158 protein-coding genes, 2 tRNA genes, 6 rRNA genes and 4 pseudogenes (2 of these 170 only partly in view) are annotated in these 230,686 nt (G+C 59.7%); 65 read left to right on the plus strand and 105 right to left on the minus strand.

Translation table 11 applies throughout. The features are described from left to right. Positions 1-1,108, minus strand: partial view of a GuaB1 family IMP dehydrogenase-related protein gene (locus tag DDF78_RS01880; protein WP_152581492.1) — the 5' portion only. The gene continues 353 nt to the left of window position 1, outside the view; the window shows 1,108 of its 1,461 coding nt (coding positions 1-1,108); the start codon lies at positions 1,106-1,108; its stop codon lies beyond the left edge, outside the window. A gap of 67 nt (positions 1,109-1,175) precedes the next feature. Further along, entirely contained in the window at positions 1,176-2,267 is a 1,092-nt protein-coding gene (locus DDF78_RS01885; protein ID WP_419465477.1) for an IS30 family transposase, read from the minus strand. Positions 2,268-2,609: 342 nt separating this feature from the next. Between DDF78_RS01885 and DDF78_RS01890 the strand changes: the two genes are divergently transcribed. Then, positions 2,610-3,641, plus strand: a complete 1,032-nt coding sequence (locus DDF78_RS01890) for a glycosyltransferase (protein ID WP_152581494.1) — start codon at positions 2,610-2,612, stop codon at positions 3,639-3,641. Between the two features lie 171 nt (positions 3,642-3,812). On the opposite strand, the gene DDF78_RS01895 is transcribed toward DDF78_RS01890, so the two are convergent. Further along, positions 3,813-6,017: a DUF6541 family protein gene (locus tag DDF78_RS01895; protein ID WP_152581495.1), complete on the minus strand. Its 2,205-nt coding sequence runs from the start codon at positions 6,015-6,017 to the stop codon at positions 3,813-3,815. A 72-nt stretch (positions 6,018-6,089) separates the two neighbouring features. Continuing rightward, complete coding sequence (locus tag DDF78_RS01900; RefSeq protein WP_237564520.1) at positions 6,090-7,358, minus strand: glycosyltransferase; 1,269 nt, start codon at positions 7,356-7,358, stop codon at positions 6,090-6,092. Between the two features lie 225 nt (positions 7,359-7,583). On the opposite strand from DDF78_RS01900, the gene DDF78_RS01905 reads away from it, so the two are divergent. Further along, a complete protein-coding gene (locus tag DDF78_RS01905) occupies positions 7,584-9,677 on the plus strand; it encodes a glycosyltransferase (RefSeq protein ID WP_237564509.1) in 2,094 nt (697 codons plus the stop codon). A gap of 205 nt (positions 9,678-9,882) precedes the next feature. Then, positions 9,883-10,926, plus strand: a complete 1,044-nt coding sequence (locus tag DDF78_RS01910; protein ID WP_152581497.1) for a glycosyltransferase family 2 protein — start codon at positions 9,883-9,885, stop codon at positions 10,924-10,926. Positions 10,927-10,978: 52 nt separating this feature from the next. Here the strand turns inward: DDF78_RS01910 and DDF78_RS01915 are convergent, their stop codons facing one another. The 9 genes from DDF78_RS01915 to DDF78_RS01955 all read right to left on the minus strand — a co-directional run bounded on the left by DDF78_RS01915 (position 10,979) and on the right by DDF78_RS01955 (position 22,230). Then, positions 10,979-12,154: a glycosyltransferase gene (locus tag DDF78_RS01915; protein ID WP_152581498.1), complete on the minus strand. Its 1,176-nt coding sequence runs from the start codon at positions 12,152-12,154 to the stop codon at positions 10,979-10,981. Then, positions 12,151-13,065 (minus strand): NAD-dependent epimerase/dehydratase family protein, encoded by a 915-nt coding sequence (locus DDF78_RS01920; RefSeq protein ID WP_152581499.1) that lies wholly within the window; start codon positions 13,063-13,065, stop codon positions 12,151-12,153. Before DDF78_RS01920 ends, DDF78_RS01915 begins: the two co-directional genes overlap by 4 nt. Before the next feature lie 25 nt (positions 13,066-13,090). Further along, on the minus strand, positions 13,091-13,933 hold the full coding sequence (locus tag DDF78_RS01925; protein WP_473246791.1) for a hypothetical protein: 843 nt from the start codon (positions 13,931-13,933) through the stop codon (positions 13,091-13,093). A 545-nt stretch (positions 13,934-14,478) separates the two neighbouring features. Next, positions 14,479-15,498: a dTDP-glucose 4,6-dehydratase gene (gene rfbB, locus DDF78_RS01930; RefSeq protein ID WP_152581501.1), complete on the minus strand. Its 1,020-nt coding sequence runs from the start codon at positions 15,496-15,498 to the stop codon at positions 14,479-14,481. A 70-nt stretch (positions 15,499-15,568) separates the two neighbouring features. Further along, on the minus strand, positions 15,569-16,453 hold the full coding sequence (rfbA, locus tag DDF78_RS01935) for a glucose-1-phosphate thymidylyltransferase RfbA (RefSeq protein WP_152581502.1): 885 nt from the start codon (positions 16,451-16,453) through the stop codon (positions 15,569-15,571). Positions 16,454-16,493: 40 nt separating this feature from the next. After that, complete coding sequence (locus DDF78_RS01940) at positions 16,494-17,888, minus strand: ABC transporter ATP-binding protein (protein ID WP_152581503.1); 1,395 nt, start codon at positions 17,886-17,888, stop codon at positions 16,494-16,496. Further along, a complete protein-coding gene (locus DDF78_RS01945) occupies positions 17,888-18,724 on the minus strand; it encodes an ABC transporter permease (protein ID WP_152581504.1) in 837 nt (278 codons plus the stop codon). Before DDF78_RS01945 ends, DDF78_RS01940 begins: the two co-directional genes overlap by 1 nt. Positions 18,725-18,858: 134 nt before the next feature. Then, positions 18,859-20,736 carry a hypothetical protein gene (locus DDF78_RS01950; RefSeq protein ID WP_152581505.1) on the minus strand — a complete coding sequence of 626 codons (1,878 nt, stop codon included), beginning with the start codon at positions 20,734-20,736 and terminating at the stop codon, positions 18,859-18,861. Positions 20,737-20,985: 249 nt separating this feature from the next. Continuing rightward, positions 20,986-22,230, minus strand: a complete 1,245-nt coding sequence (locus tag DDF78_RS01955) for a nucleotide sugar dehydrogenase (protein WP_152581506.1) — start codon at positions 22,228-22,230, stop codon at positions 20,986-20,988. Between the two features lie 197 nt (positions 22,231-22,427). On the opposite strand from DDF78_RS01955, the gene DDF78_RS01960 reads away from it, so the two are divergent. Then, positions 22,428-23,861 (plus strand): DUF2142 domain-containing protein, encoded by a 1,434-nt coding sequence (locus tag DDF78_RS01960; RefSeq protein WP_162000792.1) that lies wholly within the window; start codon positions 22,428-22,430, stop codon positions 23,859-23,861. Positions 23,862-23,916: 55 nt separating this feature from the next. Here DDF78_RS01960 and DDF78_RS01965 read toward each other — a convergent pair whose 3' ends face one another. After that, a complete protein-coding gene (locus tag DDF78_RS01965; RefSeq protein ID WP_152581508.1) occupies positions 23,917-25,788 on the minus strand; it encodes a glycosyltransferase in 1,872 nt (623 codons plus the stop codon). A gap of 172 nt (positions 25,789-25,960) precedes the next feature. Between DDF78_RS01965 and DDF78_RS01970 the strand changes: the two genes are divergently transcribed. From DDF78_RS01970 to DDF78_RS01980, 3 genes are all read left to right on the plus strand, one after another. After that, positions 25,961-27,088 carry an acyltransferase family protein gene (locus DDF78_RS01970; protein ID WP_152581509.1) on the plus strand — a complete coding sequence of 376 codons (1,128 nt, stop codon included), beginning with the start codon at positions 25,961-25,963 and terminating at the stop codon, positions 27,086-27,088. A gap of 223 nt (positions 27,089-27,311) precedes the next feature. Next, entirely contained in the window at positions 27,312-28,223 is a 912-nt protein-coding gene (locus DDF78_RS01975) for an excalibur calcium-binding domain-containing protein (protein ID WP_237564510.1), read from the plus strand. A gap of 190 nt (positions 28,224-28,413) precedes the next feature. Next, a complete protein-coding gene (locus tag DDF78_RS01980) occupies positions 28,414-30,270 on the plus strand; it encodes a glycosyltransferase family 39 protein (RefSeq protein ID WP_152581510.1) in 1,857 nt (618 codons plus the stop codon). A 99-nt stretch (positions 30,271-30,369) separates the two neighbouring features. Here the strand turns inward: DDF78_RS01980 and DDF78_RS11910 are convergent, their stop codons facing one another. Both DDF78_RS11910 and DDF78_RS01990 read right to left on the minus strand, forming a co-directional pair. Then, positions 30,370-31,119 carry a leucine-rich repeat domain-containing protein gene (locus DDF78_RS11910; RefSeq protein WP_152581511.1) on the minus strand — a complete coding sequence of 250 codons (750 nt, stop codon included), beginning with the start codon at positions 31,117-31,119 and terminating at the stop codon, positions 30,370-30,372. A gap of 7 nt (positions 31,120-31,126) precedes the next feature. Beyond that, positions 31,127-32,725 carry a CHAP domain-containing protein gene (locus DDF78_RS01990; protein WP_152581512.1) on the minus strand — a complete coding sequence of 533 codons (1,599 nt, stop codon included), beginning with the start codon at positions 32,723-32,725 and terminating at the stop codon, positions 31,127-31,129. Between the two features lie 209 nt (positions 32,726-32,934). Here DDF78_RS01990 and DDF78_RS01995 point away from each other — a divergent pair, with 209 nt between their 5' ends. Further along, positions 32,935-33,864 (plus strand): glycosyltransferase family 2 protein, encoded by a 930-nt coding sequence (locus tag DDF78_RS01995; protein ID WP_237564511.1) that lies wholly within the window; start codon positions 32,935-32,937, stop codon positions 33,862-33,864. Between the two features lie 137 nt (positions 33,865-34,001). On the opposite strand, the gene DDF78_RS02000 is transcribed toward DDF78_RS01995, so the two are convergent. Continuing rightward, entirely contained in the window at positions 34,002-36,323 is a 2,322-nt protein-coding gene (locus tag DDF78_RS02000) for a GH25 family lysozyme (RefSeq protein ID WP_152581513.1), read from the minus strand. A 318-nt stretch (positions 36,324-36,641) separates the two neighbouring features. Here DDF78_RS02000 and DDF78_RS02005 point away from each other — a divergent pair, with 318 nt between their 5' ends. Then, positions 36,642-37,058, plus strand: a complete 417-nt coding sequence (locus DDF78_RS02005) for a glycerophosphodiester phosphodiesterase (RefSeq protein ID WP_152581514.1) — start codon at positions 36,642-36,644, stop codon at positions 37,056-37,058. 331 nt (positions 37,059-37,389) lie between these two features. Further along, positions 37,390-37,474, plus strand: a tRNA-Ser gene (locus DDF78_RS02010). Positions 37,475-37,703: 229 nt separating this feature from the next. Here DDF78_RS02010 and DDF78_RS02015 read toward each other — a convergent pair. Continuing rightward, on the minus strand, positions 37,704-38,726 hold the full coding sequence (locus tag DDF78_RS02015) for an ArgP/LysG family DNA-binding transcriptional regulator (RefSeq protein WP_162000793.1): 1,023 nt from the start codon (positions 38,724-38,726) through the stop codon (positions 37,704-37,706). 117 nt (positions 38,727-38,843) lie between these two features. On the opposite strand from DDF78_RS02015, the gene DDF78_RS02020 reads away from it, so the two are divergent. The 3 genes from DDF78_RS02020 (at position 38,844) to DDF78_RS11810 (ending at position 40,431) form a co-directional block, all read left to right on the plus strand. Then, complete coding sequence (locus tag DDF78_RS02020) at positions 38,844-39,566, plus strand: LysE/ArgO family amino acid transporter (protein ID WP_162000794.1); 723 nt, start codon at positions 38,844-38,846, stop codon at positions 39,564-39,566. Between the two features lie 348 nt (positions 39,567-39,914). After that, positions 39,915-40,148: a hypothetical protein gene (locus tag DDF78_RS11805; RefSeq protein ID WP_162000795.1), complete on the plus strand. Its 234-nt coding sequence runs from the start codon at positions 39,915-39,917 to the stop codon at positions 40,146-40,148. A 16-nt stretch (positions 40,149-40,164) separates the two neighbouring features. Further along, the gene (locus DDF78_RS11810) at positions 40,165-40,431 is read left to right on the plus strand and encodes a ribbon-helix-helix protein, CopG family (RefSeq protein ID WP_162000796.1); all 267 of its coding nucleotides are present in this window, start codon (positions 40,165-40,167) and stop codon (positions 40,429-40,431) included. A 231-nt stretch (positions 40,432-40,662) separates the two neighbouring features. Here the strand turns inward: DDF78_RS11810 and DDF78_RS02030 are convergent, their stop codons facing one another. The 6 genes from DDF78_RS02030 to DDF78_RS02055 form a co-directional block, all read right to left on the minus strand. Further along, entirely contained in the window at positions 40,663-41,715 is a 1,053-nt protein-coding gene (locus DDF78_RS02030; RefSeq protein ID WP_152581518.1) for an aminotransferase class I/II-fold pyridoxal phosphate-dependent enzyme, read from the minus strand. A 2-nt stretch (positions 41,716-41,717) separates the two neighbouring features. After that, complete coding sequence (locus DDF78_RS02035; RefSeq protein ID WP_162000797.1) at positions 41,718-43,139, minus strand: FAD-binding oxidoreductase; 1,422 nt, start codon at positions 43,137-43,139, stop codon at positions 41,718-41,720. 92 nt (positions 43,140-43,231) lie between these two features. Beyond that, positions 43,232-44,155 (minus strand): MetQ/NlpA family ABC transporter substrate-binding protein, encoded by a 924-nt coding sequence (locus DDF78_RS02040; RefSeq protein WP_162000798.1) that lies wholly within the window; start codon positions 44,153-44,155, stop codon positions 43,232-43,234. Positions 44,156-44,202: 47 nt separating this feature from the next. After that, a complete protein-coding gene (locus DDF78_RS02045; protein ID WP_152581521.1) occupies positions 44,203-44,889 on the minus strand; it encodes a methionine ABC transporter permease in 687 nt (228 codons plus the stop codon). Beyond that, complete coding sequence (locus DDF78_RS02050) at positions 44,886-45,947, minus strand: methionine ABC transporter ATP-binding protein (RefSeq protein WP_152581522.1); 1,062 nt, start codon at positions 45,945-45,947, stop codon at positions 44,886-44,888. Before DDF78_RS02050 ends, DDF78_RS02045 begins: the two co-directional genes overlap by 4 nt. Before the next feature lie 32 nt (positions 45,948-45,979). Further along, entirely contained in the window at positions 45,980-46,933 is a 954-nt protein-coding gene (locus tag DDF78_RS02055; RefSeq protein ID WP_152581523.1) for a DUF1684 domain-containing protein, read from the minus strand. A gap of 406 nt (positions 46,934-47,339) precedes the next feature. On the opposite strand from DDF78_RS02055, the gene DDF78_RS02060 reads away from it, so the two are divergent. The 5 genes from DDF78_RS02060 (at position 47,340) to DDF78_RS02080 (ending at position 51,897) form a co-directional block, all read left to right on the plus strand. Beyond that, positions 47,340-48,257, plus strand: coding sequence for a transporter substrate-binding domain-containing protein (locus DDF78_RS02060; RefSeq protein WP_162000799.1), 918 nt, complete (start codon positions 47,340-47,342; stop codon positions 48,255-48,257). Positions 48,258-48,355: 98 nt separating this feature from the next. Further along, positions 48,356-49,198, plus strand: a complete 843-nt coding sequence (locus DDF78_RS02065; protein WP_152581525.1) for an amino acid ABC transporter permease — start codon at positions 48,356-48,358, stop codon at positions 49,196-49,198. A gap of 80 nt (positions 49,199-49,278) precedes the next feature. Then, positions 49,279-50,028, plus strand: a complete 750-nt coding sequence (locus tag DDF78_RS02070) for an amino acid ABC transporter ATP-binding protein (protein ID WP_202613174.1) — start codon at positions 49,279-49,281, stop codon at positions 50,026-50,028. Positions 50,029-50,031: 3 nt separating this feature from the next. Then, positions 50,032-50,871, plus strand: coding sequence for a GNAT family N-acetyltransferase (locus DDF78_RS02075; protein WP_152581527.1), 840 nt, complete (start codon positions 50,032-50,034; stop codon positions 50,869-50,871). Positions 50,872-50,970: 99 nt separating this feature from the next. Beyond that, a complete protein-coding gene (locus DDF78_RS02080) occupies positions 50,971-51,897 on the plus strand; it encodes a DUF1684 domain-containing protein (protein ID WP_152581528.1) in 927 nt (308 codons plus the stop codon). Between the two features lie 210 nt (positions 51,898-52,107). Here DDF78_RS02080 and DDF78_RS02085 read toward each other — a convergent pair whose 3' ends face one another. Continuing rightward, a complete protein-coding gene (locus DDF78_RS02085) occupies positions 52,108-52,506 on the minus strand; it encodes a helix-turn-helix domain-containing protein (RefSeq protein WP_152581529.1) in 399 nt (132 codons plus the stop codon). Between the two features lie 296 nt (positions 52,507-52,802). Here DDF78_RS02085 and DDF78_RS02090 point away from each other — a divergent pair, with 296 nt between their 5' ends. The 4 genes from DDF78_RS02090 (at position 52,803) to DDF78_RS02105 (ending at position 56,723) form a co-directional block, all read left to right on the plus strand. Next, positions 52,803-54,335 (plus strand): ATP-binding protein, encoded by a 1,533-nt coding sequence (locus DDF78_RS02090; protein WP_152581530.1) that lies wholly within the window; start codon positions 52,803-52,805, stop codon positions 54,333-54,335. A gap of 298 nt (positions 54,336-54,633) precedes the next feature. Continuing rightward, entirely contained in the window at positions 54,634-55,191 is a 558-nt protein-coding gene (locus DDF78_RS02095) for a DUF1697 domain-containing protein (RefSeq protein ID WP_202613175.1), read from the plus strand. 177 nt (positions 55,192-55,368) lie between these two features. Continuing rightward, positions 55,369-56,025, plus strand: coding sequence for a DJ-1/PfpI family protein (locus tag DDF78_RS02100; protein WP_152581531.1), 657 nt, complete (start codon positions 55,369-55,371; stop codon positions 56,023-56,025). Next, a complete protein-coding gene (locus tag DDF78_RS02105; RefSeq protein ID WP_152581532.1) occupies positions 56,022-56,723 on the plus strand; it encodes a GNAT family N-acetyltransferase in 702 nt (233 codons plus the stop codon). The genes DDF78_RS02100 and DDF78_RS02105 overlap by 4 nt, the downstream gene beginning before the upstream one ends. Before the next feature lie 63 nt (positions 56,724-56,786). Here the strand turns inward: DDF78_RS02105 and DDF78_RS02110 are convergent, their stop codons facing one another. Next, positions 56,787-58,175 carry an Nramp family divalent metal transporter gene (locus DDF78_RS02110; protein ID WP_152581533.1) on the minus strand — a complete coding sequence of 463 codons (1,389 nt, stop codon included), beginning with the start codon at positions 58,173-58,175 and terminating at the stop codon, positions 56,787-56,789. 425 nt (positions 58,176-58,600) lie between these two features. Between DDF78_RS02110 and DDF78_RS02115 the strand changes: the two genes are divergently transcribed. Then, the gene (locus tag DDF78_RS02115) at positions 58,601-59,938 is read left to right on the plus strand and encodes an FtsX-like permease family protein (RefSeq protein WP_152581534.1); all 1,338 of its coding nucleotides are present in this window, start codon (positions 58,601-58,603) and stop codon (positions 59,936-59,938) included. Beyond that, positions 59,935-61,326 (plus strand): ATP-binding cassette domain-containing protein, encoded by a 1,392-nt coding sequence (locus DDF78_RS02120; protein WP_152581535.1) that lies wholly within the window; start codon positions 59,935-59,937, stop codon positions 61,324-61,326. Before DDF78_RS02115 ends, DDF78_RS02120 begins: the two co-directional genes overlap by 4 nt. Positions 61,327-61,504: 178 nt before the next feature. Here DDF78_RS02120 and DDF78_RS02125 read toward each other — a convergent pair whose 3' ends face one another. From DDF78_RS02125 to DDF78_RS02145, 5 genes are all read right to left on the minus strand, one after another. Further along, a complete protein-coding gene (locus DDF78_RS02125) occupies positions 61,505-62,287 on the minus strand; it encodes an HD domain-containing protein (protein WP_152581536.1) in 783 nt (260 codons plus the stop codon). Positions 62,288-62,318: 31 nt separating this feature from the next. Further along, positions 62,319-63,188 (minus strand): class II glutamine amidotransferase, encoded by an 870-nt coding sequence (locus tag DDF78_RS02130; RefSeq protein WP_152581537.1) that lies wholly within the window; start codon positions 63,186-63,188, stop codon positions 62,319-62,321. 126 nt (positions 63,189-63,314) lie between these two features. Continuing rightward, the gene (locus tag DDF78_RS02135) at positions 63,315-65,984 is read right to left on the minus strand and encodes a KUP/HAK/KT family potassium transporter (RefSeq protein ID WP_152581538.1); all 2,670 of its coding nucleotides are present in this window, start codon (positions 65,982-65,984) and stop codon (positions 63,315-63,317) included. Positions 65,985-66,452: 468 nt separating this feature from the next. Then, positions 66,453-67,409, minus strand: coding sequence for a TatD family hydrolase (locus tag DDF78_RS02140; protein WP_152581539.1), 957 nt, complete (start codon positions 67,407-67,409; stop codon positions 66,453-66,455). Positions 67,410-67,629: 220 nt separating this feature from the next. Continuing rightward, positions 67,630-69,243 (minus strand): glycoside hydrolase family 32 protein, encoded by a 1,614-nt coding sequence (locus tag DDF78_RS02145; RefSeq protein ID WP_162000800.1) that lies wholly within the window; start codon positions 69,241-69,243, stop codon positions 67,630-67,632. Positions 69,244-69,490: 247 nt separating this feature from the next. Here DDF78_RS02145 and DDF78_RS02150 point away from each other — a divergent pair, with 247 nt between their 5' ends. Beyond that, positions 69,491-71,500, plus strand: coding sequence for a sucrose-specific PTS transporter subunit IIBC (locus DDF78_RS02150; RefSeq protein WP_162000801.1), 2,010 nt, complete (start codon positions 69,491-69,493; stop codon positions 71,498-71,500). A gap of 156 nt (positions 71,501-71,656) precedes the next feature. On the opposite strand, the gene DDF78_RS02155 is transcribed toward DDF78_RS02150, so the two are convergent. The 19 genes from DDF78_RS02155 to DDF78_RS02255 form a co-directional block, all read right to left on the minus strand. Continuing rightward, the gene (locus DDF78_RS02155; RefSeq protein ID WP_202613176.1) at positions 71,657-72,637 is read right to left on the minus strand and encodes a LacI family DNA-binding transcriptional regulator; all 981 of its coding nucleotides are present in this window, start codon (positions 72,635-72,637) and stop codon (positions 71,657-71,659) included. A 318-nt stretch (positions 72,638-72,955) separates the two neighbouring features. Then, positions 72,956-73,921 (minus strand): CTP synthase, encoded by a 966-nt coding sequence (locus tag DDF78_RS02160; RefSeq protein WP_152581543.1) that lies wholly within the window; start codon positions 73,919-73,921, stop codon positions 72,956-72,958. A 656-nt stretch (positions 73,922-74,577) separates the two neighbouring features. Further along, complete coding sequence (locus DDF78_RS02165) at positions 74,578-77,457, minus strand: cation-translocating P-type ATPase (protein WP_162000803.1); 2,880 nt, start codon at positions 77,455-77,457, stop codon at positions 74,578-74,580. Positions 77,458-77,710: 253 nt separating this feature from the next. After that, positions 77,711-77,998: a hypothetical protein gene (locus DDF78_RS02170; protein ID WP_152581545.1), complete on the minus strand. Its 288-nt coding sequence runs from the start codon at positions 77,996-77,998 to the stop codon at positions 77,711-77,713. A 17-nt stretch (positions 77,999-78,015) separates the two neighbouring features. Next, positions 78,016-78,954, minus strand: coding sequence for an aldo/keto reductase (locus DDF78_RS02175; RefSeq protein WP_152581546.1), 939 nt, complete (start codon positions 78,952-78,954; stop codon positions 78,016-78,018). Between the two features lie 299 nt (positions 78,955-79,253). Next, a 5S ribosomal RNA gene (gene rrf, locus DDF78_RS02180) occupies positions 79,254-79,370 on the minus strand. Between the two features lie 194 nt (positions 79,371-79,564). After that, positions 79,565-82,630: ribosomal RNA gene (locus DDF78_RS02185) — 23S ribosomal RNA — on the minus strand. A 451-nt stretch (positions 82,631-83,081) separates the two neighbouring features. Then, a 16S ribosomal RNA gene (locus DDF78_RS02195) occupies positions 83,082-84,605 on the minus strand. The 16S, 23S and 5S rRNA genes sit together here, the layout of an rRNA operon. 570 nt (positions 84,606-85,175) lie before the next feature. After that, positions 85,176-86,273 carry a LacI family DNA-binding transcriptional regulator gene (locus DDF78_RS02200; RefSeq protein ID WP_152581850.1) on the minus strand — a complete coding sequence of 366 codons (1,098 nt, stop codon included), beginning with the start codon at positions 86,271-86,273 and terminating at the stop codon, positions 85,176-85,178. Positions 86,274-86,511: 238 nt separating this feature from the next. Beyond that, positions 86,512-87,045, minus strand: a complete 534-nt coding sequence (locus tag DDF78_RS02205; RefSeq protein WP_162000829.1) for a VOC family protein — start codon at positions 87,043-87,045, stop codon at positions 86,512-86,514. A 12-nt stretch (positions 87,046-87,057) separates the two neighbouring features. Continuing rightward, a complete protein-coding gene (locus tag DDF78_RS02210) occupies positions 87,058-88,158 on the minus strand; it encodes a substrate-binding domain-containing protein (protein ID WP_152581848.1) in 1,101 nt (366 codons plus the stop codon). Between the two features lie 75 nt (positions 88,159-88,233). Next, positions 88,234-89,241: an ABC transporter permease gene (locus DDF78_RS02215; RefSeq protein ID WP_202613177.1), complete on the minus strand. Its 1,008-nt coding sequence runs from the start codon at positions 89,239-89,241 to the stop codon at positions 88,234-88,236. Beyond that, a complete protein-coding gene (locus DDF78_RS02220; RefSeq protein ID WP_202613178.1) occupies positions 89,234-90,760 on the minus strand; it encodes a sugar ABC transporter ATP-binding protein in 1,527 nt (508 codons plus the stop codon). Before DDF78_RS02220 ends, DDF78_RS02215 begins: the two co-directional genes overlap by 8 nt. Before the next feature lie 358 nt (positions 90,761-91,118). Beyond that, positions 91,119-91,385, minus strand: a complete 267-nt coding sequence (locus DDF78_RS02225; RefSeq protein ID WP_152581847.1) for a type II toxin-antitoxin system RelB/DinJ family antitoxin — start codon at positions 91,383-91,385, stop codon at positions 91,119-91,121. 471 nt (positions 91,386-91,856) lie between these two features. Next, positions 91,857-92,120: a Txe/YoeB family addiction module toxin gene (locus tag DDF78_RS02230; RefSeq protein ID WP_152581846.1), complete on the minus strand. Its 264-nt coding sequence runs from the start codon at positions 92,118-92,120 to the stop codon at positions 91,857-91,859. Then, positions 92,117-92,380, minus strand: a complete 264-nt coding sequence (locus DDF78_RS02235) for a type II toxin-antitoxin system Phd/YefM family antitoxin (protein WP_152581845.1) — start codon at positions 92,378-92,380, stop codon at positions 92,117-92,119. The genes DDF78_RS02230 and DDF78_RS02235 overlap by 4 nt, the downstream gene beginning before the upstream one ends. A gap of 312 nt (positions 92,381-92,692) precedes the next feature. Beyond that, positions 92,693-92,809: ribosomal RNA gene (gene rrf, locus DDF78_RS02240) — 5S ribosomal RNA — on the minus strand. Between the two features lie 194 nt (positions 92,810-93,003). Then, a 23S ribosomal RNA gene (locus DDF78_RS02245) occupies positions 93,004-96,069 on the minus strand. 451 nt (positions 96,070-96,520) lie between these two features. Further along, a 16S ribosomal RNA gene (locus DDF78_RS02255) occupies positions 96,521-98,044 on the minus strand. A gap of 696 nt (positions 98,045-98,740) precedes the next feature. Here DDF78_RS02255 and DDF78_RS02260 point away from each other — a divergent pair. Beyond that, entirely contained in the window at positions 98,741-99,523 is a 783-nt protein-coding gene (locus DDF78_RS02260; RefSeq protein WP_152580028.1) for a Sir2 family NAD-dependent protein deacetylase, read from the plus strand. A 171-nt stretch (positions 99,524-99,694) separates the two neighbouring features. On the opposite strand, the gene ilvA is transcribed toward DDF78_RS02260, so the two are convergent. Beyond that, complete coding sequence (ilvA, locus tag DDF78_RS02265; protein ID WP_152580029.1) at positions 99,695-100,960, minus strand: threonine ammonia-lyase; 1,266 nt, start codon at positions 100,958-100,960, stop codon at positions 99,695-99,697. Positions 100,961-101,029: 69 nt separating this feature from the next. Next, positions 101,030-103,423 carry a trehalose-phosphatase gene (gene otsB / locus DDF78_RS02270; RefSeq protein WP_162000651.1) on the minus strand — a complete coding sequence of 798 codons (2,394 nt, stop codon included), beginning with the start codon at positions 103,421-103,423 and terminating at the stop codon, positions 101,030-101,032. Between the two features lie 432 nt (positions 103,424-103,855). Here otsB and DDF78_RS02275 point away from each other — a divergent pair, with 432 nt between their 5' ends. Continuing rightward, on the plus strand, positions 103,856-105,025 hold the full coding sequence (locus tag DDF78_RS02275; RefSeq protein WP_152580031.1) for a LacI family DNA-binding transcriptional regulator: 1,170 nt from the start codon (positions 103,856-103,858) through the stop codon (positions 105,023-105,025). Between the two features lie 126 nt (positions 105,026-105,151). Here the strand turns inward: DDF78_RS02275 and DDF78_RS02280 are convergent, their stop codons facing one another. From DDF78_RS02280 to DDF78_RS02295, 4 genes are all read right to left on the minus strand, one after another. After that, the gene (locus tag DDF78_RS02280; protein WP_152580032.1) at positions 105,152-106,942 is read right to left on the minus strand and encodes a glycoside hydrolase family 13 protein; all 1,791 of its coding nucleotides are present in this window, start codon (positions 106,940-106,942) and stop codon (positions 105,152-105,154) included. Between the two features lie 8 nt (positions 106,943-106,950). After that, a complete protein-coding gene (locus DDF78_RS02285; RefSeq protein WP_152580033.1) occupies positions 106,951-107,775 on the minus strand; it encodes a carbohydrate ABC transporter permease in 825 nt (274 codons plus the stop codon). Between the two features lie 4 nt (positions 107,776-107,779). Beyond that, a complete protein-coding gene (locus DDF78_RS02290) occupies positions 107,780-108,646 on the minus strand; it encodes a carbohydrate ABC transporter permease (RefSeq protein ID WP_152580260.1) in 867 nt (288 codons plus the stop codon). A gap of 266 nt (positions 108,647-108,912) precedes the next feature. Further along, positions 108,913-110,241: an ABC transporter substrate-binding protein gene (locus DDF78_RS02295; protein ID WP_152580034.1), complete on the minus strand. Its 1,329-nt coding sequence runs from the start codon at positions 110,239-110,241 to the stop codon at positions 108,913-108,915. A 440-nt stretch (positions 110,242-110,681) separates the two neighbouring features. Here DDF78_RS02295 and DDF78_RS02300 point away from each other — a divergent pair, with 440 nt between their 5' ends. Beyond that, positions 110,682-111,704, plus strand: coding sequence for a LacI family DNA-binding transcriptional regulator (locus DDF78_RS02300; RefSeq protein ID WP_152580035.1), 1,023 nt, complete (start codon positions 110,682-110,684; stop codon positions 111,702-111,704). 95 nt (positions 111,705-111,799) lie between these two features. Here the strand turns inward: DDF78_RS02300 and DDF78_RS11915 are convergent, their stop codons facing one another. The 6 genes from DDF78_RS11915 to DDF78_RS02335 all read right to left on the minus strand — a co-directional run bounded on the left by DDF78_RS11915 (position 111,800) and on the right by DDF78_RS02335 (position 121,339). Next, complete coding sequence (locus tag DDF78_RS11915) at positions 111,800-114,460, minus strand: AtzH-like domain-containing protein (protein ID WP_202613180.1); 2,661 nt, start codon at positions 114,458-114,460, stop codon at positions 111,800-111,802. Between the two features lie 80 nt (positions 114,461-114,540). Continuing rightward, positions 114,541-115,950, minus strand: coding sequence for an allantoinase AllB (gene allB, locus DDF78_RS02315; RefSeq protein ID WP_152580036.1), 1,410 nt, complete (start codon positions 115,948-115,950; stop codon positions 114,541-114,543). A 133-nt stretch (positions 115,951-116,083) separates the two neighbouring features. Next, positions 116,084-117,391, minus strand: coding sequence for a Zn-dependent hydrolase (locus DDF78_RS02320; protein WP_162000652.1), 1,308 nt, complete (start codon positions 117,389-117,391; stop codon positions 116,084-116,086). A gap of 95 nt (positions 117,392-117,486) precedes the next feature. Next, positions 117,487-118,710 carry a pyridoxal-phosphate-dependent aminotransferase family protein gene (locus DDF78_RS02325; RefSeq protein WP_152580038.1) on the minus strand — a complete coding sequence of 408 codons (1,224 nt, stop codon included), beginning with the start codon at positions 118,708-118,710 and terminating at the stop codon, positions 117,487-117,489. A gap of 121 nt (positions 118,711-118,831) precedes the next feature. Beyond that, entirely contained in the window at positions 118,832-119,566 is a 735-nt protein-coding gene (locus DDF78_RS02330) for an aspartate/glutamate racemase family protein (protein ID WP_152580039.1), read from the minus strand. Between the two features lie 189 nt (positions 119,567-119,755). Continuing rightward, the gene (locus DDF78_RS02335; protein WP_152580040.1) at positions 119,756-121,339 is read right to left on the minus strand and encodes an NCS1 family nucleobase:cation symporter-1; all 1,584 of its coding nucleotides are present in this window, start codon (positions 121,337-121,339) and stop codon (positions 119,756-119,758) included. 190 nt (positions 121,340-121,529) lie between these two features. Between DDF78_RS02335 and DDF78_RS02340 the strand changes: the two genes are divergently transcribed. Further along, positions 121,530-122,636 (plus strand): MurR/RpiR family transcriptional regulator, encoded by a 1,107-nt coding sequence (locus DDF78_RS02340; RefSeq protein WP_162000653.1) that lies wholly within the window; start codon positions 121,530-121,532, stop codon positions 122,634-122,636. Between the two features lie 588 nt (positions 122,637-123,224). Here the strand turns inward: DDF78_RS02340 and DDF78_RS02345 are convergent. The 3 genes from DDF78_RS02345 to DDF78_RS02355 are packed head-to-tail and all read right to left on the minus strand — an operon-like array spanning position 123,225 to position 126,521. Continuing rightward, the gene (locus tag DDF78_RS02345) at positions 123,225-124,142 is read right to left on the minus strand and encodes a carbohydrate ABC transporter permease (RefSeq protein ID WP_152580042.1); all 918 of its coding nucleotides are present in this window, start codon (positions 124,140-124,142) and stop codon (positions 123,225-123,227) included. Positions 124,143-124,199: 57 nt separating this feature from the next. Next, positions 124,200-125,153 (minus strand): carbohydrate ABC transporter permease, encoded by a 954-nt coding sequence (locus DDF78_RS02350; protein ID WP_152580043.1) that lies wholly within the window; start codon positions 125,151-125,153, stop codon positions 124,200-124,202. A 24-nt stretch (positions 125,154-125,177) separates the two neighbouring features. Then, positions 125,178-126,521, minus strand: a complete 1,344-nt coding sequence (locus DDF78_RS02355; RefSeq protein ID WP_152580044.1) for an ABC transporter substrate-binding protein — start codon at positions 126,519-126,521, stop codon at positions 125,178-125,180. Between the two features lie 268 nt (positions 126,522-126,789). Here DDF78_RS02355 and DDF78_RS02360 point away from each other — a divergent pair, with 268 nt between their 5' ends. Beyond that, on the plus strand, positions 126,790-128,010 hold the full coding sequence (locus DDF78_RS02360; protein ID WP_152580045.1) for an ROK family transcriptional regulator: 1,221 nt from the start codon (positions 126,790-126,792) through the stop codon (positions 128,008-128,010). Here DDF78_RS02360 and DDF78_RS02365 read toward each other — a convergent pair. Both DDF78_RS02365 and DDF78_RS02370 read right to left on the minus strand, forming a co-directional pair. Then, the gene (locus DDF78_RS02365; RefSeq protein WP_419465468.1) at positions 127,991-130,342 is read right to left on the minus strand and encodes an alpha-galactosidase; all 2,352 of its coding nucleotides are present in this window, start codon (positions 130,340-130,342) and stop codon (positions 127,991-127,993) included. The two genes, DDF78_RS02360 and DDF78_RS02365, sit on opposite strands and share 20 nt — an antisense overlap. 163 nt (positions 130,343-130,505) lie before the next feature. Beyond that, a complete protein-coding gene (locus DDF78_RS02370) occupies positions 130,506-131,096 on the minus strand; it encodes a nucleoside deaminase (RefSeq protein WP_237564513.1) in 591 nt (196 codons plus the stop codon). A 201-nt stretch (positions 131,097-131,297) separates the two neighbouring features. On the opposite strand from DDF78_RS02370, the gene DDF78_RS02375 reads away from it, so the two are divergent. Beyond that, positions 131,298-133,373, plus strand: a complete 2,076-nt coding sequence (locus DDF78_RS02375) for a cation:proton antiporter (RefSeq protein WP_152580046.1) — start codon at positions 131,298-131,300, stop codon at positions 133,371-133,373. 138 nt (positions 133,374-133,511) lie between these two features. On the opposite strand, the gene DDF78_RS02380 is transcribed toward DDF78_RS02375, so the two are convergent. The 4 genes from DDF78_RS02380 to DDF78_RS02395 form a co-directional block, all read right to left on the minus strand. Beyond that, positions 133,512-134,255, minus strand: a complete 744-nt coding sequence (locus DDF78_RS02380) for an alpha/beta hydrolase (RefSeq protein WP_152580047.1) — start codon at positions 134,253-134,255, stop codon at positions 133,512-133,514. 151 nt (positions 134,256-134,406) lie between these two features. Continuing rightward, positions 134,407-134,970, minus strand: a complete 564-nt coding sequence (locus DDF78_RS02385) for a DUF4411 family protein (protein WP_152580048.1) — start codon at positions 134,968-134,970, stop codon at positions 134,407-134,409. Further along, on the minus strand, positions 134,967-136,133 hold the full coding sequence (locus DDF78_RS02390; RefSeq protein ID WP_152580049.1) for an ImmA/IrrE family metallo-endopeptidase: 1,167 nt from the start codon (positions 136,131-136,133) through the stop codon (positions 134,967-134,969). Before DDF78_RS02390 ends, DDF78_RS02385 begins: the two co-directional genes overlap by 4 nt. Positions 136,134-136,344: 211 nt before the next feature. Then, complete coding sequence (locus tag DDF78_RS02395) at positions 136,345-137,211, minus strand: hypothetical protein (protein WP_152580050.1); 867 nt, start codon at positions 137,209-137,211, stop codon at positions 136,345-136,347. A gap of 561 nt (positions 137,212-137,772) precedes the next feature. Between DDF78_RS02395 and dcd the strand changes: the two genes are divergently transcribed. Further along, complete coding sequence (dcd, locus tag DDF78_RS02400; RefSeq protein WP_152580051.1) at positions 137,773-138,354, plus strand: dCTP deaminase; 582 nt, start codon at positions 137,773-137,775, stop codon at positions 138,352-138,354. Positions 138,355-138,460: 106 nt separating this feature from the next. Here dcd and DDF78_RS02405 read toward each other — a convergent pair whose 3' ends face one another. After that, entirely contained in the window at positions 138,461-141,478 is a 3,018-nt protein-coding gene (locus DDF78_RS02405) for a cation-translocating P-type ATPase (protein ID WP_419465470.1), read from the minus strand. Positions 141,479-142,342: 864 nt separating this feature from the next. Here DDF78_RS02405 and rlmB point away from each other — a divergent pair. Further along, on the plus strand, positions 142,343-143,344 hold the full coding sequence (gene rlmB / locus DDF78_RS02410; protein WP_152580053.1) for a 23S rRNA (guanosine(2251)-2'-O)-methyltransferase RlmB: 1,002 nt from the start codon (positions 142,343-142,345) through the stop codon (positions 143,342-143,344). Between the two features lie 154 nt (positions 143,345-143,498). On the opposite strand, the gene DDF78_RS02415 is transcribed toward rlmB, so the two are convergent. From DDF78_RS02415 to DDF78_RS02425, 3 genes are all read right to left on the minus strand, one after another. Further along, the gene (locus DDF78_RS02415) at positions 143,499-144,986 is read right to left on the minus strand and encodes a DUF4032 domain-containing protein (RefSeq protein WP_419465469.1); all 1,488 of its coding nucleotides are present in this window, start codon (positions 144,984-144,986) and stop codon (positions 143,499-143,501) included. Positions 144,987-145,161: 175 nt separating this feature from the next. Further along, positions 145,162-146,289: an ABC transporter ATP-binding protein gene (locus tag DDF78_RS02420; protein WP_152580054.1), complete on the minus strand. Its 1,128-nt coding sequence runs from the start codon at positions 146,287-146,289 to the stop codon at positions 145,162-145,164. Between the two features lie 304 nt (positions 146,290-146,593). Next, a complete protein-coding gene (locus tag DDF78_RS02425) occupies positions 146,594-147,595 on the minus strand; it encodes an L-lactate dehydrogenase (protein WP_152580055.1) in 1,002 nt (333 codons plus the stop codon). 558 nt (positions 147,596-148,153) lie between these two features. On the opposite strand from DDF78_RS02425, the gene gdhA reads away from it, so the two are divergent. Continuing rightward, positions 148,154-149,500: an NADP-specific glutamate dehydrogenase gene (gdhA, locus tag DDF78_RS02430; RefSeq protein WP_152580056.1), complete on the plus strand. Its 1,347-nt coding sequence runs from the start codon at positions 148,154-148,156 to the stop codon at positions 149,498-149,500. Here gdhA and DDF78_RS02435 read toward each other — a convergent pair. The 10 genes and pseudogenes from DDF78_RS02435 to dnaA all read right to left on the minus strand — a co-directional run bounded on the left by DDF78_RS02435 (position 149,495) and on the right by dnaA (position 163,156). Further along, positions 149,495-150,616: a VanZ family protein gene (locus DDF78_RS02435; RefSeq protein WP_152580057.1), complete on the minus strand. Its 1,122-nt coding sequence runs from the start codon at positions 150,614-150,616 to the stop codon at positions 149,495-149,497. The genes gdhA and DDF78_RS02435 overlap by 6 nt on opposite strands. 142 nt (positions 150,617-150,758) lie before the next feature. Then, on the minus strand, positions 150,759-151,400 hold the full coding sequence (locus tag DDF78_RS02440; protein WP_237564522.1) for a DUF3566 domain-containing protein: 642 nt from the start codon (positions 151,398-151,400) through the stop codon (positions 150,759-150,761). A gap of 204 nt (positions 151,401-151,604) precedes the next feature. Further along, positions 151,605-154,322: a DNA gyrase subunit A gene (gene gyrA, locus DDF78_RS02445; protein ID WP_152580266.1), complete on the minus strand. Its 2,718-nt coding sequence runs from the start codon at positions 154,320-154,322 to the stop codon at positions 151,605-151,607. Between the two features lie 377 nt (positions 154,323-154,699). After that, positions 154,700-156,709: pseudogene (gene gyrB, locus DDF78_RS02450) on the minus strand (DNA topoisomerase (ATP-hydrolyzing) subunit B); the annotation flags it as partial. Positions 156,710-157,057: 348 nt separating this feature from the next. Next, the gene (locus DDF78_RS02455; RefSeq protein WP_152580058.1) at positions 157,058-157,546 is read right to left on the minus strand and encodes a DciA family protein; all 489 of its coding nucleotides are present in this window, start codon (positions 157,544-157,546) and stop codon (positions 157,058-157,060) included. After that, on the minus strand, positions 157,543-158,958 hold the full coding sequence (recF, locus tag DDF78_RS02460; protein ID WP_152580059.1) for a DNA replication/repair protein RecF: 1,416 nt from the start codon (positions 158,956-158,958) through the stop codon (positions 157,543-157,545). Before recF ends, DDF78_RS02455 begins: the two co-directional genes overlap by 4 nt. Positions 158,959-158,992: 34 nt before the next feature. After that, a complete protein-coding gene (gene dnaN / locus DDF78_RS02465) occupies positions 158,993-160,117 on the minus strand; it encodes a DNA polymerase III subunit beta (RefSeq protein WP_152580060.1) in 1,125 nt (374 codons plus the stop codon). A 702-nt stretch (positions 160,118-160,819) separates the two neighbouring features. After that, positions 160,820-161,122: a hypothetical protein gene (locus DDF78_RS02470; RefSeq protein WP_152580061.1), complete on the minus strand. Its 303-nt coding sequence runs from the start codon at positions 161,120-161,122 to the stop codon at positions 160,820-160,822. Next, the gene (locus DDF78_RS02475; RefSeq protein WP_152580062.1) at positions 161,119-161,367 is read right to left on the minus strand and encodes a toxin; all 249 of its coding nucleotides are present in this window, start codon (positions 161,365-161,367) and stop codon (positions 161,119-161,121) included. Before DDF78_RS02475 ends, DDF78_RS02470 begins: the two co-directional genes overlap by 4 nt. A gap of 97 nt (positions 161,368-161,464) precedes the next feature. Further along, positions 161,465-163,156, minus strand: a complete 1,692-nt coding sequence (dnaA, locus tag DDF78_RS02480) for a chromosomal replication initiator protein DnaA (protein WP_419465471.1) — start codon at positions 163,154-163,156, stop codon at positions 161,465-161,467. Between the two features lie 462 nt (positions 163,157-163,618). Between dnaA and rpmH the strand changes: the two genes are divergently transcribed. The 8 genes and pseudogenes from rpmH (at position 163,619) to DDF78_RS02520 (ending at position 171,677) form a co-directional block, all read left to right on the plus strand. Continuing rightward, on the plus strand, positions 163,619-163,753 hold the full coding sequence (rpmH, locus tag DDF78_RS02485) for a 50S ribosomal protein L34 (protein WP_152580064.1): 135 nt from the start codon (positions 163,619-163,621) through the stop codon (positions 163,751-163,753). Between the two features lie 20 nt (positions 163,754-163,773). Then, positions 163,774-164,241 carry a ribonuclease P protein component gene (gene rnpA, locus DDF78_RS02490; RefSeq protein WP_152580065.1) on the plus strand — a complete coding sequence of 156 codons (468 nt, stop codon included), beginning with the start codon at positions 163,774-163,776 and terminating at the stop codon, positions 164,239-164,241. After that, positions 164,238-164,540 (plus strand): membrane protein insertion efficiency factor YidD, encoded by a 303-nt coding sequence (gene yidD, locus DDF78_RS02495; RefSeq protein WP_152580066.1) that lies wholly within the window; start codon positions 164,238-164,240, stop codon positions 164,538-164,540. The genes rnpA and yidD overlap by 4 nt, the downstream gene beginning before the upstream one ends. A 27-nt stretch (positions 164,541-164,567) precedes the next feature. Then, positions 164,568-165,572, plus strand: a complete 1,005-nt coding sequence (gene yidC, locus DDF78_RS02500) for a membrane protein insertase YidC (protein WP_152580268.1) — start codon at positions 164,568-164,570, stop codon at positions 165,570-165,572. Between the two features lie 271 nt (positions 165,573-165,843). Further along, positions 165,844-166,374, plus strand: a pseudogene (locus DDF78_RS02505) (Jag family protein); the annotation flags it as partial. A 1,056-nt stretch (positions 166,375-167,430) separates the two neighbouring features. Continuing rightward, positions 167,431-168,117, plus strand: a complete 687-nt coding sequence (rsmG, locus tag DDF78_RS02510; RefSeq protein ID WP_152580068.1) for a 16S rRNA (guanine(527)-N(7))-methyltransferase RsmG — start codon at positions 167,431-167,433, stop codon at positions 168,115-168,117. 999 nt (positions 168,118-169,116) lie between these two features. After that, positions 169,117-170,061, plus strand: a complete 945-nt coding sequence (locus DDF78_RS02515) for a ParA family protein (protein ID WP_152580069.1) — start codon at positions 169,117-169,119, stop codon at positions 170,059-170,061. A gap of 191 nt (positions 170,062-170,252) precedes the next feature. Next, positions 170,253-171,677 carry a ParB/RepB/Spo0J family partition protein gene (locus DDF78_RS02520; RefSeq protein ID WP_419465472.1) on the plus strand — a complete coding sequence of 475 codons (1,425 nt, stop codon included), beginning with the start codon at positions 170,253-170,255 and terminating at the stop codon, positions 171,675-171,677. Positions 171,678-171,924: 247 nt separating this feature from the next. On the opposite strand, the gene trxB is transcribed toward DDF78_RS02520, so the two are convergent. The 3 genes from trxB to DDF78_RS02535 all read right to left on the minus strand — a co-directional run bounded on the left by trxB (position 171,925) and on the right by DDF78_RS02535 (position 175,584). Further along, positions 171,925-172,866 carry a thioredoxin-disulfide reductase gene (trxB, locus tag DDF78_RS02525; RefSeq protein ID WP_152580071.1) on the minus strand — a complete coding sequence of 314 codons (942 nt, stop codon included), beginning with the start codon at positions 172,864-172,866 and terminating at the stop codon, positions 171,925-171,927. Between the two features lie 94 nt (positions 172,867-172,960). Beyond that, positions 172,961-174,130 (minus strand): D-alanine--D-alanine ligase family protein, encoded by a 1,170-nt coding sequence (locus tag DDF78_RS02530; protein WP_152580072.1) that lies wholly within the window; start codon positions 174,128-174,130, stop codon positions 172,961-172,963. Between the two features lie 131 nt (positions 174,131-174,261). Further along, complete coding sequence (locus DDF78_RS02535; RefSeq protein ID WP_152580073.1) at positions 174,262-175,584, minus strand: aminotransferase-like domain-containing protein; 1,323 nt, start codon at positions 175,582-175,584, stop codon at positions 174,262-174,264. A 255-nt stretch (positions 175,585-175,839) separates the two neighbouring features. On the opposite strand from DDF78_RS02535, the gene DDF78_RS02540 reads away from it, so the two are divergent. Further along, positions 175,840-176,337: a GNAT family N-acetyltransferase gene (locus DDF78_RS02540; RefSeq protein WP_152580074.1), complete on the plus strand. Its 498-nt coding sequence runs from the start codon at positions 175,840-175,842 to the stop codon at positions 176,335-176,337. A 133-nt stretch (positions 176,338-176,470) separates the two neighbouring features. Here the strand turns inward: DDF78_RS02540 and DDF78_RS12050 are convergent, their stop codons facing one another. From DDF78_RS12050 to DDF78_RS02555, 3 genes are all read right to left on the minus strand, one after another. Next, positions 176,471-180,781, minus strand: a complete 4,311-nt coding sequence (locus tag DDF78_RS12050) for a murein biosynthesis integral membrane protein MurJ (RefSeq protein ID WP_237564514.1) — start codon at positions 180,779-180,781, stop codon at positions 176,471-176,473. Next, complete coding sequence (locus tag DDF78_RS02550; RefSeq protein WP_274964068.1) at positions 180,778-182,943, minus strand: DUF6049 family protein; 2,166 nt, start codon at positions 182,941-182,943, stop codon at positions 180,778-180,780. Before DDF78_RS02550 ends, DDF78_RS12050 begins: the two co-directional genes overlap by 4 nt. A gap of 85 nt (positions 182,944-183,028) precedes the next feature. Then, a complete protein-coding gene (locus tag DDF78_RS02555; RefSeq protein WP_152580075.1) occupies positions 183,029-183,784 on the minus strand; it encodes an NUDIX hydrolase in 756 nt (251 codons plus the stop codon). Positions 183,785-183,869: 85 nt separating this feature from the next. Between DDF78_RS02555 and DDF78_RS02560 the strand changes: the two genes are divergently transcribed. Continuing rightward, entirely contained in the window at positions 183,870-185,291 is a 1,422-nt protein-coding gene (locus DDF78_RS02560) for a CCA tRNA nucleotidyltransferase (protein ID WP_162000654.1), read from the plus strand. 83 nt (positions 185,292-185,374) lie between these two features. Here DDF78_RS02560 and DDF78_RS02565 read toward each other — a convergent pair whose 3' ends face one another. The 8 genes and pseudogenes from DDF78_RS02565 to DDF78_RS02600 form a co-directional block, all read right to left on the minus strand. After that, positions 185,375-186,001, minus strand: coding sequence for a LytR C-terminal domain-containing protein (locus DDF78_RS02565; RefSeq protein ID WP_152580077.1), 627 nt, complete (start codon positions 185,999-186,001; stop codon positions 185,375-185,377). Positions 186,002-186,108: 107 nt separating this feature from the next. Then, a pseudogene (rsmA, locus tag DDF78_RS02570) lies at positions 186,109-187,143 on the minus strand (16S rRNA (adenine(1518)-N(6)/adenine(1519)-N(6))-dimethyltransferase RsmA); the annotation flags it as partial. Beyond that, the gene (locus DDF78_RS02575; protein ID WP_152580079.1) at positions 187,143-188,606 is read right to left on the minus strand and encodes an aggregation-promoting factor C-terminal-like domain-containing protein; all 1,464 of its coding nucleotides are present in this window, start codon (positions 188,604-188,606) and stop codon (positions 187,143-187,145) included. The gene DDF78_RS02575 and the pseudogene rsmA, both read right to left, overlap by 1 nt. A gap of 502 nt (positions 188,607-189,108) precedes the next feature. Beyond that, positions 189,109-189,182 (minus strand) — tRNA-Thr (locus DDF78_RS02580). A gap of 192 nt (positions 189,183-189,374) precedes the next feature. Further along, on the minus strand, positions 189,375-190,358 hold the full coding sequence (locus tag DDF78_RS02585) for a DsbA family protein (RefSeq protein WP_152580080.1): 984 nt from the start codon (positions 190,356-190,358) through the stop codon (positions 189,375-189,377). Positions 190,359-192,464: 2,106 nt separating this feature from the next. After that, positions 192,465-193,439, minus strand: a pseudogene (locus DDF78_RS12400) (serine/threonine-protein kinase); the annotation flags it as partial. A gap of 169 nt (positions 193,440-193,608) precedes the next feature. Then, positions 193,609-194,691 carry an IS3 family transposase gene (locus DDF78_RS02595; RefSeq protein ID WP_237564516.1) on the minus strand — a complete coding sequence of 361 codons (1,083 nt, stop codon included), beginning with the start codon at positions 194,689-194,691 and terminating at the stop codon, positions 193,609-193,611. Continuing rightward, entirely contained in the window at positions 194,688-195,050 is a 363-nt protein-coding gene (locus DDF78_RS02600) for a hypothetical protein (RefSeq protein WP_152580082.1), read from the minus strand. The genes DDF78_RS02595 and DDF78_RS02600 overlap by 4 nt, the downstream gene beginning before the upstream one ends. A 602-nt stretch (positions 195,051-195,652) precedes the next feature. Here DDF78_RS02600 and DDF78_RS12060 point away from each other — a divergent pair. From DDF78_RS12060 to DDF78_RS02635, 8 genes are all read left to right on the plus strand, one after another. Beyond that, the gene (locus tag DDF78_RS12060) at positions 195,653-196,054 is read left to right on the plus strand and encodes a hypothetical protein (RefSeq protein ID WP_237564517.1); all 402 of its coding nucleotides are present in this window, start codon (positions 195,653-195,655) and stop codon (positions 196,052-196,054) included. Next, positions 196,051-196,281 (plus strand): hypothetical protein, encoded by a 231-nt coding sequence (locus DDF78_RS12065; RefSeq protein ID WP_237564518.1) that lies wholly within the window; start codon positions 196,051-196,053, stop codon positions 196,279-196,281. Before DDF78_RS12060 ends, DDF78_RS12065 begins: the two co-directional genes overlap by 4 nt. Before the next feature lie 60 nt (positions 196,282-196,341). Next, positions 196,342-196,698 (plus strand): carboxymuconolactone decarboxylase family protein, encoded by a 357-nt coding sequence (locus tag DDF78_RS02610; RefSeq protein WP_152580083.1) that lies wholly within the window; start codon positions 196,342-196,344, stop codon positions 196,696-196,698. Between the two features lie 87 nt (positions 196,699-196,785). Next, positions 196,786-197,184 (plus strand): cupin domain-containing protein, encoded by a 399-nt coding sequence (locus tag DDF78_RS02615; protein WP_152580084.1) that lies wholly within the window; start codon positions 196,786-196,788, stop codon positions 197,182-197,184. 142 nt (positions 197,185-197,326) lie between these two features. After that, a complete protein-coding gene (locus DDF78_RS02620) occupies positions 197,327-198,214 on the plus strand; it encodes an aldo/keto reductase (RefSeq protein WP_152580085.1) in 888 nt (295 codons plus the stop codon). Between the two features lie 110 nt (positions 198,215-198,324). Then, on the plus strand, positions 198,325-198,936 hold the full coding sequence (locus DDF78_RS02625; protein ID WP_202613182.1) for a MerR family transcriptional regulator: 612 nt from the start codon (positions 198,325-198,327) through the stop codon (positions 198,934-198,936). Between the two features lie 108 nt (positions 198,937-199,044). Further along, positions 199,045-199,905, plus strand: a complete 861-nt coding sequence (locus DDF78_RS02630; protein WP_152580086.1) for an aldo/keto reductase — start codon at positions 199,045-199,047, stop codon at positions 199,903-199,905. 328 nt (positions 199,906-200,233) lie between these two features. Continuing rightward, on the plus strand, positions 200,234-201,271 hold the full coding sequence (locus DDF78_RS02635) for a glycosyltransferase family 2 protein (protein ID WP_152580087.1): 1,038 nt from the start codon (positions 200,234-200,236) through the stop codon (positions 201,269-201,271). Between the two features lie 255 nt (positions 201,272-201,526). Here DDF78_RS02635 and DDF78_RS02640 read toward each other — a convergent pair whose 3' ends face one another. Next, complete coding sequence (locus DDF78_RS02640; RefSeq protein WP_237564519.1) at positions 201,527-204,502, minus strand: glycoside hydrolase family 3 N-terminal domain-containing protein; 2,976 nt, start codon at positions 204,500-204,502, stop codon at positions 201,527-201,529. A 156-nt stretch (positions 204,503-204,658) separates the two neighbouring features. Then, positions 204,659-206,041, minus strand: coding sequence for an ATP-binding protein (locus DDF78_RS02645; protein WP_152580088.1), 1,383 nt, complete (start codon positions 206,039-206,041; stop codon positions 204,659-204,661). Positions 206,042-206,508: 467 nt separating this feature from the next. Here DDF78_RS02645 and DDF78_RS02650 point away from each other — a divergent pair, with 467 nt between their 5' ends. Both DDF78_RS02650 and DDF78_RS02655 read left to right on the plus strand, forming a co-directional pair. Continuing rightward, positions 206,509-209,007, plus strand: a complete 2,499-nt coding sequence (locus DDF78_RS02650; protein WP_152580089.1) for a glycoside hydrolase family 3 C-terminal domain-containing protein — start codon at positions 206,509-206,511, stop codon at positions 209,005-209,007. After that, complete coding sequence (locus DDF78_RS02655; protein ID WP_152580090.1) at positions 209,004-209,630, plus strand: GtrA family protein; 627 nt, start codon at positions 209,004-209,006, stop codon at positions 209,628-209,630. Before DDF78_RS02650 ends, DDF78_RS02655 begins: the two co-directional genes overlap by 4 nt. 181 nt (positions 209,631-209,811) lie before the next feature. On the opposite strand, the gene DDF78_RS02660 is transcribed toward DDF78_RS02655, so the two are convergent. Then, positions 209,812-211,146, minus strand: coding sequence for a GHKL domain-containing protein (locus DDF78_RS02660; protein ID WP_152580091.1), 1,335 nt, complete (start codon positions 211,144-211,146; stop codon positions 209,812-209,814). Continuing rightward, positions 211,143-211,862, minus strand: coding sequence for a LytR/AlgR family response regulator transcription factor (locus DDF78_RS02665; protein WP_152580092.1), 720 nt, complete (start codon positions 211,860-211,862; stop codon positions 211,143-211,145). The genes DDF78_RS02660 and DDF78_RS02665 overlap by 4 nt, the downstream gene beginning before the upstream one ends. 443 nt (positions 211,863-212,305) lie before the next feature. On the opposite strand from DDF78_RS02665, the gene mscL reads away from it, so the two are divergent. From mscL to DDF78_RS02685, 4 genes are all read left to right on the plus strand, one after another. Next, complete coding sequence (gene mscL, locus DDF78_RS02670; protein ID WP_152580093.1) at positions 212,306-212,731, plus strand: large conductance mechanosensitive channel protein MscL; 426 nt, start codon at positions 212,306-212,308, stop codon at positions 212,729-212,731. 474 nt (positions 212,732-213,205) lie between these two features. Beyond that, positions 213,206-214,219 carry a helix-turn-helix domain-containing protein gene (locus DDF78_RS02675; RefSeq protein ID WP_152580094.1) on the plus strand — a complete coding sequence of 338 codons (1,014 nt, stop codon included), beginning with the start codon at positions 213,206-213,208 and terminating at the stop codon, positions 214,217-214,219. A gap of 260 nt (positions 214,220-214,479) precedes the next feature. Then, positions 214,480-217,242 carry a prealbumin-like fold domain-containing protein gene (locus DDF78_RS02680; protein ID WP_152580095.1) on the plus strand — a complete coding sequence of 921 codons (2,763 nt, stop codon included), beginning with the start codon at positions 214,480-214,482 and terminating at the stop codon, positions 217,240-217,242. Positions 217,243-217,374: 132 nt separating this feature from the next. Continuing rightward, complete coding sequence (locus DDF78_RS02685) at positions 217,375-218,832, plus strand: SpaH/EbpB family LPXTG-anchored major pilin (protein WP_152580096.1); 1,458 nt, start codon at positions 217,375-217,377, stop codon at positions 218,830-218,832. A 130-nt stretch (positions 218,833-218,962) separates the two neighbouring features. Here the strand turns inward: DDF78_RS02685 and DDF78_RS02690 are convergent, their stop codons facing one another. Together DDF78_RS02690 and DDF78_RS02695 are read right to left on the minus strand one after the other, a co-directional pair. Further along, positions 218,963-219,811 carry a nitroreductase family protein gene (locus DDF78_RS02690; RefSeq protein ID WP_152580097.1) on the minus strand — a complete coding sequence of 283 codons (849 nt, stop codon included), beginning with the start codon at positions 219,809-219,811 and terminating at the stop codon, positions 218,963-218,965. Positions 219,812-219,926: 115 nt separating this feature from the next. Continuing rightward, positions 219,927-220,313 (minus strand): DUF4235 domain-containing protein, encoded by a 387-nt coding sequence (locus DDF78_RS02695; protein ID WP_152580098.1) that lies wholly within the window; start codon positions 220,311-220,313, stop codon positions 219,927-219,929. Between the two features lie 214 nt (positions 220,314-220,527). Here DDF78_RS02695 and DDF78_RS02700 point away from each other — a divergent pair, with 214 nt between their 5' ends. The 7 genes from DDF78_RS02700 to DDF78_RS02730 form a co-directional block, all read left to right on the plus strand. Next, complete coding sequence (locus DDF78_RS02700) at positions 220,528-221,223, plus strand: histidine phosphatase family protein (RefSeq protein ID WP_152580099.1); 696 nt, start codon at positions 220,528-220,530, stop codon at positions 221,221-221,223. A 271-nt stretch (positions 221,224-221,494) separates the two neighbouring features. Beyond that, on the plus strand, positions 221,495-222,826 hold the full coding sequence (locus DDF78_RS02705; RefSeq protein ID WP_152580100.1) for an ABC transporter substrate-binding protein: 1,332 nt from the start codon (positions 221,495-221,497) through the stop codon (positions 222,824-222,826). Positions 222,827-223,303: 477 nt separating this feature from the next. Then, a complete protein-coding gene (locus DDF78_RS02710) occupies positions 223,304-224,158 on the plus strand; it encodes a carbohydrate ABC transporter permease (protein WP_152580101.1) in 855 nt (284 codons plus the stop codon). Beyond that, positions 224,155-224,991: a carbohydrate ABC transporter permease gene (locus DDF78_RS02715; protein WP_152580102.1), complete on the plus strand. Its 837-nt coding sequence runs from the start codon at positions 224,155-224,157 to the stop codon at positions 224,989-224,991. Before DDF78_RS02710 ends, DDF78_RS02715 begins: the two co-directional genes overlap by 4 nt. Positions 224,992-225,221: 230 nt before the next feature. Continuing rightward, a complete protein-coding gene (locus DDF78_RS02720) occupies positions 225,222-226,562 on the plus strand; it encodes an ABC transporter substrate-binding protein (RefSeq protein WP_152580103.1) in 1,341 nt (446 codons plus the stop codon). A gap of 207 nt (positions 226,563-226,769) precedes the next feature. Further along, positions 226,770-229,277: a glycoside hydrolase family 31 protein gene (locus tag DDF78_RS02725; RefSeq protein ID WP_152580104.1), complete on the plus strand. Its 2,508-nt coding sequence runs from the start codon at positions 226,770-226,772 to the stop codon at positions 229,275-229,277. 195 nt (positions 229,278-229,472) lie between these two features. Continuing rightward, positions 229,473-230,686, plus strand: partial view of a glycoside hydrolase family 31 protein gene (locus tag DDF78_RS02730; RefSeq protein WP_152580105.1) — the 5' portion only. Its footprint extends 1,111 nt past the window's final position; 1,214 of the gene's 2,325 nt are visible here — the first part of the coding sequence; it begins with the start codon at positions 229,473-229,475; its stop codon lies beyond the right edge, outside the window.

Consider the following 230,686-nt stretch of genomic DNA (forward strand, 5'->3'; position numbering starts at 1 on the left):
TGCCGGCGAACCACGAGCCGACCATGACCTGGCTAGCCCCTGCGGCGATGGCCAACGCGACATCGCGCGGATGGCGCACGCCGCCGTCGGCCCAGACGGATTTGCCGAGCTTGCGCGCCGCTTCGGCACATTCGAGCACGGCCGAGAACTGCGGGCGGCCCACGGCGGTCTGCATGCGCGTGGTGCACATGGCTCCCGGCCCTACGCCCACCTTGATAATGTCAGCGCCGGCCTCGATCAGGTCCTCGACGCCCGCAGCCGTGACGATGTTCCCGGCCACGATCGGCACCTTCGGGTCGAGCGCACGCACGCGATGCAGCGCCGCGATCATCTTCTCCTGGTGGCCATGCGCCGTGTCGACCACAAGCGTATCGACACCGGCCTCAAGCAGCGCCTGCGCACGCGACTCGATATCGCCGTTGATGCCGATGGCGGCCCCGATACGGAATCGCCCTTGCGCGTCGAGCGCAGGGCGGTAGATGCTCGAACGCACGATGCCTTTGGCTGTCAGCACGCCAACGAGCAGCCCGGCGTCATCGACAACCGGCACAAAGGAGCGGCGATGGTAGGTGAGCTGGCCGTATACCTCACGCAGGTGCTCGCCGCCGCCCTCGACATCGGAGAGCTTGACGACCTGCGGCTCGGGCGTCATCACCGTGCCGGCCTGCGCGTAACGGTCCACGCCCTCGTAGTCCTTGGTGGAGACGATGCCGACCGGTTTGCCACTCTCGACCACCACGGCGGCGCCATGCGTGCGTCGCGGAATCAGCGAGATCACGGCGGCCACCGGGTCATCGCGATGCACGGTAATCGCCGTGTCCACAATCGGATGCGCGGCCTTGACCCGGCCTGCCACCTTCGCGACGACGTCAGTGGGGATATCCTGCGGGATGATGGCCATGCCGCCGCGCCGCGCCACGGTTTCCGCCATCCGCCGCCCCGATACGGCGGTCATATTCGCCACCACGATCGGCACCGTGGTACCCGTGCCGTCGTCCGAAGACAGATCGACATCGAAGCGCGAAGTCACGTCCGAGCGCGACGGCACCAGGAACACATCGTCATAGGTCAGGTCATGAGTGGGCTCTTGCCCGGGAAGAAAGCGCATGATTCCCAGTCTACGCGACGACGGTGAAATCGGCTCGGAAGCTGGATTCTATTTTTAAGTGCAACGCTTAGCTGTGCTTGTGGTTGGCTGGTTGTGATTGTAGTCGCAGTTTGCCGAGTTCCTCCTGCCATGCCTCGTTGGGCGTGTGGTAGCCCAGCAGCTTCATGGGGGTGTCGTTGATCTCCTGGACGATGTCGTCGAGCTCGCCCTGGGTCAGGTGCCTCAGGCTTGTTCTCTTGGGCAGGTAGCGGCGTATATGCCCGTTCCTGTTCTCGTTGCTTCCTCGCTGCCAGGGCGAGTAGGGGTCGGCGTAGTAGGTCAGCATCCCCAGGGCCTCGTCCACGAGCCGGTGCAGGGCGGACTCGGTGCCGTTGTCCCAGGTGCGGTCGATGCGCGCGCCGGCCGGGATCGCGCTGTAGACCGCGTACTCGGCCTTGGCGGTCTCGGGGGCGCTCTTGTCCGCTATCAGGCGGGCGAACAGGCGGCGCGTCTTGCGCTCGACCTGCGTGTCGATGCACCGTTTCGTGGGCGCGGAGCCGATGACGGTGTCCGACTCGTAGTGGCCGAACTCACGGCGCCCGTCCACGGCCCTGGGCCGCAATGCGAGCGGCACGCGCATCGGCATCGCGATCCGCTGGGCCTTGCGGCCCTTGCGTCTGGCGCGGTGCCGTTTGGCGCGGGGCAGGTAGCGCCGCCAGTCCGTATCATGCCCGCCGGCGTAGATCCACTGGTAGAGGCACTCGTGGCTGATGCGCATCTCCGGGTCGTCCGGGTACTCGAGCTTGAGCCGGCCCTCGATCAATTCCGGCGTCCAGCCGCGCCCCAGCGCGTCGGCCACCCACGCATGCAGCCGCGCGCCGGCCATGCGACGCGGCTTCCTGGGCGCACACGCCCGCGTCTCGGCCTTGCGCTGCGCGGTCAGGGCCGAGTAGAACGGGCCGGCCGTCCACGCCCCGGTCTTCAGCCGCTTCGGTCTATACGGCCGGTACGACTCGTTCTCGTTCGAGGCGAACCACAGGCCCCGCCTCAGCTCCCGGCTGACCGTCGAGGCCGAGCGGCGCAGGTCGCGGGCCACCTGGCGGATCGTCTCATGGCGCTCGAAGCGCAGCTTCTCCAACAAGATCCGCTCGCCGGAATCCAAATGCGTATAAACTTTCACAGTGAGTGCAGCACCCTCCCGTAGCCGGAACATAAGCAATCCCAACCATAGGCGGTGTTGCACTTCTATCTAGAACCCAGGGAAGCCGGAGGGCGGATTCAGCATAGTTTGTGATGGGCGGCAGTAGGCAGTCTGTCTACTGGGCTACTGGACTACTGGACTACTGGACGGATTCGTGCGCTTTCCGATACCAAACGCAAGAATGTACCCAGTGTCAGGCAATCAGCCGGGCATACTGGACATACTGGGCATACCGCTGCGTTTTTTATCGTTCGCAACGTATAAATCCGTCCAGTACCACTTGTCGAGCAGCGCTAGCCGCTGGCGTTTATACTGGAACGCATGAGTCTTACCGTCACCGCCATCGTCGTGTCCTACAACCGCGCGGGTCTGCTGCAGGAGTGCCTCGACGCGCTGACCTCGCAGACCCGGCAGCCGGATCGCGTCATCGTCATCGACAACGCCAGCACCGATGGCGCGGCTGATGTGGCGAAGCGGCACCCCTTGCAGCCCGAGGTCACCGTACTCGATCACAATGTGGGCGGCGCTGGCGGATTCTGCGCCGGAATCGCCCGCGCACTGGCCGACGCTGCCACCGACCCTGCCATACTGGACGCCGCAAACCATCCTGACGACAACCACAGCCAACAGGCGAACCACTACGTCTGGCTTATGGACGACGACACCATCCCCACACCCACGGCCTTGGAGCAGCTGCTCGCCGCCGCTGGCGAGGCCCGCGAGCACAATGGCGTTTGGCCGGCCGTCCTTGGTTCGAAGGCGCTGTGGACCGACGGCCGCGAGCATCTGATGAACAAGCCGCGCCCGCGCACCTGGCGCGCGCTGGGCGCTGCGAAACTGCAGCAATCGGCCGAAGCCTTCCAAGTGCGTTCATTGTCGTTCGTCTCCTGCCTCATCAACGCGCGCATGATCGAATCCGCCCACGCGCTGCCCCGCGCCGCGTATTTCCTGTGGAACGACGACTACGAATACACCACGAAGCTGCTCCGCCGCGCGACCGGCTACTATGTGCCTGCCAGCGAAGTCATACACAAGACGAAGGTCTTCGGTTCCAGCGACGCCGACCCGGGCGAGCGCTTCTTCTTCGAAGTGCGCAACAAGCTGTGGATTCTGCGATTCTCGCGCAGCAACTTCACCGCAGCCGAATACGCCGAACTGCTGCTCAAAACCCTGCGCCGCTGGGTGCTGACCTACTGGCGTTCACCGGACCGCGCGGTCATCCTCGACTGCCTCAAGCGCGGCCTGCGCGAAGGCCTTGGACAGCGCCCCGCAGGCAACGCGGAGCTGCTGGCCGGCAACCCCGAAATCGTCGCCGCCATCGGTGCTGTGGAAATCAGTGCTGCGAAGGGCTGAGGTCCGTCGAGTCCTAGTACAAACGTCACGCGAATAGGGTCATTGCGTGACGATAGTCCGAGTAACTGACGGCTCTAGTACCAATATCACGCTCATGGGGCATTTTGCGTGACAACACTACTAGAAGACCCCTCACCGAACTCTCAGGCCCTCAGACCCTCACACCACCGACTACGGCCGACTGCCCATCCCGCAGCCGGTGATCCAGTACAGAGTCGCGCGACCCTGATGGTCGACGGGCTGCATGGCTCCTGCGACCGGGCGCATGCCGGCGAATATCGCGTGCTGCGGGTCGCCGGGCGCGTACGAGCCACCCATATCCAAGTACCAGTGCAGGTTGTTGCGCTGGATGATCTCGCAGACTTGCGGATCGGTTTTCATCTTGCCCAAATGCAGTGCGAGATAGGCATGATCGTAATCCCACAGCATGTTGAGATGCGCATAATATGGCGTGCGCCGACCTATGGCGAGCATGAATCCGCTGCCGTTCCACGGGTCGGAAATCACCCCTTCGCCCTCCCCCACATGCGAGCCCAGGCGCCTGAGCAGCAGATACTCGTCGCGCGAAAGCATCGGGTCATCCGAGCCGTTTGCGGCGAAGGCGTAGGTCCGGCCGACTGCCCGCTGCATGCCGTCGGCCTGCGGATTGGCGACGCAGGCCAGCAGACCGATAATAGCGGCCACCGCCAGCGCGCAGGAACGCAGCACGAGCGACGGCTGCCGACCTGACTGCCCGCGCCGAGCCAGCGCCGATGACGCCATATCGAGCAGCCAGAGCAGCGACCAGCATATGAGCGGCAACGCAGCGATAGGCCAAGCCGCGAAGAGCCGGCGCTGATCCTTGTACCACAGCGCGGTCACCACCTTCGCCCAATCGGCATGGGTCCCCGCGCAGCTGATGAATACGAAGCCCAGCAGCGCGAAGGACGCCACCATAATGAGGCTTTCCTGCGTATGCGCCAGCAGCGCGACCACGACGGCGGCGATCAGCAGCACGGCAATCGGCCAGAACACGGCCATGCGCTGATCCGTCGAGTCGATGGGGACACCCAGCGCAAAGCGCTTGATTGCCGACGGGATGTCTTCGGTCGGCAGGGCCGGGCCGCCGTTGAGATGGCCGGAGATGGGCCGTGAATTGTCGCGCAGATACATATTCACGAAGATTTTGAAGCCCACGGCCAGCACAGCGACCACCGCGAGCACGCCAGCGCCCAAGGCAATCCGGAAGGCCTTGGCATTGGCGCGCCGCAATGCGCCGGCCGCCTGCACCAGCCACACGAGCAGCAGCGGCAACGCCAGCAATATCACGGTCAGCGTGACGCGGAAATGGCAGAACGACACTGCGATTACGCCCACGGCGACCCATCCGAGGCCGTCCAGCGCCGTTGCCCTGCTCACCTTCCAGTCGTGGCGGCACCATTGCCACAGCAGCGCCAACAGCACCGGCGCAACCACTTGGGCGGCAAACATCGAATACAGCGTGCCCCAATCCAGCAGGAGGAACGGGAAGCCAGCGCTGACCGCCGACAGGGCCGGCGCCAGAAAGTCGGAGATGACGCGGCGGCCGCAAATAACACGGACGAGATACAGCATCGAAATCGGCCAGATAAGCGCTGCGAACACCAGCCAGGCGGCAGTGATGGCCGTGGTCGCGCTGGCTCCGGGGACCGCGCTGCCACCCAAGGCGGCGAACTGCTGGAAGGCTATCGGGTAGACTTCGCGAATCGGCGGCAGCGCGTGCAGCGACGAGGCCTGGCCGGTGAGCATCATGCGGGCGACCACATTGTCGTGAAACACCGAATCATAGTTCTGCGTGACCTGCTCCGGGGAAGGCACGGCGCGCATCAACCGCAACGTCACGGTGAGCGCCGCCAACGCAACGCCCGCGCATGCGGGAAGCCAGAAACGGCATAAGCGCAGGACCTCGCGGCAGCATTGCGCAAAAGTCTGCGGAGTCGGGCGCTTCGAAGCCGGACGAACGGAATCCGCCTGAAGCGTGTCGGTCGCTGCGCCGGATTGCGCGGAATCTGCGGAATCTATGGAGCCTGCGGACGACGCGCGATTCGCGGTCTCAGCATGCCGCAGCCCGCGCTGCATCAGCCGCATTGCCTCACGACGGCCAGCTATGGAAAGCACGACAACCAGCACCAGCGCGCAGGACATGAGGTAGCTCCACCACTCCCACCTCATCCCAAGCGGATAAGCGATGACGCCGCCCACGCCCGCGATGGCGAGCGAGACCACGGGTGCCAGCGCGGCAAGCTCTACGGTTCCGCGCCGCCCGGCGGCGGCAGCGATCAGCGTGCCCGGCACATAGATCGCGAGTATGACGGCCACGACCAAGGGCACAGCCTGCTGCCATGTGGACAGTTCCATATGCGTTATGCCTCGTTTCCGTCTTGTTGTGCGAGAGCAGCTGCGACTGAATGCTGCTGCGGTCAGCCTCTCCTAGCGAGCGCTGCGGTTCTTTGACTCATTCATTTCAGAAATACTGCGTTTAGAAATACTGTGTTCGGAGTTGCCATGCCCGGAGCTGTCGCTGCTGCTCCCTCTATCGTTTCGTCTACTGTTGCGCCCATTGCTGAGTCCATCGTTACACCCATCGTTGCTTCCGCTGCTACGTTCGCTGCTACGTTCATTGCTGCGCCCGCTGCCGCGATTGCGTTGCGCCTTGCGCCGCCCGCTGCCGCTCACGTCGCCGAGCTTACGTCCCGCATTGCGCAGCGCTATCAGCGCTCGATACCCCAGCTTACGCAATCCGGTCGGCATGAGCCGGTAGAGCGCGCGAATAGCGACATTACGCACAAATTGCGCAGCGCTCGTGAACCCATCCGCACGGAATCGGCGCTGCAATGCCAGCTCGTCGCGGAACATGGCCCAGCCGCCGCGCCGCTGATATGCGCCCGCATCGACGCGATACAGCACCAGCGGCTCGGCAACGTTATGCAGCCGCGCACCAGCCAGAATCAGCCGCTCCCAGAGCAGATAGTCCTCGAAGCGACCGCTGTGCTCAGGGTACCCGCCGACGCGCTGCACCGCCGACTTGCGGAAGGCCACGCTCGGGTGATGCAGCGGCGACTGGACGCGCGCGAAATCAAGCAGCTTCTTGCCACCGGCTGGCAGTGTGCGCGCCTGGCCGGGGTGCCTTTCATCGCCGCTGAACTCGCGGATAGCGCTGCCGACGATGTCATAGTGGCCGACATGCTCACGTTCTCCGCGCGAATCATGCTGCGGCGCACGATGCGACTCACCATGTGGCCCATCAAGCAGCGGGATAATCGTGGCGAATCGCGCCGGCAGCGAGATGTCGTCACTGTCCGCACGGGCGACCAGATCGTACCGGCAGCGCCGCAGACCCTGATTCAACGCATGCGCCAGCCCGGAATTGCGCGCAAGCTCCAACACCGTGATCTCGGGAAGCGAATCATGCCGCCCGACTTGCGCGAATGCCTTGCCCAGCCAAACATCCAGCCCATCTAAAAAAGCCTGTATCGACGCGGGAACCGGCCCGTCACGCACGATGACCAACTGCGTCGGAACGCAAGTCTGCTCAAGCGTGTTCGACAACACCGCACGACGCAGATAGTCGCGTTCGTCGCCGGCGTACACGGCCATCAGCACCGAAAACGGCGGCGTCATCGGCGTCTCGCCTGTTGACTCGCCATCTGCTGCAGCATCGCCCGTTACGCCAGCGCTCACTTGCCCGTCACCCAGCATCACGCTTGCACCGCCTTCCTACGCATCGCACGCCGCGTCACGCATCGCAACCCATACTCGCCATATCGCAGGTCATTCTACCGTACCGACCTGCGAAGCCCTCAGTCCAACGAGGTCGGCGCAATGGGGCAACGCCGAGGCAACAGCAGCATCAAGGCTCGTTGCTACGCCGCCCAACGCGGCGCTCGCCCGCACACTTACGCGCAGTTCCATATAATGAGGACCATGCATACTATGTACCAGTCAGGCACCGATACGGACGACCGGAATTGGGAGGCGGTCAGCCGCGTCGTGTTCCCTGTGAGCGACCAGGATCTGGTGCTCCCCCTGTACGCCATCGAATGGACGAGGCCGCATCTCACCGACGACGTGTTCAACCCTCGCCTCGATATGGAGAAGATGCCGTTCGACAGCATGAACAGCAAGGCCGTGCGGCATCTGCTCAACGAAAGCATCGAAGACCACGCCAGCACTGCAGCCAACGACGTCTTCACCGTCGATTCGCGCCATGCGATGACAGTGCTCGCCGGCAGAAACGTTTCGCTGTGCACCTTCTTCAATGCCTTCCCGGCCAGCTATTGGAAGCGCTGGACGGGCATCAGCGCCGTGCGGTTCAGCGCGAAGGTGCGCGGAATCGGCGAAATTGCACTGTATAAATCCTCGGGCCGCGGCCTCTTCTCCGCGCTCGACACCATCAACGTCGATACCACCCATGATGAAGCCATGCTCGACGCCGATGGCTTCGCAAGCATCGAAACTGTGCTCCCCATGAACGGGCTGATCGACGGCGGCTATTTCTGGTTCGACGCCAAAGCCGGCAACGATGCGGCGCTGAACATCGAGGACGCGCAATGGTCGGTGCCGTGTGGCGAGAAGACGGCGGTACCGAGCGACACGGGCAGCACCAGCACCGCCAGCACCACCCTGTCCATCGCCATCACCACCTTCAACCGCGCCAAGTACTGCCTGCGCCAGCTGCGCACCATCGCGCACGAGCCGGCGCTGGTGGAGCGCCTCGACACCATCTACTGCACCGATCAGGGCACCGACCTGGTGCGCGACCAGCCTGGCTTCGAGCAGGTCGCAAACGAGCTCGGCAGTCGGCTGACGTATCTGCGCCAGACCAACATGGGCGGCTCGGCCGGCTTCTCGCGCGGCATGTACGAGACGCTCAAGGCAGGCACCAGCTCGTACACGCTGCTGCTGGACGACGATGCCATCAGCGAACCGGAGGCGATTCTGCGCGCACTGCAGTTCGCCGACTACACCAAACGCCCCACCATCGTGGGCGGCGGCATGCTGCATCTCGACAACCGCACCGTGCTCTACACGCAGGGCGAGCGCTTCGTCCCCGCCAGCGTATGGATGAAACCGTCGCAAGGACTGGACTACAACCATGATTTCGCGCGCTTCCCGCTACGCGACTCGCCCGAGCGCCACCGTCGCATCGACTCGGATTTCAACGGCTGGTGGATGTGCCTCATCCCCACGGCCATCATGAAGGAGATCGGCCTGTCGATGCCCTTCTTCATTAAATTCGACGACACCGAATACGCGCTGCGTGCCGCCGAACACGGCTACCACACGGTGTGCCTGCCCGGTGTGGCCGTCTGGCATCAGGCGTGGCATGACAAGGACCCGTCGAGAACGTGGGAGGAGTACTTCTTCCAGCGCAACCGCTGGATCTGCGGCCTGCTGCACTGCCCCAAGCCCAGCCGCCGCTTCGCCTTCGAAATGCTCTACGGCGACGTCAACGTAGGCATCAAGCTCGTCTACTCCGCGCTGCGACTGCGGCATATGGGGCTGCGCGACATCCTGCGCGGGCCGCAATACATCCTCGATTCCATGCCCGGCAAGATGGCCCAGGTCCAGCAGGCGCGCAAGGGCTTCGCCGATACGACGCTGATCACGGACGTGGATGAGGTTCCCGCGCCGGCACGCGAATTCGCCATGCCATTTACGCCGACCACGTCCAAGGCCATCAAGAAAAGCGGTCTCAAAGCCATAGCCCGTGCGTTGGTTTCGCGCGGCGACGGCACTAAGGACGCCCAGCCGGATGTGGCAATCCCCTCCGATCAGGCTATATGGCGCTCATTCGTGGGCGTCAACTCCGCGCTCGTCACCTCGCCCGACGGCAACACGGTGGCCTGGTGCCGACGGGACAGCGCCTTGTTCAGGCAGCAGGTCCGCGAGGGGCTGCGCATATCGCAGACCCTACTGAAGAACTGGGAGCGTCTGTCCCAGGAATACCGCGAATCCGACATCTGCAGCATCGACGCCTGGGGCAAGGTGTTCAAGGAGCAGACCATAACGGACTAGGCGGGTTGCGTCCGGATTGTAGCGCTATCCCGTGCCTGCTAGAACGAAAACGTCGGACTGCTCAGTAGCGTTTTCGTTCCAGCAGGCAGGGAAGACGGGGGACAACAAGATAACCACGAGCCGCGCGGAGGACGTTCCCCCTCACTGTCTACAATTGGCGTAAGCAGCATCACGCAATGATTTGAAGGAACGACTCGAAGGAACCATGAAGCTTTTCATCCAGATTCCCTGCCTGAACGAGGAAACGACACTTCCCCTCGTCTTGGCCAAAATCCCCACGACCATATCGGGCATCGACGATATCCAGCTGATGATCATCGACGACGGCTGCACAGACCGCACCGTCGAGGTGGCCCGCAGCCTTGGCGTGCAGCATGTAGTGCATCACGCCAAGCCGATGGGGCTGGCGCGCGCCTTCCGCGATGGTGTGGATTATGCGCTCAAGCATGGCGCGGATATCGTGGTGAACACGGACGGTGACAACCAGTACCCCAGCGAGGCCATCGGCGAGCTGGTCCAGCCCATCGTCCGCCATGAGGCCGATATCGTGGTCGGCGACCGTCAGACCGCGAAAATCAGCGAGTTCAGCGGTTTCAAGAAGGCCATGCAGCATTTCGGCTCGTGGGTCGTGAATAAGGCCGCTGGCACGCATATTCCCGATGCGGCGAGCGGATTCCGCGCCTATTCGAAGCGTTCGCTGATTCAGCTCAACATCGTCACCGAGTTCAGCTACTGCATGGAGACGATCATTCAGGCGGGCAACAAGCGCATCGCCATCGCATCGTACGCGATCACGACGAATCCCAAAACCCGCGAATCGCGGCTGTTTTCGAACATCTTCGAGCATATGGCCAAGTCGGGCGGGGCGATCATCCGCAGTTTCCTGATGTTCAAATCCAACGTCATCTTCAAATGGGCGGCCATCATCTTCGGCGTGCTGGGGCTGATTCCGATCATCCGTTTTCTCGCGCTCGCCTCTATAGGCCAGGACAAGGGCCATCTGCAGTCGATGCTGCTTGGCGTCGCCCTGCTGATGATCGCCACGGTATGCGTCGCGCTGCAGATCATCTCCGAAGTGCAGCGCATCCAGCGCCGGCTTGTAGAGGACGAGCTCGAACGCACCAAGGAGATCCAGTATTCCGCGCCGTATCAGGCCATTTGGGCCAAACAGGACGAGTGGGACGGGTTTGCGACTGTGCAGGAAGGCAGCCGACCCACTCAGCCAAAACAGAACGGCGCGTCGGCCTGACCAGTTCGTTTTTCAGAAGCATGATTCCTTCTGAAAAAAGACAGGTTTCAAATCAACGGATCAACGCATCGATCAGCTTGCGGTATTCTTCGCCGATCTGCGCGAAATCGAAACGTCCGGCGAGTGCAAGCGAACGCTGGGAGAAACGCTTGTATCCGTCGTCTCCCGGGGACAGTACCTTCGCAATTGCCGTGTGCAGCGCATCGACGTCCCCCGGTTTCGTAAGATAGCCGTTCTCGCCGTCCGCCACCGCTTCGCCAATGCCGGCAATATCCGAGGCCACAATGGGCGCGCCTGACGCCATGGCTTCCAGAATCGCGACCGGCAGACCGTCCTTGTCGCCGTCCGCCGCCACCACCGACGGTGCCGCGAACACATCGCAGGATGCATATAGCGATTGCAGTTCGGTCTTGTTCTTCGGCCCTAGAAACTCGCAATCGAGCTGCAACTGGCGTGCGCGCCCTTCCAGCATCGCGCGTTCAGGGCCATCGCCGACGATGAGCAGCTTCGCGTCGAGACCTTGCATGGCCTCAAGCAGGTACCGTGCGCCCTTCTTCTCGGCGAGCCGGGCGACGAAGAGCACAATGGGCTTGCCGATCGTCTTGCGCAAGGCCTCGTCGCGATGCTTGGGGCCGAAAAAGGTCAGGTCGACGCCCATGGGAATGACCTGCACATGCTGCGTATGCCGATAACGCGTCTGCAAGGTATGTTTGAGATCGCGCGAGACCACGGTGACCGCCCCGGCATCGTCGATGACGCGCTGCTTGAGCTGCTTGAACGGGAAGCCGTTGAGCGAGGTCACGTCTCCGCCGAGACCGGAGACGATATAGGGCTTTTTCCTGCGCAGGAAGGACTGCGTGACCCCCTGCGGCACGAACCAGTTGACCAGCACGGCGTCGCAATGCTTCAGCTCGCGGCGCGTGGCGAAGTACTGCGCGATGAAGAAGAACGGCACCAAGAGGGCGCGGGCCTTCTTCTCCCGGATGCGGGGCACAATCGCCCCCGGGTAGGCAAGAGTCTGCAACGAGGCGATGGGGAAATACCTAAAGCGCTTGACGCGGATGCCTTCCATCGTTTCTGTGCTGCGCGCACCGGGAGCAGCGGGAACCAGCGCGGTCACGTCGTAGTGCTGCTTGAGCTGCATGCACAGGTCATAGATGAACTTCGGCTCGGTGTCGTCCTTCCAGCGCGGGAATGTCGACGCGGTGACCAGCAGACGCTTCTTCATGATCGTCCTTTCCGAAAGAAATCGTAGGTTTTGCGTATGCCATCGGCCAAGGTCACGAACTCGCGCACGCTGCCGAAGCTCCGGTATTTCGCGATGTCAAGGACGGAATACGGAACGTCCACGCTGCGCCCCGGCCGGTGCGTCACGTTCACCTGTATGGGCAGCACCCGTTCCAGCGTTTCGATGACCTCGCTGACCGACGTGCCGACGCCTCGTCCGATATTGACCGTTTCGTTGGGAGCGCCGTTGCCGATCACGTCCATGATGCACGCCACGGCGTCATCGATGTAGATAAAGTCACGTACGACCGAGCCATCGCCGAAGATCTGGATGGTCTCGCCGTTGATGGCCTGGTAGACCAGCTTGGTGATCAGTCCGAGCGGCCCTTGCGGGTTCTGGCCGGGGCCATACGGGTTGGAGAGCCTGATGATCTGGCAGTCGAAGCCGCCAGTTGTGGCGCACAGCCGCAGCGCCTGCTCGATCATGAGCTTCTGCAGCCCATAGGTGTTGATGGGGTCGGGCAGATCGGTCTCCCTGTTCGCCTGTCTGCCTGAATTGCCATAGACGGTGCCCCCGCTCGAAAGGAACACGACCTTCTTGACGCCGCATTCGGCGCACGCCTGAAACAGCTCCACGCTCGGTATGACATTGCGCTGGATTTCGGACAGCGCCCCGCTTTCCGTGCCCGGCACCGATGTGCTGATGAGGTGGATAACAAGGTCTGCGCCTCTCACCAGCCCGGCGAAGTCAAAGCCTGTAGCGAAGCTGCCCTGGACATAGGTGATTCCCTGGCGCTGCCCTGCGGCCACAGAGTGATCGAACACGGTGATGTGGTTGCCGGGGTCGGTCGACAAGCATCTGACCATATGGCTGCCGATGAAACCCGAACCGCCGAAAACAACGATATTCATATGTTACCTTTGCAAAAATCGTATGCTACTGAGCATCCGTTGACTCAGCCTGGTGCGAGTCGCTAGAAACCGGCTGCTTCCCGGCACGAGTGATCAACGGGATGGCAAGGAATGCCAGAACATCAGCTATGGTCATGATAATGCGAGTCACAACCATGGCCAAGGTGATGGCTGCGGGACTTGCCACCGTAGCGGACACCGCGCCTATCATCACCGCTTCCTTGATGCCTATGCCTGCGGGCGCGCCTGGCGTAATGAAGCCGACAAGCCATGCGAGCGTGTATGCCGAAACGAGGATGAGCGATGAACTCAACTGAAAAGGCTCGCCGAGCAGCCAGTACACGACCAGTGCAAACAGCACGCCTCCGGCAAACAACACACAAAGATAGTACGCAAGGCATTCAAGAATGGTCACGATGCTGCGCCCTGACAGCAGATATGAATACCGGCTTGCAACGCCCTTCACCCATTGGCGCTTTGCATATATCACAACGAGCAGCGCGAGGAGCCCAGCTGCGCAAATCACCGCTCCGATAGCCACAAAACGATTATGCGCTACGACATCGAATATATAGCTCCGGAAGAATAACAGGGAGATGATAAAGCCGGAAAGCACATTCAGCGCCACATCGACAATCGTCGCCGAAGCGATTTTGATATGCGAAACATCGTAGCGGGCAGCGAATTCGTTTCTGCCCACATACTGAAAGATGTTTCCAGGTATGTACTTCATCAGATTCGATTTCAGATATACCGGGCATGTCTGCCGGAAGCTGATTTTCGTATCGGTGATAGCGGACACCAAAAGAGTCCAGGGCAGCCCATTGGCGATGACGATAAGCGTCTGAGCAACGACGATAACCAGCAATGGCACAATGGCCTGCCGACTGAGCAGCGCCGAGTAATCGATATGCTGCGACGCCAGCTTCCATATCACGAAGCCAACGGCAAGCACGGTCAGTACATTGCCGGCGATCTTAATCCATCTGTTCATATTGTCACATACCTACAATCGTTATCAGCATAGAAAATCCGGCACGTTCCACCCATGCCTTACCTTCGAACTCCAACGTCACCGTCCTTCCCGACAGTCTCCGACGATTCCGCCCCTGACAATTCTCTACAAACCCAAATCACCATACTATGCGAACCCGGCAAAGCATATCCGGTTTACACGCATCGTAGACAGTGCGATTTCCAGCGTATTGAAAATTAGACAGATTATGGACCCATATTTTCAGTACACTAGAAATAGAAACCGAGTTTGCCTTCTATTTTCAGTACACTCAACATTTCAGGCGCTGCGAGTTAGATGCGATTGCATCACGCAATTCACCATCATGTACAGCTTGGCGTTTTCCTGGGATTGTGTTGTTGCGTGGTCTTTCGACGCCTGCCAGTAGCAGCGGACCTTTACTGCCCCTGCGCCTTGTATCGGGCTTCGGTGGCGGCCTTGACCGGCTCCCACCACTCGCGATGCCCGGCATACCAGTCCACCACCTGGCGCAATCCCGACTCGAAGTCCGTGTGCTGCGGCATCCAGCCCAGCTCGCGGCGCAGCTTCGACGAGTCGATCGCGTACCGCCGGTCATGGCCCGGACGGTCGCGCACCCAGTCGAAATCATCCTCATCGCGGCCCATCACGCGCAGGATGTCGCGCAAAACCGTGATATTGTCCCGCTCCCCGTCAGCGCCAATCAGATACGTCTCGCCCAGCCGGCCCCGCGTCAGGATCGTCCACACCGCCGAACTGTGGTCCTGCGTGTGGATCCAGTCGCGCACGTTGCGCCCGTCGCCGTACAATTTCGGGCGCACCCCGTCCAGGATGTTCGTGACCTGGCGGGGGATGAACTTCTCCACATGCTGGTACGGGCCGTAATTGTTGCTGCAATTGCTGATCGTGGCCCGCACCCCGTACGTGCGATGCCACGCCCGCACCAGCAGATCGCTCGACGCCTTCGAAGACGAATACGGCGAGGACGGCCGGTACGCCCGCTCCTCCACGAAGCGCTCCGGATCATCCAGGGCCAGGTCCCCGTACACCTCGTCCGTGCTGATGTGATGGAAGCGCACGCCATACTTGCGCGCCGCCTCAAGCAAACGGAACGTGCCCATCACATTCGTGGACACGAACGGCTCGGGGTCCGCGATCGAATTGTCATTATGCGACTCCGCCGCGAAATGCACGATCGCATCGCACCCCGGCACGATACGGTCCAGCAGCTCCGCGTCCCGGATGTCCCCATGCACGAACGAGACCCGCTCGCCCAGCACGCCCCGGATATTGTCCAGGCGGCCCGCATACGTCAGCGCATCCAGCACCACCACACGCACACCCGGCTCATGCTCCACCACCCAACGCACGAAATTCGAGCCAATAAACCCACACCCACCAGTCACCAACACACACGAAGGAGAAAACACATCAGTCATGGCTCATTACCTTAACGAAACGGATATATATGTCATGCCGTACGCGCCTCCATGAGCGCCATGAGTTCCATCAGGAGAACAGCCGCTCTTCGGCCACCTGCCGCAGGTACTGCCCGTAGTTTGATTTGCCATAGGATCGTGCCGCGGATTCCAGAGCGTCACGCGAAATCCAGCCGTGCACATAGGCGATTTCCTCCGGCACTGATATGGGCAGGCTCTGTGATCGCTGGACTGTGCGTACGAATTCGCCGGCCTCGTAGAGCGACTCCATAGTACCGGTATCGAGCCACGCATACCCACGGCCCAGCGTGCCGACATGCAACGAGCCATCGTCGAGATACAGCTGAATGAGATCGGTGATTTCCAGCTCGCCTCGAACGGAAGGCCTGACTCTCTTGGCGAAGTCGACCACACGCGAATCATAGAAATACAGCCCGGTCACCGCGTAGCGCGACTTGGGATGCGCAGGCTTCTCTTCGATGGAGACCGCCTTGCCGTCATCATCGAACTCAATGACGCCGAAGCGTTCAGGGTCATCGACGTAGTAGCCGAACACCGTCGCCTCGCCAGTCTCAGCGCGGCGCACCGCTTCGCCCAGCTGTTTCGAAAGCCCGTTGCCGTAGAAGATGTTGTCGCCAAGCACCAGCGCGCAGGCATCGCCATCGATAAAATCTTCGCCCAGCAGGAAGGCCTGCGTCAGGCCGTCGGGAGACGGCTGCACCTTATAGCTCAGCGAAAGTCCGAATCGCGAGCCGTCACCGAGCAGGCGCTCGAAGTTCGGCAGATCCTGCGGCGTGGAGATGATGAGAATATCGCGGATACCGGCCAGCATCAGCGTCGACAGCGGATAGTAGATCATCGGCTTGTCGTACACCGGCAGCAGCTGCTTGGATGTGACCGAGGTCAGCGGATACAAGCGGGTGCCAGAGCCTCCCGCGAGAACAATGCCCTTCATAGGTGCGCACAATCCCTTCTACAGTGAATGTTTGCCGCAGTTACGCAATCCCGTCAGTGCGCTCGTCAGTACGTCCGCTGGCAATCCCGCCGGCACGCTCTACAGCATGCTCTGCGGCGGAATCCTCGATGTTTGCGGCCTCGTAGTGCACCGTCTCTATCAGCGAGTCGTCGACTGGAGTCATGACCAGGGCGCGGTCGCTGAGCAGGGCGTATTCGTCGTTCCTGTCGTTGCGAATCGCGAAGCTGCACGAATTCTCGTCCAGCGCGACGCCCACGGCATCGGTTCCCCTCGGATCGTTCGCCATCGGGGTGCGCAGCGAAGTGATCAGCCGGAACTCGCCGTTATTGAACGCATCGAGCGGCAGGCTGAAGCGAATCGTATGATGCCCATGCTGCCTGACTCTGAAGACCTTGGCCCCAGTGTCGTAGGTTATGCCGCCACGACGTGTGTCGTGCAGTGCGATGGCCAGATAGAAGTCCCCCGGCTCGTCGTACTGGTATTCGACGTCGAAGACGAACGGCTCTTCGCCGGAGCACACCTGCGAGGACACTGCACTCGTGCGCAGAATGGGGCAACGTTCGTTCAGACCGTTCGCATACCCTCCGCGAGCCTCCCGCCGCTGCTTCTCCTCCGCACGCTGCACCGCTAGATTCGCCAGCGTGTACTGCTGCGAAACCGTCTCAGGGTCACCGGCAGCCTCGACTTCCCCATCAGCGATCATCAGTGCCCGGGAGCAGTAGCGCTTCACCGAATTCATATCATGCGTGACGAGAATAACTGTCTTGGTGGGATCCTTCTTGATTTCGGTGAAGAAATCGTCGCATTTGCGCTGGAAGGCCTCATCTCCGACTGCGAGCACCTCATCCAGCACGAGGATGTCGCCCTGGGCTTTGATGGCCACGGAGAACGCGAGCCGCACCTGCATGCCCGAGGAGTAGTTCTTCAGCTTCTGATCCATGAAGTCCTGCAGCTCGGCGAATTCCACGATGTCGTCGTACATGCCGTCGACCTGCTCATGGGTGAATCCCAGCAGCGCGCCATTGAGGTAGACGTTCTCGCGCCCAGTCAGTTCGGGGTTGAAGCCCACGCCCAGCTCGATGAAGGGCACAAGCTTGCCGGTGACGCTGATCTGGCCGGTCTCAGGATAGTAGATCTGCGAAATCAGCTTGAGCAAGGTCGATTTGCCGCCGCCATTGCGCCCGACGATGCCGAAGAACTCGCCCTGATGCACCTCGAAGCTGATGTCCTTGAGCACATCGAGTCTGCGGAAGCCCTTGATGCCTTTGGTCCAGTTGATCACGGCCTGCTTCAGGCCCGTCGCCTGCTCCGTGGGAAGCTTGAAGGACTTCGAAATATGGTCGACTGAAAGGACGACAGGAGCATCCTCGAAGTTGCGCCGTACCGTCATGCGTTCATCCTGCTGATACGTCATCACATCACCTCCGCGAATTTGCGGCTGTTGCGCCGGAACAGATAGATGCTCAGCCACAGCGCCAACGCAGTCAGCACCAGGGGCACCAGCCTGACGCCCCAGTTGCTGAACTGGTTCCATATCGTCGGCTGCGTTTCCGGTGCGATGAGATTGTGCCGGATATCCTGAATGATCTGCGCGAAGGGATTGAGCAGTTCAAGCCGTGCAAGAGAGGCGAGCGGTCCGCCGTGCTGAGTGACGTACAGCAGCGGGTAGATGATAGGCATGGCGTAGAAGATCAGCTGCTGCAGCACTTCCCAGATCTGCGCGATGTCGCGGAAGTACACATACATCGTCGCCATCAGCAGGGTTATCGCCAGCGTCGCCGCATACAGCTCGACAACGTTGAGCGGCACCCACAGCACATCCCAGGTGAATTTGACCCGCGAAAAGATGGCGAAGACCAGCACGACCAGCAGGTTGATGCCGAAGCTGATAAGGGCGCCCACAGTGGCGGAGACTACGACGATGTAGTTGGGGAAGTGGATCTTACGCAGCAGATCGCCGCGGTCCACAACCGACCGCAGGCCCACATTCGTGGATTCCGTGACGAACTGCCACGAGCTGATGCCCAGCAGCAGCACCACGGGATAGGTCGGCGTGCCGTCCGACATGCGCAGGAACTTCGCGAAGACGAGGTACATGACGCAGAACAGCATCAAAGGCTTGAGCACAGACCAGGCGACACCGAGGAAGGACCCTTGGTAGCGCAGCTTGAAATCGGTTTTGACCAGACCGCGCAGCACAGTCCAAGCATAGCTATACCGCTCTTTGATCCTCTTTACCAGTTGGTTCACGGTTTGCAATCCTATCAGTGAGGTGCCACGAGCGGCAAAGCGCCATGGCAACCGTTGCGATTCATGCGTTCATACTATTGTGACAGAGGCTTCGCCGCAGCTTCGCATATCTGCCTTTCATTCACACAACCCCGTCAAGAAGCCAGCCCCGCCACCTTCAGCTCATCCTGCAAATGGCCGGGCAGTACCCACAGCTGGTAGCCAATGGAGCTTTCCTTGCCGACCTGCAGCGCGTGGACCGATGCCGCTGCGGGAAAGTCCTGACAGCCGATGACCAGTTCGGTGCTGAACGAGCCATATGAGTCAGTGAGCTTGAGATCGGACTGGAACCAGAATGCGAAGACGTTCTGGACCCATGCCGAATTCCCCGGATTCGTGCGGCACACAGTGTCGAATGACAATGTGGAAACATGGTAGCGATCGGAAATCTCCTTCATCGTGCCTACCACAGGAGGCACGCCGCCGTCCTTGCCCTGGTATGCCTCCACCGCGGGGCGCGACAGGACGCCGCCGAAGCAGCAGGCGACCACAAGCACGAGGGCTATCAGCGTCTTGCGCTGGCGCGCGACAAGCAGCATGAGCCAGAAGACGATTGACGTCAATGAGGCGAAGAGCCAGAACCGAGTGTCGTTGGTAAAGGTCGGCGTCAGCCAGCCCCAAGTGCGGTACGGTCCGGGCTGAGCATTGAGCAGCCAGCCAGGGTCTTGCTGCTGGGCAAACGGCAACGCACCGCTCCATGGAAGAATGCCCGGAACATGCGCAGGGGTGATGGCACCCCATGTCGCAGCGCGCGGAGCAACCCAGAAAACCGTCGGCACGATGACCAGCAGACCGATGCCGAAGAGCGAGAACAGCTGCGAAGCATGCAATCCCCTGATGATCATCGCCAGCCCGACGGCCACAATCAACGCGGCAAAAGGATCAATGTACCGTCCATATATCCAAGCGTCGAGACGCCCGCGATCATCGCTGAACAGCATATCGTGCGACGACCAGGACAGCATCGACAGCGCTGACGATCCTGCAAGCACGCCCAGCAGCCACAACGCCGGACCGAAGGTCTTCTCCTTCTTCCAATCCCGGACCATAATGACCAGCAGCGCCACGAAGCCGATAATGATAATGCCCAGGGAGGAAACCACCTGATACCACAGTTGGCCAAGCACCGCACTGGCGATGATGCCTAACGGGGAGCGCAGATTTTGGGATACGTTCGTACCCTGGTTGAATGGCAGCGCCAAGAGCTTGGTATTCAGCCGCATCGCGAAGCGGTATCCTGCTATTGCGAGCAGCCCCGTTGCGACGATTGCGCTCAGGGATACCCGCCAATTGCGTTTCACCAGAAACAGCAGCCATAGCAACGTGACTGGCAGCACGATGATCGCCCGCGCGTGCGTGAGCACTACCAGCGCGACCAAGAGCGCAAGCATCGCCATGCGCCCATATGTGGTCTTCTCCCAGAGTCGATATGCCGCTACGGCTGCGCAGGCCAAGGCCAGCATCAGGAACTTCTCGCTCAGTGTGTACGCCGCCTGCACTGTGCGCGACGGCATGCACATAACCAGTCCGGCCACGAGCACGGATTGCGGGGCGGAGAGCTGAAAACGACGGACCAGGCAGGCAAGCGGCCAGATGGTCAGCAGCGCAATGCCAACGCCCAGCCAGACGGCGATGCGGTAAAACGTGCCCGGATCCGCAGTGACCCACCAGATGGGGGCGAGCAGGAATGACCAGGCCGGAAAATACCCTCCGCCCATCACAGGAATGGACATGCCAGTGCCGGAGAAGTACTTGGCATATTGCAGAAGCGTAATCTCATCATAGGGAAACGCCGGAGCCACCGCCGTCAATGCCATATACCCGTGCAGCACGGCAGCTACAACGACGGCCGCCGCCGCAAGCCACCACGCTCGCGCAAGACGCCCGAGCGTCGAAGGCCAGGCAGTCGTCTCACGTCCGTGCTGTGCCGCGGCTGAAGATACGGCCGTGCTGCCATACGATCCGTCTGCCATAGAGAGAACCCAGAACCTTCCCTAGCGCGCCAGACCAGGCATCAGGCAATGCCGTAGCAGCCTGCTCACCTTGGAGCGGTCGGCGATTTTTCATTGAATTTCATCAATATTATATCGAACGATACCGCACCGTGCCGCATGATGCACGCTCGCCCGGCACCCGTTCGAAATCGAAAACCCGATATCGTATGAGCCACCGGCAAATCGCCCATCCGCTCTGCTGCAACAAGACAGCCGTCAGAGAACCCGTCAGTCCCTTTTGAACAGATCTCTGGTAAACACCTTGTCGCCAACATCGACAAGGTCATCATTCCAGCGGTTCGCCACGATGACATCCGCACGCTGTTTGAAGGACTCAAGATCGTGGGTCACCTCACTGCCGAAGAAATCGGCAGCATTGAGCGTGGGCTCGTAGACAATGACGGGGACGCCCCGCGCCTTGATGCGCTTCATAATGCCCTGAATCGCGGACTGGCGGAAGTTGTCCGACCCGGACTTCATGGTGAGCCGGTAGATGCCGACCACTGGCTTGTTGATGCCCTCGATGCGCCGCTCTATCTCAGTGGCGATGAAGTCCTTGCGCGTGCGGTTCGCGTCGACTATCGCAGAGATCAGATTCTGTGGAACCTGCGAGTAATTGGCCAGGAGCTGTTTGGTGTCCTTGGGCAGGCAGTACCCGCCGTAACCGAAGCTCGGGTTGTTGTAGTTGTCGCGGATGCGCGGGTCGAGGCACACGCCGTGGATGATCTCCTGGGCGTTAAGCCCGCGGCTGTCGGCGTAGGTGTCGAGCTCGTTGAAATACGCCACGCGCAAGGCCAGATAGGTGTTGGCAAACAGCTTGATGGCCTCGGCCTCAGTGGGGCCGACCACGAGCTGCGGGATGCCGCGGCTGCCATCCTCATTGGCACGCGCAGCTTCGGCGAGATCGGCACCCTGAGCGAGCAGCTCGGCGAAGCGCGTGGCTGCAGCCAAGGCCGACGCGTCCGACTGGGGTGCGCCGACGACGATTCGAGAGGGATGCAGATTGTCATAGAGCGCATGGCCTTCGCGCAGAAACTCGGGCGAGAAGAGGATACGGTCGTCACCGAGCGCATCGCGCAGATGCTGCGTGTAACCGACGGGAACGGTGGACTTGATGATGATCCACGCGCTGCTGTTCGCCGCGCGGATGGCGGCAATCGCTGATTCGACGCTCGACGTGTCGAAATAATTCTTCTGCGAATCGTAGTTCGTGGGGGTCGCAACTATGGCATACTCCGCATCGCCATAGGCCTGCGCCGGATCGAGGGTCGCCGCGAAATCCAATGGCCGCTCTCCGCTGGCATTACCGTCGAGAAATTCGGCGATCTCACGGTCGACGATCGGGCTGCGCCCCCGATTGAGCATCGCTACCTTGTCGGGGACGATATCAAGCGCATGAACCTCATTGTGCTGGGCCAGCAGCAACGCCACCGACAGCCCGACATAGCCAGTACCCGCAACCGCAATCTTCACGCCAACCACCTTGTGCCATGACGGTGCCCCAAGAGCAGCCCCTGGGGCACCGTGCCCGATTCCTTACCATTACCAAGCCCAGTATAGGGCCCAAGGAGCTTCAGCGCCTCGGAAACGATCGGCGTGCCGTCGTGGCGCTCCATCATTCCCGCATTCCCTTAGACTGGAGATGTCAAGTTGAGCGAAAGAGGCATCCGATGGAGTCCCATGAGATAGGCGACGGCGCGAGTCGCCACTCGGCGCATGATGCCAGGCGTTTCGAGCCATGGCGCCCGAATCAGAGCAAGCCTCCACTGCATGCCCGTGGGAGGTCGGTTCCCGATGCTCGGCCTATCCGGCCCGCCCTGCCCGTGCGCGCTCCATGGCGCAACAGCATCGCAACCGGGTGCGCATACATCGTGTTCACTCTGATCTATGGCGTGCTGTTTATCATGTTCGACAAGGCTCCTGCGCAAAATGACGGGGCCAATCAATGGCTGCGCGCCTTGCAGGTAGCATCAGGCCAGATCAGGGCGATTCCCAATCCTGCGGACCCCTCGCAATTCGGCGGCCTCGATGCTGCTGGTCACTTCCAGCCATTCAACAACACGGCCGCGTATTCGCCGTTTCTGTATTTTCCATCATTGCTCGGCACTGGGAATTACATGACTGCTTCCATCATGACGCTGGTGTCATGCGCGCTGATCACGGGATTCGCGATAGCCATCAGCGCCGAGCTGTCGAGCCTGCTGGCGATTTCGGCGCTGCTGCCGACGGCGTTTCTCTCGTATGTGTTTCCCACAGCGGATGCGGTCACCAATGCCATCGCGTTCCTGTTCATCGGATTCGTGTTCATGCTCAGACGTTCGACGCGGCATCGGCATTGGGTGCTGCTCGGACTCACCATTGCAGCGTTCTTCCTGGGCTGCACGAAACCGACGAGCCTGGCGCTGCTGATCATACTTCCGTTAGGCATCGCCCCGCACACCGTCGCGCCGTCTGCCATCACTCCACCTGCCAAGGGGAAGGCCGCAGAGTACGCCGCTCTTGCCTTCCCTGCGCTGTGCGCCGTCATCCCGGCTCTCCTCTGGCAGCATGCCGTACGCATGATCGCGCCCGGCGCGAAAAGCCTCAGCAAGATGAGCGGCATAAGCCATCAGCTGATGGCCCATCCGTGGCTCCTCGTGCGAACCATCATAAAATCATTGGTCAATCCGCTGAATCATTCGGTCGAAAGCGTCGATAACATCGGCAGGAACGTCGAGCTTGCAGTCGGCAGCCAGGACACGATGCTGCCGCTGACAATCATGGCTCCCATATTGCTGGCATTCGTCCTTGTTGGCTTGCAGACGGCACACCAGCTCAATCTCAGGGTTCCGGAGAAACTCACGGCTTTTGCCAGCGTGGCGGTCTTCTTCTCGCTAATCTGCCTGGCGATGATACTCATCTGGGTCGGAAAGCTCGGCGGCTATGCCGAAGGCATGCAGGGACGCTACTTCGTGCCCTGCCTGCCGCTGGTCATGCTGTTCATGCCGACGGCAGGCATGCATGCGCAGGATAGTGCACGGCTGAACCGCATCGTCGCGGCACTCATCGCCATCACCTATATCGGCATGTTCGTCGCGCATATGATTCCTGCGAACATCCACTAGCAGGCCGATGCCTCCGCTGCACGCCAACAAACCGTCATGCATGCAGCGGATACCGTCACGCCATCTTCAGGTAGTGCTTCCAGTAATCGACGGAAGTCAGCGTTTGCCGCGCCTCGGCGTACTCCTGCTTCAAGCGGTCGATATTGGCCTTGTAGTACTTGAGGTCGCGCTTATACCGCTTTTCGATCTGCTGGTAGCGCTTCGCGTCTTTGGCGCGAATGGCGCCCTTGCGGTTGTACCAGTCCATGATCACAAGCTTTTTCTTGCCGCGGATGACGCCGGCGGGGTATAGCCATCCCTGCATGGGAATCACGGCATAGCCTTTGCCTTCGCTCGTGAGGTAGCGCTGCCCGTTATCGGTGACGAAATCATCAAGCCGCTGGGCAATCGTGCGGGGCTTGTTGCCATCGATGAGCTGGCGATCGATGTCATGGACATTGAAGCCCTTGAGGTCCGGGTCCTCGTCGGCCTGGCGCTGCAGGGTCTCGAAGTCCACCAGCTGCTCCTTGTTGCGGTTGGCGGCCATGAAGGTCTTCTCGGCGATGCCCGGCGTGCTGATGAACTCCGGCCCCTTGAGGAAGTCCTCGAAGGCATCGAGGCACAGCTCGGCGTTCTCATAGCCGAACTTCTTGAGCTCAAGCCGGATATTGTTCTTGAGCTCATGCATGAAGTCCGAGCTGGGAGCCATATCGCACACGGCCTGCGCAACCATGGTGTTCCTCGTCGTCTGGTAGCGCTCGACGGCGGCGTTGTAACGCTCATGGAAGGACAGATGCCAGATGCACAGTCCGTTCATAGTGATGAACGGTGTCTTGCAGCGAATCCCGTATTCCGCGTCGTCACAGCGCACGAAGAAGGGCAACGGCAGCCCATTGCGCTTGATCACGTCAATCGGTATGCAGCAGTACCACCATGCCGCGTACATGCTCTTGCGCATCGTCGAGGTGGTGGTGAAGGTTTCGTTGTAGATGAGATCCTCGAATTTCGTCAGGCGAATGCTCGGCTTGCACGGCGCGAAAGTGCCTTCCGGCGTCATGAACCCGATATCTTCCCACTGGTCTTCGCCGATCTCGAAGTTGAGCATCGCACCGCTGATCATCGCGTCGCGGTACTCCTCCTTGAGCAGGCGCAGCAGGTTGTAGGTGCGCTTGATGCTCTCCGGCGAGACGGCCACATCGTCGTCCATGAGCAGGACGTTCGTCGCCACCGGCGTCTGCTCCATCGCGGTGAGCATGCCGCGCGTGAAGCCGCCCGCCCCGCCGACGTTGTCGTTCGGAATCACCTGCACGCCATCGCCGCTCATGCCTTCCGCATCCAGCGTGCGGCCGTTGTCGATGACGTACATATGGAAGTGGCTGGCGATATCGTCCTCGGATTCGAGGATGTGCTGCCTGACCAGATTCACATTGTTGATGATGTAGCTTTCCTTCTTGAACGTCGTCGTGGACAGCGCCAGCTCGACATCGCGCAGCTCGCCGGAATAGTCGACGCCGTAGAAGCCGTTCCTGATCTCGACGCGGCCCTGCGTCGTGATGGAGAATCCGACGATCACCATGTTCTCGTCAACGCGCAGCGGCAGATCGACGCTCTGCCATTCCTCGCTGGCGGCGACCTGCTGCACGCTGCCATCGACCAGGATGGAATGCGCGGCGAAGGCATCGCCCATCGTCTGCTGCACTTCGCAAGCCGCGCCTTTGAGCTCCACATGCAACGTGAAATCCTCGGCGATGGTGTACTTGCGCAGCTTCGCGACCGAAAGCGAATTGAAATACGTGGTGAAGTCGAAGACGCCCGCGCGCAGCATGACCCAGTCTGCGGTCTCATCGTCGAAAACCACCGGCTGGTCAGCCTTGCAGTACATGCCCGGGTAGGCTATGGCCCGAGGATTGTTTTCCAACAGGATGTTGGCGAATTTCATGCTTGGCATTTTTTGGCTGTCCCTCGTGTCGTTCGAATCATACCTGTCGTAATCTTAATGGTCCGTCCGCCAAATCTTCAGCATTGTGTGCATTTTCTCCATATCCTCATATTTTGTGCTGAGAAGTCCGACAAAATCTTCTATACTTGTACAGTTGACTTCCAACCACGGGGATGAGGGCATGGCTTCAAGAATTCGGTACTTCGACATCGCCAAAGGGGTGGCGATCCTCTGTGTCATACTCGGACACAGCATCCTGATCGTCAATAACGCCCCCGCGAGCGGCTCTCTTGCCGCGTATCTGTACCATTTCTGCTTTACCTTCCATATGCCCCTGTTCTTCATCCTCTCAGGCTATTTCATGCATCCCGAGCGGCCTTTCAGAGGCGCCAAGGAATCGAAGGAGCTGCTGGCGACATACGGCATAACCTCCCTGACCGTGGTGGTGCTGAACACGCTGATAGCATGGTCGACCCGTACTGGAGGGAGAACGGCGTTCAGGCATTGGATGCTCACGGCGCTGTACGGCGCCGGTGCCAGAACCAACAACTTCCTGTGGAAGGCTCCGGCATCCATCGGGGCCATCTGGTTCCTGCTGGCCTTGTTCTGGGCCCATTTACTCATGCATATTTTCGCCCGGATGAAGGGCGCGCCACTCTGGATCCTCCTCATCTTCTGCATCGGGTATTTCAGCGCACGGGTGGTCTGGCTCCCCGTCAGCATTCAGTCGGGCATGACCGCAACGCTGTTCGTCTATATCGGCTATGTGGCTCGGCAAGGCGACGTGCTGGGCTTCCTGCGGCACCACCGTTATCTCTGGATCGTGCCGTTCGCGGTGTGGGGACTGTTCTTCTGGGAGTTCAGCGGCTTTAGCATGGCCGTGAACCAATACGGCCAGCGGCCGCTGCTGGCACTGGTCGGCTCGTTCTGCGCCACGTTGGGCATCGTGGGCATCTGCATGGTCATCGACAAGGCAGTGCCCCCCTTGGGCAAAGGGCTGTCGCTGGTAGGGCAGTACACCCTGCCGATTCTGTGCATTCATCTTGTCGAAGACAGCATCACACCGTGGGGGCACGTCATTCCCCGGCTCGATGCCTTGACGCATGGAGTCGCGGTTCCTTACGTCATCTTCGCCGTGCGCACCATCATCGACCTTCTGCTCACCTGGGGCCTCTATCATGTGCCGAAAGTCAACATGCTGTTCTTCCCCAGCCTCGCCAAACAGCAGCGCGAAGCGCTAGTCGCAGCCGCTCCTGCCGCTGGCGGCACCACAACTTCGCACGCTCACCCAGCCCACCGCAGGCACTAGGAAGTTCTCCTCCCATGCCAAGCATTCTTCCCGAAACGTAAACTGTGCAACCCCCGCACCGCCATGTCCTTCATGCGGGAATCGTGATGCAAAACCGTGCTGATACGTCGCAACCCCCGCACATGCCTCATCCTCATGCGGGGGTTGCGACGTTTGGATACCAGACTTGGCATATAATGCCCTATATCAATCATTTTCACTGAGAAAGATGCGAAGGCGCTCTATGATTCATCATAAATACAGTTCGCTAATTGTTGCCGCTTGCCTGGCACTGACCACGATGACTTGCATTCCGTCTGCATTTGCCGAGGGCAATGCCGAAGCCTCCGTTGAATGCAGCCAGCAGCCGGAATACACGGGGTGGGTTCATTCCGACAGCCTCTCCGCGAGACGTTGGTGCGAACAGGGGACCGTTGCCTCGTCCAAGGAGTTCTTTGACCCCGGGTCAAACGCATGGTATTGGGCGGATTCGGACGGATCAATCGCGCACGATAAAGATGTGTATCAATGGTCTAACGGTGGTAAATGGGTTCGCTACGACCATAACGGCTATATGGTCAAAGGGGAGAACTACAAAAACGGCGGATGGTATTTCTTCGATCTTACTACCGGAGCCATGTTCAAGGGCATACACTACGTCGGAGTTAATGGCGGCAAGTGGGTGTACTACGACTGGACTACAGGGAAAATGGCTCACGGGGAGCAGTTTGTCAACTACGACGCCGCGCATACCGGATGGTATCTGTTCGATACATATACCGGCGCGATGTTCCACGGCGACACTTTTGTCCGTTCCAATGGCGGGAAATGGGTCCGTTATGATTCAGTAACCGGCAAAATGGTGCACGGGCTGCAACGGCAAGGGAACGCCTACTATTATTTCGACCAGAACACCGGAAAAATGGCGCATGGGCGGACATATGTACCGGAATGGAACGGCTGGTTCTGGTTTGACCAGACGACGGGTCAATACATTCCGCAATCCTCGCAGCCCGCAAAACCGGCACAGCCTTCCGGTACGTATTATGCTAACTGCACTGCAGTTCGGCGGGCAGGCAAGGCTCCGCTTCACCGTGGAGATCCTGGATACCGCCCAGAACTCGACAGAGACAAGGACGGACTGGCCTGTGAGTAATCATCGGGCAGCTATGAATGACCGTTCACCGTTCACGTAGATATTCCAAGTAGATGCGTTATGCGTCTTTTGCTCTATCAGAAAAGATGCCTAGAATAGCCGTCGGCGTTATGATGGATCTTCCTTTGGGTTTTGCGGCATCGTGCATCATGACGCGGTTTCAACTTACGTGAGCAATGAACGAGGCGGAATGAAGAACGGCAACCATCTGAGCCAAGGCCCAGCTTCGCTCGAGATACCAGTCTTGAAGAAGCCGCATCTCCCCGCTCGTATCGCGATGGTGCTGCAGACCGTGGCGGTCGCGCTCGCCTGCGCCATAGCCGCCTTTCTCGCCGGGATATCCTGGTCGCACACTGGGCTTTTTCTTCTAGCGCCCCATGCCTCGCCGCTCCACAACATCACGACGGAACGGATGGATCTTCGCCAGATCCTACCTACGCCGATGTTCTACCTCGGGTTTGCTGTCCTGCTGGTTTTCCTCGCGGGAACCGCCTACGCCTGGACCAAGCTGCAGCCGAAGGCCCACATAGGGCTGTTCATCTTCGTGTATGCGCTCGCTGCATGCCTGCTCTGGGTTCTGGCGCTCGACATAACCGGAAACAGTTTCAGCTACCCGGATTCCACCAGCCTTATCCAGTCCGCGAACTCGCTTTCCCTAGGCCATTTCCACGATTTCGCCCCGCACGGTGTCGGCCATCCCACCTTTTATTCGTATTATTCCTGGTATCCGTTCCAGACCGGCGGGCTGCTGTGGTTCACCCTCATCTTCCTGCTGGTCGGCCCCGACAATTTGTTCGCCCTGCTCATCCTCAATGCCATACTGACCGCATCCTCGGTGTGGGCCATCTGGAAGATCAGCACCTATATCGGACTTGGTGAAAAAGGGCAGCGGATAACCGTGCTGCTGCTCGCCGTCAACGTGCCGTTGCTCATGTCGGCAGGATTCATCTACACCAACGCCGCAGGACTGTTCTTCGTGCTGCTCGCCGTGCTCTGCGCGCTGCAGGCGATGCGGCAGCAGGATGCGCTGCAAGCCGCCATATGGACCTTCGGGGCCTTCGCCATCGGCACCCTCGCCATGATCATCAAGGGAACCGTCGTTCTTTTCGTGCTGGCCTTCGTGCTTCTGCTCGTGCTTTCGGCAATCCGGAAACGCATGTATTGGCTGATTGCGCTTGATATCATTCTCTTTGCGGCGGCTCATTGGGCGTCGGGATTGTCCGTGCCGCTCGTCGAGCATATCGTGGGCCAGAAATTCGGCGGCGGTTTGCCCCAGCTTTCCTGGATTGCGATAGGTCTTACGCACTCAGGCGGGGCAACGTGGATGCCCGGGTGGTGGGATGCTTCAGCCATCCACCACTACGTCATCTACAAGGGCAACACGGCACTGCAGCAGCAGGCCGCCCAGGATACGATTCGCAACGCTATCAACGGCTTTACGAGCGACCCGCAGTCAGCGAGTACCTTCTTCATACAGAAGCTGGCCTCGGAGTGGGCGGAGCCGACCTATCAGAGTCTGTTGTACTCGTCGCTCTCTCCGCGGCGCGCCAACAGCTCGCTGCTGGGCGCGGCCATGTTCGGGCCCAGCAGCCAACTGCTCGTCTCGTTCACCAACGTCTACCAATTCCTGCTGTATGCCTTCTGCACTATTGGCTGCATCCGTGGCATAACGGCGCGGAAGAAGAACCGCGACGCCTTCGAGGCGCTCTGCCTGAATGCGTGCATCATCGCCGCCGGATTCCTGTGCTTCCTGCTGTGGGAGGCGAAAAGCGTGTACGTGTTCCCCTTCGCCGCCATGATGGTTCCGCTCGCCGGGTACGGTTTGGAATGGTTATACTCGGCTGCGCGTGCGTTGATCCGATTCGTAACGTCCACGTTCATAGCGTCCAAGTCCATAGTGCTCAAGCGCACACAGCGCAGTGGGAGCGAAGTCGCGGTCGAAGACAGAAGCGCAGACGGCCACAGCGGCGAGATCGCGCCAATATCAGCACCGGTGGAACAGCAAGGCGTCAATGACCGCAAGGTCGATACCGTACCGACAGAATAGCAAGGCGAATAGCGCTTTTCCCGCGCAAGACCGCGCAGGAAAGGACCCGCTTCAACGCGCACCTGCTGTGCTGCACAACCCGAGGGCTGCACAGCCATGCTACATATGCGTTACTTGGACTTCTCCCGACACGGTGCGGTACACATCGAATGAGCCATCCTGGTTCTGGATGGTGACGGTGTTGCCCGATTGCGCGGAACGTCGCACGATATTCTCGTCATACGGCGCATGCACATAGAGCTGCGTCTGCTTGCCGTCGATCGGCGAGATATCGGCCGTCGGACATGCCACGCTCAGCGATTTCAGCGGCAGCTGCTTCAGCGCAGCCAAGTCGCATACGTTTGAACTCAGCGCGACCTGCGACAGCTTGGGCAGCGCGCCGAAGGCAGATATGTCGGATATGCTCGTCCCGTACATATTGATCTGTTCCAGCTTGGTCAGCCGGCTGACGCCATGCAACGAGCTCAGAGCAGGCAGCGAGCTGACGTCCAGATACCGCAGACCGGTGAACACTTCCAGTCCCTGCAGGGTCTGCACTTGCTGCAGCTGGGCACCACACTGCTGGTGATATTGCTGCGCGTACGCCGGGAAGGACAGCGAATCCAGAGCCGCCGCCTTCTTCGTGTTCACCGGGCTGTCGGCGGACTGCCCCAGCACCTTTGCCATGCAGACGGACACATGGGCGTCTTTGAACACCTTGGCGAGCGTCGGAGCGGGCTTGGCCGTATGCGATGGAGAGACAGCCGAACCCGAGTCTGAACCCGAACCCGGCGCAGCGCAGGCGGCGAGCAGCGCCACTGCGGCCCCTGCGGTCGCGATGGCTTGAATCATGCGTCTGGCTGAGGTCATGCCGCACTCAGCCCCAATATGGATGTGCGTAGCCGACCAGCACGTTGTACGAAGGGCGTTCGCCGATGCCGCCGAATATCGCATCCGCGACAATCGCGTGACCGCCATTGACCGATACGACGATGCCCGCATGGGACGCGGAGTAGGCATCCGCCCAGCCCGGCCACTTGTAGAACGCGATGTCACCGACCTGCGGCGTCATGCTGACACGGCCGCGCACCCGGTACCAATCGAAGTTGTGATGCGGCCAACCGGAGGCGGCGCCATCAGCGAGGAATATGCCGAGCCCTGATTCATGGAACACCCACCACACCCAGGCCATGCACGGCCCGAAGGGGCAAATCAGCCCACCGTTCGCAGCGAGAATGCCAGGGGCGTCGATGTTCTTTCCATACGAGGAGCGGGCTTGCGCAAGCAGCCTGCCGATTATCTCATTCCTGGCGTATCGGCGGCCCGTCCACTGGTCAAAGTAGTACGGCATGCCATCAATCATCACTGCACCATGCACCATCTTGCCGCTGACGCGATCGTAGAACACCTGCTTGCCGTGGTCCCACTGCCAGCCGTACAACGTAGCGCCGGTCCAATCGTTGAAGTAATACCAAGCGCCGCCGATGCACTGCTCACCCTTGCGCATCTTGCCATCGGGAATGCCGTAATACACCCATTTGCGTCCCTGCGGCAAATACTTCCAACCGTAAGTCACCGCGCCACTGGAAAGATCGAAGTAATACCAGGCGCCGTTGATGTCCTGCTCGCCTTTACGCATCCTGCCGTCAGGAATGCCGTAATACACCCACTTATGCCCTTGGGCGAGATACTTCCAACCGTAGGTCACCGCACCGGTGTAATGGTCGAACAGATACCATCCGGTGTGTTGGCCGTCAAAGTCCAGATATTGCTCATCATGCGCCATCGCGCCGGTATCGAAGCTGTAGTACACCCATTTAGAGCCGTTGCGCTCATGGATATAGGCCATGCCTTTGACCATGGCACCGGTCTTGTCGAAGTCGTACCAGTCGTGGGTTTGCGACCAATAGAATTCGCCGGTCACCACATCGCCCTGCGCATCGAGCTGGTACCATGCGCGGCTTTCCGGATCGTATACTTGCTCGTCCTTGACCATGACGCCATGATCGTACCAGTGCTTCACGCCGTCATTCACGACCCAGCCCTGCACGCTCGGATCAGGGGCAGATCCCCCGTTGTCTGAACCCGCGTTAGTGTCGCCAGTGTCGGGCGAAGCCTCGCTGCGCGATTCACCCGAAGCCTGCTGGCTCTGCTGGCCATTGACAGCCGAGTGGTCAGCGGCCGTCGGCGACTGGCTGCTCGTCGGCGCCTTCGATGGGTTGGAGGCTGACGGCGCAGCAGCGGATGCCCCCGTTTGCGTGCCGTTTCCTGATGGCTGAGCCGAAGGGGATGATTCACCCGTGCTAGGCTGCGAAGCGTCTCCCTGCTTGACTTGGCTCGAATCGACCTGCGTATCCTGCGCATTATCGGCCGGCAGCTGCGCACCCATGGCTGTAAACGTAAACGTCTGCGCCAGACTTGCCGCTACGATCAGCGCCCCCACTGCACCAAGAAACTTCGGCCTGTACCCCATCATTATCACGCTCTATCCCATATGTGAACAAATCAGCCGACTTTAAGGTAATGCTCCGCGTGGACACATGAAGACTCTGTGCATCGCTCATTCCCGCCGTATCATCACATGGCGTCTGCGCTATACTGAGGCACATGCCAAACGAGGAAGACAACAGCGCTCTTATGGGTTCTGCACAGGAAACGCATCGCAGAAAGGCGCCTCTGCTGAGCATGGTTATACCGTGCTACAACGAGGAACCTGTGATATCCCAGACCGCCGCGGTCCTCGAAGACCAGCTGACCGCGCTGATGAATACCGGCGACATCAGCAGCTCGAGCTTTGTGCTGTTCGTCGACGACGGCTCCTCGGATCGCACGTGGGGTATCATCGAGGAGCTGCACGCCAAGAACCCGACGCTGTATCGGGGACTCAAATTCTCTCATAATCGGGGGCATCAAAACGCGGTCTACGCGGGGCTCATCGCAGCCTTGCAGCGCGACTGCGATGCCGCGATCTCTATGGATGCGGATCTGCAGGACGATCCCGACGCCATCGGGCGGATGGTCGATTCATACCGCGCTGGCAACGAAATCGTGTTCGGAGTACGCAACAATCGGGAGAACGACACGGCCTTCAAGCATTTCACGGCCGAGGCATTCTACAAACTCATGACATGGATGGGAACCGATACGATTCCCGACCATGCCGATTTCCGCCTGATGAGCCGAACCGCTATAGCGGCGCTCTCCCGCTACTCGGAGTCGAATCTCTTCCTGCGCGGCATCGTTCCCTCGCTTGGCTTCACGACAGACAAAGTCCATTACAAGCGCGGCGTGCGCGTCGCCGGGGAATCGAAATACCCGCTGTCCAAGATGATCTCGTTCGCGATGGAAGGCATCACGTCCTTCTCCGTGAAGCCGCTGCATCTCGTTACCGTGGCAGGCTTCATCTCCATGCTTGGCAGCATTGCCATGCTCATCTACATCATCGTTTCAGTCGCCATGGGACGCGCCGTCTCCGGATGGGGATCGATGATGTTCTCGCTCTGGTTCCTTGGCGGGCTCATCCTGATTTCGCTCGGCATCATCGGCGAATACATCGGTCGGATCTATCTGGAAGCGAAGAACCGCCCGCGCTACATCATCGAAAAGGAGCTGTGACAGGCGTTCTTGCGCCCGGACGCAGGAGTTCTCGCGCCCGGACGGCATCTGGTCGCACCCAATTGCCGCCCGGGCTTATGGCCTTTAGGCGGCACGGCAGGCGCAACTGCGCGTAGCCCCTGCTGTGCCGCTGTGTTCTAGCTGTGCAGCGCGCCGGTGACCGGGTCGAAGTAGTATGCGCGACCGTCGATGACCTGATGCCCTTTGAGCATGATCCCGGTGACGCGGTCATAGTAGACGAATCGTCCGTCCGCAAGCTTTTTCCAGCCGTAGGTTGTCGCGCCTGTGGCATCGTTGAAGTAATACCAATTCCCGTTGATGCATTGTTCGCCATGCGCCATGCGGCCAGTGGTCATATCGTAGAAGACCCATTTGCCGCCATTGGATTGCAGGAATTTCCAGCCTTTCACCATGGCCCCGGTATGCTGGTCGAAGTAATACCAGCCGCCGTATCGGAAATCCTCGCCGTACACCATATGGCCCTGCGAGTCGTATCTGGCCCACTTCTGGCCCGCGGCTATCCATACGTCCTTGTCGTGCGCCATATTGCCGGTGGTGTCAAAGAAATACCAGATGCCGCCGATATATCGCTCTCCATGAACCATCGCATCGGTTTTCGGATCATAGTACGCACGTCGGCCGTCAGGTAGCGTGAACCATCCGCTGACGCGCTTCCCGCTCGCGTCGAGGTAATACCAGCCCTTCGAGGCCGGGTCATATATTTCCTGGGAGGTGCAGCGCACGCCATTATCGTACCAATAGGTGGCGTTGCCGATGGTGACCCAGCCATTCGCGCCCGGGCGGTATGCTCCGACCGGCACGAGCCGGAAGCGCTGGTTGGTGCCGCCGTTGAGTCCCCATATCTCGACCGGTGTGCCGTTCGCGCTGTTGCCGGCTGTGACATCGAGGAAACGGTTTTTCGTGCTGTCGGCCAAGGACTTGATGAAGTAGTACCCACGTGCACTTCGATACAGCTGCCACTGCTGGCTGGCCGCATTCGTGGAGCTGTTCTGCACGACCTTCATGCCGTTGCCCGAGAGCCCGTTTTTCACACTCAGCACCTTGCCCGATTGTGAGGCTTTAATCGAGTAACGCTGCCCTCCCAAGGCGGCGATATGAAATACCTGATTGGCTGCTCCGCTGTATTGCCGGATTTCAGCCGCTGCGGAATCAGCCGTGCTCGACCCGGCGATGTCGACGACCTGATCAGCGTACGAGGACACTATATAATAGTCCCCTTCTTTCACGTCCGTGAGCGCCGCGCCTTGCTGCTTCGGGTCCTGGCCCGCAGGGTCGTTATCGACATAGTTCTTGTTGCCGAAGGCGTTGAGGTCCACGGATCCGGAGATGCCGTTCACGTTGCCGCTGTCGGAATACTGCCATCCTCGGTCGTTTGTAGAGTAGGGGAATCCCGTGCGCGCACCGTAGCTGGCGACCCAGCGGGTCTTGGAGCGGATGTTGGTCGAGTTCAGCGCCGTATTGAGATAGCTCGTGTACGAGTACACGGAGAGATTGTGGTATCCAGCAGCATTCAGCTTGGAGTACCAGGCGTTGACGATGCCGTCATACACGCTCGGACTGGTGGGAGGCGTATGGCCCGACCAGGTCCACCGTTCCAGATCGTAGAACACCGGGTAGCTCAAGTCGCCCGGGCTCACGCCTGCCTGGCGGAGCAGACTCGCCACGTCCGAGCCTTCGGATGCGCCGTCGCCCGCATCCTGTGCGTAGGAATAGATATAGACGCCGAAAGGGATGCCCAGGCGTTTGCACTCGCTGATGTTGCGGCGCGCATAGGTGTCGAAGCCATTGTCCCAGCCATAGCTCAGGCGAATGATGGCACCCTCGACGCCTGCGTTCTTCGCTGCCTGCCAGTCGATGTTGCCCTGCCATTGCGAGACGTCGATAACGCTTTTGGCCTGCTGGGCGAATAGCGTGCCATCGGATTCGAAGAAGGCGCGAGTGCCGTTATATGTGCCCCAATATGCACCGTACGAACCGTTGCCCAGCGGCAGGGAACGCTGCATGCGCTTCGGTGCTGATTGTGCCTGGTCTTGCGCCGCCGAATCGCCTGCGGCCTGTTTGGCCTCGCCAACGGTTATGGGAACGAACGATTTTCCATCGGTTTTCGCCAACGGGTCAGCCGGCTTGTTCGCATCGCCCACAAGCTTTTCATCATTGACTGGCTGTGCAGTTGTGGCGTCAACCATGCTGCCGTCCGAAAGCGTGACGTAGTCCGGGGAGACATAGGTGGCGTCGGGGGGAATCTGGCTGTTCAATGCACTCGTATCGGGCATCTGCCGCGGGGCCGCCGAAAAATCCACCGACTCCTGCTGACTCACCGATGTGTCAGCGGAAGGCGAAATCTCGTAAGCCCCATATGCGGGTGCCGTTGCCAATGCGCCGAGCAAAGCCGCCGACACCGCCAAAGACATGATTGCTGCGATTTTCGATGAAGTCATCCGTCCTCCTTGCGCTGTGATCTGCGTTCCACTCTCTCACGGTGCGGCGGCAGTGCGCAAACATTCGACGTGCGGGTGTTGTGAAATCTGCCTCGCTGTCTTTCAGTGTCTTATATATCACATTGACCATTATTTTGCCCTTCGTTCCACAGCGAGACCCTTTGCCGTAACCAAAACATGATACGTTGAACGGTGTTGGAGAAATCCGGCGACACCGGTTCCCCTGCTGTCCGTTTGCTTGCCAGCGTAGAAGCATAACGGCCAGCAACGCAGCGACACCCGCTGGGGGAACGCAACATGCAATGGAAAGGAACCCCGATGGCAGAAGACAAACTCATCACAGTTGATACGTCGCTGTACGGAGAGGACGCGGCCGCCAAGACCGCAGAGGCGATCAAGGTCGCCAAGGAATTCGGCATCACCGACGAGGAAATCGCGCAGGTCGAGGACTTCAAGCAGGCGCTGACCGATCATAACGCCTGGGATCTGCCCTTCATGGGCTATGTGAACGAGGACGGCTACGGCTACGCCTACGTGCCCGATCAGGCGATCGCCCCGCCGAACTGGGATGCCCACAAGGCCTTCAAGGAGCTGCCCTACAACGTGCAGACCACCTTCGCCATCCGCATGCTGTTCACCCACCGCGACGTCGACCGCTACGGCGCCGTCATGTTCCTGCACTATGAGCGCGGCTTCACCATCCACTTCGAAGGCCCCGGCTCGAACAACTACTGATCCTTCGGTCTTCGGTTGGTTAGTCAGTCAGGAGTTTGGTTGATCAGTCCGGGGTTCCGGCTGACTAGCTGACCGACTAGGCGATGGGCGCAAAATTCGGCATAATGCCCTTTTGCGCCAGGTAACCCATACAGGAGGCACAACAAGGGCATAGCTTAAGGTCTTATGCCCTTGTTGTGCCTCCTGTCGCGATTCTGCGTCGCACAAGGGGCATAGAGACAAAGGAGCATAGTCTCAAAGCCACCTGCGCCACGCTGGGTTGTTGCCCAGCCGCAATCTGTGGTATCCTCTTCAAGTTGTGTGCCGATACCCGTATGGGGTCGGTGTACTTGGAGGATTCGCCTAGTGGCCTATGGCGCACGCTTGGAAAGCGTGTTGGTGTAACAGCCTCGCGAGTTCGAATCTCGCATCCTCCGCCCATAATCCCGCAGCCCTTTGTTTCCAAAGGCTGCGGGATTTCTGTTTCTCGGCTAAACCGTATCCCCACGCAGGCATACCGGAGCAGAAGAGCCACTGAGTTGCGGTCAGCGGCGTATTTCTGCCAGTTGCTTCGTGTACTGGCACAAAAGAGCCACTGGCGCGCGGTCAGCGGCCCTTTCGTTCCAGTTGCGAGCAGCTGGATGCCCAACCATGCGGGAAAAACCGCTAGTCCTGCGCCACCAGCGCTTTGCGGCTCGCTGCGATAATCGCTTGGGCCACGGCGTCAAGTGACGGCGATGATAGCCGCCATTGCTGCCAGAACAACGGTCGCAGCAACGGCTTGTCAGAGAGCCGGATCAGCGTGCCGGCGGGAAGCGAGTCCAGGCTTGCGGCGGGGATCATGCCCCACCCGAATCCGAGCGCGATCGCGTTCATGAATCCGGTGGGCGTGGGCACGTAATGCGTGGTCGGGTGCACTGCGGCCGCCGTGATGCTGCGTATGAATGTATTTTGCAGGCTGTCGTCCTTGTCGTATTGCATCAGCGGAGCCCGTTCGAGACTCGGCCCGTTCATGCCATCGGGGAACCACCGCCGGGCGAACTGCGGAGCGCAGGCGGCATAGTAAGCCATAGCGCCGAGACTTGTGCTGGAACATCCCTGCACTGGCTTCTCGTCAGCGGTGATGGCGGCCATCACCTCGCCGGAACGCAGCAGCCGGGACGACAGCTGCTCGTCCTGCCGCCTGATATCCACGGCGATGGACTGGCGCGCAATGGGCGCGAGCGCCGGCAGCACCCAGCTTTCCAGGCAGTCGGCATTCACCACGATGCGAATATTCACCTCATTGCCGCGCTGCTCGTCCGCAATCTGCCGCATCGCTTCCTCCTGAGCGAGGGCGATCTGGCGGGCAAGACGCAGCAGCAACTGACCCGTGCGCGTAGGCTGCGCCGGCTTAGTGCGCTGCACCACAATCTGCCCGAGTTGCGATTCCAGCGCCTTCACCCGTTGGCTGATGGCCGATTGCGAGATGCGCAGCTCGTCTGCGGCCGCTTCGAAGCTGCCCGTTTCCACAATCTGCTGCAAGGCAGTGAGCTGCTCTATGGGAATGGAGCGGATTGCCGCCGACAATGCGGTCGCAGCATCCGAACCGACCGACTGCGAGCTACTGACCGCCTGTAAACCAGCCGATTGCGAGCCCACCGCCTGCAAGCCACCAGAAAGCCTCTTGCTAGACCGACGTACGGTCATAACGGTCTCCTTTCCGCACAGCTCGCGTGGGATACCGCACAATGACATAAGTAATTCTTATATATTAGCAAAATAATTAGTTGGACTTGCAGAAAACCAAACCTTACTGTCATGGGTATGAGTATCGCAGCACTCCCCATCCTGCTCACAGGATTCACCAGCCAAGCAAGCCTGATTGTGGCCGTCGGCGCGCAGAACGCCTTCGTCATTCGCCAAGGCATCGCGCGGTCCCACGTCCCCGCCATCGTCGGCATATGCATCGCGGCAGACGCCATCCTCGTCACGCTCGGAACCCGAGGCATGGGCGTCGTGGTAGAGAGCCATCCCTCGGCGCTGTCGGCTTTGACGTGGATTGGCGCTGCCGTGCTGATGCTTTATGCGATTCTCGCGTTCAAACGTGTGTTCGTTCGCGTGCGCGCGCTACGCCGTGCAGCTATCGCGGAGCGTAGGCACGGCGGCTCTGACATTTCTGCGACCGACGCTGCCGGAGCCGACACCGCCGCAGCTGACACCGCCGCTACCAGCGCTGCCGCTACCAATATGGAACAATCGCCGCTGCGCACGGATATCCTGGCTTGTCTGGGAGTCACCTTCCTCAACCCCAACGTCTATCTGGATGCTATCGTGCTGATGGGCGGGCTCGCAGCCACCTACGGCGCAACGCTGAAATGGTCATTCGCCGCAGGTGCGATCCTCTGCAGCATCCTGTGGTTCACGCTGCTGGGAGCGCTGTCCGCGACGATGTCGCGCCTATTCAACAGCGCCCAGGCCTGGATCGCGCTCGACTCCGTCATCGGCATCGCTATGGTGCTCATCTCCGTCCACCTCGCCCTTGGCTAGGAGCCGCTGCGCACTGCGGCCGCGCCGACTGCAGCGCCATGGAAGGCCTCGCGAAACATGTCGTTGGCCGATTTGACTATGAGGTTTTGCTCGTTGCAGCCCGTAAATACAATGCAGCTCCGGATTATACTTACGAGTAATATACTCATGCGTATATTACTCGTAGGCATATTACTGAGGTTTGCAGCAGCGTTCTCGATTCTTTTGGAACCCTTTGACTCCAGCTCTCCCACATTTTTCTCCAGGATTATCCGTCTAGCGCTTCGACCATTTTGTATTACACTGAAATGACACGGAACGATTGGGGTGATGCCTTTGCCGAGCCAGCTCAGAGTACACCCACGAGTGATGCAACGTCACCCCGACATCAACGAACACGATGTGCGCTATGCTTTCAGCCACATCATCAGATCAATGCGCAGACCCGGAGACGACGAGCCCACCCAATACCTGCTCGTCGGCACCACTACGGACGGGCGCGTCATCGAAATGCTCGCCGTCATCGGCGAGCAGCATGAGTGGCTCGTCTACCACGCGATGCGCGCGACCAGGAAGACGCTCAGAGAACTCGATCTCATGTAGCCTAAGGAGCAGGACCATGACATTCACCACGGAAAACGGCGTACAGATAACGGACGAGCAGTTCGACCAGTGGGCACAGCAGGCTGAAAACGGCCACTACCCCAACCGCAAGGGCGAGATCTTCATCGGCAAGCCGCCGCTCAGCGACGAGGAGCTCACAACCGTCACGTTCAAGGCGCAGCCCACCATCGTCGAGATGCTTGACGCGCGCGCCAAACGCCAGGGCGTCACGCGCTCGGAACTGCTGCGCCACGCAGTCGAACGCGAACTCGCCACCGCCTGAATGCCCTGAATCTGGCGTGGAATGCACAGAGGCGCAAAAGCGCGTTCCCTCATTCACCGTTAGCAGCCTCAGTCGTTTTAGCGAAGTCCAATGGGACTGCCGCTCAGCGAATAAGAACTCGTGACCGGCGCCTCAAAGTGCAGCCCGCCATTATTGCAATACGTAACGCGCGGTAGCAACACCGGTGACGGTGATCCGTCGTCCTTTATAAAGGGTCTTCCACGCCCAACTTCACACTAACCGATCAGCATCATGATGCAATCGTTCTACAGCGTCCGCCACTTGCGCATCGCTTGCAGTGATTGATATGCGTACGTAGGTATGCGTTTCATCACCATATGCAGCGCCGGTGCGGGTCAGTATGCCAAGTTCAGCCAATCTTTGCACCACGCTTTCGGCGTTTTCCCCAGGAACATGGCCCCAGAGGAAGAACCCACCGACATTGCCCGTAGAAAAAATCATGCCCCACCGTTCAAAGGCTTCTTGCAGAGCCAACCGTCTCCGAGCGTGAATTCGTCGCTGTTCGCTGACGGCTTCCGTGTTCGCCAATGCATCAATCATGGCATATTGCACCGGTTGCGAGAGCACAAGACCGTATGTGCCCCACCGGGTGCCGAGCTGCTCAATGATGCTTGAGTCCCCCGCCACGAAACCTGCGCGGTATCCGGCCATATTGGATTGTTTGCTCATCGAGTACAGAGCGAGAACGCCGCCACCAGGCCGTGTGGCACCCGGTATTGAAAGAATGCTGGCAGTGGGGTCGTCGCCCTCGGAGGTCCAGTCGAACGCGGAATAGCATTCATCCTGTACGATAATCGCGTTCAATTGGCGAGCGCGTTCTATGGCACGCTGCAAGTAATCACGCCCATTGATTGCGCCGTCAGGGTTTCGTGGCGAATTCAGCCAGATCAGCGAAGCATTTTCGGGCCATCGCTCGACATCGTCCTCGGCAATCACTTGCGCACCCACCAACGCGGCGCCCGCCTCATAGGTCGGATAGTGCAGCCGCGGGATGACGATGACGCTGGAAGAATCAAGGCCAAGCCACAGCGGCAGCAGGCCGATAAGCATCTTCGTTCCGGCGACAGGAAGCACGGATGTATCATCAATGTCCATCACGCCTCGTGTCGTTCTATACCAATTCGCACACGCTGCTCGGCATTCCGGCAGACCTCGTGCCGATATATATCGGTGCGCGTTATATCCTCGTTCCAGCGCAGCTTTCACGCTGGGAGGCACAGGATCCACCGGGGAGCCGATTCGCAAATCGATGTCATCACGCATGGTCAGTCTTTCTTTCCGTCTTCCGCATCAAGCCATTTCCCCGGATTAAGGATATTGTCCGGGTCGAAAACCTGTTTGATGCCACGCTGCAATTTCATATTGGCCTCGCCGAGCTGCCGAGGTAGACGAGCGGCGAGTTCAAGCCCGACGCCATGCTCACCGGTCAGCGTCCCGCCGACGGCGAGCGCCGCCTCGAACAGCCTGCTCTGCGCCCGTTTCACTCGTTCTGATATATCGCTGGATTCTGCTTCGCTGGCGGGAATCTGGAAGAATCGAGTGTGGATATTCCCATCCCCAGCATGCGCGATCGCCGTGTACGAAAGCCCTTCCTGACGAGCGATGGCAATCACGGTGCCGAACATGGTCGATTCCGCAGATCTCGGCACTGCCACATCGCCATGGGTGCGAATCGCCTCTCGCGGGAGCCGCGGTCGTGATTTCCTCAGATTCAGCAAGTCAACATTGTCGCCTTGTGCATCACGCGCATCAATAATGATCCCCTGACTGTCTCGCAACAGCGACGTCACACGCTCGATTTCGCTGTCGATGTCCGATCCGTCAATCTGCACAAGAACCATGGCCCCTTCAACGGCAAAACGCGCATACTTTGGTTGGGCGGCCAGCAGTTGCGGCACTTCCATGAGTTCAAGGACGGCGGGCGCAACATTATGCTCGAAAAGACCGTTGATTGCAGAACATGCTGCCTGTATGCCAGAGAAAACAGCTCCCACGGTTTTGATTTCCGCTGGAATCGACCGCAATCGCACGGTCGCCTCGGTCACCACTCCAAGCAAGCCCTCCGAACCCACGAATAATCCGGTAAGGTCAAGCCCTGCAACATTCTTGATGACGCCTTTACCGGTCTCGATGACACTGCCATCGGCCAGAACCACTTGCAGCGACAGCACATTGTCCCTCGTTACGCCATACTTGACGCAATGAAGGCCGCCAGCATTCGTGGCGATGTTCCCGCCAATGCTCGAAACAGCGGAACTCGCAGGATCCGGAGCATAAAACAGTCCGTATTGGGATGCTGCATCGGAGATGGCATCGGTGATTACACCGGCCTGCACCCGTGCCGTCATACCGATAGGGTCAATCTTGCGGATGGTGTTTAGCCTTTCCGTGCTGAGCACGAATCCTTGCCTGACCGGTATTGCACCGCCAACGAGGCCGGTGCCGGAGCCCCGTGTCGTCACAGGGATCCGATAGGTATTACAGACACGAAGGATGCTCTGCACCTCAGCGGTCGTCTCGGGCAGCAATACGGCCGCAATAAGGCGAGCATCACCGCTGAATGCGGATTTGTCTTCAGCATACGGCGCCGTCGCTGACGGATCCGTCTCGATATCCTCGTCCTGCAATGCGTTCCGAATTTCGAGAAGCGCCTTGTCTATTATCGTTTCAGTGACTGCAGCTGCCATGCACATGCCTTCTGACTATGCCCTGTGAAGCAAGCCGAACGAAAGGCATGGGACCCGGGTCCCATGCCTTTCCTGACTTATCTCCCCTCATTTCACGCGTATTGCTTCAAATCAACAGCGTTGCCCTGATTATCGACAGGAACGAGCGCGTTGCCATACTCCTTGACGTAGGCCTTGTACACTCGCGGCGAGTGATAGGCTTCGACAACCTTTTTGTACGTAGGGTTGTTGAGATTCTCCTTGAGCACGGTGAACATAATGATGTACTGTCGTTGCTCGGGATATTTCTTAAAGTCAGTCGATTCTCCCCATAGCGCCGATTTAAGATCGAGTTTTGCATCATATGCCTGGGTGGTCAGCACAAAACCTGCATCCACATCATCAAGCGTTCTCACCTGCAGTTGTGTGGTGATTTCCTTGAACTTCAGATTTTTCGGATTGCTCGTTATGTTTCGAGGAGTGGGGTATGGAACCGTCATATCGACCTTTATCAATCCCATCGTCTGCAGATTGTACAAGGCACGTGCCTGATTGGACGTATCCGAGGGAATCGAAATAGTGGCACCATCGGGAATCGCCGCGACAGATTTGTATTTATGAGAATACAACGACGACCCCTGCATATGAATATAGCCGAGTCTGACAACGTCGTTGAATGGAGGGTTCTTTTTCTGGGCCGCCTTCAGCGCAGCGGAATGGATGGTCGCGGCGATATCGACATCGTGATCGACCAGCAGCTGGCTCGTGTCAGTAGACGTGTCATATGTGCTGGTTACGACTTTGATTTTGTCTCCGCGGGCTGCGAGTTCCTGATTCAGCGCATCATAGATAATCTTATAAGGTGCTCTCAAAGCCACTTTGACGACTTTCTCCCCTGAGCTGCCGCATCCGGCCAAGGACAGCGCAAATAGCGTCAGCACGGCAAAAGCCGCAAACACCTTCTGGAACAGGTGCCGGCCCAGCCTGTAGCTACGGGTTCGAACGCCGTTGCTGGAATCGAAAATATTGTTATTCATGAGTGGATGCTCCATTTTTGTTGTGATATATGTGTTGTGATGCATATTCATTGGTGATGAGTCGATAGTTTGAGGGTCAGATTTCCAAGCAGCTGCAAGAAGTATACGATGGCGACGAGGAGGAACAGGGTGACCAGTGCGATGTCAAACATGTACTGGGAGAAACCATACTGAATGGCCATCTGGCCGAGGCCTCCGCCGCCTACCGCACCGGCCATCGCAGAGAGATTGACCTGGGAGATAGCCATCAGCGTCGTAATCCGTATCAAGCTGAATCGTGATTCGCGCAGCAGCACGGATGATACGATCGCCGGGCGCGTCAGACCAATGGATTGCGCCATTTCGATCTTCCCCGGATCGACCTCCAGCAGTGCCTGCTCGACTTGGCGTGCGAAAAAGGGAATATGCCCGATCACCATCGGCACGATGGCACCTCGCACTCCTATGCCCGTCCCCACGATTATGCGCGTGACCGGAAGCAGCATGGTGATGAGCACGATGAATGGGATCGATCTCATGAAGTTGACGATTTTGGGTATGATCGCATTCAGCGCGCTGTTTTCGTAAATATGCCCCGGCGAGATCACTACGAGCAGGATGCCAAGCAACGTGCCCAGCACCACCACGAAGGCGAAGGAGATCGCAACCATGACGACGGTCTGCCAAAAACTGGTGACAATATCATCGCCATACATGATGACGTTGGGGAAATAATGTTCGAAGAAAGCGCTCATAGCTCTTCTCCCGCCTGGTTGATGCGTATGCAGGACACCTGCGATTGCCTGGCGAATTGGAACAACGAAGCCAGCTGATCCGCGTTTCCCCTGACAAGCACATACAGATTGCCGAGCGGGGCGCTTCCTATCATCCTGACACTGCCATAGATGATGCTGATCTGAATGCCGAATTTCTGCGAAGCTTCGGAAATGAACGCCTGGTACGCTTCGTCTCCATAGAACAGAAAGCGCACAATCCACGCGCCCTCGCTCACGAGATTCGTCACATACGGGCTGCGCAGGCTCTCGGCGGCCTCTTTAGTCTGGAAGAAGCTGTCTACGAAACCGCGCGTCACCGCATGCTTGGGTTGCTTGAAGATATCAACCGTGGCGCCACGTTCCACAAGCGTGCCTTCGTTAACAACCGCCACATTGCTGCATATTCGCGTCACTACGCTCATCTCATGGGTGATGAGCATGATTGTTATGCCGTGCGTTTCGTTGAGCTGGCGGAGCAGTTCGAGAATTGAGTCAGTCGTTTCCGGATCCAAGGCCGACGTCGGCTCATCGCACAGCAGGATGTCGGGTTCATTGGCCATGGCTCTAGCTATGGCGACCCTTTGCCGCTGCCCGCCGGAAAGCTGAGAAGGGTAGCTGTCGCTCCTGTGGGCGAGCCCGACCTCCTCCAAAAGGAGACTCACTCGTTCAGACGTCTTTGCACGCCCCAGCTTTCTTGCCGGAAGCGCAAGCTCGATATTCTTCTGCACAGTCGCGTTGTCGAGCAGATTGAAATTCTGGAAAATCATGCCGATTTTCTTGCGCCTCAGACGCAGCTCTTCTCTCGACAGCGCAGCGATATCTTCGCCTTGCACTCTGACCACGCCTTGCGTCGGGCGCTCCAAACCGTTGACGCAGCGTACCAGCGTGCTTTTACCTCCGCCGCTGTGCCCGATGACTCCGTAGATCGTGCCTCGTTCGATACTCAAGGAGACATCATGAAGCGCAGTGACAGTTCCGCCGCGCGTCGCAAACGTTTTGGTCACATCCTGTATCTCTATGGCGGGTTCATTCGTCATGAGCACAACCTTTCCGCGTTACCAGCAGCCGCTCACTCCAACGAGCCGAAGACGGCGGGCTTCTTTTCACCGGCTTCGATCGCGAGCGGCAGCGTGTTCTGTAAGGGCGCGAAAGGGCAGGTGCAGAACACGGTGAACGCACAGGGAAGGTTCATCGAACGGTTGAAATCGACGTAGCTGACCGAAGCAGGGTCGCTGTTGTCGAAGCCGATGACCCGTGCGCCGCCATAGCTCTCGTGGCCTGATGTCTTGTCGCGGAACAGGACATGGCCTTCGTTGGTGATGTTCGCGCGGTTATTGAGATAGATGTACTCGCCCGTCGCCTCATCGATGCGGCGTGCGCCGGAATCGTCGTTATGCACCTCGAAGACGATCAGATCACGCTTTTCGCCATCGAAATCAACATGCAGAATTCCGATGGATGTCTCGTCATGCGACAATTCGCCAGCGACTGCGCCAACAGTCACATCCTCATGCTGCTCGGCCGGCTCGAACTTCGCCGGGAACACCCACCGCTGGTCCGGTTCGAAAGAGGGAATGCTCTGCAATTGCCCGATGCCGGCGGAGTGCGGGTCGCGTATGCGGATGGCGAATTGATGCTGCACGCCGATTCGTTTGATGAGCTGCGCCCGAACGTCGCCGTTATAGAAATCCTCTAAGTTAAAATCGCCCTTTTCGGGCACGTTGATGCGCACCGGCTCGCTCACAGGTGCATCGTGATTCGTGATGACAATGCCATCATCCTCCGGAGGCGTATAGATTACCGCGTCGCCCTGCTGCAGCCACGTTCCCGGGAAGCCGTCAAGCGTTTTCGGCTCCCCGTTTTCCAGCCAGTCGATGCTGGTGAGCGAAAGCCAGCCATACGGCTCCTTCATATAGTCTTCGCGCAGACGCCGCCATTCCTCCCACTCCTTGCGGAACTCCTCGGGACTTTGATGCTTGATGTCGTCATAGCTGACGGAAGCGGGGCGTGAAAACAATTCCATGGAAAATCCTTTGTGTACAGACCAACTGCTGTAGGTCAATGATGATTCAACGACGCAGGACAGCCGAACAGTCCAAATAATCGGCCAGCCACAGCTATGCACCGCTAGTTTTCTGCCGAAGATATCTCATGTCACCACGAGAATTGCGTAGAACGGTATACATATTCCTTATACAAGGCTCTTCGGGCGTTCCGGCGCATACCTTTTACCTCAGCAGCAATATCCACCGAGCCGATCGCCAAGATAACTGCCTATAGATAACGGCTATAGGCACGCCGATTTGCGCAACTCGGAGCACTTCTATAGTGAACGCAACGCACATGGCACCAGCATGCACTCCGTCAACGCGGTTCAGTCACTCTTGGTGCTATGCAACAACGTGCGGCACAAGAAGAAGGAGAAAGCCATGTTTTCGCGCAAATTCGGAACGAAACAACGAGGGAGGGCGGCGGCGGCCGTCGTGCTCGCGGCCCTCATGGTCATGACCTCGGCATGCGGCCAGCGCGGCGATGCAAGCGGCGAGGCGCAGTCCGGCGCTGCGGCGCAGACCATAACGGTAGCGTCTTCCGGCACGCCGGCACCTATGACGTACGCCGATAAGAACGGGAATCTGACCGGCTATGAGATCGAGCTGCTCAAGGAAGTCGACAAGCTCACGCCGCAATACAAATTCAACTATGAGAAGGTTGATTTTCAGGGCATCACCGCAGGAATCGACAGCGGCAAATACCAGATAGGCGCAAACTTCTTCAACTACACTCCCGAACGCGCGCAGAAGTTCATCTTCTCGAAGTACCCACATTACCGCGACAGCGCATCCGTCTTGGCGAAGCCCGGATTCGCGGAAACCCACAAGTTCACGAAGCTCTCCGACCTCGGCGGGTACACCGTCCCATCCGATCAGCAAGGCGCGGCTTGGCAGGTCTTCGTAGAGGACTTCAACAAGATGTTCCCCAACAAACCGATGAAGATCGTATACACAGGAGTCGATCACGCCACACGTCTGCGTCAGATCAGCCAAGGGCAGTTCGACTTCGGCTATGGGGGCAGATTCCACCAGAAGGTCTACGCCACGGATCTTGGCGTCAAGGTCGAATACATCCCCATTCCCGACAGCGTGGCGCAGAACGATGCACAAAGGAAGCTGCTTAAATCGCTGCGGCAGGAGACATATTTCCTGTTCCCGAAAACCGCCGAAGGACAGAAGATCTCAGACGCGGTCGACAAGGCGCTTGTCAAGCTCCACCAGAACGGCACGATGCAGAAGCTCTCCAAACACTACTTGGGCTATGACATGACTGGTTCGAATGCCGACTGGGCGTAGGCGCATACGCTTGCGCTTGCGCGGCGAACAACTCCAACAGTTTCAATAGTTCCAACGGCTCTTAGCTCTGATGATTGAGAGCGGAAAAGGATATGCCGATGCCCGATATTTTCGACGCTTCGTACATCTGGTCCGACATTCCGGCGATTCTGTCCGGATTGCCCGTGACGATGGAGATCGTCATCGTTTCGACCATCTTCGGCTGGATTTTCGGCCTTGTGCTCGCCTTGGTCAAGATGTACAGGCCGCCGGTGCTGTACCAGCTCTGCGGGATATTCGTGTCTTTCACTCGCGGAACTCCGGAGCTGGTGCAGCTGTTCCTAGCCTTCTACGGGATTCCGGTCATCTTGCAGTACACGAATTACTACTGGGGCACCGGCATCAGCATCAACGGCATCCCCAAGATGCTGTTCGTCCTCGTCGCCTTCACGAATATCACCGCAGCATATTCCGCCGAATCATTCAGAGCGACGCTGCAAGGCGTGGACAAGGGCCAGATGGAAGCGGCGCTTTCCACCGGGCTGTCGAAATTCACCGCCTATCGCAAAATCGTCATTCCGCAGGCGCTTGTCGTCGCTATCCCTTCCCTCGGATCCCAGTTCGTGAGCATGCTCAAAGGCACGTCGCTGGCGTTCGTCGTCTCCGTGGTTGATATGACTTCGGCCGGGCAGCTCGCCGCCTCGCGCACCTACCGATTCCTGGAAATGTACATCGCTCTCGCGCTGTGCTACTGGATTCTCTCGGGCGCTTTTTCCGCGCTCTTCCGCTGGATCGAGCAACGGCTCAAGCGTAACGAGCGGACGATAACCGACTCCGATGCGCCAGAGTGGGAGCCTGCACAAGCTACGACGACAGACATTGCGGGCAATTCGTCAACAGTGGCTGTCGGCATTGCACCGGTAGCGGCGACACCAGCGTTTGCCAAGGCAACGCTCGGGTAGGAACCGCTGCGACTCGCAAAACTCTCTTACCCTTCACAGCAATGTTCACAGCAATGTCATCAGTCTTAAGGAACAGCACTATGGTTGTCAGAATTTCCGATTTGCGCAAGCGCTTCGACAAGAACGAAGTCCTGCGCGGGGTGAGCATCGAAGTGCCGGATGGCAAGGTAATCGGCCTTATCGGCTCCTCCGGCGCGGGAAAATCCACGCTACTGCGGTGTACGAATTTCCTTGAGTCACCCGATTCCGGGACGCTTGAATTCGATGGCAATGTCGTGGATACCACGCATGCCAGCAAACAGCAGGTTCAGGAGCTGCGCAGGCAGACCGCCATGGTGTTCCAGAATTTCAATCTCTACAAGCTCAGCACCGCGACGGAAAACATCGAGCTCGCGCTCACTCACGCTAAGCACTACGCCCCCAAAAAGGCGCACGAGGCGTCGCTCGAATTCCTGAACAAGGTCGGGCTGTACTCCAAGCGAAACAGCTTCCCCGATCAGCTTTCCGGCGGGCAGCAGCAGCGCGTAGCTTTGGCGCGAGCCGCCGTGCTGCGCCCCAAGCTCATGCTGCTGGACGAACCGACATCTGCCTTGGACCCCGAAAACATCGGCGAAGTGCTCAAGGTTATCAAGAACCTAGCCGATGAAGGGCAATCCATGCTGATTGCATCGCATGAGATGAACTTCCTGCGCCGCATCTGCGATCACGTAGTTTTCATGGATCAAGGCGTCGTGAAAGAGGAAGGTTCAGCCGACCAGATATTCAACCATCCCAAGGAAGACCGCACCCGGCAATTCCTGTCCGGGGTCACACCCCAAGAGGAGGCATAACGCATGTCGTTTGCAAGCATCGCCGCAGCAACTGCGGAGGAAACTCAGACTACGACGAATCTTAAGGCGGGCGATTCGCAGCCCAAGCAATCCAAGCAATCCGAACAGGTGCGCCCAAACTCAATCACATTACGTCTTGCACGGGTGGAGGACGCCCGCGATATCGCGCAATTCTATGCCCACTATGTCACCGAAACGGCTATCAATTTCGAATACGATATACCCCCCAAAGAGGAGTTCGCCAAACGCATCGAACTCGTTTCTACGCGCTACCCATTCATCGTCGCCGACCTTAACGGATCGCAAGTCGTGGGATATGCCTTCGCTCATCCTATGGGAGAGCGGCCGGCCTACGGCTGGTCCGCCGACACCTCCATCTACCTTGATGCCAATTTCCGCGGGCATCGCATAGGATCAGCCCTTTACCAGGCGTTAGAAACCCTGCTGAAAGCACAGCACGTCGTCAGTCTGTTCTCCTGCATCACCGTTCGCCGCGACGATTCGCTGGCCGATATCGGCGGATTGCCGCCGCAGCTTGACGACGTGGCTGGTGGCGATAGCAACGGCAGCAGCAACGATTCCACCGTGAAAACCAGTACTCACGACCCACATCTGCCGGATACCAGCCCCAGATTCCATGCGGCGCTGGGCTACAAGCCCGTCGGGCGCAATTATGCAGCCGGCTACAAATTGGGCACCTGGTACGACAAGCTCTGGATGGAAAAACCCTTGCGCCCTTTGGAAGCCAAACCCGAGGCGATCGTTCCCATTACCGAGCTCTCCAAGAAGTTGATCGCCAAGGCGCTGGAAGACGGCACACGGCTCATCTGGCAACGCGACTAGCCACACAATCCATCACAACCACATAGGGCATCGCAATACCGTAGCAACATCACTAACAAACAACACACAATGTAAGGAACACACAACAAAGGGGTCATCATGACTACATATCAAGATATCCAAAACCTCAGCAACGACGAATACACCGCGCTATGGAACAAACTGCGCGAGGCGCGGGAGTCCCAGCTCAACTCTGAATATGGCTGGCTTTCGCTGCGCAGCATCGACTGGTTGAGCGACAATGCCACCATCACCATCGATGGCTTCCCCGGGCAGTGGACGCAGCAGGGCAACACCGTGATATATACGCCGGAGCCGGGCAAAGACGTAGTGAACCACGGCGAGGTGCTGACCGAGCCCAAGGAGATCACCGTCGACATCACCGCTGACGTGAATGTGGAGGACTTCGACTACGAAGGAGTCCGCGCCCAGCTGATCAAGCGCATCAGTTCGAGCAGAACCTTCGCGGTGCGCCAGCGCGACCCGAACTCGATCACTCGCCAGCGATTCGCAGGAATCCCGCATTTCAAGCCCGACAAGCGCTGGGTCGTTCCCGCGCGCTACGTGCCGCTGCCACAATGGGAGAACGTCGAAACCTCCGCCGTGCTGGGCGACCTGTCCCACAACGAAACCGCCATCGGCGATCTGTATGTCGAAGTTGACGGCAAGGAGCACCGCATCGTCGTCCTGCAAGGGCACAACGATGATTCGGCTTGGATCAAGATCGACGGGAAAACCGGCAAGAAAGTCTACCTGGATAACCGCCAGAACACGAAGGACTACGGCTTCATCCTCCTGCGCGACGCCACTTCCGGCAAGGAGACATACGGCGGCGGGCGAGCTCTTCACCTTGATTTCACCGACCCCGACGGCATCACCTACCTCGACTTCAACCAGACGGGGAACCTACCCTGCGCGTTCACCTACTTCTGCACCTGCCCCTTCGCGCCCGAAGAAAACAACTTCGACTTCGCCATCACCGCCGGCGAAAAGACCCCAACCATCATCGACACTCCTGCTGAGTAATGAGTAGGCGTTAGCTCACTTGGGGAACCTTTCAAACCGTTTGGACTAGGACTAACCTCCAATTGAACGGATTCGGACATTCTCGGCGTGAGAATGTCCGAATCCGTTCAAAAGGCCTCATCGGCAAGGCAAAGCATCGGGTCAAGCAACCACGTCCGCATAAAAATGTTTGCATCGATGACGACTCTTCTCACGATTCCAGTCCCTTGCCTACCGAGTTTTCAAGGGCAACGAGGCTGGATCGATATCATACAGACCCAGATTATCGGCCAAATCGCGAGCCTCCTGCAAGTGAGCCTTTCGATGCATCTGCGCATCTCGGTAAGCAAGCACGTCCTCGCGAGCTACCATGCGCCGACCTGACTGTCCGTTGCGGAAGAACGGTAGACGTCCGGCGTCGAGAATACGTGCGACCGTACGCGCTGACATCTGCAGAATTTCAGCCGCCTCGCCGGTCGTAATCAACGACTGATTATCCGAAGCCGCTTCGGCTGCCTGCAGAGCAGCTTCGAAAGCCGAGCGATCCAGACGGTAGGTCTTGCCGTCACCCTGCAGAACATAGGGCGTATCCGGCTGCACCACTGCCTTATCAATCACCACCATGCTCATGATGACCTCCTTGGGGCGTATTCGAAACGCAATACGGTCATTATATCAAAAACGGCAAAATTGACAATACGGACAAAACTGACTTATTCGAATTCCTGTAATTGGAGGCATACTACGAATTACCCCTCCCCGAAGCCTCTCTTACCAGCCAAGAACCGTCTTCGAACCTAGGAAGTTACTTAGGAAGCAACCTTGTAACCTAGGAAGAATACTTAGGAACCTAGGAAGTTTTGATATACTAGCTTCCTAGGTAATGCAGAATATACTGTAGCGGCGAAACACATAAGGCAGGGGCTATGTTCTCGAGAATCTCCACCGACGCGGAGTTGGCAGCAGCTATTGCCGTTATGAAAGAAGCCGGCACAGATCTGGCGGATTATGAAATCAAAGACGCCAAAGGCGGATTCCCCTCCTCCGTTGTGGAATCAATGGTGGCTTTCGCAAACACTACAGGCGGCGTTATCATTCTGGGCATTTCTGAAAAGACATTTCACGCAGTGGATGTCGATGTCAGGAAACTGCAAAGTCAGCTGGCCCAAGCAGCACGGGATCTGATCAGCCCCGCCATATTCGCCGATATCCAAGTGCTGAACTATGAGCGCAAACCCATCGTGGTGGCAAATATCCCAGAATTGGATGCGCGGCAGAAACCCTGCTACATCAAGCGATATGGAAGACCAGAAGGTTCGTATCTGCGAACCGGCGACGGCGATTACAAACTGACCATGTACGAAATCGACCGTTTCATGGAAAATCAGTATCGCACGGCGCGCAATGACATTGCGATCGTCGACGACGCAACCATCGAGGATTTCGATAGAAAACTGCTATCTGGCTGGCTGGATATTCAGCGAAGCGGATCTTTCGGCGGCACCGCCTCAATGACGGACGAGCAGCTGATGACGAATCGCCGTGTCGTGGCCTATGATGCACAAGGCGTTGCACGGCCTACAATTGCCGGACTGTTTGCGCTCGGCGCATTCCCTCAGAAATTCTTCCCTCGCTTGAACATTGTGTTTTCAGCCTTCCCCACTGCAATCAAAGGAGACGCCTCCACAGGAGGGCATCGGTTTGTAGATTCAGAAAACATCGACGGCCCTATCCCGGTCATGCTCGTAGCGGCGCTGCGTGCTGTCTCACGCAATATTCGACACGGTGCGCTCATCAAAGGTGCCCTGCGCGAGGATGTGCCCGAGTACCCGCTTGATGCGATCAGGGAAGCAGTTGCGAACGCCTTGATGCACCGCGATTATTCGCTCGACGCCCAAGGTGCGCCCGTCCGGGTGGAACTGTATCCAGACCGCTTGGAAATCATCAATCCCGGCGGTCTGTTCGGACCTCTCACCGTTGATGAACTCGGGAAGAAAGGCAGTACGCAATCCAGGAATCAGTTCCTTTCCAGGATTCTGGAAGACACCCCGTACACGGACATCGATGGGCAGACAGGGCACGTGGTTGAGAATCGCGGCACCGGGTACGCGATCATCAAGGGCTCTCTGGCCGATGCGCTGATGCCGCCTCCAATCCCAGTCAGCTCATTAAGCGAATTCCGCATTATCTTCGGGCATCGCAAGATGACCGAACAGGAAGGCGCTTCTTACTCGCACGACAATATGAGATCGGCCATACTGGCCTACCTAGCGGAAAGGCAAAGCGCCAGCACCTCTGAACTGGCGAACGCCGCCGGAGTCTCCACCAAAACCATTCGTGATTATATTTCCCAACTGATGGAGGAAGGACTTGTGGAAGGCATCGGATCCAAATACAGCCCGAAACGCCGTTATCGGCTTATCGCATCGCACGGAGAGACGAGCAGCGTCGCCAATTAACCGACTAATCGACCGTGCGCCACAACGAACCTAGGAAGTTACTTAGGAAGTAACCTTGGAACCTAGGAAGAATACTTAGGAACCTAGGAAGTTGGTAGGGTTTAGCTTCCTAGGTACTTCCTAGGTTCCACGGCAGGAGTTAACTAGGTAATGGGCGGCAGAACTGAGTTGCCAGCCAATGCCCCGCTTCACTGCGATCGCGCCCTCATGTCGCGGATATCGGTCAGACTCGTTGTCATCCACACCGACAGCATCCATACCGACGAGAACCGGTGAAACCAAGCGAAAGGAGCCACACATGGTCATGAAGCGGTATGCGGCGCTCCTTCGCGGTGTCAATGTGGCGGGCCATAGGCGCGTGGCTATGGCTGAGCTGCGAGCGCTGCTGGAACGTCTCGGATATCAGCGCGTCGTCACATATCTGCAGAGCGGACAGGTCGCCTTTGATGCTGAAGGCTGCCTCGATGATGTGCTTGCGGCTCGAATCAGCCAAGCGCTGGCCGACGAATATGGTTCCGCTGTCGATGTGATTGTGCGGGACCATGATTACTTTGACGCAATTGTCTCGCACTGCCCGTTTCCCGCAGGCGAATACGCACCCAAACAGCTCCATGTCATTTATCGTTCGGCCCAGCCCGACCCGGCGCGGCTTGATCAGATCGACGCTACCGCATTGTTGCCCGAGCGATTCGCCGTGGGCGACCGAGCCATCTATCTCCTGCTGCCGGGCGGCATTGGCCGCTCCAAACTCGCCGCGCAACTCGTGCAGCCGCGCATTCTGGAATCCGGCATAATCGCCACGGTTCGCAATTGGAACACGGTCACGAAACTCGCAGCAATGACCGACGAGAAATAAGCGCGACGTAAACGGCCGGTACACCGTATCGTTCATCGCAGCGCAATCGGAACCGTCGTCGGTTTCGCCGCTTGATTTACGAAGCTCTACCACGACCGCGTGCGCTACCTCTGCCCAGCCTGTCACGCCCCATGCCATAATGAGCCTCAACACAAAGGCATGGAAAGGGTGCATCACATGGAATGCTTAGATATCGCGGTGTTGCTGTTCGAGGGGTTCGAGCCACTGGATGCGTTCGGGCCGGTGGAAATGCTGGGATATCTTGGCAAAATCGACGGGTCGCCGGCCGAGACCCGGCTGCGTTTCGTGTCGCAGCAGGGCGGATTGGTGCACGGCAGCTATGGCGTACCCGTGCAGACGACGCCGGTTTCGAGCGACGACAAACCTGACGTGCTGCTGGTTCCTGGTGGAGGCGGCACGCGCCCGCTGAGCAAGGATGCCGACTTCATCGCCATGCTCGACTCCTTGGCATCACGCTGCGAGCATTGCCTGACGGTCTGCACCGGTTCGGCGCTGCTCGCAGCGACCGGTCAGCTCGACGGGCGGTGCGCAACCTCGAACAAGCGCGCCCTGAATTGGGTGAAATCCGTGCGGCCGCAGGTCAACTGGCAAAATCAAGCCCGATGGTCGAGCGATGGAAAATACGTCACTTCATCGGGCATAAGCGCCGGCATCGATATGGCGCTGGGCTGGATCGCCGGGCAGTATGGCGTCGAACTCGCGCGACGCATCGCCGAGCACACCGAGTACCGCTGGACCGAAGACCCGCACGATGACCCCTTCGCAGTTGAGCCATCGTCTTCTCCTGCCGGTCAAACGAGCAACCAAGCATGAGCAGCACGGAATTCACCAACGCCGAGTCTATCGCTACACATTCTTCCGCCGCCGAGTCCAACGACGTGCCCTTCGTCGCTCAGTCCGATGCCATCGAATCAGTCAGCAATGAATCCACCAACACCGAGCGGCTGCTTCTTCAACGCCCGACTATGGAGGATTTGAACGAACTCCATGCGCTGCACGCCGATCTGCGCGTGTGGACGCATCTGCCCAGCGGCGTTCACACGTCAATCGGCCAGACTCGGACTATGCTGCTCGAATGGCTCGCCGATTGGGAACGCGATGGCATCGGCTACTGGGTTGCGCGAAACACGCAAGGCGAGTTTATCGGAGTCGGCGGCGTGCGTCTGATTGCAGCCGCCGCATCACTGCATTCTGCATCGAAACGCCCCGAGTCGAAGCAATCCTCCTACATTGGGTGGAATATCTACTATCGGCTTACGCCCGCGCGATGGCATCGCGGCTACGCGACTGAAATCGCGCGCAAGGCGCTGCAGACAGCACACACCCTGCACCCCGAAATGCCCGTTTTCATCAACGCCCTGGAACGCAACACGGCATCATGCAGCATCGCACTTCGTCTCGGATTCGCGCTCGCGCACAAAGACACCGACCCAGCCGCCGACAATCTGCTCCGCTGCCTCTACACAGACCGCCCCGTTGACGACTCAACAATCCGCGCCTTCCTGGGTTGACATATACCGCAGCCGCCTATCTCAACCCTCGGAATCACCGCCGCTTACCGCAGCGTAACACCGTCACAACGCCGCAAACAACGCACCGACGGTCTGCACGATGAGCTGGATGTTTAGCCCGGTGAGCACCGCCACGACCACCCACGCGAGGATGGCGAGCCAGAGCGGGTTGGCATGCTTGCCCATGACCTTTTTGGACGAGGTGAGCCACACGAGCGGCACCATCGAAATCGGCAATGCCACGCATAGGAACACCTGCGAGTAAACGAGCAAGCTGTCGAGGGCAGATTCTTTGCCGCCGAAGACGATGGCGCAGATGAGCACGGGGATGATCGAGATGACGCGCGTGACCAGCCGGCGCAGCCACAGCGGAATGTGCATGCGGATGAAGCCCTCCATCACGATCTGCCCGGTCAGCGTGCCGGTGATGGTGGAGTTCTGTCCGGATGCCAGCAATGCGACGGCGAACAGCGTGCTCAGGGCACCGCTGGCGACGGGGCCGGCCAGGGACGAGTCGCCCAGCGCGTTGTACAGCGAGGTGAAAGTGTCGAGCCCATCGCCGTGGCCATAGAACATCGCCGCGCCGAGCACGAGCAGCAGGCAGTTGACCACGAAGGCCACGCTGAGCTGGATGTTGGAGTCCCATGCGGCGAAACGCACAGCGTGGTCGACCTGCGCTTCGTCGCTGCGGTCCACCTTGCGGGTCTGCACGATCGAAGAGTGCAAGTACAGGTTGTGCGGCATCACGGTCGCGCCGACGATGCCGAGCGCCATTGTGAGCTGCGAGGGCTTCAGGATCGCGGGGGTGGGCAGGAAGCCGGCGAACATGGCGCCCATATCCGGTCTGGCGAGCGCCACTTCGTAGACGAACACGACTACGATGACCGCAATCAGCGCGGCGACGATGGCCTCGATCTTGCGGAATCCGATTTTCGTAAGCAGCAGCAACAGCAGCACGTCGAGCACGGTAAGCGCCACGCCGACAGTCAGCGGAATGCCAAACAGCAGATTGAGCGCGATTGCGCCGCCGATCACCTCGGCGATGTCGGTAGCCATCACGGCTAGTTCGGTGCAAATCCACAGCGCGACTCCGAGCTTGCGCCCGGTATGCATGCGCGTGGCCTGCGCGAGATCAAGCCCAGTGACGATGCCGAGCTTGGCGCACATGTACTGCAGCATCATCGCGATGAGGCTGGAAATCAGAATCACCGACATGAGCAAGTAGCCGAACTGCGCGCCGCCACCGATCGAAGTGATCCAGTTGCCCGGGTCCATATACCCTACGGCCACGAGCGCGCCGGGACCGGAGAAGGCCGCGAGATTCTTCCAGAAGCCCGAGGAACGGGAGGGGACGTGAATCGTCGAATTGATCTCCTCAAGAGACCGCCCGTTCGCGGTCGTCACCAGTGGGCGACGTGCGGAAGCGCCTGTCTCTCCTATATTTTTAATCATGGGTATTGCTTTCTACCTTCGTTTCAATATTACTATATTCGAGGGGTCGAACTTTTATGTAACAACAATAAATACGGCGTGGCGAAACACGCAAGACCCGCTGCGCAATCCTCTACCCAATTCACTACGCAATCCCCTGAGTAATTCCCTGCGCAATTCTCTGCCCAATAATCGAAAAACCAAGCGAACCCACCGCCCAGCGCAAAGCCAAGTCCCTGTTTTCCAGCCCCCTTTCCGATTGCTCGCAGCGGACAATCAGCATTGCGCAAGACAACGGTCACATAGCGTGCCCATAGTTAAGTGCGTACGAGATTCACGCGCGGCATGCGTCACGGCTTCGGGGCGTGCGTCGACTACGCTGTAACCGAACGCTGTAACGCGGCTCGAAGGTCCTGCCGCAGGCCGCAAGAGAAGTGGAGAGCTGCATGTTCGTTCTCAAGAACGCATGGTCCGCATTGACGCATCATTTATGGCGCACCATATGCATCGTCGTCGTCGCGGCGCTGATCGTATCCGCCAGCCTGTTCGGGCTCGCGACGCGGCAGGCGAATGACACCGCGCATGGCACGGCATACAATTCGCAGCAGGTTTCGGCGGTCATCAGGCCCACCGCAGCCACGATGGCCACGCGCAACGGCGCGGACCCGTCCTGGACCAAGCATTATCTGTCATGGAACGACTACACCACCTACGCCACGGCAGTGCAGACGGCGCAATTGCAGTTCACCTATTCGTTCACCGAATCGCTGCCGGTGCGCCAAAGCGCATCGTTCACTGCGATTCCGGGCTCCGCTAGGCCGGATTCGAACGCTACGGGCGGAGAGTTCACGCTGCGCAGCTTCTACACGAAGGACGCTGCCGCAGCCAACGATCTGGGAACCTACAAGCTCATCGCGGGCAAGCAGCTCAACTACACCGGGCAGGACAAGACCGGCGTGCTGATCTCGCAGCAGGCGGCCATGCGCAACAAGCTCACGGTCGGCAGCGAGTTCAAGGTCGGCGACCCCTCGAATGCCTCGAAATCCTACACTTTCAAAGTGCTCGGCATCTACGCCTACACAGGCGACGCCCCCCAAGGCTACGGCTCGGACGCGAAGCTCGCGAAGGACAACCGCGAGAACGCAATCTACACCAGCTACTACGCCTTTGGCTCCAACGGCTTCGAGTCCACCACGGCCAAGAACTGGTCCGTGCCCGATCTCAACATCATGTTCCAGCTGAGCGGGGTTTCGGATTACAACAAATTCGTCAAAATCGTCAAGGCCGCGAAGCTGCCGTCCACACACACGGTTTCGTCGCCTTCACTTGAGGCCTATCACGAGAAGATCGCCCCATTGGTTGCGCTGCATACGAAGACGGAGCTGCTGCTGGATATCGCATGGATCGCCGGCGCACTGCTGCTGCTCGCGCTTGCAGCGCTGACGATGCGCAACCGCCGTGGCGAGCTATCGACCGCGCTGATTGTTGGCGCAACGAAGCCACGCATCGGCTGGCAGCTCATGCTGGAACTGCTGCTGCCCACGCTGCTCGGACTTGCCATCGGCATGCTCGCCGGAGGCTTCGGCACCAAGCCGCTCGGGGCGGCGCTGCTGAGCGGTTCAGGCCTGAGCAATGGCACAATCGCCATGAACGCGGGAATCATTTGGAAGGTGCTCGGCCTCGGCCTGTGCGCGAGCCTGGGTCTGGGCATTATCGCCTCGCTGCGAGCGCTGCTGCTGCGTACCGATACCCTGTTCGAGCCGCGTGAGGAGGTGGCGCGATGAGCGAAAAGCAGCCTGAGAACGCAACGGAGGCGACCGGTCGCGAGAATCCGGAAGCCGTAAACGACACCACCGAAAGGGATATGGACATGAGCGACGACAACGAGACACGCGAGCTGCCCGATGAATCCGCATCTTCCTCGGATGGCGAGTCTGAAACCGCAGCGGAAGGCCGAACCGTGCAGTTCAGCGTCGTCTTCGATGACGATGAGGACGGGGATTTCGCGGTCATATCGGGCGATGGCGGACTCTCCGGTGATAACAATAACGATGACAACGACGATGCGGAAAGCGGGATTGGGGCTGATTCCGGTGCCGCTGCCAAGGCCGATCAGCCCGCCGATGATGTCAATTCGTCCGATGCGCAAGACTCAGATGCTCAGCATTCGGCCGCGCAAAACGCCAACAATCATTCCGCCGAGGCAGTCGCCAAGCAAGACGAATCGGACGACTCGCACGACGCACAAGCCGTGGGCGCAGACGCCATCAGCACAGACTCCGCAGACGACGAAGCATCCGAAAACGCCGCAGGCGATGTCGCAGCATTGAACGCCGCCCATGTCAAAGCGACGCTCGGACTCACCCAGTCGCAGGCCAATCCCCTTTTCGCAGCCGCGACGACGCAGGACGCGGCCGACTCCACGTCCGACTCCGCAGTAGCCCCCACGGAACGCATCGCTTCGCGGCTTGACAGGGAGATCGTCTCTCGGCGCGATGACGCCATGCTGCTCAAGTCCTACCCGAACTTCGCGCTGGACCATCTCACCGTAACCAACCGCAAATCGGGGCGCAGCGTGCTTGATGACGTGGATATGGCGTTCCACGCGGGCAAGCTGTACGCCGTATTCGTCGACGACGAGGAGCAGCGCACGGCGCTCATGTCCGTTATGGGCGGCTTCACCCGGGCGAGCAGCGGGCAGGTGCTGCTGAAAAGCGCGAATATCAATGAGCTGGAAATCGGCGAGATTCGCGGCCACCGCATCGGCATGATTCCGCAGCGTTTCGCGTTGCGCGAGGACCTCGACGGCGTGGCGAATCTGGTGTATGCGATGGACGCCTCCGGGCGCACGTTCCTGAAGCCCAAGCCACAGGTCGCGCGCGATCTGCTCAGCCGGGTCGGTTGCGAGGACATCCACGCCGGCGTCCCCGTGCGCGAGCTGCCCGCAGTCGATCAGCGGCGCATGGCGATCGCCCGGGCGATTAGCTGCGAAGCATCGGTCATCATCATCGACGGCCCTACTCTGGGGCTGGACGATGCCCAATCGCAGGAGATACTGTCCCTGCTGACCACGGTCTCGCGCAGCCGCGACACGCGGCGCAGCGTCATCATGCTCACCTCATCTGACGTCGATTGCGACGCGGCCGACACCGTGTACGACGTGGATGAGTGATTGTCGGCTCACACTTTTTGAGGACGACCAAAAAAAGTGTGAGCCAAATGAACACAAGCCATGTTATGTTTTATCGGCAAGAATAGCGCAATTTCAACGTTTCTTGCTATAAAAAATCGAACATAGTTTGTGCGTTTGGCTCACACTTTTTCTGGTAAGCGCAAAAAGTGTGAGCCTGTTACTGCACGAGACGCATCTCGAAGCGCTTCGCCAGTGCCGGAATATCAGGCGTGCCATATTTGGCCACGAGATCGAGCCATTGGCGCTTATTGGCCTCGCCATATCGGCCCGCCTTCGCGGCGTAAGCCTCGGCCGTGAGAAACTTCGGCGGAATCGACTTGCTGTGGTATTTGTCGGCCACCATGACGACCTCCTGCTCAAGGGTCATCGGCACGTAGTCCCCATCCGGCAGCGGCAAGTGCTGCGCCTTCACCTGCTCGCTGGTCAGCCCTACTCCGGTATGGTTCCGGGCGAATTGCGCCACCGATTCGTCCACGCCTTGTTCGAGCAGATACTCATAGCCCAGCAGCCCATGCAGGATGTAGCGCGGCCCGTCGAAGCTCAACGCGCCCCCGTCCGAGCCGTCGTCCTTAAGGACCTTGTAGGTGCCGATATCGTGCAGCATCGCCCCGAGGACCGCAAGCTTCTCATCCAGCAAGTACGGCGGCACCTTGCCTCCGCTTACCCCATCGGTCGGCGGAACGGCGGGTGCAGCAAGGGACAAGCTGCTCGTGGCGAGGCAGTCCGCTGATGACGCGGGTTGCCTCCCGCCCAGCTCAGCAGCGCCTGCGGGCAGCGTGCAACGCCGCACGAACAGCGCGTTCTGCCGGTGCACCAGCTGGCGGGTGATGGTCGCGATGATGACGCAATGCGTGTGGATGAGGTCGTAGGCCGCCTGCGAGGGCGCAATCGTCCGATGCAGCTCGTCGGCCTGTGCAAGCGTAGGAATGATTCCGGTCATACGACCATTGTAGGGAGTCGGTCCGAATGACTTAGATGGAGCGCAGCCTGAACTGGCCGGTGCGATTCGAGGCGATGAGCATCTCGTTGTTCTTCAGCGCGGTCCAGCCGTCGGCCTCATCCTGCTTGAAGCCCGAACTGGCCGCCACGACGCCCGCAGGCTCGCCGTTCTCGTCGTTCAGGGCGCGGTAGCGTAAGGTTCGGTAATCATAGACCTTGCCGCCACGACCGTAGCGGTTGTAAATCTCCACGACGCGCGACGCAGTTTCCTCGTGCCCTGCGGCGCACAGCACGATCAGCTGGTCCTCGCTCTGCAGCATGCAGTTGTAGCTCGACTTCGGGTAGCGCTGGCGCAGTTCGCGCACCGCCTGCGCCACGGCCTCGTCCAACGCGAATCCGAAGCCGATGTATTCCAGAATCACCGCGAAGAACATGGCCGAATCGCTGCGGCCACCCGTCGAAAGGAATATTTTCTCGTCAACCGGATAGTCGTGGCTGGCAATAATATTGCGGCCCTGCTCGTCCGAGATGTCGCCATTGTGGATGAAGCTCAGCCCGTTGGCGAAGAAGGGCTGCTGGTTTTCAAGGATCAGCGGCAGATTCGAGCTGGCCAGCCGCAAATGCCACAAGGCCCCGCGCGCAGGCTCTTCGGCGAGTTCGCCGAACACCGGATCGAATTCGGCGGCGAGCGTGGAGCGATACAGCCTCGTCCCGGTTTCCGGGCTGGGAGCGCCGCCATCGGGCACATACGGCGGTTCCACCGGCTCGGACAGCAGCGAAGCGCCCCAGCCGTCGTTGTGGATCTCGCTCAGGGCCCGGTAATCGGCCACCGCCTGCGATCCCAGGATGGCGTGAAGGCTTAGGTCGAAGCCCGCGGTCGCATATCCCAGTAATCTGCACATAACAGCCCACTGTAACGCATGTTTGCCACCCCGCACGCGGTAGGGTCATAAGCGATTCCTATAACGGGCGTTTAGCGGGCATTGAACGGCAAGCGCACAGCAGGCGTTCAGACCCGCTCAAACCGTTCAGGCCTTGCCGTCGGTCTCGCCTCTGCGATTCTTTGGAGCGGCTGCGGCAGACTTCTCAGCGGATTGTTCGGCGGCCGTTTTGCCAGGCTTCTTGGCAGTCTTGTCCGCATTATGAGGACTGCTCGTTTTCCCCGTGCCGGAGGCAGCAGACGCTTCGGTGTGCTTCTCAACAGCCTTTTCGACAGCAGCCTTCTCAGCAGCAGCCTTCTCAGCAGCCGGCTTCTCGGCAGCGAGTTTGGCAAGACCTGCAGAAACGCCAGGATTAGCCGACGAATCAGCAATCTTGACCTCAATCTTGCCGCCAGCACCAACCACAGAGCCAGCACCGGCACCAGACCCACGACGGGCATCATTCGCCTTCACGGTCTCGCGGCGCAGGCGCGGCGGCCGGCGCGTGGTGACGAACAGCGGCTGCACTTCGATCTGCGGATTGTAGGGTGCCAGGCCGAACCACTTGATCGGCGAACCGACCAGATGGCGAATCGCATACTTCATGCGCAGCGACAGCGCCTCGCGCGTTGAAATATTCGATTCAGGCATCAGCGCCTTGTGCACCAGCACATAGCGAATCGTGCCGATATCCGGGTCGGCATCGATCTTGGGGTACGCCGACTTCTGCTGCGGCAGCTCGCCGGTGCGCGAAAGATCGTGCATCACCTGATGAATGTAGGCCGGAATCGACTGGGAGACCTTGAATCCGATGCGGATGCGTACACGATATATATAGTTCGTTCCGAAATTCTCCACCGAATACTCGCGGGTGAACGGCTGATCGGTAGTCTCCACCGAAATGGCCCACCAGGCGCGGGCGCGCTTGGGATGGTCGGCGAAAATGGAGAAGAAGATGTCAGTGTCCAGCCGCTTCATCTCGGTGTCCGACGTCAGATACACGATGTTGTCGGAATAATACGGGATGCGGAAGTCGCCGTGCAGCTTGTCGAGCGCGGGCAGGAAGTCGGTGGGCCGCATGTGGCGGCGCTGCAAGCGCTCGATTTTGGTGCCGTCATTCCACGTGACCATGATGAGCAGAATCAGCATGGTGAGCAGCATCGTGAACCAGCCGCCGTGCAAAAACTTTGCAGCCGATGAAACGAAAAACATCGTCTCGACGGCAATGAACAACACGCAGAATGCGATGGAGAATAGGTGATGGTGGTGATGATGCAAATAAACCGATAGCAAAATCGTGGAATTGATCATCGTAACGGTAAGCGCCAAACCGTATGCGGCAGAGATGTGTTCGGAATCACGGAACAGCATGAGCACGCTGAGAACAGCCACGCATAATACTGTATTGACGACAGGAATGTAGAGCTGGCCGCGCGTACGTGATGGGTAGCGCACCTGCAGATGCGGCATCCAATTGATGCCCGTGGCCTCGGAAACTATGGTGAACGCGCCGGAGATCAAAGCCTGCGAGGCGATGATGCCGGCAGCGACGGAGAGCGTCACCGCGACATAGCGCACATCAGGATTGAGCATATCGAAGAAGGGGTTAAGCCCCTCGACATTGGCGTAGGCTGCATTGTGCTGGTTGCGCAGCATCCATGCGCCTTGGCCGAAGTAATTCAGCACCAGCGCGACCTTGATGAATGGCCAGGTGAAGTAGATGTTGCCGCGTCCGACGTGGCCCATATCGGAATACAGCGCCTCGGCACCGGTGGTCGAGAGGAACACCGTGCCCATAAGCGCGATGCCGGCCAGGTTGTGCGAACTGAAGAGGAATCTGACGCCATAGACCGGGTTCAGGGCTGCAAATACGCTCCAGTCGTTGCTCAGACTCACCATGCCGACGATGGCGAGGAAGGTGAACCAAGTGAGCATGACGACGCCGAAGATCTTGCCGATGCTTTCGGTGCCGCGCGATTGCACGGCGAAAAGCGCGACGATGATCACCGCTGTTATGGTCAGCGCCAGATTCGGATTCATGCTGAACACCGGCGCAAACGCCGGAATCGTCTTCAGGCCTTCGACTGCCGACGAGATCGAGACCGCCGGGGTGAGCACCGAATCTGCGAGGAAGGCCGCGCCGCCGAGCATGGCCGGAATCGTAAGCCACGCACCGTATTTGCGAATCAGCGAGTACAGCGCGAAGATGCCGCCCTCGCCATTGTTGTCAACGCGCAAGGCGATGAGCACATATTTGACCGTGGTAATCAGCGTGATCGACCAGAACACCAGCGACAGCATGCCGAGCACCGCACTGCGGTCGACATTGCCCAGCCCGCCCTGACCGGAGATAAAGGTCTGCGCGGTGTACAGGGGCGAGGTGCCGATGTCGCCATAGACCACGCCGAGCGCAATGATGGACATGCCAAGGGAGACCTTGTCGGGGCTGTGCTGCACCTTGATCCACCAGCGAGCCAGCGGGCCCTTGTCGGCCATAAGCGCGAGCCGCTGCTCCTCCTGGCGCTGGGTCTGCTCCTGCTTGGCGATCTCCTCGCGCTCCTCTTTGGTGAGCGTGCGGCGCGAGACCTTCGGCGCATTCGTGAAGGTGTCGGCTTTCAGCAGGGTGCTATCCGCCTGGGGAGGCGCGGGTTTTCTGCCGATTCTGCCAGTCGGTTTGCGCTGCTCCTGCGGCTCCTGATGCCCCTGCTTAGCCTGTTTATGGCGTTGGTCGTTGCTCTGCGACCGCTCCGACGCCCTGTTCCGACGCGACTGCACCATGATGCATCCTCCATTGCGCAGACCTCTGCGTTGTGTTCACTGGCCTGCAACCGCTGACGAACACTGTGGTATGAGTGTGTTGTGGTTGTGCTGTAACTGTGTTATGTAACTGTTATGTCACTGTGTGCTGTACTTATGTTATGTGGCATTTTTCAAGCCAAGCCGCCAGTCTATACTGCCTATCGACAGATGCCAACTTCTCTTCACAAGTGGGCGGCCATGCAGCGGTTAATGCGATCAGCTGCACGTGATGCCTATTGCGTGGCAGCGCACGCGGTATCGTACGTTTTCCTTATTGCTCGCGCAGTTCGTATTGGAAAACGTACGCTTATCCGCACTCAGTGTACGTTTTCCAATACGAACTGCGTGACCGTGTAGTACAACGTACGCTGCCGAGCTGCATATTGCATGGGAATCCCTGCGCCTGATCCCCTGTGCGGCGTCCGCAGGCCTGTATTCTTTACCGAATCACACTCCGTACACGGCGTGCGTGGTGCGCCGCGTGGCCTGGGCCACTTCGGCAATCGTCATATCGGTGGCTTCGGCGAGCGCGGCAAGCGTGTAGGGGATCATATAAGGCGCATTGGTGCGGCCGCGATAGGGCATGGGGCTCAGATACGGCGCGTCGGTTTCGACCATGATATGCTCCGGGCCGACGATGCGGGCGGACTGCCGAATGCCATCATTGCCCTTGTAGCTGACCGTGCCTGAAAAGCTCAAATACCAGCCGTGTTCCTTGGCTATCTGCGCCATTCCGGCATCGCCCGAATAGCTATGGAACACCGTGCGCTCGGGGCTGCCGTCGGCCAGCAGCGCCTCGATGACTTGCCTGTGCGAGTCGCGGTCGTGGATCTGCATGGGAAGATTCAGCTCTTTCGCCAGCGCGATATGCGCGCGAAAGGCCTCGCGCTGAATGTCGGTGGCGGCGGCACCCGTGCGGAAGAGATCCATACCGGTTTCGCCTATCGCGACAACCTGGCTTGGATAGGCTTTGGCGAGCCGCGCGACCTCGGCGAGCGCATCCTCGAAACTCGTGTCGTGATACGGCTTGTACGTAACCGGCAGACCATCCGGCCCCGGCACCCCGCGATGGCCGTGCAAAACCGCCTCATTCGGGTGAATCGCAAGCGCCGCATGCACGGTATTCGGGTGGTCCAGCGCCATCTGCACAGCCGTCATGAGGTTCGGCAGCTCGCACCCGACATCGATGATGCCCTCCACGCCGACCGCGCTGGCCTGGCCCAGCAGATCGTCAACGCCGTACACCGGCACCTCCGGCTGGCCCTTCTCCTCGGCCTGCCGCCGCATCTCGCGGGCGAAGGGCACGACCGAGGCCACATGCGTATGATCGTCAACGACATGCACGCCCTCGGGAAGCGGTTCGGGGGCAGGCGCCCAGCTGCGTTTGCGATGATGATGGCTCATGACGCCTAGTGTATGCGGAGGTCTGGCGTGTCCCATACCCAAGAAACTCGGCAGTCCTAGTAGCGACGTCACGCAAATAAGGTCGTTTGCGTGACAAACGTACTAGAAATCACTGGTTCTCGTATTGTCGTCACGCGAAACCATCAGTTTACGTGACGACAATACGAGAACGCTGCTGCTACAGCCGAAACCGGCGAGGCACCTGCGCATCTGCCATTGGTTATCGGGGCAACGTGCACGTCATATCGTTGGGCATCGGGTGCCCATCGGCAGTGCAGAACACTTTCAGGGCATCCTCGCCGAGGAATACGCGGCTCGTCAGCGCTACCTCGCCCCCATTGAGATAGATTTCAAGCACAGAGTGATCAAAGATGCAATCGACAACCACTGCATCCCCAGAACGCCAGTCCGGCGCGAACGTTGCGATGCGGATTGCAGAAGTTTGCTCTCCGGCACCTTGATATAAGGTTTGACTACGATCAAGCGTGATTGTGCCGCCTTCGAAGTGCATGTCAAGGGAACAGCGTCCCGCTTCGATGCGAATCATCGCCTGCTCGTCGTATTGCGTGATGAACTGCAGCCGCCATGCACGCTGGCCGCCCAGTGGCAGCAGCTCGCCGTCCTTGGGCAGACCATCGGCAGATATCTCGAACTGTGCTCCGAAGCATTCCGGTGTCGGCGCGGGGTTCTGTCGCACGACCTTGCCGTGCAAGGTAAGCTTGCGCGGCAAGGTCAGGGAGTGCAGCCAGCCCGCACTCGTCAACGAGGGCAGGCCGTCCTCTCCTGCATTGCCAGCCCATCCGATGAGCAGCATGGACCCGTCTGGGCCCGCGAAACATTGCGGCGCATAGAATTCTGTTCCACCGTCGAGTTCGCGGAATCGCGTGCAGTTACGAAGAACGTTGCCATCAAGATCGCCTATGACGTAGCCGCATTGGAATGTGTTCTGGAACCGTTCGCCATCGCGCCTGAGTCCTTGCGGGCACCACAGCGCCACGGTTCGCTCGCGGCCGGAGACTTCGTCCTTAAGCGTGAAAATATTGGGGCATTCCCACATAAAACCGAAGTCGGCGAGCTCTTCCGCGTCTGGGCCTGCGAACTGCAATTCGCCGTCGAAACGCCAGTCACGCAGGTTCGGCGACGAGAATAGTGCGATGGCACCGCTTTCGTTGGCTCGCTGTGCACCGAGGCACATCCGGTAAGCGGCATCCGGCGAGGCGCTGAACGAGTCGCCGGGCCGGCCAAAGACCATCGGGTCACGGAAATGGGCGGTATAGCCACCCGGGATGACTGGGATGACTGGATTGTCCGGCCACTTCTCGCAGCGCCAGATGGGCAGCGCATCGTCGGCCTTCTGCGCTGACAGGCTGCGCCCAGCCTCACCCCTCACCGCCACACCGTTCTTAGCCCCACCGCCCTCGGTCATATCGAAAGCACATTGGTATGCATGCCGCGCGCCGGACGGATCCTTGACATTGCCGGTGTACAAGCATGTGACGTGGTCGCCGAAAGCGACAGCGCTGCCGGAGTAGCACCCGTCCTTGTCATACCAACGCTCTGGTGCGATGGCTGGCTCAACGTGCTGCCAATGGATGAGATCAGCTGACACCGCATGCCCCCAGTACACAGCTTTCGCCTCTGGAACGTAAGGGCCCCACTGGTAGAACACGTGATATCGGCCGTGCCAGTAGACCAGGCCATTCGGGTCGTTCAAGCGGCCAACGGGCGCAGCAATGTGCCAGACTGGGTAGTCGTGGTCGTTATGAACGCGCTCCAACGCCGCTCGGCGTCGGGCGTCCGCAAGATCCAAAAGATCATATTCTGTCGGTTGCACGATTTCATTATAGACCAATATGACAATCGTTTGCTATAGGCTAAGTTCCGGCAACACGTGCAGCACCCACTGTGGTTAGCCATACAAACAGACAGCCATACGTTTAGAATCGACACGCACACGTCGTCTCGATATGTCAATCGTTTGACATATTTACATAAATCCGTTATCCTGAGACTCGACAGCTTGTTTACCCGCTGTCAACCCAATGTCATGTAACCGCGTGTTGTTCACCGAGGAGCGAATCATGCAACATAAACAGGTAGCCAAGGACGTCCTAGCGGCGCTCGGCGGCCCGAAGAATATTCAGGCGGCGGCACACTGCGCAACGAGACTGCGCATTGTCACCATCGATAAAACGGCCATTGACCAGCAGGCGCTTGACGCGAACCCTGATGTCAAAGGCACATTCGAGGCCGGCGGGCAGTTCCAGATCATCATCGGGCCAGGTGACGTCGACAAGGTATACGACGCCCTCATCAGCGAGGCCGGCATAACCGGAGCCACAAAGGACGAAGTCAAGCAAGTCGCGGGCCAGCAGGGCAACTGGGCCGTTCGGTTCATTAAGACGCTTGCTGATATCTTCGTGCCAATCCTGCCCGCGCTGATTGCTGGCGGCCTGCTCATGGCGTTGCACAACATCATCGGACCAGGCGGCTTGCTCGGTAAGGATGGGCTACCCGGAATCTGGCCAGCTACCGCAGGCATCATCGACCTCGTCAACATGCTTGCTGCGGCCGCATTCACCTTCCTGCCCATTATCGCCGCGTTCTCGGCCGCGAAGCGCTTCGGCGCGAATCCGTATCTCGGCGCGACGATTGGCGCAGCGATGGTCATGCCTCAACTGGTGAACGGATATAATGTTGCAGCTACAGTTCAGGCAGGGAAGATGCCGTTCTGGGATGTCTTTGGGCTCCACGTCGCACAGGCGGGGTACCAAGGTTCAGTCATCCCCGTCCTTGCCGTCGTATATCTCATGTCGGTTGTCGAGAAGCTGTTCCACAAACTGCTGCGAGGCACAATCGACTTCCTCTTCACGCCGATGATCACCATTCTGATCACCGGTCTGGCAACGTTCATTTTCGTCGGCCCGATCATGCGCACAGTCAGCGATGCCCTGACGAATGGCATCCTGTGGCTCTATTCGTCCACAGGAATCTTCGGCGGCGCGGTCTTCGGCTTCTTCTATTCACTTATCGTTGTCACCGGTCTGCACCAGAGTTTCCCTCCAGTGGAACTGGCGCTGTTCGAAAAGGGCGGATCTTTTATCTTCGCGACCGCATCTATGGCGAATGTCGCGCAGGGAGCTGCCTGCCTCGCGGTTTTCCTGCTCATGAAGAAAAAAAGCAAGCTGCGCGCACTCGCCGGCGGGTCGAGTTTCTCAGCGCTGCTAGGCATCACCGAACCAGCAATCTTCGGCGTGACCCTGCGCATGCGGTTCCCATTCTTCATCGGCATGTGCGCCACGGCGGTTTCCGGTGCCCTAATCAGCTACTTCCACGTCGTGGCAACGGCCCTCGGGGCGGCTGGGCTTCTGGGCTTCGTCTCGATCAAGACCCAGCGCATTCCGGAGTTCTTCCTCTGCATGGTGGTCAGCTTCGTGCTATCGTTCGGCGCGACTTACGCATACGGAAAATACCGCTTGCACAAGGGGCTTCCACTTGACCCGGACACGCCGCTCGCCAGCGCTGAAAACGACAGCACCGACAGCATCAACGCTCCGGAGCCGATTCCGGGCGCTACAACAGACTTCGATGTGACTTCGCCGGTCAACGGCGACATTATGGCGTTGTCCGACGTGCATGATGCGTCCTTTGCCCAAGGACTGCTCGGCCCAGGTGTTGCTGTTGCGCCGCGCGAAGGCGATGTCGTCTCGCCAGTCGATGGCGTCGTGCGCGTCGCATTCCCCACTGGGCATGCCTACGGGCTGCAGAGTGCGAGCGGCATCGAATTGCTCATTCACATTGGCCTGGACACGGTGACTCTCAACGGCAAGTACTTCGAGCCCCAGGTCAAGGCCGGCGATTTCGTCCGCCGCGGCGACGTGTTGGCGCACGTCGATTGGGAAGGCCTGAAGTCAGAGGGCTTCGACATCACGACGCCAATCGTTGTCACAAACGCTGCGATGTTCGCGGACGTTACCGTTCCTCAGCGCGAGAAACCAGCCATTTCGACCCAAGATGTCGTTCTGAGCGTCGAAAACAAGCTCGTGGCCGAGTCCACGGCTGCGTCGGAAGAGCAGCAGCAACAGGCGTAGCTGGGCGTGCTTCGCATGTAACAGTGTGCTTCATGCCGTGAAGCACACTGTTACATAGTACTGTTGCATGCGTTTGGGCCCGCATGGATCCGCTTAGGACCATGCGGGCCCAAACGCATTCGCAGTGCGCATTCGCGGCACTCACGCTGCCTGCGGCTACGCCGTCCATCCTCGATGCATGTCGACGGGCAGCACAATCTCGTCTGGCGGCCTGACCGACGCTGTGGCACCGATGCGCGCAAGCAGCACGGAAACGGCACGCTCGGCAATGCGGTCAATCGGCTGCACGACGGTGGTCAGGCCAGGAACGGATTGCGTGACCATCGGCGTACCGTCATACCCGACGATTTTGAGGGCATCGGGGACCTCAATGCTTCGCCGCTTCGCCCACTCAAGCGCGAGCAACGCTGTGAGATCGTCGGTGGCAAACAGGCCGTCAAGCTCAGATTGGCAATCGAGCCAATCGAACAATCGCGCCTGCCTGGCTTGCCGTGGCGTATCGAAGCCATATTCGAAGACATTCGATGCAATGCCGGCGGCTTTGAGCGCTGTCCGATACGCCCCAGCGCGAGCATTCTGCGGCGAATCCGTTGCGGTAACCAGCACGATTGATCGGCATCCTTGATTGATCAAGAGCTCGGTGGCGATGCGCCCGCCCATAGCATTGTCGCTGCGGACATTGGGGATATGCGCGCCCATCTGCCGGTCGACAGCGACGATTGGCAAGGTCGCATGGGCGTAGCCGTCGATGAGGTCGTTATGCGCGCTCGTGATGATGCCGTCTACCTGATTCGCCTGAAGCAGGTCGAGGTACGCGCGTTCCTGCTCAGCCTGCCCTTGGCTATTGCACAACAGCATCTTGTAGCCGGAGGTGGCGAGGGCTCCTTCAATCGCAGCGGCGAGCTCGCCGAAGAATGGGTTGGCGACTGTCGGGACGATGAGCCCTATGAGATACGTGCGCTGTCCAAGCAATGACCGTGCGATTTCGTTCGGCCGGTATCCAAGCTCATCGATTGCCTGATGCACGGCCTGCTTCGTCGCGGCGCTCAAATACCCGCGATTGTTGAGAACCCTCGATACTGTCGTGGCCGACACACCCGCGCGCTTCGCCACATCGCTGAGCTTCGGTTTGGCCATGTTTCTCATTTCAATGTGTTCTGTGCTATTACTGTGCTACCAGCGGCTGGTGTTCGTCGTGCAATGAGACGCTGCTAGCCAGCGTCAACGTCTTAACTCAAGTCTACTGGGCTTCAGGACTCCCCATTGGCAGGCGATTCGCCAAGTCCCTGCTCGCCGTGCCCAGCATACCGATACGCGAGAGACTCGATGGTTACTAGTATCGACGTCACGCAAATAAGGTCGTTTGCGTGACAAACGTACTAGAAATCACTGGTTCTCGTATTGTCGTCACGCAAAACCATCAGTTTGCGTGACGACAATACGAGAACGCTGCTGCTACAGCCGAAACCGGCGAGGCACCTGCGCATCAGTGAGCAGCGATACTATCTTTTCGCGGTTGAACAGGTCATCGTAATCGAAACGAATGATAATGCTCACGCCAGCCGCCATAAGAACCTGTTCACGTCGATTCTGCTGGTTCACAATGGCTTTGATGGTGCGACGCCCCGTCATGCTCGGATCTACGTACTTCGCCATGCCGTCATATTCGACCACGACAATCCGGCCATCCGGAAGCGTCCATGAAAAATCGACACGGCATCGTTCTGCGCCATTGCGCGGGTTCACGAATACACGCTGCAAGTCAGGAGGCACGAACCCCTCTTCAATGGTCGCACCGCGAAGCATCGACTCGCCGCCATTCTCGCTGCGCGGATCGACATAGGTCAGCAGCAGTTCGATAGCTGCGCAATCACCATGCATCGCCGCACATGCCGCCCTCACCTCATCTGCTGTGACCGCCGTCAAGGCAAAGGCCGAGTCGAATATGGCAAGAGCTTGACAAAACGGCAGCAGCATTCCGCAATCAACTAGCGTACGGGCAATCGACGTCACGCGCATCCCGCCAATAACACACACTGGAATCGTCGCCATATAAATACGATTGAGATTCGTGCTATGCAGTTTCCCGGATTTATTCGCAGTATCGGCGATATACACGCCTGCACGGTGAATGAACCACTGATGCTCAAAGCCGTGGAACGCCGCAGAAGTCGGCCCTGCAAACACCCATGACGGGTGAAGAATCATAAGCGCCCTTGCAATATGCATGGTTTTCTGCGTCAAATTGAGCAACGCCCAATACTCCGCATCTGCAAATATGCCTCGATACGGACTGACTACCTGCTTGCAGTGAACTCGCCGGAGCAAAGCCACCTGGTCGGCATGATTCTGCGCAACGGCACATCGCTGATGGTCGCTCGCCGTCGTCAGCAGTCGAGTAATGCGTGAATGAGTCCTCATAACAATTCACACTACGGCTCATCAGCCAGACATCAGAGAGTTTCCGGGCATTGTGGAAAAGGGCTACCATTCCGGCGTGTTGTGGATAGGGTGTGGATAACTTAGATGCGAATATCCCGAATGTGGATAACTCCGAAGCGGACATCCCATCCACTAGTACGTTCGTCACGCAAATGGGGCTATTTGCGTGACAAACGTACTAGTAACAGCCAGTCCTAGTAGTGACATCACGCAAATAAGGTCGTTTGCGTGACGAAAATACGAGTAGCTTGCGTTTCTCGTACCGTGATCACGCAGACTCATGGAAGCGTCACGATTCGGAATAGAGGATGCGAAAATCCGGAATAGCGGTCCGTAAATCTCGGAATAGCACCCTTAAAAATCCGGAATAGCAGGGCATTCATGGCACGAAGTTTGGCAGGACGCTACCGATGAAGGCATTGTCTCAGCTCATCGATTGATTCTTATCGGCTGAATCTGGCCGTTTGCGGCTTAACGGCTTGCTCGGCTCCTGAACTTATCACCTACTTATCACTTAACTTAACACTTACCAACCAGAGGTGTTAAGTTAAGTGATAAGTAGGTGGCAAGTTTCGTCCCCAGTATCTTGTCGCAGAACTCCAGCAGCCGAACGCGCTGCATATTGCTTCAAGACCTCAGGAGTTGTTCAGCAAGCGCAGCACACCGCGGCGGGCCCTGTGACCGGCGGCGCGCAGGCCGCTTCGCGCACCGTGGTAGCCGTATTTGGCCATCAGCGTGCGAATCAGCTTGTCGCCCTCGCTGAAGACGAGCACGCTCAGTCCCAGCGCCCAGCAAATGAGCCATTCCGTTGCTGAAAGCGGGCCGACGCCCAAAACCGCAGCGGCAGCCGGGATGTACATGACACTCGCATGCACAATCAGTGCGAGGACAGCTGCAATCAGCAGGAAGGGGTTGCGCAGCGGATTGAGCCGGAAGATCGAGATGTTTTCCGAGCGCGCCGACATCGACATGAAGAAGTTGAAGAGCACCAATAGTGTCAGCGCCATCGTCCGCGCGGTCGTCTCATCATAGCCATCGTCGATCATCACGCGGAACATGACGAGAATGCAGATGGCCATCCACAGCCCGCACACCGCGGTTCTGGCCCACATAGCCGCCGAAAGCAGCCCTTCGCTCGCCTTGCGCGGCGGGCGGGAAAGCTCGTCGCCCTGACCGGGTTCGAAGGCGAGCGCGATATCCTGCACGCCGTTGGTGACGAAGTTGATCCAGAGCATCTGCAGCGGCATGAAGAGCAGCGGCATTTCGGCAATCACATTGACGCCAACTGCGATCACGGCCGCGACCGCTGTGGAGAGCAGGAAGAAGGCCGATCCACGAATGGCCTTGAAGGTGACGCGCCCTTCGCGCACCGCTTGCGTGATGGTGACGAAATTGTCGTCGGTGAGCACCACGTCACTGGCCTCGCGGGCCACGTCGGTGCCCGACTCGCCCATGGCGATGCCGACGGAGGCGGCCTTCAAGGCCGGAGCGTCGTTGACGCCGTCACCGGTCACTGCGACGGTATGGCCCTCGTCTTGCAAAGCCTCCACGATACGCAGCTTGTCCTGCGGGGACACTCTGGCCGCAATTGAAGTCTCTTTGAGGCGGGCTTTGAGCACTTCATCGCTCATTTCGAGCATTTCGCTGCCGGTTATGGCGTTGTCGGTGTGGCGCAGCCCCAGCCGTTCGCCAATCGCCTGCGCGGTCAGCGGATGATCGCCGGTGATCATCTTGACTTCGATGCCGGCCTGTGCGCATTGTGCAATCGCCTCGCGCACGCCTTCACGCGGCGGATCAAGCATCCCCTCAAGCCCTAGGAAGGTCATCGATTCCGGTTCACGGTAATCCTGCGGGCGGGCGTCCGGCCCGAGTTCACGCATGGCTACGCCGATGACGCGCAGCCCCTTGCCACCCATGCCCTCGTAGACCTCGTCGATGCGGGCGAGGTCGATTGGCTCGGTCACCGCGCTGCCATTGCGACCATCGGCACTACGCTCGCCAGTTCCGCCGCTATTTCTACCGCTTTCAGCAACATCAACATTCGCGCCAGTTTCGCCGTTATTCCTGCCACCCTCGACGGCCATCGTCGCGCACATAGCCGCGACGGTATCGGGCGCGCCTTTGACATACTGTGTGTAGCTGCCATCGGCGTTGCGCCGTATGGTCATCGAGTAGCGCAATTCCGGCTCGTACGGCGTTTCGAACACAATCGGCAGGTCGCGGTCGCTTTGCGAGACGGCGCCCATATCGTCGGCCGCGCGGGCCATCGCCACATCCACTGCGTCACCGCCATAGCGCACCTCGCCGGATGCCTCAACGTGCCGATGCGCCTCATTGGTCAGTGCGCCGGCACGCAGCAAACGCGCCACATCGTCTTTCCACAGTTGAGACTCGATATCCTCCTGCGACCGGCAGTCATGCGGCTGCGCTGCCCCAATCGAACACGTCTCGACCGTCATGCGATTCTGCGTCAATGTGCCGGTCTTGTCGGATCCGATAACCGTAGCCGATCCCAGCGTTTCCACCGCAGGCAGCGTACGCACGATGGCATTGCGCTTGGCCATGCGCGAAACCGCCAGCGACATCGCCACGGTCAGCACGATTGGCAGTGCTTCCGGCATCGCCGCGACGGCCAGCGCGACCGAGGAGAGGAAGGCATCAGTGGCATTGCCGTTGATAATCGTGCCGCCGATGAAGACGAACAGCGCTACGATGATGACCGCAATCGCGATGCCACGCTCGGTGCGGCTCATGATCTGCTCAAGTGGAGTCGAGGCGTGCGTGCCGATGACCAGATCGTTGATTTCGCCCAGCTCGGTGTTCGATCCGGTGCCGACAACGACGCCGCGCCCGCGCCCGCCAGTCACCATCGTGCCGGAGAAGGCAATCGATTTGCGGTCGCCCAGCGGGGCATCCCGGTCGCTTACCTTGGTGTTCTTGCTGGCATCTTCGCTTTCGCCGGTCAGCATCGATTCGTCGATGCGCAGATTATTAGTCTCGATAAGGCGCAGATCAGCTGGCACACGGTCGCCGCTTTCCAGCAGCACCACGTCTCCCGGCACGAGCGAAGGCGTCGAAAGCGAGGCCACGCGCCCATCGCGAATCACCCGGCTCGTCGGCGCCGACAGCGACGCCAGCGCACGCACGGCTTGATTCGCCTTGATTTCCTGATAAAAGCCGATGATGGCATTGAGCAGCAGCACCACGAAAATCGCGATAGCATCCACATGATGATCCAGCACCATCGTGACGATGCCGCAGACGATAAGCACCGCAATCAGCGGGCTTTTGAACTGCAGCAGAAACACTTTCCACTTGGGGGTCGGCACGGCGGCTTCCAACGCATTCTCGCCGAAGATGCCGAGCCTGCGTTTGGATTCCTCGCTGCTCAGGCCGTTCGCCGCGGTGTGCAGGGCGTCCAGCGTCGCCTCCGGGCTGAGGCTGTGCCAAGCCTCCTCGGCAACCATCTCGTTCGTTACCGCAGCGATGCTCGCGCCTGTAGCGTTGCCTGTCATGGTGGAGTTCGTCGCCAATTCTTCTGCCGTCTGATTCTCTCTTTTCGTCGCATTCGTCATAGTCGTGCAAGGCCTTTCATCGATCGCCATGGTCGGTTTCGGTCAGTAATCGCCGCACGTATGCCACATATGATGCGCAAATTCCCCTCGGCAGCGCATCGTAGGCATCTGCCACAATCTCTATTTACGAACCTAACAAACGCAGGTAACGTGGCTCCTCTCTCGGTGAACACAGCCGGTGAACAAGGACGACCTACTTCCGGCGCGGCTTGTAGCCTCGCTTGCGCGAATGAGGCTTGCGGCGGCCCTGTGCAGATCCATGTGTAGAGCCGTGCGCTGAACCTTGCCCAGCCCCATACGCGAAGGCCGTGTCCGGGTCACGATGCGTCAGATGCCATGCCCCGCAGTATTCGCAGCGATAGACCCACAGCTGCACGCCGCGCTCGGCGAGGCTGGCCTCGGCGGCGCGTTCGGCCTGGGCCTTGTCATGGTACATAATCTTGTTCGAGGTCACGCACCGTTTAGGAGTGAAATAATGCACGATTGCACGGCACCCGCTTACGGCAGATCGTTGCCCGCCGCGAGATAGAGGTCGTACCACTCCTGCGCGGTCAGCTCCACCTCGGTGCCGGCGACCATATCAGTCAGGCGGGAAGGAGTCATCGACCCCAGCAGCACCTGCATTTTCGCTGGATGACGCAGAATCCACGCCACCGCTATCGCGCTCTTGCCAACGCCGTACTGCCTCGCCAGCTTATCCAGTTCCTCGTTGAGTTCCGGGAATTTCGGATTATCGATAAACACGCCTTCGAAGAAGCCAAACTGGAACGGGCTCCACGCCTGAATGGTCATATGCCGCAGCCGGGAGTAAGCCAGCAGTCCGCCATCATGGTCGAGGCTCGGCGCATCCTCCATATTAACGTGGAACTCCTGCTGAATCATGTTGGTGTGGCCCAGCCCGAACTGCAGCTGATTGACTTCGAGCTTCTGCGACACCGCGCTCTGCAGCAGTTCGACCTGCCACGGGTTGACATTGCTGACGCCGAAATGACGCACTTTGCCGCTGGTCTGCAGCTCATTGAAGGCCTGAGCGAGTTCGTCCACATCCACCAGCGTGTCCGGGCGATGCAAGAGCACGAAGTCAACATAATCGGTTTGCAGATTCTCAAGCTCATCGTCGAGCGCCGCAACCAAATGCTTCTTCGAGAAGTCGTACCGAGCGATGTCATTCGATTCCGAATCGCGATAGATGCCGAACTTCGTCTGCACGAAAATGCTGTCGCGTTCCACGCCAAGATCGACCAGAGCCTGGCCAAAACGCCGACTGCTCTCGCCAGCCGAATAGCAATCGGCCGTATCAAAGAAGTTCACACCGGCATCGAGCACGGTTTTTACGATTTCGTCGGCCTCATCCTGCTGCTTCTCATTGATTCGCATCACGCCGAGGGCCACGCGCGAAGCCGTGACGCCTGAAGTTCCTAATGGCGCATATTTCATTGCCGCTCCTTCGAGTCTTGTGGACATGTCTTGTGGACATATAAGTGCCCCCATTGTATGGCCCTGCCTTGTCATGGAGCGTGTTGAAACATTGTGGCTGCGCCTCTACAGCGTACGTTTTATGGTACGTTTCGTGAGTCCGTATTGGAAAACGTACGGTAAGCGCGATCCAGTGTATGTTTTTTGCTGTGGAGCGCTGCGTTGTGTTCCGTGTCGTGCTGGTGCTGGTGTTGTTTTTGTGTGTGCGAAAGGGGCCCCGGGGATCGTGTGATCCTCGGGGCCCCTCTTGTGAAGTATTATTGCGGCGGCGTGCTACTCTCCCACGCCCTGTCGAGCGCAGTACCATCGCCGTGCTGGGTCTTAGCTTCCGGGTTCGGAATGGGACCGGGCGTCTCCCCCAGGCCATGGCCGCCGCAAATCTTTAGTTGTCATGCACGCCTTCGCGGCATGCATGGGATGTGATGGTTCGGGGACCGGCTAGTGGACGCGGGCGTGTTGCCTTGCGCAGATTCGACGATGTGTTCGTGTTGCGTTGCATTTCAGTGCTCCAGTCGTCTGGAGCGGTCTAGATGAGGCTCCTCACGTACCCTTCCCTCGTAGGGGAAGTGTGGTGTGGTTGCCTTTCGACCGTTAGTGCAGGTCAGCTCCACCCCTCGCGGGGCTTCCACGTCCTGTCTATCAACCACGTGTTCTGCATGGGGTCTACAGCGGCTCGAGGCCGCACGGAATACTGATCTCGGAGCAGGCTTCCCGCTTAGATGCTTTCAGCGGTTATCCCTTCCGAACGTAGCCAACCGGCCGTGCCACTGGCGTGACAACCGGCATACCAGAGGTTCGTCCACCCAGGTCCTCTCGTACTATGGGCAGGTCTCCTCAATATTCCAACGAGCGCAGAGGATAGAGACCAAACTGTCTCACGACGTTCTGAACCCAGCTCGCGTGCCGCTTTAATCGGCGAACGGCCGAACCCTTGGGACCTGCTACAGCCCCAGGATGCGACGAGCCGACATCGAGGTGCCAAACCATCCCGTCGATATGGACTCTTGGGAATGATCAGCCTGTTATCCCCGGGGTACCTTTTATCCGTTGAGCGATGCCGCGTCCGTACGCCGGCACCGGATCACTATCTCCGACTTTCGTCCCTGCTCGACCTGTCAGTCTCGCAGTCAAGCTCCCTTGTGCGATTGCACTCAACACCCGATTGCCAACCGGGCTGAGGGAACCTTTGAGCGCCTCCGTTACTCTTTAGGAGGCAACCGCCCCAGTTAAACTACCCGCCAGGCACTGTCCCTGACATGGATGACATGTCGAGGTTAGACATCAAATTCGGACAGAGCGGTATTTCACTTGGCGGCTCCACCATGGCTGGCGCCACGGCTTCGAAGCCTCCCGCCTATGCTACACAATCCGAACCTAATGACAATACCAAGGTATAGTAAAGGTCCCGGGGTCTTTTCGTCCTTCTGCGCTTAACGAGCATCTTTACTCGTACTGCAATTTCGCCGAGCTCCTGGTCGAGACAGTGGGGAAGTCGTTACGCCATTCGTGCAGGTCGGAACTTACCCGACAAGGAATTTCGCTACCTTAGGATGGTTATAGTTACCACCGCCGTTTACCGGGGCTTGAATTCACCGCTTCATCCGAAGACTGACGGATCCTCTTAACCTTCCGGCACCGGGCAGGCGTCAGTGCATATACAGCGACTTTCGTCTTCGCATGCACCTGTGTTTTTGGTAAACAGTCGCTACCCCCTCTTTTGTGCCACCCCCTACAGCTCGCCGGGCAAGCCGGTCCACCATGAGGGGCCTCCCTTATACCGAAGGCACGGGAGTGATTTGCCGAGTTCCTTGACCAGGATTCGCTCGATCGCTTTGGTATTCTCTACCTGACCACCTGTGTCGGTTTAGGGTACGGGCGGCATACGTCCTCGCGCCGAAGCTTTTCTCGGCAGCTGGGATCACCGGATTCGGCCCCGAAGGGCCCCATCATCACACCTCGCCCGATATCCCGCGGATTTGCCTACGGGACAGGCTGCGTGCTTGACCACGGAAAACCACCTCCGCGGCCGGCTACCCCTCTGCGTCACTCCTGCGCTGTCCTACTACAAGGATCGGTCCCAACAGCCGCATCGCATCCCCCTCCCGAAGGAAGGGTAAGCCACGCGGCCGGAGGTTAGTACTCCAGGCCTCGGATTTGACGGCCATACGCCGGTACGGGAATATCAACCCGTTCGTCCAGTCGACTACGCCTGTCGGCCTCGCCTTAGGACCCGACTCACCCGGGGACGTTGAACGTGGCCCCGGAACCCTTAGTCATCCAGCGGGCGGGATTGTAACCCGCCTTTCGCTACTCATGTCTGCATTCTCGCTTCCATGCAGTCCACGGCTGGCTTACGCCGCCGCTTCGCCCCGCATGGAACGCTCTCCTACCCAGCATCCAATAAAGGACACTGCCGCGTCTTCGGTGGTGTGCTTGAGCCCCGCTACATTGTCGGCGCGGAACCACTAGACCAGTGAGCTGTTACGCACTCTTTCAAGGATGGCTGCTTCTGAGCCAACCTCCTGGCTGTCTATGCGACTCCACATCCTTTCCCACTTAGCACACGCTTAGGGACCTTAGACGACGATCTGGGCTGTCTCCCTTTTGACGACGGAGCTTATCCCCCGCCGACTCACTGCCGCGATACGACCTCGCAGGTATTCGGAGTTTGGCTGCTGTCGGTACCCTATACGGGCCCTCAAGCATCCAGTAGCTCTACCCCCTGGAGGCAATGACGCGACGCTGCACCTAAATGCATTTCGGAGAGAACCAGCTATCACGGAATTTGATTGGCCTTTCACCCCTAGCCCCAAGTCATCCCCTCAGTTTTCAACCTAAGTGGGTTCGGTCCTCCACGCGGTCTTACCCGCGCCTCAACCTGCTCAGGGCTAGATCATCCCGCTTCGGGTCCAGGACACGCGACTCACACGCCTTTTAAGACTCGCCTTCGCTACGGCTCCCCCACCCGGGTTAGCCTCGCCACATGCCACTGACTCGCAGACTCATTTTTCGATAGGCACGCCGTCACCCCGAAAGGCTCCGACGGTTCGTAAGCGCATGGATTCAGAAACTATTTCACTCCCCTCCCGGGGTACTTTTCACCTTTCCCTCACGGTACTCGTTCGCTATCGGTCAGACAGGTATATTTAGACTTACCCAACGGTCTGGGCGGATTCACACGGGATTCCACGAGTCCCGTGCTACTTGGGAAACACGATCGGGAGTCAGCGCGCATACGGCTACGGGGCCATCACCCTCTGCGGCCCGGCATTCAATCCGGTTCGCCTCACGCGCTGATTGATCACTCCCGCCAGCCCCGTCAGAGGCTGGGCACATGCTCCCACGACACCGGTCGCGCAACGCCTGACGGCTATCACACGCGACCGGTTTAGTCTGCTCCGCTTTCGCTCGCCACTACTCACGGAATATCTTCTCCTGCAGGTACTGAGATGTTTCACTTCCCTGCGTACCCCCCGTTCGAAAACGGTGCCGGCCCATGACGGCCAGCGGGTTTCCCCATTCGGAAATCCTCGGATCAAAGCCCTGTTGGCGGCTCCCCGAGGCTTATCGCAGCCTCAAACGTCCTTCGTCGGTACTGTCTGCCAAGGCATCCACCATGCGCCCTTGCAAGCAACACGCACCCGTTCGCACGAATGCATACGCCGCAAGGATCTCATATAGCTTGCTCTCAGACAACTATCATCACACTAAAATGATCACAAAACGATCGACGCGATCCATCAAAAAATCAGGATCGGTCGAAATTGTCAAATCTAACAAAGCAAAGAACACCAAGTGTTCTTCGCTCGCGTCCACTATCCAGTTCTCAAACCACCACGCACCACGCGCATCGGCAGGCCATCACGGCCGCGCCTCAACGCGAGGGCACGAATCGCACCGAAACCCGAAGGAATCGGGGTGGCGATCCGGGAGCCCAAAAGCGCATCCCATACATACTTCCCGGCCCGAAGGCCAGCCAGGCACTCTCATGATCTCTTCCACACCAGCAGCCCGAGACTCAAGGACCGGAACATCCGGCCCGCTCGGGCGACACCGGCCAGCAGAACGCTGGCCTGAATTCTCCGTAGAAAGGAGGTGATCCAGCCGCACCTTCCGGTACGGCTACCTTGTTACGACTTAGTCCCAATCACGAGTCTCACCTTAGACGGCTCCTCCCAAAAAGGTTAGGCCACCGGCTTCGGGTGCTACCCACTTTCATGACTTGACGGGCGGTGTGTACAAGGCCCGGGAACGCATTCACCGCGACGTTGCTGATTCGCGATTACTAGCGACTCCGCCTTCACGCAGTCGAGTTGCAGACTGCGATCCGAACTGAGACCGGTTTTCAGGGATCCGCTCCGCCTCGCGGCGTCGCATCCCGTTGTACCGGCCATTGTAGCATGCGTGAAGCCCTGGACGTAAGGGGCATGATGATCTGACGTCATCCCCACCTTCCTCCGAGTTAACCCCGGCGGTCCCTTGCGAGTTCCCGCCATGACGCGCTGGCAACACAAGGCAAGGGTTGCGCTCGTTGCGGGACTTAACCCAACATCTCACGACACGAGCTGACGACGACCATGCACCACCTGTGAACCGGCCCCGAAGGGAAACCCCATCTCTGAGGTCGTCCGGAACATGTCAAGCCCAGGTAAGGTTCTTCGCGTTGCATCGAATTAATCCGCATGCTCCGCCGCTTGTGCGGGCCCCCGTCAATTTCTTTGAGTTTTAGCCTTGCGGCCGTACTCCCCAGGCGGGATGCTTAACGCGTTAGCTCCGACACGGAACCCGTGGAACGGGCCCCACATCCAGCATCCACCGTTTACGGCGTGGACTACCAGGGTATCTAATCCTGTTCGCTCCCCACGCTTTCGCTCCTCAGCGTCAATAACGGCCCAGAGACCTGCCTTCGCCATTGGTGTTCTTCCCGATATCTACACATTCCACCGTTACACCGGGAATTCCAGTCTCCCCTACCGCATTCTAGCCTGCCCGTACCCGGCGCAGATCCACCGTTAAGCGATGGACTTTCACACCGGACGCGACAAGCCGCCTACGAGCTCTTTACGCCCAATAATTCCGGATAACGCTTGCACCCTACGTATTACCGCGGCTGCTGGCACGTAGTTAGCCGGTGCTTATTCGAAAGGTACACTCACTCTCGCTTGCTCCCTAACAAAAGAGGTTTACAACCCGAAGGCCGTCATCCCTCACGCGGCGTCGCTGCATCAGGCTTGCGCCCATTGTGCAATATTCCCCACTGCTGCCTCCCGTAGGAGTCTGGGCCGTATCTCAGTCCCAATGTGGCCGGTCGCCCTCTCAGGCCGGCTACCCGTCGAAGCCTTGGTGGGCCATTGCCCCACCAACAAGCTGATAGGACGCGACCCCATCCCATGCCGATAAAATCCTTCCCAACCAGCCATGCAGCTGGTTGGAACATCCGGCATTACCACCCGTTTCCAGGAGCTATTCCGGAGCATGGGGCAGGTCGGTCACGCATTACTCACCCGTTCGCCACTCTCACCACGGCGCAAGCGCCATGGATCCCGTTCGACTTGCATGTGTTAAGCACGCCGCCAGCGTTCATCCTGAGCCAGAATCGAACCCTCCACAAAAAAATGCAGAAAGCCTCGAAAAGGCCCTCATATATATCAATTGACGGGACCGTTTATAAGGAAAACGATCCACACAAAACCCCAGCACCCATTCAAGCCCCACTCAGGGCACCCACGACAAAACGCGGGCAGGACGCCGGACTGGCAATCACAAAAATAATCTGACTATAAAAAGTAGTACAAAACACGCTCTTGAGTTCTCAAACCACCACCACACCAACAAACCGAAGCAATCCGAAGATTTCTTGTCGCTGTCAGGCAGCAAGGGATTAACTTACACGGGATGGCCCCCCAGCGCAAATCGGGCTTGTCGAAATAGTCTTGAATCGTTGGTATATAAGACATCTCTCGGCGTGTCGAAATCGCCGTTTTTCGGCCTTGATTCGCTCTGTGAATGGCGCGGGACCGCCAAAATACCTCGAATATTTCTGCTCTTCGGCGTGTCGCGGACTTGCTCTGCCGGTGTTCCTACCGATGCCGGGGCAAAACTCGCTTGCAGAAGCTTCAGCGAGCGGTATTTGCCTAGTTCTGGCTCATGCCCAGGCACAAAGCACCGTGCACCGCAATGTTCTACCGCGCAGTCCTCGGCGATATCTCACCGCTCCCTCGCTGAATAAAGGTCGTTGGAATGACAATCGAGCGTGGCGGCGAATCCACAGCATCCACCTTCTCGAGCATCAATTCAGCAGTGCGTCTGCCAAGCTCGGCACAATTCTGCGATACCACGCTCACACCGGGATCCAACAGGTCAAACAATTCGAAGTCATCGAAGCCAATAAGTGCGATATCGTGTTGCAGACTGGCGTCATATAAGGCGTGCAACGCTCCTATGGTAATGAAGTTCTGCGCGCTGAACACTGCTGTCGGGGCGTCGACCCGACGCAATGCTGCGACAAGGGCCTTCTGTGCATCAAGGCTGTTTGAGATTCCGGTGATGATGTTGTTCTCGTCCGGCGTGATGCCTGCTTCTTTGAAAGCATCGCGGAATCCTAGCTGGCGTTCCACGGCCGTTTGCGCAGCCATGCGCTCGGTCATCAGCAGTATGCTGCGATGCCCTTCGGCAATCAGCCGCGACGTAGCGGATTTCGCCGCTTCTCGGTTGTTGCTCGTCACATAGTTGGCAGCCAGTCCAGATGGCTTACGGTCAATGAACACCAGCGGTATGCCAAAAGACACAGCCAAGTCCAGATTGCTCGCATCGTCCCCTGAAGAGTTGAGAATGATGCCGTCCACACGCCGCCTCACGAGATCATTCATGATGATGCCGGTTTGCGAAGGGTCTTCATGCGAACTGCCTGTAATCAGCGTGTAGTTCTTCAGACGCAGTGTGTCTTCGATGCTGCTTTGAATCTGCCCAGCAAATGGGTTGTCAACACTGCTGACGATAAGCCCGAAGGTGTTGGCTCGCCCGTCCGAACGTCGCAGGCTTCGAGCACGTACATCCACCTGATAGTGGAGCTTCTCTACGGCTTTCCAGACGCGTGCCTGAGTTTCCTTGGACACATAGTGCTCTCCGTTGACCACACGTGAAACAGTTTTCAGCCCAACACCGGCTTCGGCCGCGACCTGCCGCATCGTCATGTTCCTGCCACTCACCACTTTCGGCGCGTTGGAAAGCTCGAGATTTTTCTCGCGCGGTTGAATGGCGTCCGTTTCCGAGTCGTTCACAGTCACTCTCTTCCGACAATCGAATTCTGGCCGTCAGCGAGAAGAATCAAATGAATTGTGACCTCTGTCCCAAATGCCGGCATGGCATATTCATTATATATGCCCAAATTGGCGTTTCTGCAGCAGGATGCTGCCGGATAATTAACAACTCACGCAAAATGCAGTGGGCGGCCTGCCCCTCTGAGATACTTCAGAGGGGCAGGCCGCCCACTGTGACGACGCCTAGACTCCTAGACGCCTAATCTAGGGCAGGATACTCCACCAGCTCCACGCGAAAACCTTCGGGATCCTCCACCATAATGGAGTAGAACCCAAGCTGCTTGGCGAAAACCAAGGAGGCGATGACTTTCCCGCCCAGAAGCGTAACCCGCTGTGCCACCTGTTCAATATTGGAAACACTGAACGCTATGTGGTGGCGAGCCTCTTGCTCGAAGGCACGCGGTTGACGGCGCCCATCGCGATACTCGATGAGCTCAATGAGATCCTGATGTTCGCTTTCAAGATATTGGATGACGTGATTGCCCATATCCACCTTCCGGCTGGCCTTCAATCCCACTGCCGAAGTGTAGAATCTAGTCTGCTCTTCCAGAGAATCTACGACCAAGGCCACGTGATTAAGGCAGACAGGCCGTGCAACGATGGCGTCGCTGTCCGAATCTGTCGCGCCGGCAGCCTTGTTGGTGTTCGCAGCTGCACGCGTTTCCGCTGCCGTATCCGTAGTCTGATGAGAATTACCATATTGCGGATAATCGGGTTTCATGGGTTGTGTCATTGTCATGCTTCCTTAGTCGTATAGCAGCTTCGCGATACTCGGATCATCGATATTCGAACTGTCATACCAATGCGATCCGGTATCAGAATCCTTCACTTTCTCTCCCTTGGAGGCTTTGACTGCGAGCTCTACCGCCTGGTAACCCATTTGATAGGGATCCTGCGTCACGGATCCTAGGAACTTCCCGGACTTCACAGCGTTACGCTGTGAAGTACCTGAATCAAAGCCGACGACAAAGATATCCTTGTATTTGCCTGTCTGCTTGTTAAGGTCGGTGCCGTCGCTAGTCGCGCTGAGCAGAGCATTGACGCCATCCTGATTGGCAGCGAAAACGCTGACCAATCCTTGCGTGCCGAGTATGGATGTTGCAGCCGATTGGATGTCGGCTTGGCTCGTAGTCGGCGGCACAGTGACAACGACTTTCACTTTGGCCGGCTTGGCAGAAGGCTTCGTCCACTTCTCCTGGCCAGAAACCGACACCGCCCCTTCGAACCCGGGCAGTTTCTCGATTTGCGCAACCGACTCCTTGACAAAGCCGTCGACGCGATTGACGATAGAACCCGATGTTGAATCCTGCGCCAGCACTGCTACGACAGCGGGCTTAGCTGCTGTGCCGGTTTCAAGACGCTGCTGTACATCTTTGTTAGCGACAAGATGGGATGCAACATTCGCCCCCGCCTTGCTGTTGTCAGTTGCAGCCGTGGCGACCACTGCGCCGGATTTGTCCCCGGGGACGCCGGAATCGAAGCCGATGACAGGAATTGAACTGCTTTTAGCCTGAACCAGGTTATCTTGCACTGCATTAGGGTCGCAAGCAGCCAAGGCAATCGCGCTAGGCTTCTGATTAATCGCCGATCCCAATTGCTCCACCTGCTGCGAAACGTTGCTCTCTGCGTCGGGGCCGTTGGTCGTCACTTCCACATCAAGTTTCGAAGCTGCGTCCTTGGCTCCTTTGAACGCAGCCTGGTAAAACTGGTTCTGGTAGCTTTTCGAGATGACGATTATCTTGGTTTTGCCGCTGCCCGAACCCGAGCTGCCACTGCCACATCCGGCCGTCATGCCGATGCAGGCCAGCAAGGCCACGCCGGCGGCAAGAATCTTCGTTGATTTCATTGTTTCTCCTTAATATGAGGGAAAGCCGAACTTTCCACTACAAAACTGCTATGCCAAATATTGTGCTGGCTGCTCTCAGCCTCGCCGCTGCCTTCTGGTCCGGATCACATCCAACAGCACGGCCAGAATCACGACGACGCCAATCAGGCACTGCTGCCATTGCACGGGAAGCCCCATCGCCAGCAAACCGTTTTTGAGGATGCTAATAACGAAGACACCGATCAGCGTGCCCCACAGGGAGCCGACGCCACCTGCAAGCGACACACCGCCGATGACGGCAGCAGCGATCGCGTACATCTCCTGGCCGTTGCCCGTCTGTGGAGTAATCGAGCTGAAGGTCGCCGCATAGATCACGCCGGCAAGCCCGCAGAACAGACCGTTGAGCACATAGACTCCGACCTTCCAGCGGGCGACGTTGATGCCGGAAAGCTCTGTGGCTTCTTCGTTCGAGCCCATGGCGTAGGTGTATCGTCCCAGCTTCGTGCGATTAAGAAGGAACCACGCGAACAGGAAGAACAGCATCAGCCAAACCGCACCCATCGGAACGTTGCCCCATTTGTAGATGGCCTCCTTGAATGCGCCGTCAGGAGTGCCCAGACTCGGCCAGGTCTGCGTCTGGACTTTGGCGATGACCGAGCAAAGGCCGAGCGAGATGAACTGCATACCAAGCGTTGCGATGAACGGCGGCAAACCAAGGACGCCAATCAGAATGCCGTTAGCTACCCCGAATGCCAGGCCGGTCAGGACCACGATCAGCAGTGCCACCGCAACTGGCAGATGCCAAACGTTGTAGGCAACGCCACCCACCAAGGCCGCTCCCACCATCACCGTGCCTGATGACAGATCAATGCCGCCGGTGATAATCACGAAGGTGGTGCCAATCGCAAGGAAGCCGATGTAATACGATGAGCTGAGAATGCTCAGCGCGGTGCCCTCGGTAAGAAAATTAGTGCCGAAAATTGAGAAGAAGGCATATAGAACGACCAATGCCACTAATGCCACTATCTGCTGCATTGCAGAACCGGACCGTTTCAGACCCAGGAAGCTTTTATCCTTGCCTTTGCTCTTAGTAATTTCAGTCATGATCACTCCTTGTATGCTCTGCATGCTCTCGTTTGGTTGCCAACTCCATGATTTTTGGCTCTGTGGCTTCACTGATATCTAAAGAACCGGTGGTGTTGCCCTCGCACATCACGATGATGCGGTCGGAAAGGTGAAGTATCTCGGTAAGATCGGAGGACACGAGAATGATGGATTTGCCTTGACGGATCAAATCCCTCATCAAGTCGTATATCTCCGAACGGGCACCAATATCGATTCCTCGTGTGGGCTCGTCAAAAATGAGAATCTCCACGTCGCGCACCAGCCATTTGGCAAGCACGACCTTCTGCTGATTCCCTCCGGACAGATTCTTGACGGTTTGCTGGATGCTTGGCGTCTTGACCTTGAGCAGATCCACGAAACGTTGTGAGGCCTTGCGACACGACTTGTCATTGACCACTATTCCTTTGGAGAATTTGTCGTACGAAGGAAGCGCTATGTTATCCACAATCGACAGGCTGGTCAGCAAGCCATAGCGCTTGCGGTCTTCCGACAGGTAGGCGATGCCGTGTTCAATCGCATCCTTAGGACTCGTGAAATGAACTTTCTTGCCGTGTAGCGTGATATCGCCGTGGCCCTGCGGGTCAGCGCCACATAGGATGCGCATCGCCTCGGTCCGGCCTGCACCAATTAGCCCGGCCACTCCCAATATCTCGCCCTTACGCAGATCAAAAGCGGCGTTCTTGACATCTGGAGAATGAAGATTGCGAGCGCCAAGCACCACTTCGGCATCCGGAGGAACGCTGCTGGCTGTTTTTCGAGTATTGCTGATGTCACGACCGACCATGCGTCTGATGATTTCTTCGGACGAGGTGTCCTTTGTCTCCAAAGTATCGATGAACTGTCCATCTCGCAGAATCGTGATTCTGTCGGATATCTCCTTGATCTCATCCATGCGATGAGAGATGTACACAACGGACAGCCCACGGGCACGCAACTTCCTGACTTTGTCCAGTAGCTCCTGCACCTCGTTTTCAGACAGCGAGGCAGTCGGCTCGTCAAGAATCAGAACTCGTGTGTTGGCATAGGACATTGCCCTTGCGATTTCTACCATCTGTGCCTTGCCGACGCTGAGATTACGCAACAGCTCGTTAGGCTTGGCCTCGATGTCATACTCCTTGATCAGGCTGGCTGCTTGGCGGTTGAGCTGCTTGTCCGAGAGAAAGAAATGATCTGATTCCCGACCGATAAAGATGTTCTGGGCCACCGTCAGATCATTGAGCATATTAAGCTCCTGATGGACTATGGAAACACCTGCCTTCTGAGCATCAGCAATTGTCTTGAAGTTCGCCGGTTTACCTTGATATTCGTAAGTTCCTTCGAACTCCGAATAGATTCCCGTCATAATCTTGCATAGCGTTGATTTCCCGGCTCCATTCTCGCCGACCAAAGCATGGACTTCGCCTGGCAGCAAATTAAAATGAACGTCTTGCAACGCCAGCACACCGGGAAAAGATTTCGTTATGCCTTTCATTTCTAATACAGGTTTTTGAACACCCATATTTCACTCCGATCTCACCATTGATGACCTTTGAGTTTCACAGCTTCATTACTGTTTTTTCTTATTTTAAATTATGCAGACAACGTTATCAGAAAATTTAACAAAGTCAATTTGGCATGGGGTGATATGAGTTGTTTATTGCTCTTGCGAGACTAAATCAGCGATGACAGTTTCGGCTAAAGATCGCGAGCAGTGAGGAATGTCCTCTGCACCTTCTCATGCGATCAATCGCAGGACTGCTCAGCGTCGGCAGGCGCCAAACGAACTCCCCGGCGCAGGCCTTCGGTGTTTATGCGCTTCCTGGCTATTCGTCTCGCATCGCACGTGAAGCCTGACGCATATTCAGGAATGAGTGTCCTCAGATTCCCAGTGAACCGAACATCTCGTCAGCGTTCTTGAATCGCTGACGGCCGGTCTGCGCTATCTCATCCGCCTCACGGATCACGGCGAGAGTCGGCTCATTCGGTGTCGGCTCATAGCTGAGGTTCAACGGAACACGACCTTCCCGCACCATCTGGCGATAAAACGCCCTGGTGACAGAGGAAAGATCGAAGCCGAAGCTCGCTGCAATGTCGGAGGCCTTCAGCTTGGTCTCATCGTCCACTCGCACAGTAACCGTTGCCATAGTACTACTGCTCTTCATTGTTGTCCTACACTGGAATAGACCGAACTTCATATAGCTTGACTGCAGCACGAGACTAGAGAGGTGCGCTATGCAACAAAGTCGTGCAATGGATAAGATACGCTCTGAAGAAGAGCTACCTCGTGTCACACTTCAAGCTATCAGCGAGGCTGCTCATATGGCGACGACAGGCGAGGGTAAGTCCTTTGACGATGCAGAGGCTCTGTTCTCCGCCATACTCGGCAGAGACGCCCCCAGCAAAGAATGAATCCAATATCGACCGCGCAACCGTCGAGTTCCGAGTATTGATGATCCGCTAACCAAAAACGCTGATCAACACCTAAAACGAGTACTTAACTAGCCGATAACCAATATTATGTCAGATTTAAAATCTGACATAATATCGTGTAGTTATATCGTGAAAATGACTCTTGCCCACGTAATCACACATACCAACTGGGGCAGGGTAATACGTTACTCATAGTGACTCCACGCTGCATAGATAGTCACGACCTTGGTCGCGTCATCAATGTCGTACACCACTCTGTGCTGGCTGTTGATGCGGCGAGAGTACAAGCCGCGGCTGAAGGGCTGAAGCTTTTCAAAAGATTGGGTCGGCTGGTACGGATCCGATTTCAAATCCGCAAGAACCCCCATAAACGCCTTCTGGAGATGTGAACGCTTAAGCTTCTTGAGGTCTGACTTTGCGGAATTCTTGATTTGTACCTGATAGGTCACAGCGAATCCCAATCGATATCATCGATATCGGTGGTTCCGCTGTCGTCGGCGCGTCTTGCCTCTGCCCTAGCCAACGTTCCCGTATTTTCAAGATACAAGGTTTCCACGATGGAATCCCAATCTTGGCGATTGACGAGAATTGCCTCTGCGTCTTTAGTCCCGTGGGCTGGCGAAATAGCTATGGGCCGACGCTGAGCATTCACATCCTTGATCAGTTGATACAGGTTCTTCCTCGCTGCAGTAGGGGTATAAGTGTCCATGTTTATGCTCCTTGTATTATTTACGTACGGTATTCGCGTACGTAAATAATACATCAAGAAATATGGAGACTGCACGTCGACTTCGACGTGAGCGCAATGTGTCATCAGCACAGTGTGGAAACAGCTGGCCCAAGAACCAATTTGTTGGTTGGATTCGCATGCTGTGTTGTGTTTGTTACGTTTGCGTTGTTTAGGTGGCGGGGGAGGCAGGGCGTTCTTGCGTCTGTCGTTCGTGTGCTGGTGTTGTTTTTGTGTGTGCGAAAGGGGCCCCGGGGATCGTGTGATCCTCGGGGCCCCTCTTGTGAAGTATTATTGCGGCGGCGTGCTACTCTCCCACGCCCTGTCGAGCGCAGTACCATCGCCGTGCTGGGTCTTAGCTTCCGGGTTCGGAATGGGACCGGGCGTCTCCCCCAGGCCATGGCCGCCGCAAATCTTTAGTTGTCATGCACGCCTTCGCGGCATGCATGGGATGTGATGGTTCGGGGACCGGCTAGTGGACGCGGGCGTGTTGCCTTGCGCAGATTCGACGATGTGTTCGTGTTGCGTTGCATTTCAGTGCTCCAGTCGTCTGGAGCGGTCTAGATGAGGCTCCTCACGTACCCTTCCCTCGTAGGGGAAGTGTGGTGTGGTTGCCTTTCGACCGTTAGTGCAGGTCAGCTCCACCCCTCGCGGGGCTTCCACGTCCTGTCTATCAACCACGTGTTCTGCATGGGGTCTACAGCGGCTCGAGGCCGCACGGAATACTGATCTCGGAGCAGGCTTCCCGCTTAGATGCTTTCAGCGGTTATCCCTTCCGAACGTAGCCAACCGGCCGTGCCACTGGCGTGACAACCGGCATACCAGAGGTTCGTCCACCCAGGTCCTCTCGTACTATGGGCAGGTCTCCTCAATATTCCAACGAGCGCAGAGGATAGAGACCAAACTGTCTCACGACGTTCTGAACCCAGCTCGCGTGCCGCTTTAATCGGCGAGCGGCCGAACCCTGGGGACCTGCTACAGCCCCAGGATGCGACGAGCCGACATCGAGGTGCCAAACCATCCCGTCGATATGGACTCTTGGGAATGATCAGCCTGTTATCCCCGGGGTACCTTTTATCCGTTGAGCGATGCCGCGTCCGTACGCCGGCACCGGATCACTATCTCCGACTTTCGTCCCTGCTCGACCTGTCAGTCTCGCAGTCAAGCTCCCTTGTGCGATTGCACTCAACACCCGATTGCCAACCGGGCTGAGGGAACCTTTGAGCGCCTCCGTTACTCTTTAGGAGGCAACCGCCCCAGTTAAACTACCCGCCAGGCACTGTCCCTGACATGGATGACATGTCGAGGTTAGACATCAAATTCGGACAGAGCGGTATTTCACTTGGCGGCTCCACCATGGCTGGCGCCACGGCTTCGAAGCCTCCCGCCTATGCTACACAATCCGAACCTAATGACAATACCAAGGTATAGTAAAGGTCCCGGGGTCTTTTCGTCCTTCTGCGCTTAACGAGCATCTTTACTCGTACTGCAATTTCGCCGAGCTCCTGGTCGAGACAGTGGGGAAGTCGTTACGCCATTCGTGCAGGTCGGAACTTACCCGACAAGGAATTTCGCTACCTTAGGATGGTTATAGTTACCACCGCCGTTTACCGGGGCTTGAATTCACCGCTTCATCCGAAGACTGACGGATCCTCTTAACCTTCCGGCACCGGGCAGGCGTCAGTGCATATACAGCGACTTTCGTCTTCGCATGCACCTGTGTTTTTGGTAAACAGTCGCTACCCCCTCTTTTGTGCCACCCCCTACAGCTCGCCGGGCAAGCCGGTCCACCATGAGGGGCCTCCCTTATACCGAAGGCACGGGAGTGATTTGCCGAGTTCCTTGACCAGGATTCGCTCGATCGCTTTGGTATTCTCTACCTGACCACCTGTGTCGGTTTAGGGTACGGGCGGCATACGTCCTCGCGCCGAAGCTTTTCTCGGCAGCTGGGATCACCGGATTCGGCCCCGAAGGGCCCCATCATCACACCTCGCCCGATATCCCGCGGATTTGCCTACGGGACAGGCTGCGTGCTTGACCACGGAAAACCACCTCCGCGGCCGGCTACCCCTCTGCGTCACTCCTGCGCTGTCCTACTACAAGGATCGGTCCCAACAGCCGCATCGCATCCCCCTCCCGAAGGAAGGGTAAGCCACGCGGCCGGAGGTTAGTACTCCAGGCCTCGGATTTGACGGCCATACGCCGGTACGGGAATATCAACCCGTTCGTCCAGTCGACTACGCCTGTCGGCCTCGCCTTAGGACCCGACTCACCCGGGGACGTTGAACGTGGCCCCGGAACCCTTAGTCATCCAGCGGGCGGGATTGTAACCCGCCTTTCGCTACTCATGTCTGCATTCTCGCTTCCATGCAGTCCACGGCTGGCTTACGCCGCCGCTTCGCCCCGCATGGAACGCTCTCCTACCCAGCATCCAATAAAGGACACTGCCGCGTCTTCGGTGGTGTGCTTGAGCCCCGCTACATTGTCGGCGCGGAACCACTAGACCAGTGAGCTGTTACGCACTCTTTCAAGGATGGCTGCTTCTGAGCCAACCTCCTGGCTGTCTATGCGACTCCACATCCTTTCCCACTTAGCACACGCTTAGGGACCTTAGACGACGATCTGGGCTGTCTCCCTTTTGACGACGGAGCTTATCCCCCGCCGACTCACTGCCGCGATACGACCTCGCAGGTATTCGGAGTTTGGCTGCTGTCGGTACCCTATACGGGCCCTCAAGCATCCAGTAGCTCTACCCCCTGGAGGCAATGACGCGACGCTGCACCTAAATGCATTTCGGAGAGAACCAGCTATCACGGAATTTGATTGGCCTTTCACCCCTAGCCCCAAGTCATCCCCTCAGTTTTCAACCTAAGTGGGTTCGGTCCTCCACGCGGTCTTACCCGCGCCTCAACCTGCTCAGGGCTAGATCATCCCGCTTCGGGTCCAGGACACGCGACTCACACGCCTTTTAAGACTCGCCTTCGCTACGGCTCCCCCACCCGGGTTAGCCTCGCCACATGCCACTGACTCGCAGACTCATTTTTCGATAGGCACGCCGTCACCCCGAAAGGCTCCGACGGTTCGTAAGCGCATGGATTCAGAAACTATTTCACTCCCCTCCCGGGGTACTTTTCACCTTTCCCTCACGGTACTCGTTCGCTATCGGTCAGACAGGTATATTTAGACTTACCCAACGGTCTGGGCGGATTCACACGGGATTCCACGAGTCCCGTGCTACTTGGGAAACACGATCGGGAGTCAGCGCGCATACGGCTACGGGGCCATCACCCTCTGCGGCCCGGCATTCAATCCGGTTCGCCTCACGCGCTGATTGATCACTCCCGCCAGCCCCGTCAGAGGCTGGGCACATGCTCCCACGACACCGGTCGCGCAACGCCTGACGGCTATCACACGCGACCGGTTTAGTCTGCTCCGCTTTCGCTCGCCACTACTCACGGAATATCTTCTCCTGCAGGTACTGAGATGTTTCACTTCCCTGCGTACCCCCCGTTCGAAAACGGTGCCGGCCCATGACGGCCAGCGGGTTTCCCCATTCGGAAATCCTCGGATCAAAGCCCTGTTGGCGGCTCCCCGAGGCTTATCGCAGCCTCAAACGTCCTTCGTCGGTACTGTCTGCCAAGGCATCCACCATGCGCCCTTGCAAGCAACACGCACCCGTTCGCACGAATGCATACGCCGCAAGGATCTCATATAGCTTGCTCTCAGACAACTATCATCACACTAAAATGATCACAAAACGATCGACGCGATCCATCAAAAAATCAGGATCGGTCGAAATTGTCAAATCTAACAAAGCAAAGAACACCAAGTGTTCTTCGCTCGCGTCCACTATCCAGTTCTCAAACCACCACGCACCACGCGCATCGGCAGGCCATCACGGCCGCGCCTCAACGCGAGGGCACGAATCGCACCGAAACCCGAAGGAATCGGGGTGGCGATCCGGGAGCCCAAAAGCGCATCCCATACATACTTCCCGGCCCGAAGGCCAGCCAGGCACTCTCATGATCTCTTCCACACCAGCAGCCCGAGACTCAAGGACCGGAACATCCGGCCCGCTCGGGCGACACCGGCCAGCAGAACGCTGGCCTGAATTCTCCGTAGAAAGGAGGTGATCCAGCCGCACCTTCCGGTACGGCTACCTTGTTACGACTTAGTCCCAATCACGAGTCTCACCTTAGACGGCTCCTCCCAAAAAGGTTAGGCCACCGGCTTCGGGTGCTACCCACTTTCATGACTTGACGGGCGGTGTGTACAAGGCCCGGGAACGCATTCACCGCGACGTTGCTGATTCGCGATTACTAGCGACTCCGCCTTCACGCAGTCGAGTTGCAGACTGCGATCCGAACTGAGACCGGTTTTCAGGGATCCGCTCCGCCTCGCGGCGTCGCATCCCGTTGTACCGGCCATTGTAGCATGCGTGAAGCCCTGGACGTAAGGGGCATGATGATCTGACGTCATCCCCACCTTCCTCCGAGTTAACCCCGGCGGTCCCTTGCGAGTTCCCGCCATGACGCGCTGGCAACACAAGGCAAGGGTTGCGCTCGTTGCGGGACTTAACCCAACATCTCACGACACGAGCTGACGACGACCATGCACCACCTGTGAACCGGCCCCGAAGGGAAACCCCATCTCTGAGGTCGTCCGGAACATGTCAAGCCCAGGTAAGGTTCTTCGCGTTGCATCGAATTAATCCGCATGCTCCGCCGCTTGTGCGGGCCCCCGTCAATTTCTTTGAGTTTTAGCCTTGCGGCCGTACTCCCCAGGCGGGATGCTTAACGCGTTAGCTCCGACACGGAACCCGTGGAACGGGCCCCACATCCAGCATCCACCGTTTACGGCGTGGACTACCAGGGTATCTAATCCTGTTCGCTCCCCACGCTTTCGCTCCTCAGCGTCAATAACGGCCCAGAGACCTGCCTTCGCCATTGGTGTTCTTCCCGATATCTACACATTCCACCGTTACACCGGGAATTCCAGTCTCCCCTACCGCATTCTAGCCTGCCCGTACCCGGCGCAGATCCACCGTTAAGCGATGGACTTTCACACCGGACGCGACAAGCCGCCTACGAGCTCTTTACGCCCAATAATTCCGGATAACGCTTGCACCCTACGTATTACCGCGGCTGCTGGCACGTAGTTAGCCGGTGCTTATTCGAAAGGTACACTCACTCTCGCTTGCTCCCTAACAAAAGAGGTTTACAACCCGAAGGCCGTCATCCCTCACGCGGCGTCGCTGCATCAGGCTTGCGCCCATTGTGCAATATTCCCCACTGCTGCCTCCCGTAGGAGTCTGGGCCGTATCTCAGTCCCAATGTGGCCGGTCGCCCTCTCAGGCCGGCTACCCGTCGAAGCCTTGGTGGGCCATTGCCCCACCAACAAGCTGATAGGACGCGACCCCATCCCATGCCGATAAAATCCTTCCCAACCAGCCATGCAGCTGGTTGGAACATCCGGCATTACCACCCGTTTCCAGGAGCTATTCCGGAGCATGGGGCAGGTCGGTCACGCATTACTCACCCGTTCGCCACTCTCACCACGGCGCAAGCGCCATGGATCCCGTTCGACTTGCATGTGTTAAGCACGCCGCCAGCGTTCATCCTGAGCCAGAATCGAACCCTCCACAAAAAAATGCAGAAAGCCTCGAAAAGGCCCTCATATATATCAATTGACGGGACCGTTTATAAGGAAAACGATCCACACAAAACCCCAGCACCCATTCAAGCCCCACTCAGGGCACCCACGACAAAACGCGGGCAGGACGCCGGACTGGCAATCACAAAAATAATCTGACTATAAAAAGTAGTACAAAACACGCTCTTGAGTTCTCAAACCACCACCACACCAACAAACCGCTTGACTCTCTAGGAGAGAAGCCGTCGTGTTGAGCAGCAAGAGATAAACTTACACGAGGTGCGGCATCTGTGCAAATCGGGGTTCCTAAAAGAGCCGATAAACGTTGCAACAACAAGGTTCTATCGGCGTGTCGAAAATGCTGTATTTTCGCTTTTTCTTAACCTTAGCCCATCTAAAAGCACGAATATATTTCCTGGAAATCACGGCTGCGGGCGTGTCGGGACGATCCGGGGCACGACAGACCCGTTCAGTCGACGAATACGCTCTATATATAACGCTATATATATCGCTATATCGTTAATACGAGGTGCCTTAGGTATTGCGGCATAGGAATATAGGCAAATATAGGTATAGCTGGAACTTCAGAGACGGCATATGACATATAGAGATGCATATAGCTATAGCGCACGATGGCGTGCGCAGCGAACGGCGATGGCGGCGGTGCGCGCTTCGTGATAAGCCTGTGTCATGGCTATGCATATTGCGGTTTTGACAGGTGCCGGCATTTCCACGTCGGCAGGCATCCCTGACTTCCGGGGACCGGACGGAGTCTGGACCAAGCATCCGGAGCAGATGAACGTCTATGACATCGATGCGTTCCTGAGTGATAAGGAGCAGCGCGAGTATTCCTGGCGCTGGCAGAAGGAGTCGCCCGTCTGGGGCGCGCAGCCAGGCACGGCGCATAAGGCGCTGGCCAAGCTTGAACAGGCAGGGATGCTGAATCTCTTGGCGACGCAGAACTTCGACGGTCTGCATGAGAAGGCGGGCAACAGTGACGAGACGATCGTCAACCTGCATGGCACCATCGCCACATCGCACTGCATGAAGTGCCATGCCCGCTACGACACCGCGCCGATTATGGACAAGCTCGATGAAGAGCCCGACCCGCATTGCCGCCGTCAGCTACCGTACCGGGGAAACATGCCTTGCAACGGCATCATCAAAACCGATGTCGTGTACTTTGGCGAGGCGCTGCCGGACGGTGCCATGGAGCGCTCCATGCGCAAGGTCTCGCGCGCCGACGAATTCTGGGTCATCGGCTCCACGCTCGAAGTGTTCCCCGCCGCATCGCTTGTGCCGGTGGCCGCGCAGGCCGGGGTGCCCATCACCATTATGAATATGGGGCGCACGCAGTACGACCGTCTGGCAACCCGCCTGATTCACGACGATATCGCGCAGGCGCTGCCCGCGCTCGTGGATGAGACCATCGCGCGATATGGGGATGCGGCGAACAGCGCGGTAGGTAATTAAGTAATAAGGACGCCTGAGACGCTGTCTGCAGTGGTCCTCGTACATTCGTCACGCATACAGGGTCGTTTGCGTGACGAATGTACGAGAAAGTGTTAGTCCTAGTAATTTCGTCACGCAAAACCACCAATTTGCGTGACGAACGTACTAGAAAGTGCCAAGGAAGCGACAGTCCTAGTAGATGCGCTTGGGCTGGAAGCCGGCGGTGCACAGGGCCTTGAGGACCGCGTCGATGTGGTCGGGACCGTTCGTCTCTACAGTGACGCCCAAGGACACGGCATTCGTGTAATGGCCCGAGGCCTTAAACTGGTCATGGTCGAGGGCGATGACGTTCGCGCGAGCATCGGACAGCACGGTAGCCACCTTGACCAGCTGGCCGGGGGTATCGGGCAGCTCGACTTCGAAGTTCATGATGCGACCGCGCGCGATCATGCCCTTCTGGATAACGGCGCCCATGGTGACGGTGTCGATGTTGCCGCCCGACAGAATCGGCACGATGACATGCGGCTCCTGCGCCGAGGCGAACGCGCGCGAATGCAGGTTGAGGTGTTCGAGCGCGGCGAGGGACACTGCGCCTGCGGCTTCGATGACGAGCTTGTGCTTTTCGAGCATAAGCAGGATCATCTCGTTGATGTCCCGCTCGCTGACCGTCACCAAATCGTCCATAAGCTCGTTGAGCAGCGCGAAGGTCAGCTCGCCGGGGCGCTTGACCGCGACGCCTTCGGCCGAGGTGACGACCTGGCTGGCTGGCACGACGTAGCCGGCCGCAAACGAGTCCTTGAACGCGGGCGAGCCCTCCGGAATCGCGCCGATGACACGTACCTGCGGGCGGAAGGTCTTGATCGCCAGCGCCACGCCAGCGCCCAGACCGCCGCCGCCCAGCGGGACCACGACATCGGTGACGTCCGGTACGTCCTGCAGGATCTCCATGCCGATGGTGCCCTGGCCGCACAGCACCTCATAGTCGTCGAAAGGCGGCACGAACACCATGCCGTCATCCCGGCTCAGCTGGGCCGCGTAGGCCGCGGCATCGTCGAAGACATCGCCGTGCAGCACTACTTCGGCCCCGTACGCCTTCGTCGCGTCGACCTTGAGCGGCGGCGTGATGCACGGCATCACAATGGTGGCCTTGGCCTTACGCTCGCGGGCCGCGTAGGCCACGCCCTGCGCGTGGTTGCCTGCGGATGCGGTCACGATGCCGTGATCGAGCTCGGCCTGCGAAAGCGAGGCGATCTTGTTGTAGGCCCCGCGAATCTTGAAGGACCCGGTGACCTGAAGGTTCTCGGGCTTGAGGAGCACGCGGTGCCCGGTCATGGACGACAGCACCGGAGACTCGATGATAGCCGTGTGCTTTGCGGTGCCATCGAGCCGTTCAGCGGCTTTTCTCAACTCGGCCGCGTGATCGCGCGCCAAAAATTGCTGGACTTCATCATTGTTCATACGGGTATTATCGCGCAAGGCTCACACTTTTTCGACGCGGGTCAAAAAGTGTGAGCCAAACCTGCCGACTCACTTGCCTTTCTCGGCCTTCCCGGCCTCGGATTCGGCAATCATATAGCCGAACAGGCGGTGCAGGGCGGTCGCGCTGGCGATGCGCGAGCGGGCCTTGGTCATGCCGGCGCCGACCTTGAGCGTCCAGGCATCCTCGGGCATCGCGGCGAACATCGTCTCGTCGGTGGTGTCGTCGCCGACGGCGAGCATGAAGTCGTAGTCGCCGCTGGACACCCAGGGGCTTACGGCGTGGCCCTTGCTCGTCGTGAGCGGGCAGACCTCGATGATCTTGGAGTTCTCCATAACCATCAGTCCCATGCCGCCGCATGTCTCGCGCAAATCGCGTATCAGGCGGTCATGCTCGCGCTGCGCGGAACGCTGGTTGCTGGCACGGTAATGCCAGGCGAGCGCGTCGGCCTTGTGCTCGATGAAAGACCTCGGCACACGATTGACCGACTCCTGCATCATCGCCTCGATCTTGGGCTGCCAGTCCTGAGGATCAGGCATGTTCTCGGCGCGGACCCATGTGCGGCCCTTCGGGTTGTAGTCGTTGCGCCAGGCACCGTGCTCGGCCACGAGATTCACCGGCAGCTCGCCGAACCACTGATCCATGATCGCGTGGCTGCGGCCTGAGACAATCGCCAGGTCCACGCCGGGCTCGGTGCCGATGCGGCTGAGCAGCGCACGCAATTCCAAGGTCGGTCGGGCGTGGTCCGGGTCACGCACCAAGGGGGTGAGCGTGCCGTCGTAATCGCACAGCAGCAGCTTGCGGTCGGCCTTGGCCCACTGTTCGAGCAAGGTATTGCGCTGATCCATGCGCAGACGCTTGTCGTCAAGACCGGGATTGGAGACCTGCAGCAGCGCGTCGAGGAACCCGGCGCACCACGTGCCGGCCGTGCGGGCCTTGATGCGGGCCTGCATCGCGCGATTGCGGCGGGTGGACTCCTCCGGGCTGATTTCCAAGGCATCGTGCAGCGCCTCGCAGGTCATTTCGATATCGTAGGGGTTCACGATGAAGGCCTCACCAAGCTCCTCGGCCGCGCCGCACATATCGGAAAGCACCAGCGCGCCGTCGCGCCCATCGTGGCAGGCCAAGTACTCCTTGGCCACCAGATTCATGCCGTCGCGCAGCGGGGTCACGAGTGCCACATCGCCTGCGGCATAGATGCCGCACACCGGCTTGATCGGCAGCGAGCGCGTGATGTAATGAATCGGCGTCCACGCAAGCATCGAGAAGCGGCCATTGATCTTCCCAACCAGCTGATCGACCTGCTGCTTGAGCCGCTGGTAGGTTTCGACGTCGCCGCGCGAGGGCGTGGCCAGCAGATAATAGGTCACATGCCCGATCCATTCGGGATATTTCTCAAGCAGACGTTCGAAGGCGCGCAGCCGCTCAGGCAGACCCTTGGTGTAGTCGAGCCGATCGACGGAGACGACGACCTTGTTCGGCTTGCTGTCCTTGCCGAACATCGCCGACTGCGCCAGCGTGAGCTCGGGCAGCTCCTCGTGCACATGATGGCTCCACCAGGAGCCGCTTTTCGTCGCGGCTTCCGCGGCAGCCGAGCTTTCCGCGCTCAGCGAGGTGTCGTGGTGGCGCCCTGGCCGCTTGCCGCTCTGCTCCTCGATGCCGCGGCGCATGGCCCGCGCCAGGCTCGATCTGGTCGTGCGGCGGTAGAGGTTGTAGTCGATGCCGATCGGGAACGCGTCGACGGTTGCCGTGTGGCCGCCGTCCACCGCGATATGCCCGGCGTCATCCGTCTCGATATCCAGCAATTGCTGCACGCAGGACTTGAAGTTCTCTACGAAATCGACGGTATGGAAGCCGAGCAGGTCCGCGCCGAGCACGCCTTTGAGGATTTCGCGGCTCTGCGGCAGCGAGCGGAAGATCTCGGGGCTGGGGAAGGGCACATGCAGGAACCAGCCGATGGAAATGTTGTTGAAGCGCTGCCGCAGGATATTGGGCAGCAGCATGAGGTGATAGTCCTGCACCCACACCGTGTCGCCCTTGCGAATCAGCGGGGCGAGGGCGTCGGCGAACAGCTGATTGACATGGCTGTAAGTCTCCCAGGTGCCGGGATCGAACACGGCCTCATGCGAGAAGTCATGCATCAGCGGCCACAGGGTGTTGTTGGAGAAACCGGCATAGAAGCCGGCGACCTGCTCGGCGCTCAGGAAGAGCGGTATACAGCGGTTCTCCTCGTAGGTGGACCGGATCGCTTCGATCTCCTCGGGTGTGTGATCGGCCGGATCCTCTCCGCTCCACCCGACCCACAGGCAGTCGTGATGCGAGCTGTGATACGGCCCAATCGCGGTGGCGAGGCCGCCGACATTCTGCCTGAGCGCATAGGACCCGTCGGGCTGCGCATCTAGCGAAACCGGCAATCGATTGGAAACGATAATTAAACGTGACATGGTATCTCCGTTTCCGCCGGCGAAACGACACTGCTTTTCAACCGGCTCAATGAGTGGGAATCTCCCGCACGTGCTGTCCCTCTCAGCTATATCACATGGAACCTGTACAAAGCTTGGAGCCTGCTTTCCTTCCGCACCGCGGCATCGCATCCGGAGCGACTTTGCGACCTCATAGCTGGCGTTGCCGCCGAGTGCGGCGTGATAGGCGCGTGGACTGATATGACAATGATTATGCGGCATTCGTATTGGCGTCCTGCGCGGTCATGTGGTCTTCGATTTGCGCCGCCGCTGCGCTGCGTGGACTGAAGTCTGGGAGTTCGCTGACTGCGAAGTTAACGCGGTGCCCAACCGACGTTTTTCGCGACTAGACTCTTGGGTAGGCGGTCCGTCACGCAACTGGCGCATGACGGATCTTAGGAGAATGGACTCGATATGGTTGGAATGCGCGATGTTGCCAAAGAAGCGGGGGTCTCGCTCAGCACGGTCTCACTGGTCGTGAACGACACCGGCTATGTGTCCGACGACATGCGTGAGCGCGTGGCCGTTGCCATGAAGAAGCTCGATTACATTCCCAACGAACTCGCCCGCAACTTCTATCGCGACCGCACCAATATGATCGGCGTTATCGTGCCGACCATCAGCCACCCCTTCTTCTCCACGCTGGCTGCAGCGCTGCAGCACGAGCTGGCAGGGCGGGGATACCGCACGCTGCTGTGTTCGCAGGCAGACGCGGAGGGCGGCGAAGCCGAATACGTCGACATGCTGCAGCGCCACATGATGGACGGCATCATCATGGCCGCGCACACTTCGCACGCCCCGGATTACTGGACGTTGATCGGCCGGCCGGTCGTGGCCTTCGACCGCTACCTCGGGGCAGGCATCCCTTCGATCTGCTCGGACCATGTCCACGGCGGGCAGCTGATCGCGCAGCAGCTCATCCGCACTGGCGCACGGCATGTGGTGAGCATCGGCGGGCCGCGTAGCCAGTTCCATGACCTTCCTTCGCAGGGCGCGCGTTCTGATGCCAGTATTGACTCCGACGGCGTCAATACCACCTTCCCCACGGTGCGCTACTACCTGACTTTGGAGCATGAGCTGGGCCGAGCCGCGATTCGCTACGACTACGTAGAGGTCGGCGAGGTGTATGACGTGCAGGGCTATCCGCGCATCGCGCACGAGATCTTCGAACGCTTCCCGGACGTCGATGCCATCGTGGGTTCGGATATCAGCGCCGCCTACTGCGTCCAGGAAGCGCTGCGACGAGGGGCGCGCATCCCCGACGAGCTGCAAATCATCGCCTACGACGGCTCCTACCTGACCGAAGCTGCGGGGATGCGGATCACGGCCATCCGGCAGGACTTCGCGACGATTGCCAAGCTCACCAGCGAGCGCATCATCGAGGAGATAGGGAAAGGCGAGAAGGGCGCGGCCGGGAAGGGCGCACGCGGCTCGGCTCCAAGCCAGTCATCCAGTGCTGCGCGACGAGACCCGGCCGGCCCCGCTTTCACCTCCACGGGTGAAGGCGACGGGCACACGGGCACATATCCGCAAAGCGAGCTGGTGCCCGTGCAATTGCGATTCGGGGAGACGACGCGGGCATAGTGAGTGCTCCGCAATAGGCGGACGAATGAGCATGAGCTTGCGGCCATGGCTACATGACTACTGTCACGAAAAGGCCACTGCCGAGTCAGTGGCCCTTCTGCTCCAGTTATCCTTCAGCGACGCCGCTCATCGAAAGAGTTCAGCGACCTCGTTCAACCGTACCGTCCAGCTCGCATGATCCGGCACGCACCACACCGTGGAGCACGCCGGCACCACCGTGCTCTCAGCCACATCCAGGCCACCTGACTCTGACCTGCCGAGAGCGTCGTCTGGATCTCCTACCCCGCCTGCATCAGAGGAAAGCACCGCCGTATATCCCTGCGGCAGCGGCGCAGGCTCTTCATCCGAGAAGTTGGCCAGCACCATCATGCCCGAGGGCAGTCGCCAGGAAAGCACATTCGGATTCGCCGCATCGCTCACCCACTGGAAGCCTTGGCCTCCGTTATGCATGTCGTCTCGTGCGTCATCCGCACTCACCCACTGGCGTCGCAACGCGATAGCCCTGCGGTACATCGACAGCGCAGAACCCGGCTCGTACTCCTGCGCATCAGCCGCATAATCAGCGAACCACGAAGGCTGCGGTAGCCAAGCGGCCCCCGTTTGATTGAAACCGAACGCCGGAGCCGCCGCCTCCCAAGGCAATGGCACACGGCAGCCATCGCGGCCTTTGAAGCGGTGGGCAGAGCGCTGCCAGTTGGGGTCCTGAATATCCTCAGGCTCAAGGTCGAAGTCCTCGGGAAGCCCAAGCTCTTCGCCCTGATAGATGAACGCGGTGCCGGGCAAGCCGAGCATCACCAAGGCGGCAGCGCGGGCGCGACGCTGTGCAAGAACTGGGTCGGTTGGCGGAATCGTGCCGTCCGATGTGACCCATGCTTCAATGTTCGCGCCCTTGGGCAGGCCAAGGCGCGAAGCTATGCGCGGTACATCGTGGTTGCCTAGGACCCAGGTCGGAGCCGTGCCGGCCCGCATCGCATACCGATAGGTGCGGTCGATGGCAGCATAATATTCGTCGCGATCCCAGGATGCCTTCTGCAGCGAGAAATCGAACACCGCTCCCAGCTCGTCCTGCTGCGCATACTGGAACACGCGCTCGGTGAAAGGCGTCCAGGACTCGCCAACCGCGTATTTGGGCGGCGAATAGCGGTCAAACAGCTCGCGCCAGCCTCGGTAAATCTCATGGACCGCGTCGCGATCCCACAATGGATCCGAGCCGTCATTGGCCTCGGGCGACATCACCATAGGATTGATGCGGTCGCGCAGCGGATCGCGCAGGTCCTTCGCCAGACCGTGCGAGACGTCGACGCGGAAGCCATCAACGCCTTTACCGCACCAGAATTTCAGAATGTCAAGGAATTCGGCGCGCACCTCAGGATTGTCCCAGTTCAGGTCGGGCTGTTCGCGCGCGAACAGATGCAGGTAATACCAGCCGTCACCGCAGGGCTCCCAGGCGGAGCCGCCGAAGTTGCTCAGCCAGTTGGTGGGCGGCAGCTCGCCATGCTCACCCTTGCCTTGCCGGAAAACATATCGGGCACGCTCAGGAGAGCCCGGCTGGGCCGCGAGCGCGGCCTGAAACCACGGATGGCGCTCGGAAGTGTGGTTCGGCACGATATCGACAAGCACGCGAATGCCCGCGGCATGAGCTGCGGCAACCAGCGCGTCGAACTGCGTCATCGTGCCGAATCGGGGGTCTACCGCACGATAGTCGGCGACATCATAGCCGCCATCCGCCAACGGCGACGGGTAGAAGGGCGAAAGCCAGATGGCATCCACGCCCAGCGAGCGCAGGTAGTCAAGCTTGCTGCATACACCTTGCAGATCGCCTTCGCCATCACCATTCGCGTCCCGGAAGGACCGCGGATAGATCTGGTAGATGACTGCGTTCCTCCACCAATCGGCACCGTTGCGGATTTCGGCCATGAATCAACTCACCCCTTGACGGATCCGGCCAGCATGGCGCGGATGAAGTAGCGCTGCAGGAAGATGAACAGAATCATCGTCGGCGCCATGATGAGCAGTGCGCCGGCGTTCAGCAGCACCACATCGGTCTGGTACTGGCCGACGAAGGCCTGCAAAGCACCTGCCATCGTGCGCTTGTTCGGGTCGTTCTCCAAGACCACGGCCAGCAGGAACTGGTTCCATGTGGCCAGGAAGGTGAGGATGCCGAGCGAGGCGATGGAGGGCAGCGCGAGCGGCAGCTGAATCGAACGGAAGGTACGCAGATAGCCTGCGCCGTCGATCGATGCGGCTTCCATCAGATCGCTCGGCATCTGCTCGAAGCAGGAGCGCATCCATACGATGCCGAAGGGGATGTTCAGGCTAATCAGCGGCAGCATCAGCGCCAGCCGCGTGTTCAGCAGTCCCATGCCGCTGATCTGGTAGTACAGCGGGGTGACGAGCGTTTCGAACGGAATCGTCAGGCCGACGATGAACAGCATGTAGATCAGGCCCTTGAACGGCACGCGCAGCTGAGCGAAGGCGTAGCCGCCGAGCGAGCTGAAGATGACCACGCACGGCACGACCACGATGACGAGTATCGTGCTGCTGATGAGCAGCGGCGTGATATTCGCCATGTTCCATGCGTCCACGAAGTTCTCCCAGTGCGGATGCGCGGTGAATTGGATGCCCGCAGGCGTCGTGCCTTGCGGCTGCACCGCTGCGGAGAACATGCTCAGGAACGGCAGGATGCAGAAGATGATGGTCAGGACGAGCATCACCGTGCCCAGAATCTGAACCGACTTTCCTTGCTTCATGAGGTCACTGATCCTTTCCGTTGATCAAGCGCTGCACCGGTCCTACAACCAGCAGCACCAGCACCATCAGCGTGACGGCGAGAGCCGAAGCCAGGCCGACGTTCTGCTGGGTGAAGGCCAGGCGGTAGACCTGCACGCCGGGAACCATCGTGGAGGTGCCCGGGCCTCCCTGAGTAGACATGTACACCACGTCGAAGCTGGCAAGCGCGGAGACGATGGTCATCGTCAGGCACACGCCAATCTGCCCGCGCAGGCCAGGGATAGTGATGGTGAACAGCTGCCGCCACCAGCCAGCCCCGTCCAGGCTCGCCGCCTCATAGAGCGACTGGTCAATGCCACCGATGCCCGAAAGCAGCAGCACGACGCAGAAGCCGAGCTGCAGCCAGAAGCCGATCACGCCTACGGCGTTCAGCGCCGTGGACTGGTCGCCCAGCCACACGCGTGCCGCGCCACCCAGCCCGATCGCATGCAGGATCTGGTTGACAGTGCCTTTGTCGGCGAGCATCCACGTCCAGGCAACGCCTGCTGCAGCGCCAGGGATGACGCGCGGCAGAAACAGGCACACCTGCGAGAAAGAGCGGCCAGCCTTGGACTTGATGTCCTTGATAAGGACGGCGGTGATCAGACCCAGCACGATAGGGACGATCGAGAAGAAGATGATGAGATAGAAGGAGCGCAGAATCGAGCCGTACAGCTCGGGATCGGTGAAGACGGTGGCGTAGTTGCGTATGCCGATGAAGGTGCTCTCGTCGATACCGTTCCACTTATAGAAGGAGTACCAGATCGTCTGAATGATAGGCCACAGCTCGAAAACCGCATAGAAAAGGAATGCCGGCAACAGGAACAGCAGGCTGACGAGCTCCAGTGACATCTTGCGCTTCGGCTTGCGCTCGACGGCCGGCGCTGCGTCGCCGGACTCGCCTGCGCGGGCGGGTTGATGATTGTTCATAATGGTATTCACCACACTTTGTTGATTGCACTGCATTGGGGTTACACTGCGTCTTTACTTACCCACAAGTTGGCTCACAAGGCAGCAGCAATCCACAGGCACACTCGTAAGCCAACTCATAGGGAAACCGGGCGAGACAGCATGTGTCTCGCCCGACGATACGCATCGGAAAGAAAACCCTCAAAGCCCTAGTTCTGGCTGGTTTCCTTGTCGAACTGCGCTTGGATGGAGTCCACGAACTTGCTCGGGCTCATGCTGCCGTCGATCAGCGATTGGAAGCCGGGGATGATGGCGCTGGCTTGGATGCCGGCGGTCGCGTTGTTGATGTAATCGGTGGTGTTACCCGACTTGACCAACCCCTGATACGCGGTGAGAATCTGGCCGAGCAGCTGGTTGTCGGTCTTGGGCGTCGCGCCGTTGCCGATGGGCGGGTATCCGTTGTCAACCGCGATCTGGCGCGCCGTATCGCTCTGCAGGAAGTTGAGGAATGCTGCAGCGGCGTTCCTGTTCTTGGCGTTGGCCGGGATGCCGAAGGCGCTGATGCCATTGGCTGCGCCCGAACCGGAATCGCTCTTCTCGCCCGGGAAGGATGCCCAGCCGGAATCCTGACCCAGGGCCGTGTTGATGGAATCCGAATACCAGCTGCCGGAGGGGAAGAACAGGGCCTTGCCATCACTGAAGCGGCTCAGCGCCGTGGATCCGTCAAGCGCGAGCGCATCCGAGGAGAAGTAGTGCGCATCCTGCCACTGCTTGATCTTCTCGGCGGCCTTCACTGCGCCTGGGGTCTTGAACGTGGCCCCGTCCTTCTGCATGATCCAGTTCTGAACCTTGTCGCGACCCTCATAGTTCGTGAGCAGGGCCTGGTAGATGAACGAGGTGCCGCCTTCCTTGGCGGGCATCATCATCGCGAGCACACCAGCGTCGGTGGCCTTCTTCATGTCGGCCTCAAGCTCGGCGACAGTATTCGGGGCCTCGGTGATGCCCAGCTGATTGGCAATCTTCTTGTTCCAGTACAGGCCGGTCAAGGAGACGCCACTTGGCACGGCGTACAGGCTGCCGGAGCCGATCTTGCCATTGGAATCGACTCGGTAGGACTCGGTCTGCGCATCGGGCAGCTTCCATCCGTAAGCTTTGGCGTAGGGATCGAGGTTGACCAGGTGCTTGCCGCGCACAGCCGAGTTGATATCGGTGATGCGGGCAATATCCGGGGTATCGGAGGCGGAGATGATGCGCGGGCCGTTCTGCGCCGAGGTGTTGTCAGGGTCGTAGGTGGCCTTGATGGTGATATTCGGGTACTTCTTCTGGAAAGCGGCGATGAGCTGGTCGTCGAACTTCTTGGATCCGGCGCCATCCCAGAGCCTCAGTTCGTACTTGGTGCTGCCCAGATCGGTGCTCACCGGCTCCGACTTGACATTCGCGCTGCTCGACGAACCTGGGCCGCATGCGGCCACCGAGGCCAGGCACGCCACCGCGAGCGCACCTGCCATAACGGTTTTGATGGATTTACTTATCGACATTGATTGTCCTTTCCTTCGCCGGGACTAGGCCCGGCCTGTCTCCTTTGACTCAGACATTGCGTTGCCGCCCTGCATATATGGTGCTGAACGACTTGCGCATATCATGCATAGGCTGCATTTGGCGTTTAGTTTTACTAAGCGCTTATGTAGCATGATAAACGGCATCGAACCGGTTTGTCAAATTCGTGTACCATAGTTGCTTATTCGTTTGTTTTCAAGCATATTTGATTCTCGCAATATTGAAATCGTTTGGAACATACTATTGCGATTTACTCCGCTATTCGCAATATGCATCAGCGCTTATGCTTATATGTGCTGTTCATGCGCCCACGTTGCGAACAGACCGCATATAATCGGCCATGCCATGAAACGGCGCAAAACGGCCATATCATAGCAAAAGACGAGCGATACATAACGGCATATCGGCACGGGGAGCACATATGGCAAGGGCCACCATCGACGACGTAGCAAAAGCCGCCGGCGTATCCACCTTCACTGTCTCCCGCGCGCTGCGCGGCAAGGAGCATGTCGCCGACGCCACGCGGGAAAAAGTGCTCAAAGCGGCCAAGGACCTGAACTATACCGCCTCGAAATCGGCTTCGGCACTGGCCAGCGGGCGCACCAACCGCATCGCGCTGCTGGTGCGCGAGCGCATGGCCGGGTGGTTCATGGGCGAGCTGTTTGACGGCATCTACGATGTGCTCAGCAGCCAACGATACGATCTGACTGTCTATCGCGCCGGCAACGCCGAGGAACGCGCCACGTTCTTCACCAACCTGCCTGCCAACCGCAATGCGGACGCGCTTATCGTCTCGGGCTTCTCCGCCACCGACGAAGAAACCGAAATGCTGTCGACGATGGACATCCCCATCGTCTCGGTCAACTCGCCCTACACCGGCTGGTGCCAGGCCTCGGTCGCCATCGACGACGAAGCTGCGGAAGCGACCATCGTGCGCTATCTGGCGGCCCTAGGCCATCGACGCTTCTGCTACATCAGCCGCATCGATCCACTGATCGGAGCGCAGTGGGGCTTCGATGCCCGTGCGCGCGGCTACAACGATGAAATCGCCTCGCTGGGACTGAAGGACTGCGGCATATTCTTCATCGATCCGCATTCCCTGCGCTCCGTCAAGCACGTCATCGCCGAGCTGCTGGCGCTCCCCGAAGGCCCGACGGCCCTATGCGTGTGGTCGGATTATCATGCGGTCAGCGTGATGCATGAGCTGCACGAAGCTGGCATCCGCATTCCCGATGAGATGTCCGTCTTCGGATTCGACGGCGCCGACATGGCTGCCACTTTCGGGTTGAGCACCATGGCCCAGCCTGCGCGCAATATCGGCCGCCTCGCCGCCCGCAAAGCCTTGGCTCTTATCGCGGGCAAGACTCTGGATGAGCCGCACACTACAGTTCCCGTGACTCTTGAACCGGGATCGACCACCGGGCCGTGGCGAGCGGAAGAATAATGGCCAGGGCTACTGGGGAGGATCGGCCACTGACGAGTCGTCAGTGGCTCTTCTGCTCTAGTTAGCGTCGCCGGTCGCGACCGGCGACGGCTGGCTTAGCGGGCCTCGGCGAGCTGGGCAGCGAAGGCGATCAGGGCGTGGTCGGTGCCTGCGGGGCCGACCACGCATGCGCCGCAGGGCAGACCGTCGGCGGTTTCGCAGGGCACGCTGACGGCTGGCAGACCGCCGACGCCGGCGATGCCGGTCAGTCGCAACGTCTGCGCACGGGCCTGCTCGATGGCGGCGAGGCCGTCCGCGCCGGGGTTGGATAGCGGCGCGACCGAGGAGGACGAGGGAATGAGCAGCGCGCGATTGCCGAGTTCGGCGCGGATGGACGCCCGAGCCTCCTGCAGCCGCTGGCACGCCGCGTCATACTGCCCGGCAGTGATATGCGAGTCGTGCTCGAAGCGGGCCGCGACCTCGGGCGCGAGCGAATCCCAATGCTTCGACACCCATGCGCCATCGATGCGCCACGCCTCGAAGCCGCGCACGGTCGCGAAGATATCAAGCCAATCGTCGAGCAACTGCGGGGTGAACGCAATCGGCGAGGTGGGCAGCGCCTCGCTAGCCGCCGTACGGAATGCGGCAAACGCCGACTGCACATCCGGCTGCACGCACTCATCCAACGCAGGGCACACGACAAGGCTGCCGTCCAACGCCGCCGTGTCGGCATCCGGCATCAGCGCATGGGCTGCGAGCGCCAGGGTCTGCCCGTCGCGGGTGAGCACGCCAACGGTGTCGAAGGACTCGGAAAGCGGGTAGACGCCTTCGCGCGTGACGCGATCATGCGTGGTGCGGATGCCCCACAAGCCTTGGTACGAGGCCGGAATGCGAATCGAACCGGCTGTGTCGGTCCCCAAGCCGATCTCGACCTGCCCGCAGGCGACTGCCGACGCGGGGCCGGAAGTCGACCCGCCGCTGATGCGGCCCTGCGCCCGGGGGTTGGGCGGCGTGCCGTAGTGGACGTTCGCGCCGGCCAAGGAATACGCGAATTCGTCGCTTTGCGCGATGCCCTGCACCGCAGCGCCGGCTTCGAGCAGCCGTTGCAACGCCGGCGCATTGGCCGATTCGATTGGCGCTTCGGCCAGATAGTCCGGATTGCCCGCGCCGATGGCGAAACCGCGCACGGCGAAGAGGTCCTTGACCGCAACGCGCATGCCTTGCAAGGGGCTGGCGACTACGGAACTGGAAGTCGTATCGTCCTTGGAGACTGCAGGCGGCACAAGCGGCGCGCCGACCACGCGCCAGATGCGTGCGTCAATCGCCGGGGCCGGATAGGTCAAGTGCGCGTCCACGATGCGCCAACGGCCGCTGATGCGCTGCCATAGCTGGGTCTGATTGACGACACCGCCCGCGTCCTTGCGGAATTCGGACACCACGCCTGCCGCATCCTTGCCCAGCATGCGCGAGACGCGCCGGGTCAGCGTGCGCGAGGGAGCGCCACCGCGCTTAGAGCGGAAGGCCGTGATGGCGTCATGCCCAGCGAGCATGCCCGACGAGTCGGTGCGCACCACGGGGACGCCATCAGGATCCCGCGCGAAGAGTTCGCTCATGGTCGCCACATCGTCGCTCATCAGCGCCGATTCGTACGCTTCCAGCGCGTCCTGCAGCGAATGGTCCGCGAATTTCGCGAGGAAGGCCATGGCTTTCTCGTAGCCGGTACTGCGTTTGAACAGCGAGGTGTCGATAAGCCCGTGCGCTCCGGCGACGAGATCCACCGCCTGGGTCACGTCGAAGTCCACTGCCGCAGACAGCAGCAGATAGGCCTGATGCTCCGGGACCGCGAACAAGTGGGAGATAATTTCAATCGCATTGCGCACGCTTTCGCGCAGCGCCACATCGATATCCGCATCCATGCCCATCGGGATGATCCGGCCATGTGCATAAGCAAAGGGCTTCTCGTTATCGCCGAACAGCTCGCGTCGCTCGGCGGCCGACACCACGTCGATATGCAGTTCGGCCCGCAGCGAGGCTTCCAGCGCAGTCAGGGCGACTTCGCCGTTGCCCTGGGCAAAATGCGGGTCGCCGATGTACAGCCCCGCGCCTTCGATCTGCACGGGCAGGAAGAGCGTCGCCCCTTCGGTCAGCTCGTTGAGATCAATGTTGCCGCCGTATTCGGCCGGCGGAATCGAATTGGGCCGCTCATCCGAATCGACTGTCACGCCCATGATGCCAAGGAATGGCCGCATCGGGAAGGAAGTCTTCCCGCCGTTGTCGAGCGCGAATTCGGCGCGGTCGCCGTTCGCCCGGCAGAACTGCCCGTAATTGCCGTCAAAGCCCTCCACATTGGCGAGCACGCCGCGCGCATGACGTGTGGAAATCACGCCATAGGGCACGCGCCTGTCCAGCCGGGAGACACTTACGGCAAGCAAATCGCCCGGGTGGGCGCCAGGCACTTCGATCGGGCCGGTCACCACATGCGGGCCGTCGTGGACCGCATCGCGCTGATTCGCCGCGACAATCGCCACCGCGTCATCGAGGACCTCATCGCGCGAGACGCCGCAACCGCCGAAATAGCGCACCGGATCGCTGCCCTGATCAGGCAGCAGCCCTTCGTGGCTCACGGTGTCGATGACGATGTCGCCGCCCGGCGCAACGCTGCCGATGAAGGCATCATGCCGCGCAGGCAGCCGCCCCCACAGCACATGCTCCGGCACAGAGCTGATGTAGTTCGCGCCTTGCGGTACGTCTGTTGAGGGTTGCAGTATCCGCGTCATGCCTTGCTTCCTATCCGTGTGCCATGTGGTGTTGTTTCAGTTCGCCGTCGGCACGATTCTGCCCACATGCGGCGGCCAAGCTACGGCCGAGTGATGAGATTGCTCGGCCTGGCGGCAGGTTCGACCCCGCCGATCAGCACGCGCTCCACTATACCGTCGAGCGTCGCCCCGTCGAAGGCACTTATCGGATTGCGGCTGAGCAACTCGCTCGCGTGCACGGTGAAGCTCTCGTCGGGGCGCAGCACCACCAAGTCGGCGCGCTTGCCCGGCGCAATCTCGCCACGGTCATTCAGGCCAACAAATTGCGCGCTGCTGGTGCTCATCCACCGCACCACATCCGACAGCGTGAAGCCGCGCCGCTTCGCCTCGGTCAGCACCGCGCGGAAGCCGACCTGCAGGCTCGAAACACCGCCCCACGCCGTAGCCAGCGGACCGGCCTTCATCTGCGCGGTCGTCGGGGAATGGTCGGTCACCACGATGTCGAGCACGCCGTCCGCGAGCCCTTGCCACAGCTGATCCTGCTCGTGCTTGTCGCGAATCGGCGGGCAGCATTTGAACGCCGTGTCGCCGTCGGGAATATGGTCGCAGTCCAAGGTCAGGTAATGCGGGCAGGTTTCGGCGCTCAGCGGCAGCCCTCTCTTCTTAGCGTCCGCGATAACGCCGACCGTCTGGCCGCTGGATACATGCAGAATATGCGTGCGGCAGCCGGTTTCGGCCACGAGCTTCGCAATCTGCGCGACGGCATCGGCCTCGCTCGACCCAGGCCGCGAATCCACGAAACTGCGGTAGGTCTGGTCGATATGGCCGGCGTGGGCCGTCAGCTCGTCGGGGTCTTCGGAATGAATGATCAGCGTGCCGCCGAAGGACTTGATCTCCTCCATCACGGTGCGCACCTGGTCGTAGCGCAATGAGCCGTACTCGTCGACGCCGCTGGGCGAGAGGAAGCATTTGAAGCCGAACACGCCCGCATCCCAGAGCGGCTTCAGGTGGCCGATATTGCTGGAATCCACGCCGCCCCAGAAGCCCAGCTCGGTGTAGGCCTTGTTGCGCGCGGCATCGAGCTTGATGTTCAGCGCCTCGACGGTCATCGTGGGCGGGTTGCTGTTGAGCGGCATATCGATAACCGTCGTCACGCCGCCGGCCGCAGCCGCCCGCGTGGCGTAGTCGAAGCCCTCCCATTCGGTGCGGCCCGGCTCGTTGATATGCACATGCGTGTCCACGATGCCGGGAATCAGCACCGCTTCGTCAGCCAGATCGGTGGTCTGCGCAGCGGACGCGGCGGCAGAAACGGCAGCGGTCTCCTGCGGATCGTCCCAGACCTTGGCGATGAAACCGTCTTGTACTGCCACCGCACGGGGCGCTATCGAGCCCTGCGCGAGCACGCGACCACGGATGATCAGATCGTAGCTTTCCGGAGAGGCGCTGCCTGAGGCCGTTGCGCTGCCGGAACCTGAGGTACTCTGTGGTGAAAAACTCTGTGATGAATTCATCGTATTCCTCCATTGCTTGACACTGATTGTGCTTGATGCTGATTACGTGGTGTCGGCGTGTGTCGGCAGGGATGTTGGGCAGCTATGCGGCTATTGAGCGGCTGTTGCGATTGAGCAGCTATCGGCTATTCCTTTATTCCTTGGCATCCTGCGCGCGGGCCACGGCCAGCACCGCACGGGAGAAGGCATCGGTGCCGTACGCGACATCATCGAGGCGCACCGATTCGCCCGGATTATGGCTGATACCGCCCTTGCAGCGCACGTAGAGCATGGCGATGGGCAGCAGCTCGCCGACGGCCATGCCGTCATGCCCCGGGTAGCTGATGAGCCCGAACGCCTCCTTCTGCTCCGCCTCTACGATGCCCTGCTCGATGCAGCCACGCAGGAATTCGTCGCAGATCATCGCATCGGCGGTGTGGATGCACCGCTTGCTGTAGCTCACGCCGCGCTTGGCGGCGACCTCGTCGAAGGCCTGCCATATGCGCCCGTAGACCTCGTCGCGCAGCTCGTTGGTACCCGCGCGCAGATCCAGGGTGAAGGTGGCGTTGGACGCGATTACGTTGACCCCGCCCGGCAGCGTGGACAGACCGCCCACGTTGGCCCGCGTCCCGGCGGTCTGGCTGATGCGGTCGATGGCTTCGATCATTTCGGCGGCGGCGGTGAGCGCGTCCTTGCGCAGGTCGTAGGGCGTGGCGATATGCCGCGATTCGCCGTCGACGCTGACCACATAGCGCGAGGCGGCGGCGATGGAGCTCACCGAGGAGAGCGCACGGTCGCGCTGCTCGAGAATCGGCCCCTGCTCGATATGGAATTCGAGATAGCCAACCGCCTGCTCGCGCGTATACGCCGCGTCGCGCACCTTGCTCGGGTCGAGCCCGAACGAGGTGAAGGCCTCGCTCATGCTCATGCCGTTCTTGTCACGCAGTTGCAGCCATTCGTCCTTCCACTTTCCAGCGAGTGCATAGGAGCCCAGCAGCGTGGCGCCGTAACGCACGCCTTCCTCATCGCCAAAGGCGACGACGTCCAGAGAGAAGGGCAGCTTGGCGGTCTCGCCGCTGGCGATGAGCTGCTTGGCGACGGCAAGCCCGGTGATCACGCCGAGGATGCCATCGTATTTGCCGGCGTCCGGCACGGTATCCAAATGCGAGCCCAGAATCAGCGCGGGCAGGCCGGGCGTGCGGCCCTCGACGTGGCCGATGAGATTGCCGGCTGGATCGCGGTGCACGGTCAGGCCCGCGCTGCGCATCCACTCGCCGACCAGCGTGTAGACCTGGTCCATCTCGGGCGAGAGATAGGTGCGCTCGATGCCGCCTTCCATATCGCTGAATTCCGCCAGCTTGTCGCAGCGCTCCATGATCTCCTGCGCGGCGTCAAGCGCCCACGGCGCGAAGACCGGCTGTGCGTCCGGCGCTACAGCGTCTTGCGATGTTGCTTCATTCATATTCATTCCTGGCTTTCTTTCATGCCCGTTGCCTGTTTGCCAAATGCCTTGTCCCCGCCTTGTTCACCAAGCTGCACAGTCTACCGAGCTGCGTTTCATGCTCCGTAAACCGCCAGCGCAGCCTCGATGCCCTTCTCCGTATTCACCGCCACGCCTTGGCGTTCCAGCACGGAGCCGAGCGCCGCCGCCGCAGTGAGCACCGCGTCCTTGCGGGCATTGGCTCCCATCACGCCGATGCGCCAGATGGTGCCCTTGAGCGGGCCGAAGGACGACGCGATCTCCACGCCGAAGTCGCCCAGCAGTTGCCCACGCACTGCCACATCATCCGCGCCAGCGGGAATCTTCACGCCGATGACGTCATTCATGCGGTTGGCCTGGTCGCCGTACAGCGACAGTCCCATACCCTGCACCGCCGCAGCCATGGCCGCGCCATTGAGCCGATGCCGCTCGATGACGGCGTCAACGCCCTCTTCGACCACGAGGCGGCAGGCCTCGTGCACGGCGTAGAGCATATGCGTGGCTTCGGTGTGGTGGTTGAGGTGACGCGGACCCCAGTAATCGAAGATCTGCGGCAGATCGAAGTAGTTGCTGTGGATGCGCGAGCCGCTGATCTCATCCTGGGAATCGGCGACGCCCGCCTCGATGCTTTTGCGCTGCTCCATCACGGCCACTGCGCGCTCGGACACGGTTATCGGCGCCATGCCGGAGGGGCCGCCGAAGCACTTCTGCATGCCGGTGGTCACGATATCGATGCCCCATTCGTCGGCGCGCAGGTCGTTGCCGAGCAGGGCGGCCGTGGAGTCGGTGTACAGCAGCGCGCCGTTGCGGTGGCATATCTCGCCCAGACCTTCAAGCGGCTGGCGCATCGTCGTGGAGGTGTCGCCGTGGACGGTCGCCACCAGCTTCGGCTTGACGCTTTCGATGGCCTGCGTGATCTCCTCGATGGAGAACACCTCGCCCCAGGGCTTTTCAATGGCGTGCACATCCGCGCCGCAACGCTCCGCGATCTCCTTGAGCAGCAGGCCGAAACGCCCCGCACAGCACACCAGCACCGGGTCGCCCGGTGCCAGCACGGAGACGAAGGCCGCTTCGATGGCCGAGCGCGATGTGCCGTCAACCACCATCGTCTGCTTATTCTCGGTCTTGAAAATCGTGCGCAGCATTTCCTGCACCTCGCCCATAACCTTGAACATGTAGGGATCGAACTGCCCGACCGTCGGCTTGGACATGGCCTGCAGCACGCGCGGGTCGACATTCACCGGCCCCGGTGCCATCAGGAGGCGGTGCGGCGGGTTCAGCGGCGCTATGGTGTGCGACATGGAATACTCCTTTTCGGCTCGGGCGGCGCACACAGACTGATACTGCCTGCGTCAGACCCGGCTTATTGCTTCGTTATGAAATCTTTCTTTCTAAAGTTACCTCATAGAAATTAAAATTTCACTACGATACCGAGAAGCTTTCCAATAGACCATCAACCTGCTTGGGAAGCGGAGCGGCGAATTCGCCGGTTTTGCAGGTGCCGACACCTATGCGCACAAGGCTTTCGGCGAAGGCCGCGCCTGCCGCCACGCCGTCCACGACTGGCACGCCAAGACGGTCGCTGAGCCGCGCGCACATCTTGGCCATGCCCGCGCAGCCAAGCACAATCGCGTCGGCATGCGTGCTTTCCAGCACGTCAAGGCATTCGGCTTCCAGCGCGCGGTAGGAGCCTTCCTCGTCGCTTTCGAGGCCGAGCACCGGCACCTCGCAGGCGCGATAGGCCACGCATTGGCGCTCAAAGCCATATTCCAGCACCAAGTCTCGTGCGCGGCCGAGCGTGCGGCCCAAGGTGGTGACGATGGCGAAGGAGCGCCCGGCGAAGCTTGCGGCGTGGAATGCCGCCTGCGCGATGCCGATCACCGGACCGGTAGCCAGCTCGCGCGCCGCCATCAGCCCCGGGTCGCCGAAGCATGCGAGCACATAGGCATCGACGCCGTCAACCTCCCCTTTGCGCACCTCGTCGATCACGCCGACAGAGGCCAGCGCCTCGTCATAATGGCCTTCGATCGACACCGGGCCCATGCTCGGGCTCACGGCCTCGATGATCGTTTCTTCGCTCACGGCGGCGCGGGCCGCCTCGCCGATGGAACGCGTCATCGAAAGCGTAGTGTTGGGGTTGATGACCTTGATCTTCACGATTCGTCTCCTTGTGAACGCTGCTGTCTGAACGGCGCTGCTTGAACGGCACTATTTAAACAGCACTGCTTAAACGGCGACGTTTGCATGCCGCTGCTTAAATATTTACATATCGGCGTGCGGTGCGTGCAGCGTGATTGCCACGCCGTACGCACCGCAAACAGCTTATGCTCTTGCAGACTTTACTGCCTAGTCCGCGATGGCGCCGTCGTACACGCCCGGCTCGCTGGCCTCAAGATGCGGCATCTGCGGGCGGTAGCGTTCCAGCAACACGAAGGCCAGATAGCCCAGGCCCGCGCCGATGAACCAGCTGTAGTTCGACAGTTGCGTGATGTCGACTATGCCCAGCTGCTTGAGCGGCGTCGGCAGGATGGCGCTGGCGATGCCGGGGATGCCTGCCAGGACCAGGGCCAGCCAGGCGTTCGGGTTGAAGCCGTTGCGGTACCAGTAGTGACCGGTCGGGTTCAGCGTGAACATGTCGTCAAGCAGCACACGCTGCTTGGAGACCACGAAGTAGCCGGCGATGAGGATGCCGAAGAGCGGGCCGATCAGCGAACCGAGCAGATCCAGCGTGTAGTGGATCGCCTGGTCGTTGGCGTACCAGTTCCACGGCGTGATGATGACCGAGCCGACGGCGGCGATCATGCCGCCCATGCGCCAGCTGATCTTCTGCGGGTTGACGTGCGAGAAGTCGAAGGCCGGCGAGACGAAGTTCGCCACGATGTTGATGCCGACCGTCGCAGTCACGAAGGTCAGGCCGCCCAGCAGCACCGCGAAGGGCGTGCCGATATGCTCGACCGTCTTGATCGGGTCGGTTATGAGCTCGCCGAACACCGGGACGGTGGCGGAGGCGCAGACGACGGTGAGCAGCGAGAAGACGAGGAAGTTCACCGGCAGGCCCCAGAAGTTGCCCTTCTTGACGCTTTTGTAGGTGGTCGCATAGCGCGAGAAATCACCGAAGTTGAGCATCGGGCCGGCGAAGTACGACACGACGAGCGCTACGGCGGTAATCATGACCGGGATGGACTTGCCGAAGCTCAGCGGCGCGCCGGACGAGAGGTTGAGGTTGATATGGCTCGGGCCGCCGGCCTTGACAACGAGGTAGATGGCGAGGATGAACATCACGGCGTAGACGAGCGGACCCGCCCAGTCGATGAAGCTGCGGATCGTGTCCATGCCGCGCCAGAAGACGGCGGCCTGCGCGACCCAGAGTATCCCGTAGGAGATCCAGCCCAGCGCCGAAAGACCGAGGAAGGAGTAGTCAGTGGCCAGCGCATGCGAGGCCGGGATGAACTTCAGGAAGATGATGTCCAGCGATTCGGAGGCCAGGAAGGTCTGCACGCCGTACCAGGCCACGGCGATGATGCCGCGGATGACCGCCGGGATGTTGGCGCCCTTGACGCCGAAGACGAAGCGCGTGGTAACCGGGAAGGGGACGCCCAGGCGTTGGCTCGGCTTGGCGACCAGGTTCACGAGCAGCTGCACGATCACGATGCCGACGATCAAGGAGATGAGCACCTGCCAGCTCGCGATGCCGAGCGCGAACAGGCTTCCTGCGGTCACATAGCCGCCCACGGAGTGCACATCGGACATCCAGAACGCGAAGATGTTGTACCATGACCAGCTCTGCTTCTTCAGCGGGGCGAGGTCGGCGTTCGCCAGCCGCTCGTCGTAGGAGTCCTTGATGATTACCGCGTTGTCATTCTCCTTCGGTGCGGGCGTTTTGCCGCCTCCTGACACCGCTTCTATTCCCTCTGCTGTGCTTGCTGTCATGTCGCTCTCCTTGTCGATTGCCCGAACCGATGCGATATGACGTTTGCCGAGCTGCCGCCCGGAATGCACACCATTGCGACGCATCGGAATATCGTCTTGCTGACGACTTCATGACGGCCTCATAATGTGAAATGTTTGTTTCAGAAGTGCTATGTTGAAATTACTTTTTCGCTACCAAACGATGAACGGCATGTTTCGTCGTACATTTGCCTGTGTCTTTGCCGCCGCGCCGCGCTTCCCCAATTTCTCCCGCTACTATGGTGAAAGCCGAGTCAAAAGCCAGTCAGCACAGCGGGAGTCCATTATGAATGTCGTCGAACGCATCCGACAGTCTCACGATTCGCTCACCACCACGGAGCAAGAGGCCGCGGACTTCATTCTGGGGCACCTCACCGATGCGCTGATATCCAATTCGGCCGAGCTTTCGCAGCTCAGCGGCGTCTCGCAGCCGACGCTCAGCAGGCTTTTTCGCAAACTAGGCTACAAGAACGCCCGGGAATTCCGGCGCGATGTGCGCCGCTACCACCAGCCCGGCGCACCTGAAGTCGCCTCGCCCGACTCGACGTCGGGCAACTTCGCGCACGATCTGCTCGAACGCGACACCACAAGCCTCAGCCGCACCTACAACCGGATATCGGACGGCCAGATCGCCACGCTTGCCGCGCGTATTCTGGATGCCCGAACGGTGGCGATTCTCGGCCTGCGCAACAACTACCCCATGGCACTGCATCTGCGCGAGCAGCTCATCCAATCGCGTTCGAACGTGATGATGCTGCCGCAGCCAGGGCAGAGCCTGTCCGAGGAAATCGTGGATCTGGGCGGGCGGGATCTGGCGATTCTCTTCGGCGTGCGGCGGCGCACCCCGATTTTCGCCACGATTGCGGCGGAATTGCACAGGCAGGGCGTGCCGATAATCATGGTGGGCGACTCCACGCTGCGCCGCACCGCACAGTCATGCGATGCGACATTCCTGGAAGCCGACGTCAGCGTCCATATCCTTACCAGCTTCACCGCAGCATTCAGCCTCGTCGCACTGCTCGCCGATGCGGTTGCGACGCGCGCGCAGCTGGCGGGGCATGGCGAAGTTGGAAGGGTTGCGGGACTTGGGGAGATTGAGGAGACTGAGAAGCTTAGGGGATTTGAAGGAATTGAGGGGCTTGGCGATGGGCTGCCGGCCGAGAGTATCGAGCAGGCTGGGGAAACTGGCGACGCTGCGGCTGCCGAAGGACGAATCGAGCGCATCAACCGCGGCTTCGCGCAACTCGACGAGCTCGAACGCGGCGCGCTGCGGCGGTAGGTGTGGCGCGGCGTAGCGGTTTGACGGGCGGGGCGGCCTATGTGGCTTGACCGGCTGGCTCGGCTGGGGAGCCTGTGCTCTGTCGCCCCGCTCGTTCACGTCTAGATCCCCCAAACGTCACAACGCCCGCAGTTTCTTGGGCCTTGTACGGGACTTGTGACGTTTCAGGGCGTTCAAACGACGCAATTCCCGCACAAGCCTCGTAATCATGCGGGGGTTGTGATGATTGAACGCCAAAAAACGTCACAAGCCCCGCAGCGCACTCGTGATACTGCGGGGGTTGTGACGTTTATAAGGTGAGCCGATGTGATGCGATGTAGTCTTTTACTTCACTGCGTCCTGCAATTCGATGGTGCTGGGCACCGTCCTTCGCAGCCTTAAGGTCGCTCACCTCGCCTACGCGCAGTCCAGTGAACTGCGCGATTCACAGCTCAGCAGTGCTGTTCGCTTAACGGCTCGGCACTGCGCTGTCCTTTACTTTACCGCGTCCTGCAATTATTGACCCGCCTTTGGCGGGGCTCAATATTACCGAGCGGCCCTTAGTGGGCCGCTCGGCGCAGTGAAATGAACAGCCCACAGGGCTGTTCACTATTTCACTGCGCCACTCATTACTCCACTGATGACCCACTTTTGGGCGAAGACGTAGACGATGAGAACCGGGGCCATGGCCATGAGGTAGCTGGCGAAGGCCATTGGGTAGTTCGAGGTGAACTGGTTCTGGAAGCCGTACTGGGCCAGGGGCAAGGTCTGGGCGCTGCGGTCGGTGAGGATGATCAGGGGCAGCAGGAAGTCGTTCCAGGCCCACAGCGCGGTCAGAATCGCGATGGTGGCGTTGATCGGTCCCATCAGCGGGAAGATGATCTTCCAGAAGATGCTCCATGTGCTGGCACCGTCGATGCGCGCGGCTTCCTCAAGCGACTCGGGAATCGAGCGGATGAAGCCGATGGCGATGAACAGGTTCGAGCCGACGCCCAGAATCATGTACAACAGGAACAGCCCAACCAAGTTATCCAGATGAAGCGCGCCCATCTGCTTGGCGATCGGCAGCATAATCACCGTGAAGGGCACGAACATCATGGCTAGGAAGAAGTAGTACAGGAAGCGGAAGAAACGCTTGTCCATGTTCCGCGCAACCGCGTACGCCACGAAGGTGTTGGTCAGCAGCGTCAGCACCACCGACACCACGGTGATGATCGCGGAGTTCAGCGCGGCCTTGGGGTAGTTGACCTGCGTCCACGCGTCGGCGAAGTTATGCCATTGCCAGCTCGTGGGCAAGCCGAAGGTGCCGGCTTCGGCCGGGGTCTTCAGCGCGGTGACGACGGTGAAATACAGCGGCACCAGAATCGTCAGCGACAGCACCGCGACCACGGCGGTGAGCCACCAGTTGACCTTGTGGTCCTTCCTGAATTGCCCCGTCGTGCCCTGCGGCGTTGCAGTCGGTGCCGTCGCAACGGGCGACGACGCACCCTGCGATTGCGAAATATTCAAACTTGCTGCATTGCTCATTTGTTCATGCTCCTTAATGTCTTATCGGCTGTCTCGGTATCCGACCGGCCAATCACGTCAGACCTTTTCCTCGCTGCCGAAGAAGTGCAGCTGCACGAAGGCGAGGACGGCCAGCACGATGAAGAAGATGACTGCGTTCGCCATCTGATACGAGTACTCGCCATTGCCCAGGCCGTTGGTGAAGATAAGGTAGGAGACGGATTCAGTCTTGGAATCCGGCCCGCCGCCCGTCAACGCGACAATCTGATCGAAGATGCCGAGCGAGTTCTTGAGGCTCAGCACCATGTTGATCGTCACGAACGGCCCGATTAGCGGGAAGGTGATCTTCCAGAAGCGTTGCCAGGTGTTTACGCCGTCGATGGATGCTGCCTCGTACAGCTCGGCGTCGATGGTCTGCAGCCCGGCCAAGTAGATCAGCGTGGTGTAGGCGACGCCCTGCCAGATCGACAGGAACACAATCGGGAACCACGCCAGCTGCGGGTTCGTCAGCATCGATATGGACAGCCACGAGATGTGCAGCGCCTGCCCGAGCGTGGGAATCGGCACCATGAAGAGGTATTTGAATACGTAGCCAATGACCAGCATCGCCAGCGTGAAGGGTATGAAGAAGATGGCGCGGAAGCCGTTCTTGAAGGCGATCTTGCCGTTGAGCAGCACCGAAAGCAGCAGCGCAAGCAGATTCGTGCCGACGGTAATGAGGATGGCAACGACAATCGTGAACAGGTAAGCGTTGATCACGCGGCTGTCCGAGAACATGGCACCATAGTTCTTGAAGCCAATCCACTTGTATTCGCCGTAGCCTTGCGAATTGGTGAAGGAGTAGGCGGCGCCTTGGATGAACGGCCAGTACAGGAAGGCCACCACCAGTAGCGCTGCCGGAACCGTCATCCAGTAATAGGCCTTGTCGACCTTGCGTTTGGAGAATTGGCTGACCTTTTTGGGTTTGCCGTGCGGTTGGGCTGATTGCACGCTGGTTGCTTGTGCACTAGCCGCTTGTGTTGTGTGCTGCATGATGTCTTTGTCCTTCTTCCCGTCTCAGCGGAAGTTCCGCGCTTGCGCCTTGTCGTACTCGGCCTGCATGCTCTTGGTGAACTGATCGACATTGCCGGTCTGCACCAGTGTCGTCATGAAGCCTGCGATGTTGATGCTCGGCGGCACGTAATGGTCACAGAAGTCGGTCAGTCTCGATTCCTCGAAGAACGGCACCACACCTTGCAGCGCCTTATCGCCGACGTAAGTCTCCTTAAGCGGGGTGAACGCCGACTGGGCCCTGGCATAGTCTTCCAATCGCTCGCGCGACATCAGGAAGTCGATGAATTCGCGGGCCTCCTTGGGATGCTTGGTGTTGGCCCCCATAGTCAGCATCACGTCATCGCCGGCCGTGAGCTTCTGCTCCTTGGGGTTGTTGGTGGCGGGCATCTGCGCAAAACGGATATCTATATTCTTATTGATCAGGCGAACCTGCGGGATGGCGTAGGTGCCTAGCGGAAGCACTGCGGCCTTGCCGTTGGCGAAGTCCTGCGTGGCCTGCTGATAGGTGATGCCCGGATTCGCCTGCACATAGTTCTGGTAGATTTCGACCAGCTTTTGGGCTGTCGGTGTCCACAGCTCGGAGAAAGTAGTCTTGCCCGCTTTGAGCCTCGCGTATTCGCTTTCCGGCACCAGCGTCGAACTTAGCGAGGCCAGCGGGGCCTGCAGCGTCCACGGGTCGCCGTAGCTGGCCGCGACCGGCGTGATGCCCTTTTGCTTGAAGGTCTTGAGGGCATTGATGAACCCGTCATATGTGGTCGGCGGGTTGTCTGGATCGAGACCTGCCTTGCGCCACAGCTGCGCATTGATGATGTAGCCGCTGGCGTTGCCGGCGAAGGGCAAACCATACAGGCGCTTATGAGACGGGTCGTCCGTCTGGACCAGATTCTTGGCGATTTTCACCATGCCGGGGTTAAGCGTGCCAACAACCGGGTCGTCGGTGAAATCGTGGAACACGCCAGCCTCGGCGAGCATGCCGTAGTTGATGTCGCCGTTGATGGTGATGACGTCCGGCGTCCGGTTCTTCACCAGACGCGTGCGCAGATCGGTCACGGCATTCGGCGAATTGTTCACGTTGACCCGGATGCCGGGGTGCATTTGCTCGAAATCGCGAGCGGCTTTGGTGAACCAGTCACTTGCCTCGAATTTATACTGGAAGAAATCCAGCGTGACCTCTGACGCACTCGAAGTCCCGCATGCCGCCAGTCCTGCAGCGCAGACGCCGATGGCGAGCACGCAGGACGCAGCCTTGGTCAGTATCCGGTGCAGCGGGCCGCGAACCCTTCGAGTTTCTCGGGTTCCTTGTTGCTTGTGCGGTTGCTTGTGCGTCCGGTGAGAATCCGTGTCCATACATAGACTCCTTTGCTCTTTCGGCCACCGCTTCCTCGCCGTGGCCCTAAGTAGCTCTCAACCGTAGCCGCCGCGCGTTTTCATTCCCAGTCTCCGCGAGCCTTGCAAAACCGGCAAATAAAGCGAGCTCTTGGACTGCACAGCCGGCCGAACATCATGCGTTGCATCATGCCATATATGACGCAGCCACGACGCTTTGATGGCGGAAATCCAAAGTTTCGACTATTTTATTGCTTAAGTAAAGAAAATACATGGTGAGGGGAATAGCATGGTCGCAACGCATCCGATACCGCAATGGTTCACCGGTTCGCAATACACCTACCGCGTGGCCGCGAGCATCCTGAAATACGGGCCCGTGGCGCGCACCACACTGGCCGAGCGGCTCGGGCTTTCGCAAGGGGCACTCTCGCGCATCACCAGCGACCTGATTCATGAGGGAGTCATTGCGGAGCTGCCGTCTGCGACAACGCTTGGCGAAAACTCCGCTGCAAGCCTCACGCTGGATCGCGGCAGGGAGCGTCGACGCGGAAGGCCGCAGACGGCACTGGTGGTACGCACCGATGCCAAAACCTTCATCGGCATCAAAGTGCATACGAATTCGGCGATTGCCACGGCGGTGAACGCGCACAGCCGTGTCATTATCGAACGTCATGAACGCAGCTTCACTGATCAAAACCCGGCGTCCGTGGTCGACTGTCTGGCCGAGCTGGTGGACGAATGCTCACAGGATTTTGCGGCGCAAGGGCTTGCCGCGCCGACCGCAGTAGGCATCGCTCTGGCTGGCCATGTGCAGGGCGATGCTACCGTGACATTCTCGCCATTCCTGCATTGGGAGAAGCCTGTCGACCTCGCGGCCATGGTCACCGCAGCAACCGGGCTGCCGGCCGGCGTATTCAACGACATCGACTCGCTGCTCGTGGACTCCAGCTGGTTCGGTTCGGGCGTGGGCATGAACGTCTTCGCCATCATCACCATGGGCGTAGGCGTGGGCTATTCGTTGGCGGTGCACGGCAGCCCGGTGGACTATCCAGACAAAGACTACGGGCTGGCCGGGCACATTCCAATCGACCCGGATGGGCCTCGGTGCAGCGCCGGGCATGTGGGGTGCGCGCAGTGCCTGACGACTGACTCGATTGCGCAGGAGTATTCGTTGATGGTCGGTCATGAAGCACGCTTCGACGACTTCGCACGCGACGCTCGCGCCGGGACTTCCCTTGCCACACGCCTGGTCAGCCGCACCTGTTTCCGGCTGGGCACGCTTATCGCCATCGTTGCGAATCTTGCCATGCCCAGCACGATCATAGTCGCCGGAGAGACGGCGTTCATTGCCCAGCTCGGCACCGACTCAGTGCGCGACGGCATCAACCACTACCGCCACAGCCAATGCGCGCCCGTGCGCTTCGACATCATGGACCACGACTGGCAACTCTGGGCGAAGGCCGCCGCGTCCCAGGTCATCGTGCGGCACATCAGTCCAGTGGACTGCTGAGCACCTTAGCTTCGAACAAGACGGCCTGCGCCGGATGCAGCGAGGGCACGTGTAGGCCGTAAGTCTGCAAGGTCCGCCCGTCGAGCGCGATGCCTTCGGCATTCCACCAGCCGCTTGGGCTTTGCGCGTTTGTGATATCGCTGCCGAGGTCTCGGTTTACAGCCAACGGCCGCACGCGGTACACGGCGTCCGGGTCCAAGCCGGGCAGACGTACCGGCGCGGCAGGATAGGTGCCCGAGGTGGTGCGCTGCGTGAAGCGATAGACCACTCTCGACCCGTCAGTGCTCACCACGCCGTCCAGCTGCACAGCTGGGTCAAGGCAATCGCCGTGAACGACCAAGCCGGAGGCGAAATCGGCGCGATGCTCCTTGAATGCCTTCACCCACGCTGCGAGTTCGGCAAGCGATTGCGCTGATTGCTTCAGTAGATTCCACTCGATGCCCATATGCCCGAAGAACGCCATTGCCATGCGCAATTCCTGACTCGTGGCGCGCATCGTGGAATGTGCTGGGCTGGCTCCCACATGCTCGCCCATCATCTCGGGTGGCACCAGCAGCGAGGTGTAGCGCTGAATCGTGGCGCGCTCCACCGGGTCGACACAGTCGGAAACCCACACCCGGCTGGCGAATTCGAGGATGCCGAGGTCGATGCGCCCACCGCCGGATGCGCAACTTTCGATTTCCAAGCCCGGATGCTTTTGCCGAAGCGCACGGAATATCTCATACACGGCTAGGGTCTGCGCATGCACCATCGGCCGACCGCTGCGCGGCGACACCGCCTCGGTGACGAGCTTGTTATGGTCCCATTTGATGTAGTCGATACCCAGCCCGCCAACCAGCGCGTCCATGCAGCCGAGGATGTAACCGCGCGCCTCCGGATTGCTCAGATCGATGACCTGCTGCGAGCGCCCCTGCATCGGCAGACGGTTCGGCGTGGGCTTCGCGATCCAATCGGGGTGGGCGCCGGCCACGTCGGAATCGGGGCTTATCATCTCAGGCTCGAACCACAGGCCGAATTCCATGCCCAGCGCATGCACATAGTCCGCGAGCGCCTTGAGGCTTTTGCTCCCTTCGGGCCAGACCTGCGGCGAAATCTGCCAATCGCCCAAGGCCGTGGTGTCGTCACGGCGACTGCCGAACCAGCCGTCATCAACCACGAAGCGCTCCACGCCGGATTGTTTGGCCTTGTCCGCGAGCGCCTTCAGGGTATCGAAATCATGGTTGAAATACACGGCTTCCCAAGTGTTCAGTATCACCGGGCGCGGCTTGGCCGCCAGCTCCGGATGCTGCGAGCGGAGCTGTGCGTGGAAGCGCTGGGCGATCTCGTTGAGTCCATCGCCGTACGCGCCGTAGAGCCAGGGGGTGATGTAGGAATCGGAGTCGGGCTCTGCACCGGTGCCACCTGACACGTCGGAATCTGCACGATTGGAGGAATCGGCTGCATCGGCATCGGCATCGGCAAAATTGGCGATGCCGCCATTCTGCGCGTCGCTCTCAAATTGGCCTTGCAATACGATTTCCCCGCCGAGCAGCACTTCGCCGCCGCTGATCTGGCCTTGCGTGTAGGCGTTGCGCTCGGCCGCCAGCACGCTGTTGCCACTCCACGCCGTGTGCACCGCGTATGCCTCGCCGCGCTCGAAACCGAAGCCGGGCACGCCGATGGTCATCAGCAGTGACGCATCGAAATCGGGCCGGCCAGTCATGGAGACGCGCTCGATGCGCTCCTGCTGCAGCATCTGGCGCTGCGGATGGCGTTCGCGCAGGTGATGTCCGCTCGTGGTCAGCAGTTCAAGCGCACCCGCAGGCACGCCGAAGCCGAGCTCCACCTTGTCGACGGCCAACTCGCCCACGCCGGTGTTGCGAACTTCGGCCCGCTGCCGCACCAAGCCGCTGGCCGTCAGCTCGCAAGTCCATGTCAGCGCGACCCCCTGCCCCTCGTCGGCAGCGTCCACCGTGAACGTCGCCGCGTCGCCATCCTCAATGCGCACATCGGTGACCGCGAACTTGCAGAACAGCTCTATGCCTCCGCGCCGCACGACGAACCGTGTGGCCCCGGTCCAGCTTTCGGCCTGCGTCGGCAGCACGCTCGGCCATTGTGTTTCGTCCAACGCACCAGAAACCCGCTGTGGCTGCAATGCATCGACCATACTCAGCACGGCTCGCGGATGCGCTAACGGCCGCCCCCAATGCACGACACGCGGCAGCTCATGATCAATCAGCGCGAGCGCGAAAGCAACTCCCGTCTTCGGCTGGGCCATATATATGGCCTTCACCGCTCGCCCATCGGCCGCAACACCGGTAATCACCTGCATCGCGGAATCATTCGTTGGCATTGGCGTTGAGTTTGGAGTTGGGATCATGGAGGTTAAGGTCATCGGACTTCCCTTCATCGCTGAACATGTGCGCAAGCACGGAGCTGTTATGGCCTCCATGCTAAATGGCCAACGCTTTCTTTCCACCTTCAGCGTGTTACCTGCCAAGAACAAGAAATTAGCTCTAGAGCCTGCGCGTGCGGAAGAAATCGCGCAGCAGCGCTGTGCACGCTTCCTCCTCCACGCCGCCGATGACCTCTGGGTGAGAGCCGACATGCGGATCGCGCGGGATGTCCCACACCGACCCGCAGGCTCCGAGCTTCGCGTCCCATGCGCCAAAGACGATGCGGCCCACATGCGCCTGCAATGCCGCCCCGGCGCACATGGGACACGGCTCAAGCGTGACCACCAGCGTGCATTCGGCGAGATTCCAAGGCGCGTGGCGTTCATTCGGTGCTGACTCATTCGACACCGGGTCATTCAACACAGGCTCAGCCAGTATCGGCGCACGGGATGCTATGGACGTCAGGGATCCATCGGCACTCTGCTGCCCACGCAACGCCTGCGCTGCGGCTCTCATCGCCTCTACTTCGGCATGCGCCAGCGGATCTCCAGCATTCTCGCGTCGATTGCGCCCCTGCCCAAGAATCCGCCCATCGGCATCCAATACGAGCGCGCCGACCGGCACCTCCCCCTCATCTGCGGCCTGACGCGCCAATTGCAGCGCCTCACGCATCGCCTGCCCGTAGCTGCGCCTCATGCCGTCATGTCCCATACGGTCAGTCTAAACGCCGGCCGATATTCTGGCATCTTGGTTCTCGCAACTCACCAAGCAGCCCGACGACAACTCGCTCCAACCCGCCACAGACACCGACCGCGAAGCAAGCCGACACCCAACGGTTACGCCCTGCGATGGAACGCCGATACATACGCACCCTATAATGGCCTAGGGAACGGGCCCACAGGGAGAGAAGATATGGACGCATTCACGCTGATTCTGTACGTCGTCGGCGCTGTCGTGCTCTCATCTTTCCTCAGTCGCTTCATCCCGCGTATCTCCACCCCGCTGGTGCAGATCGCGCTGGGCGCGCTTATGGCGCAACTGCCGTTCTTCCCGAATATCGCGCTTGATCCGGACTTGTTCATGGTGCTGTTCATCGCGCCGCTGCTGTACTTGGAAGCCCACGAAATCGATAAGTCCGCACTGCTGAAGACGCTGAATCTTTCGCTCTCGCTCGCCATCGGGCTGGCACTCATGACGATGGTGACCATCGGATTCGTGCTGCACACGATGTGGCCGGTCATTCCACTGGCGGCGGCGTTCGCGCTCGGCGCGGCGCTCGGGCCGACCGACGCGGTGGCCGTCTCCTCGATCAGCAGCGAAGCCTCGCTCACCAACCGCCAGCGCAGCGTGCTCGAAGGCGAATCGCTGTTCAACGATGCCTCGGGCGTCGTCGGCTTCCAGTTCTCGATCCTCGCCGCAGTGACCGGGTCGTTCTCGTTGGCGCACGCCACCGGAGAGTTCCTGATCTCCTTCATCGGCGGCACCTTCTTCGGCCTCCTGCTCGGCGTGCTCGCCAATTGGCTGTTCGAAACCCTGCGATCGGTCGGCTGGGAAACCACGACCACGAGAATCCTCATGGAGATTTTCCTGCCCTTCCTGATCTACCTCGGGGCCGACGATATAGCGCATGTCTCGGGCGTGCTCGCCGTCGTCGCAGCCGGGCTGGTCATCCACTTCGACCGCACCGGCGTGGGGCCGAACGTGGCCAGAACCAACATCGTCTCGGGCAGCGTATGGTCCGTGCTCTCCTTCAGCCTCAACGGCGCGGTGTTCATCCTGCTCGGCTTCCAGCTGCCCAAGGCGCTGAGCACCAGTTGGACGCATCACGCGGTCAGCCACGCCATGCTTATCGAGATTATTGTGCTGGCCTGCCTGGTGGTCATCGGGCTGCGATTCGCGTGGGTGAGCCTCGTGGCCTGGCTCAGCAAGGACCAGGAGACCGGGCTGCGCCGCACGATGACCGCGAACCGCTGGCGCTCCGCCGCAGTGATGACCTTCGGCGGCCCCAAAGGCACGATCACGCTATCGTTGATGTTCACGATCCCCTACGTCATCAGCTCCGGCGCGGCCTTCCCGCTGCGCGACGAACTGATTTTCGTCTCCTCCGGCGTCATCATCACCACGCTGGTGCTGGCGAATTTCATGCTGCCGCTGCTCGCACCGAATCGCGGCGACGACGAGTCAACCGAAATGATGGAAATCACCATCGAAGCTGTCCGGCGCACCGTCGAAGAGCTCACCAAACGCGTCACCCCGGAGAATCGGCGCGCCGTGCTGCAGGTCATTGATTCCTATACCAAGCGCATCAGCCGCTTGAAGCAGCGCATCGGGCAGGGCGACCCGCGCAAGATGGAGCAGTTGCAGGTCGCCGCGCTGCACTGGGAGAAGGACTATATCGTAGAGCAGCTTGACAAGGCGAAAGCCGGCACGCAGGGCGATCCGCACGAGCGGGAGCTGCGCATCGAAGCCTGCGAGCGCATGCTCGACCAGATCATGAACTCGCTGCGTCACGTCTCCACAGACCACCCTTCGGGCAGAACCGTCTCGCAGATTCGCGGCAGGATCCGCGCCATGCAGCGCCGCGCGCTGATTCTCACACGCCGTGTCAACGCCAAAATACGCCGCACCACCCCGCTGGTAAGCGAGAACGAAGTGCACATCCATATGCGCGACCTGCAGCTCAACGCCCTCGAATACGTGATCGACCATTTGTATGACGAAATGGGCCAGAACCCGGACGACACCGAATATTGTTCGGCGCTCATCCTTGATTACCGTCGTGCGGAGGCCGCTCTGCGCGCCCGCCCCAGCGTCGCCGTCAGCACGAAGCTGCTGACCCAGATCGACGAAGCCAAGCACGAAAGCTACGCCATCGAACTCGGCATCATCCGCGACATGGTCGAATCCGGCGAAGTGTCCCGCGCCCAGGCCAAGCATCTGCGCAGGAATGTGTATGTGATGCAGGTAGATGCTGACAGCGAACTGTAAGTTCGCTGTCAGCATCTACCTGCATCCTTCGCAGCCTTAGCGGCTGCTCACCTCGCCTACGGACAACGCACAGCGTTGTCCGCTTAACGGCTCGGCAGGTTGACGCGGATAGCGAGCTGTAGCTCACAGCCGTGTGGCCTACAGCACACCGGAGGAGATGTTGTTGAGGAGGAGCCATTGGCGGATGTCGCTGAACTCCTCAAGGCCTACGGAGTGATCGAGGCCGTGATAGCTTTTGGAGGTGAGCCAAGTGTGCTCTTCCAGCCAGGCCGCGAACGCATGGGACTCGTATTTGGGAATCACTGTGTCGTTGGCGCCGAAGCCGTAGAACACCGGAGTCTCGTGCTCGGCGAGACGCTCATCATCTGGAAGCGCGCCGGGGGCCAGAAAGCCGGACAGCGTAATCGCCGCGCGGTAGCGTTCGGGATGCACGCGCAGCACCTGCACTGCCAGCACGCCGCCCTGCGAAAACCCGATAGGCACCACGTCGCGCCCGTCGGGAATGTTGGCCGCAACCCACTCGTCGATTGCCGTCGCCGCAGCGAAAGCATCAAGGTCAAGATCCTCACCAGTCGGCACGCAGTCATGGAACCAGCTGTAAGCCCCCGCCGAAAAACCGTAACGCCCGTTGCCCGCCGCCTCAAGCTCCAACGGCGCGCGCAGCGACGCATAGTCGTTATATGGCGCGACATAGCGCATCATGTCGGCGAGGTCCTCCTCATTGGAGCCCCACCCGTGCAAGCACAGGAACAGCGGCCGATTCGGCGCGGTATTGCCCCCACCGCGCGAGAACCGCGCCTGCGTCACCTGCACCGGGTCACCGAACCTTCCGGGCACCACACTGGATTCGCGACCAACCGATTTACGCTCTTGAGCTGCCATACCCACAATATACGTCAGCATCGCGGCAAAGCGATGAATTCCGGCATCCACCCGCTACTTTCTACAGAGACAGATCATTCGTCGCCAGCCACGACATTTGTGAATATCCGCCTTATCTGCAATACAAACTGTGACACGCCGAAATCGAATTTCAAAACACTTGCACAGCCCTCATGAAGCCGAACAATCCCTCACATTTGATGTCGAACATGCTCGCAACCGTCGGGATCTTCGGTCGCTTCCAAGGCATATCCACCTCATTCTGACCCTCCTCAGACGTAACAATCACAGACCCAAACCGCTGTGCCGCAGCGATAAGCCACGGGTCTGCAATTTCGCGCGGAGTCCAATCCATGACCGCTTTTTGCTGATACCCGGAATGCTCATCTGCTATTTTTTGCAGCACTTGTTGGTATCCACCAATAATCTCACCATCGGTTTCACACGATATAACTGAGGGCTTGATTCTGTCGAGCCACTTGTCAAGTTCATCCGAATCCCGCTTGGCATACGTTTCGTGCCAGACTTTATCCAATACGCCGACACGTCCAAATTCCACTAATTGCGCAAGGTGGTCCCAGAACGTAGCAGACAATGCAAAGTCAGGGTTGTAGAACTTGTTGTATGGGTCAATCAAGCAGTTTGAGTCGATGACATACTCAATCTCATTGCCCACGAGAGTAAGCTGCTCAAGTCCCCTGATGGTGCCATTCATGATGCAAGCATTTCCAATAGCTTAGGGAACGTATTCCTGTTTGTGCGCGTCAAACGATAGGCATCCAGATAGCTGGTTCTTCCTTCCGCCACACTCGTCGCGATGTGGTCGAGAAGACGACGGTCATATCTGCTGCGTTTTGTCAGATAGTAATCACCACCGGATGGTTTTGGTCTCTCGCCATCTGCCCATTCACGCGCCTTCTCAACTCCTTGCTCGTATTGCTGTTGAGTGACGAGCCGATGATTCAAGGCCCGCAGCAACACAGCACTGGAAGAAACCGGGAATCTGCCGCAAACGACTTTTACCCGAGCCTCAGTGTCCAAGTCAACTCCACCGTTCTTCCATTCCTGTACAAATACGGAATCGGGCATGAGAATCTCAGTTGCGGCTGCGTTGCAAAGTCGTTCGGTTTCGCTCACCGCATGCGGTACCGCTTTGTCGTTAAACAGCTCGTCGGCACCAAGCCAAATATGAACGAGCTCATGCACAAGTGAGAACAGCCTTGCCGCATCAGGTTCATCGGCACGGTTGATGAATACCAAAGGAGCATACTCATCAATCAGGGCAAAAGCGCGGAACTCATCAGGGTCAAGCTTACGATGGGTGTTCTCGCCAATAACGCCGTTCATCATGACGATAATCTTCGCCCGTTCGGCCCGTTTGCGCAGAAAATCAAAAGCATCTTTGGCGCTGTGCAGATTCCCTTCATCAAACCAGTCTTCAGAAAGCGCCAAGACCTCCCGAATGGAGCCCACAATCTGCGGAACTGTGGAATGAAGCGTCATAGAAGCGACGAAGGGAAGCACTTCTTCACCCGCATCGATTTGATCCTGTCTCGCCCAATCCTGCAAGGCAGCCATATCATTGACTGTATCGACCAAATCTCGGGAAGGCGTCTTCATGCTGTCTTCGCTGCCCAATGTTCGATGCGCAAAAACCGCCGGCGTGTCATCGATTGGATTCTGCAAGAAGAAATAGCCAAACGGCACCCGCAAACGTGTGCTTACAGTATCAATATCAGCCATTGTCGGAGCATTCCTACCAATTTTCCAACGCTCGATATCTCGGGATAATGCACTGCTCAGCCGATCTCTGTCGCCGATTTTCAGCACCCAATCCCACACTCTAGGAGGAACCGCGACACTCAGCATTGATGACATCACATTCCTCCTTTCCCTTTGCTAACCGCGAGTCTACAAGTCAGTTAAATTCTATACAATCTCTGTAACCAACCAGCGGCTCCGGCACCTGCCTCTTTGCATTGTTGCATACCAGTGTACGGGAAAGGGATTCGTGGTAAAAGAGGTGAAGGCGCCTCTGGACGCTGCGCCGCGCCGACGCCTGCCTATAGCCTCCGCTCCCGCTACTGCTCTACTGCTCGGTCGTGCTGCCGAGCGCCTCCAGCGTGCCGCCCCAGGTTTTGTGCAGCGTAGTCATGTCGTTTTTCTGGCCGACTGCCATCCATAGGGGACCGTTGAGCGTGTACCAGTCGCCTTGAGCCTGGGCGTCGTTCGCGCGCTTGCGTAGCTGCTGGGCGATCATCGATTGTGCGGCAGACCGCTCCATCGATGCCGCGGCCTTGCTGTCGAAGGTCACGAACGCCACTCGCGTGTCGATGCAGGCCGCAGCCTGCGAAACCCCAGGATAGGAACCAGCGCCGAGTTCACGCCAGCCGCTGCTGCACGGGCCTGCCGCCTGCTCAAGATCGTGCTCCATCTGCGTGGTGCTTGTAGTCGGCGCGTCATCGCGCACCGGCGCCTTGATAATGCCTTCGGGCACCATGTTCGTCACGAGCAAACCGCCGCCAGCGAGCATCAGACCCAATACGCCAGTGACCACGGCGATCGTTCCCACGCCGCGCCGGCTCACGTCTTTCGGCAATCCGACCCGCGCAACAATGACCAGCACGAACGCGATAACGGCCAGTCCGATAGCCAGCGGCACGGGAAGCGAGCGCGGCACAGACGGCAATGATGCCGGCGCCACGGCATGCACCACGCCCACCAGCCCTGCAGCTACCGATAGCAAGCCGCACAGGCCGGCCAACCCTCTCAGCCAGCGGTTCGCCGGGCGCGATGCGCGCTTATGCCCATGACTCTGCTCCTGCCCAGTAGATTCAGCATCCACTACAGCATCAGAGTTGATGGGTTGTTCGTTGCCAGATTGAGTCACCCGTGCAGCACGAGAATCCTCTGAGCCGTTATTCTCGTTGTCAAAGAAGTCGAAATTGTCGTCCATGCTGCCTCCCTGATACGGCCCTCGCCAAGTCGTACGCCAAGCACGATTATAGGGGCTATAACTAACACGGTTTTATCCAACCCCGCTTAACTCGGCTAACTCGGCTCAATCCGTTAACCCGCTGCAGGGTCGTCGCGGCAAAAGAAAACCCCGGCGAAGGGGAAAGTCGCCGGGGAGAAAGGAGAGAAGAAGAAAGGGTTCAATTATCAAGAACTTGCGTTCCCGGCCAACTCTTGCTGACATGAATTACTTAACCACCCGATGCTTGGCATACCGCTGGTATTTTCTGGTAAATTCCTGAAAATCTAGAGAGATTTGTCTATGCATCCCACTGTGGATTTCACTGCACACCTCACTGTATTGCGCTGTATTGCGTCTGCGGACACTGTCGAAACGTCTGCATCGCCGCGCATTCGCTGTGAAATTTTATCCATCCGACTTGGCGCTAGGGAAGACGGTGACGCTGGGAAGAACTAGACTGGGCTAAGAATCGTCGTCAATCATGCCTTGGCTTTGCGGCGCACCGCCGCGACCAAGCGCACGCACCCGTGAGGGGGAATCATGCTTCTGTCCGATCGCGACATCCTCGCGTTCCAAGCCGCCGGCCATATCTCGCTGGAACCTTGGACGCCCGAGATGGTGCAGCCCGCGTCCATCGATGTACGCCTCGACCGCTTCTTCCGCCTGTTCAACAACCACGCCTATACCTACGTGGATCCGGCCGAGAACCAAGGCGCGCTCACCGAGCAGTTCGAAGTGGCCTCCGGCGAGCCATGGATCCTGCATCCGGGCGAGTTCGCGCTTGCCTCCACATGGGAGCGCATAACACTAGACGCGACCGTCGCCGCGCGGCTCGAAGGCAAAAGCTCACTCGGTCGCCTCGGCATCGTCACCCATTCGACCGCCGGCTTCATCGACCCCGGCTTCGAGGGGCATATCACTTTGGAGCTGTCGAACGTGAGCACGCTGCCGGTCAAGCTGTGGCCCGGCATGAAAATCGGTCAGATGTGCTTCTTCGAGCTCAGCTCCCCCGCCGCGCACCCGTATGGGTCGGCCGGCACCGGCTCGCACTACCAGGGCCAGCGCGGCCCGACCCCTTCGCGCTCCTATGAGCACTTCTACAAGGCCGACATCGAGGATTGAGGCCATCACCTAAGATTGCATGAGCAAGGGCAAGTCGGCCGATAGCGATTTCGAGTGGCGGAATTCCGCGGGTTGAAATCACTACCGGCCGACTTGTGTATGACCTTTATCGAGCCAAGCTCCGATCACGCAGGCGCAATATGACCTTACGCAATTCCGAGGCAACGAGCACGAACAGGGCCAGGCCGATGCATTCCAGCCAGTCCAAGGGTGCCAACGGCGTCGTGCCGAAGGCGGCGTTGAGGAAGGGCACGTAGATCACGACCAGCTGCAGCAGCGCCGAAATCGCGATGGCGCCCCACAGCCATTTGTTGGCGAACAGGCCTTTGAACGCGCTTTGCAAGTGCGAGCGCGAGGCGAGGGCGTTAAACATCTGGGCGAACACAAGAATCGTGAAGCCCATCGTGCGTGCCTCGACCATCTGCGCCTCGTGGCCCAGCGCCGAAACGCTGCGGTCGGTGAACAATCCACCGGCCAAATGCATATCCATGCCGATCAACGTGACGGCGGCCATGATAATGCCGATGAAGATAATATCGCCCCACATCGGTGCGTCGATCACGCGATCGGTGACCTTGCGCGGCGGCCGGGCCATCATGTCCTCCGACGATTTGTCGACGCCCATCGCGAGTGCCGGCGCGGCATCGGTGAGCAGGTTGATCCACAATAGCTGGGTCGCGAGCAGCGGCACGGTGACGCCGGCGGTTCCCGGCTGGGTGATGCCGAGGAATCCGGCGAACATCACGCCGCCGAATACCGTGAAGACCTCGCCCACGTTGGAGCTGAGCAGGTAGCGCAGGAATTTCCTGATGTTGTCGAAGATGCCGCGGCCTTCGCGTACCGCCGAAACGATGGTGGAGAAGTTGTCGTCCGCGAGGATCATATTCGCGGATTCCTTCGTCACCTCGGTGCCAGTGATACCCATGGCCACACCGATATCCGCGGATTTGACGGCAGGAGCGTCGTTGACGCCGTCGCCGGTCATCGCCACGATATTGCCTTGGCGCTGCAATGATTCAACGATCTTCAACTTGTGTTCAGGTGCCACGCGGGCGTAAACCGAGACCTCGGAAGTGGCCTTGTCCAGCGCCGCGTTGTCGATGAAGTCGTCAAGCTGATCGCCGGTCAGCGCTTTACCTGCTGTGTCTCCTGTTTCGCCGGCCTCAATGATGCCCAAATCAGAAGCGATGCGCGAAGCGGTCAGCGGATGGTCGCCGGTGATCATCACCGTGCGAATCCCGGCGCGATGCGCCTCGGTCACGCTGGCACGAACCTCGGTGCGCGGCGGGTCGATGATGCCGACCATGCCGGCCCAGACCAGCCCGGTCTCAATCGTTTCGCTCTGCTCCGCGATGTCCGTCACCTGCCCGGCAGCGTTCGAGCGCACGCCCGGCACATCGGCCAGCGACTGCGTTTCCAGCGGTCGGTAGGCCTGCCCCAGTGTGCGATAAGCCTGCGAGGAGAGACGTTCGACCGTATCGAGTATGGTCTCGCGGTCGCCGTTGGTCAGCCGCCGCACCGCATTGCCTACGGCGATATGCGTGCAGTAGCCCAACAGCACGTCGGGCGCTCCTTTGGCGAACACAGTGAGCTTGCCGGAATCGGCGTTGTCCTTGGCGATAACCGCCATGCGCTTGCGTTCGGAGGTGAAGGGAATCTCGGCAACGCGCTCGAAATTCGAGAAGCGCGACACGGCCTTGACCTTGCGAGCCGCGACGATAAGCGACACTTCGGTAGGGTCGCCCACAGCCTCCCAGGTGCCGTGCGAGCCGTCGTGAGAGGAGCCAGTCGAACTGCCAGAGTCGCCCGAACTCCCCTGCCGCAGGTCGCCATCATTCGCAATGGAACCGGCAGCCAGCGTGGTGAACACTTCGTGCGCGAGTTCGGCATCGATATCATCGCTGCCATCCTGCGCGACCATGCGGCCCTGCGGCGCGTAGCCTGTGCCGGTTATCTGCACCTCGCCGCTCGGTGTCACTACGCGCTCGACGGTCATCTCATTGCGCGTGAGCGTGCCCGTCTTGTCGGAGCAGATCACCGAAGCGGAGCCGAGCGTTTCCACGGAAGACAGCTTTTTGACAATGGCGTGATGCTGGGCCATGCGCTGCACGCCGAGCGCGAGCACCACGGTGAGAATCGTGGCCAGGCCCTCCGGCACGGCTGCGACGGCCAGCGATACCGCGAGCAGCAGCGAGTCGATGACGTCATGAATATCGTGGAAGCCCTCCACCGTGGCGAGCGCGATCAGCACGACCACAGCGATGAGGACCACGGCAATGCCCAATATCTTGGAGACGCGGTTCATCTCTTTTTGCAGCGGCGTCGCCTCGTCGTTGGTGTGCGAAAGCATCTCGGCGATCTTGCCGACCTGCGTGTCCATGCCGGTACCGGTAATGATGGCGCGGCCTGTGCCCTGCGTGACGGCGGTGCCGTTGAATACCATATTGGTGCGGTCGCCCAGCGCCTTGGCCTGCTCAAGCGTGGCGGGCTTCTTGCCCACCGGCACGGATTCGCCGGTCAGACTGGCCTCGGCGATGCGCAGTGATGCCGCGGCAAACAAGCGTCCATCGGCCGACACCGAGTCGCCTTCGCCCAGCACGAGAATGTCGCCGGGAACGACTTCAGCGGTATCGATGCGGCTGACCTTGCCGCCGCGCAGCACGGAGGTCTGCGGCGCAGTCATTTTCGCCAGCGCGTCAACTGCCTGCTCGGCCTTCGCCTCCTGCAGATAGCCCAGTACCGCGTTCACCATCAGAATAAGCACAATCACGATGGCATCGAAGGGCAGCGCCTCGCCGCCTTCGGCACCCGGCCGCGCATTCGCCCGCTCGATGAACCACGCGACCAGCGAAATCAGCGTGGCGGCAAGCAGCAGATACACCAGCGGGTCTTGGAACTGCTGCAGGAACTTCTTCCATTTGGGCGTTGTAGGATCGCTGTCCAGCTCGTTGCGGCCGAATTGCTCCAAGCGTCGCCACGCCTCGTCGTCACTGAGGCCAGTGGCCGGGTTGACGTTCAGCGACTTGGCAACGGCGTCGGCGTCGGATAACGAAGGGTCAGCTTGGTCGGGCGCAACCTCGCGGTTGCTTGGATTTGCGGGCTGCGCCACATCGATTGGCGTCATATCTACTGACGAAACGCCTGCTGATGCTATGGATTGATCATCGGATCGACCAATCATGGTGTTCTCCTGAGGATTGGCCGCGGAGTAGTCAGCCCGTTGTGCAACGCATATGTGCAAAAACGAAACTGCGCGGTTAGTGGTCGCTGCGGCTCATGCCGCCAACGATTACCTAACCCATAGTACACAATCGCATTTCGCCGTTCGCAGACACTCTCAGGCATCAACAGGATTTGCACACGTCGGAATGTCAGGTAGCGATGAGGCTGTGCAACGTCGCCTGATGCTGTGCCGCAATCGTATGGCAACGCAAAATGAGGGGCCGGTGCCCGACCATGGTAAATCAGCCGGGCACCAACCATCTACAGGCGATGCCTATAGTCCATTGTCATCACGTAGACCATGAAGATCACGCACATGACATCTGCCGTGATCGTATCGATCTTGGCAGCGACGATGACCAAGACCACCGTCATGAATAACCGCAAGTTTCCTCGCGGCGGTTCCTCATTCGGCTAGCACATTACAGTGCTCCTTTATTGAGGCCGCGCCAACAGCCGCTGACGCGGCGAGATGGCTCACCCCGCCATAAAACAGGATGAGACGCCGGCATCCGTGCGACGAGATACCAAGCGACGAGTTCAATGGTATGCGAAGAGAAAAGAAAACATGCTAGAATCACAGTGTCTGGTAAGGCGTGCGAACCATCTACACCAGCGGCGACGAAACAAAGCTTTAGATGGGCCGTATCAGACAGGTGGTTCGGCTCCACCTTTTATTGAGGCCTAGGGCTGGCATCTTTCATAAGATGCCAGCCCTTCTCATCAAAAAACCCGTTTGCCGTGGGGTTCTGGGAGAATGGCGGCTATGGTTACGAAGAAGGGCCCGACCAAGGGGTCGGGCGGAAAACACCGCAATGCGCTCAAGGGCAAAGGCCCCACGCCGAAGGCCGAGGATCGCGTCTATCACAAGGCGTATCGCGCCAAGAGAACCGCAGACCGCCGCAAGGTCGCCGATCCACGCATCGCCGCACGCCGTCGCGTCGCAAAATTCACGTCGGATTCCGACGATCTGGTCATCGGCCGCAACGCCGTGCTCGAAGCGCTGCGCGTGGGCGTACCCAGCTCGCAGCTGTACATCGCCTCGCGCATCGAGCATGACGACCGCACGCGCGACATCGTGCGGCTCGCTGGGCAGCAGGGCCTTAATCTGCTTGAAGCCGACCGGCTTGAGATGGATCGCATCGCGCGCACCGGCAATCATCAGGGCGTGATTCTCAAGGCCGAGCCGTACCAGTATTCCTCGTTGCAGGAGCTGGCCGAACGCGCCGAGAAGAAGGCACGCGCGATGCAGTCTGCGGATTCCGCAGAGGCTCGCATCGCCGCGCGTCCGCTGTTCATCGCGCTCGACGGCGTCACCGACCCGCAGAATCTCGGCGCGGTGATCCGCTCGGCGGCCGCATTCGGCGCCAACGGCGTCATTCTGCCCGAGCGTCGTTCGGCCTCGGTGACCGCAGCCGCATGGAAGGTGTCTGCCGGAGCCGCCGCGCATATGCCCGTAGCCCGGGTCGTCAACCTGACCAAGGCGCTGGAAAGCCTCAAGGAGCACGGCTACTACACCGTCGGCCTCGACGGCGGCGGCGATGCGCTCGTGGGCGAGACCGGCTTCGAATCCGATCCGCTCGTGGTCGTCCTCGGCTCTGAAGGCAAGGGTCTGAGCCGACTCGTGCGCGAGGCCTGCGACTCCATCGCTGGCATCCCGATCACAAATATGGTCGAATCGCTCAACGCCTCCGTCGCCGCAGGCATCAGCCTGTACGCAGTGGCTCGCGCACGTCGCGAAGCGGCCGCAGGTACTGCTACGGAATAACACCATTCAGCGTTACCAGCACATTTACCGTCACAACGTATGGGGTCGCAGCCAGTCCTTGAGGATATGGCCTCGGCCCCATACTTATGACTTATGGTGCTGTTACCTTAGCGCTGCCACTGCACGCTGCAACATCGACTCAAGGAATAGCGCGTCAGCTCGCCCACACAGCCGCGTCGGGGTCGCTGTCGATGGCGTCGGATCCTTCGGAATCGTCAGAGTCGTCAGTATCATCGGCATCATCAGCATCTGAACCGTAGCCGTCGAATCCGTATGTTGACTCGTCGTCGACCACGCCGGAATCGGCTTCGGCGTTGAGCTTGTCGACATCCTCGGTGTTGAGCTTGTACTTCGGCAGCACCGTGTCGATGTAGCTTTTAACCGCTTCACGCATCGGGATATCGTGCCCGGCCTTCTCGGCCAGGAACCAGCGATGCTCCAGAATCTCATGGAAGAACTGCGCCGGCTCGATCTGCGAACGGTACTCATGCGGAATCATGCGCACGGTCGGCTCGAAGACCACGCGCATCCAGTCGGTGGCGACGATTTCAAGATCCTCGTCATCCTGCCAGGTCGAGGCGCGGTAGGCGTCGAGATCGTTGAGCAGGCGCCGGGCCTGATTCTCCTGCACGTCGAGTCCGGTAAGCCGCAGCAGCTTGCGCGAGGCATACCCGGCATCGACCACGCGCGGGCGCACCAGAATGCGGTTGCCGTCCTCGGTGGTCTTCATCTCAAGCTCGTCCACGTCGAATCCGAGTTCGTTGAGCTTGTTGACGCGCCGCTCGATCTTCCACATCTCGTCCGGTCCGAATTTCTCGGTGTCGGTCAGCGTGCTCCACAGCGAATGATAGCGATCGACCAGGCCGTTGCCCACCTCGACCTCGTCCACGTCGCCGGGCAGCAGCTTGCCGGAACTTAAGTCCATCAGCTCGCCGATGATATTGGTGCGCGCCAAGTCCATATCGTATTCGCGCTGGCCGTCGGTGAGCGCCGCATGCAGATCGCCGGTCTCCGCATCAACTAGAAACGCGGAAAACTCGTCCGCGTCACGCAGGAACAGCACGTTCGACAGCGACACATCGCCCCAGTAGAAGCCTGCCAAGTGCAGCCGCACCATGAGCACGGCCAGCGCGTCAATGAGCCGCTGCGCGGTGTCCGGGCGCAGATTGCGCGCGAACAGGGCACGGTACGGCAGCGAGAACTTCAAATGCCGCGTCACGAGAATCGATTCGAGCGGCTCGCCGGATTTGCTGTGCCGCCCGGTGACCACGGCAATCGGCGTGACCGTCGGCAGGTCGAGCTTCTGCAACCGCCGCAGCAGCTCGTACTCCCGCTCGGCCACGCCACGCGTGATTTCCTTCATCGCGTAGACTTCATCGCCGACATGCACGAAGCGCACGACATGCCGCGAAATGCCGCGCGGCAGATTGGCCAGCAGCTCCTGCGGCCACTGCGACAGCGGCTGCTCCCACGGCAGCGTGAACATCTTCGGGTTCGAGCTGGCGGCCGTGATGGTCAGGCTGCGCGGCTCCTCGTCCGATTGTCCGCCATCATCGCCGGAGCCTTGCACTATCGCCTTAATCTGCGGGTTCGTACGCGCGGACATACCCGATATGCCGACGGGCACTTTTGTGAATTCCATATCGACCAATCTAGCGTTCGGATACGAGAAGCTACGAGAAGATGCAGAAAATGAAGAAAAATGCGTAAGCATACAAGAAAGCCCCGCAGCTATGCAGGGCTTTCCCGAGCGAGATCCAAGAGAGGAAGAGATGACCTCGCTTACTGGTTGGTGCGATCTGTCGACCGCACCAAGATTAGTTGAGACGCAGCTCGGACGAAGGCGAGAACAGGTGCATCTTGGCCGGGTCGATCTTGATCTTGACGGTCTCGCCGACTTTCGGCAGCGCACGCGGGTTCACGCGAATCGTGGTGAGCTTGTTCTGGTCGGACATCGTCGCCGAAGACTCGAGCGCCGAGTCGTCGGTGATGATGGTGCCGTAGATGTAGCCATCGGAACCCAGATCCTCGACGTTTGCGACCTTGAGCGAGAAGGCGTTGGCATCGTCGGCGGTCGCCAGTCCGGCGTCCTCCGGGCGGAAGCCGATCACAATCTGGCCGTTGTCCTCAGGGGTGAGCTTGGCAACGATGTCGGCCGGCAGATCGATGGTGTCACTGCCGATCTTCGCCTTGCCATCGACCACCGGATGGGTGTTGAGGTTCATTGACGGCGAGCCGATGAAGCCTGCGACGAAGACGTTCGCCGGGGTATCGTACAGCTCGGTCGGCGCGCCGACCTGCTGCAGGATGCCGAGCTTGATGACGGCGATGCGGTCGCCCATCGTCAGAGCCTCGGTCTGATCGTGGGTCACGTACAGGGTGGTGACGCCCAGCTGGCGCTGCAAGGCGGCAATCTGGGTGCGGGTCTGCACGCGCAGCTTCGCATCGAGGTTCGAAAGCGGCTCGTCCATGAGGAAGACCTTCGGCTCGCGAACGATGGCACGGCCCATGGCCACGCGCTGACGCTGACCACCGGACAGGGCCTTCGGCTTGCGATCAAGGAATTCAGTCAGGTCGAGAATCTCGGCGGCCTTTTCGACGCGCTTGCGAATCTCTGCCTTGGGGGTGCCGGCGATCTTCAGGGCGAAGCCCATGTTGTCGGCCACCGTCATATGCGGGTACAGGGCGTAATTCTGGAACACCATCGCGATATCGCGATCCTTGGGCTGCATCGTGGTGACGTCCTTGCCACCGATGAGGATGCGGCCTTTGTTGACCTCTTCCAAGCCGGCCAGCATGCGCAGAGTCGTAGACTTTCCGCAGCCTGAAGGGCCGACGAGCACGAGGAACTCGCCATCCTTGATGTCCAAATTCAAATCATCCACCGAGGGCTTATCGTTGCCCGGGTAGACGCGAGTCACATGCTCGAATACTACTTCTGCCATGATGGTCGTCCTTTCATCGGCAGGTACGTGCCGAACGATCCGTAGTGAAGGGCCATGCATCGGTTTGTCGTTCCCAACTTCGGAAACTCCATACGTCAGCATTTGTTTTTTATCTTTTACCGGCTTTGGAAGATTCTCTTCGTTGAGCCAAAACCCACTATACACCGCTCGCAGGCCTCCCTGAGTCCGCGCGAGTTCAGCGTGGCGCAGGTTGTGTGCCCTGCACTGCTCTTGAAGGACTAATGGAACGAAAGGGCCGCTGACCCCAGTCGTCAGCGGCCCTTTCGTTCCATATATCTCAGCGTTACTCGTGCTTCGGCAGTGTGACCGGGTTCTTGCGCGACTCCTCGATGCTGAAGGGGGCAAGGCGGGCCGTGTTGGCGCGTACGGCGTCGCAGGAGGCGGCGAATCCGGCCCGCTCCTCGTCGTTCAGGTCCAGCTCGACGATGTCCTCGACGCCATTTGCGCCGATGATGCACGGCACCGAAATGTACAATCCGCGCTGACCATATTGCCCGTCAAGCCACACCGAGCCAGGCATCACCGCATGCTCGTCGTGCAGGATGGCCCGCGTGATGCGCACCGCCGCGTTGGCGATGGCGTATTCAGTGCACTCCTTGCCGCGATAGGCGACATAGCCGCCGTCACGCGCCTTCGCCTGCACGTCGTCGGGCTTGAGATCGCTGAATCCGGGCTTGCTGATGACATTCTTCATCGGCACGCCGGCGAAGCTGATGGCCGACCAAGCGGCGATCTGCGTATTGCCGTGCTCGCCGATCATATAGGCCTGAATCGATTCGGGCGCAAGCTTCGTGGTCAGCGAGATTACCTCGCGCAGCCTGGCGGAGTCGAGGCATGTGCCGGTGCCGATGATATGGTTCGTGGGCAGCCCCGAAAGCCGGTGCACTTCGGCGGACACCACATCGCAGGGGTTGGCCACATTGACCCAGAATCCCTCGAATCCAGCCGCCGCAAGCCGCCCGACGAAGGTGCGGGCCGAATCGACGGTGGCGAACAGCTCGCCGTCACGGCTCACCGCAGCGAGCTTCACATTGCCGGCGGCGTTGATGATGACATCACAGCCCGCCAGCTGCTCGTAATCGGCATGGCAGTTGCGCACTACGACCCGGTGCGGCGCGAAAACGACGGAATCGTTGAGATCCTGCACCTCGGCGGCAAGCTTGCTCTCGTTGACGTCGCATAGCAGCAGCTCGTCCGCGATGCCTTGCAAGATCAAGCTGTTCGCCGCGTGCGGGCCGACGTGCCCGATGCCGATGATGCCGATGGATACTAGTTGATGGCTCATATGATTCCTTCCTCACGCAGCCGTTCGCGCGGCCGCCAGCCTTGTTCCTGCGCCATGGGCGAGCGAGTACCGTCAGGCTCGGGACATGGCGATTGGCCGGATGGGCGCACTGTATGCCATAAGGCATATGCCATACAGCGCGGCGCATCCGGCGGGATGTTGCCATACTGGCGATACTACCCCCTGTTGCGCCGGCGTGAAATACCCTCATGGCCGCTACCATCGTGCGATGCACACGCTGCCTTGCCTCTCGACCCTCAACCACCCGTCCGCGCCTGACCGTCCCCAGCTGCCCCCAGCTGCCCCCAGTCTCAGCGTACGTTTCTATGCACCATAACGAAAGCCGTATCGGAAAACGTACGATACCGCTCAGTCACTGTACGTTTTCCGATACGGATGTCACGAGCATGCATGAAAACGTACGCTGGCGACGCTTCTAAGGCGTTCGCCCCCACCCCACATCAGAATTGTTCAATCGCATGCTGAACATTTTCGTGACAACGCGAACGCGCGACCATACAATGAGCGCGTTGTATTTGAACATAGCAATGGAGAATCATGCTCACCAACGAATATGCCAAGCGCGTCTACGATCAGGTCACGCGGCGCGACGGCGATCAGCCGGAATTCCTGCAAGCAGTGTACGAAGTGCTCGAAAGCATCGAACCGGCTCTCGCCGACCATCCCGAATACGAGGCCAACGGCGTCCTCGAACGCCTTGTGGAACCGGAGCGACTCGTGAAGTTCCGCGTGGCGTGGACCGATGATGCCGGCAGGTGCCAGGTCAATCGCGGCTACCGCGTGCAGTTCAATTCCGCCATCGGCCCGTACAAGGGCGGCCTGCGCTTCCACCCGACCGTGACCGAATCCGTCGTGAAGTTCCTCGGCTTCGAGCAGGTCATCAAGAACTCGCTGACCAGCCTGCCGATGGGCGGCGGCAAAGGCGGCTCCGACTTCGATCCCAAAGGCCGCTCCGATGCCGAAGTCATGCGCTTCTGCCAGGCCTTCATGACCGAATTGCAGCGCCATATCGGCCAGTTCACCGATGTGCCTGCAGGCGACATCAACGTGGGAGCACGCGAGATCGGCTACCTTTTCGGCCAGTACAAGCGCATCCGCGACGAGTATTCCGGCGTGCTCACCGGCAAGGGCTTGGAATTCGGCGGCTCGCTGGCACGCACCGAAGCCACCGGATACGGACTATGCTATTACACCGCCGAGGCCATGCGCGTGCTGCGCGGCGACGGTTTCTCCGGCAAGACGGTTGCGGTCTCCGGCTCAGGCAACGTGGCGATTTTCGCCATCGACAAGGCGCAGAGCCTCGGTGCCACCGTGGTCACGGCATCGGATTCCAGCGGCTACATCCACGACCCGAACGGCATCCAGCTCGACGTGCTCAAGGACATCAAGCTCGACCATCGCGGGCGCATCAAGGAGTATGCCGATCGCGTGCCGGGCGCTGAATACCATGAAGGCTTCGTTGGAGTATGGAATGTCCCGTGCGATATCGCACTGCCGTGCGCAACCCAGAACGAGCTTGACGAAGACGCGGCCCGCACCCTGGTCGCCAACGGCTGCACAGTCGTGTGCGAGGGCGCGAACATGCCCTGCACGCCCGGCGCGATTGAGGTCTTCAAGCAGTCGAAGGTGCTCTACGGCCCGGGCAAGGCGGCGAATGCCGGTGGCGTGGCGGTCTCCGGACTGGAAATGAGCCAGAACTCCTACCGTTTGAGTTGGAGCTTCGAGGAAACCGACGCACGGCTGAAGTCCATCATGGAATCCATCGTCGCCAGCTCATTGGCCTCCGCAGAACGCTACGGACACGAGCACGACCTGATGATCGGCGCGAACATCGCCGGATTCGTCAAAGTCGCCGACGCGATGGTCGCCCAAGGCATGCTATAGGCGCTGCTCCGGTTCAGACTCGGATTTGAGCTCAGGTTCGGATCCAGCCTCGCCGGGAATCAGGTCGTAGGGCATCTGGCGCTTGACGAGCCAGAACACGATAAGCACGAACGCTACGGCGAAGGAGACGCGGTTCGCCTCGCTGAACGAGCTGCTGAATCCGGGTTGGATAAGCGCGTAGAGCACCACGCTGCGCAGGGCGTAGAAGGCAATTCTGGCGTTGCCGCTGCGCCTGCGCGTCTCTACCGTCATGTGGGTGAACACGCCTCCGAGCGTCTGACCGCGATGCGTGGCGGGAATCCACAGCTCGAACACGAGGAACGCGAGGCCTGCGATAACCCGCGTGATGACAGTGAATACTTCGACGCCGAAGGTCAGCCCGAGCAGTCGGTAATCGCCGTTGGGCAGCGGTGCGGCAGCCGCATGCAACAGGAGGACCGCGCCGGCACCGAGCGAGAAATACGCCACGGCGATGAGGAACATGTCAATGGCCAAGGTCACCGCACGGTGCAGCAGTTTAGGTGACGTGTTGATTGTGCCCCGGTCGATCTGCTCAAGCGGCGCGACGCGACTGAACAGCCGCGCCACAATCAGGCCGAGGACTGCGCCGAGCGTATTCGTCATCAGGTCGTTGACGTCGAATTGCCGATAGGCGCAGGGATACAGGTGCCAGAAGCCGGTCAGCTGCGAGAGCTCGATGACCAATGACACGAGGAAACCTGCCGCGACCACGGCCCAGGCCTTCCAGCGCGCCCAACGGGCCAGCGCAAAGCCGAGCGGCACAAACAGCACGACGTTCATCACCAGCTGCAGCAAGCCGTATAGTCCGTCGGTGCGGATATCAGCAATGAAGCGCAGCGGGTTGAGCTGCGGGACAACATGATGCACCGCGCAATAGCTTTCGGGATTATCCGGCATCGGGTACAGCGTGAACGCCGCCAGCCCAAGCAGATACAGCACGACGAGATAGGCCGCCAGCACCGCGCCGAAACGCAGGCGATGATGGCGGTGATACATGCCGGCGAGAATCGGCAGCGTCAGCGCCGCCGAAACGAAAGGCCATGCGATAACCGCAATAATGAACGATGTGCTGAAATATCCCAGATAGGCGAACATGCTCTCTTTTCTGTCCTGGATACTAAATGTATTGTCTTCGACAAGCCAATTCGACAGACCAGGATGGCGGCGTCGCTGCAGGTAAGCCCGCAGCGACGCTCAGTTGCTATTATCCGTGAGTTAAACGGCCAGTCAGTAAGGCTCAGTCGTCGCCAAGCGTCATGTGGACGCCGCCGACCAAGGCGCTGACCACGTTGTACAGCCAAGCGATAATCGTGGCGAGCAATGTGAACAGCACCACGCCGATAATCGAGAAAATCGTGACGACGCTCAGCACCGTGCCCAGCGAGAACACGTCGCCAAGATTGAAGCCGCCAGCATCCAGACCGGTCGACGACACAATCTGCGTCACCTGATCGAATACACCTACCACATTGAGCAGCAGCCAGACCAGCGCCGCCGCGACGATCTGGATAATAGCGCCGGCTACGCTCAGCAGGAAGGTGACCTTGGCCACGGACCACGCATCGACGTGGGTCAGCGACAGGCTCATGCGCCGGGCGCGCGGCGGACGACGGCCAGCACCAGCGGCAGGTTTCTTTGCGGACGGCGACGCGCTGGATGATGCAGCCGCCTTGGGAGATACAGCAGCGGGCGACGACACATAAGACGATGACGCAGCAGCAGAGCCGGACTCTGCCGGTGCATACGCCGGCTGGTTGGAGGCGGAGCGGGCCACGCGGGGCGCGTGCTCATGCCCGGCGTGAGATGAATCTGCCGGCGACTGCGCAGCCGCCTCATGCTGATCGCCGGACTCGCCCGATTCCTCGGCGTGGGGCTGAATCAGCGGCGGGAGAGTGCCTGCCGGCTTGATGACATCCGGCTCGTTGCCTTCAAGATTCTCGCTCATCGTTTCTCCTTGTCACTGATGGCCTCAACCGTAATCCTAGGCTGAGGCTACCAGCGTTCTGGGACGATTACCGCTCATCCTACGCAGTCTGCACAGTTTCTCGCCACCGTTGTTTGTGTTGCGTTGCTATCGCGGGTCTCAGGCGTCCTGCGAATCCGCCGAGCCTTGGGAATCCGCCGAATCCGAAGCCTCCGGCGTCACCGGAGCAGCATCCGAACCATCATGGTCACCGGTCTGAGATGCAGCAGCAACGGCCGCCGAACCCTCCGCAACAGCAGTTGGATCCTCAGCCTGGGCATCAACCGCCTCGTCCTCGTCCTGCTCCTCATTGCGTGCGATGGACAGAATCTCGTCGCCCTTGTCAGGCTTGGCGAGCGTCACGCCCTGGGTGTTGCGCCCGGTGCGATTCACCTCATTGACATCCGAACGAATGACCTTGCCGGACTTCATGATGGCCATGACCTGATCGGTGTCCGAAACGATCAGCGCGCCGACAAGCGAGCCACGCCCTTCGGCCAGATTCAGCGCCTTGACGCCGTAGCCGTTGCGGCCCTGCAGGCGGTATTCGCTGATCGCGGTGCGCTTGGCGAAGCCTTCGTTCGTGACCACGAGCAGATCCTGCTCGCTGGCGTCCGACACCACATCCATGGCGAGCAGCTCGTCGCCCTCGCGGAAGCGCATGCCCTGCACGCCGGCGGTCTGCCGGCCCATCGGACGCAGCTGCTGGTCGTCGGCGCGGAACTTGAGGCTCATGCCGAGCCTGGAGACCAGAATGATATCGTCTTCGGCGTTGCACAGCGCGGCGCCGACCAGCTCATCGACAGGTTCGCCAGTCGTCTCGTCGGCCATCAGGCGCACGGCAATCAGGCCGCCCTGACGCGGGGAATCGTACTCGGAGAGCGCAGTCTTCTTGACCTTGCCCGAACGGGTGGCAAGCACCAAGTACTTGGCGACATCGTAGTTCGAGATGGAGAGCACGGTCTGGATGCTCTCGTCGGGGCCGAGCTGCAACAGATTCGCCACATGCTGGCCCTTCGAGTCGCGCGAGCCTTCGGGCAGCTCGTAGGCCTTGATGCGGTAGACGCGGCCACGGTTGGTGAAGAACAGCAGCCAGTTATGCGTCGAGGTGAGGAAGAAGTGATCGACCACATCATCCTCGCGCAGCTTGGCGCCCTTGATGCCCTTGCCGCCGCGATGCTGGGCGCGGTACTCGTCGGCCTTGGTGCGCTTGACGAAGCCGGAATGCGTGACCGTGACGACCACGTTCTCCTCGGCAATCAGGTCCTCGACGTTCATCTCGCCGGAGTACGGCAGGATCTTCGTGCGGCGCTCGTCGCCGTAGCGCTCCACGATGTCGTCCAGCTCGTCGCCGACGATCCGGCGCTGACGATCCGGATGCGCGAGAATATCGTCGTAATCGGCGATCTTGCGCATGAGATCCTCATGCTCGTCGAGAATCTTCTGGCGTTCCAGCGCTGCTAGACGACGCAGCTGCATGGCCAGAATGGCGTCGGCCTGCACCTGATCGACATCAAGCAGCTCCATCAGCCCGGTGCGTGCGGTGTCCACATCGCGCGAGGCGCGGATAAGCGCAATGACCTCTTCGATCATGTCGAGGGCCTTGAGATAGCCCTGCAGGATATGGTCGCGTTCCTCGGCCTCGCGCTTGAGATACCTCGTCCGGCGTTCGATGACGTCCATCTGGTGGTTCACCCAATGGCGGATGAAGGCGTCGAGGCTCAGCGTACGCGGCACGCCGTCGACCAGCGCGAGCATATTCGCGCCGAAGGTCTGCTGCAGCTGGGAGTGCTTGTACAGATTGTTGAGCACGACCTTGGGCACAGCATCGCGCTTGAGCACGAGCACGAGCCGCTGGCCGGTGCGGCCCGAGGTCTCGTCACGCATATCGGCGATGCCCTGGATCTTGCCATCGCGCACCGCTTCACGGATGGAGACGACGAGTCGATCGGGGTTGACCTGGTAGGGCAACTCCGTGACGACCAGGCACATGCGGCCCTTGATCTCCTCGGTGTTGACGACGGCGCGCATGGTGATGAGCCCACGGCCGGTGCGATAGGCCTGCTCGATGCCCTTATGGCCCAGAATCGTGGCGCCAGTAGGGAAATCAGGGCCTTTGATGCGCTGGATAAGCGCTTCGAGCAGCTCCTCGCGGCTGGCGTCGGGGTGGTCAAGCGCCCAGTGCACGCCTGCAGCGACCTCATGCATGTTATGCGGCGGGATGTTGGTGGCCATACCCACGGCAATGCCGGATGAGCCGTTGACCAGCAGGTTCGGGAAGCGGGCCGGCAGCACGGTCGGCTCTTGCGTCTTGCCATCGTAGTTCGGCACGAAATCGACGGTGTCTTTGTCGATGTCGCGCACCATTTCCATGGCGAGCGGGGCCATGCGGCATTCGGTGTAACGCATGGCGGCAGCGCCGTCATCGCCCGGAGAGCCAAAGTTGCCCTGCCCGTCGACCAGCATGTAGCGCATCGACCACGACTGGGCCATGCGCACGAGGGTGTCGTAGATCGCCGAATCGCCGTGCGGATGGTACTTGCCCATCACGTCGCCGACGACGCGCGAGCATTTGTTGTAGCCGCGATCGGGACGATAGCCACCGTCATACATCGCGTAGATCACGCGCCGGTGCACCGGCTTCATGCCATCGCGCACGTCGGGCAGCGCGCGTTCGACGATGACGGACAGCGCATAGGCCAAATAGGAATCGCGCATTTCCTGCTGCACGTCTGTGTGCTTGATGCGTTCACCCTGCAGCAGACCGTAATCGGTGTCGTCGCTCTCCTGCGGGCTGAGCGGCTCCATCGAGCCGTCGGGACTCGCCTGCCCGTTCATGCCATCCGTGTTATCGGTTTCGTCTGCCACGATATTTCCCTTTGTTTAACTTCAATGCTGTTTAACGTGTATATGTGTGGTGATTGCTGCGGTGGTGCAATGCCGAGTTGGGTATCTGCATGTATTTCCAGCGACCACTGCAATGCCTTGATGTGGTTATGATGCGTCGTACCTTGCAGCTCGTAAGAACTGCAAGAGGCGGTGGGTCAGCCGCGCACTGCGCGCCTGCCTTTTTCCACCGCCTACGCACGCTTTATCGACGCTTAGGCGACCATTTATTTATATGCCTCGCGGCTCTTAAGAGCCGCTCGGGACAGCGGGTCCGCCGTGCACAGCACGCCAGACTTCTCCCGCTGTCTACGCGAGGTTCATCGCTGCTACGCATCGATGAACCTCGCGTCCCTTGCGTTGCGCTGAATGAACAGCCGCCTCGGTTCGACCTCGTCGCCCATCAGCATCGAGAAGGTCTCGTCGGCCTGCGCCGCGTCCTCGATGAGAATCTGCTTCAAGACCCGGTGCTCGGGATCCATGGTGGTCTCCCACAGCTCTTGGTAGCTCATCTCGCCCAGACCCTTGTAACGCTGGATGCCCTCGCCCTTGGGCAGCTGACGGCCAGAGGCCTTGCCCTCCTCAAGCACGCGGTCGCGCTCCTTGTCGGTATAGACGAAGTCGTGTGCGCCCTTGGTCCACTTGAGCCGGTAGAGCGGCGGCATGGCGACGTACACATAACCGGCCGTAATCATCGGGCGCATGTAGCGGAAGAAGAGCGTCAGGTTCAGCGTCGCGATATGCGCGCCGTCCACATCGGCGTCAGCCATGATGATGACCTTGTGGTAGCGCACTTTGCTCAGGTCGAATTCCTCGCCGTAGCCGCCGCCGACCGCCGTGATCAGCGATTCGATGGTCTCCGACTTGAGCATGCGATCGAAGGTCGCACGCTCGGTGTTGAGGATCTTGCCGCGCAAGGGCAGAATCGCCTGCGTAATCGGGTTGCGGCCCTGAATTGCGGAGCCGCCTGCCGAATCGCCCTCGACGATGAACAGCTCGCATTCCTCGGGGTTGCTCGACTGGCAGTCCTTGAGCTTGTCGGGCATGCCGGCGGTCTCGAAGATGGACTTGCGCCGGGTGTTCTCACGCGCCTTCTTGGCGGCGAGACGGGCACGGGAGGCCTCCAGCGACTTCTGGATGATGTTCCTGGCTTCGCCTGGATGGGCGTCGAACCAGTCGCCGAGCCGCTCGGTCATGACGCGCTGCACGAAGGTCTTGGCCTCGGAATTGCCCAGCTTGGTCTTCGTCTGGCCCTCGAACTGCGGATTCGTGAGCTTGACGGAGACGACGGCGGTCAGGCCTTCGCGCACATCGTCGCCGGAGAGGTTCTCATCCTTTTCCTTGAGCAGACCCTTGTCACGCGCATAGCGGTTCACCAGCGAAGTAAGCGCCGCGCGGAAGCCCTCCTCGTGCGTGCCGCCCTCGGTTGTGGAGATGGTGTTGGCGAAGGTGTGCACGGCTTCGGAATACGCCGTGGTCCACTGCAGCGCGATCTCCGCCGAAATGCCGAGCTTCAGATCCTCGGCCTCCAAATCGATCACGTCCTCTTCGATAGGCGTGGCCTTGCGCGACTTGACCAGATAATCGACGTAGTCCTTGATGCCGTTCATGTACTGGTACGTGATGGTCTGGTGCAGCTCTTCGAGGGCGTTGTCGCCATCGCCGGTGATTTCATCGGAATCCGCATGACGCAGGTCGGTCAGCGAGATTTTCAGGCCTTTGTTGAGGAACGCCATCTGCTGGAAGCGCGAACGCAGCGTTTCGAAGTCATAGACCGTCGTTTCGAAAATATCCGAATCGGCCCAGAAGGTGACTGTGGTGCCGGTGCTTTCGTCCTCGGTCATCGGCTCGCCTTTGGCCAGCGGCGCGATGGCGTGCTGGTCCGCGAAGTCCTGACGCCAGTGGAAGCCCTGCTGGCGCACTTCGACGTTGATGCGGGTAGACAGCGCGTTGACCACGGAGATGCCCACGCCGTGCAGGCCGCCGGAGACCGCGTAGCCGCCGCCGCCGAATTTGCCGCCCGCGTGCAGCTTGGTCAGCACGGTCTCCACGCCGGAGACGCCCTCGCCAGGCACCTCATCAACCGGAATGCCACGGCCGTCGTCGGCGACGCGCACGCCGTTATCCGGCAGAATCGTCACCTCGATATGCGAGGCGTACCCGGCCAGAGCCTCGTCAACGGAGTTGTCGACGATCTCATAAACCAAATGGTGCAGGCCGCGCGGGCCGGTCGAGCCGATGTACATGCCCGGCCGGATGCGCACGGCCTCCAGGCCTTCGAGCACGCGCAAGTCGCTCGCGTCGTAATGCGCGGGGGAGAGCGAGTCGTCAAGCTGCCCGTGATCGTCAAGCGTGCCGCCTTCGCCAGCCGCATCGGCTGCTGCATCAGCATCGCCTAGCACACCGTCACCTGACGTATTGTCGTTCACCACATTGTCGTTCACCACACCATCAATGCGCGCGCTGTCACTGTCTTTGATATCACTGCGTTCGATGTCGTTATCGTCGATATCACCCTGCTCGGTGGTATTGTCTGCCACAACGGTTCCTTCCTGCATTTTCGCTTGCGTGAGAGGCTCAGACGCGGGCGATACGCTCTAGAACGCAAATAATGGGGCCTTCTAGGCGTTTACACATACTGCATGTGATTCTACTTGTCTCTAGGGACTTTGCAGCGTATGGCTACGCTAGCGCGAATAGCGCCTGCCGCCGCCCATACGGCCCCTGCCAAACGACTGCGCATGCGGCCCGGTGACCCGGATTTCGCTGATGTCCAAACCCTTGAGCCGCATACGAATAGTCGCGCTCAGCTGCGGCATGAGATAGGTCAGCTGCGTGGCCCAGACCGTCGATTCCGCGCGTATCGTCAAGATGCCCTCAGCGAAGCCAACGACCTGCGAATGCTGCGCAACCCCTTGGCCTACCACCTGGTCCCAGTGATTGCGCAACTGTGCGATTTTGAGATTCGGCACCCAGCCGCCGCGATCGGCCAAAGCGCTGAGCACGCCGCCGAGCTTGTCCGGGTCGCGACCGGGCTTGCCGAAACTCTCCCAGGCGTCTTCCTCGCGCTGTCTTCTGTCGCGGAACACCCCGGCTCTGGCGGCGAAGCGGTCGAAGATCTCAGCGGGCAGTTTGCGCTGATCAAGATGCAGGGTCACCACGACTGGCGGCTTCATGCCTCGCCTCCGCCGCGCATGGCCTGCAGCTGCGCGATGAGCTGGTCGTTGCCGTCATGCGATGCTGCCTTGAGCTGCGCCACGTCGATGATATTGGCGTGTGCAGTGCCGTTGAAAGCCCCATCCCCATTCAGACCGGCACTGCCTAGGCCCCCGCCCAAGCCCCTACCAGAATCGCCAGAGCCATTAAAGTCCGGGATATCGCTGCGTGCGGCGACGGTGATGAACACCTGCTGCTGCGCGGCGGCGAAGTCGAGAATCTGCCCACGCCTCGTCTCGTCGAGCTGCGCGAAGACATCGTCGAGAATCACGATAGGCGTCACGCCGCTCGTGCGCACGACGACCTCGAACAGCGCCATTTTGAGCGCCAGCGCCATCGTCCACATCTCGCCGTTCGACGCGAATTCGCGCGCGGGCATGCCCTCAAGTTCCAAAGCCATATCGTCGCGATGCGGGCCGATGAGATTAAGCCCCCGAGCAACCTCGCCCGGGTAGATGCGTTGGAAATGCCTGCTGATTGCAGCAGGGGCGTCTCCATTGGAGTCGTCAAGCACCTCGGCGAAGGACGGTTCATAGGCAAGCCGGGCTTTATGTGCAGTCTGGTGTTCGTTGTCAATAGCAGCTTTGACTACAGCAGATTCATCGTCGTCAGCAGCTTTGTCGCCGGCAAGCCTGTCACCCGCGAGCCTGGCATAGATAGCAGCAAAGGGCTCGCTCAGCGAATTAATAATGCTGTTGCGATCGGCAGTGAGCGCAATGCCTGCCTCGATGAATTGCCCGGTCCAGATTTCCAGCCCGCTCAGCGCGGCATTCGTGTCGCCTTCGGCGCGTTCGAGCTGCTTGAGCAGCGCCGCACGCTGCTTGGCGATGCGGGTGCAGGTCTGCAGCCGATTCATATAGCCCGGAATAAGCAATGCCCCAGACTGATCCAAGAAGCGCCGTCGCATGGCCGGATCGCTGGTGACCAGCCGCTGATCCTCCGGAGTGAAGGAGACGCTGGGAATCCGGCCGACGATATCGCGCATATACAACGACGAACCGCCGTTGATTCTGGCTCGATTTGCTCCACGGACGGCGATGGTCGCCTCGTAGGTCGTCGTATGGAGATGGTCATTCGCCTTGCCATCTGCCCTGGCGGCTTCATCGTCAGCATCCGCCTCGGTTCGCGCCTCGATGACGGCTGATTCGCCGACATTGGCCCTGATCGTCGCCGACGTGAATCCGCGCTCGACCAACGGCAACGCACTTGACGTCCGATGGCTCGACCCGGTCGACAGCACTTCGATGGCCTCGACGATATTCGTCTTGCCCAAGCCATTCGCGCCGTGCAGGATGTTGACGCCCGGGGCGAAATCGACAACGCAATGCTCCCACGACCGGAAATGGTCCAAAGCAAGGCGACTGATGTACACGGCGTTCTTTCTGCTGCTAAAGCGCTACAGAGTTTCAGTTGTTGTAGCGCATGGGGACCAGGAGGTAGCGGTAATCCATCGATTCGTCGGAATCCGCCTCCTGCTGGCCGTTGAACTCAACCGGCCTGACCGCTGTTGTCATTTTCATGCGCACGAAGGGCTCGGTTATCGCGCTCAGCCCCTCAATCAGGTAGGCCGGGTTGAAGGCCACGGTGATCTCTTCGCCATCAAGATCGACATCGAGAATCTCGCGGGCCTGCGATTCGTCGGCGGAACCAGCGCTCAGCAGCAGCTCTTGGCCGTTGAACTCCATGCGAATTGGCGCGTTGCGCTCGGCTACCAGCGCCACACGCTTTATGGCACCGATCAGCGCCTGCTTGTCGATGACGGCCTGCGTGGGGTACTCATCGGCGAACAGTCGGTCGATGGCCGGGAATTCGCCGTCGATAAGCTGCGAGGTCGAGACACGACCGGCGTTCTCGAAGCCAAGCAGCGACGGGCTTTCGGCATCAAAATCGATAACGACGTTCTGGTGCTCATCCAAAGCGCGGGAGACATCGCGCAGCAGCGAACCACGCACCAGCGTGACGGTCTGCATATCGACGCTCTGCGGGGTCCAGGAGAAGCTGGAACGCGAGAGGCGGAAACGATCGGTTGACGTCATAACGACCTTGTCGCCATCGAACTGAATGCGCACGCCGGTAAGCACCGGGCGGTTCTCCTCGCGCGAAACGGCGACGGTGGCCTGCGCAACGGCCTGCACGAAGGTTGGCGCGTCCACCTGGCCCAGCGTCGGGGGCACCGAAGGCAGGTCCGGGTATTCGCTCAGCGGCATGAGCTGCAGCGTGAAGGTGGACTTGCCGGAGGTGATGGTCAGCGAAGAATCCGAGGTCTCCAACTGCGTCTTTTCCGCTGGAAGTGATTTGGTGATGTCGGCGAGCAGTTTGCCGACGACGAGCGCACTGCCGGGTTCCTCGATGCCAGCCTCGATATGGTGGCGTGCGGAGATCTCATAGTTGAATGCTGAGAACTGCAAAGTTCCTTCAACGGCTTCGAGACGTACGCCGCTGAGAATGGGTTGGGCTGGGCGAGCATCGATGATGCGAGTCGTCCAGGCTACGGCGTCCGCCAGTGCGGCGGAATCAATTTCTACTTTCATACGCTCCTCGTTTCATCAAGCGATGGATTCATAACAGGTCTGTGGCTATTCTAGCGGGTTTCGATACGGCGGTTGTCGTTTGCGAGACGGCAGGCGTTATCACGATGGCGATGAACGTAAGAGAGGGAAGTAGTCGTCATAATAAGCACGGTGGATAGAGTGGATAAGTGCGTTGAGCTCAACTGCGGCATGTTTTTCGAGCCTTTACGCCGGTGTGGATAACTTATGAGTTTATTGTGGATAAGTGCCCGAGTTATCCACAGGTAACTCGTTGTATTTGGGTTATCCACAATCGCAGAGCGGTCATCCACGAGTTATCCACAGCAAAATAGGGTGTCGTCCACGACTTACTCGCAGACTTTACGCACATTTGTGAATAAGGGTGTGGATAACTTTCTTTCGATATGGGCTGGTTTTCGGTGTGTCGCAGGGCTGCAAACTAAAATGCCGAAAACGCTTCGTGTACGCCATTCTCTCGAATGCACGCCAGCAATTCGCGTGATTGGCGTGTGCTCAGACACGGGTATTGCTGTCATTTCCCAAAAAGTGCCGAAAAGAAATTGTGTGGTGCCATGTTCATGGCGCGCTGCATTGCAGCATATGAAATTCCCGTGAAACCGGCGATTCAGGAATCTGTAAGCAAACCGACAATCGCAGTCACACGGGAAATTACGAGCGATCAAGGAATGGGTTTTGTGCGGATTAGGACTTGGTTGAAACCTCGGCCAGTGCGCGGTTGAGCAAATCTCGTATCGCCTCTGATCGTTTCATGTGCCGTACTTTGCGATACTGCTCAAGTTTGAGGTCGCTTTCCTGGTCGATTCGAACCTGAATGGTCTTTGATGCGTGTACGGTCGCTGGTCGGCCAGCCTTTCGGCGGATTTTCGCATCCTGCGCGACCAGCTCATCAGGGTCGTAGCCACGTTCGGCTTCGGCTGCGTCAGCTTGAAGCAGCTTCGACTCCTCAGGTGTGAATGCATCAAGTTTCACTATGGTGTAGCTCATATCTGCCTCCTTTGTGACAGCAGCTTGGCATACTGTGTGCGCATGCGCATCGCGTGAATCAAGGCTGACCCCTGACGGGTTTGCACGACGATGACTTCGAGCGGTATTCCCGCGGCGGTGAACCCCAAATACATTTCCTTGAGCGGCTCCTCACGCATCAGCAGCACGCGAATCGGATGATGCACCACCCAGAGAGAATCCTCCGGGTCGATGCCGTGCTTCAGCGCCGATTCGACTATCAACATACAAATATTGTACTACAAAAATAACGAATGCATTCGCCCTATGGTGAATATGATGTTGCGAAAGAAAACCTAGTGAAGACAGCGGAAACTGGAACGCTCAGTCGTTGGAGTGCTGCTTGAGGCGCACCGTGAGCTCCATGACGTAGTTGTAGATCTCCTGCTTCTCCTGCATTTCGCCGGAGACGCGGGTATAGGCGTGCATAACGGTCGTGTGGTCGCGGCCGCCGAAGACCTCGCCGATGTCGACCAGGCTCATGCTCGTCATCTCGCGCGCGAGATACATGGCGACCTGACGCGCCAGCGCCACGTTCTTGGTGCGGGCGCGGCCGACAAGGTCATCGAAGGTCAGGTGGAAGTACTTGGCCACCTGACTGATGATGTCGGTGGGCTTGATTTCCACATTCGACGTGAAGAAGTCCTGCAGCGTCTGCTCGGCCAAGGCTCGCGACACCGGCTGATTGCTCAAGGAGGCGACCGCGGTGACGCGGGTGAGCGCGCCTTCGAGTTCGCGGATGTTCTCGGTGAAACGCTCCGCGATGAGATCGAGGACGTCGTTGGGAATGTTGGAATGGCTCATTGAAGCCATCATGCGCAGAATCGCGATGCGCGTCTCCAAGTCCGGCGGCTTGATGTCGACCGTCAGGCCGGATTCGAAGCGGGAGATGAGCCGGGCCTCGAAGCCCTTGAGGTTCTTGGGCGCCACATCGGAGGCGATGACGATGCGTTTGTTCGCCTGATACAGCGCGTTGAAGGTATGGAAGAACTGCTCGAGCGTGGCCTCTTTGCCACCGAGGAACTGGATATCGTCGATAAGCAGCACGTCGACCTCGCGGTACCGGCGGTTGAAGTCGGCGATCTGCCCCTGGCTCTGGTTGGGGGTCTGCAGCGCCTCGATGAATTCGTTGGTGAATTCCTCGCTGGTGACGTAGCGAACCTTGACCGATTCGTCCTTGACCAGCGCGTAGTTCCCGATGGCGTTGAGCAGATGCGTTTTGCCCAGCCCGGAGCCACCGTAGATACATAAGGGGTTGAAGTCGCGCCCTGAGCCTTCTGCGACCGCCAGTGCGACGGTGCGTGCAAACCGGTTCGAATCACCCGGCACGAATGTGTCGAAGGTGGCGTTCTTGTTCAGATGGGTCTGCGGGTCAAGCGCCGCGCGATGCTGATCGACATGATACGACGGGTTGCCGGGCAGCTGCTGTCCGTTGTGGTCGTGCGTGCGCATGCCGTGCATATCGTTGACGGAATTGACAGTGTTGGCAGCGTTGGCGTCAGGCATGGGTGAGGTCGGTCTGCCGCTTTGCCTGCCCGGCGTCGGCATGGGGTAGTCGGCGGCTGCCGAAGTGTCGAACGTCGGTTGCGATGACGCTGCTGCCGCTGCCGCCGGCGAGTGGCTGGCATAGGAATCGTAGTCATGCCGGCTACCGGCGCGCATATCGTCCGGAGTTGCTGAGACGTGGCCAGCAGAGTGGTCAGCGCTGTGATGCTCGGAAGTTGGGGCCTGGGAAGGCTGCGTTGGCGCAGGTTGCCCTTCGTTGGGCGATGCCGTGGCAGCCGATGCTGGCGCAGGCTCGCTGGGCGGAACGATTTTGAACGCCGGGAACATGTGCTGCCCGGAAACCATATGCAGGGCGGCGAGCAACGGTTCATTCAGATCGTTTTGCAATGCCTGCTGTGTGGAGCTGTTGGCCACGCATAGCACGATGGTGGTGCCGAAGACGGCCTCGGGAATCACGCCTTCAAGCCAACCTCTGTCACGAGGCGTGAGCGAAGCATTGTGACCCAGCACGGCCAGGGCGTCAGCCCATATGCGCGCGGCCTGGGAGGCCGGGTCGTTCTGCTCGTCCGCCATAGCGACCCTCCTTACCGTGTTACCGTGCGCTGCTGTCCGTCGATTGGCGTTAACCCTTACGATTTTGCGCTAACCCTAAATAATAAATACAAGCGTTATGTTTACTCCGAATGTCGGAAGTTATCCACAGCCTTGCGTGTTGCAAACGCTCGAATGTGAATAACATCGATGTTATTTGTGGATAAGTGCGGCCGTGATGTGCTGGTGCGGATAGGCTGAATTACGCCGTTTTATGGTTACCTCACGTTCACTTTATGTTCATTCGCAAGCCTTGCCAATCGACGCAAATGTGAAAAATCTCGCTATATTTTGACGAAAGGTCGGGGGTGAGAGTACCTTGGTAGAGCTTGACTCATGAGGAGCCATACTTTTGCATGGCTGAAAACCGGGAGCGTATTTATGAAGAGGACATTCCAACCGAACAACCGTCGTCGCCACATGAAGCACGGATTCCGTGCCCGCATGCGCACACGCTCCGGCCGCGCGCTGATCAACCGTCGCCGTGGCAAGGGCCGCAAGTCCCTTTCCGCCTGAACCCTGACGGCGTACAGGACGTGGAGCGACTGAAAAGCCACAGTGATTTTGTCACCGTGTTCAAACGTCGCCGAAAAGTCGTCGCAAACGATATCGTCGTGCATTATCTGATGCGCGGCGATACTGCATCTTTGAACCGTGTGGAGCATGCGAAAAGCGTAGAGCTTGCAGACGATTCAGGTGATGGTGTCGCGTCGAGCCGGCGGCTTGGGCTTGCCGTCTCAAAAGCGGTGGGCAATGCCGTGATGCGCAATGCCGTGAAGCGGAGATTCCGCGTCCTGGCGCGTACGCACGAGAGCAAGCTGCCGCCTGATTGCGATATCGTCATGCGTGCGAAGCCCAGTGCGGCTTCGGCTTCCTATCAGGCGCTTGATGCGCAGGTGTCGAGGCTGTTTCACGATATCAGCGCGAAAGTGAAGGCGAAGTCTGGAACGGCTTCGGCTACCGGCGCGAAAACCGGGAACGCTTCGGCAGGAGATCGCTTATGACCTCGCGCCTGGCTCAGGCCTGTCTGAACTCCATTCGCTGGTATCAGCGCACGATTTCCGCGAACACGGCACCGCATTGCCGATACTATCCAACTTGCTCCATGTATGCCTATCAGGCGATTGAGCGCTATGGCGTGCTGCGTGGAGGATTGCTTGCTGTTCTGCGCTTGCTGCGCTGCCGCCCTTGGAGCCGAGGCGGAATCGACGATGTTCCGCAGCGCTACTCCGTATTCTATCGATTTTCATGGTCCAAGGCCCATGAAGAACCGCGTTTGACGCCACTGGCCAACGAGTCATAAGGAGACGGCCACACCATGTTTAGTACCATGAATCCAGATAAATTCCTCTTGGACAGCGGTTTCTTCGGCTGGGTGTACAAGATTCTGACCCCGATCGAATGGCTTATGTCGCAGATCATGGTCCTGTTCCACAGGTTCCTCGTGCTGCTCGGCATGCCATCCGAGGGCGCCTCGTGGATTCTGTCCATCGTGTTTCTGGTGCTGGTGGTCCATGCCTGCATACTGCCGATTTTCGTTCGGCAGATCAAGTCGATGCGCAAGATGCAGGCGCTGCAGCCCCAGATGAAGCACATCCAGAACAAGTACAAGGGCAAGAAGGATCCGGCGAGCCGCGAGGCGCTGAGCCGCGAGATGTCCAAGCTCTACCAGGACAACGGCGCGAATCCGGCCGGATCGTGCCTGCCGATGCTCATTCAGGGCCCGGTGTTCATGTGCATGTTCTATATGCTTTCGGCGATTCAGTATATCGCCAACGGCGTGCGCAAGCCGCTCGGCGCCTTCGATAAGGCCACTGCGGCAGACTTTGCCCACACGAGCTTCCTCGGCGTCAAGATCACGAACAACTTCGGCATGGCCGCGACCTCCGGCAAGGTCGTTATCGGCATCTTCGTCGCCTTGATGTGCGCGGCGATGTGGTTCATGCAGTTCAACAACATGCGCAAGAACCTGCCGCGCGAGCAGATGGAGGGCCAGCAGTACAAGATGCAGCAGGCCATGACCTGGGTCTTCCCGATCATGTATATCTTCTCCGGCTTCACCATGCCCTTCGCCGTGCTGATCTACTGGCTGACCAACAACATCGCCAACATGCTCCGCTCGTTGTGGCAGGTCTACACCTTCCCGACTCCTGGGTCTCCTGCAGCCGAGGAGAAAAAGGTACGTGACCATGCGCGTGAGAACGCGCGCAGGAAGCGTGCCGGCGAAATCTCGCTTGAGGAACAGGAGCTGGTCCAGGCCAAGGAGCAGGCCGAGCATCGCGAAGATCAGGGATTCCAGCGCCAGCAGCCCAAGCGCAAGAAGCGCAAGAAGTAGACTGTGCTGACTGCCTGATTGGGCATAGCGAGACGGGCATAGCGCGTCCGGGCAGAACTTGGTGTGGCTACTGTGCAGCTGCTGGTTTTGCCGGTGGTGGTGTTGTTGCACGTACGTTTGTTTCGGTGTTTCACGTGAAACCGCCCGCAGTCGGTAGTCGGCAGGCGCATTGCAGAGCTTCCGCGAGTACACTGGACAACCAGAAACTTGTCAGCCACAATGGCATACATAACGCATAACGGGACACATAAGGGCATATAAAGGAGTTCATATGGCTCAGGAAGAATCGAAGACGATCGAGCAGCTCAACCAAGAGGCCGATATCGCCGCCGACTACCTCGAGGGTCTGCTTGACATCGCCGATTACGATGGGGACATCGAATTGGGCGTGCGCAACAACCGTCCTACGGTGCAAATCGTGGCCGATGACAGTGATGACATCAAGCATCTGATTGGGCATAACGGCGAAGTTGTGGACGCGCTGCAGCAGCTCGCCCGACTTGCTGTCCAGCAGAAGACCGGTGATCGCTCGCATCTGATTCTTGATGTCGATGGCTATCTCAAGCGTAAACGCCAGCATCTGCGCGATCTCGCGCTTGATGCCATTGACGAGGCGAGGGAGACCGGCGACGCCGTCGACCTCAGGCCTATGAACTCCTTCGAGCGCAAGGTCGTGCATGACCTCGTGCGCGAGGAGGGATTCAAATCGCGTTCGCATGGCGAGGAACCGCATCGCTATGTCAGCATCTATCTGCGGGCCTCGGACCAGGATCTTGCTGATGATGAAGATGCTGATGATGAAGTCGTTGCTGGGGCGGTCGTTGATGGAGAAGCTGGGACGGCTGACGAGATTGAAACGACCGATCTGAATGTTGTTGCGGATGAGGAATCGGACGAGATTGTCGAGGCCGATGAGGTCGATGGTGTCGACGAGGTTGAAGCTGTGACTGAGGATAGTGCCGATACGGAAGCTGAAGCGTAAGTAAAATTACGCTTGCGTGGGCCGAATCGGTTGGACTGCAATTGATTGGACTGTAATCGCGCAGAATCAGGCGGAACTGGTGCACTGATTATGGCTGTTGCTCAGCTGCTGGTGCATGTGTGGTGATGCACGTCTGATAGTACGGTGTGTGGTTGGCTGATGCGTGGATTGTGGCGGCTTAAGGTCTGTCATGTTGTGTTTGGCTTCTGACGACTAGGCTTTGTTGTGCCGTGCTTCCTGTTGTCTCGGCTCCTTAATTGTCTGGACTGTTGCAGTGACGGCAGGCTGCGCGGTGAGGCTAGCTGCGCATGGCATGGCAATTTGGCGGCTTTCGGTTTTCCGTGGCAAAATCATGCTTCGAGACGTATTTGGCTAGTCACTTGAACAAGACAGTCGTAAGGTCAGGACAGTGATGGTGGCTGTGTTGTTACTTCTTTGGTTTTACTGTCTGTGTTTTCATCCGCGCTGTTTTCATTTCTTCGATACTTGGCAGTGTTTTACACAAACATGCATAATAGGGTGTGCGTATTTTCTTTGCACCATGAGGTATGGGGATGGGTTACGAGGGATTGCTGAAATCATTGTGATGGAATTGCTTATGATGCTTAGCTTAGTTTTGGTGCTCAGTCTGATTTCGTTGAATACTGTGAAGTATGATTATCATGTTTTGCTGAAACTTATATTGTTTACGTACTGTTGTGTTGCTGCAACACGGTATCGTGATGCCACATTATTGTGATGCCACGGTATAGCGATGTTGTTGTGTTGCTGCGTGACATGGGACTCGAATGTTGCACTTGCTGATAAGTAGGGTGTGAGTAGTGTGGCTGTGGTTTGATAGATGGCAGAGTTTGTTGTGATAGAGGAGCAGTGCATATGGAGTATGAGGTGAAGACGGATTCTGAGATAGAGGAATCGGGTATCGCGCAGCAGGTTTTGGGTGATGCCTTCGCCCCTTGCCAAATGTTTCACGTGAAACTTTCTGAGGAGGGAGAGCCGCGCGGACTGATAGGTCCTCGTGACGTTGACATCATTTGGGAGCGACACATCCTGAATTCTGCAGCTATCGTGCCGTTTATCACGCAGGCGACAGCAGGGCAGCGGTACAAGACGATTGCTGATGTCGGGAGTGGCGGCGGCTTTCCAGGGCTGGTGGCTGCTGCGTGCCTTCCTGATCACGAATTTACGCTTATTGAGCCTATGGAGCGGCGGTGCGAATGGCTGAATGAATGCGTAGCCCTCATGGGCCTTCACAATGTTCATGTACTGCGTTCTCGTTCTGAGGATATCATCGTGCAAATGAAAAAGGATCGCACGATTCATCCTTTTGCCGTAGTCACCTGTCGAGCTGTCGCACCCATGCGTAAGCTCAGCGCCTGGACCTTGCCGTTGCTGAAACCGCAAGGTCAGCTCATTGCTCTTAAGGGCAGATCGGCGCAGGAAGAAATCGAAAAAGGTGCTGCGTCGATAGCAAAAGCACATGGCTTGCACCCTCATGTTGTGGAGGCAACAGTGGCTCCTGGCTTAGAACCTACACACGTTGTGATAGTCGATAAGCGGTAGTGCGCCTGGCTAATCGCTATACATGATATTGTGTGCGTTGCATTGTTCAACGATGATTGATGCTGTGCGTTGCCACCGATAAGTGTATTGCACACATTTCATGTGGTTGCGGTTAGGATTGAATGCGCAGCTTCTCTCTACCCTGTTGATTCCTTACAGTGCTGATTCAAAATCTTAAAACATGGTGGTATAACGTGTGCACTGGTGGCTGCATGCTTTATTGATACGGTATGCAATATGAGGTACTACTCCGATGCAATGCGGTACCGTGCACATTGTTGTTGAGACGAATCGAAATGGTAATTGCCGTTTTCTTGTCTTTTATGTCATCGAAACGCTAATGGCACAATGCGGTTGGTGTAATTGTTGCCGGAGTCAGTGGCCTGCTCGCAGGTTAGAAGATATGCTGTCTTGAGGCATAGGTTGACAGGTGTGGTAAGCGTGCTTTAGATTTTCCTGCGTCGTCAAAGTTTCCGGCATGCATAGCATGTATTAGCAATTTCTAGCCATAGTCAAAACAAGACTTCAAAGCAGCAATGCATGCGCATATTTCTTTTAAAGTCTAGTTCGAGGGTGAATATGCAAGGCTACTTTGTCCATCCCATCGCAGGGATTGTCGCCGGATATTGCGCGTGCAAGCACACAGAACTCAAAATGTACTAGCAATGAATCCATGGAAATGTTTCACGTGAAACATTGATGTAGCAGTATATAAAATAGTTATCCACATTTAAACACTGACGCAAAAGTTGTCCACAATGAATGTGGACAACTAAAGAATTCATAAAAACGTTGTAATTATTGAGTATTGAGCTCCAAATTATAGTGTTATGCACATCGTATGGATTATTTATCCACAGTTATCCACATTTGTTAACATGTCGCGAACACGTCAATCTGTCCACCCGCATGACGAAACTGGAACAACTGTCATATCGTAGATAGGTGCATCAACGGATGATAAATGACTGAACAGCATCGAGAAGGAGAAACGTTGCCATGGAATCTGCCGCAGATACGATCAAGCGCATTTTTGGCGATTCACAACGTTCTCTTGGCGCAGAGATGTCTGAAACGACTTCGCGCTACGAGCGACTCCGCAATGCTAATTTCCCTCAGCCTGCTTCGACTCGGTTCATCGCGGTTGCCAATCAAAAAGGCGGCGTAGGCAAGACCTCAACGACGGTCAACATAGCAGCGGCCTTGGCACAAGCCGGTTCGCACGTGCTCGTCATCGACATGGATCCTCAGGGCAATGCATCGACAGCTTTCGGGATACGACACAGTTCCGGCGATTCTTCAGTCTACGACGTTTTGGAAGGTCGACTCGATATAGCTGAGGTGAAGCAACGCTGCGAAGCCTTTGATGGTTTGGAAGTCGTGCCGTCATCCATTGATCTCAGCGGAGCGGAACTTGAAGTGGCCAGCATGGAGGAGAGAACCTACCTGCTGAAACATGCTTTGGAGCGTTTTCTTGCACGGAGTGACGAGCATTTCGATTATGTTTTTGTAGACTGTCCACCGAGCCTCGGATTGCTGGTCATCAACGCCATGTGCGCGGTGAACGAGATGCTGATTCCCATTCAAGCGGAATATTATGCGCTGGAAGGCTTGGGACAATTAATCAATACCATTGGCCTCGTGCAGGAGCACTATAATCCCGATCTGCTGGTTTCAACGATGCTCGTTACCATGTTTGACCGAAGAACCTTGCTGAGTCGTGAAGTATTCGAGGAAGTTAAGAAGCATTATCCCAATATTGTTTTGGAGACAACCATCCCGAGAACAGTGAAGATATCCGAGGCACCAAGTTTTGGGCAAACGGTTATCGGATATGATCCAAGGGGAATCGGGGCTGTGGCCTACGTGGAGGCGGCTCTTGAAATCGCGCGGCGGTCGCCGTCGGTTCTGGCCGCAATTGAGTCGAAGCAAGGAGAACACTGATTATGGCACGGAAATCACGGTTGGGCAAAGGGCTGGGCGCGCTGTTCCCTAATATTCCCGGTGAAACTCCGACTGCTGCAACAGCAGAATCGGGAAACAACACGGCAATGACCACGCCGAAGGATTCGGCAACGTCGGGAGACGAATCAGCGGTCCCTGCTCCTTCCACGACGAAAAAGAGCAAACAGGATATTACGGCAAAGGTAGCTGCCAAGAAATCGACAGCTAATAGGGATTCTGCTAAAGCCCATCGTGAGACTAAAAAGCCTTTGTCTCCATCGATAGGCAAGAATGAGGAAGCGCAGCGGACACTTGCTTCAGCAACGAATGTTTCACGTGAAACATCGAGAACGAAGAAAAAAAAGAGAGCGAGCATACCCACGCTTCATGAGATGACTCATCCGAGCGATATGTTCTTTGGGACCGACTCTGGCAAGCCTTACATTCCAACAGTATCCGACAATCACGAGCAGAATCATACGGTAACGGCCGCGACTTCCAAACCAGGTGCTTCCACTACGAGCGCGCCAAAAACATCGTCTACTGTCGAAAGCACTGGCGCTGGCAAGAAACTCCATGAAGGCTCCGTTGAACTTGCCCCTGTTCATGGCGGATATCTTGCCGAATTGAGGCTGTCTGATGTAGGCCCCAATATCCATCAGCCGCGTACGGTGTTCGATGAGGACGAGCTGAAGGAACTTGCCAATTCCATCACAGAAGTCGGTGTGCTGCAGCCCATTGTCGTGCGCAAGCGCCCCGAGGACCAGATTGCCGCTTTCCACGTCTCTCAGAAGACGAAAGCACAGTCGCGATCACAAAACTCAGCATCGGCTGATGAGCGAAATGGCAATGCTGAATCCACGGCAGTGGCCCATCGTCGGGTTCAGGATTCGTTATCGTCCATTATCGGCACGCCGGCGCAGGACCGTTTGGATAGCGAATACGAGTTGATTATGGGTGAGCGCCGGTGGCGTGCCTCGCAAATGGCCGGACTCGATACGATACCGGCTATTGTGAAAACCACGGCGGATGACGACATGCTCCGTGATGCGCTGTTGGAGAATCTGCATCGCGTCAACCTCAATCCTTTGGAAGAGGCCGCGGCATACCAGCAGATGATCAAGGAATTTGGGCTGACGCAGGCTGAGCTCTCCCATTCGATTTCAAAATCGCGCCCGCAGATAGCCAATACGCTTCGGTTGCTGAATCTTCCGGGGTCAGTGCAGAAGCGAGTCGCCGCCGGCGTGCTTTCCGCAGGCCATGCGCGTGCGCTGCTGGGGCTCTCGACTACCGAGGATATGGATAAGCTCGCGACGCGAATCATCGCAGAAGGCTTGTCCGTGCGCAGCACCGAAGAAATCGTAGCGCTGAAAACCTTAGGCGAAGAGCAGCCTAAGAAGACAAAACAAATGCGCAACAATACATGGGCCGATTCGCCGATTCAGCACAATTTGGAGAACCATTTCGACACCAAAGTCGCCATAAAAGGCAATCAGAAACATGGCAGAATCGAAATCGTATTCTCTTCGCCTGAGGACATGGATCGTATCGTCAGCCTGCTGATGCCCGGCAACGCTCCATCCGGCTCCGCCACCAACGAATCGGGCTGGGTGTAAAGCGAGGCCAACGCTGATTGTGGTGCGTAGAGAGTAGCGTGCAGTTTCAACTGTGTTCTACATAAACGTATTTACGCTATGGCGATACGCCTATATGCAGCAATGGTAAAGAATGGGGCTGCGAACGAAAATATCCGTTCGCAGCCCCATTCTTTACCGCACATGCCTACTGAATCCTGCGTCGTAGGCCTAGTGTCGTATCGGTACTCAACCGGCAGCACAACCAGCAATGACCGTTATTCCGGCATCACGCACTGAGTTCGGTCAGATACGCTTGCGCATCGAGTGCGGCGCGGCAGCCCATGCCTGCGGCGGATATGGCCTGACGATACACGCTGTCGACGCAATCGCCTGCTGCAAAGACTCCGGGCAGCGAAGTACGCGTGGAGTCACCATCCGTGGTGATGTAACCATGCTCATCGAGCGCCAGAGCGCCGTTGAGGAACGCGGTGGTGGGATTATGCCCGATGGCAACAAAGACGCCGTTAGCGGGGATTGTCGTGGTTTCGCCGGTGGTGACGTTCTTCACCGTGACCGATTCGGCTTCCTTGTCGTTGCCGTTGACCTGCTCGACGACGGAATCAAGCACGAAGGAGATCTTGCTATTGGCCTTGGCGCGGTCGACCATGATCTTGGAGGCGCGGAACTCGCCACGGCGATGAATCAGCGTGACCGAGGAGCCAAAGCGGGTGAGGAAGTCGGCGTCCTGGAAGGCGCTGTCGCCGCCGCCAACCACGACGATGGGCTTATCACGGAAGAAGAAGCCATCGCACGTGGCACAATAGGAGACGCCGCGGCCCGAATACTCGACCTCGCCGGGCACGCCCAGCTTCCTGAAATCGGAGCCGGTGGTGACGAGCACCGCGCGGGCCTGATAGGTGTCGCCGCCGTCGCAGGTGACGCTTTTCACGTCCGCCGTCAGATCGACGGATATGACGTCATCAAAGACGATCTCCGCGCCGAATTTCTCAGCCTGATGCTGCATCGCATCCATGAGATCCGGCCCGAGAATGCCGTCCGGGAAGCCCGGATAGTTCTCCACTTCGGTCGTGTTCACCAGCTGGCCGCCGGGGGTTATGGCTCCGGCGATAACCAAGGGCTGGTAGCCGGCGCGGGCGAGGTAAATCGCAGCCGTATAGCCGGCAGGGCCGGAACCGATAATCACTGCGTCGCGTATGTTTTCAGTCATGGGCACCACGGTACCATCACCGGTGCTTGCAACTGAGCCTTGAGCGCAATGGAATGTTAATGCTTAAGGCTTGGCTCAGCGACCCTCACAGCCTTCAGCGATGCGGCTGAGCGCGATCCTGGCGCAGCACCGACTCCACAAGCTGCGAGTACAGGTCGGACAGGTCGTAGCCAGCGGCGACCGCAGCCTGCGGCAGCAACGAGGTGTCGGTCATGCCCGGGGTGACATTCGACTCGAGGAACTGCGGGATGCCATCGGCGTCCACAATGAAGTCAGTGCGCGAGAGGTCACGCAGGCTCAGTGTCCTGTGCGCGGCCAAGGCGGCGTCCTGCGTGGCTTTGAGCACTGTGGCGGGAAGGCGCGCAGGCACATAGAAGTCCGTGGGACCAGGGGTGTAGCGGGCGTCGTAGTCGTACGTGCCGTTCGGCGTTACGATTTCCAGCGGCGGCAGCACCAGCGGCTCGCCATCGATGTCCAGCACCGAGACGGATACTTCGGTGCCGCTGATGGCCCGCTCGACCAGCGCGACCTCGCCATAGGCGAAGCAGCTGACCATAGCCTGCGGCAGCTGCTTCGCATCGGTCACGAGCGTGCAGCCGAGTGCGGAGCCTCCCATCGTGGGCTTGATGAACAGCGGCAGTCCGAGCGAATCGACCAGCAGATCGATGACCTTGCCCACGCCCAGCTCGCGGAACATCGATTCGGGCAGCGTAACGGAGTGCGAGGTGCTTAATCCTGCGAGCTTGCGCACGACATTCTTCGCGATGGGCTTGCTCCACGCAGTGCGCGACGCCTTGGCCCGCGAGCCGATGTAGGGCAGCCCTTCCATTTCGAGGATGTCGCGAATCGAGCCGTCCTCGCCGTTGGCGCCGTGCAGCAGCGGCCAGACGATATCAGGGCGCGTGGCGGGGTCAGAGAGATACTGCAGCAGCTCGCTGTCCATGTCGTGGTAGCGCACCTGCCAGCCGGCGTCCTCCAGGAAGCCGCCGACGCGGTGGCCGGAGCTGATCGAGATATCGCGCTCGTGGCTCAGGCCTCCGCAGATGATCAGCACCGAGGTTTCGTTGCGCGGTCGCAGGGTGACCGAAGCCGCAGCTTTGCTGCTAGTGGCGCTGGTGGCGGCTCCAGCCTTGCCAGCAGCGTTGCCTGTGCTGGTGCCGGTTTTGCCTGCCGCAACCTGCCCGGCATGTGCCTCGCCCTCGTCGCCGAGGGAATCGGAATCCGCTGTCGCTTCGCTGGGGGGATTGTCCTTGATCGTTGCCATGACATTCGCCTTTCTTGCAATGGTGCAATGTATTCGTTGCTGCCTGTTTTCGTTATGAGTATGAAGGGATTACGTGCGAGGCGAGTCGAGTATCGCGCCGCCAAAGCCGCACGCAATCGCGCCGCTACGGTCTACTGCACCTGCGGGCCGGGGTATTCGGGGTCGCGCGGGTCGGCATCGGGCACGCCGCCGGTGCCGAAGAGCTCAATCGTCTCGCGCTCGGCGTCGATGACGCTGGCGAGGCGGCGGATGCCCTCGTGGATGCGGTCAGGCGTGGGGTAGCAGAAGGACAGCCGCATATGGTCGCGGCCTTCGCCGTTATTGTAGAAGCCGGTTCCTGCCACGTAGGCGACCTTGGCGGTGACGGCGCGTGGCAGCATCGCGCGCGAATCGAGGCCTTCAGGGATCTTGAGCCAGATGTAGAAGCCGCCCTTGGGCTTGTTCCACGAACAGTACGGCAGGTACTCGTGCAGCGCGGCGTCCATCGTGTCGCAGCGCTTCTTGTACATGCCGCGGTAGTCGTTGATCTGCTTCTTCCAATCGAAGTTGTCCAGATACGTGGCGATGGTGAACTGGCTCATATTCGGCGGGCACAGCACCGAGGCCTCGTTGGCCAGCACGAGCTTCTGGCGGATGCCGGGAGGCGCGACCATCCAGGCGATACGCATGCCTGGGGCGATGATCTTCGAGAAGCTTGAGAGGTACACGACGTTCTGGTTGTCCATCGAGCGCATCGCAGGGTAGGTCTGCCCGTCGAAGCCGAGCAGGCCGTAGGGATTGTCCTCAACGATGAGCACATGGTATTTGCGGGCGATCTCGAGGACGCGCGGGCGCCGCTCGACGCTAAGCGTCACGCCGGCCGGATTGTGAAAGTTCGGCACGGTGTAGAGGAACTTGACCTTCTTACCCAGCTTGCGCTGCTCGACGATGGTCTGTTCGAGGGACTCGGGGATGAGTCCGTTCTCGTCAAGCATGACGTTGACGACCTCGACCTGGAAGGACTGGAATGCGCCGAGTGCGCCGACGTAATTCGGTGCCTCGGAAAGCACGACATCGCCCGGGTCGCACATGATGCGCGTGATGAGGTCAAGCGCGTTCTGCGAGCCGTTGGTGATGACCACGTCGTCGGGCTGCGCGTCGGTGATGCCCTCAAGCTCCATGATCTGCAGCACATCCTCGCGCAGGTGCGGGTCGCCTTGGGCAGAGCCGTACTGCCAGGCCACATCGCCCTTCTCGACCATCATCTTGGCGATGAGCTCGGAGAGCTCCTTGAACGGCATGTATTCGAGGTAGGGCATGCCACCGGCGAGCGAAACCACTTCCGGCCTCGATGCCACAGCGAACAACGCTCGGATCTCGGAGGCTCGCATGGCCTCCGCGCGGGCGGCGTACGAGCCGTACCAAGGGTCGTTCCTGATGACCTTCGAGGATGGAGGAGTGTCGGTTTCGGACATGCTAGAGCCTTTCTTCACGATGCGCGCACGACGTGTCGAAGTCGTGATCCGCGAGAAGGCATGCTGGCCGTGCGCGCTAGGCATGGCCGGCTATCTCGCGGAATTCAACGTATAGGGAAACTCTAGTCGACCGGGTGTAACTGTCATCAGTCGCGTGAGAAATGTCACGACTTCGACACGCGAGCGGGCGTGCGGTGGCTGTGCTGGGTGGCGGTGCAGCTTAGCCATGCCGGGCATCGGGTAGGATGCCGTGATATGAGAATTCGCTCCATCGAGGCCGCTGATGATGCGGCCGTCGCCGCGATCGTCCGGACCAGTCTGCATGCGGCAGGACTCGATATTCCGGGGACCGCGTATTTCGACCCGCAGCTCGATCGGCTCGCCGAATACTATGGCGCGCAGGAGAACCGGCATTACTGGGTGGCTGAGGAAGACAGCCGGGTCGTCGGCGGCGTGGGTATTGCGCCCGTTGCAGGGGCGGAAGGCGTCTGCGAGCTGCAGAAGCTGTATGTCGATGCCGCGTACCGGGGCCGCGGCTATTCCAAGGCGCTGATCGACACTGCGCTGCCCTTCGCTGCACAGTATTTTGACCGCTGCTACCTTGAGACGCATAGCGTGCTTGGGGTCGCTGGAGAACTGTATCGCAGCTACGGCTTTGCATTTCTGGACGGTCCGCTGCCCGGCGGCGAGCACAGCGCCATGAACCGCTGGGCCATCAAAGACCTGGGTGATTTGCGCGCTGACGCGGCCTAGCGTCCGGATTGTAGCGATAGACCGAAAATAGCGCTACAAAACGGACGCTAGGGCGATGAGGCGCCTAAGGACGGGGACACTGTGTCTGACACTGTGTAGCGGCCTACGTGACGTCCCATGCCGCAGCCTGCGGCTAGAAGAGCTGCACGGAATCGATGTAGAGCTGATTGCCAGGGAGGCTGTCGGCGGGGACCCAGAGCAGGAAGTCCTGCGCGTTGACCGACTTGGTGAACTTCACGTTCGTGGTGCCGCTGGCGTCGAAGGAGAACTGGGCAACCTGCTGGCCCTGCGTGGGATTGTTGGCGGTGTTGGCTCGCAGATAGGCGGTGCCGCCCGAGGAGCGGATCTTGACGACGAAACGGTAGGCGTCCTGCGGCTGGCTCAGATGCATGTAGTAGGCGTATCCGCGCTGCCCGCCGGGGTTGGTGAGGAACTCCTGCTTATCGATGTCGAAGGGCGTGCTGTTCAGCGGCACCTTGGGTGCGGGCACCTGCCCGACATTCCTGTCGGCGGTGATGATGCCGGGCTGGGCCGGCTTCTTCGCGGCTTCGGGGGCGTTCGTGGTGTCTTTGGGTGTGGTCTTGGGGCTGGCCGCGTCCTTGCCGGCACCGGCGCTGGCCGTGTCATCAGGGCTGCCGGTGTTGCCGCCGAAGGGCACATCGTTGAGATTGGTGGTGGGCCACTGGTTCGTCTGGGAGCCGCCGACGGCGGAGGACCCGTGATTGAGCAGTCCGTGCATCGCCAGGCCGAGTGCGGTAATAACGATGACGGCCACGGCCACGATGGCGACGACCTTGGTCGTGATCCCGCCGAACAACGGCGCGTCAGCGATGTCTTCGTCATCGCCTGCGGAGGGCTTCGGCGAATTCGGCCGAACCGCCGGGTTCGCAGCTCCGGCCACGCTGGCTGCAGGATTGGCTGATTGCGCGGTGCCATAAGAGTGAGTGCCATGAGCATGAGTGTCATGAGCGTGAGCGGCAGGCGTGAAGCTCGGCGGCAGCGCGGCCGCCTCCCGCTGGGCCTGCTCGGCTGCAAGCGCGCGCTGGGACTCGGCTCCCGGGGCGAGCGCGTGGCCGTCGCTATCGATGACGGGAATGCGCCCGGTCGCCTCGAAGGAGCCGGTTGCCGGGCTTTCCTCGAAGCCCACGGGGTTCACCATCTGCGTGGAGAAGTCGAACTGCATGGGTCCGGTGCCGGTGCTGTCGCCCTGCTCCGCGTTGAAATCGAAGTTCGAGAACAGCGTGCCATAATCCGGTTCGTCCGGGGCGATGATTTCAGCCATCTCGCTGGCCGCCACGTCGCGGAAATCGGGCACGTCGCCGAGCTGTGCATCGGCTGCCTGCTCGGTTTGGCCGAGCGCGGATTTGCCCTTGCCCCAAAGGAATCTGAAACCGGTGCCCAAGGCGGCGATTCCGCCTGCGGCCCCGGCAGCCGAAGCCGATGCGCCCGGTGCGGCAGACGTATCTGCAGTACCGGCGGCTGCGCTGGATGCAGTGTCATACGATGGGCGGGCGCTGGTGAAGATCGCGTCGGGGAGCTCCAGCACGCGCCTGCCGTTATCAGTGAGCAGCGGCACCAGCGTGATGGAGGCCGAGCCGTCCGACGCAGGCTTTGTGAGGTCCAATGGCGTCAGCTGATTCACCGGCTTCCAATCGCCCAGCAGCGCGGAGAACTCGCCCAGCGTCACCATCGGCACGGCATAGCTCTCGCCCTCGCCGTGCAGGTGAAGGGCGCGCTTGCAGATAAGCATGAACTCGTCGGGGGTGTCCTGCGGAATGCGGGCAGGATCGAATCCGGCAATCTGGCCCGAAGGGGTTTCGGTGAGCATTGCGTACAGCACTGCTGCGAGCTGCCAGGTGGCGAGCTGCTCCCCATGAATGCCCTGCGGCGGTTTGACGGTGTCGGCCATAATCGGGCCGAAGGGCACATCGGCGAGCTGAATGCCCCGGGAAGTGATGCGGATGGTGTCGGTATCCAGCACGAGGCGTTCCATGCCTCCGGCAAGCAGCTGCTGGGCGGTTTGCGCCGCCTCGCCCAGAATCGAACGCATCGCGGCGAAGCCGAGCATGCGATCCGCGCGTCCTTGGCAATATTCGCGCAGCGCCGATCCGGCGTCCAGCTGCGTGACGACGATGGCCACGCCTTCGCGTTGCTGCAATTGCAGCACGGGGGTGACATGCGGATTCTTCGACAGCACCAGCGAGGAGGCGATGTCGTTGACCTGGTCGATGGCCTCGGCGTCATTGACGATGAACAACTGGCAATCGCGAGCCAGCGCGCGGTCGTTCGCCTTCCAGGCATGCAGCCCCGCCTCGTCACGCAGCAGCGACACCAAGGTATAGCGGTTGATGACAACATCTCCCAGTTCAGGCTTCATAATTCCTTCAACTCCGTGGCGCGGCTGCGGCGCTGGCATTTGCGGCGCTGTGGATATTCTACCGGTGGGGATGGCCGAAATCTGGGCCTTGGACGGGCCTGAATCGCGGCTGACCAGCTCATGGGTTCTGGGGTCGAACATCGGCGGCGGTACCACCGCGGAAGACGTTGTGGAAGACGCTGTAGAAGACACTGTGGGAGTGGCTGCGGAAGCCGTTGCGGCGGCTGGCGCGGCAGCGCTGACGACGCGAGTGCGGCCGGCCGATTCGACGGCATCCGGGCTGCGAGCGGCATGCGGCTGCTTGGTCCCATGTGCACGCGGGCTGGGAGAGCCAGCCGCGCCAGCCGAGCCGGCCGAACTGGCTGGTGCCGTGCGTGCGCGGCGGGCAAGGCGAGCGACCATCGCCCCGACCATCGCCGTGAATTCCTCCGTGCGCGCCAGCCACAGCACGAGCGCATACAGCACGCTCACCAGCAGGCCAAGCAGGAAGCACGCCGCGACGGCCTGCAGCCAGCTCATGCTGCCGTCAGCGCCGATCGCCCCGCCTGCCTTGCCTAGGCCCATGCCGCTCATATGCGCGCCGACCAGCGTGTAGACCGGTCGGCTCATCCGCCATCCGACCAGCACCGCCACAGCAGCGGCTACGAGCGCCTTGGCGTAGGTGCGCAGGATGCGTCGGCCGTCCATGAAGCCGCCGAAGCGCTTGCGCAGCATGCGGGCCAGCAGCGGGAAGGCCAGCAGGTAGGCGATGGAAATCGATGCGCCCAGCAGCATCGCCCAATGCACTGGGGAGAGCAGCAGCACGCCGGCAAGCAGCACGACAAGCTGCAGGCCGGACTGCAGTGCGATGAACAGGAAGGGATGCTTGCCGTCCTCGAAGGCGTAGAAGGTGCGCTGGATGATGAGATAGGCGCTCGCCATGGGCAGATTGACGGCCAGCGCCACTAACGGCCCTGCCATCAGCGCCGCCTCGTGCACGCTTATGGAAGGCAGCAGCGCCAGCGTGATCGGCGTGGGCATCACGAGGAACACCGCGGTGAAAAAGCACATCATCAGCCCGACATTGCGCAGCGACTGGCTCAGGCTCGCGCGGGCCGACGCGATGTCGGACCCGGCGACGGCGCGTGAGATGCGCGGGAACATGGCCGTGGCCACCGAAACGGCGATAAGCGAATACGGCAGTATGTAGATCGTGTAGGCGTTTTGGTAGCTGGCGTTGCCGGCGACATCGAACTGGCTCAGCCCCAGCAGCCGTGCGGCCCGGTCGGGCGCGCTGGTGGTGACATTGGTGTTGATGATCGTGGCGAGCTGCTCGACGGCCACGATGCCCACGCTCCATGCGGCGACAGGCCCCATCGCGCGCAGCCCGATTCCCTTGAGCCCCCAGCTCGGGCGGTATCGGATGCCGGCCTTGCGCAGCGGCAGGAACAGCACCAGTGCCTGGAAGGCGACGCCCAGCGTCCACATGCCTGCTGTCAGTCCGATCTTGCCGGTGGTCCAGAAACCGAGCGGCTGGCGGTCGGCCCGGCCGAACAGCGCGATGAACGCCACGAAGCCGACGCTGCTGATGACATTCGCGCCTACGGAGCTCCACGCATAGGTGCCGAAGTGGTCCTTGGCGGCCAAGATTTGCCCGACGACGGTGTACAGGCCGTAGAAGAAGATCTGCGGCATGCACCACAGGGTGAAGGCGTTGGTCAGGGCGAGCATGTCGGAGCCGCCGCCGACATAGAGCCGCGTGAGCAGCGGCGTGCCGGCGGTCATGAGCAGCGTGACGGCGAGCAGCAGCACGACCGCGAAGGTGATGAGCTTGTTGAGCCTGTCCTCGGCGTCCTTCTGCTGCAGCGTGCGCACGATCTGCGGCACGAGCACCGCGTTGAAGATGCCGCCGGAGACCAGCGTGAACACCACCTGGGGAATCATCGAACCGGCCTGGTAGGCGTTCGCCGCCAGGCCCGTCGTGCCGATGGCTGCCGCGAGCAGAATCGTGCGGATCTGGCCGGTGAGGCGTGAGGCTGCGGTTCCGGTCGCCATGATCAAGGAGTTGCGGCCAACTGATGAGCTCATTCGTCGGGATCTTTCTTGCGGTGGAACTGGCGCCACAGGCCCAGCAGGCCGAGCGCGACGGCGACGGCGACGAATATGAAGCCGCTGGTGTCGCTGATTTGCAGGGTGCTGATGATCGGCGTGTATTTGGGGGCGGAGAACTGCTTGCCGTCGCGGTCGAGCAGGGTCAGCCGGGCGGTGGCGCTGCCGGTGGTCGAGACGCGGATGGTGAAGGTCGTCTGCGTGCTGCCGTGCGCCGGCACGTCGACATCGGAGAAGCGCGTGGTGACGATTTCCATTGAATCGGTCAATGACGAGATGCGCACGCGGACCGGATAAGGGTGGTTGTTGCTGACGGTGACGGGCATGCTGGCGGTTTCGCTCACCACGGTCACTCGTTCCGTCGGGGTGATGGCGACGCCTCCCATGAGCTTGGAAGCCAGGTCCCGCGCCCCTGCGGTCATGCGCTCGCGCACGGGGGCGTTGCCGCTTAAAGCGCGCAGTGCGAGGCGGTCGTGCACGGCCATGACCTGTGATATCCAGCCGGTACTGTCCTGCTTGCCGCTGGTGTTGGCGTTCTGCTGGGCCAGGGCCTGCGGACTGCCTGCATCGCTTGCCGAAGGGGAGCCGCTGGCGGTGGGCTGGGGGGTTGCGGAGGCGAGAATCGAGGCGGCGAAGTGCGAAATGTCGCCTCGGGTGCTACGCAGTGTGCGCAGCGTGTCATCGAGCGCCTTCATCCCCTGCTGCGCGATGCCGCTGTCGCTGGGTGCCAGCGATGCGGCGTCGCTGCCGGAGGCGTATGGTTCGGATGCGGACAGCGCGTCCAGCGAGGTGAGGCCGAGCCAAGGCGCCTGTTCGATCGCGCCCATAAGCGCGTTGGCATCGGCGGCCGAGGCGTTGGCAGACAGGCACACCAGCAGATTGCGTGCCGTATAGGGCTGCTCCATCTGGTAGAAGGCGCTCTGCGCCATGAAGCGGGCGATGCGGCCTGCGGGGCTCGATTCGCCGTTCGCATTCGCATTCGACATATGGCCGTTCGCCAGGCTGCTCAGTTCGCGTTGGGCGGAGAGCACGGTCACATCGCCATCCCCGGTCGGCACGATGTATTTGCCTGTATGCACGGTGGCGGCGTCCTGGTCGTCAAAGCCGCTGCTGGCGATAACGGTCGAGAAGCCCTGGCGTTTGGCCTGGTCAAGCGCCTGTACGCTCCATTGCCCCGAACCCTGCCACGCATACGCGGGCTGGCTCGCCGACTGGTCGCCCAGAGCGTCGCGCAGCTGCACGGTGGCGGTGCTCGCATTCCAGGCATCGGTATCTACGCCGGCATCCGCATAGGCCTGGGGATTGCCCTTAGCTGCGTAGCCGGTGATATCGAAATATCCGGGCTGCATGATGCCGACGCTGCGCGGCGGCAACGACAGCGCCTTGAGATATGCCGGGTCGGCCACGGCCTGCAGCATCGGATGCTGGGCGAGCAGCTGCTCGGTGTCATGGGGCAGCCTTGTGCCATTGCGCAGCGTTACGGCGTCGTTCGGCGTGACCTTGGCGGCCGCATCGCCTGTGCCGGTCAGCAGCGTGCCGGCGGCGTTGTCGTCAAGCTGCCAGCTGTCGTCGGTCAGCGGCATGGTGACCGTGAGCCCCATGGCAGGCGTGTCGGCCGTATTCAGGCCGTCCTGCGAACGGGTGAGAAACGACGTGGTCTGCGCCTTCGTGCCGTCCGTGCTGCTGTAGCTCAGCAGCAGCGGCTTGGGCCCCCAGTTCACCATGGCCTTGAGCCGGTCCTGATTCGCGGGCACATCGATGCTCACCGCGGCGCTTGCGCCCGGATTCAGCGCCGCGACGTGCGCCTGCCCGAGCTGGTCGGGCGTAGGGATGGGGGCCTCGCCCTGCGCCCATTGCTGGATGTCGGTGCGTGAGACGAAGCCGTAGAAGATATTGGTCGATAAGGCGACGGTGCCTTCTGGCAGCGCATGAGACGTGCTGTTCTTAAGCGTGGTCTTGAGATGATATCCGGAGCTGGCGGTCACCACCGCCGTTGCCGATGTAATGGCTATCGACACGCCTGCCGCAGTCTGCCCCTGCCCTTGGTCGCTGCCGCTGCCGGTGCCTGCTGTTGTGCCGGTGTCGGCGAATGCCGACGGCGTCACAAGGCAAGCCGTCAGCAATGTCAGCAACGTTATCATGGCGACGACGAGCACTGCAAACCGGCTCGCGAATCGGTGCGCATGGGGATGCGGGCGTGCTGCGCCACATGCATGTTTGGTCAAATCAGGCCTGCCTGTTCAGTTTTCGGGCATACAGCCACGCGATTTTACGCTCATTAGGATAGCTCAGCACATTGTCCAAATCATCGAATCGCACCCAGATGGCCTCCTCGGCCTCATGATCGGGGTCGCCCTCCACGCTCAGCTCGCCGCTGACGCGCCTGAGCGCAAAGTGGTGGACGAGCTTGTGCACGCGCTGATTGGTGCCGGTGAACCAATAATCGATCGTGGCGATGGAATCCACGACCTCGCCCAGGATCCCAGTCTCCTCGCACACCTCGCGCACAGCCGTCTGGCGCGGCGTCTCGCCCTTCTCGATATGGCCCTTGGGCAGGCACCATTCGAGATGCCCGCTGCGCGAATGGCGCGCGATGATCGCCACGCGGTCGAGTTCGTCGAATACCAGCCCGCCGGCCGAGTATTCGCGCACCACCGGGAGCTCCTGCGCGTCCAGTGAAGCGAAGGTCGTCGGCCCTTCGGCGCTGCGGTGCGCGGGCATCATCGCGGGCGTCATCGCGGGCGCCGAAACATCGGGCTGCGCGTCGTCCGCTGTGTTTGACGGCATTGTGATTGGCGATATGGGTATCGACGGCTCCGCGGCTGCCGCGTCCACGGCTGCGTTAGCATCCGCGGCGTCAAGCGGCGCAGCAGGCTCGGCGGACTGCGAGGTATAGCGCAGCTGATCGGCGGGATTCGCGTTTTGGGCATGGTCATCCGCGGCATGGCTGAGCATGCGTATCAGATCCGCGGGTGTAATCATGCTCTCCACCATACTCAACGCTATGTGCAGGTGGGGTAACGGTATGCTGGGAACAGCACATGTAGGAATGAGGAGAAGGATGAGCGTGGAGTTCGAAGTATGGCCTGAGGCCGTTGAATTGGGGCGGCTGTTCGCGGCTCAGGGCTACGAGCTGTCGTTGGTGGGCGGCCCGGTTCGCGATATGCTGCTGCATCGGCGCTCGCATGACCTGGATTTCTGCACTTCGGCACGCCCTGAGCAGTTTGAGCCGATTCTGCGGCATTGGGGCCGTGACGGTTTTTGGGACATGGGCCGCAAATTCGGCACGCTGGGAGCGATGCGTCGGCGTGAGGACGGCACCGAGGTGCAGGCCGAGATCACGACTTATCGCAGCGATACCTATGATTCGGATTCGCGCAAGCCCGAAGTCGATTACGGCGATTCGCTCGACGGCGACCTGTCGCGTCGTGATTTCACGGTGAACGCGATGGCGCTGCGCGTGCCCGAGCTGGAATTCATGGACCCTTTCGGCGGCGCGGCCGACTTGGCCAAAGGGCTGCTGCGCACGCCGGTGGACCCGTACCAGTCCTTTGAAGACGATCCGCTGCGCATGATGCGGGCCGTGCGCTTCGTGGCGCAGCTCGGCTTTCGCATCGAGGCCGGCACCGCCGAGGCCATCAGCGACATGGTGGAGCGCATCGGCATCGTTTCGGCCGAGCGCGTGCGCGACGAGCTGGTCAAGCTCATGCTCTCCGACCGCCCGCGCGAAGGCGTCGAGGCGCTGGTGGACTCGGGGCTGGCCGATATCGTGCTGCCGGAAGTCCCGGCGCTGAGCCTCGAAATCGACGAGCATCACCGTCACAAGGACGTGTTCGAGCATTCCCTGGAAGTGCTCGACCGCGCGGTGAAGCTGGAAACCGGCCCCGACGGCCCGGTGCCCGCGCCCGATACGGTGCTGCGGCTGGCTGCGCTGCTGCATGACATCGGCAAGCCGCGCACACGGCGCTATGAGCCGGGCGGCAAGGTCAGCTTCCATCATCATGACGCAGTAGGCGCGAAGATGACGCGCAAACGGCTCAAGGCGCTGCATTTCGACCGGCGCACCATCGACGATGTGAGCGAGCTGGTCAATATGCACCTGCGTTTCCACGGCTATGTGGACGAGCCGTGGACCGACTCCGCCGTGCGGCGCTATGTGAAGGACTCCGGGCACCTGTACGAGCGGCTGAACCGCCTGACCCGCGCCGACGCGACCACGCAGAACAAGCGCAAGGCGATGCAGTTCTCCGCGGCGATGGACGAGATGGAGCAGCGCGTGCGCGAGCTCAAGGAGCGCGAGGACTTCGAGGCGATCCGGCCGGATGTGAACGGCAACGAGATCATCGAGATTCTGGGCATCAAGCCCGGCCCGCTGGTCGGCAAGGCCTACAAGCATATGCTCGAATATCGCCTGGATAACGGCCCGGTCGAGCACGAGACAGCTGTTGCGGAACTGCATCGGTGGTTCGGCGAACAACAGAACCGTTAAGGTCGCGAAGGACGGTGCGCAACACCGTTATGCCCACAGACTGACTAGTGACCGAAAGAGCCGCCGCGGTCCTTGCCGGAAACCTACTGCGCAGGGTCGTGCTGGATGGCCTGGGGCAGCTTGGTCATCTTGTCGGCCGGCACGCAGCCTGCGATGCTGGTGATGTTGCCACCGGCGACAGGAACCTTCTTCTGCGTTTTGAGATCGTTGAAGGTCGCGCCCAGCACCACGTCGATAAGATTGTCCTGGCGGTCGTCCATTTTCAGGATGGCATCGGTGAAGTTCGCGCCGACCGTATACGCCTGCGGGATGGCGCCCTTGCCGAAGTAGATGGTGGTGCGCTCCACATTCTGCCGATTATAGGTCTGGATGGCGGTCACTTTGAAGTTGCGATTCGCCAAGGCATCACCGACGGCTTTGGCGAATCCGGTGAATTTGGTGCCGTTCAGCAGCCGCACGCTCACGCTCGCATTGTCCGCGTACTTGCTAGCGTTGCCGTCCTGATCCTTCGGCGCACATGGCACTTGGACGCCATAATTCGGCTGTGCTGTGGGCGACGTGCTGGCCACCCGGCCCAGAATGTGCGTGTAGAAAAGCGTGGCGATGATCAGCGCGACGACCAGCACTGCGGCAACAATGCTGAACACGATGGTCTGACGGTGGCGAACGTACTCCTTGCGCGCCTCGCGCTCATCGAATGCTCCGGTCATATCCCTGATCCTCTTTGCTCCAAGCCAGTATCTGAATGCACAGTGGTTGCATGCACGGTTGCATGTACTATGTCTGGATTCACAGTACCGTCACTGGCTGACGCCTCGCAGGACTCCACGGCCCGGCTCAGCGTCGCGAATTCCTCGATGGTCAGCGTCTCGCCCCGCCGGGTCGGATCGATGCCGGCTCGGGCGTAGGCTTCGTCGGGCACCAGGCGGCGCAACGCGGCGTGCAGCGTCTTGCGGCGCTGGCCGAATGCGGCATCGATGAGTCGGAACACCCGTTCGCGCTCGCCGGGTACGTGCGGTTCTTCGGTGTGGGCGGTGTGGTCGTTGGAGTCAGCGGTGTTGTTGATGCCATCGGCACTGACGGCACTGTCGATATTGTCAGCAGCGCCGCCGTCGGGATGGCGATCAGTGCTGCGCGAAAAAGCCACCAGCGCCGAATCGACGTTGGGCGCCGGCCAGAATACGTTGCGCCCTACGAGTCCCACCCGTTCGGCGGTGCCGTACCACGCGAGCTTCACACTCGGCGTGCCGTAGACCTTGCCGCCGGGCGTCGCCGCCAGCCGGTCGGCGACTTCCTTTTGCACCATGACAAGAAAGCGGTCGAGATTGTCGAATCGTTCCAGCAGAGTCAGCACGATCGGCGTGGCCACGTTGTAGGGCAGATTGGCGACGAGGGTGAAACGCTCACACGATGCAAGCGTCGGCAGATCGCTCGGCTGCAGGGTCAGCGCGTCGCGTTGCAGCACGGCGAAGCTGCTCTGCGCCCGCGGCATGAACTGCGCCACGGTTCGCGGCAGCCGTGCGGCCAGCTCCGGGTCGATCTCCACGGCGTCGACCACAGCTCCGGCTTCGAGCAGCGCCAGGGTCAGCGAGCCAAGCCCTGGGCCGATCTCAAGCACATGGTCGCCGGGCTGCACACCGGCTTCGCGCACGATGCGCCGCACGGTTCCCGGGTCGATGACGAAGTTCTGCCCGTATTTTTTCGTAGGGCTGATGCCGGCTTCGGCCGCGATGCGGCGGATGTCGGCCGCACCGAGCAGATGCCCGCTTGCGTCAGCTGCGTTTGCGGCTCCGCTCGGTTCATCGACCGGTAGCGTCGCGTGCTGCCCCGCATGGGGCGGCGTGGACGCCATCAGTACCATCCATACTTGTTGGAATGCGCCCATGCCGCAGACGGGCTGCCGTAGACACCTGAGATGTAGTTCAGCCCCCAGTCAATCTGGATGGCGGCGTCATCGCGCCAATTGGCACCGAAAACAGCCATCTTGCTGCCGGGCAGCGACTGCGGGATGCCATAGGCGCCGGAGGAGCTGTTCTCCGCGTACCATTGCCAGCTCGATTCCCGGTTCCACAGGCTGACGAGGTCGCTCCAATTCTGGCCGGTCCAGCCATATTGTGCGGCTGCTCCGGCCGCGTAGGCCTGAGCCTGGGCCGCAGAGGGATGCCATAGCCCGGTGGGCTGGGGAGCAGGCGCAGGCGCCGGAGCCGGTGCAGGGGCTGGTGCCGGAGCGGGTGCGGGCTTTGGTGCAGGTGCAGGCGCAGCAGACGTAGGTGCAGTCGTAGGAGTGACCGGCTGGGCGGGTGCAGAAGACGCCGATGGCGTGTCGCTCGGGCTCGGCGTGGAGCTCGGCTGCTGGCTCGGCGTCGCTGTGGCATCGCCACTGGCACTGCTGCTGGGGCTGCTTGTGCTGGCGTCCGACTTGCTGTCCGCTTTTGCCTTGCTGTCGTCCGTCGATGTGCTGGGCTTATCCGGCCCTACGGCGACGATGCGATCGATTGCGACCTTCGTGGTCGTCTGCGACTGCACGCTTTCGCTTTCCGCCTTGCCGTCGACGTAGGTGACGTCGATCACGTCCTGGCGCTCGCCGTCCACGCCCTGGCGCTGGATCACCGTCTGGCCCGGCTCGAGTGAGGGATCGATGATGGTCTGGGTGCTGAAGGGGATGGCAACGGTGCGCGTCTGCTCGCCGTGGGTGACGCGCTGCACGCGCAGTATGGTTTCGGTGCCGTCCTTTTCGACGCTGATGCGGTCGTTCTTGCCGGGCACGATGCCTTTGGAATCCAGAATCGAGGCGGCGGGAAGGCGTCCGTCTGGCGCTTGGGAGGTCTTGCCGTCAGCGATGACGGTGACTGGTCCGTTGGTGTTGATGGCCAGGCCGCCGGTCAGCTTGTTGTAGATATTGCCGATGTTGACGGTGATTTTGGAAGCCTGATGTTCGTTCTCAGCGAAGAAGCCCAGCAGCTGATCGGCGCTGGTGGCCACCGTCCAGAAAGGCACTTCCTTGCCGTTGATCGTGATCGTGGTCTGGTAGGCGCTGCGCACCGTGACCACGGCATGGTCGGTGAGGCTCCTGCCCGACGTGGATTGCACGAAATCGTGTGTTTTGATGTCCACATGCTGCTCCTGCAGCAGCCTGGCCACGCTCGTCGCATAGGTGCTGACTGTCCGGGTATCGCCGTTGACGCTCAGCGCGACGGTTTTGCGTGCCGTGAGCCCGAAGGTGAGGCCGGAGGCCAGCACAAGGGATACCACGCAGCAGATGATGCGGATTCGCCGGAGCGTCACAAACCGCTGCGGTGTCCACCGATATGCCATATCGTCCTCATTCCTGCTTTGCCGATGCGAGGCACGGCTGCGCCCCGCACGGATGCTACGGCTTGCATTCTACCGTTTTCTGGCCTCGCGGTCAGCAAGGAGCACCAAGCGTCAGCCATTTCCTTACATTTGCGCCAAAGCTGCAAGGAGGCTGTGGCATGGCTGCGCCGGAGCTGTGGAGGTGCTGTAGCAGGACTGTGAGTTGGCTGTGCTGAGCTGTGACAGGGCTGCGCTGTCGGTAGTGCAAGGCAGTGTGCCGCAGGCATTGTCCGGATTTCCCGGGGAAATGCATCATCGCAGTTCCCCGGAGAAGTAGTGAGGGGCGGAAGAGAAGGGGATTTTTCCGCCCCCCATGAGATGACACCGGTTGGGGTGGTGCCATCTCGACGGTCAGAAGTCTATAGTTGGGGGGTTAAGACTTCTGACACCTTACTCGAGGGTAAGTTTCTTTCAATCGTATGGAATACGTAGCTACCACTCTACGCCATCCCTCACGATTTCGAGCCTCCTGTCGGGATCGAACCGACGACCTGCCGCTTACAAGGCGGCCGCTCTGGCCATCTGAGCTAAGGAGGCCTGCCTCGCTCCTGTGCAGGTCGCCGCACAACCGGCGGTGATGATTCACGGGAACGAATGACAAGCATAGCAGCCGCACACAAAGTACGATAGCGTATGTCGCGTGTTGCTGCTGCCCCACAACTCGGAGCTTACGTTACTCCTTTATGCGACTGGCATATAGCCGGATGCCGCTCGCGCGTGTCAGCCGGGCTAGCCCAGGCTGACAGGCTTGCCGCTTGCGCCGATCGACGGCAGCTGGCCTTCCTTGCCGACCTGGCTCGATGTGAGTCCGATCGAGTTCAGCACGGCCGTCTTCAAGTCCATGCCAAGGCTGGAAACCTTGGTCATGTCCAGCGTTGTGCCGTTGAAGGTCACGGTCGGCGTGGTCATGGCGCCCTTGTTCTGGCCCTCCGTGTTCCACAGCTCGGGGCGCTTCGGCGTGTAGGTGTTGATCGCGCTGAGCCAGTCCTGGTACTCGCGGCCGAAGGCCTTGCTCGCCACCGACTCGGGCACGCCGGCCTTCAGCGCTTGCTCCTTGAGGGCGGCATCGCTGACGGGCTTGTAGTTCTGGCCCTCCTCGGGCTGGAAGTTTGCGGCGTAGATGCTGGCGATGAAGCTCACCAGGTGGTCCGGATTGTCGTCGTGGCCGGCGATATAGGCGATTGCACCGGATGCGCGGCTGGAATATTGGTCGGTGGACGACCCGTCCAGGAAGGACATCGGATACAGCTCAAGATTGATCTGCCCGGCATCCATCAGGGACTTGAGGGTGGGGTCGACCTCGCGGTTGAAGTTCGCGCAGCCGGGGCACAGTGGGTCGAAGTACTCGCCCACTGTCGGCACGCCCGCCACCTTCTTGCCGTAGCCGTCCTTCGAGATCAGGAAACCGCCCTTGTCGTTGGCACCCTTCGGCGTGCTTTTTACGTTCTGCAGCTGCGAGTAAGCGTCTTGGACGGTGAGATTCTTCGTGGCGTTGCTTTTGTGGACGTTGTGGTAGACCACGATGCCGATGACCGCGATAAGCACCACGACGATGGCGACGACCACTGCGCCGATAATCGTCTGCTGCCGGCGCTCCTTGGCCGCCTGCTCGGCCTGCGCCTGCTGCGCCGCCGCGGTCGCGGCCTGGCGGTCGGCGCGCGCCTGGCGCTTGGCCGCCTTGTTCCTGTTGTCCTGACTGTTCGTGCCTGCCATGCCTGTCCTTCATGCTGTGATGAATGTTCATGCTATTCATGCTGGTGGAGGCCGTGCCGCGCGTCCAACGCGGGCTCTCCACGACCTTTCACACAATTACCGCCGCCCATCATAACGGATGACCCTGTATGTTCGGGCAATGGGGCGTGAAAGTTTGCTGGTGTTTGGTGGGGCAGGGGCTTGACGCTTTGCGCTGGGATTTGGCGGCGTGAGCTGGCGGAAGCTGGGCACGTCTATGTGTTGCCTATGCACGACCTACGCGTACGAGACCAGGGCCATCAGCGGCTCCCAGGATATCGACTGGTTGGACGCCAGCACGGCCAGCGCCGCCAGCGTCACGAGCACCCAGAGCGCCGGCATGAGCACGCGTTTCCTGAGCAGGCTTGTGCCTGTGTTTGTGTGTGCCGGTTCGGTGCTGATTCCGACGCTGCTCGCTGGAGGTTGCTGCTGCGTTTCGCCCGCGTATCCGTTGCCCGCATGCGCCTGATCTGCGCCTGTTGCGGCTGCCTTGTCTGCGCGCGGCTTCGGCGGCGCGGTGAGCAGCGAGCCGGCTCCGAGCGTAAGATTCGCTGAGCGGATGACGAGCGCTGCAATCAGCCAGCCAAAGCCGCCGGCCGCGCCCAGCACTGCGGCGCTTGCCGACCAGGTGCCTCCGGGCAGCAACAGGATGGGCACCGCCCAATTATGCAATTGCACGTACACTTTGGCGACCGGCAACGGCACAACGAGTGCGGCCACAGCCGTGATCAGCGCCGACGATACCAGCAGCAGCGCCGCGTGGCCGAGGGCTGCGGGCAGGGCTTTGACGATATGCCAGGGCAGCGTGGCCAGGCGCAGCGCGGTGTCACTGCCTTTGCGCACTCCCCCGCGCCTGGCCTCGCGATCCAGCTGTGCGGACTCGTTGAAGCCGGCGGCGAACAGCATCCACAGCAGCACGGTAACGGTGATTAGCACTATGACGGGCATTCCGGCCATGAGCAGCCCCACGGGAATCGTGAGCATCCACAGTGCGATGCGGCCGCGCGCAAGCGTCTGGGCGCGCCTGATATCCGCAGGGTTGGGAGGCATGACTTCCGGAGCCGCAACGACTGGCTGCTGGATGCCTGCCAAATCTGGCGTGGGTGCCTGCGCTGCTGCTGGCGCTGCAGTCGCCGATGCTGTCGATGCGGGGACGAATCGGGGCGCGAACTCTGGCGTGGGAGCTGGTGTTGATGTAGGGAGGACTGAAGTTGGGGCGAGTACCTGTGCATCCGCAGCGTTCGGATATGTTGCGGCAGACGATGCCAGTGGAACCGTCAGGGGCATAGTTACCGATGGTGCGGTAGTCAATGGCACTGTGTTTAACGGAACTGTGGCTTGCGTCATGTCCTGCGCGGCGGGCGATGGTGCAGTAGGGGTGGTCGTGAACGGTGCAGTCGCGGTTGGCAGCGGCACGGTGGCCGATAATGCAGCGATCGATGGCGCTGCGGCCTGCGAATTGATGGGCGTGGTATCTGATGACACGAACTGCGTGGCTGCTTCATCAGGTGCTGCGAAGGCGGTCGAGCGACCTGCCAGACGTTGTAACGCTGGACGTGTGGCGGGGTCGATTGCCGTCGTAGGCATAGCGGCATCGGCGTTATCCGGATTGCTGCGGCTTGCAGCGCGCAGATTGACGGTTTCCTCGCCCTGCGGATTGGGTATGCGTGCGAAAGGTGTCGTGCCGTCTTGCCGCAGAGAGACTGTGGGCGCTGCTGCAGATTGCTGCAGCGACGTCGGCACGGTACGTGTTTCGCCGTCCTGATTCGCAGGCACCAGCATCGTCGGCGCTGCATTGCTGCGGCTTGCAGTTGGCGTGTCAGTATGCGGCAGCAGTTGCGTCCCGGCGTCGTCACGGGGCCACAGCGAGCGTAGATTGTCCGGATTGACGGTCAGCGACGGCATGGCGCGAGTTTCGGCCTCCGGGCCGAAATCGCCGGACTCAAAAGGGCGCATCGCCCCGTTTCCCTGTGGCTCGTGCCCTTGCAGTCCTTGCTGCCCCTGTGAATTGCCGCCGTTCGGGGCGAGCTGATTGGTCGAGTCGGCGCTCTGACTGTTCAAGTCGCCCTGCCCGTTCAAGCCAGCCGAGCCAGCCTGCGCATCCTCCCACGCGAAGGGATTGAGTGCATCAAGCGAGATTGCGCGCAGCAGCTCATCTGGCGAATTGCGTCTGTGCGGATTCGGGTTCAGTGCCGTGCGCAGGGCGGCCATCGTGCCCGCTGGCAGCCCGGTGAGATTGGCATTGCCGGAGGCCTCGCGTTCCAGCACGGCCATCATCGGCTTCGTGCCGAACACCGGGTAACCGGTAGCCGAGAACGCCAGCACCGAGGCAAGTGACCACCAGTCGGTGGCTTCGTCGGATTCCGCGCCATCGATGATTTCCGGGGCGATGAATCCAGGCGTGCCCATCACCAACCCAGTACGGGTCACATGGCTTTCGCCCTCCCCCATCGCGATGCCGAAATCCACCAGCACCGGCCCGCTCGCCGAGATCATCACATTGGTCGGCTTGATGTCGCGGTGCACGATGCCTGCGGCATGCACCGCTTTGACCGCGTCAATGAGCTTGCGCGCCAATCGTTCCAGATCGTCGCCGGTGTACCGGCCGTTCGCGTCGACGTCCTGACGCAGATTCTTGCCCTCGATCAGCTCGGTGACGATGAAGGCCAGCGAATCATCAAGCTCCATATCCACGATGCTGCATACGCCCGGATGCCGCACCTTCTGCAGCGCCATCGCTTCGCGGCGCAGGCGCTCGCGGGCCGTGAGCTGGTCGCGCTCGCGCCCTTGCCCGCCGCCGGAGCCATAGCCGCTGCCATCGGCTGTCTGATTACCGCCGTCACCTATTTCATCATCGCCCGGCCCGACTCCCATCCCGTCGTCCGAACCCTCCTCGACAAACGAATCGCGCAGTATCTTCATCGCATAGGTCTGCCCGCCCCCGTCGCTCACCCGCCAGACGGACCCCATGGCACCGCCGCCCAGCCGCGAGACCAGCTCGTAGCCGCCCACAACCTCGCCAGGCTCCAGATTCATCGCGTTCAGATCGCTCATGCCTCCCATCCTAGCCAGTCCCGGTCAACGATCTCGTGCTCGGGCTGCACTCGCAACACTTCCCGGGATTGCGTGCTCCAACCGAACTCACTCACTCCTGCCCTTAGCGTCACAAAAGGGGCACTACTCCATACCGACGCTGGTTGTCAATCTGGTGTGAACCGGTTGGTTGGTTTGGTTAGCTCGCTAGGAGTTCTGCGAGGGTTGATGGGCTGTGGGTTTTGTTGTTTGGCGCGAGGTTCAGCGTGACGGTGTTTGGCGGGATCTTGATTTGCGGCGGGTGCGCATATCGTTCGGGGTGTGTTTGGTAGAGGCTGTCGAGAGTAGCTTGCCGGGCCTGGGCGGCAGCGAGCCAGGTTCCATCGAATACCGAGGCGGGGGTGAAGCCCGCGAGCCCGCAGTGGTGGTGCTGATGGTTGTAGATCTCTACGAATTGCCCGAACCATTCCTCGGCTGCTTGAATGCTCTCGAACGCGCCGGGCCATGCGGGAGAGTATTTCACGGTCCGGAAAAAGGACTCGCATTGGGCGTTGTCGTTGCTGACAGAGGGACGGATTAGCGACTGGGCGATGCTGTTCCTGGCGAGGAGCTCCTTCATGCGCTTGGAGGTCATCGCCGCGCCGTTATCGGAATGGACGGTCCTGAGGGCTCCTTGGTGCGCCTGGATCACCTGGCGCATGAGCCGCTCGGCGACGAACTGGTCCTCGCGCTCATGGATGGTCCAGCCCAGTATCATCCGGGAGAACAGATCGATGATCAGGTACAGGGCGTAATGCACTCCCCGGAACGGCCCGGGAAGGTAGGTGATATCCCAGCACGCGATCTGGGCGGGGCCGGCCGCGACCAGCACGGGGGCCCGGCGCGGGGCGCGAGGGCCCCGGGAGCGCTTGGATCCGGTCGCGGCCGTGGCGATGCCTTCCTGGCGCGCGACCCTGTGGTAGCTCGATAGCGATGCCACGACTTCCTGCTGGTCGAGATCACGGTAATACGTTTCCTCGATGCTGACTCCCGAGGCGCTCAGGCTCTCTATGATCCGGTCTTTCTCCGCCGCCGTCAGCGCTGCGGGATGGGAACGCCGGCGATGGGGAACCGGATCGATCGCCCGGGGCCTGGGAGAAGTGCGGTAATGGAAGGACGCCTTGGACAGGCCGATCAGTTTCAAGGCCTGGTTCTGGGAGAATCCCGCGCCAAGAAGATCGCTGATCAGCGTGTTCTCGAGCGCCAGCCCGTTCTCGTATTGTGTCTCCTGCGCGGGACTCAACGCGATTCGTCCTTGTCTGAGGCGACGCCATGCTCCCGCAAGACGTCGATAGCTTTTCCCAGGCAATCAGCGGCAGTGCGCATCCTTTCCAGGTCAGCGGTCGTTCTCTCGAGCTCGCGCTGGAGGCGCCTGATCTCCGCGACATCTCTTTTCGTCATGGAACCAGTATGCCGGGGAACAAGGCCCGCGCCGAGATCCCCGTCAGCCAGGGCGCTCTTCCAGGAACTCATCTGATCCCGCGTGATCCGGTGCTCCTCGAGATACGCCCCCTTCCCGCCCCGGGGCGCGCTCAGATACGCCAGCACATGCTCGCGTTTCTCCTCGACAGAAATCCCTACACTACGAAACGACTCAGTCATGATCTCCTCCTCCCGAGAATGGTTCACAACCAGACTGCCAGCCAGGGGACTGCCCCTTTCGTGACGCAAACCCCCGGTCTAGCGTCACAAAAGGGGCATAATGCACCAGTACTTATCCACAACACGCCGAGAGGCCAACCCTTCGACCACATTGCCGTGTTTTCATATGCTGCGATGGCGATTTTGGATAGCGTCATGGTATGAGACGTCATGATGTGGTTGAAAAGATTATTGCTCAGGCGGAGTCGCAGGGTCGATTCTTCTCAGGGACTACCCCGGCAGAGCGCAGGGCCATGATGCGCCGCGTGCATGCAGGGGAATTGCTCTGCGTATATCGCAATGTGTATGCGCGGGCGGAGCATGTGCGCACGCTTAACCCCACGCAGCGTTCTGTGCATCTTATACGAGCCTTGGCTCTCCTACATCCTGATTGGGTATTCGCTGGCATAAGCGCTGCAGCCGTCCTTGGACTTGAGCACTCGTGGTCGCTCCATCGCGACGGGTTTGTCTATATTGCTGCACCGCACTCAGTCAACACAAACCGTCATCCGAAATTGAGATGTATCCATGCCCCCGTCGTCAGACCGTATCGATGCGGTGGTGTGCTGGTCACCTCCCCTGCGCAGACGCTGGTGCATTGTGCGGCTCGCTATCCGTTCATTCATGCGATGCCCATGGTCGATTCCGCGCTGCGGCAAGACCTGACGAAGAAGGACGCCGTTGCGGCGACGTGCGGTCAGGTTGTGAACCGGAAAAGTGTCGATGTGGCTGAGGTGGGCATGCTGCTGCGCTATGCCGATCCTTTGAGTGAGAACGGCGGCGAGTCGTTTTGCCGCGCGGTGACTATCGAGGAGGGGTTCCCGTCACCGCAGCTGCAGCAGGAGTTCGTTGACCCGCGCAATCCTTCAGTCATATACCGCGTCGATTTCGTGTGGTATTTGCCCGACGCCGCATCATCGTGCTGGAATACGATGGCGCGGGCAAGTACTCCGATACGCAGATGACACAGGGGCGCGGCGTTCGGCGGATTGTCCACGAGGAGCGCGAGCGGGAGGCAGCGTTGCGGCGCGCAGGTGTGCACACGATTATCAGGACGGATTTCGACGAGGTGAGCAAGCGAGTCGGGCTGGTCGCCAAACTTGAGCAGGCGGGCGTGCCAAGGCTTGGTGCCGATGCGCGAATGGCTGCATCAGCGGCTGGACCTGCTGTATTTGACTTCGAGCGGGCTTGAAGTCGTAGTCTCGGGGCTATCGGGCCGGATAGGCCGGCTTCGCGACGGAAGGATGTTGACATGGCTAAGAAACAGACGGCAGGGCGTGAGCGATTAGGCGCATTCGCACCGCAGTTCGCGGCGTTCAATGATGATGTGCTCTTCGGCGAAGTGTGGAGCCGCGAGAATGAAATGTCGGCGCACGACCGCTCGCTGATCACGATTGCGGCGCTTATCAGCACGGGCAACACCGAGCAGCTTGGCGACCACTTACGCATCGGCAAGGGCAACGGCATCACGCGTGAGGAGATCGTGGAGGAGATCACGCAGCTGGCGTTTTATACCGGCTGGCCCAAGGCCTGGTCGGCATTCAACCGGGCCAAAGAGGTCTGGGGCGAGTCGGAAGAGCCGGGCGGTGAGACCAGCGGGGCTGAATAGGGCTGAGCTTTCCGCAGCGCATGCGCAGAGCTCAACCAACATGGCAACCAGACGCAACCAGACGACAACCCACACAAAGGAGCCATCATGAACAATCCCAGCGCATTCCCCATCGGCGAGCCGAACAACGCATACGCGCAGTATTTTGACGGGCAGAGCTATCTGGCGCCGCTCGCATCCGACAGCACTGTGCAGGTGAGCAACGTGACTTTCGAGCCGGGCTGCACCAATCATTGGCACATTCACCACAAATCCTGCCAGATTCTACTGGCGGTGGGCGGTCGCGGCTGGTACCAGATCGAGGGCCAGCCGGCGCATGAGCTCAAACCTGGCGAGACGGCCTACATTCCGCCGGAAACCAAACATTGGCACGGTGCCTGCGCTGACGAGCCCTTCGCGCATATCGCCATCATGGCCCCGCAGGAAGGCGCGTGGAACGAATGGCTCGAACCGGTCGACGCCAAGGCATACGCCGAGCTTCGGTAGGAACTGCTGCGGGGCAAGCTGAGACCAGTTGGGCCGCATCGTGTCGCCTCGCCGCAGCGCTCGACAAGGGCAAACGCACACAATCACGCAGGATTACAGATACGGGATTACAGATAAAAGGGCACGAAATGAAGGAGCAACTATGGAAACGGTGACGTTACGCAATGGCGTGGAGATGCCGGTGCTGGGCTACGGCGTGTATCAGGTGACGCAGGAGGAGTGCGAGCGCTGCGTGCTGGATGCGCTGGATTGCGGCTATCGGCTGATCGATACGGCGCAAAGCTATTTCAACGAGGAGCAGGTCGGCGCGGCGATTGCCAAGTCGGGTGTGCGGCGCGAGGACATCTTCCTGACGAGCAAGGTTTGGCTTGAGCATTATGGCTATGATGCCGCGAAAGCGTCGGTGGAGGAGTCCATGCGCAAACTGGGCACGGACTACCTCGATTTGATGCTGCTGCACCAGCCGTTTTCCGATGCCTATGGGGCGTGGCGCGCGTTGGAGGACCTGTATGACGCAGGCCGGATTCGCGCGATTGGCATCTCGAATTTCTACGTGGACCGCATGGTGGAGTTCGCGAACTTCAATCGCATCGTCCCGATGGTCAACCAGATGGAGACCAATCCGCTCAACCAGCAGAGCGAGTTGCTGCAGTGGGCCGGCAAGTACGGTATCCGGCTTGAGGCGTGGGCGCCGTTCGGCGAGGGGCGCGGCGGACTGTTCGAAAATGAGACGCTCACGAAAATCGGTGCCAAGCATGGCAAAAGCCCGGCGCAGGTGATGCTGCGCTGGAACATACAGCGCGGCGTGATCGTGCTCCCCAAATCCACGCACCGCGAACGCATGCAGGAGAACATCGACGTGTTCGACTTCACGCTGAGTAACGAGGATATGGCGGAGATCGCCGCGCTCGACACCAAGACGAGCCAGTTCTTCGACCACCGCGACCCGGCGATGGTCGAATGGTTCGCGCGCATGGTCGAGGAGCGCAAGCGCAACCACGACGGCGCATCGGAAAAGAAGAGCTGGTAGAGCCAAAGCCGCATGAAAGCTGTTTCGTTCGGCCTTATTTGGTGCTGTGCCTCCTCTGTCGGTTGACCTCCGATTGACTTCAAGTACTTGAAGTCAATACGCTTCACGGTATGACCATGACTGATGAGCATGCTGACGAAGGCACTGACGCGCACGCCGCTGAGAAAACAGCTAAGAACAGCGCGTGCGGCAATCCTGCCGATGCGATTTGCTCGGCAGATGCACTTTGCCCTACGGCGCAGGCATCAGGCGATGCCCGCTTCACGCGCTGGCACTCCATCCGCGAGGCTTCGGCGTATTCCGGACTGCCGGAAAGCACGCTGCGCTACTACGAGCAAATCGGCCTCATTCCGCTCATCGCACGCGACCCAAGCTCTGGGCATCGTGCCTGCACCGACGATAATCTGCAAGCGTTGTCGACTATCGCGTGCCTGAGCGCCACAGGCATGTCGTTGACGCAGATGCGCGATTACATGGCGAACCGGTCAAACGGCGACGAGGGCGCACAGCGAGAGATTGAGCTGCTTCGTGGGCAGCAGGAGAAGCTTGACGAGGAACGGCGATTCCTTGCGGTTCGTTCGGAGTACGTTGCCTTGAAAATCCGCTACTGGCAGGCGGTCAAGGCAGGTGACGCTGATCAGGCAGCACGCATCGGCAGCGAGGCATCGGCGAAAATCAGCGCATTGCGGCAACGCGGTAGTGCGACGACCCAGACGGAATGATTCAGGCCAAATCAGCTGGGCGACCTGTGTTGAGCGTGTAGTGAGCGCACTCAACCAATCCAATCAACTCACTATCACAACATCCATCAGGATAAAGGAGCAAACATAATGTCGAACATGCTGAACGAAAGCTACACGCTGTCCAACGGCGTTACCATCCCCAAGCTTGGCCTGGGAACGTGGCTTATCGATGACGACAAGGCGGCGCAGGCAGTGCGCGACGCGGTCGCAATCGGCTATCGCAACATCGACACCGCCGAGGCCTACGGCAATGAGCGCGGCGTGGGCGAGGGCATCCGCACCTGCGGCGTGGATCGCAAGGACATCTTCGTCTCCACGAAGCTTGCGGCGGAAATCAAGGACTACGACGGTGCTGCTGCGGCCATCGATGAGTCGCTGCGCAAGGCCGGATTGGATTACTTCGACCTCATGCTCATCCATGCGCCGCAGCCGTGGAACGACTTCCGCGGCGGCGACTACGCCGAAGGCAACCGCACGGCTTGGCGCGCCCTCGAAGATGCATACCGAGCCGGCAAACTGCGCTCGATCGGCGTCGCGAATTTTATTGAAGCGGACTTGGAGAACATCTTCGCAACCGCGACCGTCACTCCGCAAGTCAACCAAGTGCTGGCCCACGCGGGCAATACGCCATTGGATTTGATCGACTACTGCCAGTCGCACAATATTCTCGTGCAGGCATACTCGCCGATCGCGCATGGCGCGATTCTGCACAATCCGCAGCTCGCCGCGATGGCGGAACGGTACGGCGTGAGCGTCCCGCAGCTGTGCATCCGCTACACGCTGCAGCTCGACACACAATCGCTGCCCAAGACTGCGAATCCGGAGCACATGCGCGCCAATGCCCAGGTCGACTTCGCAATCAGCGGCGACGACATGGATGCGCTCAAAGCCCTCGATGCCAAGGACTACGGCGAGGACGCCGCATTCCCCGTGTTCAGCGGCAAGTAAGCGGTTTTGGCAGTTTAGGCGCTGGGCGGCAGCACACGCAGCCGTCGTTTTGTGCAGGTCATGTGCCTCAGGGTGCAAATCAGGGATGTTCAGGGTCGCTAGCCAAGGTGGAAGTGCTATCTTGGCAAGCGGACAGGCAGACAGAGCCGGGTCGGGTGTTGCAGCAACACGTCTCATACCGAGTCCCGGAAACGGGGCGACGCAGAGGACGGGGGTTTCGGCTAGGCTTTGCGGCTGCCGGGTCAGACAGACCTCGGGCAACACGTCGGCGCCCAGCGCGGCGAGACGGTCCGAGAACGTTCAGGATGGCATAGCGACCGGGGAGAGTATGCGGCAGAGCACGCGCAAGACAATCAGCTTCATTGTGCCGGCGTTCAATATGGACGAATATCTGGACCGCTGCGTCGGCTCGCTGGTCGCCGCGCAGTCGGTTGACGACATCGAGGTCATCATCGTCGACGACGGCTCGAGCGACGCCACGGCCCAGCTCGCGGACGTCTGGGCCGCGAAGATGCCTGGCATCGTATGTGCGATACACCAACCCAACAAGGGCCACGGCGGCGCAGTCAACACCGGCGTCGCGCATGCTCGCGGAGCATACGTCAAAGTCGTGGACGCGGATGACTGGGTGGGGGCGGACGCCTTGGAGCGCGTGCTTGAGGTGCTGCGCGGGCAGCAGGGCAGCGAGAATCCCGTCGATCTGCTCATCACCGACTACGTGTACGACAAGGTCGGTAAGCGGCACAAGCACGTCGTGCGCTTCGACAACGTGATGCAGCCCAACGCAAGGCTTACGTGGGACGACTTGGGTCGTTTCGGCGTCTCGCAATACTTGATCATGCACTCGATCACCTACCGCACGGACGTCCTGCGCCGCTCGGGGCTGCGGCTTCCGGAGCATACGTTCTACGTTGATTTCATTTACTCCTATCAGCCTTTCCCGCAGGTGCGGACGCTGATGTACCTCGATGTGCCGTTCTACCATTATTTCATCGGCCGCAGCGGGCAGTCTGTGCAGACCGACGTGATGATTCGCCGCGTCGATCAGCTGCAGCTGGTCAACCGCGCGATGGCCGAGGCCACGCCCGAGCCGGATATGGTGCCCGAGGGGCTGTACCGCTACATGATTCACTTCCTGTCAATCAACAGCGTCGTCACCAGCGCTTTCCTGATTCTTTCGCGGGACTCGCGCAACTATGCGGCCAAGACCCGGCTCTGGCAGCGCATCGACACGATGTCGCCGGCCATCGGCCACGACGTGCGCCACAAAGTCGTCTCCCGCGCCATCAACCTGCCCGGCAAAACCGGCCGTTTCATCGTCCGCCAAGGCTACCGCGTGGCCGAGCACATCGTCGGCTTCAACTAAGCGGCAGCGCGGTATGGGCTGGCTTGTGCCGGGCACGTTGACTGCATCATTTGTGCCAAGTACTAGCAGTATTTGTCATGAATGATGCATAGCCCGAATCCTCACTTAAATTCCCGTGAACAAGATAACGCCTGTGGTGACCGGTTTCACAAACACAATTTGTGAAACCGGTCATCACAGGCGTGGCAAGGGGAACGCTGATTCAGACCATATGCGGCATACAACCTGAATCAGAGACCATGCAGAGAGACAGAATCAATGTTGTTCCTGCTGTCCGGGAATGTCGTTCCTTCGTTTGAGATATTTCCTGACAATGACTATCTCAGCGCCGATTATCAGCACGGCCGCGATGATGTTGACGATGAAAAGCATCGTTTTCCACATCGGCGTTTTGACGGCAACGCTGTCCGCGTCATAAGCGCCGCTATTGACGGTGGCGTACAGGATATGCTTACTCGCGTTGCGAAGGTGCATAACAGATGAGGGGTTGCTCTTATCATTTACCACGTTCGGACCGTTGCCATATGTGGAAAGCATTGCGTCGACCCCATTGGGGAGGGCATTGTCGGCGTTCATGAATCCACGGCCGTCTTCACCGAAAGAGTCTGTAAGAGCCATGCCGTTGAAGCCCCACTCATCGCGCATGATGGTGTTTACCCATCCTTGCTCCCCTGACCACTTAGGACCGAGGAAACTCCACGCGACCATAGTCGCATCGGCCTTGCCATCTTTAACGCTCATCTCGAATGGCCGAAGATAGACTTCGCGGGCCGCCTGCTCCGTTGACCAGACGCTCACCATCATCGCGTTGGAGTCGTATAGGGCGAAGTGCTTGATATAGGCGTACACGCCTTTGTCTTTTGCTCCGGAAACGACATTGGACGAGATTGCTCCGGCAAGCTGCCCGTCTTCGGAATAATATTCGAAGTTTCGGCCGCCGATGGCAGTACGATGCGTGTTCATCGCAGGCGCGTACCATCCGACGATTCCCATTTCGCGAGCCATTTGACCCATTACTTCCCCGAATTGGTGGGCGAGCTCGGTGTTCCATGTATTGGCCAGCACCACGGCAATCGGGAAACCGATTGAGCCCTGCTTGGTGAAGTTATTGTTGATGGCAGCAGGACCATCAACATCTGTAGTGGCGACCTTGCCGATGGAATCTATGGCAGGCGTCTGGAAACCTGCGAGAGAGGTCAATTTGGACATGTCATCAACCGACATCTCATCCAGAAGCTTGCCCCAGCGTGGATCGTCAGCCTTCGCGCCGCGCAAGTCCTTGAGCTTGATATTATTTTTGGCATTCGTGACGGGCATGGTCGCGTTCTTGTCATCATATGTTCTGGGATTAAAATTCTTATTGACATGATACTGGGCGACGTATTTCTGCGCTAGGACATCGCTACTAGGCGCTGCCGTCGCGGCGGCGAAGTTGGCGAAGTGATCTCTGCGTGACAGATAGGTTACATCGCCGGCTATCTCAGCGATTTTATTGGTGGCCGCTATCTTATCGCTCGTGCGTGGGTTATTCTTTCCGTAAGTGATGGAATCGCCGACCGTATAATCTCGGGAGCCAAGTACCGTGTGCGAATCAGATTTAATGGCGATTTGGTAGTTGCCTTTTTCGAGGATATAGCTCTTAGCCTCCTTGTCATCATATGAAGCGAGCTGCTCAATCGGGAATGTGATGTTTATTGTCTGTGATTCGCCGGGTTTCAGATCTTTTGTCTTTTTCAAGACGATGAGATTAGCTGAAGCCTTTTCTATGCCTCCATTGGTATAAGGCGGATTTGAATAGACTTCCACGGTATCTTTGCCTGCCACAGCACCAGTATTTTTCACGGTGACATCAAAAGCGAGGTTTTTCCCGTCTTTGGTGATGTCGCCCATGTGCTGACTGAACTTCGTATAGCTTAATCCATAGCCGAAGGGGAATTGGACTGTGCTGTCGTAGTCGATGGCGCCTTCGGAAGCTGCGGTTTCATAATATTTATAACCAACATAGATGTCTTCCACATAGTTGGTAAATGATGGTGCCAGATCGAAGTAGACGCCTTTTGCGACTGGAAGATGCAGCGCCATATTTTGCATGTTGGTGTATTTGGTGGCAGCGGCATTGTTGTACCAAGGAGCTTTCCTCATGTCGTACAAGAAAGTGTCCGTCGTACGGCCCGAAGGATTGATTTCGCCCTTGAAGATTTTGCCAAGAGAGTCGAAGCCAACATTGCCTGGCGCAGGAACCCAGAGAGCAGACTTGATTTGCCGGTATTGGTTCAGGAAGCCGAGTTCCATGGGGTTGGAGCCATTGTACAGGAATATGACTTTGTCGAAATTGCTGCAGACAGTATCGATCATGTCCTTCTCTGTCTGCGACGGTTGCAGGTAGCTTTCGCCCGGCTTGAAATCCGGGTAGTCCTTGGAATTGTTGTTATAGGCGACTTTGCTCATGTCTGTGGGCATATCGTTGTAGCCTTCGCCGCCGACTCGGGCCAGCGTGATGACTGCGGTGTCTGAAAATCGTTTGGCATCGTTGATGACTTTGTCGCTGTATTGGCTTTTTGTGGCTTCGGGGAGCGACCAGCCTTTATTGAAGGTGCCATTTGAAGAGTCTCGGCTGCCCATTTTCTTGTAGAGGTTGGTCAGCTCATCATTGGTTTTGAAACCGGCTTTATGCAGTCCATCCGTAAGCGATTCGATTTGGTAATTGGCATTGATGGCACCAGAACCGGTACCTCCATACACGGGGTTCTCCGAAGCCCATCCGAACAGGTTGAGCTTCGAGGTATTCGCCAGCGGAAGCAGATTATCGTCGTTTTTGAGTAGGACGAATCCTTCTCCTGCGATAGTGCGTGCCAAGGAAGAGGCCTTCGCAGTGGTGGCAGCAGAGACCTTCGCGTTTTTAGCGGTAGTAGTTGACAAGTTGAGCAGAGTCGACATAGGTCCTGTGAGAATCATGCTGACTACTGCCACCAATGCAATCACTGGCACGACGATGGCATTGGCTCTGATGAGTTTCCTGAGAGGAGCATCTATTTTTCTGACCGCTATCGCGACAATCATTGCGACGATAACGATGACTGCAAATACAACGAGATACCATTTTATGGATTCGAAGACGCCTATGACGTCCGACCATGCTATTCCTAACATTTCTTCTTCCTTGCAGTTGTGCTTAGGCGCACCCATCTTGGCCGAACTGTCGTTGTTGCGACCAACCGGGTGAATAACCATCTGTGGTTATTACTTTCTGCGTTTACCTCAGCATAGAGGAGCCGTTGAGGCGGACGATTAAGGCAGGCACAGGCTGTTATTTTCCAAGCATGTTTTGCTGTTTTGTCGCCGCCGCTACGCAGCTTGAATTCGGTAATATCTTGGCGCTTACTTTGTCTACACCGGACTCGTCGTCACCGTGAATGCGGCATCGCGTTCGTTCACAAGATTCGGGGCCGCCAAATCGCAGATATCGCGCAGGCACCATGAGGCGTAGGTCGGCAGGTAGGTGATTTTGCCATCGCGCATCACGTTTGATCGCGACAGCACTATGCCGTGCGATACGTGGCATGCTTCGTTAGCCAGTACGGCGTCAATCGCCGCGTGCGCACGGTAGGTTCGACCGGATTTGACCTCGAAAGGCATGACGGAGCCTTGTTCGGTATCGGCGATGAAATCGACTTCGCCGCGCTTCTTCGCCATATAGTAATACAGCTCGATGCCTTGCGCGGCAAGCTCCTGCGCGATGAGGTTCTCGTACAATGCGCCGAGGTTCGGCGAAGGATTGTCAAGATACGCCGCCTGCGCGGTGGATGTGGGGTAGCGCGCCATGAGCATGCCGATGTCGGACTGGTACAGTTTGAATTTCGGCGATTGCGATGTGCGCCTCAATGGCGATTTCGGCTCGGTGACGCAATTGGTTTTCAACGCTACTCCCGCATCGCAAAGCCACAGAAAATCCTGTTGATTGCGCGCATAACGTGCCCCTTGGCCGATTGAGGATACGGCAAAGCGGCCAGTACCGTCAACGAGTTGGGCCGGCAGCTGGTCGAAGATCTCCTGCGTCTGTAAAGCGCGATTCCCGGCGTATTTCGAGATATCAAGACGATATTGACGATTGAGCTCCTGCTGCAATGCCCGTACAGCAGCTAGGTTGCCGCGCTCGTCAAGAAAACGCTGGACCACTTCGGGCATTCCTCCCACGACAAGATAGGAGCGAAGATTCGTCATCATCGCATCGTGGATATGCTCGTCAACCGGGGTGACGCTGCGGCACGATTCGCGAATCGTATCGAGCGTCGTTTCCTGCACGCCGATTGCCCAGCAGAACTCTTCGAAATCCATCGGACGCATGGTCTCTTCCGTCACGGAGCCTACTGGGTAGGAGCGCACGCCTTTGAGTTCGGTGCCGAGCATGGAGCCAGAAAGCACATAGTCGAACTGGCCGTCCGCAACCAAGAACTTGACCATGGTCATGATGTCGGGCTGCTCCTGTACCTCGTCAAGGAATATCAGTGTCTTGCCCGGTTGCATCGGTGCCGTGGCGAACAGGGCGATGCGGCTGATGAAGTCCTGCACATTGTCGGCTGCAGCGAGGGCGCGAGCGGCTGGCCTGTTCTCGTACAGATTGATTTCGACGAATGACTGATATTCCTGCCTGGCGAACTCCCGTATCACCGTGCTTTTGCCGATTTGGCGGGCTCCCGTGAGGAACAACGCCTTCCCTGTATGCGCGCGTCTCCATGCGAGCAGATGGTCGGTCATTTTTCTGCGCAGCATGCCTATATTCCTGTCACTATGGAAAGCCTTGGTATCATTGGTGTTTACCAGCATAATGTCAAAAATGGACAAGTTCAAAACGGCGATTTCGTTCAAAAATGCAGAGTTCAAAACGGCCAATCTGTTCAAAAATGCAGAGTTCAGAATTGCGCAGTCAAGATTGTACACAGGCCGCGAATGGAACCAATAACCAATTGCGCGACCGATTGTGCGGGCGAACGGACAGGTTGTGCAGGAGCATGGTCATGTCGGCGGCGGCGCTGTTTAATCGTAGTAGCGGCGAACGTATGTAAATGGCAAGCGTTGCGGTCGCAGTAATCTGTGCGGCGGTGAATGGTTGGCAGCTCGTGCGAAGACGAAACCGTAGCGTGTTGCGATGTAGCGACGTGACGGGGTAGTGGTTCGCTGTGATTGCTGGAGTGACGGCGATGCTGGACGATTGCAGACAGGAACGCGAAGGAGGAGCAATGAATCTCGAGGAGCTTTCGGTTGAGGAGCGGGCGGCGCTGCTGTCGGGCGGCTCGGAGTGGGATTCGCGCGGCAATAAGAGGGCTGGGGCGCCGAGTTTTGTTATGAGCGACGGGCCGCATGGGGTGCGGCGTCAGCTCGGCGAGGGCGATCACCTCGGGCTTGGGGCTTCGAAGCCAGCGACCTGCTTCCCTACGGCCGGGACCGTGGCCAATTCTTGGGACCCTGATCTGGCCGAAGAGATGGGCCGGGCCTTGGGGCGCGAGGCGCACGATCTTGATGTGAATGTGCTGCTTGGACCGGGTATGAACATCAAGCGCAACCCCTTGTGCGGCCGCAATTTCGAATACTATTCCGAAGATCCGCAGGTGGCTGGGCGCATGGCGTCCGGGCTGATCAAGGGCATCCAGAGCAATGGCATCTCGGCCTGCCCGAAGCATTTCGCGGTCAATAGCCAGGAGCTGCGCAGACAGGCGTCCAATTCGGTGATTGACGAGCGTACAATGCGCGAACTGTATCTGACGGCCTTCGAAATCGCGGTGCGCGAGGCTGCGCCGCACGCCATCATGACCTCCTACAACCAGATCAACGGCGTGTATGCGCATGAGAACAGACACTTGCTGCAGGATATTCTGCGCGATGAGTGGGGCTTCGATGGCATGGTGGTCTCGGATTGGGGCGGCTCCAATTCGGCTGTTGCCGCAGCGAAAGCGGGTGGTTCGCTGGAAATGCCATCGCCGGGCTACACTTCTGTACGCGAGCTGATTGCCGCCGTGAAAGCCGGCGAGCTGCCTGAATCCGATCTCAACGCACGCGCGGCCGAGGTCGCCAAAATCGCGCAGCTGACCCGTTTTGAAGGCGTCGGGCGCGACGATTTGCTGCGCGATGATATCGCAGCCGCGCACCACGACGTGGCCCGCACCGTCGCCGAGAACTCCTTGGTGCTGCTTAAGAACGACGCTGTGCTGCCGCTGCAGTCCGGAGTCCGTTTGGCTGTTATCGGCGACATGGCTTGCACGCCGAGGTTCCAGGGTTCCGGCTCGTCCAAGGTCAACGCCACGCGCGAGGAGAATCTGCTCGACGAGCTCAAGGCGTGCGCAGGTGTCACCGTGGCGGGCTACCGGCAAGGCTACGAGCGGCAGGGGGCGCACAATCCTGCGCTGGTCAACGATGCCGTTGCGCTGGCCGGCCGGGTCGATGTGGATGCCGTCATTGCGGTCGTCGGGCTTGATGAGCGCAGCGAATCAGAGGGTTTGGACCGCGCCACTATGGCCATGCCGCAGGCGCAGAACGAGCTTATCGCCGCGTTGAAAACCGCCGGCAAGCCGATTATCGCCGTGCTCGTCGCCGGTTCGCCGGTTGAGCTGCCGTGGCTTGACGACGGCATCAACGCGGTGCTGTATGTCGGGCTTTCTGGTCAGGCCGGGGCCTCGGCCGCCGTGCGGGTGCTCACCGGCGCGGTCAATCCGTCCGGGCATCTGGCGGAGACGTGGCCGCTGCGCTACAGCGACTGCCCGAGCGCTGGGTGGTACCCCGAGACTGGCCGAGACGTGGTCTATCGCGAAGGCCCCTTCGTCGGCTATCGCTATTACGAAACCGCGCACGTCCCGGTCCGCTTCCCCTTCGGCTACGGACTGAGCTACAGCGATTTCACTTACTCCGGCTTGAGTTTTGACGGGCGCGGCGTTGATGGGCACAGTGTTAATGAGCGCGGCTTGGACGGGCGCGGCGTGAGCTTCGTGGTGACCAACGATTCCGACATTCCCGGTGCGACCGTCGCGCAGCTCTACGTTGCCGGTCCTGCCGGGCCCGAAGGCGGCGTGCTGCAGCCTGCGCGTGAACTCAAAGGCTTTAGAAAAATCCGCCTTGGCGCTCACGAAAGCAAGGTCGTGCACATCGCCTTCGATCGCTACACCTTCCGGCATTACGATGTTGCCGCCGGAGCCTGGCGCACGCAATCCGGGCGGTGGACGCTGATGGTCGGCACGAATGTCGAAGATCTGCCGCTCACGGCCCCATTCACCGTGACCGGCGACGACAAGCAAACCGTGCCAACTGATACAGTGCCCGCCGACCACGCGCTCGGCCATTATCTGACCGGCGACGTCAAGCATGTCACCGATACCGAAGTGGCTGCGCTCTTCGAACATGAGGTGATTCCTTCAAGCGCTCCAAGCGTGTTCGGCGTCAATGACCCGATCTCCTCATGGAAGGATTCCAAAGGCTTTGCGGCTCGCACCATCGCGCGGACGCTGATCAAACGCGAGGCGAAGATTCGCGAGAAAACAGGCGCGCCCGATCTCAACGTGCTCTTCATCCTCAACATGCCGCCGCGTGCGATGAGCAAGATGACGCAAGGCATGGTCGACTCTGCGATGGTCGACGCCGTCGTGCGTATAGCCAACGGGCACACGTTGCGAGGAGCCGGCGCCTTCATCGCGGGATTCTTCCGCAACCGCCGCGCCAACAACCGCCTAGCGAAGGAGCTGAGATCATGAGGGACACGACAGGCAAGGAAGCGGAGCAAGCACCATCCGCAGGCCTCGCCGATGACGGCAACAGCAGCGTGGCGAGTGAAACGCAGGCCAGCGACACCCCGAAGCGTGCCACCCCGAAGCGCGGCGGTGCGATTCGCGCGTGGATTGACGCCCATCCGAACATCTGGGAGTTCATTCTGTTCAATGTGCTCTCGAACATTTCGACAATCACGCGCTTCGTGGTGGCATGGGTCGGCACAGCCGTCTTCGTCTCCGCGATGGGACTGACCGCGCCCTTCAGCTTCCTCATCTTCAACTACACCTCCGCGGGCTCGCACGGCCTAGGCGGATTCCTGACCTTCCTGCTTGCCGAGGTGCTCGCGCAGATCGTGAACTTCATCGTGCAGATGAAATGGGTGTTCAAATCCGATTCCAGCTTCGCCGATGCCGCTTGGAAATATGCCATGCTCGCGGTGCTCATCGTCGTGGTGAATCTGGTGCTGCCGGGCTACGTGACCTCGCTGTGCATCGGCTGGGGCATGAATTCGGGCGTCGCCGCGACCGTTGCCTCGGTGGTCAACACGCTGCTGGCGGTGATTGTGAGCTATCCGCTGCTCAAATTCTGGATTATGCCGAAGAAGTAAGGCGGGCCCAGTTCACACTTTTTGGCGGTGTCAGAAAAAGTGTGAGCCAAACGCACAATTCGTGTTTGGTTCCACAGCGTAAGCAATGTTGAAATTCTGCCATTTATACGGCAGGAAGTTAACATTTTCTGTGTGCGACTGACTCACACTTTTTGACCACGCTTGAAAAAGTGTGAGTCGATTACTGCGGCAGCAGCACCGTGAGCATGAACCAGTGGTCCTTGGCTTGTATCGACACCTCGCCGCCGTACTGGCGCGCGACGTGCTGGATGGATTTCACGCCGAATCCGTGTCCCCGGCGCTCGCCTTTGGTCGTGCGCAGGTTGCCGTCGGCATCCTTGCGCAGCGCGGAATCGTAGTAGTTCTCGATGCGGAGCACAGTGAAGCGGTTCTGCGCGTAGAGCGCGAGCCTGATCAGCCGCTGCTGCAGGTCATCGAGTCGCGACGTGGCTTCGATCGCATTGTCGATGGCGTTGCCGAACAGCGTTGCGATGTCCATCGAGGACATGGAATCCAGCAATTTGCCGTCGGCCACTGCGGTGAAGGTGATGCCGCGCTGCGCGCAGGTACGCGACTTCGAGGTCAGAATCACGTCGAGCACCGGATTGCCGGAATGCTGCTGCGCGCTGTATTCCTGCACCGAGGCTTCAAGCTGCGCGAAGCCCTCGTTGAGGCTGTTCGGGTCGGTGCTGCTCGAAGCCTCCGCGCGCAGCACGGCGATCTGATGCTTGAGATCGTGAGTCAGACGCCCCATCGATTCCAGATTCTCTTTTGACTTGAGATACTCCCGATGCTGGCTTTCCAGCCGCGCGTCGATGGACGCCAGCTCGGCATTGGTCGTCAGCCGACGCGACTGCACCTGCTGGGCATAGAGAATCGCAAAACCGCACAGGTCCACCAGCGTGCGGATATAGAAGACCTCCTGCCCCACGCTGCCCGAGAACGGCGTGTTCGTGGAAACGAAGCTCAGGTTGCTCATCGCAAAGGTGACGATGGTGATGGCCACGGTCGCCACTGTCGAGGAGGCGGCGGGAACTGTGGGCTTGCTGCGGCTGAAATTGCCGCGTTCCAGTCCCCATGCCAAGCCGAAGCACACTGCGTACACCGCCAGCAGCATGCCGATCGAGATCCACGGACGGTCCTCGTCATGCATATCGATATGTAGGAAGGTGGCCAGTTGCCAGTGCAGCGAAGCGACCAGCTCGGCCAGCACGAAGGCCCGCGCGTTGATGTAAAGCCCCTCGCGCTTGCCGGTGCGCCCGCCGAGCACGATGATCAGGTACATGCCGGCGAAGGCCAGCAGCATGCCAAACACCCACAGCAGCCGCGGCAGTATGCCCGCCAGATACTGCACGGCCACCATCGCAGGGAGCCCCAGCGCAAGCACGAGTGCGGTGCGCGGCGGCGAGGCGCGCCGGTAGATGATCGAAAGGTACGCCACGCAGGCCAGCCACTCGCAGACGGCGGTGTAGAGCCGCGGAATATCGGGCAGGGCGTTCGTAATCGTGTCGTTCATCGCAGACCGCCGCCCAGATACTCCGTCAGTGTCGTCAGGAACGCCTTCTTGCGCGGTCGGCTTACACGCAGGCGCTCGCCGTTGGTCATGACGCAATCCTGCCCCTCCACCGCGCTCACATGCCGCAGATTGACCAGATAGCAGGAATTGGAGCGGAAGAAGTGCTGACCGGACAGGCGTTCCTCAAGCTGCGTGAGCGTTCCGGATATCGAGATTTTACGGCTCGCAGTATGGATGATGATGGTGTGGCGGATGGATTCGCAATACAGGATGTCGGCGAGTTCCAGCCTGATCCGGTCGGCCCCGGCCTCGACCAGCATAGAGCCGCTTCCGTGACTGCGCACCGTGGCGATCGAGCGCTTGAGCTCCTGACTGAACGCGAACCACGGCACGGGTTTGAGCAGGTACGACAGCGCCTGCACCTCGTAGCCGCTGATGGCGTACTGCGGCGCAGCGGTGATGAAGACGATCACGACATCGCTGTCCTGCTGGCGGATGGCGCGCGCGGCGTCCAAGCCATTCATGCCGGGCATTTCGATATCCAGCAGCAGGATGTCGTAGATCGGCGTGTAGCTGCTGACGAGCTCGGAGCCGTCACCGAATGCCGAGACGATGAAACGCTCGCCTTCCTCATGCTGGTAGCGGTTGAGATAGTCAAGTATCGTCTGGCAGGCGGCCGGGTCGTCTTCGGCCACGCCGACTCGAATATCGCGCATTTCGCCTCCGCAGTGGTTATGACAATCTACGTGCCGTTCGGGGCCGCAGTGTCGTATGACATCCTTACATCAGTACCACAGCGTATCTCAGTACCGCATTGTGCCTCAGTGCCAGTGTCGGTGCCACACCGTGCCTCGTATCGACGTACCATCGATTCAGTACTACGGTAGCGCGGATGCGGGCAAACGGCATGGCGTTGCGCCCACGAGCGTGGCTGCGACCGCAATCTGTCGATTTCGCGGCATGTTCTGCCTCGGTTTCGGGTCGGTTCTATGTCGATTTCGCCTTTGGCAGCGATGTTCGGATGAGCCGCATGGAGTGCGTCGACGGCCTTGCGAGGGCGCAGCTGCACCGGCAAAGCGGTGCGTTACAGCGCCGTAGCCACCCTTCGCGCTACGCTGATGGGTGAAACAACAATCCAATGTATGTACAAGGAGAAGAAATGCTCGACGGATTCAAGAAGTTTATCGCCCGGGGCAACATGGTTGATATGGCAGTCGGCGTGGTTATGGGCGCCGCCGTGACTTCCGTGGTCACCGCAATCGTCGAAAAGGTCATCAACCCGCTGATCGCGATGATCTTCGGCAAAGGGGATATGAGCGGATTGCTGGCGTTCACCGCCAACGGCTCCACGGTGTCCTTCGGCGCGGTTCTTGGCGCGCTCATCAACTTCCTGGTCGTCGCTGCAGCCGTGTACTTCTGCATCGTGCTGCCGATCAACAAATTCCGCGATATGTCCGCAGCCCGGCATGGCGTGGAGGACGAGGAAGAGGAGCCGCTCAGCCCCGAAGAGCAGACTGTGGCCCTGCTGCAGGAGATCCGCGACGAGCTGGCCAAGGGCAACAATGCGGGAAGCATTCTGAAGTAAGTCGAGTAGGACGGTTCGTCCGGGGCCGGTGCGCCCCGGAGCATTGGCTATCCGTTATTGGTGATTCGTGATGAGTCACGGCAGGGGTCTCGACGTATGTGGGCGTCGGGGCCCCTGCGAGTTGTTTGACTGATATATCTCTCGTATTGTGCCGCCATCACTTGTTGTGTCGGCCTTATTGCGCGCGGTGCCGTCTGCGCCGCTGCCTCCCCGCGTGGCATTCCTGCGTGGCATTCCGCTGCGGCGTGGCACTCTCCAGTATGCCTCGGGTGAAACCATGCCGATGCGCCGAGATTACAATGGATGTAGGCTTGCTGACCGCATTCATAACAGAGGGTGTGCGCATGCATCGTGTAAAGGCACTGGTGCAGACACGCCGCGCAGAAGGTACTGTGTGGAGGTGCCGCACACGTGTCCCGCGATCGCCGGCTGAGTTCTTGTGTTTGCGAAGATGCTTACGCGTCGGGGGTTGGAATGGCTGGTTATGGGGATTCCCGGGACGAATCCGATGCTGTCGTTTTCGAATCCGTAAAGCTGCAGCCGCGCGCCCAGCCAGGAGCGCTACGCGGCGATGCCTTGCGCTATGTGAGGTACAGGGGAATCGGCAGTGGAGATTTCGAGCGCTTCAGAGTGCTGAACGAACGCGATGCGGATATTTCGAACATCACTGTTCCGCAGATCAACGATGGCCTGCGCATGACGCTCCATATGCTCGCTCGGCGCGAGGCACGGTTTATTCATACCATGGCACCCGAGATGAAGGTCGTCTGGTCACGCAACAAGCCTTCGTACAACGTGGCGATGTTGTTCCTGTGCATGCGCGGCGGCTACGAGGTGCTGGCACCGCAGTCCCGCTTCGTGCGCGAACCTGGGATGACGCTGATCCTTCCGGGCGCGGAACCCATCGAGTACCGCATGATGCAGCCGGTGAACGAGATTGTGCAAATCGTCCTCAATCCGCGGCTGTTCATGGATATTCTGCCGGGCTTTCCCGCCTGCGCCTCTGCCGCGCAGACGCTTCCCGCCCTTGATCAGCGCGTGCTCAGCCCGCTGATGGAGTATGTCGCCAGCAGCTGCGTCATCTCCAGCCAGCATCCGGCTGCCGCCGAGGACGTCGGCTTGGCGATGTACGCCACCGCGCGCAACGTGCTGCTGACGACGTTCGGGCAATTGGCGCATGCCAAGAGCTCGCTGTACACGCAGGCGATGGAGTACATTTTGCGTCATCAGACGGATCCCGGCTTAATCCTCGCCCATGTCGCTCGGTACTGCGGCGTAGCTTCGCGCACGATGCAACAGGTCTTCCGCGACGAGGGAACAAGCTTCACCCGTATGCTGCAGCAGACGAGGGCTGAGGCCGCTTTGCGGCTGCGCGGAGACCATCCGAGCCTGACGTTGTCGCAAATCGCCGAGCAGTGCGGTTTCGGTTCGCTGTCCTCATTGTCGAGGGCGCTCAGGGCAGCAGACAAGGCGATGGATGCGCGCTGAATAATGCGTTGACGCCGGATGGCGCAGGTGCCGGATACATACGCGGATATATGCAATGACGAACTCGGGTGTACCGGTCATGTCACTTTGCGCAGTTCAACCGCCACTTCGCGCATACGGGCTTTGCGAGCCGCAGACTCCTCTTTAATGGGGATCAGGAAAGGAATTCATTCCCTAGGCGACGGTGCTGGGCAATGACGGTGCCGGGCAATAATGGGCAGTCGTGAATGACGGTGAATTCCCTATGGGAGGAGGAGTAGATGACTAACAGTGGCAAGCGAATGATATCCGCTGTGGCGGCGACGGCGATATGCCTCGCTGCATTATTCGGTACCGTGGGCAGCGCGCAGGCGGATAACGGTCGCATTGATGACGGCATAGACAGTCAGCAGGTCATTGCCGAGGACGCTTCGCCCCCGATTCTTAAGAGCACGGTTCCTCAGGCAGACGATGCATTGCGCAATGATGGATCACGCAACGATGCATCACACAATGATGGAAAATCGTCTCCTCCCACGACTGACCAGCAACAGAGCGATTCGGCGGCGACGGCGCAACAGCCCTCGGCTGTCGATCAGCCTGATGGTACGCAGACTTCAGCGCCTGACACATCTCAAACCGAATCGGGCAATGGAATGGACACAGGCAGCGAAACGGGCAATGATGCCCAGCAAGGCCAACCAGCTTCTGATGGTGCCAAAACGCTGAACTCCAAGGAGCCCCTCGCGGAGAAAACGCAGAGCATTCCTCAGTGCGCAGCCGGGTATATTTATGGAATCCGCTCTGAGATCGGGCAAATCATACAGGTGGCTCCCAACGGTGGCGTGACGCTTCTGGGCAGCCCCGTGGGCGGGTTCGGTAGCAAAAACTTCAACGGCTTGGGCATCGGCACTGGCGGCTCGCCTGTATACGCTTTCAACCGCAGCGGCGATGGAAGCGATGACCGCCCGATGATCTACCGCTTCGACACTGCGACTGGCACCTGGGGTTCGACAGGAACGCGCATTCCAGCAGCGAATTCAAACGGAGTCACATTCATTGCCGGAGCCGTGGATCTGGACAACGGCCATTACTTCCTGGGGGGCTATGCTTCAAGCGACAGCAGCCGCGTCTTTCGACTGTGGGAATATGCTCCCGGCAATCCGGGCAGCATCGTCTACAAGGGAAGCGTGGCGACTCCTGGCAGCGGCAACGCCAACGGAGATATCGCCTTCGACACGAATGGCAATCTTTTCATCGTGCGCGGCTCAGGCAACACTACAACCGTCTATTCCGTGACCGCCGCAAATCTGGCGGCGGCCAACGGCGGCACGATTGCCGCGTCGCCTTCCAACTCTGTAAGCAACACGACCGATGATGTCAACGGCATTGCCTTCGACTCCACCGGCAAGGGCTATCTCGCTGGGCATGACACTCTTCAATCCTATGATATGCCGGGCTGGACTGGGAGGAAGACGGTGACGAGCAGCCTGGGCCACAGCACTGACCTCGCTTCCTGCGGATCTCCACCGACCATTGCGATTGAAAAAGTGGTTCAAGGCGGACGTGCGCAGCAGGGCGATCAGTTCAAGCTCACGCTCAATCAAGGCGGCACGCAAATCGCCAATGCGACTACCACAGGCAATGCCGCTGGCGTGCAGCCCGACCGCATCGGCCCGCTTCCAACGGTTCGCGGCGTACCGCTGACATTCGCGGAATCCGCTGCCGGCACGACCAACATGAGCTACTATGCGTCGAGCTACCGCTGCTTGGTCGATGGTGTGCAGACGACCCAAGGCAATGGAATTTCCGGCTCCATCACCATCCCCGCGCGCGGCCAAGCTGTGGAATGCCAGTTCTATAACGCCCCGCTCACCGCCAATGTGGCAATCCACAAGGATGTCAAGGATGGCACCGGCGCAACTGCACCTCGCCAAGGCTGGTCCGTGGGCGCACAAACCCAAGCAACTGCCGGTACGGCCACGGTAAATCCCACTGCCACGACTCAGACGACCAATGCGAACGGCGATGCCGCTTGGAAGCTGCGCTTCGGCACGGTGAATGATCGAGCCACGGTTTCCGTCTCGGAAACCCAGCAGACGGGGTATCAGTTCGATTCCGGCAGTTGCGTGGTCACCCATCTTGACGGCACGACCTCCACGACTGCGCTGACAGGCACGGACGCGAAGGCACTCGGCGGCGTCAAGCCGGGCGACAACGTTCAATGCACGTATGTCAACAAAACTATCACCACGCTGACAGTCATCAAGAAGGTCGCCAACAAGTACGCCGAACCGGCGAAACCTGATGACTTCAAGCTCACTGCGACGCAGCAAGGCGGCAGCGCGAAGCCTTTTGCATCGGGCGTAAGCCAGAATGTGCAGCCCGGCAGCTACGAGATCGGCGAGACGCTGCTTCCCGGATACCAGCAGGATGGCATCGCATGCAAGAGCGGGAGCAATCCGGTGGATGTGGTGGTGACGGACGGGAAAGGCAAGGTCACGGTTCCTGACGCGCAGAACATCGTCTGCACGGTCACCAACAGTGGCAAGCCCGGCTCAGTGACATGGGAGAAGACCGATGATGGCGATTCCGGCACCCATCTTTCCGGTTCGCAGTGGACTTTGACCGGTCCTGGTGTACCCGCCGGCACAGTGATCAATGACTGTGTCACTACAGGGAACTGCGGCAGCGGTGCCTACGACGATCAGGATCCGCGCCCCGGCTACTTCCAATTGAAGAATCAGAACTGGGCGAACGGATATGTGCTCAAGGAATCCAAAGCCCCTGCTGGGTATGAGCGTTCGGATGACGAGCACCAGTACTCGATCTCGGCAAGCAAACTGGACTACGCGTTTGCTGCAGCGTTCGTCAATAAGCAAAGAACGCCTCCCACGTTGCCCTTGACCGGCGGCATGAGCACCGATGCGTTCATCGCCATAGGCGGTGTACTGGTGGCATCGGCGATCGGAGCAGGCTTCGTTTTCAGACGCAGGCTTCTACCTAATTCGTTCAATCCGCCCAACGGTCGATCATCGCGATGATCGCTTCCTGCGGCATTGGTGATCTGTGCGCCGCGCATACAAGTAAATAATGGCAGGCTTCCGGTGACGACGCTGGAACGCACATGTTGGCACCGGATTCAATCATCTGGTGCCGGAAGAAAGGAAACTCCGATGACACAGGCAGGAAAAGCTTCGTTGGCTCGCCGTTTGGCAGCTGTTGCCGGTGCCTTGGCCGTGGGAATCATGGGCTTGGCTGGCGCTTCGATGACGGCGAACGCGACGGATGACATCCCGGTCACAGGCGTAGGCAACATCGTGCCCGCCGAAAAGACGTCGCTGACAATCCATAAATATGACGGCAACCCGTCGCAAAAGCCTGGCGACGGCAGCGAACTGAATGATGTCTCAGCGTTGGGCAACCCGCTCAAGGGTGTGGAGTTCACCATCACGCCGGTTGCTAGCAAGGGTGCTGCTGCGATTGATCTGGACACTCCCGGTGGCTGGGATCTTATCGATGGCATCAAGGCGACGGATGTCACCGCGGCGGGAAGCGTGTATAAGCTCGGTTCCCCTGCAACGGTGGTGACAACCGATGAGAGCGGCGTCGGCAAGCTGGCTGACGGCACGGTGCCGGTGCTGCCGCATGGTCTGTATCTGGTCACGGAGACCGGTTACGGCGACAACGTCATCAAGACCGAGGCCGCACCGTTCCTGGTGACGCTTCCGCTGCCGCAGGGCAATGGCAAGTGGCTCTACAAGGTGCACGCCTACCCGAAGAACGTAGTGGACACCAATGTGCCGACGAAGGAAGTCAAGGATCCGACCGATGGGAGAGTGACGATTGGCTCCACGGTTCCGTGGACCATCAAGGCGCCGGTGCAGCCGAGCAAGCCGGGTACGATCACGTCCTTTGTGATTTCGGACAAGCTCGATCCGCGCCTGACATTCAAGGACCTGTCGATCGAGGGCTTCACCAAGGACACGGATTACACTGTGGCGGTTGACAATGCGACCAATACCGTCACGATTACCTTTGTCACCGGTCAGCCGGGGGTTGGCGTCAAGAAGCTCAAGGCAGGCGATCTCGTCACGGTCACGCTGAACACCACGGTTACATCCCTAGGCAACGGCGTGATTCCCAACGAGGCGCTCGTATTCACCAATGACGGCAAGGGCAAGCCAACCACCAAGCCGACCACGAACTGGGGTCCGCTTGAGGTGCTGAAATACGCCAAGGGCGACCCTGCCAAGACGCTCGCCGGCGCTGAGTTCACTGTCTATTCGGATGAAGCTGTGACCAAGATTGTCGGCACCTTCGTGACCGGAGCGGACGGCAAAGGGTCAATCGCCCTGTTTGTTGGCAACAACGATGATGTCTCCCAGGACTATTGGATCAAGGAAACCAAGGCTCCGGCCGGCTATGTGCTTGACGCTACGGTGCGCAAGGTAACCGTGAAAGCGGGTGCCACGGCCACTCAGCCTTACGGAGTTGAAAACGTGCAGCAGGGCCACCCGAATCTGCCGCTCACCGGTGCCTCTGGCACGGTTGCGATGACTCTGGGCGGTCTGACGCTGGTTCTGGTCGGTGCGGGAGCCTACGTGCTGGCGCGTAAGCGTTCGGCTCGCTAATCAGACCAGTCACTGAGGTGACGCAGTAAAGAGGGTGGGAAGAGCAGATGCCTTCCCACCCTCTTTACTGCGTCACCGTGCCGAAGGTGCATCGGTGCCATGTGCCATAGGTGTGCCTGTCGCCTGTCCGTCAGCGTTCGAGCGTGAAGCCCTGGCCTTGCGCGACAGGGCCGACTGATTTCGTCAGATTGGCGGGATCGGTCGCCTTGGCGGTCGTCTGGGTGCTGAAGGCGTCCACAGGGCGTTCGGTGTGGCGCAGGTCGTAGTACTGGTGCACGATCGCGTCGTAATCGGGCAGCGGTCCGAGCACGCTGTCGTCATCATCGGGGTAAGCGTTCTCGAAGAACTGCATCGAACGGGGCATGCGCGGCTTGGGTGCCGGGGTCTGATCGGGCTCGCCGATTGCCAGTCCCAGAACCGGGTAGGTGTATTCGGGCAGCTGCAGCGCGTCGATGATGGCCTGCGCATTATTGAGCAGCGAGCCGAGGTACACGCAGCCGAGTCCCAGCGAATTCGCCGCCGTCTCCATCGCGTGCAGTGCGAGCACGGCATCGTTCTGTGCTTGGGAGAAGCGATAGCTCGTATTCAGTGTGAATGCGTCGCTGTGCGCGTCGACGCCACTGCGTGCGGCGATGGCCGCGTTGCGATGCTCGTCGAGGACAAACACATAGAGCAGCGGCGCCTCGCCGATGTAGTGCTGGTTGCCGATCTGCGCCATGCGCTGGCGCAGCGATTCGTCGGTGATGCGGATGGCGGACCAGTCGTTGAGGTATTCGCTGGAAGCGGCATGCTGCGCCACGGTTTCCAGCGTCGCGATGATCTCTTCGGCTATCGGGTTCGGCTTGAACTTGCGAATGGAACGTCGCTGCAGCAGCGTTTCGATAACGGGATTGGTGACGGTGCCGGTGGCCAGGCTGTCGGCGGCAACGGTCTCGGCGGCAGCGGCGGTCTCGGCGGAAGTATTGGAAGTATCAGACATACCGTTATTCTCGCAAGCGGTCGTCCCATTCGGGCGAGGGTTTAGCTGTGAGGAAAGAGCGGGGGGCTGGCTTGGCCGAATAATCGACTCGCCAGCGTCGGCCGCTTTACCCGCCCTACTTGTTCTGGCGCTTGACCTGCCGATGCGAGACGAAGGCTCGAGAGCCCGTAACCGATAGCTGGGAGAGAATCGCGCCGAACGCCGCTGACAGTCCGGCGAACAACAGGGTCATCAGCAGCCCTTGCTGGGCATCGTCCTCGGAACTGCCGGAATGCCGGCGCGCGGCTCCCTTATTCCACAAGGTCTGAAATATCTTGCCGGCAACCAGCCCGGTCAGCGCAGGCACGGCGGCCTTGAAGATCTTGTCGCCGAGGGTATCGGGGTCGTTCTTTAGCGCGCGTGTCATCGCATCCACCTTGCTGTCGACGGCGCCCAGGCCATCGACGATGCTATTGGCCGATTTCCCCAGACGCACTTCGGAGTCCTTGCTTGTGTCGCTCATAGTCCTATAGTAATTCACCTAGCGTTCGACAAAAACAAGGTACGCGCTGCGATGAGTGTAGAGCAAGCCGGATTGCAGAGCTATGCCCTGGCTCCGGTGTGCAGTTGCGCAGATCGAGCGCGAGACCGACGCGCGGCTGGTATAGGGACGACGCGCGGCCCAGATATGCGACCATCAGATATGTGGCCAGTACAACACGTACTACAGTAGGGCTATGAACGATTTTCACATTTCAGGCAACGGCGCCTCTCAGACCGGTCACCTGGTGCTGCTGCGCCATGGCGAGACCGTGTGGAGCGTGTCCGGGCAACATACAGGGCGCACCGATCTCCCGCTGACCGATGCCGGCGAGCAGCAGGCCGTCGAAGCCGGCGCACGAATTCGGCAGGCATACCCGGAGGGCTTCGGCTCGCAAGTATTTTCCAGCCCCTTGCGCCGGGCCAGGCAGACCGCGCACGATGCCGGATTCGGCGATGCGCGCGTGTGCCCCGGCATCGCCGAATGGGATTACGGCCGCGCCGAGGGCCGCACGCGCGCCCAGCTCGGTGACGCCTTGGGCCGCAGCTGGGATTTGTGGCGCGACGGCACTGAAGCGCTGGGGGCCGAGCTAGAAGGGGACCACATCGAAACCCTGCCATCCGGCCAGCAGGTGAACGTGCATAACGGGCCGGGCGAGACCATCGCGCAGGTCGCGGCCCGCGCCGCCGAGGTCGCGCAGAAGATGCTGCCGATCATCCTGGCCGGTCAGGACGTGCTGCTCGTCGCCCACGCGCATATCCTGCGCATCTTGACGACCCAGTGGCTCGGCGTCGACCCGCATCTCGCCAGGCTGCTGCGCCTCGACACCGCGCACTATTCGGCGTTGGGCGTGTACAAGGGCGACCCGGTGATCGAGCACTGGAATCTGTAATGAGCCTTTACCTCAGCGAGTGTGAGTTGCCCCACAGGCTGAGGTGATTGGCCCAATATATCGTGTGCGATTCGCCTTCGGCGGCTGGCAATTTTCGGCTGATGCCAACAGATTTCGCCGCTGGCATCTCGGCAGTTCTGCTCCTAGGCCAGCGTTTGCAGGGCAAGGGGAAATACGGTATAACGAAACTGAACACAAGGCTGTGTTCTGGCGGTCATAACGCGATGTAGCGCTCTGATGCGCCGAGTATAGGAAATGAAAGGATTCGAAGATGAATCGCATAATGAAGTCAGCGATGGCGATTGTCGCCGTTACCGCCATGTCGTTAGGGGCGCTCGCCGGATGCGGCGGGTCAGGTGCGTCCGACAGCGGCAAAGGCAAGGTGTACTTCCTCAACTTCAAGCCGGAGGCGGCTGATCAGTGGAAAGATCTCGCGGCGACGTACACCAAGGAAACTGGCGTGCCGATGACCGTGCAAACGGCGGCCTCCGGCACTTACGAGCAGCAGTTGAAGAGCGAGATGGCCAAAAGCGAGGCCCCGACGCTTTTCCAGGTCAACGGGCCAGTCGGCTATGCGAACTGGAAGTCGTACACGGCCGATCTCAAGGACACCGAGTTGTACAAGCAGCTGCAGAATCCGGATGTGGCGCTCAAGGACGGCGGCAAGGTCGTCGGCATACCTTACGCGATGGAGACCTATGGCCTGATCTACAACAAGGACATCCTCAAGAAGTACTTCGCGATGCCTGGGGCCAAGGCGAAGTCGGTCAAGGACATCGACTCCTTCGCAAAGCTCAAGGCAGTGACTGACGACATGCAGGCACGCAAGGGCGACCTTGGCATCAAGGGCGCCTTCACCTCGGCTGGATTCGATTCCAGCTCGGATTGGCGCTTCAAGACCCATCTGGCGAACATCCCGCTCTACTACGAGCTGAAGAAGGACAATATCACCACGCAGCCCGCGACCATCAAGGGCACGTACATGCCCCAGTTCAAGGACATCTTCGATCTCTACCTCAAGGATTCCACGACCGAGCCGACCCAGTTGAGCTCGAAGACCGGCGATGATGCGAACTCCGAATTCGCCCTCGGGGAGGCGGCCTTCTACCAGAACGGCACATGGGCCTGGAGCGATTTGCAGAAGGCCGGCATGGATGCCAGTCAGGTGAGCATGCTGCCGATTTACATCGGCGCTCCGGGCGAGAAGGACCAGGGCTTGGCCACAGGGTCCGAGAACTACTGGTGTGTCAACGCCAAGGCCTCCAAGGAGGACCAGCAGGCCACCAAGGACTTCCTCAAGTGGGTCATCACGTCGGACGCGGGCAAGAACGCGCTGAGCAAGGATATGGGCTTCACGACGCCATTCAAGACCTTCGCGGACATCAAGGCGGACAACCCGTTGGTTCAGGCTGCCGTTGACGACCAGAAGTCCGGCAAGACCCCGGTCGGCTGGAACTTCACGCTGATGCCGTCCGAGCAGTGGAAGAACGCTTTGGGCAATGCGATGCTTGAATACGCGCAGGGAACCGGCTCGTGGGATGCGGTCAAGTCTGCATACGTCGACGGCTGGGCCAAGGAATACCAGGCCGCGCACGCGGGCTGATGCGCTATCTGTCAGCTATGCGTTGGGCCGGCCTTCGACCGCTGCGATTGATGTCGCTGCGCGGAGGCCGGCCTGCCTGTTGTATTGCTCACCGCCTTTGCGCTAGGGGCAGTAATATGGGAAAGCAGTATGGATTGGATGCAAGGAGCTAAGGTGTGCTCTGAAGCAACGAGTCTATGAAGCAATGACACGAAATAGCGTCCTATACGACAAACGTTTTCATTACTTTATGTAGAGTGAAAATCCAGCAATATCAACGATTCTTACTAACTGCTGAAAAGAAATGCAGAAAGAAACGACTTGAAATGACAACGTTTTGACTCTGGAAGGCAAAGATGATAGTGTCATTTCAGTCAATCAAAGAACAGTGATGTTCCGGAACTGACGCATACAAATCAACAATGAGTCAATACAACACGACAATAGGCGTCGCACATGGCTGTGCAGCCTATCTCAAAGAAGAGAGGAGGTTCTGTCGTGATTACTATGGCTGGCAAAACGATACGTAAGTGGTGGGCATTATTCGCCCTGCCTACGTTCGCGTCCTTCCTGATTGGTTTCATCGCACCGTTCGTCATGGGTATATATCTGAGCTTCTGCAGGTTCAGCACAGTGACGGACGCGAAGTTCGTAGGGTTGCAAAACTATACGGCGGCAATCGCCGACAGAGAGTTCTGGCGCTCGCTGGTGTATACGGTGGCCTTCACCTTGGTAACGGTGGTTGTGGTGAACATCGTCGCATTCGCCATCGCCTATATGCTGACGAAGGCCGTCAAGGGAGCGAATATCTTCCGCTCCGTGTTCTTCATGCCGAATCTGATCGGCGGCATCATCCTGGGCTATATCTGGCTGCTGCTGCTCAACGGCGTGCTGGCGCACTGGAGCCGCTCGATTACCTATTCGGGCACTTACGGCTTCTGGGGCATGGTCATGCTCTATTGCTGGCAGCAAATCGGCTACATGATGATCATCTACATCGCAGGGCTGCAAGCGCTGCCCGGCGACGTCATCGAGGCTGCTGCGGTGGACGGCGCAAGTTCGCGTCAGACCATGTTCCGCATCACGATTCCGCTCATGATGCCCTCGATCACCGTGTGCACCTTCCTGACCATGACCAACGGCTTCAAGATGTTCGATCAGAACCTGGCGCTAACCAACGGTGCTCCGTCGAACACCTCCGAGCTGCTGGCCCTGAACATCTACCGCACCTTCTACGGGCGCGCAGGCTTTGAAGGCGTGGGTCAGGCGAAGGCAGTCATATTCTTCCTGATTGTGGCCGTGATTGCCATCGTCCAGAACCGTCTGTCCACAAGCAGGGAGGTGACAGCATGAGTGACAAAATCAAGCACCCGGGCCTGTGGGGAGTGTTCTTTACGGTCGTGTCTCTGGCGTGGATATTCCCGATTGTGCTGGTGGTCATCAACTCGTTCAAGGCGAAGGCATACATCTCGCGCAACGCTTTCTCGATACCGACAGGCAAGCAGTTCGTCGGGTTCGAGAACTACACGCGCGGCATCGAGCGCACGAATCTCATAGCCAGCTTCGGCTGGACCGTGGTCGTCACCGTCGGCGCAGTCGCCCTGATTCTGCTGTGCACCTCGATGTGCGCCTGGTGGATTGTGCGCGTCGACAATTGGGTGGCGAGAACGCTTTACGTGCTCTTCCTGTTCAATATGATCGTGCCGTTCCAGATGGTCATGTTCACGCTTTCCAAACTTGCCGACATGCTCAGCCTCAACACCCCGTGGGGCCTATGGTTCGTATATCTCGGCTTTGGCGCGGGCTTGGCGGTATTCATCTTCACCGGCGTGATCAAAGGCATTCCGCAGGAGCTTGAGGAATCCGCGATGATTGACGGTGCAAGCGTGCCGCGCATCTTCTTCCGCATTGTGCTGCCAATCATGAAGCCGGCGATCGTCTCCGTCGCGATTCTTGAGACGATGTGGATCTGGAACGACTTCCTTCTGCCGTACCTGACCTTGGATATGCGCAAGTACAAGACGATGTCAATCGCCATCCAGTACCTCAAGGGCGGCTACGGCTCGGTTGATATGGGCGCGATGATGGGCTGCCTGGTGCTGGCGATTGTGCCAATCATCATCTTCTACCTGATCTGCCAGAAGTACATCATCTCCGGCGTCATGGCCGGGGCGGTCAAGGGCTAGGTCGCTCGTCGCGAAGTCGCAGGTGGCGTGCCCGCTGACAGTCTAGGAACCGACATTGTCGTATGGTTCAGGAGTGCTGGCTGGGCATGTCAGATGCAAAGGACTCGTGCGGCAGCACACGGCAGTCGTGAAAACTGCCAGACCTATAACTCAATACGTGACAGTGACACTGAGCGGCACAGACGCTGAGTGTTACAAAATAACAACAATGACACACAAAGGAGTATGGCATGAAACGAATAACCAAGGCGCTGGCGGCTTCCCTCAGCGTAGCGATGCTGGCAGGGATGGCAGCGTGCGGCGGTAGCTCGTCGAGCGATACCGCGCAGGCGGGCGGCATCTACTATCTGAATAACAAGCCTGAGATTGCGAATAGCATGAAGGACCTCGCCGCATCGTATTCCAAGCAGACCGGCGTTCCCTTCACGGTGCAGACCGCGGCTTCGCAGACTTACCAGCAGTCGCTGAAGTCCGAGCTGGCGAAGAACCAGCCGCCGACGCTGTTCCAGGTGCTTGGACCGGTCGGTCTCAAAGACTGGCACGAGTATGCTGCGGACATGAGCGACACCGAGGTGTACAAGCAGCTCAAGGATCAGTCGATGGCGCTCAAGTCGGATGATGGCAGCCAGATTCTGGCCGTGCCGGTCGTCCAAGAGACCTTCGGCATCATCTACCGCAAGGACCTACTCAAGAAGTACTTCGAGATGCCCGGTGCAAGCATCAAGAACGTCAAAGGCATCAGGGACTTCGAGACGCTGAAGACGGTCTCCGACGAGATTCAGAAGCACAAGGACGAGCTCGGAGTCAAGGGCGCGTTCACTTCGATGGGCTTCGACCCGTCCACGAGCTGGCGCTACAACACTCACCTCGCCAGTGTGCCGCTGGCCTATGAGTTCGCGCAGGATAACATCACCCAGCAGCCTGCAACGATCAAGGGAACATATCTGCCTGAGTTCAAGAACATCATCGACCTGTACCTCAAGGATTCCACTACGCCGACCAGTGCGCTGAGCAGCAAGACGATGGATGACGCTTTGGCAGACATCACCACCGGCGACGCGGTCTTCTTCCAGAACGGCTCGTGGGCATGGCCTGACCTCGTGGATGGCGGCTTGAACGCTGATCAGATTGGCGTGCTGCCGATTTACTCCGGCGTTCCCGGAGAGGAGAACTATGGCATGTCTACGGGCTCCGAGACTTACTGGTGCATCAACAAGAAGGCATCCCCGGAGGCGCAGAAGGCCACTAAGGACTTCCTCAAGTGGCTTATCACCTCGGATGAAGGGCGCGAAGCCTGGTCGCACACGATGGGCTTCACCACGCCATTCAAGACCTTCACCGGCAAGTACGTCACCGACAACCCGATCATGAAGGCTGCCGACCAGTACACCGCCGCAGGCAAGAAGAACCTGCCGTGGGCCTTCCTCTACGATCCGAGCCAGCAGTGGAAGGACAACCTGTCCAACTCGATTCTTGAGTACGCGCAGGGCACTGGCAAGTGGGACGGCGTCCAGAGTTCCTTCGTGGACGGCTGGGCCAAGGAAGTCGCATCCTCGAAGAGCAACAGCTAATGTGACTCGCATTCCCAAGCCGTTGTGGGGTGCGGGAATGCCATAGACCAATCGCCGAGGCAATCTTGTTCACATATGATGCGTATGAGAGAACCTCGGCGATTCGACTGTCATAAGGCAGTTGCGTACCGTTGATGGCTCGTGATTGCCGCTAATATCGCAATAATTATCGTTAGTACAGCTATTACCGTTACAAGGAGTACTGCAATGCCGCGCTTCCCGCAGCTCGACACCCATCCAATCATGAATCCCGAAGCCGTAATCCAAGGCGACCATTGGCGCATCGGAGTGCTCACCGAGTCGCTGCTCCGCCTAGAGTGGCAGGATGACGGGGTTTTCGAAGACCATGCCACGCAGATGGTGGTGAATCGCGACTGGGGCGCGAAGCCGAAGTTCACCCACACCGTGCGCGACGGTCGGCTGGTGCTCGATACGCCTGCGCTGCGGCTGACCTACGACATGAAACCCTTCAGCAAGGAGGGCCTGAGCGTCGTCATCAAAGGTGTGAACTCCAATCGCAACACATGGAATTACGGCGAGGAGCAGGAGGGCAACCTGTACGGCACGGCGCGCACGCTCGATGAAACGAATGGTCCGACGCCGCTCGGCCTGGGCGTGGTTTCGCGCGACGGCTGGGCGGTGCTGGATGATTCGGCCTCCAACATCTTGACCGAAGCTGCGCAGGTGAATGGCGAGGACAATACCTTCGGCACCTGGGTCGTGCCACGCCCCAGCACAGGCCACGATCTGTACGCGTTCGGCTACGCGCACCGATACATCGAGGCGATACACGACTTCTACCAGCTGACCGGCCCCACGCCGCTGCTGCCCAGATTTGCGCTGGGCAACTGGTGGAGCCGCTACCATCGCTACACTGAGCGCGAGTACGTGCAGCTGGTCGAGCGCTTCGAGCGCGAAGGGCTGCCATTCACCACGGCCGTGGTCGATATGGACTGGCATCTGGTCGACGCCGTCGACCCGAAATACGGCTCAGGCTGGACCGGCTACACATGGAACCGCTCCTTCTTCCCCGACCCGAAGCGCTTCCTCGACACGCTGCACCGACACGGGCTGAAAGTCACGCCCAATGTGCACCCGCGTGACGGCATCCGCGCTTTTGAGGATGGATACGCCGAAGCCGCACAGCAGATGGGCATCGATCCAGCAAGCGAGGAGCCGATAGAATTCGACCTGACCAGCCCGAAGTTCATGAAGACCTACTTCGATCTGCATCACAAGCTTGAGGATGAGGGCGTCGATTTCTGGTGGCTCGACTGGCAGCAGGGCGGTGTGACGCGGCAGAAGGGCCTGGACCCGCTGTGGATGCTCAATCACTTGCACTATCTGGACTCCGGCCGTGACGGACGCTGGCCGCTGACCTTCTCGCGCTACGCCGGGCCCGGCTCGCACCGCTACCCAGTTGGATTCTCGGGCGATACCGTGGTGAGCTGGGAATCGTTGCGTTTCCAGCCCTATTTCACCGCCACGGCCAGCAACATCGGCTACGGCTGGTGGAGCCACGATATCGGCGGGCATATGTTCGGCTACCGCGATGAGGAACTAGAAGCCCGTTGGTATCAGTTCGGCGTATTTAGTCCCATCAATCGCCTGCATTCCACTGATTCGGCCTTCAATGGCAAAGAGCCATGGAACTTCCGTACCGAGGTGCGCGATTCGATGACTGCCTCGCTGCGTCTGCGGCACGAGCTGATTCCGTATCTGTACACCATGAACTGGCGCGCGGCGGGCGAAGGCCGCCCGATCGTCGAGCCGATGTACTGGCAGGCCGCGGACAACGCATCGGCCTACGAGGTACCGGACGAGTTCCGCTTCGGCACTGAGCTGGTGGTGGCGCCGATTGTCGAACCGATGGACCACGAGGCTCAGCTCGCCAAGGCGGACGCATGGCTGCCGCAAGGCACGTGGTTCGACTTCTTCACCGGGCGGCGGTATGAGGCACCCAGCGTTGACGGCCGCAAATTTGAAGTCTGGCGGCCGCTTGAGGCCATACCGGTCTTCGCAAAAGCTGGCGGCATCGTGCCTATGCAGCCGCTTGATGAGGCTAATGGACCGATCAACTCGATTGGCAATCCGAAGCATGTGCGCGTAGTTGCGTTCGCCGGAGCCGATGGGGCATTCACGCTCACGGAGGACGACGGGGCGCGCGGCGTTGAATCCGCAGCGGCAACGACCGAACTGGCGCTGCACTGGGTCGCCGGCAGCTCCTCCACCTTCACGATCGGCGCGGTGCAAGGCGCTGGCGCTGATGACGCTGCCGTTGCGGGTTCCATCGTCCCCGAGCGCCGTTCGTGGACCGTGGTAATGCGCGGCGTGGAGCCGGCCAAGGTGTCGGTTCGCGCCGGCGGCAAGGCCATCGAGGTCACGACCGCGTACGACGAGCGCACGCTGAGCCTGAGCGTTGACATCCCCGAGGTTCCGAGCGACGCTGCGGTGGAGATTCTTTTCGACAGCGAGCTCGCGCTTGCGCATGACACCAGCGCCGACGACGCCTTCCGCGTGCTCTACAATGCGCAGATTGACTGCTTGGCCAAGGACAAGGCCGATCGGCTCGTGCGTACCGACGGCGCTGCCGCACTCAACGCCCTGCACACTTTGGAGCGGCCCGCCAACGGCGAGCATCGTCATGATTTGTTCGTCTCGCATATGCCCGAATCGGTGATCCGCGCCGTTGCAGAACAGCTGCTGCGTGTGTGACTGCTGTCGCATGCATCTTGAGCGGAGCCGAATCTGGTTTCTTGGCTCCGCAGCGGCAATTGCAGCACCGTGTCAACCAACAGACTGTACCAATCAACATACTGTGTCAGCCAACAAACCGTGCCAATTAACAAGCTGTATCAATTAACGGATAGCAACAGAAGATGTATCGACAGATGCTAAGGGGGATCTATCATGAGCACCATCGTGCAAGGAAGCGACTACCGGTTCACGCTGCTGACGGAGCGGCTGATTCGCTTGGAGTACTCGTCGTCGGGCGAGTTCGAGGATCGCAATACGCAGCTGGTTGCCAATCGTGACTTCGGGCCGGTCGCGTATTCCGTGCTGAAAGACCATAACGGCCACGCGGTGGAGATCGAGACCGAATTCTTCCATCTGTATTACGACGGCGGCCCGTTCGCCGCAAGCAATCTGCACGTCGACGCCAAATACCAGTACACGCTGCACGATTCCCGCTGGTACTACGGCGAGAAGGCCAGCGGGAATCTCGGCGGCACCAATCCGACGTTGGACTTGGTAGACGGTTCGACGCCGATCGACGACGGCATCATGAGCCGCGACGGCTATGCCTATCTGGATGACACGGACTCCTTCGCCATCGAGGACGGCCATTTCGTGGCTCGTGCAGCCGAGGAATCCGACGGCTACTTCTTCGCGTACGGCCGTAACTATCGCGAGGAGCTCAGCGACTTCTATCGCCTAAGTGGCGAAACTCCGCTCATTCCGCGCTATGCGCTGGGCAACTGGTGGAGCCGCTACTACCGCTACACGCAGCAGGAATATCTCGATTTGATGGACCAGTTCGAGAGCGAGCAGGTACCTATCAGTGTCTCCATCATTGATATGGACTGGCATCGCACCGACGACGTGCCGGCGCGCTTCGGCAGCACCTGGACCGGGTATTCGTGGAATCGCACGCTCTTCCCCGACCCGCAGCAATTCTTGAAAGAGCTCAAGAAACGCCACAAGCACATCTCGCTGAACACGCATCCGGCCGGTGGCATCCGGGCCTTCGAGGACCCCTATCCGACGGTCGCCAAGCATCTGGGGCTGGACGCTGAGAAGGAAGAGCCGGCGATCTTCGACCTGGACGACCCGAAATTCCGCGAGTCCTATTTCGACGACGTGCATCACCCGATGGAGGATGAGGGCGTCGATTTCTGGTGGCTGGACTGGCAGCAGGGAACGAGCCGGAGCAAGGACAAGGTCGAGCCGCTGTGGAATCTCAACCACTACCATTTCCTCGACAACATGCGGCGCAACGACGGCGAAGGACTGATCCTCTCTCGCTTCGCCGGCCCTGGCTCGCACCGCTACCCCATCGGGTTCTCAGGCGATACCGTCATCACTTGGGCCTCGCTGAATTTCCAGCCGTACTTCACCGCGAC

The organism is Bifidobacterium tibiigranuli (genome assembly GCF_009371885.1).
GTDB classification, from domain to species: Bacteria; Actinomycetota; Actinomycetes; order Actinomycetales; family Bifidobacteriaceae; genus Bifidobacterium; species Bifidobacterium tibiigranuli.

What these genes read in the sequence shown, in the direction of transcription:
- DDF78_RS01890 (WP_152581494.1), top strand. Translation starts at nt 2,610, where the DNA reads ATGAGTCTTACCGTCACCGCCATCGTCGTGTCCTACAACCGCGCGGGT.
- DDF78_RS01895 (WP_152581495.1), bottom strand. Translation starts at nt 6,017, where the DNA reads ATGGAACTGTCCACATGGCAGCAGGCTGTGCCCTTGGTCGTGGCCGTC.
- DDF78_RS01900 (WP_237564520.1), bottom strand. Translation starts at nt 7,358, where the DNA reads ATGCTGGGTGACGGGCAAGTGAGCGCTGGCGTAACGGGCGATGCTGCA.
- DDF78_RS01905 (WP_237564509.1), top strand. Translation starts at nt 7,584, where the DNA reads ATGCATACTATGTACCAGTCAGGCACCGATACGGACGACCGGAATTGG.
- DDF78_RS01910 (WP_152581497.1), top strand. Translation starts at nt 9,883, where the DNA reads ATGAAGCTTTTCATCCAGATTCCCTGCCTGAACGAGGAAACGACACTT.
- DDF78_RS01915 (WP_152581498.1), bottom strand. Translation starts at nt 12,154, where the DNA reads ATGAAGAAGCGTCTGCTGGTCACCGCGTCGACATTCCCGCGCTGGAAG.
- DDF78_RS01920 (WP_152581499.1), bottom strand. Translation starts at nt 13,065, where the DNA reads ATGAATATCGTTGTTTTCGGCGGTTCGGGTTTCATCGGCAGCCATATG.
- rfbB (WP_152581501.1), bottom strand. Translation starts at nt 15,498, where the DNA reads ATGACTGATGTGTTTTCTCCTTCGTGTGTGTTGGTGACTGGTGGGTGT.
- rfbA (WP_152581502.1), bottom strand. Translation starts at nt 16,453, where the DNA reads ATGAAGGGCATTGTTCTCGCGGGAGGCTCTGGCACCCGCTTGTATCCG.
- DDF78_RS01940 (WP_152581503.1), bottom strand. Translation starts at nt 17,888, where the DNA reads ATGACGTATCAGCAGGATGAACGCATGACGGTACGGCGCAACTTCGAG.
- DDF78_RS01950 (WP_152581505.1), bottom strand. Translation starts at nt 20,736, where the DNA reads ATGGCAGACGGATCGTATGGCAGCACGGCCGTATCTTCAGCCGCGGCA.
- DDF78_RS01960 (WP_162000792.1), top strand. Translation starts at nt 22,428, where the DNA reads ATGGAGTCCCATGAGATAGGCGACGGCGCGAGTCGCCACTCGGCGCAT.
- DDF78_RS01965 (WP_152581508.1), bottom strand. Translation starts at nt 25,788, where the DNA reads ATGCCAAGCATGAAATTCGCCAACATCCTGTTGGAAAACAATCCTCGG.
- DDF78_RS01970 (WP_152581509.1), top strand. Translation starts at nt 25,961, where the DNA reads ATGGCTTCAAGAATTCGGTACTTCGACATCGCCAAAGGGGTGGCGATC.
- DDF78_RS01975 (WP_237564510.1), top strand. Translation starts at nt 27,312, where the DNA reads ATGATTCATCATAAATACAGTTCGCTAATTGTTGCCGCTTGCCTGGCA.
- DDF78_RS01980 (WP_152581510.1), top strand. Translation starts at nt 28,414, where the DNA reads ATGAAGAACGGCAACCATCTGAGCCAAGGCCCAGCTTCGCTCGAGATA.
- DDF78_RS11910 (WP_152581511.1), bottom strand. Translation starts at nt 31,119, where the DNA reads ATGACCTCAGCCAGACGCATGATTCAAGCCATCGCGACCGCAGGGGCC.
- DDF78_RS01990 (WP_152581512.1), bottom strand. Translation starts at nt 32,725, where the DNA reads ATGATGGGGTACAGGCCGAAGTTTCTTGGTGCAGTGGGGGCGCTGATC.
- DDF78_RS01995 (WP_237564511.1), top strand. Translation starts at nt 32,935, where the DNA reads ATGGTTATACCGTGCTACAACGAGGAACCTGTGATATCCCAGACCGCC.
- DDF78_RS02000 (WP_152581513.1), bottom strand. Translation starts at nt 36,323, where the DNA reads ATGACTTCATCGAAAATCGCAGCAATCATGTCTTTGGCGGTGTCGGCG.
- DDF78_RS02005 (WP_152581514.1), top strand. Translation starts at nt 36,642, where the DNA reads ATGGCAGAAGACAAACTCATCACAGTTGATACGTCGCTGTACGGAGAG.
- DDF78_RS02015 (WP_162000793.1), bottom strand. Translation starts at nt 38,726, where the DNA reads ATGACCGTACGTCGGTCTAGCAAGAGGCTTTCTGGTGGCTTGCAGGCG.
- DDF78_RS02020 (WP_162000794.1), top strand. Translation starts at nt 38,844, where the DNA reads ATGAGTATCGCAGCACTCCCCATCCTGCTCACAGGATTCACCAGCCAA.
- DDF78_RS11805 (WP_162000795.1), top strand. Translation starts at nt 39,915, where the DNA reads ATGCAACGTCACCCCGACATCAACGAACACGATGTGCGCTATGCTTTC.
- DDF78_RS11810 (WP_162000796.1), top strand. Translation starts at nt 40,165, where the DNA reads ATGACATTCACCACGGAAAACGGCGTACAGATAACGGACGAGCAGTTC.
- DDF78_RS02030 (WP_152581518.1), bottom strand. Translation starts at nt 41,715, where the DNA reads ATGCGTGATGACATCGATTTGCGAATCGGCTCCCCGGTGGATCCTGTG.
- DDF78_RS02035 (WP_162000797.1), bottom strand. Translation starts at nt 43,139, where the DNA reads ATGGCAGCTGCAGTCACTGAAACGATAATAGACAAGGCGCTTCTCGAA.
- DDF78_RS02040 (WP_162000798.1), bottom strand. Translation starts at nt 44,155, where the DNA reads ATGAATAACAATATTTTCGATTCCAGCAACGGCGTTCGAACCCGTAGC.
- DDF78_RS02045 (WP_152581521.1), bottom strand. Translation starts at nt 44,889, where the DNA reads ATGAGCGCTTTCTTCGAACATTATTTCCCCAACGTCATCATGTATGGC.
- DDF78_RS02050 (WP_152581522.1), bottom strand. Translation starts at nt 45,947, where the DNA reads ATGACGAATGAACCCGCCATAGAGATACAGGATGTGACCAAAACGTTT.
- DDF78_RS02055 (WP_152581523.1), bottom strand. Translation starts at nt 46,933, where the DNA reads ATGGAATTGTTTTCACGCCCCGCTTCCGTCAGCTATGACGACATCAAG.
- DDF78_RS02060 (WP_162000799.1), top strand. Translation starts at nt 47,340, where the DNA reads ATGTTTTCGCGCAAATTCGGAACGAAACAACGAGGGAGGGCGGCGGCG.
- DDF78_RS02065 (WP_152581525.1), top strand. Translation starts at nt 48,356, where the DNA reads ATGCCCGATATTTTCGACGCTTCGTACATCTGGTCCGACATTCCGGCG.
- DDF78_RS02070 (WP_202613174.1), top strand. Translation starts at nt 49,279, where the DNA reads ATGGTTGTCAGAATTTCCGATTTGCGCAAGCGCTTCGACAAGAACGAA.
- DDF78_RS02075 (WP_152581527.1), top strand. Translation starts at nt 50,032, where the DNA reads ATGTCGTTTGCAAGCATCGCCGCAGCAACTGCGGAGGAAACTCAGACT.
- DDF78_RS02080 (WP_152581528.1), top strand. Translation starts at nt 50,971, where the DNA reads ATGACTACATATCAAGATATCCAAAACCTCAGCAACGACGAATACACC.
- DDF78_RS02085 (WP_152581529.1), bottom strand. Translation starts at nt 52,506, where the DNA reads ATGAGCATGGTGGTGATTGATAAGGCAGTGGTGCAGCCGGATACGCCC.
- DDF78_RS02090 (WP_152581530.1), top strand. Translation starts at nt 52,803, where the DNA reads ATGTTCTCGAGAATCTCCACCGACGCGGAGTTGGCAGCAGCTATTGCC.
- DDF78_RS02095 (WP_202613175.1), top strand. Translation starts at nt 54,634, where the DNA reads ATGGTCATGAAGCGGTATGCGGCGCTCCTTCGCGGTGTCAATGTGGCG.
- DDF78_RS02100 (WP_152581531.1), top strand. Translation starts at nt 55,369, where the DNA reads ATGGAATGCTTAGATATCGCGGTGTTGCTGTTCGAGGGGTTCGAGCCA.
- DDF78_RS02105 (WP_152581532.1), top strand. Translation starts at nt 56,022, where the DNA reads ATGAGCAGCACGGAATTCACCAACGCCGAGTCTATCGCTACACATTCT.
- DDF78_RS02110 (WP_152581533.1), bottom strand. Translation starts at nt 58,175, where the DNA reads ATGATTAAAAATATAGGAGAGACAGGCGCTTCCGCACGTCGCCCACTG.
- DDF78_RS02115 (WP_152581534.1), top strand. Translation starts at nt 58,601, where the DNA reads ATGTTCGTTCTCAAGAACGCATGGTCCGCATTGACGCATCATTTATGG.
- DDF78_RS02120 (WP_152581535.1), top strand. Translation starts at nt 59,935, where the DNA reads ATGAGCGAAAAGCAGCCTGAGAACGCAACGGAGGCGACCGGTCGCGAG.
- DDF78_RS02125 (WP_152581536.1), bottom strand. Translation starts at nt 62,287, where the DNA reads ATGACCGGAATCATTCCTACGCTTGCACAGGCCGACGAGCTGCATCGG.
- DDF78_RS02130 (WP_152581537.1), bottom strand. Translation starts at nt 63,188, where the DNA reads ATGTGCAGATTACTGGGATATGCGACCGCGGGCTTCGACCTAAGCCTT.
- DDF78_RS02135 (WP_152581538.1), bottom strand. Translation starts at nt 65,984, where the DNA reads ATGGTGCAGTCGCGTCGGAACAGGGCGTCGGAGCGGTCGCAGAGCAAC.
- DDF78_RS02140 (WP_152581539.1), bottom strand. Translation starts at nt 67,409, where the DNA reads ATGAGCCATCATCATCGCAAACGCAGCTGGGCGCCTGCCCCCGAACCG.
- DDF78_RS02150 (WP_162000801.1), top strand. Translation starts at nt 69,491, where the DNA reads ATGCAACATAAACAGGTAGCCAAGGACGTCCTAGCGGCGCTCGGCGGC.
- DDF78_RS02155 (WP_202613176.1), bottom strand. Translation starts at nt 72,637, where the DNA reads ATGGCCAAACCGAAGCTCAGCGATGTGGCGAAGCGCGCGGGTGTGTCG.
- DDF78_RS02160 (WP_152581543.1), bottom strand. Translation starts at nt 73,921, where the DNA reads ATGAGGACTCATTCACGCATTACTCGACTGCTGACGACGGCGAGCGAC.
- DDF78_RS02165 (WP_162000803.1), bottom strand. Translation starts at nt 77,457, where the DNA reads ATGACAGGCAACGCTACAGGCGCGAGCATCGCTGCGGTAACGAACGAG.
- DDF78_RS02175 (WP_152581546.1), bottom strand. Translation starts at nt 78,954, where the DNA reads ATGAAATATGCGCCATTAGGAACTTCAGGCGTCACGGCTTCGCGCGTG.
- DDF78_RS02205 (WP_162000829.1), bottom strand. Translation starts at nt 87,045, where the DNA reads ATGACACAACCCATGAAACCCGATTATCCGCAATATGGTAATTCTCAT.
- DDF78_RS02210 (WP_152581848.1), bottom strand. Translation starts at nt 88,158, where the DNA reads ATGAAATCAACGAAGATTCTTGCCGCCGGCGTGGCCTTGCTGGCCTGC.
- DDF78_RS02215 (WP_202613177.1), bottom strand. Translation starts at nt 89,241, where the DNA reads ATGACTGAAATTACTAAGAGCAAAGGCAAGGATAAAAGCTTCCTGGGT.
- DDF78_RS02220 (WP_202613178.1), bottom strand. Translation starts at nt 90,760, where the DNA reads ATGGGTGTTCAAAAACCTGTATTAGAAATGAAAGGCATAACGAAATCT.
- DDF78_RS02225 (WP_152581847.1), bottom strand. Translation starts at nt 91,385, where the DNA reads ATGGCAACGGTTACTGTGCGAGTGGACGATGAGACCAAGCTGAAGGCC.
- DDF78_RS02235 (WP_152581845.1), bottom strand. Translation starts at nt 92,380, where the DNA reads ATGGACACTTATACCCCTACTGCAGCGAGGAAGAACCTGTATCAACTG.
- DDF78_RS02260 (WP_152580028.1), top strand. Translation starts at nt 98,741, where the DNA reads ATGGCTATGCATATTGCGGTTTTGACAGGTGCCGGCATTTCCACGTCG.
- ilvA (WP_152580029.1), bottom strand. Translation starts at nt 100,960, where the DNA reads ATGAACAATGATGAAGTCCAGCAATTTTTGGCGCGCGATCACGCGGCC.
- otsB (WP_162000651.1), bottom strand. Translation starts at nt 103,423, where the DNA reads ATGTCACGTTTAATTATCGTTTCCAATCGATTGCCGGTTTCGCTAGAT.
- DDF78_RS02275 (WP_152580031.1), top strand. Translation starts at nt 103,856, where the DNA reads ATGGTTGGAATGCGCGATGTTGCCAAAGAAGCGGGGGTCTCGCTCAGC.
- DDF78_RS02280 (WP_152580032.1), bottom strand. Translation starts at nt 106,942, where the DNA reads ATGGCCGAAATCCGCAACGGTGCCGATTGGTGGAGGAACGCAGTCATC.
- DDF78_RS02285 (WP_152580033.1), bottom strand. Translation starts at nt 107,775, where the DNA reads ATGAAGCAAGGAAAGTCGGTTCAGATTCTGGGCACGGTGATGCTCGTC.
- DDF78_RS02290 (WP_152580260.1), bottom strand. Translation starts at nt 108,646, where the DNA reads ATGTCACTGGAGCTCGTCAGCCTGCTGTTCCTGTTGCCGGCATTCCTT.
- DDF78_RS02295 (WP_152580034.1), bottom strand. Translation starts at nt 110,241, where the DNA reads ATGTCGATAAGTAAATCCATCAAAACCGTTATGGCAGGTGCGCTCGCG.
- DDF78_RS02300 (WP_152580035.1), top strand. Translation starts at nt 110,682, where the DNA reads ATGGCAAGGGCCACCATCGACGACGTAGCAAAAGCCGCCGGCGTATCC.
- DDF78_RS11915 (WP_202613180.1), bottom strand. Translation starts at nt 114,460, where the DNA reads ATGACGCGGATACTGCAACCCTCAACAGACGTACCGCAAGGCGCGAAC.
- allB (WP_152580036.1), bottom strand. Translation starts at nt 115,950, where the DNA reads ATGAATTCATCACAGAGTTTTTCACCACAGAGTACCTCAGGTTCCGGC.
- DDF78_RS02320 (WP_162000652.1), bottom strand. Translation starts at nt 117,391, where the DNA reads ATGAATGAAGCAACATCGCAAGACGCTGTAGCGCCGGACGCACAGCCG.
- DDF78_RS02325 (WP_152580038.1), bottom strand. Translation starts at nt 118,710, where the DNA reads ATGTCGCACACCATAGCGCCGCTGAACCCGCCGCACCGCCTCCTGATG.
- DDF78_RS02335 (WP_152580040.1), bottom strand. Translation starts at nt 121,339, where the DNA reads ATGACAGCAAGCACAGCAGAGGGAATAGAAGCGGTGTCAGGAGGCGGC.
- DDF78_RS02340 (WP_162000653.1), top strand. Translation starts at nt 121,530, where the DNA reads ATGTTTCGTCGTACATTTGCCTGTGTCTTTGCCGCCGCGCCGCGCTTC.
- DDF78_RS02345 (WP_152580042.1), bottom strand. Translation starts at nt 124,142, where the DNA reads ATGAGCAATGCAGCAAGTTTGAATATTTCGCAATCGCAGGGTGCGTCG.
- DDF78_RS02350 (WP_152580043.1), bottom strand. Translation starts at nt 125,153, where the DNA reads ATGCAGCACACAACACAAGCGGCTAGTGCACAAGCAACCAGCGTGCAA.
- DDF78_RS02355 (WP_152580044.1), bottom strand. Translation starts at nt 126,521, where the DNA reads ATGGACACGGATTCTCACCGGACGCACAAGCAACCGCACAAGCAACAA.
- DDF78_RS02360 (WP_152580045.1), top strand. Translation starts at nt 126,790, where the DNA reads ATGGTCGCAACGCATCCGATACCGCAATGGTTCACCGGTTCGCAATAC.
- DDF78_RS02365 (WP_419465468.1), bottom strand. Translation starts at nt 130,342, where the DNA reads ATGCCAACGAATGATTCCGCGATGCAGGTGATTACCGGTGTTGCGGCC.
- DDF78_RS02370 (WP_237564513.1), bottom strand. Translation starts at nt 131,096, where the DNA reads ATGGGACATGACGGCATGAGGCGCAGCTACGGGCAGGCGATGCGTGAG.
- DDF78_RS02375 (WP_152580046.1), top strand. Translation starts at nt 131,298, where the DNA reads ATGGACGCATTCACGCTGATTCTGTACGTCGTCGGCGCTGTCGTGCTC.
- DDF78_RS02380 (WP_152580047.1), bottom strand. Translation starts at nt 134,255, where the DNA reads ATGGCAGCTCAAGAGCGTAAATCGGTTGGTCGCGAATCCAGTGTGGTG.
- DDF78_RS02385 (WP_152580048.1), bottom strand. Translation starts at nt 134,970, where the DNA reads ATGAATGGCACCATCAGGGGACTTGAGCAGCTTACTCTCGTGGGCAAT.
- DDF78_RS02390 (WP_152580049.1), bottom strand. Translation starts at nt 136,133, where the DNA reads ATGTCATCAATGCTGAGTGTCGCGGTTCCTCCTAGAGTGTGGGATTGG.
- DDF78_RS02395 (WP_152580050.1), bottom strand. Translation starts at nt 137,211, where the DNA reads ATGGACGACAATTTCGACTTCTTTGACAACGAGAATAACGGCTCAGAG.
- dcd (WP_152580051.1), top strand. Translation starts at nt 137,773, where the DNA reads ATGCTTCTGTCCGATCGCGACATCCTCGCGTTCCAAGCCGCCGGCCAT.
- DDF78_RS02405 (WP_419465470.1), bottom strand. Translation starts at nt 141,478, where the DNA reads ATGACGCCAATCGATGTGGCGCAGCCCGCAAATCCAAGCAACCGCGAG.
- rlmB (WP_152580053.1), top strand. Translation starts at nt 142,343, where the DNA reads ATGGTTACGAAGAAGGGCCCGACCAAGGGGTCGGGCGGAAAACACCGC.
- DDF78_RS02415 (WP_419465469.1), bottom strand. Translation starts at nt 144,986, where the DNA reads ATGGAATTCACAAAAGTGCCCGTCGGCATATCGGGTATGTCCGCGCGT.
- DDF78_RS02420 (WP_152580054.1), bottom strand. Translation starts at nt 146,289, where the DNA reads ATGGCAGAAGTAGTATTCGAGCATGTGACTCGCGTCTACCCGGGCAAC.
- DDF78_RS02425 (WP_152580055.1), bottom strand. Translation starts at nt 147,595, where the DNA reads ATGAGCCATCAACTAGTATCCATCGGCATCATCGGCATCGGGCACGTC.
- gdhA (WP_152580056.1), top strand. Translation starts at nt 148,154, where the DNA reads ATGCTCACCAACGAATATGCCAAGCGCGTCTACGATCAGGTCACGCGG.
- DDF78_RS02435 (WP_152580057.1), bottom strand. Translation starts at nt 150,616, where the DNA reads ATGTTCGCCTATCTGGGATATTTCAGCACATCGTTCATTATTGCGGTT.
- gyrA (WP_152580266.1), bottom strand. Translation starts at nt 154,322, where the DNA reads ATGAACGGGCAGGCGAGTCCCGACGGCTCGATGGAGCCGCTCAGCCCG.
- DDF78_RS02455 (WP_152580058.1), bottom strand. Translation starts at nt 157,546, where the DNA reads ATGAAGCCGCCAGTCGTGGTGACCCTGCATCTTGATCAGCGCAAACTG.
- dnaN (WP_152580060.1), bottom strand. Translation starts at nt 160,117, where the DNA reads ATGAAAGTAGAAATTGATTCCGCCGCACTGGCGGACGCCGTAGCCTGG.
- DDF78_RS02470 (WP_152580061.1), bottom strand. Translation starts at nt 161,122, where the DNA reads ATGAGCTACACCATAGTGAAACTTGATGCATTCACACCTGAGGAGTCG.
- DDF78_RS02475 (WP_152580062.1), bottom strand. Translation starts at nt 161,367, where the DNA reads ATGTTGATAGTCGAATCGGCGCTGAAGCACGGCATCGACCCGGAGGAT.
- rpmH (WP_152580064.1), top strand. Translation starts at nt 163,619, where the DNA reads ATGAAGAGGACATTCCAACCGAACAACCGTCGTCGCCACATGAAGCAC.
- yidD (WP_152580066.1), top strand. Translation starts at nt 164,238, where the DNA reads ATGACCTCGCGCCTGGCTCAGGCCTGTCTGAACTCCATTCGCTGGTAT.
- yidC (WP_152580268.1), top strand. Translation starts at nt 164,568, where the DNA reads ATGAATCCAGATAAATTCCTCTTGGACAGCGGTTTCTTCGGCTGGGTG.
- rsmG (WP_152580068.1), top strand. Translation starts at nt 167,431, where the DNA reads ATGGAGTATGAGGTGAAGACGGATTCTGAGATAGAGGAATCGGGTATC.
- DDF78_RS02515 (WP_152580069.1), top strand. Translation starts at nt 169,117, where the DNA reads ATGGAATCTGCCGCAGATACGATCAAGCGCATTTTTGGCGATTCACAA.
- trxB (WP_152580071.1), bottom strand. Translation starts at nt 172,866, where the DNA reads ATGACTGAAAACATACGCGACGCAGTGATTATCGGTTCCGGCCCTGCC.
- DDF78_RS02530 (WP_152580072.1), bottom strand. Translation starts at nt 174,130, where the DNA reads ATGGCAACGATCAAGGACAATCCCCCCAGCGAAGCGACAGCGGATTCC.
- DDF78_RS02535 (WP_152580073.1), bottom strand. Translation starts at nt 175,584, where the DNA reads ATGTCCGAAACCGACACTCCTCCATCCTCGAAGGTCATCAGGAACGAC.
- DDF78_RS02540 (WP_152580074.1), top strand. Translation starts at nt 175,840, where the DNA reads ATGAGAATTCGCTCCATCGAGGCCGCTGATGATGCGGCCGTCGCCGCG.
- DDF78_RS12050 (WP_237564514.1), bottom strand. Translation starts at nt 180,781, where the DNA reads ATGAGCTCATCAGTTGGCCGCAACTCCTTGATCATGGCGACCGGAACC.
- DDF78_RS02550 (WP_274964068.1), bottom strand. Translation starts at nt 182,943, where the DNA reads ATGATAACGTTGCTGACATTGCTGACGGCTTGCCTTGTGACGCCGTCG.
- DDF78_RS02555 (WP_152580075.1), bottom strand. Translation starts at nt 183,784, where the DNA reads ATGATTACACCCGCGGATCTGATACGCATGCTCAGCCATGCCGCGGAT.
- DDF78_RS02565 (WP_152580077.1), bottom strand. Translation starts at nt 186,001, where the DNA reads ATGACCGGAGCATTCGATGAGCGCGAGGCGCGCAAGGAGTACGTTCGC.
- DDF78_RS02575 (WP_152580079.1), bottom strand. Translation starts at nt 188,606, where the DNA reads ATGGCATATCGGTGGACACCGCAGCGGTTTGTGACGCTCCGGCGAATC.
- DDF78_RS02585 (WP_152580080.1), bottom strand. Translation starts at nt 190,358, where the DNA reads ATGGCAGGCACGAACAGTCAGGACAACAGGAACAAGGCGGCCAAGCGC.
- DDF78_RS02600 (WP_152580082.1), bottom strand. Translation starts at nt 195,050, where the DNA reads ATGACTGAGTCGTTTCGTAGTGTAGGGATTTCTGTCGAGGAGAAACGC.
- DDF78_RS12065 (WP_237564518.1), top strand. Translation starts at nt 196,051, where the DNA reads ATGACACAGGGGCGCGGCGTTCGGCGGATTGTCCACGAGGAGCGCGAG.
- DDF78_RS02610 (WP_152580083.1), top strand. Translation starts at nt 196,342, where the DNA reads ATGGCTAAGAAACAGACGGCAGGGCGTGAGCGATTAGGCGCATTCGCA.
- DDF78_RS02615 (WP_152580084.1), top strand. Translation starts at nt 196,786, where the DNA reads ATGAACAATCCCAGCGCATTCCCCATCGGCGAGCCGAACAACGCATAC.
- DDF78_RS02620 (WP_152580085.1), top strand. Translation starts at nt 197,327, where the DNA reads ATGGAAACGGTGACGTTACGCAATGGCGTGGAGATGCCGGTGCTGGGC.
- DDF78_RS02625 (WP_202613182.1), top strand. Translation starts at nt 198,325, where the DNA reads ATGACCATGACTGATGAGCATGCTGACGAAGGCACTGACGCGCACGCC.
- DDF78_RS02630 (WP_152580086.1), top strand. Translation starts at nt 199,045, where the DNA reads ATGTCGAACATGCTGAACGAAAGCTACACGCTGTCCAACGGCGTTACC.
- DDF78_RS02635 (WP_152580087.1), top strand. Translation starts at nt 200,234, where the DNA reads ATGCGGCAGAGCACGCGCAAGACAATCAGCTTCATTGTGCCGGCGTTC.
- DDF78_RS02640 (WP_237564519.1), bottom strand. Translation starts at nt 204,502, where the DNA reads ATGGTTATTCACCCGGTTGGTCGCAACAACGACAGTTCGGCCAAGATG.
- DDF78_RS02645 (WP_152580088.1), bottom strand. Translation starts at nt 206,041, where the DNA reads ATGCTGCGCAGAAAAATGACCGACCATCTGCTCGCATGGAGACGCGCG.
- DDF78_RS02650 (WP_152580089.1), top strand. Translation starts at nt 206,509, where the DNA reads ATGAATCTCGAGGAGCTTTCGGTTGAGGAGCGGGCGGCGCTGCTGTCG.
- DDF78_RS02655 (WP_152580090.1), top strand. Translation starts at nt 209,004, where the DNA reads ATGAGGGACACGACAGGCAAGGAAGCGGAGCAAGCACCATCCGCAGGC.
- DDF78_RS02660 (WP_152580091.1), bottom strand. Translation starts at nt 211,146, where the DNA reads ATGAACGACACGATTACGAACGCCCTGCCCGATATTCCGCGGCTCTAC.
- DDF78_RS02665 (WP_152580092.1), bottom strand. Translation starts at nt 211,862, where the DNA reads ATGCGCGATATTCGAGTCGGCGTGGCCGAAGACGACCCGGCCGCCTGC.
- mscL (WP_152580093.1), top strand. Translation starts at nt 212,306, where the DNA reads ATGCTCGACGGATTCAAGAAGTTTATCGCCCGGGGCAACATGGTTGAT.
- DDF78_RS02675 (WP_152580094.1), top strand. Translation starts at nt 213,206, where the DNA reads ATGGCTGGTTATGGGGATTCCCGGGACGAATCCGATGCTGTCGTTTTC.
- DDF78_RS02680 (WP_152580095.1), top strand. Translation starts at nt 214,480, where the DNA reads ATGACTAACAGTGGCAAGCGAATGATATCCGCTGTGGCGGCGACGGCG.
- DDF78_RS02685 (WP_152580096.1), top strand. Translation starts at nt 217,375, where the DNA reads ATGACACAGGCAGGAAAAGCTTCGTTGGCTCGCCGTTTGGCAGCTGTT.
- DDF78_RS02690 (WP_152580097.1), bottom strand. Translation starts at nt 219,811, where the DNA reads ATGTCTGATACTTCCAATACTTCCGCCGAGACCGCCGCTGCCGCCGAG.
- DDF78_RS02695 (WP_152580098.1), bottom strand. Translation starts at nt 220,313, where the DNA reads ATGAGCGACACAAGCAAGGACTCCGAAGTGCGTCTGGGGAAATCGGCC.
- DDF78_RS02700 (WP_152580099.1), top strand. Translation starts at nt 220,528, where the DNA reads ATGAACGATTTTCACATTTCAGGCAACGGCGCCTCTCAGACCGGTCAC.
- DDF78_RS02705 (WP_152580100.1), top strand. Translation starts at nt 221,495, where the DNA reads ATGAATCGCATAATGAAGTCAGCGATGGCGATTGTCGCCGTTACCGCC.
- DDF78_RS02715 (WP_152580102.1), top strand. Translation starts at nt 224,155, where the DNA reads ATGAGTGACAAAATCAAGCACCCGGGCCTGTGGGGAGTGTTCTTTACG.
- DDF78_RS02720 (WP_152580103.1), top strand. Translation starts at nt 225,222, where the DNA reads ATGAAACGAATAACCAAGGCGCTGGCGGCTTCCCTCAGCGTAGCGATG.
- DDF78_RS02725 (WP_152580104.1), top strand. Translation starts at nt 226,770, where the DNA reads ATGCCGCGCTTCCCGCAGCTCGACACCCATCCAATCATGAATCCCGAA.